This is a genomic window from Streptomyces sp. NBC_00631 (assembly GCF_045206895.1).
Taxonomy (GTDB): Bacteria; Actinomycetota; Actinomycetes; order Streptomycetales; family Streptomycetaceae; genus Streptomyces.
The window spans coordinates 6,560,348-6,784,424 of sequence record NZ_CP107734.1 but is presented as its reverse complement, the minus strand read 5'-3'; the positions used below and the strand labels follow the sequence as shown (position 1 = coordinate 6,784,424).

The 224,077-nt window shown below is 70.5% G+C and carries 220 protein-coding genes, 4 tRNA genes, 3 pseudogenes and 2 riboswitches (2 of these 229 cut by a window edge); of the genes and pseudogenes, 86 read left to right on the top strand and 141 right to left on the bottom strand.

Annotated elements, in window-relative coordinates:
• Window positions 1–629: the 5' portion of an AAA family ATPase gene (locus OHB00_RS31265; RefSeq protein ID WP_406439640.1), read on the bottom strand. The gene continues 490 nt to the left of window position 1, outside the view; only the first 629 of its 1,119 coding nucleotides appear in the window; the start codon lies at window positions 627–629; the stop codon falls past the left edge of the window.
• Between the two features lie 132 nt (window positions 630–761).
• Here OHB00_RS31265 and OHB00_RS31260 point away from each other — a divergent pair, with 132 nt between their 5' ends.
• Both OHB00_RS31260 and OHB00_RS31255 read left to right on the top strand, forming a co-directional pair.
• Complete coding sequence (locus OHB00_RS31260) at window positions 762–2,117, top strand: SWIM zinc finger family protein (RefSeq protein WP_406439638.1); 1,356 nt, start codon at window positions 762–764, stop codon at window positions 2,115–2,117.
• Between the two features lie 160 nt (window positions 2,118–2,277).
• On the top strand, window positions 2,278–3,882 hold the full coding sequence (locus OHB00_RS31255; RefSeq protein ID WP_406439636.1) for a DUF5691 domain-containing protein: 1,605 nt from the start codon (window positions 2,278–2,280) through the stop codon (window positions 3,880–3,882).
• A gap of 148 nt (window positions 3,883–4,030) precedes the next feature.
• On the opposite strand, the gene OHB00_RS31250 is transcribed toward OHB00_RS31255, so the two are convergent.
• Window positions 4,031–4,447: a cobalamin B12-binding domain-containing protein gene (locus OHB00_RS31250; RefSeq protein ID WP_406439634.1), complete on the bottom strand. Its 417-nt coding sequence runs from the start codon at window positions 4,445–4,447 to the stop codon at window positions 4,031–4,033.
• A gap of 325 nt (window positions 4,448–4,772) precedes the next feature.
• Between OHB00_RS31250 and OHB00_RS31245 the strand changes: the two genes are divergently transcribed.
• Together OHB00_RS31245 and OHB00_RS31240 are read left to right on the top strand one after the other, a co-directional pair.
• The gene (locus OHB00_RS31245) at window positions 4,773–5,636 is read left to right on the top strand and encodes an esterase/lipase family protein (RefSeq protein ID WP_406439632.1); all 864 of its coding nucleotides are present in this window, start codon (window positions 4,773–4,775) and stop codon (window positions 5,634–5,636) included.
• A gap of 188 nt (window positions 5,637–5,824) precedes the next feature.
• Window positions 5,825–7,273: a M23 family metallopeptidase gene (locus tag OHB00_RS31240; RefSeq protein ID WP_406439631.1), complete on the top strand. Its 1,449-nt coding sequence runs from the start codon at window positions 5,825–5,827 to the stop codon at window positions 7,271–7,273.
• An 85-nt stretch (window positions 7,274–7,358) separates the two neighbouring features.
• On the opposite strand, the gene pcrA is transcribed toward OHB00_RS31240, so the two are convergent.
• A complete protein-coding gene (gene pcrA / locus OHB00_RS31235; protein WP_406439630.1) occupies window positions 7,359–9,845 on the bottom strand; it encodes a DNA helicase PcrA in 2,487 nt (828 codons plus the stop codon).
• A 312-nt stretch (window positions 9,846–10,157) separates the two neighbouring features.
• A riboswitch (cyclic di-AMP (ydaO/yuaA leader) is annotated at window positions 10,158–10,331 on the top strand.
• Window positions 10,332–10,338: 7 nt separating this feature from the next.
• On the opposite strand from pcrA, the gene OHB00_RS31230 reads away from it, so the two are divergent.
• Complete coding sequence (locus OHB00_RS31230; RefSeq protein ID WP_406439629.1) at window positions 10,339–11,475, top strand: NlpC/P60 family protein; 1,137 nt, start codon at window positions 10,339–10,341, stop codon at window positions 11,473–11,475.
• A gap of 128 nt (window positions 11,476–11,603) precedes the next feature.
• Window positions 11,604–12,572, top strand: a complete 969-nt coding sequence (locus OHB00_RS31225; RefSeq protein WP_406439627.1) for a tellurite resistance/C4-dicarboxylate transporter family protein — start codon at window positions 11,604–11,606, stop codon at window positions 12,570–12,572.
• 21 nt (window positions 12,573–12,593) lie between these two features.
• On the opposite strand, the gene OHB00_RS31220 is transcribed toward OHB00_RS31225, so the two are convergent.
• On the bottom strand, window positions 12,594–12,947 hold the full coding sequence (locus tag OHB00_RS31220) for a hypothetical protein (RefSeq protein WP_365700879.1): 354 nt from the start codon (window positions 12,945–12,947) through the stop codon (window positions 12,594–12,596).
• Window positions 12,948–13,405: 458 nt separating this feature from the next.
• On the opposite strand from OHB00_RS31220, the gene OHB00_RS31215 reads away from it, so the two are divergent.
• Window positions 13,406–14,455 carry an NlpC/P60 family protein gene (locus OHB00_RS31215; RefSeq protein WP_406439625.1) on the top strand — a complete coding sequence of 350 codons (1,050 nt, stop codon included), beginning with the start codon at window positions 13,406–13,408 and terminating at the stop codon, window positions 14,453–14,455.
• Window positions 14,456–14,511: 56 nt separating this feature from the next.
• On the opposite strand, the gene OHB00_RS31210 is transcribed toward OHB00_RS31215, so the two are convergent.
• Complete coding sequence (locus OHB00_RS31210) at window positions 14,512–15,225, bottom strand: response regulator transcription factor (protein ID WP_351491342.1); 714 nt, start codon at window positions 15,223–15,225, stop codon at window positions 14,512–14,514.
• On the bottom strand, window positions 15,222–16,514 hold the full coding sequence (locus tag OHB00_RS31205) for a PspC domain-containing protein (RefSeq protein WP_406439623.1): 1,293 nt from the start codon (window positions 16,512–16,514) through the stop codon (window positions 15,222–15,224). Before OHB00_RS31205 ends, OHB00_RS31210 begins: the two co-directional genes overlap by 4 nt.
• A 199-nt stretch (window positions 16,515–16,713) precedes the next feature.
• Here OHB00_RS31205 and OHB00_RS31200 point away from each other — a divergent pair, with 199 nt between their 5' ends.
• Window positions 16,714–18,138, top strand: a complete 1,425-nt coding sequence (locus OHB00_RS31200; protein ID WP_406439622.1) for a PspC domain-containing protein — start codon at window positions 16,714–16,716, stop codon at window positions 18,136–18,138.
• Window positions 18,125–18,334: a hypothetical protein gene (locus OHB00_RS31195; protein WP_406439621.1), complete on the top strand. Its 210-nt coding sequence runs from the start codon at window positions 18,125–18,127 to the stop codon at window positions 18,332–18,334. The genes OHB00_RS31200 and OHB00_RS31195 overlap by 14 nt, the downstream gene beginning before the upstream one ends.
• An 18-nt stretch (window positions 18,335–18,352) precedes the next feature.
• Here OHB00_RS31195 and OHB00_RS31190 read toward each other — a convergent pair whose 3' ends face one another.
• Window positions 18,353–18,892, bottom strand: a complete 540-nt coding sequence (locus OHB00_RS31190) for a DoxX family protein (RefSeq protein WP_406439619.1) — start codon at window positions 18,890–18,892, stop codon at window positions 18,353–18,355.
• 174 nt (window positions 18,893–19,066) lie between these two features.
• Window positions 19,067–20,344, bottom strand: coding sequence for a hypothetical protein (locus OHB00_RS31185; protein WP_406439617.1), 1,278 nt, complete (start codon window positions 20,342–20,344; stop codon window positions 19,067–19,069).
• 188 nt (window positions 20,345–20,532) lie between these two features.
• Between OHB00_RS31185 and OHB00_RS31180 the strand changes: the two genes are divergently transcribed.
• On the top strand, window positions 20,533–21,420 hold the full coding sequence (locus OHB00_RS31180) for a DUF4429 domain-containing protein (protein ID WP_406439615.1): 888 nt from the start codon (window positions 20,533–20,535) through the stop codon (window positions 21,418–21,420).
• Between the two features lie 8 nt (window positions 21,421–21,428).
• Here the strand turns inward: OHB00_RS31180 and OHB00_RS31175 are convergent, their stop codons facing one another.
• Entirely contained in the window at window positions 21,429–22,223 is a 795-nt protein-coding gene (locus OHB00_RS31175) for a class II aldolase/adducin family protein (RefSeq protein WP_406439613.1), read from the bottom strand.
• A gap of 205 nt (window positions 22,224–22,428) precedes the next feature.
• Entirely contained in the window at window positions 22,429–23,994 is a 1,566-nt protein-coding gene (gene guaA / locus OHB00_RS31170) for a glutamine-hydrolyzing GMP synthase (protein ID WP_406439612.1), read from the bottom strand.
• A 469-nt stretch (window positions 23,995–24,463) separates the two neighbouring features.
• Between guaA and OHB00_RS31165 the strand changes: the two genes are divergently transcribed.
• Complete coding sequence (locus tag OHB00_RS31165) at window positions 24,464–24,760, top strand: chorismate mutase (RefSeq protein ID WP_406439611.1); 297 nt, start codon at window positions 24,464–24,466, stop codon at window positions 24,758–24,760.
• Window positions 24,761–25,405: 645 nt separating this feature from the next.
• On the opposite strand, the gene OHB00_RS31160 is transcribed toward OHB00_RS31165, so the two are convergent.
• Window positions 25,406–26,548, bottom strand: a complete 1,143-nt coding sequence (locus OHB00_RS31160; RefSeq protein ID WP_406439609.1) for a hypothetical protein — start codon at window positions 26,546–26,548, stop codon at window positions 25,406–25,408.
• Between the two features lie 206 nt (window positions 26,549–26,754).
• On the opposite strand from OHB00_RS31160, the gene OHB00_RS31155 reads away from it, so the two are divergent.
• Window positions 26,755–27,795: an LAETG motif-containing sortase-dependent surface protein gene (locus OHB00_RS31155; RefSeq protein ID WP_406439607.1), complete on the top strand. Its 1,041-nt coding sequence runs from the start codon at window positions 26,755–26,757 to the stop codon at window positions 27,793–27,795.
• Between the two features lie 165 nt (window positions 27,796–27,960).
• Here the strand turns inward: OHB00_RS31155 and OHB00_RS31150 are convergent, their stop codons facing one another.
• The 4 genes from OHB00_RS31150 to OHB00_RS31135 form a co-directional block, all read right to left on the bottom strand.
• A complete protein-coding gene (locus OHB00_RS31150) occupies window positions 27,961–29,739 on the bottom strand; it encodes a GMC family oxidoreductase N-terminal domain-containing protein (RefSeq protein WP_406439606.1) in 1,779 nt (592 codons plus the stop codon).
• 103 nt (window positions 29,740–29,842) lie between these two features.
• Window positions 29,843–31,468, bottom strand: coding sequence for a succinic semialdehyde dehydrogenase (locus tag OHB00_RS31145; protein ID WP_406439604.1), 1,626 nt, complete (start codon window positions 31,466–31,468; stop codon window positions 29,843–29,845).
• A 136-nt stretch (window positions 31,469–31,604) separates the two neighbouring features.
• The gene (locus tag OHB00_RS31140; RefSeq protein ID WP_406439603.1) at window positions 31,605–32,600 is read right to left on the bottom strand and encodes a serine/threonine-protein kinase; all 996 of its coding nucleotides are present in this window, start codon (window positions 32,598–32,600) and stop codon (window positions 31,605–31,607) included.
• Between the two features lie 111 nt (window positions 32,601–32,711).
• A complete protein-coding gene (locus tag OHB00_RS31135) occupies window positions 32,712–34,349 on the bottom strand; it encodes a serine/threonine-protein kinase (protein WP_406439601.1) in 1,638 nt (545 codons plus the stop codon).
• A 224-nt stretch (window positions 34,350–34,573) separates the two neighbouring features.
• Between OHB00_RS31135 and OHB00_RS31130 the strand changes: the two genes are divergently transcribed.
• Entirely contained in the window at window positions 34,574–34,990 is a 417-nt protein-coding gene (locus OHB00_RS31130) for a hypothetical protein (protein WP_406439600.1), read from the top strand.
• A gap of 87 nt (window positions 34,991–35,077) precedes the next feature.
• Here OHB00_RS31130 and OHB00_RS31125 read toward each other — a convergent pair whose 3' ends face one another.
• From OHB00_RS31125 to OHB00_RS31115, 3 genes are all read right to left on the bottom strand, one after another.
• Window positions 35,078–36,826 carry a serine/threonine-protein kinase gene (locus OHB00_RS31125; protein WP_406439598.1) on the bottom strand — a complete coding sequence of 583 codons (1,749 nt, stop codon included), beginning with the start codon at window positions 36,824–36,826 and terminating at the stop codon, window positions 35,078–35,080.
• A 213-nt stretch (window positions 36,827–37,039) separates the two neighbouring features.
• Entirely contained in the window at window positions 37,040–39,841 is a 2,802-nt protein-coding gene (locus OHB00_RS31120; protein ID WP_406439596.1) for a protein kinase, read from the bottom strand.
• A 137-nt stretch (window positions 39,842–39,978) separates the two neighbouring features.
• On the bottom strand, window positions 39,979–42,063 hold the full coding sequence (locus OHB00_RS31115) for a serine/threonine-protein kinase (protein WP_406439594.1): 2,085 nt from the start codon (window positions 42,061–42,063) through the stop codon (window positions 39,979–39,981).
• A 170-nt stretch (window positions 42,064–42,233) separates the two neighbouring features.
• On the opposite strand from OHB00_RS31115, the gene OHB00_RS31110 reads away from it, so the two are divergent.
• Window positions 42,234–43,277 (top strand): serine hydrolase domain-containing protein, encoded by a 1,044-nt coding sequence (locus OHB00_RS31110; RefSeq protein WP_406439592.1) that lies wholly within the window; start codon window positions 42,234–42,236, stop codon window positions 43,275–43,277.
• A gap of 108 nt (window positions 43,278–43,385) precedes the next feature.
• Here OHB00_RS31110 and OHB00_RS31105 read toward each other — a convergent pair whose 3' ends face one another.
• Complete coding sequence (locus OHB00_RS31105; RefSeq protein ID WP_406439590.1) at window positions 43,386–45,092, bottom strand: glycerol-3-phosphate dehydrogenase/oxidase; 1,707 nt, start codon at window positions 45,090–45,092, stop codon at window positions 43,386–43,388.
• A gap of 476 nt (window positions 45,093–45,568) precedes the next feature.
• Here OHB00_RS31105 and OHB00_RS31100 point away from each other — a divergent pair, with 476 nt between their 5' ends.
• The 3 genes from OHB00_RS31100 (at window position 45,569) to OHB00_RS31090 (ending at window position 47,875) form a co-directional block, all read left to right on the top strand.
• Entirely contained in the window at window positions 45,569–46,777 is a 1,209-nt protein-coding gene (locus OHB00_RS31100) for a nucleotide sugar dehydrogenase (RefSeq protein ID WP_406439588.1), read from the top strand.
• A gap of 141 nt (window positions 46,778–46,918) precedes the next feature.
• Window positions 46,919–47,374 (top strand): hypothetical protein, encoded by a 456-nt coding sequence (locus tag OHB00_RS31095; protein ID WP_406439586.1) that lies wholly within the window; start codon window positions 46,919–46,921, stop codon window positions 47,372–47,374.
• A gap of 225 nt (window positions 47,375–47,599) precedes the next feature.
• Window positions 47,600–47,875 (top strand): zinc ribbon domain-containing protein, encoded by a 276-nt coding sequence (locus OHB00_RS31090; protein WP_406439584.1) that lies wholly within the window; start codon window positions 47,600–47,602, stop codon window positions 47,873–47,875.
• A gap of 118 nt (window positions 47,876–47,993) precedes the next feature.
• Here OHB00_RS31090 and OHB00_RS31085 read toward each other — a convergent pair whose 3' ends face one another.
• The 4 genes from OHB00_RS31085 to OHB00_RS31070 all read right to left on the bottom strand — a co-directional run bounded on the left by OHB00_RS31085 (window position 47,994) and on the right by OHB00_RS31070 (window position 52,422).
• Window positions 47,994–49,118, bottom strand: a complete 1,125-nt coding sequence (locus tag OHB00_RS31085) for a GuaB3 family IMP dehydrogenase-related protein (RefSeq protein WP_406439582.1) — start codon at window positions 49,116–49,118, stop codon at window positions 47,994–47,996.
• A gap of 139 nt (window positions 49,119–49,257) precedes the next feature.
• Window positions 49,258–50,760, bottom strand: a complete 1,503-nt coding sequence (gene guaB / locus OHB00_RS31080; RefSeq protein ID WP_406439580.1) for an IMP dehydrogenase — start codon at window positions 50,758–50,760, stop codon at window positions 49,258–49,260.
• Window positions 50,761–50,945: 185 nt separating this feature from the next.
• Window positions 50,946–51,533, bottom strand: coding sequence for a sigma-70 family RNA polymerase sigma factor (locus OHB00_RS31075; RefSeq protein ID WP_089099378.1), 588 nt, complete (start codon window positions 51,531–51,533; stop codon window positions 50,946–50,948).
• A 277-nt stretch (window positions 51,534–51,810) separates the two neighbouring features.
• Window positions 51,811–52,422: a response regulator transcription factor gene (locus OHB00_RS31070; protein ID WP_003948568.1), complete on the bottom strand. Its 612-nt coding sequence runs from the start codon at window positions 52,420–52,422 to the stop codon at window positions 51,811–51,813.
• A 381-nt stretch (window positions 52,423–52,803) separates the two neighbouring features.
• Here OHB00_RS31070 and OHB00_RS31065 point away from each other — a divergent pair, with 381 nt between their 5' ends.
• Window positions 52,804–53,133: a WhiB family transcriptional regulator gene (locus OHB00_RS31065; protein ID WP_133028812.1), complete on the top strand. Its 330-nt coding sequence runs from the start codon at window positions 52,804–52,806 to the stop codon at window positions 53,131–53,133.
• Window positions 53,134–53,237: 104 nt separating this feature from the next.
• Here the strand turns inward: OHB00_RS31065 and OHB00_RS31060 are convergent, their stop codons facing one another.
• Window positions 53,238–54,137 carry a LysR family transcriptional regulator gene (locus tag OHB00_RS31060; protein ID WP_406439578.1) on the bottom strand — a complete coding sequence of 300 codons (900 nt, stop codon included), beginning with the start codon at window positions 54,135–54,137 and terminating at the stop codon, window positions 53,238–53,240.
• A gap of 79 nt (window positions 54,138–54,216) precedes the next feature.
• Between OHB00_RS31060 and OHB00_RS31055 the strand changes: the two genes are divergently transcribed.
• The 3 genes from OHB00_RS31055 (at window position 54,217) to OHB00_RS31045 (ending at window position 56,555) form a co-directional block, all read left to right on the top strand.
• The gene (locus tag OHB00_RS31055) at window positions 54,217–54,885 is read left to right on the top strand and encodes an MOSC domain-containing protein (protein WP_406439576.1); all 669 of its coding nucleotides are present in this window, start codon (window positions 54,217–54,219) and stop codon (window positions 54,883–54,885) included.
• A gap of 97 nt (window positions 54,886–54,982) precedes the next feature.
• Window positions 54,983–55,756, top strand: coding sequence for an SDR family NAD(P)-dependent oxidoreductase (locus OHB00_RS31050; protein WP_406439575.1), 774 nt, complete (start codon window positions 54,983–54,985; stop codon window positions 55,754–55,756).
• 91 nt (window positions 55,757–55,847) lie between these two features.
• On the top strand, window positions 55,848–56,555 hold the full coding sequence (locus OHB00_RS31045) for an ester cyclase (RefSeq protein WP_406439573.1): 708 nt from the start codon (window positions 55,848–55,850) through the stop codon (window positions 56,553–56,555).
• Window positions 56,556–56,663: 108 nt separating this feature from the next.
• Here the strand turns inward: OHB00_RS31045 and groL are convergent, their stop codons facing one another.
• The 4 genes from groL to OHB00_RS31025 all read right to left on the bottom strand — a co-directional run bounded on the left by groL (window position 56,664) and on the right by OHB00_RS31025 (window position 60,798).
• A complete protein-coding gene (gene groL / locus OHB00_RS31040) occupies window positions 56,664–58,289 on the bottom strand; it encodes a chaperonin GroEL (RefSeq protein WP_406439571.1) in 1,626 nt (541 codons plus the stop codon).
• A 118-nt stretch (window positions 58,290–58,407) separates the two neighbouring features.
• Entirely contained in the window at window positions 58,408–58,716 is a 309-nt protein-coding gene (groES, locus tag OHB00_RS31035; RefSeq protein ID WP_004955293.1) for a co-chaperone GroES, read from the bottom strand.
• A gap of 376 nt (window positions 58,717–59,092) precedes the next feature.
• Complete coding sequence (locus tag OHB00_RS31030; RefSeq protein ID WP_406446065.1) at window positions 59,093–59,848, bottom strand: polysaccharide deacetylase family protein; 756 nt, start codon at window positions 59,846–59,848, stop codon at window positions 59,093–59,095.
• 59 nt (window positions 59,849–59,907) lie between these two features.
• On the bottom strand, window positions 59,908–60,798 hold the full coding sequence (locus OHB00_RS31025; protein ID WP_406446064.1) for a polysaccharide deacetylase family protein: 891 nt from the start codon (window positions 60,796–60,798) through the stop codon (window positions 59,908–59,910).
• A 90-nt stretch (window positions 60,799–60,888) separates the two neighbouring features.
• Between OHB00_RS31025 and OHB00_RS31020 the strand changes: the two genes are divergently transcribed.
• A complete protein-coding gene (locus OHB00_RS31020) occupies window positions 60,889–62,076 on the top strand; it encodes a THUMP-like domain-containing protein (RefSeq protein WP_406439569.1) in 1,188 nt (395 codons plus the stop codon).
• A 6-nt stretch (window positions 62,077–62,082) separates the two neighbouring features.
• Here the strand turns inward: OHB00_RS31020 and OHB00_RS31015 are convergent, their stop codons facing one another.
• The 6 genes from OHB00_RS31015 to OHB00_RS30990 form a co-directional block, all read right to left on the bottom strand.
• Complete coding sequence (locus tag OHB00_RS31015) at window positions 62,083–63,351, bottom strand: RNA polymerase sigma factor (protein ID WP_406439567.1); 1,269 nt, start codon at window positions 63,349–63,351, stop codon at window positions 62,083–62,085.
• Window positions 63,352–63,394: 43 nt separating this feature from the next.
• The gene (locus OHB00_RS31010) at window positions 63,395–63,751 is read right to left on the bottom strand and encodes a YciI family protein (RefSeq protein ID WP_406439566.1); all 357 of its coding nucleotides are present in this window, start codon (window positions 63,749–63,751) and stop codon (window positions 63,395–63,397) included.
• Between the two features lie 148 nt (window positions 63,752–63,899).
• Window positions 63,900–65,273 (bottom strand): FG-GAP-like repeat-containing protein, encoded by a 1,374-nt coding sequence (locus tag OHB00_RS31005; RefSeq protein ID WP_406439564.1) that lies wholly within the window; start codon window positions 65,271–65,273, stop codon window positions 63,900–63,902.
• A gap of 117 nt (window positions 65,274–65,390) precedes the next feature.
• On the bottom strand, window positions 65,391–66,353 hold the full coding sequence (locus OHB00_RS31000; protein ID WP_406446062.1) for an LCP family protein: 963 nt from the start codon (window positions 66,351–66,353) through the stop codon (window positions 65,391–65,393).
• Window positions 66,354–66,541: 188 nt separating this feature from the next.
• Window positions 66,542–67,888: an endo-1,4-beta-xylanase gene (locus OHB00_RS30995; RefSeq protein WP_406439562.1), complete on the bottom strand. Its 1,347-nt coding sequence runs from the start codon at window positions 67,886–67,888 to the stop codon at window positions 66,542–66,544.
• Window positions 67,889–67,992: 104 nt separating this feature from the next.
• Window positions 67,993–69,024, bottom strand: a complete 1,032-nt coding sequence (locus OHB00_RS30990) for a LacI family DNA-binding transcriptional regulator (protein ID WP_406439560.1) — start codon at window positions 69,022–69,024, stop codon at window positions 67,993–67,995.
• 169 nt (window positions 69,025–69,193) lie between these two features.
• Between OHB00_RS30990 and OHB00_RS30985 the strand changes: the two genes are divergently transcribed.
• Window positions 69,194–71,491: a glycoside hydrolase family 3 N-terminal domain-containing protein gene (locus OHB00_RS30985; RefSeq protein WP_406439559.1), complete on the top strand. Its 2,298-nt coding sequence runs from the start codon at window positions 69,194–69,196 to the stop codon at window positions 71,489–71,491.
• A 42-nt stretch (window positions 71,492–71,533) separates the two neighbouring features.
• Here OHB00_RS30985 and OHB00_RS30980 read toward each other — a convergent pair whose 3' ends face one another.
• From OHB00_RS30980 to tsaB, 4 genes are read right to left on the bottom strand one after another with little or no spacing between them, the layout of a single operon-like run.
• Entirely contained in the window at window positions 71,534–71,794 is a 261-nt protein-coding gene (locus OHB00_RS30980) for a hypothetical protein (protein ID WP_406439557.1), read from the bottom strand.
• The gene (gene tsaD, locus OHB00_RS30975; protein WP_406439555.1) at window positions 71,791–72,879 is read right to left on the bottom strand and encodes a tRNA (adenosine(37)-N6)-threonylcarbamoyltransferase complex transferase subunit TsaD; all 1,089 of its coding nucleotides are present in this window, start codon (window positions 72,877–72,879) and stop codon (window positions 71,791–71,793) included. Before tsaD ends, OHB00_RS30980 begins: the two co-directional genes overlap by 4 nt.
• The gene (rimI, locus tag OHB00_RS30970) at window positions 72,872–73,396 is read right to left on the bottom strand and encodes a ribosomal protein S18-alanine N-acetyltransferase (RefSeq protein WP_406446060.1); all 525 of its coding nucleotides are present in this window, start codon (window positions 73,394–73,396) and stop codon (window positions 72,872–72,874) included. Before rimI ends, tsaD begins: the two co-directional genes overlap by 8 nt.
• 17 nt (window positions 73,397–73,413) lie before the next feature.
• Window positions 73,414–74,070: a tRNA (adenosine(37)-N6)-threonylcarbamoyltransferase complex dimerization subunit type 1 TsaB gene (gene tsaB / locus OHB00_RS30965; protein WP_406439553.1), complete on the bottom strand. Its 657-nt coding sequence runs from the start codon at window positions 74,068–74,070 to the stop codon at window positions 73,414–73,416.
• A gap of 125 nt (window positions 74,071–74,195) precedes the next feature.
• On the opposite strand from tsaB, the gene OHB00_RS30960 reads away from it, so the two are divergent.
• Entirely contained in the window at window positions 74,196–74,759 is a 564-nt protein-coding gene (locus OHB00_RS30960; RefSeq protein WP_406439551.1) for a hypothetical protein, read from the top strand.
• A gap of 406 nt (window positions 74,760–75,165) precedes the next feature.
• On the opposite strand, the gene tsaE is transcribed toward OHB00_RS30960, so the two are convergent.
• The 7 genes from tsaE to glmS form a co-directional block, all read right to left on the bottom strand.
• Window positions 75,166–75,678 carry a tRNA (adenosine(37)-N6)-threonylcarbamoyltransferase complex ATPase subunit type 1 TsaE gene (gene tsaE / locus OHB00_RS30955; protein ID WP_406439549.1) on the bottom strand — a complete coding sequence of 171 codons (513 nt, stop codon included), beginning with the start codon at window positions 75,676–75,678 and terminating at the stop codon, window positions 75,166–75,168.
• Entirely contained in the window at window positions 75,644–76,906 is a 1,263-nt protein-coding gene (locus OHB00_RS30950) for an alpha/beta fold hydrolase (RefSeq protein ID WP_406439547.1), read from the bottom strand. Before OHB00_RS30950 ends, tsaE begins: the two co-directional genes overlap by 35 nt.
• 120 nt (window positions 76,907–77,026) lie before the next feature.
• Complete coding sequence (alr, locus tag OHB00_RS30945; protein ID WP_406439546.1) at window positions 77,027–78,235, bottom strand: alanine racemase; 1,209 nt, start codon at window positions 78,233–78,235, stop codon at window positions 77,027–77,029.
• Between the two features lie 130 nt (window positions 78,236–78,365).
• Complete coding sequence (locus OHB00_RS30940) at window positions 78,366–79,217, bottom strand: L,D-transpeptidase family protein (RefSeq protein ID WP_406439544.1); 852 nt, start codon at window positions 79,215–79,217, stop codon at window positions 78,366–78,368.
• Window positions 79,218–79,678: 461 nt separating this feature from the next.
• A complete protein-coding gene (locus OHB00_RS30935) occupies window positions 79,679–81,130 on the bottom strand; it encodes an NAD(P)H-hydrate dehydratase (RefSeq protein ID WP_406439542.1) in 1,452 nt (483 codons plus the stop codon).
• Window positions 81,131–81,203: 73 nt separating this feature from the next.
• On the bottom strand, window positions 81,204–81,575 hold the full coding sequence (locus tag OHB00_RS30930) for a holo-ACP synthase (RefSeq protein ID WP_406439540.1): 372 nt from the start codon (window positions 81,573–81,575) through the stop codon (window positions 81,204–81,206).
• Between the two features lie 15 nt (window positions 81,576–81,590).
• A complete protein-coding gene (glmS, locus tag OHB00_RS30925) occupies window positions 81,591–83,438 on the bottom strand; it encodes a glutamine--fructose-6-phosphate transaminase (isomerizing) (RefSeq protein WP_406439538.1) in 1,848 nt (615 codons plus the stop codon).
• Window positions 83,439–83,578: 140 nt separating this feature from the next.
• Between glmS and OHB00_RS30920 the strand changes: the two genes are divergently transcribed.
• Genes OHB00_RS30920 through OHB00_RS30910 form a run of 3 tightly spaced genes read left to right on the top strand, consistent with a single transcriptional unit; the run spans window position 83,579 to window position 85,979 of the window.
• Entirely contained in the window at window positions 83,579–83,968 is a 390-nt protein-coding gene (locus OHB00_RS30920; protein WP_406439536.1) for a hypothetical protein, read from the top strand.
• Window positions 83,969–84,013: 45 nt separating this feature from the next.
• Window positions 84,014–85,003 carry a type I pantothenate kinase gene (gene coaA, locus OHB00_RS30915; protein ID WP_406439534.1) on the top strand — a complete coding sequence of 330 codons (990 nt, stop codon included), beginning with the start codon at window positions 84,014–84,016 and terminating at the stop codon, window positions 85,001–85,003.
• 25 nt (window positions 85,004–85,028) lie between these two features.
• Window positions 85,029–85,979 carry a DUF389 domain-containing protein gene (locus OHB00_RS30910; RefSeq protein WP_406439532.1) on the top strand — a complete coding sequence of 317 codons (951 nt, stop codon included), beginning with the start codon at window positions 85,029–85,031 and terminating at the stop codon, window positions 85,977–85,979.
• Between the two features lie 84 nt (window positions 85,980–86,063).
• Here OHB00_RS30910 and glmM read toward each other — a convergent pair whose 3' ends face one another.
• The 3 genes from glmM to rplM form a co-directional block, all read right to left on the bottom strand.
• Entirely contained in the window at window positions 86,064–87,422 is a 1,359-nt protein-coding gene (glmM, locus tag OHB00_RS30905) for a phosphoglucosamine mutase (protein ID WP_406439530.1), read from the bottom strand.
• Between the two features lie 180 nt (window positions 87,423–87,602).
• Window positions 87,603–88,115 carry a 30S ribosomal protein S9 gene (rpsI, locus tag OHB00_RS30900; protein ID WP_406439528.1) on the bottom strand — a complete coding sequence of 171 codons (513 nt, stop codon included), beginning with the start codon at window positions 88,113–88,115 and terminating at the stop codon, window positions 87,603–87,605.
• Window positions 88,116–88,157: 42 nt separating this feature from the next.
• Window positions 88,158–88,601, bottom strand: a complete 444-nt coding sequence (gene rplM, locus OHB00_RS30895; RefSeq protein ID WP_123974783.1) for a 50S ribosomal protein L13 — start codon at window positions 88,599–88,601, stop codon at window positions 88,158–88,160.
• Window positions 88,602–88,967: 366 nt separating this feature from the next.
• Here rplM and OHB00_RS30890 point away from each other — a divergent pair, with 366 nt between their 5' ends.
• The 7 genes from OHB00_RS30890 (at window position 88,968) to OHB00_RS30860 (ending at window position 99,598) form a co-directional block, all read left to right on the top strand.
• Complete coding sequence (locus tag OHB00_RS30890; protein WP_406439526.1) at window positions 88,968–89,846, top strand: hypothetical protein; 879 nt, start codon at window positions 88,968–88,970, stop codon at window positions 89,844–89,846.
• 85 nt (window positions 89,847–89,931) lie between these two features.
• Window positions 89,932–91,923 carry a glycosyl hydrolase family 28-related protein gene (locus OHB00_RS30885; RefSeq protein ID WP_406439524.1) on the top strand — a complete coding sequence of 664 codons (1,992 nt, stop codon included), beginning with the start codon at window positions 89,932–89,934 and terminating at the stop codon, window positions 91,921–91,923.
• Between the two features lie 151 nt (window positions 91,924–92,074).
• Window positions 92,075–93,457, top strand: coding sequence for a glycoside hydrolase family 26 protein (locus OHB00_RS30880; protein ID WP_406439522.1), 1,383 nt, complete (start codon window positions 92,075–92,077; stop codon window positions 93,455–93,457).
• 263 nt (window positions 93,458–93,720) lie between these two features.
• Window positions 93,721–95,172 carry a glycosyltransferase family 2 protein gene (locus tag OHB00_RS30875; RefSeq protein WP_406439520.1) on the top strand — a complete coding sequence of 484 codons (1,452 nt, stop codon included), beginning with the start codon at window positions 93,721–93,723 and terminating at the stop codon, window positions 95,170–95,172.
• A gap of 21 nt (window positions 95,173–95,193) precedes the next feature.
• Window positions 95,194–96,420, top strand: a complete 1,227-nt coding sequence (locus OHB00_RS30870; RefSeq protein WP_406439518.1) for a glycoside hydrolase family 113 — start codon at window positions 95,194–95,196, stop codon at window positions 96,418–96,420.
• A 14-nt stretch (window positions 96,421–96,434) separates the two neighbouring features.
• Complete coding sequence (locus OHB00_RS30865) at window positions 96,435–97,532, top strand: sugar phosphate nucleotidyltransferase (protein WP_406439516.1); 1,098 nt, start codon at window positions 96,435–96,437, stop codon at window positions 97,530–97,532.
• A 38-nt stretch (window positions 97,533–97,570) separates the two neighbouring features.
• Window positions 97,571–99,598, top strand: a complete 2,028-nt coding sequence (locus tag OHB00_RS30860) for an acyltransferase family protein (RefSeq protein ID WP_406439514.1) — start codon at window positions 97,571–97,573, stop codon at window positions 99,596–99,598.
• Window positions 99,599–99,602: 4 nt separating this feature from the next.
• On the opposite strand, the gene truA is transcribed toward OHB00_RS30860, so the two are convergent.
• The 31 genes from truA to rpsJ all read right to left on the bottom strand — a co-directional run bounded on the left by truA (window position 99,603) and on the right by rpsJ (window position 117,080).
• Complete coding sequence (gene truA, locus OHB00_RS30855) at window positions 99,603–100,448, bottom strand: tRNA pseudouridine(38-40) synthase TruA (RefSeq protein ID WP_406439513.1); 846 nt, start codon at window positions 100,446–100,448, stop codon at window positions 99,603–99,605.
• A gap of 125 nt (window positions 100,449–100,573) precedes the next feature.
• Window positions 100,574–101,098 (bottom strand): 50S ribosomal protein L17, encoded by a 525-nt coding sequence (gene rplQ / locus OHB00_RS30850; protein WP_406439511.1) that lies wholly within the window; start codon window positions 101,096–101,098, stop codon window positions 100,574–100,576.
• A gap of 206 nt (window positions 101,099–101,304) precedes the next feature.
• Entirely contained in the window at window positions 101,305–102,327 is a 1,023-nt protein-coding gene (locus OHB00_RS30845; protein WP_003966937.1) for a DNA-directed RNA polymerase subunit alpha, read from the bottom strand.
• Between the two features lie 144 nt (window positions 102,328–102,471).
• Complete coding sequence (gene rpsK, locus OHB00_RS30840; protein ID WP_003956432.1) at window positions 102,472–102,876, bottom strand: 30S ribosomal protein S11; 405 nt, start codon at window positions 102,874–102,876, stop codon at window positions 102,472–102,474.
• Window positions 102,877–102,946: 70 nt separating this feature from the next.
• Window positions 102,947–103,327, bottom strand: coding sequence for a 30S ribosomal protein S13 (rpsM, locus tag OHB00_RS30835; RefSeq protein WP_031167100.1), 381 nt, complete (start codon window positions 103,325–103,327; stop codon window positions 102,947–102,949).
• A gap of 189 nt (window positions 103,328–103,516) precedes the next feature.
• Window positions 103,517–103,630, bottom strand: coding sequence for a 50S ribosomal protein L36 (gene rpmJ, locus OHB00_RS30830; RefSeq protein ID WP_003998809.1), 114 nt, complete (start codon window positions 103,628–103,630; stop codon window positions 103,517–103,519).
• Window positions 103,631–103,691: 61 nt separating this feature from the next.
• Entirely contained in the window at window positions 103,692–103,913 is a 222-nt protein-coding gene (gene infA, locus OHB00_RS30825) for a translation initiation factor IF-1 (protein WP_003948620.1), read from the bottom strand.
• A 260-nt stretch (window positions 103,914–104,173) separates the two neighbouring features.
• On the bottom strand, window positions 104,174–105,010 hold the full coding sequence (map, locus tag OHB00_RS30820; RefSeq protein ID WP_406439509.1) for a type I methionyl aminopeptidase: 837 nt from the start codon (window positions 105,008–105,010) through the stop codon (window positions 104,174–104,176).
• Window positions 105,011–105,127: 117 nt separating this feature from the next.
• A complete protein-coding gene (locus tag OHB00_RS30815) occupies window positions 105,128–105,793 on the bottom strand; it encodes an adenylate kinase (protein WP_406439507.1) in 666 nt (221 codons plus the stop codon).
• The gene (gene secY, locus OHB00_RS30810; RefSeq protein ID WP_406439505.1) at window positions 105,793–107,106 is read right to left on the bottom strand and encodes a preprotein translocase subunit SecY; all 1,314 of its coding nucleotides are present in this window, start codon (window positions 107,104–107,106) and stop codon (window positions 105,793–105,795) included. The genes OHB00_RS30815 and secY overlap by 1 nt, the downstream gene beginning before the upstream one ends.
• Window positions 107,107–107,292: 186 nt before the next feature.
• Window positions 107,293–107,748: a 50S ribosomal protein L15 gene (gene rplO, locus OHB00_RS30805; protein WP_030233862.1), complete on the bottom strand. Its 456-nt coding sequence runs from the start codon at window positions 107,746–107,748 to the stop codon at window positions 107,293–107,295.
• Between the two features lie 2 nt (window positions 107,749–107,750).
• Window positions 107,751–107,933 carry a 50S ribosomal protein L30 gene (gene rpmD / locus OHB00_RS30800; RefSeq protein ID WP_003974250.1) on the bottom strand — a complete coding sequence of 61 codons (183 nt, stop codon included), beginning with the start codon at window positions 107,931–107,933 and terminating at the stop codon, window positions 107,751–107,753.
• On the bottom strand, window positions 107,933–108,538 hold the full coding sequence (gene rpsE / locus OHB00_RS30795; RefSeq protein WP_003992370.1) for a 30S ribosomal protein S5: 606 nt from the start codon (window positions 108,536–108,538) through the stop codon (window positions 107,933–107,935). Before rpsE ends, rpmD begins: the two co-directional genes overlap by 1 nt.
• Window positions 108,539–108,574: 36 nt before the next feature.
• A complete protein-coding gene (rplR, locus tag OHB00_RS30790; RefSeq protein ID WP_046732375.1) occupies window positions 108,575–108,958 on the bottom strand; it encodes a 50S ribosomal protein L18 in 384 nt (127 codons plus the stop codon).
• A 3-nt stretch (window positions 108,959–108,961) separates the two neighbouring features.
• A complete protein-coding gene (gene rplF / locus OHB00_RS30785) occupies window positions 108,962–109,501 on the bottom strand; it encodes a 50S ribosomal protein L6 (RefSeq protein ID WP_046732374.1) in 540 nt (179 codons plus the stop codon).
• A 24-nt stretch (window positions 109,502–109,525) separates the two neighbouring features.
• The gene (gene rpsH / locus OHB00_RS30780; RefSeq protein ID WP_030420829.1) at window positions 109,526–109,924 is read right to left on the bottom strand and encodes a 30S ribosomal protein S8; all 399 of its coding nucleotides are present in this window, start codon (window positions 109,922–109,924) and stop codon (window positions 109,526–109,528) included.
• Window positions 109,925–110,162: 238 nt separating this feature from the next.
• Complete coding sequence (locus OHB00_RS30775) at window positions 110,163–110,348, bottom strand: type Z 30S ribosomal protein S14 (RefSeq protein ID WP_003948630.1); 186 nt, start codon at window positions 110,346–110,348, stop codon at window positions 110,163–110,165.
• A gap of 5 nt (window positions 110,349–110,353) precedes the next feature.
• Window positions 110,354–110,911 (bottom strand): 50S ribosomal protein L5, encoded by a 558-nt coding sequence (rplE, locus tag OHB00_RS30770; protein WP_116148543.1) that lies wholly within the window; start codon window positions 110,909–110,911, stop codon window positions 110,354–110,356.
• On the bottom strand, window positions 110,911–111,234 hold the full coding sequence (gene rplX, locus OHB00_RS30765; RefSeq protein ID WP_030967306.1) for a 50S ribosomal protein L24: 324 nt from the start codon (window positions 111,232–111,234) through the stop codon (window positions 110,911–110,913). Before rplX ends, rplE begins: the two co-directional genes overlap by 1 nt.
• A 2-nt stretch (window positions 111,235–111,236) precedes the next feature.
• Window positions 111,237–111,605: a 50S ribosomal protein L14 gene (rplN, locus tag OHB00_RS30760; protein WP_003998823.1), complete on the bottom strand. Its 369-nt coding sequence runs from the start codon at window positions 111,603–111,605 to the stop codon at window positions 111,237–111,239.
• A 100-nt stretch (window positions 111,606–111,705) separates the two neighbouring features.
• Window positions 111,706–111,990, bottom strand: coding sequence for a 30S ribosomal protein S17 (gene rpsQ / locus OHB00_RS30755; RefSeq protein WP_181801298.1), 285 nt, complete (start codon window positions 111,988–111,990; stop codon window positions 111,706–111,708).
• Complete coding sequence (gene rpmC, locus OHB00_RS30750; RefSeq protein WP_030174543.1) at window positions 111,990–112,214, bottom strand: 50S ribosomal protein L29; 225 nt, start codon at window positions 112,212–112,214, stop codon at window positions 111,990–111,992. Before rpmC ends, rpsQ begins: the two co-directional genes overlap by 1 nt.
• Window positions 112,214–112,633, bottom strand: a complete 420-nt coding sequence (gene rplP, locus OHB00_RS30745; protein ID WP_046732372.1) for a 50S ribosomal protein L16 — start codon at window positions 112,631–112,633, stop codon at window positions 112,214–112,216. The genes rpmC and rplP overlap by 1 nt, the downstream gene beginning before the upstream one ends.
• Window positions 112,634–112,638: 5 nt before the next feature.
• Window positions 112,639–113,466: a 30S ribosomal protein S3 gene (gene rpsC, locus OHB00_RS30740; RefSeq protein WP_383712988.1), complete on the bottom strand. Its 828-nt coding sequence runs from the start codon at window positions 113,464–113,466 to the stop codon at window positions 112,639–112,641.
• Entirely contained in the window at window positions 113,466–113,813 is a 348-nt protein-coding gene (gene rplV, locus OHB00_RS30735; RefSeq protein ID WP_003974262.1) for a 50S ribosomal protein L22, read from the bottom strand. The genes rpsC and rplV overlap by 1 nt, the downstream gene beginning before the upstream one ends.
• Before the next feature lie 44 nt (window positions 113,814–113,857).
• On the bottom strand, window positions 113,858–114,139 hold the full coding sequence (gene rpsS / locus OHB00_RS30730) for a 30S ribosomal protein S19 (RefSeq protein ID WP_003992359.1): 282 nt from the start codon (window positions 114,137–114,139) through the stop codon (window positions 113,858–113,860).
• A gap of 12 nt (window positions 114,140–114,151) precedes the next feature.
• A complete protein-coding gene (rplB, locus tag OHB00_RS30725) occupies window positions 114,152–114,988 on the bottom strand; it encodes a 50S ribosomal protein L2 (protein ID WP_093499642.1) in 837 nt (278 codons plus the stop codon).
• Window positions 114,989–115,026: 38 nt separating this feature from the next.
• Window positions 115,027–115,446 carry a 50S ribosomal protein L23 gene (rplW, locus tag OHB00_RS30720; protein ID WP_132890198.1) on the bottom strand — a complete coding sequence of 140 codons (420 nt, stop codon included), beginning with the start codon at window positions 115,444–115,446 and terminating at the stop codon, window positions 115,027–115,029.
• On the bottom strand, window positions 115,446–116,102 hold the full coding sequence (rplD, locus tag OHB00_RS30715) for a 50S ribosomal protein L4 (RefSeq protein ID WP_406439498.1): 657 nt from the start codon (window positions 116,100–116,102) through the stop codon (window positions 115,446–115,448). Before rplD ends, rplW begins: the two co-directional genes overlap by 1 nt.
• Window positions 116,103–116,109: 7 nt before the next feature.
• A complete protein-coding gene (gene rplC, locus OHB00_RS30710) occupies window positions 116,110–116,754 on the bottom strand; it encodes a 50S ribosomal protein L3 (protein WP_046732368.1) in 645 nt (214 codons plus the stop codon).
• 17 nt (window positions 116,755–116,771) lie between these two features.
• Window positions 116,772–117,080, bottom strand: coding sequence for a 30S ribosomal protein S10 (rpsJ, locus tag OHB00_RS30705; RefSeq protein ID WP_003948644.1), 309 nt, complete (start codon window positions 117,078–117,080; stop codon window positions 116,772–116,774).
• Window positions 117,081–117,630: 550 nt separating this feature from the next.
• Between rpsJ and OHB00_RS30700 the strand changes: the two genes are divergently transcribed.
• The 3 genes from OHB00_RS30700 to OHB00_RS30690 all read left to right on the top strand — a co-directional run bounded on the left by OHB00_RS30700 (window position 117,631) and on the right by OHB00_RS30690 (window position 120,640).
• Window positions 117,631–118,965 (top strand): ATP-binding protein, encoded by a 1,335-nt coding sequence (locus OHB00_RS30700; protein ID WP_406439496.1) that lies wholly within the window; start codon window positions 117,631–117,633, stop codon window positions 118,963–118,965.
• A 5-nt stretch (window positions 118,966–118,970) separates the two neighbouring features.
• On the top strand, window positions 118,971–119,450 hold the full coding sequence (locus tag OHB00_RS30695; RefSeq protein ID WP_406439495.1) for an ATP-binding protein: 480 nt from the start codon (window positions 118,971–118,973) through the stop codon (window positions 119,448–119,450).
• A 233-nt stretch (window positions 119,451–119,683) separates the two neighbouring features.
• Entirely contained in the window at window positions 119,684–120,640 is a 957-nt protein-coding gene (locus tag OHB00_RS30690; RefSeq protein WP_406439493.1) for a helix-turn-helix domain-containing protein, read from the top strand.
• Window positions 120,641–120,673: 33 nt separating this feature from the next.
• Here the strand turns inward: OHB00_RS30690 and OHB00_RS30685 are convergent, their stop codons facing one another.
• From OHB00_RS30685 to OHB00_RS30665, 5 genes and pseudogenes are all read right to left on the bottom strand, one after another.
• Window positions 120,674–121,192 (bottom strand): hypothetical protein, encoded by a 519-nt coding sequence (locus OHB00_RS30685; RefSeq protein ID WP_294010582.1) that lies wholly within the window; start codon window positions 121,190–121,192, stop codon window positions 120,674–120,676.
• Window positions 121,193–121,355: 163 nt separating this feature from the next.
• Window positions 121,356–122,147, bottom strand: a pseudogene (locus tag OHB00_RS30680) (putative T7SS-secreted protein); the annotation flags it as partial.
• A gap of 98 nt (window positions 122,148–122,245) precedes the next feature.
• Entirely contained in the window at window positions 122,246–122,458 is a 213-nt protein-coding gene (locus OHB00_RS30675; protein ID WP_406439491.1) for a bacteriocin immunity protein, read from the bottom strand.
• A 30-nt stretch (window positions 122,459–122,488) separates the two neighbouring features.
• On the bottom strand, window positions 122,489–122,947 hold the full coding sequence (locus tag OHB00_RS30670; protein WP_406439489.1) for a hypothetical protein: 459 nt from the start codon (window positions 122,945–122,947) through the stop codon (window positions 122,489–122,491).
• Between the two features lie 4 nt (window positions 122,948–122,951).
• Complete coding sequence (locus OHB00_RS30665; protein WP_406446059.1) at window positions 122,952–123,599, bottom strand: hypothetical protein; 648 nt, start codon at window positions 123,597–123,599, stop codon at window positions 122,952–122,954.
• A 79-nt stretch (window positions 123,600–123,678) separates the two neighbouring features.
• Here OHB00_RS30665 and OHB00_RS30660 point away from each other — a divergent pair, with 79 nt between their 5' ends.
• Window positions 123,679–124,029: a hypothetical protein gene (locus OHB00_RS30660; RefSeq protein ID WP_352359661.1), complete on the top strand. Its 351-nt coding sequence runs from the start codon at window positions 123,679–123,681 to the stop codon at window positions 124,027–124,029.
• A gap of 29 nt (window positions 124,030–124,058) precedes the next feature.
• Window positions 124,059–124,199: pseudogene (locus OHB00_RS30655) on the top strand (isochorismatase family protein); the annotation flags it as partial.
• A 63-nt stretch (window positions 124,200–124,262) separates the two neighbouring features.
• On the opposite strand, the gene OHB00_RS30650 reads toward OHB00_RS30655, so the two are convergent.
• Together OHB00_RS30650 and OHB00_RS30645 are read right to left on the bottom strand one after the other, a co-directional pair.
• On the bottom strand, window positions 124,263–124,490 hold the full coding sequence (locus OHB00_RS30650; RefSeq protein ID WP_406439487.1) for a DUF397 domain-containing protein: 228 nt from the start codon (window positions 124,488–124,490) through the stop codon (window positions 124,263–124,265).
• Window positions 124,487–125,362 carry a helix-turn-helix domain-containing protein gene (locus OHB00_RS30645; protein WP_406439485.1) on the bottom strand — a complete coding sequence of 292 codons (876 nt, stop codon included), beginning with the start codon at window positions 125,360–125,362 and terminating at the stop codon, window positions 124,487–124,489. Before OHB00_RS30645 ends, OHB00_RS30650 begins: the two co-directional genes overlap by 4 nt.
• 157 nt (window positions 125,363–125,519) lie before the next feature.
• On the opposite strand from OHB00_RS30645, the gene OHB00_RS30640 reads away from it, so the two are divergent.
• From OHB00_RS30640 to OHB00_RS30625, 4 genes are all read left to right on the top strand, one after another.
• Window positions 125,520–125,954 carry an ATP-binding protein gene (locus OHB00_RS30640; RefSeq protein ID WP_406439483.1) on the top strand — a complete coding sequence of 145 codons (435 nt, stop codon included), beginning with the start codon at window positions 125,520–125,522 and terminating at the stop codon, window positions 125,952–125,954.
• 133 nt (window positions 125,955–126,087) lie between these two features.
• Window positions 126,088–126,426, top strand: coding sequence for a hypothetical protein (locus OHB00_RS30635; RefSeq protein WP_406439481.1), 339 nt, complete (start codon window positions 126,088–126,090; stop codon window positions 126,424–126,426).
• Complete coding sequence (locus OHB00_RS30630) at window positions 126,375–126,776, top strand: hypothetical protein (RefSeq protein ID WP_406439480.1); 402 nt, start codon at window positions 126,375–126,377, stop codon at window positions 126,774–126,776. The genes OHB00_RS30635 and OHB00_RS30630 overlap by 52 nt, the downstream gene beginning before the upstream one ends.
• A gap of 146 nt (window positions 126,777–126,922) precedes the next feature.
• Window positions 126,923–127,768 carry an FkbM family methyltransferase gene (locus OHB00_RS30625; protein ID WP_406439478.1) on the top strand — a complete coding sequence of 282 codons (846 nt, stop codon included), beginning with the start codon at window positions 126,923–126,925 and terminating at the stop codon, window positions 127,766–127,768.
• Between the two features lie 52 nt (window positions 127,769–127,820).
• Here the strand turns inward: OHB00_RS30625 and OHB00_RS30620 are convergent, their stop codons facing one another.
• Entirely contained in the window at window positions 127,821–130,808 is a 2,988-nt protein-coding gene (locus OHB00_RS30620; protein ID WP_406439476.1) for a glycosyl hydrolase 115 family protein, read from the bottom strand.
• A 132-nt stretch (window positions 130,809–130,940) separates the two neighbouring features.
• Between OHB00_RS30620 and OHB00_RS30615 the strand changes: the two genes are divergently transcribed.
• Window positions 130,941–131,960 (top strand): hypothetical protein, encoded by a 1,020-nt coding sequence (locus tag OHB00_RS30615; protein ID WP_406439475.1) that lies wholly within the window; start codon window positions 130,941–130,943, stop codon window positions 131,958–131,960.
• An 87-nt stretch (window positions 131,961–132,047) separates the two neighbouring features.
• On the opposite strand, the gene tuf is transcribed toward OHB00_RS30615, so the two are convergent.
• The 7 genes from tuf to OHB00_RS30580 form a co-directional block, all read right to left on the bottom strand.
• The gene (gene tuf, locus OHB00_RS30610) at window positions 132,048–133,241 is read right to left on the bottom strand and encodes an elongation factor Tu (RefSeq protein WP_390968687.1); all 1,194 of its coding nucleotides are present in this window, start codon (window positions 133,239–133,241) and stop codon (window positions 132,048–132,050) included.
• 170 nt (window positions 133,242–133,411) lie between these two features.
• The gene (gene fusA, locus OHB00_RS30605) at window positions 133,412–135,538 is read right to left on the bottom strand and encodes an elongation factor G (RefSeq protein ID WP_406439473.1); all 2,127 of its coding nucleotides are present in this window, start codon (window positions 135,536–135,538) and stop codon (window positions 133,412–133,414) included.
• Between the two features lie 39 nt (window positions 135,539–135,577).
• On the bottom strand, window positions 135,578–136,048 hold the full coding sequence (gene rpsG, locus OHB00_RS30600; RefSeq protein ID WP_003992340.1) for a 30S ribosomal protein S7: 471 nt from the start codon (window positions 136,046–136,048) through the stop codon (window positions 135,578–135,580).
• Between the two features lie 2 nt (window positions 136,049–136,050).
• Complete coding sequence (rpsL, locus tag OHB00_RS30595; RefSeq protein ID WP_003948652.1) at window positions 136,051–136,422, bottom strand: 30S ribosomal protein S12; 372 nt, start codon at window positions 136,420–136,422, stop codon at window positions 136,051–136,053.
• Between the two features lie 962 nt (window positions 136,423–137,384).
• A complete protein-coding gene (locus OHB00_RS30590) occupies window positions 137,385–137,579 on the bottom strand; it encodes a hypothetical protein (RefSeq protein WP_406439471.1) in 195 nt (64 codons plus the stop codon).
• On the bottom strand, window positions 137,576–138,262 hold the full coding sequence (locus tag OHB00_RS30585; RefSeq protein ID WP_406439469.1) for a hypothetical protein: 687 nt from the start codon (window positions 138,260–138,262) through the stop codon (window positions 137,576–137,578). Before OHB00_RS30585 ends, OHB00_RS30590 begins: the two co-directional genes overlap by 4 nt.
• Entirely contained in the window at window positions 138,255–138,563 is a 309-nt protein-coding gene (locus tag OHB00_RS30580) for a WhiB family transcriptional regulator (protein ID WP_406439467.1), read from the bottom strand. Before OHB00_RS30580 ends, OHB00_RS30585 begins: the two co-directional genes overlap by 8 nt.
• Window positions 138,564–138,841: 278 nt before the next feature.
• Between OHB00_RS30580 and OHB00_RS30575 the strand changes: the two genes are divergently transcribed.
• The 5 genes from OHB00_RS30575 (at window position 138,842) to OHB00_RS30555 (ending at window position 141,467) form a co-directional block, all read left to right on the top strand.
• Window positions 138,842–139,309 (top strand): helix-turn-helix domain-containing protein, encoded by a 468-nt coding sequence (locus OHB00_RS30575; RefSeq protein WP_406439465.1) that lies wholly within the window; start codon window positions 138,842–138,844, stop codon window positions 139,307–139,309.
• Between the two features lie 243 nt (window positions 139,310–139,552).
• Window positions 139,553–139,966, top strand: coding sequence for a hypothetical protein (locus OHB00_RS30570; protein ID WP_406439463.1), 414 nt, complete (start codon window positions 139,553–139,555; stop codon window positions 139,964–139,966).
• Between the two features lie 121 nt (window positions 139,967–140,087).
• The gene (locus OHB00_RS30565; RefSeq protein WP_406439461.1) at window positions 140,088–140,687 is read left to right on the top strand and encodes a phage tail protein; all 600 of its coding nucleotides are present in this window, start codon (window positions 140,088–140,090) and stop codon (window positions 140,685–140,687) included.
• Between the two features lie 76 nt (window positions 140,688–140,763).
• Window positions 140,764–141,054 (top strand): hypothetical protein, encoded by a 291-nt coding sequence (locus OHB00_RS30560; RefSeq protein ID WP_406439459.1) that lies wholly within the window; start codon window positions 140,764–140,766, stop codon window positions 141,052–141,054.
• Between the two features lie 65 nt (window positions 141,055–141,119).
• Window positions 141,120–141,467 (top strand): hypothetical protein, encoded by a 348-nt coding sequence (locus OHB00_RS30555; protein WP_406446057.1) that lies wholly within the window; start codon window positions 141,120–141,122, stop codon window positions 141,465–141,467.
• A gap of 17 nt (window positions 141,468–141,484) precedes the next feature.
• Here OHB00_RS30555 and OHB00_RS30550 read toward each other — a convergent pair whose 3' ends face one another.
• Window positions 141,485–142,264 (bottom strand): hypothetical protein, encoded by a 780-nt coding sequence (locus OHB00_RS30550; RefSeq protein ID WP_406439458.1) that lies wholly within the window; start codon window positions 142,262–142,264, stop codon window positions 141,485–141,487.
• Window positions 142,265–142,632: 368 nt separating this feature from the next.
• Here OHB00_RS30550 and OHB00_RS30545 point away from each other — a divergent pair, with 368 nt between their 5' ends.
• Window positions 142,633–142,830, top strand: coding sequence for a hypothetical protein (locus OHB00_RS30545; protein WP_406439456.1), 198 nt, complete (start codon window positions 142,633–142,635; stop codon window positions 142,828–142,830).
• 301 nt (window positions 142,831–143,131) lie between these two features.
• Here OHB00_RS30545 and OHB00_RS30540 read toward each other — a convergent pair whose 3' ends face one another.
• Window positions 143,132–143,533: a DUF3592 domain-containing protein gene (locus OHB00_RS30540; protein ID WP_406439454.1), complete on the bottom strand. Its 402-nt coding sequence runs from the start codon at window positions 143,531–143,533 to the stop codon at window positions 143,132–143,134.
• 74 nt (window positions 143,534–143,607) lie between these two features.
• Here OHB00_RS30540 and OHB00_RS30535 point away from each other — a divergent pair, with 74 nt between their 5' ends.
• From OHB00_RS30535 to OHB00_RS30475, 13 genes are all read left to right on the top strand, one after another.
• Window positions 143,608–144,267: a hypothetical protein gene (locus tag OHB00_RS30535; RefSeq protein WP_406439452.1), complete on the top strand. Its 660-nt coding sequence runs from the start codon at window positions 143,608–143,610 to the stop codon at window positions 144,265–144,267.
• A 50-nt stretch (window positions 144,268–144,317) separates the two neighbouring features.
• Window positions 144,318–145,514, top strand: a complete 1,197-nt coding sequence (locus OHB00_RS30530) for a phage tail protein (protein ID WP_406439450.1) — start codon at window positions 144,318–144,320, stop codon at window positions 145,512–145,514.
• Entirely contained in the window at window positions 145,511–146,776 is a 1,266-nt protein-coding gene (locus OHB00_RS30525) for a tape-measure protein (protein WP_406439448.1), read from the top strand. Before OHB00_RS30530 ends, OHB00_RS30525 begins: the two co-directional genes overlap by 4 nt.
• A gap of 21 nt (window positions 146,777–146,797) precedes the next feature.
• Entirely contained in the window at window positions 146,798–147,718 is a 921-nt protein-coding gene (locus OHB00_RS30520) for a phage distal tail protein (RefSeq protein WP_406439446.1), read from the top strand.
• A 4-nt stretch (window positions 147,719–147,722) separates the two neighbouring features.
• Window positions 147,723–148,916: a hypothetical protein gene (locus OHB00_RS30515; RefSeq protein ID WP_406439444.1), complete on the top strand. Its 1,194-nt coding sequence runs from the start codon at window positions 147,723–147,725 to the stop codon at window positions 148,914–148,916.
• A 34-nt stretch (window positions 148,917–148,950) separates the two neighbouring features.
• A complete protein-coding gene (locus OHB00_RS30510) occupies window positions 148,951–150,168 on the top strand; it encodes a hypothetical protein (RefSeq protein ID WP_406439442.1) in 1,218 nt (405 codons plus the stop codon).
• Between the two features lie 36 nt (window positions 150,169–150,204).
• On the top strand, window positions 150,205–151,245 hold the full coding sequence (locus OHB00_RS30505; protein WP_406439440.1) for a hypothetical protein: 1,041 nt from the start codon (window positions 150,205–150,207) through the stop codon (window positions 151,243–151,245).
• 29 nt (window positions 151,246–151,274) lie between these two features.
• Window positions 151,275–152,402 carry a hypothetical protein gene (locus OHB00_RS30500; RefSeq protein WP_406439438.1) on the top strand — a complete coding sequence of 376 codons (1,128 nt, stop codon included), beginning with the start codon at window positions 151,275–151,277 and terminating at the stop codon, window positions 152,400–152,402.
• A complete protein-coding gene (locus OHB00_RS30495) occupies window positions 152,402–153,124 on the top strand; it encodes a hypothetical protein (RefSeq protein WP_406439436.1) in 723 nt (240 codons plus the stop codon). Before OHB00_RS30500 ends, OHB00_RS30495 begins: the two co-directional genes overlap by 1 nt.
• An 11-nt stretch (window positions 153,125–153,135) precedes the next feature.
• The gene (locus OHB00_RS30490; protein ID WP_406439435.1) at window positions 153,136–153,666 is read left to right on the top strand and encodes a hypothetical protein; all 531 of its coding nucleotides are present in this window, start codon (window positions 153,136–153,138) and stop codon (window positions 153,664–153,666) included.
• 87 nt (window positions 153,667–153,753) lie between these two features.
• The gene (locus OHB00_RS30485; RefSeq protein ID WP_406439433.1) at window positions 153,754–154,620 is read left to right on the top strand and encodes a peptidoglycan-binding protein; all 867 of its coding nucleotides are present in this window, start codon (window positions 153,754–153,756) and stop codon (window positions 154,618–154,620) included.
• Between the two features lie 38 nt (window positions 154,621–154,658).
• Window positions 154,659–154,934 (top strand): hypothetical protein, encoded by a 276-nt coding sequence (locus OHB00_RS30480; protein WP_406439431.1) that lies wholly within the window; start codon window positions 154,659–154,661, stop codon window positions 154,932–154,934.
• Window positions 154,931–155,206: a hypothetical protein gene (locus tag OHB00_RS30475; protein ID WP_406439429.1), complete on the top strand. Its 276-nt coding sequence runs from the start codon at window positions 154,931–154,933 to the stop codon at window positions 155,204–155,206. Before OHB00_RS30480 ends, OHB00_RS30475 begins: the two co-directional genes overlap by 4 nt.
• Before the next feature lie 58 nt (window positions 155,207–155,264).
• On the opposite strand, the gene OHB00_RS30470 is transcribed toward OHB00_RS30475, so the two are convergent.
• From OHB00_RS30470 to OHB00_RS30425, 10 genes are all read right to left on the bottom strand, one after another.
• The gene (locus tag OHB00_RS30470) at window positions 155,265–159,164 is read right to left on the bottom strand and encodes a DNA-directed RNA polymerase subunit beta' (RefSeq protein ID WP_406439428.1); all 3,900 of its coding nucleotides are present in this window, start codon (window positions 159,162–159,164) and stop codon (window positions 155,265–155,267) included.
• Between the two features lie 97 nt (window positions 159,165–159,261).
• Window positions 159,262–162,747 (bottom strand): DNA-directed RNA polymerase subunit beta, encoded by a 3,486-nt coding sequence (gene rpoB / locus OHB00_RS30465; RefSeq protein ID WP_406439426.1) that lies wholly within the window; start codon window positions 162,745–162,747, stop codon window positions 159,262–159,264.
• A 553-nt stretch (window positions 162,748–163,300) separates the two neighbouring features.
• A complete protein-coding gene (gene rplL / locus OHB00_RS30460) occupies window positions 163,301–163,639 on the bottom strand; it encodes a 50S ribosomal protein L7/L12 (RefSeq protein ID WP_406446055.1) in 339 nt (112 codons plus the stop codon).
• Window positions 163,640–163,817: 178 nt separating this feature from the next.
• Window positions 163,818–164,348, bottom strand: a complete 531-nt coding sequence (gene rplJ, locus OHB00_RS30455; RefSeq protein WP_009330729.1) for a 50S ribosomal protein L10 — start codon at window positions 164,346–164,348, stop codon at window positions 163,818–163,820.
• A gap of 300 nt (window positions 164,349–164,648) precedes the next feature.
• On the bottom strand, window positions 164,649–165,557 hold the full coding sequence (locus tag OHB00_RS30450; protein ID WP_406439424.1) for a hypothetical protein: 909 nt from the start codon (window positions 165,555–165,557) through the stop codon (window positions 164,649–164,651).
• Between the two features lie 168 nt (window positions 165,558–165,725).
• Window positions 165,726–166,451, bottom strand: a complete 726-nt coding sequence (gene rplA / locus OHB00_RS30445; protein ID WP_360239580.1) for a 50S ribosomal protein L1 — start codon at window positions 166,449–166,451, stop codon at window positions 165,726–165,728.
• Between the two features lie 81 nt (window positions 166,452–166,532).
• Window positions 166,533–166,967 (bottom strand): 50S ribosomal protein L11, encoded by a 435-nt coding sequence (gene rplK / locus OHB00_RS30440; RefSeq protein WP_055515278.1) that lies wholly within the window; start codon window positions 166,965–166,967, stop codon window positions 166,533–166,535.
• A 253-nt stretch (window positions 166,968–167,220) separates the two neighbouring features.
• Window positions 167,221–168,072 carry a transcription termination/antitermination protein NusG gene (nusG, locus tag OHB00_RS30435; protein WP_406439422.1) on the bottom strand — a complete coding sequence of 284 codons (852 nt, stop codon included), beginning with the start codon at window positions 168,070–168,072 and terminating at the stop codon, window positions 167,221–167,223.
• Window positions 168,073–168,152: 80 nt separating this feature from the next.
• Entirely contained in the window at window positions 168,153–168,434 is a 282-nt protein-coding gene (gene secE, locus OHB00_RS30430) for a preprotein translocase subunit SecE (RefSeq protein WP_294005989.1), read from the bottom strand.
• A 109-nt stretch (window positions 168,435–168,543) separates the two neighbouring features.
• A tRNA-Trp gene (locus OHB00_RS30425) sits at window positions 168,544–168,616 on the bottom strand.
• A 261-nt stretch (window positions 168,617–168,877) separates the two neighbouring features.
• Here OHB00_RS30425 and OHB00_RS30420 point away from each other — a divergent pair.
• Together OHB00_RS30420 and OHB00_RS30415 are read left to right on the top strand one after the other, a co-directional pair.
• Window positions 168,878–170,104 carry a pyridoxal phosphate-dependent aminotransferase gene (locus OHB00_RS30420; protein ID WP_406439419.1) on the top strand — a complete coding sequence of 409 codons (1,227 nt, stop codon included), beginning with the start codon at window positions 168,878–168,880 and terminating at the stop codon, window positions 170,102–170,104.
• Between the two features lie 145 nt (window positions 170,105–170,249).
• Entirely contained in the window at window positions 170,250–171,290 is a 1,041-nt protein-coding gene (locus OHB00_RS30415; RefSeq protein ID WP_406439417.1) for an adenosine deaminase, read from the top strand.
• Window positions 171,291–171,297: 7 nt separating this feature from the next.
• Here OHB00_RS30415 and OHB00_RS30410 read toward each other — a convergent pair whose 3' ends face one another.
• Window positions 171,298–171,915, bottom strand: coding sequence for a TetR/AcrR family transcriptional regulator (locus tag OHB00_RS30410; RefSeq protein ID WP_406439416.1), 618 nt, complete (start codon window positions 171,913–171,915; stop codon window positions 171,298–171,300).
• Between the two features lie 159 nt (window positions 171,916–172,074).
• Here OHB00_RS30410 and OHB00_RS30405 point away from each other — a divergent pair, with 159 nt between their 5' ends.
• Window positions 172,075–172,704, top strand: coding sequence for an NAD(P)-dependent oxidoreductase (locus tag OHB00_RS30405; protein ID WP_406439414.1), 630 nt, complete (start codon window positions 172,075–172,077; stop codon window positions 172,702–172,704).
• Window positions 172,705–172,736: 32 nt separating this feature from the next.
• Here OHB00_RS30405 and OHB00_RS30400 read toward each other — a convergent pair whose 3' ends face one another.
• The 8 genes from OHB00_RS30400 to OHB00_RS30365 form a co-directional block, all read right to left on the bottom strand.
• Entirely contained in the window at window positions 172,737–173,792 is a 1,056-nt protein-coding gene (locus tag OHB00_RS30400; protein ID WP_406439412.1) for a UDP-N-acetylmuramate dehydrogenase, read from the bottom strand.
• 114 nt (window positions 173,793–173,906) lie between these two features.
• Window positions 173,907–175,343, bottom strand: a complete 1,437-nt coding sequence (locus tag OHB00_RS30395) for a DHA2 family efflux MFS transporter permease subunit (RefSeq protein ID WP_406439410.1) — start codon at window positions 175,341–175,343, stop codon at window positions 173,907–173,909.
• A 90-nt stretch (window positions 175,344–175,433) separates the two neighbouring features.
• Window positions 175,434–176,012 carry a TetR/AcrR family transcriptional regulator gene (locus OHB00_RS30390; protein ID WP_406439408.1) on the bottom strand — a complete coding sequence of 193 codons (579 nt, stop codon included), beginning with the start codon at window positions 176,010–176,012 and terminating at the stop codon, window positions 175,434–175,436.
• A 123-nt stretch (window positions 176,013–176,135) separates the two neighbouring features.
• Window positions 176,136–176,564: a MaoC family dehydratase gene (locus tag OHB00_RS30385; protein WP_406439406.1), complete on the bottom strand. Its 429-nt coding sequence runs from the start codon at window positions 176,562–176,564 to the stop codon at window positions 176,136–176,138.
• A 7-nt stretch (window positions 176,565–176,571) separates the two neighbouring features.
• Complete coding sequence (locus tag OHB00_RS30380) at window positions 176,572–177,036, bottom strand: MaoC family dehydratase N-terminal domain-containing protein (protein ID WP_406439405.1); 465 nt, start codon at window positions 177,034–177,036, stop codon at window positions 176,572–176,574.
• A 117-nt stretch (window positions 177,037–177,153) separates the two neighbouring features.
• Entirely contained in the window at window positions 177,154–177,318 is a 165-nt protein-coding gene (gene rpmG, locus OHB00_RS30375) for a 50S ribosomal protein L33 (RefSeq protein ID WP_003948671.1), read from the bottom strand.
• An 89-nt stretch (window positions 177,319–177,407) separates the two neighbouring features.
• Window positions 177,408–177,480 (bottom strand) — tRNA-Met (locus OHB00_RS30370).
• A gap of 44 nt (window positions 177,481–177,524) precedes the next feature.
• Window positions 177,525–177,597: transfer RNA gene (locus OHB00_RS30365), tRNA-Thr, on the bottom strand.
• 265 nt (window positions 177,598–177,862) lie between these two features.
• On the opposite strand from OHB00_RS30365, the gene OHB00_RS30360 reads away from it, so the two are divergent.
• On the top strand, window positions 177,863–179,131 hold the full coding sequence (locus OHB00_RS30360) for an amidohydrolase family protein (protein ID WP_406439403.1): 1,269 nt from the start codon (window positions 177,863–177,865) through the stop codon (window positions 179,129–179,131).
• Between the two features lie 189 nt (window positions 179,132–179,320).
• Window positions 179,321–179,977, top strand: a complete 657-nt coding sequence (locus tag OHB00_RS30355) for an SDR family oxidoreductase (protein WP_406439402.1) — start codon at window positions 179,321–179,323, stop codon at window positions 179,975–179,977.
• A 4-nt stretch (window positions 179,978–179,981) separates the two neighbouring features.
• On the opposite strand, the gene OHB00_RS30350 is transcribed toward OHB00_RS30355, so the two are convergent.
• Both OHB00_RS30350 and OHB00_RS30345 read right to left on the bottom strand, forming a co-directional pair.
• Entirely contained in the window at window positions 179,982–180,194 is a 213-nt protein-coding gene (locus tag OHB00_RS30350) for a hypothetical protein (protein WP_406439399.1), read from the bottom strand.
• Window positions 180,195–180,388: 194 nt separating this feature from the next.
• Window positions 180,389–180,470 (bottom strand) — tRNA-Tyr (locus OHB00_RS30345).
• 224 nt (window positions 180,471–180,694) lie between these two features.
• On the opposite strand from OHB00_RS30345, the gene OHB00_RS30340 reads away from it, so the two are divergent.
• Complete coding sequence (locus OHB00_RS30340) at window positions 180,695–181,183, top strand: YajQ family cyclic di-GMP-binding protein (protein ID WP_234534004.1); 489 nt, start codon at window positions 180,695–180,697, stop codon at window positions 181,181–181,183.
• Between the two features lie 98 nt (window positions 181,184–181,281).
• Here OHB00_RS30340 and OHB00_RS30335 read toward each other — a convergent pair whose 3' ends face one another.
• Window positions 181,282–181,548, bottom strand: a complete 267-nt coding sequence (locus tag OHB00_RS30335) for a GlsB/YeaQ/YmgE family stress response membrane protein (protein ID WP_406446054.1) — start codon at window positions 181,546–181,548, stop codon at window positions 181,282–181,284.
• Window positions 181,549–181,750: 202 nt separating this feature from the next.
• Here OHB00_RS30335 and OHB00_RS30330 point away from each other — a divergent pair, with 202 nt between their 5' ends.
• Entirely contained in the window at window positions 181,751–183,004 is a 1,254-nt protein-coding gene (locus tag OHB00_RS30330) for an APC family permease (protein ID WP_406439397.1), read from the top strand.
• Window positions 183,005–183,068: 64 nt separating this feature from the next.
• Here the strand turns inward: OHB00_RS30330 and OHB00_RS30325 are convergent, their stop codons facing one another.
• The 13 genes from OHB00_RS30325 to OHB00_RS30265 form a co-directional block, all read right to left on the bottom strand.
• On the bottom strand, window positions 183,069–183,635 hold the full coding sequence (locus tag OHB00_RS30325) for an SMI1/KNR4 family protein (RefSeq protein ID WP_406439396.1): 567 nt from the start codon (window positions 183,633–183,635) through the stop codon (window positions 183,069–183,071).
• Window positions 183,636–183,755: 120 nt separating this feature from the next.
• The gene (locus tag OHB00_RS30320; RefSeq protein WP_406439394.1) at window positions 183,756–184,148 is read right to left on the bottom strand and encodes a YccF domain-containing protein; all 393 of its coding nucleotides are present in this window, start codon (window positions 184,146–184,148) and stop codon (window positions 183,756–183,758) included.
• Entirely contained in the window at window positions 184,145–185,008 is an 864-nt protein-coding gene (htpX, locus tag OHB00_RS30315; RefSeq protein WP_406439392.1) for a zinc metalloprotease HtpX, read from the bottom strand. Before htpX ends, OHB00_RS30320 begins: the two co-directional genes overlap by 4 nt.
• A 226-nt stretch (window positions 185,009–185,234) precedes the next feature.
• Window positions 185,235–186,758, bottom strand: coding sequence for an NADH-quinone oxidoreductase subunit N (locus OHB00_RS30310; RefSeq protein WP_406439390.1), 1,524 nt, complete (start codon window positions 186,756–186,758; stop codon window positions 185,235–185,237).
• Complete coding sequence (locus tag OHB00_RS30305) at window positions 186,755–188,329, bottom strand: NuoM family protein (RefSeq protein ID WP_406439388.1); 1,575 nt, start codon at window positions 188,327–188,329, stop codon at window positions 186,755–186,757. Before OHB00_RS30305 ends, OHB00_RS30310 begins: the two co-directional genes overlap by 4 nt.
• 6 nt (window positions 188,330–188,335) lie before the next feature.
• Window positions 188,336–190,330, bottom strand: a complete 1,995-nt coding sequence (locus OHB00_RS30300) for an NADH-quinone oxidoreductase subunit L (RefSeq protein ID WP_406439386.1) — start codon at window positions 190,328–190,330, stop codon at window positions 188,336–188,338.
• Window positions 190,327–190,704, bottom strand: coding sequence for an NADH-quinone oxidoreductase subunit NuoK (gene nuoK, locus OHB00_RS30295; protein WP_406439384.1), 378 nt, complete (start codon window positions 190,702–190,704; stop codon window positions 190,327–190,329). Before nuoK ends, OHB00_RS30300 begins: the two co-directional genes overlap by 4 nt.
• Window positions 190,704–191,417, bottom strand: a complete 714-nt coding sequence (locus OHB00_RS30290) for an NADH-quinone oxidoreductase subunit J (RefSeq protein WP_406439382.1) — start codon at window positions 191,415–191,417, stop codon at window positions 190,704–190,706. The genes nuoK and OHB00_RS30290 overlap by 1 nt, the downstream gene beginning before the upstream one ends.
• Window positions 191,414–191,986, bottom strand: coding sequence for a NuoI/complex I 23 kDa subunit family protein (locus OHB00_RS30285; RefSeq protein WP_406439380.1), 573 nt, complete (start codon window positions 191,984–191,986; stop codon window positions 191,414–191,416). The genes OHB00_RS30290 and OHB00_RS30285 overlap by 4 nt, the downstream gene beginning before the upstream one ends.
• On the bottom strand, window positions 191,986–192,954 hold the full coding sequence (locus OHB00_RS30280; protein WP_406439378.1) for an NADH-quinone oxidoreductase subunit H: 969 nt from the start codon (window positions 192,952–192,954) through the stop codon (window positions 191,986–191,988). The genes OHB00_RS30285 and OHB00_RS30280 overlap by 1 nt, the downstream gene beginning before the upstream one ends.
• On the bottom strand, window positions 192,951–194,339 hold the full coding sequence (locus tag OHB00_RS30275) for an NADH-quinone oxidoreductase subunit C (protein WP_406439377.1): 1,389 nt from the start codon (window positions 194,337–194,339) through the stop codon (window positions 192,951–192,953). Before OHB00_RS30275 ends, OHB00_RS30280 begins: the two co-directional genes overlap by 4 nt.
• The gene (locus OHB00_RS30270; protein ID WP_406439375.1) at window positions 194,336–194,944 is read right to left on the bottom strand and encodes an NADH-quinone oxidoreductase subunit B; all 609 of its coding nucleotides are present in this window, start codon (window positions 194,942–194,944) and stop codon (window positions 194,336–194,338) included. The genes OHB00_RS30275 and OHB00_RS30270 overlap by 4 nt, the downstream gene beginning before the upstream one ends.
• Entirely contained in the window at window positions 194,935–195,345 is a 411-nt protein-coding gene (locus OHB00_RS30265; RefSeq protein WP_406439373.1) for an NADH-quinone oxidoreductase subunit A, read from the bottom strand. The genes OHB00_RS30270 and OHB00_RS30265 overlap by 10 nt, the downstream gene beginning before the upstream one ends.
• Before the next feature lie 250 nt (window positions 195,346–195,595).
• Between OHB00_RS30265 and OHB00_RS30260 the strand changes: the two genes are divergently transcribed.
• From OHB00_RS30260 to OHB00_RS30240, 5 genes are all read left to right on the top strand, one after another.
• On the top strand, window positions 195,596–196,786 hold the full coding sequence (locus OHB00_RS30260) for a sensor histidine kinase (RefSeq protein WP_406439371.1): 1,191 nt from the start codon (window positions 195,596–195,598) through the stop codon (window positions 196,784–196,786).
• 179 nt (window positions 196,787–196,965) lie between these two features.
• The gene (locus tag OHB00_RS30255; RefSeq protein WP_406439369.1) at window positions 196,966–198,327 is read left to right on the top strand and encodes a sensor histidine kinase; all 1,362 of its coding nucleotides are present in this window, start codon (window positions 196,966–196,968) and stop codon (window positions 198,325–198,327) included.
• A gap of 233 nt (window positions 198,328–198,560) precedes the next feature.
• Window positions 198,561–199,268 carry a LuxR C-terminal-related transcriptional regulator gene (locus tag OHB00_RS30250; RefSeq protein WP_406439367.1) on the top strand — a complete coding sequence of 236 codons (708 nt, stop codon included), beginning with the start codon at window positions 198,561–198,563 and terminating at the stop codon, window positions 199,266–199,268.
• A 202-nt stretch (window positions 199,269–199,470) separates the two neighbouring features.
• Complete coding sequence (locus OHB00_RS30245; protein WP_406439365.1) at window positions 199,471–201,399, top strand: 2-oxoacid:acceptor oxidoreductase subunit alpha; 1,929 nt, start codon at window positions 199,471–199,473, stop codon at window positions 201,397–201,399.
• A 4-nt stretch (window positions 201,400–201,403) separates the two neighbouring features.
• Window positions 201,404–202,465: a 2-oxoacid:ferredoxin oxidoreductase subunit beta gene (locus tag OHB00_RS30240; RefSeq protein ID WP_406446052.1), complete on the top strand. Its 1,062-nt coding sequence runs from the start codon at window positions 201,404–201,406 to the stop codon at window positions 202,463–202,465.
• Between the two features lie 84 nt (window positions 202,466–202,549).
• On the opposite strand, the gene OHB00_RS30235 is transcribed toward OHB00_RS30240, so the two are convergent.
• The gene (locus tag OHB00_RS30235) at window positions 202,550–202,948 is read right to left on the bottom strand and encodes a winged helix-turn-helix transcriptional regulator (RefSeq protein ID WP_406439364.1); all 399 of its coding nucleotides are present in this window, start codon (window positions 202,946–202,948) and stop codon (window positions 202,550–202,552) included.
• Window positions 202,949–203,040: 92 nt separating this feature from the next.
• Between OHB00_RS30235 and OHB00_RS30230 the strand changes: the two genes are divergently transcribed.
• The 3 genes from OHB00_RS30230 (at window position 203,041) to OHB00_RS30220 (ending at window position 205,476) form a co-directional block, all read left to right on the top strand.
• Window positions 203,041–203,892: an SDR family oxidoreductase gene (locus OHB00_RS30230; RefSeq protein WP_406439362.1), complete on the top strand. Its 852-nt coding sequence runs from the start codon at window positions 203,041–203,043 to the stop codon at window positions 203,890–203,892.
• A gap of 131 nt (window positions 203,893–204,023) precedes the next feature.
• Entirely contained in the window at window positions 204,024–204,980 is a 957-nt protein-coding gene (rarD, locus tag OHB00_RS30225; RefSeq protein WP_406446050.1) for an EamA family transporter RarD, read from the top strand.
• A gap of 31 nt (window positions 204,981–205,011) precedes the next feature.
• Complete coding sequence (locus tag OHB00_RS30220; RefSeq protein WP_406439361.1) at window positions 205,012–205,476, top strand: VOC family protein; 465 nt, start codon at window positions 205,012–205,014, stop codon at window positions 205,474–205,476.
• Window positions 205,477–205,485: 9 nt separating this feature from the next.
• Here the strand turns inward: OHB00_RS30220 and OHB00_RS30215 are convergent, their stop codons facing one another.
• From OHB00_RS30215 to OHB00_RS30190, 6 genes are all read right to left on the bottom strand, one after another.
• Entirely contained in the window at window positions 205,486–206,610 is a 1,125-nt protein-coding gene (locus tag OHB00_RS30215) for a tetratricopeptide repeat protein (RefSeq protein ID WP_406439359.1), read from the bottom strand.
• Window positions 206,611–206,788: 178 nt separating this feature from the next.
• A complete protein-coding gene (locus tag OHB00_RS30210; RefSeq protein ID WP_406439358.1) occupies window positions 206,789–207,676 on the bottom strand; it encodes an ABC transporter permease in 888 nt (295 codons plus the stop codon).
• Window positions 207,663–208,712, bottom strand: a complete 1,050-nt coding sequence (locus OHB00_RS30205; protein ID WP_406439357.1) for an ABC transporter ATP-binding protein — start codon at window positions 208,710–208,712, stop codon at window positions 207,663–207,665. Before OHB00_RS30205 ends, OHB00_RS30210 begins: the two co-directional genes overlap by 14 nt.
• 57 nt (window positions 208,713–208,769) lie before the next feature.
• On the bottom strand, window positions 208,770–210,041 hold the full coding sequence (locus tag OHB00_RS30200; RefSeq protein ID WP_406439355.1) for a LolA family protein: 1,272 nt from the start codon (window positions 210,039–210,041) through the stop codon (window positions 208,770–208,772).
• Between the two features lie 273 nt (window positions 210,042–210,314).
• Window positions 210,315–211,253, bottom strand: coding sequence for a CHRD domain-containing protein (locus OHB00_RS30195; protein WP_406439353.1), 939 nt, complete (start codon window positions 211,251–211,253; stop codon window positions 210,315–210,317).
• Between the two features lie 141 nt (window positions 211,254–211,394).
• Entirely contained in the window at window positions 211,395–212,405 is a 1,011-nt protein-coding gene (locus OHB00_RS30190; RefSeq protein WP_406439351.1) for a polyprenyl synthetase family protein, read from the bottom strand.
• 1,271 nt (window positions 212,406–213,676) lie between these two features.
• Window positions 213,677–213,873: riboswitch (cyclic di-AMP (ydaO/yuaA leader) on the top strand.
• Window positions 213,874–213,878: 5 nt separating this feature from the next.
• Between OHB00_RS30190 and OHB00_RS30185 the strand changes: the two genes are divergently transcribed.
• Complete coding sequence (locus tag OHB00_RS30185) at window positions 213,879–214,367, top strand: transglycosylase SLT domain-containing protein (protein WP_406439350.1); 489 nt, start codon at window positions 213,879–213,881, stop codon at window positions 214,365–214,367.
• A gap of 13 nt (window positions 214,368–214,380) precedes the next feature.
• On the opposite strand, the gene OHB00_RS30180 is transcribed toward OHB00_RS30185, so the two are convergent.
• Window positions 214,381–215,187, bottom strand: coding sequence for an HAD family hydrolase (locus tag OHB00_RS30180; protein WP_406439348.1), 807 nt, complete (start codon window positions 215,185–215,187; stop codon window positions 214,381–214,383).
• Between the two features lie 149 nt (window positions 215,188–215,336).
• On the opposite strand from OHB00_RS30180, the gene OHB00_RS30175 reads away from it, so the two are divergent.
• Window positions 215,337–215,927 (top strand): hypothetical protein, encoded by a 591-nt coding sequence (locus OHB00_RS30175; RefSeq protein ID WP_406439346.1) that lies wholly within the window; start codon window positions 215,337–215,339, stop codon window positions 215,925–215,927.
• Between the two features lie 35 nt (window positions 215,928–215,962).
• Here the strand turns inward: OHB00_RS30175 and OHB00_RS30170 are convergent.
• Window positions 215,963–216,810 (bottom strand): annotated as a pseudogene (locus OHB00_RS30170) (hypothetical protein).
• Window positions 216,811–216,837: 27 nt separating this feature from the next.
• A complete protein-coding gene (locus OHB00_RS30165) occupies window positions 216,838–218,082 on the bottom strand; it encodes an ATP-grasp domain-containing protein (protein ID WP_406446048.1) in 1,245 nt (414 codons plus the stop codon).
• Between the two features lie 275 nt (window positions 218,083–218,357).
• Here OHB00_RS30165 and fahA point away from each other — a divergent pair, with 275 nt between their 5' ends.
• The 6 genes from fahA to OHB00_RS30135 form a co-directional block, all read left to right on the top strand.
• Window positions 218,358–219,569 carry a fumarylacetoacetase gene (gene fahA, locus OHB00_RS30160; RefSeq protein ID WP_406446046.1) on the top strand — a complete coding sequence of 404 codons (1,212 nt, stop codon included), beginning with the start codon at window positions 218,358–218,360 and terminating at the stop codon, window positions 219,567–219,569.
• A gap of 330 nt (window positions 219,570–219,899) precedes the next feature.
• Complete coding sequence (locus OHB00_RS30155) at window positions 219,900–220,838, top strand: M56 family metallopeptidase (RefSeq protein WP_406439345.1); 939 nt, start codon at window positions 219,900–219,902, stop codon at window positions 220,836–220,838.
• A 215-nt stretch (window positions 220,839–221,053) separates the two neighbouring features.
• Complete coding sequence (locus tag OHB00_RS30150) at window positions 221,054–221,845, top strand: GntR family transcriptional regulator (protein WP_406439343.1); 792 nt, start codon at window positions 221,054–221,056, stop codon at window positions 221,843–221,845.
• Between the two features lie 31 nt (window positions 221,846–221,876).
• Window positions 221,877–222,104 (top strand): ferredoxin family protein, encoded by a 228-nt coding sequence (locus tag OHB00_RS30145; RefSeq protein WP_010986276.1) that lies wholly within the window; start codon window positions 221,877–221,879, stop codon window positions 222,102–222,104.
• Window positions 222,105–222,120: 16 nt separating this feature from the next.
• Complete coding sequence (locus OHB00_RS30140) at window positions 222,121–223,467, top strand: ABC transporter substrate-binding protein (protein WP_406439341.1); 1,347 nt, start codon at window positions 222,121–222,123, stop codon at window positions 223,465–223,467.
• Window positions 223,464–224,077, top strand: the 5' portion of a protein-coding gene (locus tag OHB00_RS30135) for an ABC transporter permease (protein ID WP_406439339.1). It continues 301 nt past the right edge of the window; only the first 614 of its 915 coding nucleotides appear in the window; the start codon lies at window positions 223,464–223,466; its stop codon lies beyond the right edge, outside the window. Before OHB00_RS30140 ends, OHB00_RS30135 begins: the two co-directional genes overlap by 4 nt.

The following is a 224,077-nucleotide window of genomic DNA, read 5'->3' as shown; positions in this document are numbered from 1 at the left end:
GCGGTGGCGATCAGGTTGAAGCCGCGGACCGCCTGCACCTCCTGGCCCAGCTCGGGGATCGGCAGGGTCTTCTCCGACAGGATCGTGATCAGCGTGTCCTGCACGTCGGCCGGGATCCGGGTGAGCTCCTCGACTCTCGCCGTCATCCCCTCCGCCATCGCGCGCATGACCGGGCTCGGCACCAGGGCGTCCCGGCTCGGGCCGTGGGCCAGCAGCTGCGCGTAGTTCCAGCCGTAGCGGATCGCCTCCTCCGGGGTGCCGGCCGTGCCCTGCACGAGCAGGGTCGAGTCGCCGCTGACGGCGGCCGCCAGATGCTCGGAGACCCAGGTCTTGGCGGTGCCGGGCACGCCGAGCAGGAGCAGGGCGCGGTCGGTGGCGAGGGTGGTGACGGCGACCTCGACGATGCGGCGCGGGCCGATGTACTTCGGCGTGATCACCGTGCCGTCCGGCAGTGTGCCGCCGAGCAGGTAGGTGGCCACCGCCCACGGCGACAGCTTCCAGCGGGCCGGGCGCGGCCGGTCGTCCTGCGCGGCCAGCGCCGCGAGTTCGGCGGCGAAGGCATGCTCGGCGTGCGGTCGCAGCGCACTCTCGATGGTCGTCGGATCGGTCGGTTCCACGGACACAGTCATGGCTGAGGCCCCCTCCAGCTCGGCCGGTTCGGATCTGGTGTCCACCGTGCACCACGCCACTGACAATCGCTCTGACCTGCACAAACACTCTCGCCGGGGCGATTGTCAGTGCCGGGATCTACCTTCGATGGCATGACTCAGCAGGGGGTGCGCTGGAGTGCGGACCAGGTGCTGGCCCTGGCGCCTGACACCGCGTCACGCAAGGCGGGAAGCAGACTCGGAGCGGCGGGGCCGTGGTCCGGGGCGGGGAGTTGCGAGGAGGGGACGGTATGGGGCCTGTGCAAGGGCAGCGGCAGCAAGCCGTACCAGACGATCGTCGACATCGCGGATCCTGCGGGTGCCGCGTACAAGTGCAGTTGTCCGAGCCGGAAGTTCCCGTGCAAGCACGCCCTCGGCCTGCTCCTGCTGTGGGCGGGCGGCGACGACGCGGTGCCGACGGTTGCACAGCCGCCGGACTGGGCCGAGCAGTGGCTCGCGGGCAGACGCAAGCGTGCGGAGGACAAACGACCGGCGGGTGGTGGGAGTTCCGCGGCCGCCGCTGATCCCGAGGCGGCCCGGCGGCGGGCGGAGAAGCGGGCCGAGCGGGTCACGGCGGGCGCGACGGAGCTGGAGCAGCGCCTGTCCGACCTGCTGCGCGGCGGCCTGGCCGCGGCCGAGCAGGCGGGATACGGGTTGTGGGAGGAGACGGCGGCCCGCATGGTCGACGCGCAGGCCCCCGGACTCGCGGCGCGGGTACGCGAGTTGGGGGCGATACCGGGCTCGGGTCCGGGCTGGCCGGTGCGGCTGCTGGAGGAGTGCGCGCTGCTGCATCTCCTCGACCAGGGCTGGCTGCGCCGCGACCGGCTCCCGGCGGACCTCGCGGCCACGGTCCGCTCCCGTGTCGGCCTGCCCGCCCCGGCGGACGGCCCGCCGGTACGCGACCGCTGGCTGGTCCTCGCCCAGTACGACACGTCGGACGCGAAGCTGACGACCCGCCGGATCTGGCTGCACGGCGCCGACTCGGGCCGTACGGCACTGGTCCTCTCCTACGGCGCGGCCGGCCGCGCCCCCGAGCTTTCACTGCCGGTCGGGCTCGCCCTGGAGGCGGAGCTGTCCGCCTATCCGGGCGCGGGCCGGCACCGGGCGGCGCTGGGCGAGCGGTTCACCGCACCGGCACCCCTGCCGATACGGCCGCCGGGCGTGCCGACGGCACAGGCGGCGGCCCGGTACGGGGAGGCGCTGCGCGACGACCCGTGGCTGGAGTCGGTACCGGTGACACTGGACCGGGTCGTGCCCGTCCCGGACGGCGACTCCTGGCAACTGGCGGACGCGGACGGCGAGTCGGCGCTGCCCCTGGCGGCCGCCGCCCGCTCCGGGCCGGGCCTGTGGCGGCTGGTCGCGCTGTCGGGCGGCGCCCCCGTCACGGTCTTCGGCGAGTGCGGCCACCGCGGCTTCACCCCGCTGACGGCCTGGCCGGAGAGAGCGGGCGAGGCGGTGCCGCTGTGCTGACCCGGCCGGCCTCCGCCCCGGCCCGGCACCACCGCCCCGTACCCGAACCGACTCGTACGACCCGCGGAACTCGCGTGACTCGCGGCATTGGCGGAACTCGCGGAACTCGCAGCACCCATAGGACTCGCGGAACTCGCAGAACTCACGGAAAGGAGACCCCGTGACCGCTTGGGAGGATCTCGTCACCACGGCCCTGCTGGGCACGGACCGGCGTCCGCCCGCGACCGGCGCACCCGGCCGCGAGGCTCCGGTGGCCCTGCTGGACGAGGCGGCCGTGGCGACCGTACGGCGACGGGCCGGGTTGCGTCCGGCACCGGCCGCGCGCCGCCCCGCACCGGCCCCCGAGGATCCGCGTCCCGCGCCGCCGGCCGCCGCGGCACGCAGGCTGGCGATGCTGCTGGCCGACCGTCCCGGCACCCCGTCCGGCGGCCGCCGGGGCACCTCGCCCGACCTGATGGAGCTGCTGCCCCAGTGGCTCGCGGCGGCCAACGCGCGTGGGTTCGCGGCACCCCCGCAGACGCTGCCCGCGCTGCTGGACGCGGCCCGGGGCCGTACCGACCTGCGGCCCGCCGCGCTGGCCTTCGCCGGACCGCGCGCCCTGTGGCTGGCGCGGCTCAACCAGGACTGGCGGTTCGCCCTGCGCGCGGCCCCGGGCGGCGGCGCGAGCCTGCCCGGCCCGGAGGACACCGACGCGATACGGGAGTTGTGGCAGGAGGGGCTGTTCGCCGAGCGGGTCGCGCTGTTGTCCGCACTACGGGCCCGTGCGCCCGAGGCGGCACGCGAGCTGCTGGCCGGGACCTGGGCGACGGAGCGGGCCGAGGACCGGCTGATGTTCCTCGACTCGCTGCGCACGGGGCTGGCCGACGGGGACGAGCCGTTTCTGGAGCAGGCCTTGTCGGACCGGAGCCGTAACGTGCGGACGACGGCGGCGGAGCTGCTGTCCGCGCTGCCCGGCTCGGCGCTCGCCGGGCGGATGGCGGTGCGGGCCGGGGCCTGCGTGGCGGTCGACCACACCGGGGACGGGCCGGCGATCGCGGTGGAGGCACCCCCGGAGTGTGACCCGGGGATGGAGCGGGACGGCGTCGTGGCCAAGCCACCGGCCGGGCGCGGTGAACGGTCCTGGTGGCTGGGCCAGTTGGTGGAGGCGGCCCCGCTCGCCGCGTGGCCGGCCCGGCTCGGTGGCCGTACGCCCGGGGAGATCGTGGCGTTGCCGGTGGCGGACGGCTGGCGGGGCGAGCTCCACGCGGCCTGGTGCCGGGCCGCCGTACGGCAGCGGGACGCCGAGTGGGCGAGAGCGCTGCTGGGGGTTCCGGCGGCACCGGAGGCGGGCGGTCCGGGCGCGGTGTCCCTGGCCGAGCGCGCCAAGCTGCTGGGCACACTGGAGAGCGGGGAGCGGGCCGGCTGGGTGGCCGGCTTCATCGCCGCGCACGGTCTGTCGGAGGCGTTCCAGCTGCTCGGCGTGTGCGCCGTACCGTGGTCCGCGCCGCTCGGCCGGTCCGTGGTGGACGCCCTCGACATCGCGCGGGACGCGGGGAGTTACCCGTGGAGCTTCAGCGGGGTGATGGGCCTGGCCGAGCGCTGCCTGGATCCCGCGGAAGCCGGCCGCCTGGACGCGCTCCTCGCGATACCGGACGAACGGGAGGACGCGTCACCGGGCGCCGGCGGCTACTGGGCGGAGGCGTTCCAGCGCCTGGTGACAACGCTGAGGCTGCGAGCGGCGATGCTCGCGGAGCTGGAACCCACCCCGTGGACGCATCCCGGTTGACGCGCCCCGCCAAGGCGCCCCGTCAGGGGCGCGGGGCTGTATGGAATGTGCGGCTACCGCCGCGTGGGCGCGACAAGCCACGACGACGCCGCACGCAAACGACGAGCACCCACCCGCAGCACCTGAACGCCGGCCCCCGACCCGCGGACTAGGCCTGGGTCGGCTGCCGCACGTTCTCCCGGACCCACTCCACGATCGATGCCGTCGTCGCCCCCGGCGTGAAGATCGCGGCGACGCCCTTCTCCTTGAGCGGGGCGATGTCGTCCTCGGGGATGATGCCGCCGCCGAAGACGAGGATGTCCTCGGCGTCACGCTCCTTGAGGAGGTCGATGACCGCGGCGAACAGCGTGTTGTGGGCGCCGGAGAGGATGGAGAGGCCGATGGCGTCGGCGTCCTCCTGGATGGCGGTGCCGACGATCTGCTCCGGCGTCTGATGGAGCCCCGTGTAGATGACCTCCATGCCCGCGTCGCGCAGCGCCCGCGCGATGACCTTGGCCCCGCGGTCGTGGCCGTCGAGCCCCGGTTTGGCCACCACCACACGGATCGGACCGGCTGCCACACCCATCACTGCCTCCATGACCATGAAACGAACACGCCAACATCCATCCGTACCGAGAAGTACCGCACATTCGGCGCGTTCCGCCACCCGTCCCAAGTGAACGAACGTTATCTCCAGCATCCCGCAACCGGCAGTTTCGCGGAGGTTACAGAGGGGGAAATCACACACAGCGGGACACGTCAGGGAGCCGCAGCGTGGTCCGCGGGGACAGCACGGGCACGCGACGCGGCAGGTCGTCGCACCCCGCCCGCCCCGCCGCCTCCGCCCGGCCTCCCCATGAGGGCACACGGGGGACGGAGCTGCCCTCGGCGTGCCGACAGGAGGTCGGCCGATGAAGGTCACCGAGGTACTGGAGCCCTTTCTCCCGTTCTGCCGCCGCCTCGTGCCCAGCAGGCTCGCCGGCCTGTCGCTGGCCCTCCTGAAGTCGACCGCCCTGGAGGCCGCGATCCTGGCCGGGCATCTGCTGCTCTACCCCACGGGTCTCACCCCGGAGCGCCGCCCGCCCGCCCCGCCGGTACCGACCGCGGAGCCCGACGGCACGGCCCGGCTGCCGGTTGCGGCGGCCCCGCCGGTCGTGCTGCTGCACGGCTTCATCGACAACCGCTCGGTCTTCGTCCTGCTGCGCCGCACCCTCGCGCAGCACGGCGGCCAGCGCGTCGAGTCGCTCAACTACTCACCGCTGACCTGCGACATCCGCACCGCCGCCGAACTGCTCGGCCGCCACATAGAGGAGATCTGCGAGCGCACCGGCTCCGGCCGGGTCGACATCGTCGGACACAGCCTCGGCGGGCTGATCGCGCGCTACTACGTCCAGCGCCTCGGCGGGGACCTGCGCGTCCGCACCCTGGTGACGCTCGGCACCCCGCACGCCGGCACCCGGGTGGTGCCGCTCGCGGACGCGCACCCGATCGTGCGGCAGATGCGCCCCGGTTCCCAGGTGATCGAGGAGCTGACCCGGCCCGCGCCCGGCTGCCGGACCCGGTTCGTGAGCTTCTGGAGCGACCTCGACTCGCTGATGGAGCCGGTGGAGACGGCCCGTATCGACCACCCGGATCTGATGGCGACGAACGTCCGGGTGACCGGTATCGGCCACCTCGCCCTGCCCGTCCACCCGGCGATCGCGACCGGCATACGGCAGGCCCTCGACGAAACACACCCGGAGGAGCGGGCAGTGGGCGGTCTGACGGTGGCCTGAGAGCGGCCACTTCGTCGAACGTTCCTCGAACACAAGGCCAAACCCGCGCCCGTCGTCCCCCGAAACACGGCCGAATGCCCGTTTCCCGAAACAGCGAAACCTGTTGAAGATTGTCGCGCCCGCATACCGCCGGGTACAGTCGCCGCACTGCTCTGGCAGCCCCTGTTGTCGAGGCGAAAGAGAAGTTGGTGAACGACCGTCACCCGTCGGGGACCATGACCACCCCGGCCCCGGCTTCCGACGCCGATCCGGCGCACTACGCGCCGTACGGCACCCAGGAAACCCAGTACGGCGACTTCACCGCGTACGGCGACCACACCGCCACCGGCGCCTCCTTCCACAGCGACCCACTCTTCGGCAGTCTGCCGGGTGAGGGCCAGGCCACCGGCGCGTACGACACCTCGCAGTGGCAGACGGCCGGCGGCCAGACCCTGAACTACGACCCGTACGCGGCCCAGCACCACGCCGCCTACGACTCCGGCGCCTACGACAGCACCGCGTGGACCGTTCCGGCGCAGGAGACGGTCGCCGACACCAGCGGCCACTGGGACGCGAACGCCTGGCTCCAGCCCGACCAGTCGGGCATGGCCGGTGCGACCCAGCAGTGGGAGTGGGGCACCCAGGCCTTCGACAGCGGGGTGTACGACGCCACGCAGTGGAACTCCGACGGCACCCCGGCGCAGACCGCCGAACCCGGGCACGAGCAGTACGGGGACTTCGAGGAGCACGGGGAGTCCCACGGGTTCGGGGAGTTCGAGGACTCCGCCGAGAACGTCCCGGACGGCGGGGAGCCGGCCGCCACCGGTGAACTACCTGCAGTAACGCCACTGCTGGAGGATCAGGAAGAGGTCACCCCGGCCGCTTCGGCGGCCGCGACCCGCGCCGGATCCCGCGCGGGGGCGCGTTCCCGCCGTCGTACGCCTCCCAAGCGGTCCGCGCTGCTGACCGTCGCCGTGCCCTCCGTGTGCGTGATGGGGGTCGCCGGGATCGCGGCCGCCTCCGTCGGCAGTCTGACCGACGACGGCAAGGACACCACGGCCTCCGCCTCCGACGCGCAGTCGGTGAAACCGTCCGCCGCCAACAGCAAGCTGGACGCCCAGCTGAGGACGCTCTCGGCGGGCGCCGACGACTTCGCCGACCGGGCCAGCCGGACACAGGAGCGGATCGACCTCAAGACCCAGCAGGAGACCGAGAAGAAGAAGGCGGCGGCGGAGGCGGCCCGCAAGGAGCGGCTGCGCCCGAAGTACGTGCTTCCGGTCACGCAGAAAGGGCTCAGCGCCTACTTCGGCCAGGCCGGCGTGAACTGGATGTCCGTCCACACGGGCATCGACTTCCCCGTCTCCTACGGCACGACGGTGATGGCCGCGACCGACGGCGTCGTCTCCACCAAGTGGAACAGCGCCTACGGCAACATGATGATCGTGACGGCGAAGGACGGCACGGAGACGTGGTACTGCCACCTCTCGTCGTACCGTGTCGCCGCCGGTACGACGGTGCAGGCCGGCGATCCGATCGCGTACTCCGGGAACTCCGGCAACTCGACCGGCCCGCACCTGCACTTCGAGGTGCGGCCGGCCGGCGGCGCCGCCATAGACCCGCTGCCCTGGCTGCGCAGCCACGGACTCGACCCGACCTGACCGGTACCGGTGGGCCCCGCCGCGGCGGGGCCCGGTCCAACGATCGAGAAGGCCAGAATCCTCGGGCTTCAGCCCGAGGAGCAAGTCAAAGCTTCTCCACCGGCGCGTACCGCAGCAGCAGCCGCTTCGGCTTGGTGTCGCCGAAGTCGATCGTCGCCTCCGCGTTGCCACCGGTGCCCTTCACCGCGACGACCGTGCCGAGGCCGAACTGGTCGTGGGTGACGCGGTCGCCGACGGCCAGCGAGACCACCGGCTTCTCCGAGGTCCGCCGGGTGGCGAAGCCGGACGCGCCCGACGCCGAGGAGCGCGAGCGGGTCGAGGAGAGCGAGGCCGCCACGCCCGCCGCGGGCCCGGCGGAGACCGGCGCCATCGCCCCGGTCCGCTTCCACTCCAGATACGCGCCCGGGATCTCCTCCAGGAAGCGCGAGGGCGGGTTGTACGACGGCTGGCCCCAGGCGCTGCGCATCGACGACCGGGTGAGGTACAGCCGCTCCCGCGCGCGTGTGATGCCGACGTAGGCGAGGCGCCGCTCCTCCTCCAGTTCCTTGGTCTGGCCGAGGGCGCGCATGTGCGGGAAGACGCCGTCCTCCATACCGGTCAGGAACACCACCGGGAATTCGAGGCCCTTGGCGGTGTGCAGGGTCATCAGGGTGATGACGCCGTCGCCGTTCTCGTCCTCGTCGGGGATCTGGTCGGAGTCGGCGACCAGGGCCACCCGCTCCAGGAAGTCGGCGAGTCCGCCCGACTGCTCGCCCTCGCCGGACTCCTGCTCGAACTCCAGTGCCACGGAGGCCAGTTCCTGGAGGTTCTCGATGCGGGTCTCGTCCTGGGGGTCCGTCGAGTTCTGCAACTCGGCCAGGTAGCCGGTGCGTTCGTAGATCGCCTCCAGGACCGTGGCGGGTCCTGCACCGGACTCCACGACCGTACGGAGGTCCTCCATCAGCGTGTTGAACCGCTTGACCGCGTTCGTCGACCGCGCGGCCATGCCGTACGCCTCGTCGACCCGCTTGAGCGCCTGCGGGAAGCTGATCTTCTCGCGCTGGGCGAGGGCGTCGATCATCGCCTCCGCGCGGTCGCCGATACCGCGCTTGGGCACGTTGAGGATGCGCCGGAGCGGGACCGAGTCCTCCGGGTTGGCCAGCACCCGCAGGTAGGCCAGGACGTCCCGGACCTCCTTGCGCTCGTAGAAGCGGACCCCGCCGACGACCTTGTAGGGCAGGCCGACGCGGATGAAGATCTCCTCGAAGACACGGGACTGCGCGTTGGTGCGGTAGAAGACGGCGACATCGCCCGCCTTCGCCTCGCCCGCGTCCGTCAGACGGTCTATCTCGTCGGCGACGAACTGCGCCTCGTCGTGCTCGGTGTCGGCGACGTATCCGGTGATCTGCGCGCCCGCGCCCGCGTTGGTCCACAGGTTCTTGGGGCGGCGGGACTCGTTGCGCTCGATGACCGCGTTGGCGGCGCTCAGGATCGTCTGCGTGGAGCGGTAGTTCTGTTCGAGGAGGATCGTCGTCGCGTTCGGGTAGTCCTCCTCGAACTGGAGGATGTTGCGGATCGTCGCGCCCCGGAAGGCGTAGATCGACTGGTCGGCGTCGCCCACGACGCACAGCTCGGCGGGCTCCAGGTCCTGCTCGCCGGGCGGGGTGTTCTCATCGTGTGCGCGGGTGCCGACCAGCTCGCGGACGAGGGCGTACTGGGCGTGGTTGGTGTCCTGGTACTCGTCGACCAGGACGTGCCGGAAGCGGCGATGGTAGTGCTCGGCGACGTCCGGGAAGGCGCGCAGCAGGTTGACCGTCGTCATGATCAGGTCGTCGAAGTCGAGGGCGTTCGCCTCGCGCAGCCGCGACTGGTAGAGGGCGTACGCCTGAGCCAGGGTCTTCTCGAAGCCGTCGCTCGCCTGGGCGGCGAAGTCCTCCTCGTCGATCAGCTCGTTCTTGAGGTTGCTGATCTTGGCGCTGAAGGACTTGGGCGGGTAGCGCTTGGGGTCGAGGTCCAGGTCGCGGCAGACCAGGGCCATCAGGCGCTTGGAGTCGGCCGCGTCGTAGATCGAGAAGGAGGAGGTGAAGCCGAGCTTCTTGCTCTCCCTGCGCAGGATCCGGACGCAGGCGCTGTGGAACGTCATCACCCACATCGCGTTCGCGCGCGGGCCGACGAGGTGCTCGACACGCTCCTTCATCTCACCGGCGGCCTTGTTGGTGAAGGTGATCGCGAGGATCTGGCCCGGGTGCACCTGGCGCGCGCCGAGCAGGTGGGCGATGCGGTGGGTGAGCACGCGCGTCTTGCCGGAACCGGCGCCGGCCACGATGAGCAGCGGGGAGCCGGCGTGCACGACGGCCGCCCGCTGGTTGTCGTTCAGCCCCTCCAGGAGCGCGGCCGGGTCCAGGGCCGGGCGGGCCGCGCCGTCGCGGTAGTAGGCGTCCCGGTCCGGGGGCGCGTCGAACTGCCCGCCGAACAGATCGTCCGGAACCGACTCCGGAGCGTGCTCGTCCTCGGGCGGCGGCGGGGGTTCCTCGTCGTGGCCGCGAGGGGCCTGGAGGCTCGCCAGGAAGCTGTCGTCAAAGAGGCTGCTCATCGCTCTCCGAGTCTAGGGCGCCCCACCGACAACCGGTCGCCGCCCCGAAAACTCGCCCGGGTGACCGGGCGGATCCACTCCGTCACGGCCGGTCGAAGCGTGTCCCGGAACCGGGAGCGTCCACCGCGGGCCGTTCCGTTCTTGCGGACAAGCCGCCCATAACTTCCCCGATCACCCTGCCCGGACGGACCTCAACACCAAGGTCACGAAAATGTATCGGGCATATCGCACATCAACCTTCACACGGGCCACACGAGTTGGCTAGCGTGCCGGGCAGGCCGTACGACCCCCACCGGCGAACGTCGCCGGGCCGCACGGCCTCCGCCGAGTCCGGGGCGCCGCCGCGCATCCGGAGCCGGGGACCCACACCGACCTTGGGGTGAATCGGTCCCAACTCCCCACCGGGGAGAACACCGTAGGGCAACCCTTCCGAACCACCCGCCCGAACCCGACAGCTAACTCGGTAGGCGGAGCGTGGAAGGAGTCGCCTCAGTTGGCGTCGCACCGCAAGTCCCGCCCGTCCGCAACGCGCGTAGCAGGCATACGCACCCCCGCCCTGGCCACCGCCGCCCTCACTTCCGTGGCCCTGCTCTCCCAGACGGCCAACGCCGCGCCGTCCGCGGACGGCAAGCCCAGCCTGGAGGAGGTCGAGAAGAAGGTCGACGATCTGTACCGGCAGGCGGAGTCGGCCACCGAGAAGTACGACGCGGCCAAGGAGAAGACCGGCAAGCAGCGCAAGCACGTCGACACCCTGCTCGACGACGTCGCCAAGCGCACGGACCGGCTCAACAAGGCGCGTGAGGAGCTGGGCTCGTTCGCCGCCGCCCAGTACCGGACCGGGACCGAGGTCCCCCAGACGGCGACCTTCCTGCTCGCGAACGATCCGCAGGACTACTTCGACCAGTCGCAGCTGATGGGCCGACTGACCTCGCGCCAGAAGGACGCGGTCGACGATTACGTCACACAGCAGTCCGCGACCATGAAGAAGCGGCAGGAAGCCGCCAAGAGCCTCCAGACGCTCACCGAGACGCAGGACGACCTCAAGACCGCCAAGACCACCGTCCAGGCGAAGCTGACCTCCGCGCGGGAGCTGCTGTCGCAGCTGACGGCCGCGGAGAAGGCACGGCTGGCGGCGATCGAGAAGCGCCGGCAGGAGGAGGCGGCCCGCAAGGCGGCGGAACTGGCGAAGCAGCAGGCCGCGACCGCCGACCAGGAAACGTCCTCGGCCTCGACGTCGGGCGGTTCCTCTTCCGGATCCGACTCCGCTTATGCCACGAAGGCCGCCAAGGCGATCGCCTTCGCCCGCGCGCAGATCGGCAAGCCGTACGTCTGGGGCGCCACCGGTCCCGGCTCCTACGACTGCTCCGGGCTCTCCCAGGCCGCCTGGAAGGCCGCGGGCGTCTCCCTGCCGCGTACCACCTACGACCAGGTGAACGCCGGCACCACCGTCCCCCTCGCCGAAGCCCAGCCCGGCGACCTGGTCTTCTTCTACGACGACGTCAGCCACGTCGGCATCTACATCGGCAACGGCATGATGATCCACGCCCCGAAGCCCGGCGCGTACGTCCGGGAGGAGTCGATCTACTACGGGGGCGAGTCGATCATCCACAGCGTGGTACGCCCGGCCTGACCGGACGGCCTGACCCGAGGGGTCGCCCACCGGCCTTCAGCGCTCCCGTCCCGCGACCGCGCGGTTTTCGGACCGCACGCGCGCGTGCCCCGTTCACCCGATGGCCGACTCTCCCTAGCATCAGGGACATGTCCGGCATCTCGCCCTTCCGCGCCTGGTGGGCGCAGCGTCCGCCGGCCGCCGGGGCCGCTGTGATGGCCACCGGCATCATGTCGATGGGGTTGCACCTGGTGGGCGCGGAGAGCGTGTCCAGGGTGGCGCTGGTGCTGGCCTGCGCGATGTGGCTGGCGCTGGCCGCGGACTTCGTCGCACGGCTGGTGCTCGACCGTCGGCAGTGGGCGGCTCAGGCGCGGACGCCGGGCGCGCTCACCGCCGTGGCCGCGACGGCGGTGCTGGGGACGCGGTTCTCGGCGCTCGGGTGGCAGCTCCCCGCCGAGGCTCTGCTGGCGCTGTCGATGGTGCTGTGGCTGCCGTTGCTGATCCCGGTCGTGAACAACTGGAAGCCGCGCATGCCCGGTGCCGTCTTCCTCGCCTGTGTGGCCACGCAGGGACCGGCCGTGCTGGGAGCGACGCTGGCGGCGGCCGTCACGACGGCGTGGCTCGCGCACCTCTCGCTGGTCCTCTTCTGGCTGGGCCTGGCGATGTACGGGCTCGCCGTGCCCCGGTTCGCGTGGCGGCAGATCGCCGAGGGGCCCGGCGACCAGTGGGTGGCGGGCGGTGCGCTCGCCATCTCCGCGCTGGCCGGGGCGCGCCTGCTGGCCGCCGACAGCGCGCGGCTGTACCTGTGGAACGACGACGACAGCGGTGTCCTGCGCACGGTGACGGTGGCGCTGCTGGTCCTGGACCTGGCCTGGTACGTCGTCCTGCTGGCCGCGGAGGTGGCGTGGCCCCGGCCCCGCTACGACATGCGCCGCTGGGCGACGGTGTTCCCGATGGGCATGACGGCCACGGCGACACTGTCGGTCGCGACCGCCGTCGGCGGAGCGTGGCTGAAGTGGCCCGGGCGGGTGCTGGTGTGGGTCACGGTGGCGGCCTGGCTGGCGGTGGCGGCCGGCGCGGTGACGGCCGCCCGCGCCACCCTCAGGAAGACCCGCTGAGGAGCACGCAAGCGACGGGGCTCACGTCCACAGGACGGCGATGAAGATGTTCACCATGGTGAGCAGGCCCACCAGGCCGAAGGCGCCCTTTTCCACCTTCTCGTCGTCCCGTTTCACGTAGACGAGACCGAGGATGACGATCAGCAGGGCGAGCTTCACACCGATCTTGACGGTGTTGACGTGGTGGTCGTCCGCCTCGTTGAGGCCGACCAGGATCACGCCGGTCGCGAGCATGGTGAACGCGCCGTGCAGCATCCCGGGGACGAACCGGGCGGTGCCCTGGCCCATCGCCTTCATCTGGGTGAGGAAGCCGCCGAGGAGCGCGGCGATGCCGATGATGTGCAGGCCGACGAAGAGATGGATGAGTACGTCCATGGCCCCGGAGCCTAATCAGGGCCGTCCGGGGCACCGGGCACCGGCCCCTCCCTCGGCGCTCGCCCGCACCGCATATATGCACCCCATAGCACTCCGTGTCCCCCGCCAGCCCCGGAACTGCCGCTTCGGTCATCCCGCCCCGAGAAGCCGACGGCTCCGGACCGGAATCCCGTCCACATACCGTCGGGTAACGATCCGGTCACGCCAATTCCGTGCATCGCATTACCAAGCGGACACACTCGGGCCTAGCGTCCTCCCCCAGGTGACCGACTCCCCACCGCCGCCCGGGCCAGGGGCGGCAGTCGGACGCCACCACCGAGAAGGTCCGGCGGCGGTCCGCTTCCCCTGCGCGGGCCGCCGCCGGACGCGCACTCCGCACTCCCCCGCGGCCGTACGGGCGCTCCCCTGGCGTTCGCGCGGACGAGACGGCGGTCGTACGAAAGGACGGGACAGTACAGGTGGCAGCGCACCGCAAGCCCCGACAGCGCTCGCTCAGCGGCAACACGGCCCGCGCGGCCGCCACCCTCGCCCTGGCGGGCGCGGCCACCGCGACGGCTTTCGACGGGACCGGGAACGCCGAGCCGCAACTGACACCGGCGCAGGTGAAGGCCAAGGTGGACCAGCTGTACCAGGAGGCCGAGGCGGCCACTCAGAAGTACGACGGAGCGAAGGACAAGGCGGACACGGCACAGCGGCGGCTGAAGTCGCTGCAGGACGAGGCCGCCCGCGCGCAGGAGAAGCTCAACTCCGCCCGGGACGCGCTCGGTTCCGTTGCGGCCGCGCAGTACCGCGACGGCGGCATCGATCCGTCCTGGCAGCTGGCGCTGTCCAGCGACCCCGACCAGTACCTGGACGACGCGGCGTTCGCCGAGCGGGCCGGCGACCGGCAGGCCGGTGCGGTGGCGCGGGTACGCGGGCAGCTGCGGGAGATCGAGCAACTGCGCGGCGCGGCGCACGTGGAGCTGACCTCGCTACGGTCCCGGCAGGCCGAGCTGAAGCGGCAGAAGGCCGCCATCAACGGCAGGCTCGGCGAGGCCCGGCGACTGCTGGACCGGCTGTCGCCGGGGCAGCGGGCGGCGGACGACGGCACCGGACGCGCCTCACGCTCGGCGTCGGACGCCCGCGCCCCGCTGACCGCCGGCAGCGTCGCCGCCACCGACTCCCGCGCGGCGGCCGCCGTCGCCTACGCCTACGCCAAGCTCGGCAGCCCTTACGTCTGGGGCGCGACCGGCCCCGACGCCTTCGACTGCTCGGGCCTCGCCCAGGCCGCCTACCGCTCCGCCGGCGTCTCCATCCCCCGCACCACCTATGCCCAGATCAACGCCGGCCGCCGCGTCTCGCGCTCCGAACTCCAGCCGGGCGACCTGGTGTTCTTCTACTCCGGCATCAGTCACGTCGGCATCTACATCGGCAACGGCGAGATGATCCACGCGCCCAACCCGTCGGCGCCGGTGCGGATCGCCCCGATCGACGAGATGCCGTTCGCGGGGGCCACGCGGGTCGTGTGAGCCCCACCCGAGTCCCGGTCAGCCGGCGGCGCGGCGGGCGTCCGCGCGGCCCGGTCTCAGACCAGGCGGCGCGCCGTCGCCCAGCGGGTCAGCTCGTGCCGGTTCGACAGCTGCAACTTCCGCAGCACCGCCGACACATGGGACTCGACCGTCTTGACGGAGATGAACAGCTGCTTTGCGATCTCCTTGTAGGCGTAGCCGCGGGCGATCAGGCGCAGCACCTCACGCTCGCGCTGGGTGAGGCGGTCGAGGTCCTCGTCGACCGGCGGGGCGTCGGTGGAGGCGAACGCGTCCAGCACGAACCCGGCGAGCCGCGGGGAGAAGACGGCGTCGCCCTCCTGGACCCGGAAGATCGAGTCGACCAGGTCGGTGCCGGTGATCGTCTTGGTGACATAGCCGCGGGCGCCGCCGCGGATCACGCCGATCACGTCCTCGGCCGCGTCCGACACGGACAGCGCGAGGAAGCGCACCGGCTGCTCGGCGTCCGCCATCAACGGGGCGCACCGGCGCAGCACTTCGACCCCGCCGCCGCCCGGCAGGTGCACGTCCAGCAGGACCACCTCGGGGCGGGTCGCGGTGATCACCGAGACCGCCTGGTCGACGTCGGCGGCCTCGCCGACCACCTCGACGCCGGTCTGCTCGGTCTGGCCGATCTCGGCCTGGACGCCGGTCCGGAACATCCGGTGGTCGTCGACGAGGACCACGCGCACCCGACGCCCGGCCTTCTCCGCGCCTTCCGCCGGGCCGTTCGCCTCGGTCGCGTCGCTCATGACGTCTTCTCCGCCCTCTCCATCTCCAGCTCGACCTCCGTGCCGCCGCCCGGCACGGACCGCAGCCGTGCGGTGCCGCCGTGGCGCTCCATGCGGCCGATGACCGATTCTCTGACACCCATGCGGTCGGCGGGTATCGACTCCAGGTCGAAGCCGGGACCGCGGTCGCGGACGGACACGAAGACCGTCCTGCCCTCGACTTCGGCGTAGACCTGGACGGCGCCGCCCTCGCCACCGTACTTGGCCGCGTTGACCATCGCCTCGCGCGCGGCCTGCATCTGCGCGCTCGTCCGCTCGTCGAGCGGGCAGTCCCCGACGACCACGACCTCGATGGGGACGCCGTGCTTGTCCTCCACCTCCGCCGCGTTGCGCCGGACCGCGTCGGCGAGGGTGGCGGGTTCGTCGGCCTCCTCCTTGCCGGTGCCCTCGGGCTTGTAGAGCCAGGTGCGCAGGTCGCGCTCCTGGGCGCGGGCGAGGCGGCGCACCTCGCCCGCGTTCTCCGCGTTGCGCTGGATCAGAGTGAGGGTGTGCAGCACGGAGTCGTGGACATGGGCGGCGACCTCGGCGCGCTCCTGTGCGCGGATGCGCATCAGCCGCTCCTCGGACAGGTCCTGGGTCATCCGCACGAGATAGGGACCGGCGAGCAGCGTGATGCCGACGAGCACGGCGAGGGCGGCCTGGAGCACCGCGCCGATGTGCGCGGCGGAGCCCTGCATGACGAAGACGCCCGAGACGCCCGCGGTGACGAGCAGGACGCCGACGCCCGCGCGCAGCAGGGTGAGCGTACGGCGCCGGCTGCCGACCTCGACCCAGCGGGCCCGGCGGGCGTTGTCCGCCTGGCGCCAGACGAGGGCGACACCGGCGGCGACCAGGACCGCGGGAACGAGATAGGCCTTGGCGCCGCTGGTCAGGTTGACGCTGCCCACGAACACCATGGACACGACGACCATGAGGAGAAGGGCGACGATCTGACCCCGGTCCGGTCTGCGGGCGACCAGCCTGCGTCGGCCGTCCGCCAGGGTCTCGGTGGCGACCAGGGACGGCGGCTTCTGGCCACCGACCCCGCCGACGCCGAGGGGCACGAAGAACCAGAACGCGGCGTACAGCAGTGCTCCGAGGCCGTTGGCCATGAACAGGCCGACGAAGACGAGCCGCACCCAGACCACGGGCAGCCCGAGATGCCCGGCGAGGCCCCGCGCCACTCCGCCGAGCCAGCGACCGTCGCTGCTGCGGTAGAGCTTGCGCGGCGGCCGCGGGTCGTCGAGGGGCGCTGCTGCGGCTTCCGGCATGCCATCGATGTTCACACGCCCGGAGTTGCGGAGCATCAGGGTCGACCCCCGAGACTCCCCTGATCTTCGGTTTTTCCCCGGCTCTGGGGCGCCGCGGTGCCGTTCGAACGGTTCCCGGTCCGGTCTCGGGGCCGATTTCAGGGTTCGGCCAGGGTCATCCCGACTGCCGTTGCGGCGGCACGGCCGTCACCATTGACTCATGACTGATCACGAGCACGCCGCGACGGGTCCGGGACCCGGCCCCGGCCCGCGGCCCGCAGCGGGCGCCGGGCCGTCGGATGCCGCGCCCGCCGCGACGGAGACGGCCGCGGCGGGGGCCGACGCCCCCGGCGCCGGTGCGGAAGCCGTCGACGCGGCCTCCGCCCGGTTCCGGCGCGACCGCCGGCACAAGATGATCGCGGGTGTGTGCGCGGGGCTCGGGCGCCACACCGACCTGGACCCGGTGATCTTCCGCATCACGCTGGCCGTACTGGCCGCGACCGGCGGCATCGGCCTCCTCTTCTACGGCTTCGCCTGGCTCTTCGTGCCGTACGAGGACGACGAGGAGAACGAGGTCCGCAAGCTGCTGACCGGCCGGGTCGACGGCCAGGCCCTGGCGGCCGTGCTGTTCGCGCTGGTCGGCTGCGGAGTGCTGCTGACGATGATCAAGAACGGCCAGGTGCTGGCGTTCGCCGTCGTCCTCTCCCTGCTGCTGGCCGGTGCCGGGTACTGGTCGCGGCACCGCGGCGCCCCGGACCCCGACCCGCTCTCCGCGCAGGCGGTCGCCGACGCCCCGCCGGAGGCCCAGGCACCACCGATCCCGGTCTCCTACCCGTCGTGGTGGCGTGACCCGATCGTCAAGGACGGCACGCATGTCGGCGGCACCGGCTATCTGTGGGGCCCGGCCGACACCCGCGGCCCGGACGCCCCGGGACTCGACTTCCGGCTGAGTACCCCATGGGTCCACGGCCAGGACGTCCGCGCCCGGCAGAGCCCGCCCCCCAAGCCGCGCGGACCGCGCTGGATCGGCGGCTGGATCTTTCTGTGCGCCCTGCTGGCGGGCGGTCTGGGCACGGGCCTGTCGTGGAACACGCACCCGTTGGGGACCACCCTGCAGGCCGGTCTGGCCTGCGCGCTGATCGTGTTCGGGCTGGGGACGGCGCTCAGCTCGTTCCTCGGCCGCACCGGGGCCGGCTCGCTGTTCCTGGCGCTGGTCACCGCGGCCCTGCTGGCCGGCGCGACCGCCCTGCCGTCGGACATCAGCACCCACTGGACACGGGCGTCCTGGACCCCCGCCACGGCGGCGGACGTGTCGCCGAAGTACGACCTCGGGACGGGCGTGGCCACGCTGGACCTGAGGCACATACGCATCGCCAAGGAACAGACGGTGGCGACGTCGGCCGAGGTGGGCGCGGGCCAGTTGAAGATCGTCGTCCCCGCGGACGTGACCGTGTGGATGAGCATCGACGTGGGGGTGGGCGACATCCAGTTGCCCGGTGACGACAAGAAGGACGTGGACGTGGAGCCGGGCAGGCACAAGGACGTGACGCTGCCGCCGACGAGCGGTGCGAAGAACGCGGGGACGCTCGACCTGGATCTCCAGGTCGGCGCGGGACAGGTGGAGGTGACCCGTGCTGCGGCATGAGTTCCAGCCCGGACGGCTGGTCGTCGGCGTCTTCCTGACGGGGGCGGGGATCGCCTACGCCGGGGACGCGGGCGGCTGGTGGGACACCGAGTGGTTCGCGGTCATCCCCGTGATGGTGGTCGGCCTCTTCCTCGCAGGTGTGACCGCGGCCCTGACCCGGGCGATACGCAGGCGCCGCGGCACACCGGAGGGCTAGGAGAGGGTCAGGAGGCCGCTAGAGGCCCAGCGAAGACCGTGCGGAGCGGTGTCGGCGTCGGGCGCGGAGCATAGCGTCCAGGGAGAGGTAGGGGGCGCCGGCGAGGACCAGGGGCAGCCAGGCCATCAGGTAGGCGAGGTCGTTGCCGTAGTAGTACGGGGAATTGGCCCAGCTCACGGTCAGCCAGAGGCTGAGCGAGATGAGCGCGCCCCCGAGTGCGGCCAGGCGGGCCAGCAGGCCGAAGAAGGTGCCGAGGCCCACGGCGAGCTCGCCGATGGCGATCGCGGTGCCGAAGCCGACGGGGTTCTTCAGGGCCAGGTCGACCAGGGCCGGGATCGCGGCGGAGTCATGGACCGCGCGCATGGTGTCGCCGATGGACCCGGACCCGCCGGATTTCAGGAAGGCGCTGTCGGTCAGCTTGTCCAGGCCGGCGTAGATGAAGGTGACGCCCAGGAAGATCCGCAGAGGGAGGAGGGCGTATCGGGTGGCGGTGTCGCGCAGTCCGCGGTCGCCGTCGAGATACGGGGTGTGCGTGTCCGAACGAGTGCTGTGAGTCATCGTCAGTAGCCGCCTCTCGCCGCTGTGCCCAGGCCCCTCAACAGACCATACGTACGACAACCGCGCCCCGCTCAACCCTCTCCCGGACGTTTTTCCGAATTTCGGCCGGACCGAGACACCCGTGAGGGCGGCGAAAGAAGGGCGAGGAGGGCCGGACGGGACCCGACCCGCGCGTCAGTCCGTCACCTCGACCACGCACCGGTTGGTCGCCACGCCGGCCGCCGTCACCACCTGGACCTCGACGGAGCCGGGCTCCACGTCGGCCGGGACCGGGACGGTGAGGACGTGGTCCGTGGGGTTGCTGAAGCCGCCGGTGACGGGGACCAGCGGGACGTGGACGTGGACGGCGCCGATGCGGACGACCATGCGGGAGAGACGGTCGGCGCTCTGGGCGCCGGGCGGGACGAAGCCGGTGCCGCGGATCTCGATGTCGTCGCCCGTACGGATCGGGGCGTCCAGGTCACCGGCCTCGCGGGCGCGGACGACGGAGAGGATCACCGGGCGGCCGCCCTCGGCGTACTTGCCGGCCAGGTAGGTCGCGGCGGAGATCAGGACCACCGTCGCGAGGCCCCAGGGCAGGTCGGGGAGCTGATCGGGGCGGCGGGCGAGCCGTACGGCGGCGAAGAGCAGGGCGACGGCGCCGATGACGACGTACTGGATGTCGGCGAAGGTGCCGCGGCCGGCGTCGTCGGTGAGCAGGTCCGCGGCGCGGGGGCGGTGGGCGCGCACCTTCTGCAGGCGCTGGCCGGCGACGCGCAGGCCGACCACCCGGCGCACCAGGACCGCGATGCCGCAGACCACGGCGAGAACGGTCACCACACCGGCGCCGCGCGCGAGGTCCAGGCCGGAGATCAGGGCGTCGCGTTCGGCGGGCGAGGAGGCGGCGGCCAGGCGGCCGGCCAGGACGAGGACGGCGTAGACGACGAAGAGGACCCAGGAGGCGGCGACGGTGCGGGAGGTGGACAGGCGGTTGTCCTCGCCGATGACGGGGGCGAGGACCCCGCCGCGCGAGCGGTGGAACCAGGAGGCGGCGGTGAGGGCGAGGGCCGTGATCAGGGCCGCGAGCAGGCCGGCGGTGCGGGCGCTGGTCCAGCCCGCTCCGACGGCGGTGAGGGACTGGGTGAGGAGCATGATCACGACGGCTGCCCAGACGGTGCACGCGGTGCGCAGCCAGAGGCGGGCGAGCCAGGCCTCGCCCTCGGCGCGGCCGCGTTCGGCGACCAGGTCGGCGGACTGGGTGAGTTCCTCGGAGACCCACTGGCGGGAGGCGGAGACCGAGTGGGCCACCGCCGCGGGCAGCCCCTGGCCGGCCGCGAACTCTTCGCGTTTGAGGAGGAATTCGGCCATCGCCCGCCGGTGTCCCTCGCGTGCCCCGTGCGGACAGTCCCCGCACGCGCAGCCGCCCCTGTGGACACCCGAACCGGTGCCCTGCCTCGCCTCCTGCACCGCCACGCCCGACGCCTGCCTTCCCCACGCCCGGGGCACGACCCGCAGGGCCCTCCCCGGGGCCGGACGGCGTCGTGCAACTCCCTTGTGTCGAGAGCGAATTGTGCCCTACGCCACGCCCTTCGCGTTCAGTGGGCCGGTCACGACGAGTGAAGGTACGGCAGACATGTTGACCCGGCTGCGAGAATTTCCCCATGGCCGAGATCATCCAGCGGGACGGGACCTGGGCCTTCGACGGCAGCATCCTCCGGATCACACCGGGACGCCACCGTTGCGTACCGCTGTTCCGGCAGACCTACGGGGAGATCGCCGTACCCCTGGAAGCGGTGGCGGGGGTGGTGTACGAGCCGGAGCGCAGGCGGGGGCGGCTGAGGATGCGGCTGCGCGAGGGTGCGGACCCGTTGTTGCAGGCGACGGGCGGGCGGCTGCCGGAGGCGGCGGATCCGTACCGGCTGACGGTGGACGGGGACCGGTCCGGGGTGGCCGAGTACGTCGCGGCGGAGATCCGGCAGTCGCTGCTGCTGGACCAGGTCCCGAAGGAGCCGACGAAGACGTATCTGCTGCCGGGGCCGCCGGTACCGGTGTCGGTGCGGTCCTCGGACGGCACGGTGTCGTTCGACGGTACGCAGGTGCGCATCGACTGGGCCGACACCTCAGGCCGGGTCAAGCGGGCGACCGGGCCCCGGATCATCGGCGTCGGCGATCTGGTGCGGGTGGAGTGGCTGCCCAACTCCGGCTACGCGGACGGCTTCCTGCGGTTCGTGACCCGGGAGACGGTGTTCTCGAAGCTGCCGGCCGAGCGCGACCCGTACGCCCTCGACCTGTGGGGAAGTGTCCGCCGCGACCTGCTGACGGCGCTGGTCGCGGCGGCGGTAACGGCCCGGCTGCCGCATCCGTCGACCCGGCCGGGCCCGGAGTACGCCGACCGGGACCGACCCCCGGTCACCGTGCCGCGTCAGTCGGCCGACCACCACGACGTCCTGTTGCGCAGGCTGCGGGAGCTGGGCGAGCTGCACCGGGACGGGGTGCTCACCGACGAGGAGTTCGCGCTGACGAAGGCGGCCGTGCTGCGGAGCCTGTGAGCCGGGAGCTAGCTCAGCAGGTCCGGTTCGCTGCGGCTGATGTCCCGCCACAGGGGCTGGTAGTTGATCCAGGCCACCAGGTCGCCGCCGAGCTGTTCCCGGGTGGCGACGGCGAGTTTGTGGTCGATGAGCAGTGGGCGGCCGGCCGCCTTGGCGGTCAGCTGGACCTGCGCGGACTTCTCCATCGACAGGAACCACCAGGCGGCCGCGTCCACCGAGTCGCCGACGGTCAGCAGTCCGTGGTTGCGCAGCACCAGCGCCTTGCGGGAGCCGAGGGCGGCGGCGATCCGGCGGCCCTCCTCGGCGTCGACGGCGACGCCGGTGTAGGCGTCGTAGAGGGCGTGGTCCTCGTAGAAGGCGCAGCTCTCCTGGCTGATCGGGTCGAGCAGGTCGCCGAGGGCGGACAGGGCGCGGCCGTGCACGGAGTGGCAGTGGGCGACGGCCACGACGTCCGGGCGGGCCGCGTGCACCTGGGCGTGAACGGTGAAGGCGGCCTGGTTGACGTGGTAGCCGCCCTCGATCACCTGGCCGTCCTGGTTGGCGAGGACGAGGTCGCTCACGGTGACGTGCTTGAACGGCATGCCGAACGGGTTGACCCAGAAGCAGTTCGAGTACTCCGGGTCGCGGGCGGTGATGTGCCCGGACACCCCGTCCTCCAGTCCGGCCCGGCCGAAGATGCGCAGCGCGCCGGCGAGCCGCTCCTTGCGATGCCGGCGCTCGTCGTCGAGCGAGTCGTACATCGGCGGCATCGCGAACTGGAGCTGATCGGTGGGCAGCGGCAGGGGCGGGGTCGGCCCGTGCATAGGTCCTCCAGCACTGGGTTTGTGTTACGGCCGGAAGTTACCGCCGGTCAGCGCAGGAAAACAGAGCTGTTCTGTAAAGATGACGCACGCGAGCACATCGCGACGGAAGATGTCGGGAATCGACAGCCGAGTGGCGCGTACGGCACACGCCGAAGAGGTGGCACCGCCGGAGCCGTGCCACCTCCTCACCGGGACGCGCCCGGGACTACTCCCACTCGATGGTGCCCGGCGGCTTCGAGGTGACGTCGAGCACGACCCGGTTGACGTCGCGGACCTCGTTGGTGATGCGGGTGGAGATCTTCGCGAGGACGTCGTACGGGAGGCGGGACCAGTCGGCCGTCATGGCGTCCTCGGAGGAGACCGGGCGCAGCACGATCGGGTGGCCGTAGGTGCGGCCGTCGCCCTGGACGCCGACGCTGCGGACGTCCGCGAGCAGGACCACCGGGCACTGCCAGATGTCACGGTCCAGGCCGGCCGCGGTCAGCTCCTCGCGGGCGATCGCGTCGGCCTCGCGGAGCAGGTCCAGGCGCTCCTTGGTGACCTCGCCGACGATCCGGATGCCGAGACCCGGACCCGGGAACGGCTGGCGCTGGACGATCTCCTCCGGCAGGCCGAGCTCCTGGCCGACCATCCGGACCTCGTCCTTGAAGAGCTTGCGAAGCGGTTCGACCAGCTTGAATTCGAGGTCTTCCGGCAGGCCGCCGACGTTGTGGTGCGACTTGATGTTCGCGGTGCCGGTGCCGCCGCCGGACTCCACCACGTCCGGGTAGAGGGTGCCCTGGACCAGGAACTCCACGGCCGGGCCCGCGTCGGCGATGATCTCGGCCTGGGCCTGCTCGAAGACCCGGATGAACTCGCGGCCGATGATCTTCCGCTTCTGCTCCGGGTCGGAGACCCCGGCGAGGGCGCCGAGGAAGCGGGCCTGAGCGTCGACGACCTTCAGCTGGACGCCGGTCGCGGCGACGAAGTCCTTCTCGACCTGCTCGGTCTCACCCTTGCGCATCAGGCCGTGGTCGACGTACACGCAGGTCAGCTGGGAGCCGATGGCCTTCTGGACGAGGGCGGCGGCCACCGCGGAGTCGACGCCGCCGGACAGACCGCAGATGGCGCGCTTGTCGCCGACCAGCTCGCGGATCGCGGCGACCTGCTCGTCGATGACGTTGCCGGTGGTCCAGGTCGGCTTGAGGCCCGCGCCCCGGTACAGGAAGTGCTCCAGGACCTGCTGGCCGTGCGTGGAGTGCATGACCTCGGGGTGGTACTGGACGCCGTAGAGCTTCTTCTCGTCGTCCTCGAAGGCGGCGACCGGGACGACGTCCGTGGACGCGGTCACGGTGAAGCCCTCGGGGGCGGCGGAGCAGGCGTCGCCGTGCGACATCCACACGTGCTGCTCGGCGGGGGTGCCCTCGAACAGGGTGGAGGCCGGCTTGGAGACGTGCAGGTCGGTACGGCCGTACTCGCGGGCGCCGGTGTTGTCGACCGTGCCGCCGAGGGCCTGTGCCATCAGCTGGAAGCCGTAGCACATGCCGAAGACCGGGACGCCGGCCTCGAAGAGCTCGCGGTCCAGGCGGGGGGCGCCCTCCTCGTACACGGACGAGGGGCCGCCGGAGAGGATGATCGCCGCCGGGTTCTTGGCGAGCATCTCGGCGACCGGCGTGGTGCTGGGCACGATCTCGCTGTAGACCCGGGCCTCGCGGACGCGGCGGGCGATGAGCTGGGCGTACTGCGCGCCGAAGTCGACGACCAGGACGGTGTCGGGATTGGCTGATGACACGAGGTGCCTTCCGGCGGTGTGGGCGGGGTCTGTGACTACCGATTCTAACGGGGTGCGCCGGGACGGCTCCCGTCCCTGGGGACTCCGCCCCCGGACCCCCGAAACCCAGCCCACCGACCGCCCGGCCCGGCGAACCAGAAAGTGACCGCCCAGCCCGGCCCGGCAGACCATAAAGTGGCCGCCCCCCGCCCGATCCGGCATACCGAAAGTGGCCGTCCCTGCCTGCCCCCGGCCCGGCCCGGCCCGTCGAGAGGTCGCCCCGTCGGGCGAGAGGGTTCTGTGGCATACTCGCCCCCATGCTCACCCAGACGACCTTCCTCTTTACCTATGGCAACCGGCCCACCGGCTGCCATGGTCGTGCTGCTTGAGACACTGACAAGCGACTTCCCCAGGCGCCCCGGGCCGACAAGGTCCGGGGCGCCTGGTGTTTCCCCGGATCGTGTCGCTCCGGCGCACCGCATCCCTCCAGATGAGGAGCCCCGACATGACCACGCTCGATGTGACCGGTGCCCGTACCCCCGAGGCCGCCGAGGTGATCGCCGGCGCGCGGGAGCGCATCGACGCGCTCGACGACCGGATCATCGGTCTGATCCAGGAACGGATGGCCGTTTCCGCCGTCGTCCAGGAGGCGCGGATCACCTCCGGCGGCCGCCGGGTGAACCTCTCCCGCGAGATGGAGATCCTCGGCCACTACAGCGCGGCGCTCGGCAAGCCCGGTACCGCCCTCGCCATGACACTCCTGGAACTGTGCCGGGGTCGCATCTGAGTCGGGCGGATCTGAGTTCGGGGCCCTTCTCACCCGTACGGCGCGTGACCGGCCCGCGAACCGTTTCGTTGGGAGGGGTGTCCGTGCCAGCCAGGGGCGGGCCCGAAAGAACCACGCGTGGCTCACTGGGGCGATGAGACGTACGGAACGTGCCGTGCGTCGTGGGACCTCGCTCCAGTCAAGTGACCGGACGGCAGGGGACAGCAGCCCGGTCACCCAAGAGACGGCCGGCTCCGGGGACGCCCGGGGCCGACCGGCGGAAAATTGCAAAAATGCACAAGGGCTGGGTCAAACGGTTGCGGAGGCCGCGTACGTCCAGCACGATGCGTAGAAGGCCCGCAAGGCCTTCTGAGTTCCCAAGTCCCAGTTCAGGCAACGGTATTGCCGTGTGCCGACCGTCCGCCAAAGGTCGAGACCTGCCGTACGTCCCGAGCGCGCCGGGGCGCCGACCCGGGCACGGACGGTGGTACAGGGCACAGAGACCAGCGGCGCAACCCCCCGGCGCCGCTTCCAGGCACCGACGCTGCCCTGACGTCGGTGCTGACGAAAGAAGGGCCCCGCGGCTCCGTCCCGCGGGGCCCTTCGCCTGTCTGCAGACCGCCTCTCATCAGATCGCCTGCCTGACAGAGACAGACGCGCAGCAGGCTAGGTACGGCTGACCGTGCCGCAGGCCTGTTCCTTGCCGATGTCGCGGCTGCGGTCGTACGGGTCGACGGACGGCCCGGTCGGGGCGGCACCGGCGGTCGGAGCCTGGGAGGGGAACTGGGGGTGCAGATAGCCGTCGTTGATGCCGCAGGACGAGTTGCCGGCGTCCTCGTCGTAGCGCAGCAGGGTCAGGCGGCCGGGGGTGACCTGGTACCGCGCGGGGTCGGGGAGTTCGGTGTCGATGACGCGGCGCACGATCGTGCGGGTGACCTCGGTGGAGCCGTCGGTGCGGACCACCGGGTAGACGAAGGTGTAGTCGGCGTGCACGGCCACGCCCTCGAACTTGCCCTTCGCGAAGGTGATCCGGCCGCGCACCTTGATGACCTTCCCGGCCTGCTTCACGTCCTTCGGGTCGAAGCGGCTGAAGAGGAACAGCGGGTCGTGGGTCTTGCTGGGGCTGCGCAGCGAGGCGTTGAGGTCGTCGAGCACGTCGGGCTGCTTCGGGTCGAGCACCGAGAGGGCGGCCTCAGGACGGCCGCCGGCCACCACGTCGGGGTTCAGGTTGGCGTCGACCAGCAGCTTCCTGGTCTGCTTCAGGGCCAGTTCGACACGGTCCTTCCCTATCGCACCGAGCGCGGTGGCCTTCGGCAGCACGATGCCGGCCGCGCCGTCGGCCCAGCGCAGCGCCGGGGAACCGGCGAACGGGCGGGCGAGCGTGGGGGTGTCCGCAGCGACCGCGGAGGGCGGCGCGGTCGGGGTGGCGGTCTCGTCCGGGAGGGGCGTGGTCGCGGTGTCCGTGCCGGCGGACGAGCCGAAGGGATCGCCCGGGATCAGGGAGGGCCGCATCGCCACGACCACCACCGCGATCGTCAGCGGAACCCCGATGACCGCCCATGCCCTGCGGCGGCGGGCGGCCCGCCCGTTCATCTCCTGCCAGGCGGGCCCGGTCCGCCACCCCTCGGGCTCCCCCTTCTGCCCCTTGAGCCGTTCGGTCACCTCACGGGCCCGGGCGGAGGGCTCCTTGGGGGCGGACCTGCGGATGTCCCGTTCGCTGTCGCGGAGGAACTGCTCCCACACCTCGTCGGATATGGAGGAGGACGACGGCTCGTCCCCCGACGATTCTTCGGACCGTCTGTCAGACATGACACTCTCTCGCTCGGCCGCTCGACGGGGCGAGAATAGCCTTGGAATCGGCTGTGTCCATGCCACCCAGCAACCTCATAAACCGAGTGATCCACGTCACATAAGAATTCGGTGAATGCGGAGACAACCATTCACAGGACTCACCGGTCACATCAGCGGAACCAGCGGTGACATCCGTCCACCGCAGCTGATTGACGGGGGTCCTCATGAAACTTCGCCGGGTCATGGCCGCGACGGCCGTCGCGGCCGTCATCGCACCGGTCGCCCTGCTGTCCGCACCGGTCGTCGCGTTCGCGCAGGACACGCCGTCCGCGTCGGCGTCCGAGAGCGCGCCGAGCGAGATCCCCAGCGACACGGTGTCCGCCTCGCCGTCCGACTCCGCCGCGCCGAGCGACAGCGCCTCGGCGTCCCAGTCCGCGCCCGCCTCCGCCTCGCCCAGCGACAGCGCGAGCGCGAGCCCCAGCGCCAGCGCCAGTGCGTCCGCCTCCGCCGAGCCGTCCGAGTCGGCCGAGCCCAGCGAGGACCCGTCCGACCCGGACGTGCCGTACTGCGAGGACCTCGACGAGAACTTCGGCGACGCCAAGGTGTCCGCCGACATCAAGGGCCTGCCCGGCAAGATCGTCGCGGGTGACGGCTTCCACGGCTTCAAGCTGGTCGTGACGAACGACTCCAAGACGGACGTCGAGGGCGTCGCCTTCTACGCCGAGATCGAGAACTACGAGTTCGACGAGTCGAAGTACCTCAGCCCGTACGTCGACCTGGAGTTCAAGAACCCGGAGAGCGGCTCCTGGGACCGGATCGGCAGCGACGACTGGGCCGGCGACTACTTCTTCTACGTGGCCGAGCTCAAGTCCGGGGCAAGCAGGTCGATCGACCTGCGGGTCTCCATCGACGCCAAGGCGCCGGCCGGTGACGCCTACTCCTTCGGCTCCGGCGCCTACCTCGACAAGGTCGACGGCCAGGACTGCATCGCCGAGGGCTGGGCCCAGTACGACTTCACGGTCCTCAAGGCCGGCTCGTCCAACCCGGACCCGGGTACGGCCACGCCGAGCGACGACGGCGGCAAGGACTCCATGAAGAAGCCGCAGGGCGACATCTCCGACCTGCCGACCGGCAACCTCGCCGACACCGGCTCCAGCTCGGCGCTCCCGGTCGTCGGTCTGGTCGGCGGCGCAGCCGTCGTGGCCGGCGCCGGTGCGGTGTTCCTGGTACGGCGACGGAAGGCCGGCGCGGGCACGGAGGCCTGAGCCGCACAGAGCAAGGTCGCACGGACCGTCGTACGGCGGCGGCCGCGCACCGATCGAAGAGGGACCTGGGCTCGGAGGGGGGCACAGGTCCCTCTTCGGTGTCCGGCCGCTTCTTCGGCCCCCTTCAGGCCGCTTCTTCGGCCCCCTTCGGCCTGTTTCCCCGGCCTACTTCTTCGGTGGCACGGCCGGAATCCCGAGGAACGGCAGCCGCAGTGCGCCGAAGGCCTCGGCCGGGACTGCCGGACGGTGCGGCTCGACCGGCCGGAGGCGCTGGTAGGGCTCGCCCTGCCGCGGACGCGGGTCCGCCTCGCCCTTGTTGGGCCAGTACGACATCGCGCGCTCGGCCTGCGCCGTGATGGTGAGGGACGGGTTCACGCCCAGGTTGGCGGAGACTGCGGCGCCGTCCACGACCGAGATGCCGGGGTGGCCGTACAGCCGGTGGTACGGGTCGATGACCCCGGTCTCGCGGGAGGCGCCGATCGGGCAGCCGCCGAGGAAGTGGGCGGTGAGCGGGGTGCCCATCAGCTCGCCGACGTTGCTGCCGGCGAAGCCGTTGATCTCGGCGGCGAGCGCGGTGGCCGCCTCCGAGGCGGCCCTTATCTGCTTGGGGTTGGGGGCGCCGTGGCCCTGCCGGGCGGTGAGCAGGCCCTTGCCGACGCCGTCCGGTTTCAGGTACGTCGTCAGGGAGTTGTCCAGCGACTGCATCACCAGGCCGATGATGGTCCGCTCCGACCAGCGCCGGTTGGAGAGCGAGCGCAGCACCAGGAGGGGGTGGCGGGCCGCGTTCGCCAGCCAGCCGAGGACGCGGGAGGAGCCTTCCGCGTACGGCACCTGGAGGATCGACAGTCCGCCCATCGCGTTCGACCCCTTGCCGTAGCGGACCGGCTCGATGTGCGTGTTCTCGTCCGGGTGGACGGAGGACGTGATCGCGACGCCCCGGGTGAAGTCGGCCTTCGGGATGCCGTGCGCCTTGCGGTAACGGCGGTTGTCGGTCTGGGCGCCGACCAGTGCCTCGGAGTTGGTGCGGGTGAGGTCGCCCAGGCGGTCGGAGAGATACGGCAGCTGGCCGCCGGCTTTCATGCGGTGCAGGAGGGTCTGGGTGCCGTAGGTGCCGGCGGCGATGACGACCCGGCGGGCCTTGAAGATCCGTCCCTTGGCCTTGCGGCGGTCGTCGGTGGGCAGGGTGGCGACCGCGTAGCCGCCCTGCGAGTCGTCGGTGACGGAGACGACGGTGGTCATCGGGTGGACCACCGCGCCCGCCTGCTCGGCGAGGTGGAGGTAGTTCTCGTTGAGGGTGTTCTTCGCGCCGTGCCGGCAGCCGGTCATGCACTCGCCGCACTCGGTGCAGGCGTTGCGGGCGGGGCCCGCGCCGCCGAAGTAGGGGTCGGCGACCCGGTCGCCGGGCGCCGCCTTCGACTCGCCGTCGGCGTCCTTGCCGTCGCCGAAGAAGACGCCGACCGGGGCGAGGTGGAAGGTGTCGCCGACGCCCAGCTTCTCCGCCGCCGCCTTCAGGTGGACGTCGGACGGGGTCATCGTCGGGTTGAGCCGTACACCGAGCATGCGCCGGGCCTGGTCGTAGTACGGCCTCAGCTCCTCTTCCCAGTCCGTGATGTCACGCCACTGCGGGTCGTCGAAGAACGGCTTCGGCGGGACGTAGAGGGTGTTGGCGTAGTTGAGCGAGCCGCCGCCGACGCCCGCTCCGGCCAGCACCATCACGTTGCCGAGGAGGTGGATGCGCTGGATGCCGTAGCAGCCGAGTTGCGGGGCCCAGAGGTAGTTCTTGATGTCCCACGAGTTCTTGGGGAGGGCTTCGCGGGTGAAGCGGCGGCCGGCTTCCAGGACACCTACGCGGTAACCCTTCTCGGTGAGGCGCAGGGCGGTCACGGAGCCGCCGAAGCCGGAGCCGACGACCAGGACGTCGTAGTCATAGGTGTCCTGAGACAACGTGCCATCTCCCCTTTGAGTGTGCACTGCGGGTGCTCGGTCGTTGCTCGCGCCCACGCGGCGGAGCCGCACATCAGATAGCCCCGCGCCCCTCACGGGGCGCTCAGCGCAGCCTCAGTGCCTTCATCACCTTCAGGCTGGTGCTCATGAACTGGGCGTACTTCTCGTCGTCCATGCCCAGCGAGGGGGCCATCGGCAGCAGGCGCTGCTGGGCGACCGTCTGGGCCTCCGTGTACTTGAGGATGCCCTCCGAGCCGTGGCGGCGGCCCAGGCCCGAGTCCTTCATGCCGCCCATCGGGGACTGGACGCTGCCGTAGGCGGGGGCGTAGCCCTCGTTGACGTTGACCGTGCCGGTGCGGAGCTGGGCGGCGACGGCGCGGCCGCGGCTGCCGTTCTTCGTCCAGACCGAGGAGTTGAGGCCGTACGGGGTGCCGTTGGCGTGTTCGATGGCCTCCTCCTCCGTCTTGAAGCGGTAGATGGAGACGACCGGGCCGAAGGTCTCCTCCGTGCAGACGGCCATCGCGTCCTCGACGCCGTCGAGGATCGTGGGCTCGTAGAAGTAGGGGCCGATGTCGGGGCGGGCGGTGCCGCCGGCGACGACGGTCGCGCCCTTCTCGACGGCCTCCTCGACATGCCGCTTGACGGTCTCCAGCTGCCGTTCGCCGACCAGGGACCCCATGTCGGCGCCGTAGGCGAGGGACCTGCCCAGGCGCATGGCCTTGGTGCGGGCGGCGAAGCGCTCGACGAAGGCGTCGGCGATCGACTCGTGGACGTACAGCCGCTCGATGGAGATGCACAGCTGGCCGGCCGAGGAGAAGCAGGCGCGGACCGCACCCGCGGCGGCCTTCTCGATGTCGGCGTCGTCGAGGACGAGCATGGCGTTCTTGCCGCCGAGTTCGAGGGACACGCCGACCAGGCGGGCCGCCGCGCCCTGCGCGACCTCGCGCCCGGTGCGGGTGGAGCCGGTGAAGGAGACGTAGTCGGCGTGCCGGACGACCTCGGGGCCGACGACCGGGCCCTCGCCGAGGACGACCTGGAAGACGCCGGCGGGCAGCCCCGCCTCGACGAGGAGGTCACGGGCCCACAGGGCGGTCAGGCAGGTCTCGGTGTCCGGCTTCATGACGACCGCGTTGCCCGCGGCGAAGGCGGGAAGCGCGTCGCCGACGGAGAGTTCGAGGGGGTAGTTCCAGGGGGCGATCTGACCCACCACGCCCCGTGGGTGGCGCAGTTCGGTCACCCGGGTGAGGGTGGGCATGGCGCCGGCGTGCCGCTTGGGGCGGAGGTAGGCGGGGGCCCTGCGGCCGTAGTGCCGGGAGGCGACCGCGACGGCCTGGACCTCTTCGTGGGCGTGCAGGCGGGCCTTGCCGGTCTCCAGCTGGATGAGGTCGAGGACCTCGGCCTGGCGCTCCAGGATCAGGTCGTGGAAGCGGAGCAGGACCGCGGCGCGCTGCCGTACCGGCACCTTCGCCCACACGGCCTGGGCGGCACGGGCCGCGTCGAAGGCCTTCGCCACGTCCTCGGGGGTGGACTCGGGCAGGTCGGCCAGCTTCTCGCCGGTGAAGGGCGTGTGGTTGGCGGTGCGTCCGGAGCCGACGACACCCTTGGTGAGCTGGGCGACCAGCTCGGGCGTGACCACGTCGGCCGCGGTTCGGGCCCCAGCGGGGGCGGGGGCGAGCGGGTTCGTGCCGGTGGGGGCCGGTGCGTGGGCCGGGGCCTGCGAGTCCGTCATGAGCCGCAGGGTATTCGGGCGCGGGGCCTTTGGGTACCCGTGGGTAACCCGGTTTCACGGACCGCACACACACCGCCAGTGTTCACTGGCAGAGAATGCGCTGATCAGGGGAGCGCACGGGGACGATCAGCGCCGGTCAGCCGCGTTCGGGTTTCTTGGCGAGGAGCAGTCCGAGGGCTGCGAGCGGGGTGAGACGGCGGGGTTCGGGGGCCGCCGGGGATGCCGGGGCCAAGGCGGGGCCGGAGGCGGCCGGGGCGGGAGCGGGAGCCGGGGGTGCGGTCACCCATTCCGGAAGGCTCACGCCGGCGGCCTCGGCCAGCGCCTCGGCGACGTCGGCGGCCGCCGGCCGGGCCTCCGGTTCGGGGGCGCCCAGCTGTGCGAGCAGCGGCGCGAGGGGGCCCTCCGCGCCCGCCATGGACGTACTGAGCAGGGCGCCCAGGGCCCACAGGTCGGAGGCGGGCCCGGCGCCGCGCCCCTCACCGCACTCCGGTGCCACGAAGTCACCGCTGCACGGCTCCTGTCGCGCCGCGCCGATGCCGAAGTCGGTGACGACGACGCGCTCGCCGCCGGTTTCGAGCAGGATGTTGGAGGGCTTGAGGTCACGGTGGACGATGCCGACGCAGTGGGCGGCGTGCAGCGCGCCGAGGACGGCGAGCCCGACACGGGCGGCCTCGGCGGGCGGCAGCGGGCCGCGCGCGGCGAGGGCGGCCCGCAAGGACTCCCCCGGCACCAGCTCCATGACGATCCAGGGGCGTTCGCCGTCCAGGAGGACGTCATGGATGGCGACGGCGGCCGGATGGTCGACGCGGGCGGCGGCGCGGGCCTCGTGCAGCAGCCGGTGCGCGGCCCGTTGCCGCTCCTCGTCCGTCGGCTCACCGGTCAGCCGCAGCTCCTTGAGGGCGACGTACCGCGCGCCACGATCGTCACGGCGACCCACCGACACCCGGTCGTCCGCCGGAGCCCGGTCGTCCGACGACGCCCGGTCGTCCGCCGGGTCCCGGTCGTTCCGGCCGTCGTGCTCGTCACGGGCACGCCACACCGTGCCGGCCGGCCCGGAGCCGATGCGCTCGGCCAGTCGATAGCGTCCACCGATCAGACGTCCCTCGACCGGCTGTTCGCCGTCTTCGCTCATGTCACATGAGTACCTTGCGCACCATGCCCTTGTCGAAGCGGCGCGGTCAGAGGTCCGCCGACCGCGGCCCGCTTCCTGTGGACGCGCCCGGCCGCCCCATGTCGAGGGGTGTCAGGCCTTGTTGGCCGTGAACGTGTCCACCGCGACGTCGAAGTACTCCCGCGCCTCCCGCACCTTCCCGACCGGCGCCGACACCCACACGTCGTACAGCTGTCCGCTCTCCTCCCAGCAGAGGTCGTAGGTGTGCCGCGGCCCCTCCGCCGCGCTGAAGCCCTTCCAGGTGAACTCCCAGAACGCGGCGGGGTGTCCGGCGTGGGTGGTGTCGGTGACCCGGCCGTCGTGGTACCCGGGGTTGGTGCTCGGCCCCTCGGCCGCCGCCCGCCGCATGACCCCGCCCGGTCCGCCCGGCTGCGGCTCGGAGACCTTGATGCCGAGCCGGAAGGTCTGCCCCGGTGACACGTAGAAGACGCGCTCGCCCTGCGGGTCGCGGGTGAAGCCCTCCGGGACGGCCAGCGTGAAGCCGGCCTGGTCCTGCGCGAGGCGGTAGCCGGAGGGCGCGGTGCGGGAGTGGCCGGTGGCGGTCGGCGGGGTGGCCGAGGGGGGCGACGTGGTGGCCGAGCGGGACGGGGTGGCCGAGGGGGTCTCCAGGTTCGACGCGGAGACGGCCGTCGTGCCCCCGGGACCCGGGGCGGTACCGCTCCCGCCCCCGTGGAACAGCAGCGTGGCCGCCGACACGCCCGCCCCGGCCATCGCGGCGACCAGCAGCGCGGCGACCAGCACCCCGCGGGTGGTGGAGGGCCGGGGCGGCGCGGCCGGTTCCGGGGGCGGCGGCCACGGGACGTCCCGCTGCGTCGGCGTGTACGACGCGACGCCCGTTCCCTGCGCCGTACCGGCGCCGCCCGTCACGGCTCCCGTCTCCAGGAACCCGCGCAGCATCAGTTCGGCCTCCGCAGCGCCCAGCCGCCGCTCGGGATCCCGCTCCAGCAGCCCCCGTACGACCGGCAGCAGCGGCTCGGCCTGGACCGGTGGCCGGATCTCGTCGGAGACCACGGCGTGCAGGATCCCGCCGAGCGAGTCGCGCCGGAACGGCGACTCACCGCTGAGCGTCGCGCACAGCAGCGCCCCCAGCGACCACAGGTCGGACGCCGGGCCGGTCCGGACGCCTGACATCCGCTCGGGCGCGGTGTACTCGGGCGAGCCGACGAAGGAACCGGTCTCGGTGAGCGTGGTGGCGCCAGCGACCTGGGCGATGCCGAAGTCGGTGAGGACGACCCGCCCGCTGCCGGCCTCGACGAGCACGTTCGCCGGTTTGATGTCCCGGTGCAGCACCCCGGCCTCGTGTGCCGTCCGCAGCGCGCTCAGCAGAGCGATCCCGATCCGCGCGGCCTCACCGGCGTCCACCGGCCCGCGCCGCCCGATCCGGTCGGCGAGCGAACCGCCGTCGATCAACTCCATGACGATGTACGGCCGTCCGTCGTCCTCGACCACGTCGTGCACGACGATGATGTGCGGGTGGTGCAGCTGGGCGACGGCCTGCGCCTCACGCAGGGTGCGCTCGCGGCGCAGCCGGGCGTCGTCGTCGGACAGGGAGTCGTCGACGGTGAGCTCCTTGACGGCGACCTGCCGCCCCAGCAGCTGGTCGGTCGCGCGCCATACGACACCCATTCCGCCCCGCCCGAGCCGTTTCTCCAGCCGGTAACGCCCGGCAATGACACGGAGGCCGTCCCTCTGATCCCCATCGGTCGCCATGGGCCCCATCATGCCGCGCCGGGCGGGCCCCCTCTCGGGGCGGCGACCGGCCAAGCGTGCCGCCGCCCCGGCCACCGATCAGGGGGCGATGATTTTCAGCCATAACCGACTTTGAAACGGATTCAAAGCATGGCAAAACACCCGGCAATACGCTCCAGGCAAGGTAAAGCGGGTGGCTGAACGCCTGCTGTCATGTGACACATGAGAAGCCTTATCGTTCCTTTATGGGAAACACTTTGAAGCGCCTTTCCGTCACGGGGGTCGCGGCGGTGGCGATATTCGCCGCGACCACGGTCACCGATGCCAGCGCGGCGAGTGGCGGCGCATCATGCTCTACGACCGGCGCCACGGGGAGTCTCACCTTCACCAACTGGTCGAGCAATTACGTGGACATCAGCGGCTGGGTCAAGGACACCGCTGCCGACGGCCACCACGTGGCCATTCAACTCATCTCCTCCGACGGCAGTGATTCCGTCAGGGACTGGTCCTGGCATCACGAATACGACGGAAACGGATCGACTCTCCCCATCAGCACTCACGCGTCGACCACCGACAATTTCCTTCGCTATGTCGGCGTGCACGTGGCGGTCTGGGAAGGGGACAAGATAGTCGGCGGGCTCACCTGCTCGGACTGGGCCTGAGCCTCCGCACGACAATCTCCTCGAATACGTGAATAGCATGTCGGCAGAGAATCCGGCCGACATGCCGAGCACCGCTCGATGCTCTCGTCACTTGGCTTCGCCCTCCCGCCAGCCCTGGAGGACGGAGGTGAACTGCTTGCTGGTGGCGGCCCAGTCGCCGACCGGTGAGGCGGTGTAGATCGCGTACTCGACCCCGTCGCCGTTGAAGTAGCCGACGTCGAGGGCCCGGTACGGCCCCGGGACCTTCGCGTCCTTCGGCAGCGCGGTCCACGTGTACTCCCAGCGGGAGCTCGGCAGATCTCGGTACGTGTCCTTCGTCAGGCTCACCGTCTTGAAGTCCACCAGCTTCCGGGCGAGCTGCTCCTCCAGGTTGCGCAAGTGGTCGTATGCGTTGCTGAAGTCGGATGAAGTGTCGACGGCGACGCGTACGAGGTGGGTGCCCCCGTCGGGTGAGTAGTCGATCTGCTCCAGGCCTGCCGTCTTCTTGATGGACACCGAGCGCTTCCAGCCCGCCGGAAGGTACAGCGTGAAGCCCGCCGGGTCGTCGTACTGCGTCCAGCCCGCGGGAATCGTGCCGTCCGGGGCCGTGGTCGCGCCCTGCGAGGAAGAGCTGGACGTGACCGGCGAGGCCGTGCTGCCGGTGTCGTCCTGCTGCCCCGAGTCCCACTTCTGCAGCGCCACGGCCGCACCGCCGCCCAGCAGCGCGGCGACGGCGACGACGAGCGCGAGCGTGCGCAGCCGGCGCCGCCTCGGCTGGACCGGCGCGGACGCCCCGGCGACGGCGGTCGGCGCGCCCGTGGAACCGCCGGAGGAACGCTGCCCTTCGTACGAGCCGCCGTAAGAGCCGCCGTAGGAACCGCTGTGGGGATCGCTGAAGGAGCTGCGGGGGGAACCGCCGGACGAGCTCCCGTACGCTCCCTTCGGCAAGCCGTCGTGGGAACTCTCGTACGAGCCCGAGTCAAGCCGCGTCCCCCCGCCCCGCTGCGACTGCGTCGGTACGTACGCCTGTGCCGTGCTCGGCCGCCGTCCCTCCGCGGCCTCCGCGAGCATCTGCTCGACCTCTTCGGGGCTCGGCCGATGTGCCGGTTCCTTGCGCAGCAGGGCCGTGATGACCGGCTCCAGCGGGCCCGCGTTCAGCGGCTCGCCGGCCTCGTCCTCGACGACGGCCTGCATGGTGGTCAGCGGCGAGGTGCGGCGGAACGGCGAGCGCCCCTCCACCGCCGTGTACAGCGTCGCGCCCAGCGCCCACAGGTCGGAGGACGGCCCCGGATCGTGCCCGCGCACGCGCTCCGGCGCGAGGTAGTCGACGGATCCGACGACTTCCCCGGTTCGGGTGATCGTCGTGTCGCCCTCGATCTGCGCGATGCCGAAGTCGGTGAGCAGGACCCGGCCGTCCAGGCCCAGCAGCACGTTGCCCGGCTTGACGTCCCGGTGCAGCACCCCGGCGCTGTGCGCGGCGCGCAGCGCGCGCAGCACCCACAGCCCGATCCGGGCGGCCTCCCGCGGCTCGACCCGCCCGCGCTCCTTGACCTCGTCGGCCAGCGAGTGCCCCTCGACCAGCTCCATGACGATCCACGGGCGGCCGTCGTGTTCGAGTACGTCATGGACGGTGACGACGGCGGAGTGGTTGATGCGCGCCGCGGCCCGGGCCTCCGCCCGGGTGCGGGCGAGCAGGATGGCCTGGTCGCCCTCGGAGACGTAGAGCGCGGCCGTCAACTCCTTGATGGCGACCGCACGGTGCAGCACTTCGTCATGGGCGCGCCACACCCGGCCCATGCCGCCGCTGCCGATGACGTCGGCCAGCCGGTAGCGGCCCGCTATGAGCAGGCCCTGCATCTGATTCACGTTGCCCCGCAATGCTCTTGTCAGGGTCAGACTAAGGACCGCCCCCCGGTCAGGGAACAAGCGGGGTCCCACGGAGACAGCTCTGTGACGGTTCTCGCTTTCGTGACCGGATGTGAACGAAATCCCCGCACTGAACGGGAACCAACCACCCCGAGGACGCGTTGAATTCCGCTCCGCCTCGCCCAGCCCGACCGCTCGCGTGTCTCAGCCCGTGTACTTGTACGTCGCCGACGCCTGTTCGTACAGCGTGGTGACCTCGTCCCGTGCGGACTCCGGGCCGCGCACCTGCACGATGTGGTACCTCCCGTTGATCAGGAAGACCATGTTGCGCACGAACAGGTCGCCCTCCTGGCTGTCCGTCCAGGTGAACTGTCCCTCGGCCGACACCTGCTGACCCACGGTGATGGTCCGCAGCCCGCCGGCGGTGGCCCAGCTGGAGTCCCGGTACGGCTGCAGCTCCGGCTCTTTGTCCCGCTGGTACGTCATCGGGTCGCTGCCGTAGGTCGCCGCGCTGTCCCGTCCGGCCACGACGATCAGCTCGAACTTCCCGTGCGAGTAGATCACCTGGCCGCTGCCGTTCTTCGGGGTACGGCTCCAGCCCTTGGCCACGGCGATCTGGAAGCCGTTCGGGTCGTTGCGCAGGGTGAACCCGTCGGGGACGGTGGAGCCGCCGGTCGAACCGGCGGTGGTCTGCGTCTCGGTGGACGGAGTCGAGGTGGCGGTCGGTGTCGGCGTGGGCGTCGGCCGCCGGCTCGGCGCGGAACTCGCCTCGCCGGCCGTGCCCGTCCGGTCGCCGGTCGCCGCGCCACCGTCGTCCGCGCTGTCCTTCTTCGGCAGGAACAGCATGGCGTACGCGACCGCCGCGGCCAGCAGGAGCAGGACCAGCAGAAGCAACGTACGGCCCAGCCGACGCGGGGACCTGGCCTCCTGGCGGGCCCGCTTGTGCCGGCCGTGCGGCGCCGGCAGCCCGGCCCGGCGCCTGCGCACCAGCTCACCGCGGCGCCGGACGATCGGCAGCCGCCGGGGGTCGGTGGGCGGGGCGGCCACGACATGCGTACCGGCGTCCGGCTCGGGCGCCGACCGCACCAGTGAGCGCAGCCAGCCGCGCAGCTCCTCGAAGTCCAGCCGCTCGGTGGGATCCTGACGCAGCAGCGACTCCACGACCGGCCTGAGCGACCCGCACTCCTCCGCGAAGGCGGGCGGTTCCGAGCACACCAGCTGCACCAGCTCGGCCGTCGACTCCTCCGGATACGGCGCGTGCCCCTGCACCGACCGGAACAGCAGCGCCCCGAGCGCCCACAGGTCGGTGGCCGGGCCGATGGGCGCCGCCAGCTGCCAGTTCTCGTGCACGGGAACGGCCTGCTCCGGCGCCCAGCGCTCGGTCACCGGTCCCACCACGGTCATCCGCACCTGCCGCGCCCGCTCGGCGGCCAGCGCGGTGGCGGGCCCGCGCCGCCCGGGTACGACGGCGGGCTCGCCCCAGCGGGCGGCGGGTCCGGCGCCCTGCGCGGGCACGACGGCGTGCGGCTGTCCCTGACCGCCCTGAAATCCGGCGCCGGTCAGCGGGTCGGTCGCGCCGGTACCGGCCGGGGGCGCGACCGCGCCGGGTCCTGCGGCCTGGAGCGCGGTGCGTTCCTGGCCGGGGACCACCGCGGGGGGCGTGCCGGTGCGGGGGCGGGGGGCGGCGCCGTGCCAGGGCGACGGCGCGCCGCGCACTCCGTACGGGTCGGCTGTCCGGCCGGGCGGCGCACCGCCGGCGGCCCGCTGCTCCCCGCCCGGTGCCTGCGCCTGCCCATGCGCGTACGGCGCTTGCGTCACGCCGTTGGCGTACGGCTGCTGGGCCGCCCCGTTGGCCTGTCCCGGGCCGTACGGCGTCTGTGATGCGGGCGCCTCGGTGTCGTCCTCGGCCGGCGGCCGGGCGCCGGGCAGCGCGGCCCGCCCGCTCTGCTGGGCCTCCTGGACCCGGGCGGCGGCCCTTGCTCCCGCCCGGTACGCGGCGATCGCCCCGGCCCGCGCGGCGCGGACGTCCGCGCCGGTCTCCAACGCCCGCCGCTCCACGGCACCCGAGCCGGTGCCGCCGGAACCTTCCTCCAGACCGGCGCCCGGCAGCCCGCCGGCAGCCCGCGCCTGAATGGCGGCACGCCGAGCGGCTTCGGGGTCGATCTCCGGCGCGCCGGGCGCGCCCTGCGCGCCGGCTGTACCACCGGACACACCACCGACGCTCCCGATGCCTCCGACAGCGACGGCACCCGGACCGACGGAACCACCCGAACCGGGCGAAACGGGCGCGTTCCCCGGCAGGGCACCGGGTGTGGTGGAACCTTCCGCCTCCGCGCCCCGCCCGCGGCCGACGACCGTCTCGCCGCCCCCGCCGGTCTCGCCCTCCTGCGCCGGTACCGGGTCGTACCCGCACAGCGCCTCCTCGGCCGCGCCGACCGCGAGGCCGGTCAGCATCACCCGGCCGTCGTCGCAGACGAGGACCGTGCGGGCGGTGATGTTGCGGTGCACCCAGCCGTGGGCGTGCAGCACGCGCAGCGCCATCAGTACGTCGGAGGCGACCTCCGCCGCCCGGTACGGGCTCAGCGGCTGCTCGGCGAGGACCGCCGCCAGCGAACGCGCGGCGACCGACTCACTGACGATCCACAGCGAACCGCCCTCGGCGAACACGTCGAAGACCTGGTCCAGCCGGGGGTGGTCGGGGATCCGGGCGGCGGCCTGCGCGGCCTCCACGGCGCGCCGCACCACCGGGTCGCTGGGCCGGCGCGTCGCGGTCCGCGCCGTCGGCGGCCGACGCGCACCACGGTCACGCGCCGTGAAACCCTCCGGCAGCCCCTCGGCGTCCAGCACCTCCGCCTCGACGACCTCCGGCAACGGCACCTGCCGGACGAACACCTCCTGCCCGCTGTAGGTGTCGAAGGCCCGCGTCTCGGTGTGTTCGTACTCGTCGGAGGGGGGAAGCGGCAGGCGGTAGCGGTCGGCGAGCACCCGACCCGCGTAGTCGTCCACGTTGCCTCCCCCGGCCGTCCGGTTGGTCAAATCCGTTCGTTTCGCGGCCCGTTCTGTATGCATACCTGGATGCGTACGGTCCGCAACCACTCACGATACGTGCCGGAGGCAATTCGCATTGTGGGGATGCGAATTTGTCACTTCGGCTCGAAGGACCCGGTCAGCGTCTTCCAGGTGTCCTTGCGCAGCTCACTGCTCCAGTCGGCGGCCTTCGCGGTGTACATCAGCGCGTACCCCTGCTTGGAGCTGACGACGAACCCCCGGTCGATGGTCCGGTACTCGGTGCCGCTCTCCACGTAGGTGAACTCCCAGTCGGCCGTGTTCCAGCCGCGGTAGCTCACCTGCGCTATGCGGATCTTCTGGTACTGGGGGCGCACCATGTAACGCTCCTGGTTCTCCCAGTCCGCCACCGGGTCGTCCTTCGGCGTGCTCGTCCATGCGACCAGCAGCTTCTGCCCGTCAGGCCCGGTGTACCGGTCCCCCGCGGAACTGCTGGTCTGGAACTTCCAGCCCTTGGGCAACCCGATCGAGTACCCCTGAGCGCCCTTGTGCGTCGACACCACCGGCGCACTGCCGCTGTCAGTGCCACTGGAGTTCGACGCCGGGGACGCGTTGTCGTCGGACGCGTCCGAGTCGTCGCTGCCGGAGGAGCCGGCCACCGACGAGTCCCCGTCCGCCTGCGTGCCGCCGCTCGTGTCCTCCTTGGTGGAGGCCCCGGAACCGGACTTCGAACCGGAACCGGAACCGGTGCTCGCGCTCGCCCCCGAGGTCGCCACCGCCTTGGAACCGCCGCTCTTGCCGCTCCCCTTGCTGTCCGCGTCGTCGCCGTTCAACGTGAGGGCGAGCACGGTACCGAGCACCGCGAGCACCACGACCACGGCGATGATCACCAGGGTGCGCTTGGGCACCACGTCGGTGAGCGGAGCCTTGGGCACGGGCCGGGGCGCCAGGTCCAGATCCGGTGGCGGCATCAGGGGCCACCCCGAACTGGCCTTGCCGGCCGCGGGCTTGGTCCCCGCCGAGGCGGTGGCAGCACCGGACCCGCCGCCCGTGCCGGCCGGACGCGCGCCTCCGACCGGCGCCGAGGCCGAAGCGGAAGCGACCGGGGCCACGGCCGTGGCCGCCTCGGCGGCGCCCGCACCCGTGCTCGCGCTCGCACTCACGCCGGTGCTCTTCGTCCGGGTCACGGCCGCGGCACTCGCCGCCCCCGCCGCCTTCCGCACCGACCGCAGCGCCCCGCGCAGCTTCTCCCCGGCCTCCTCGCCCCGCTTGGCCCCCGCCTCCTTCTCCGCCTGCGGCTCCTCCGGCTGCGGAGGCAGCGGCACCACGCGGGTGGCGTCCGCGGGCGCCTCCTCCGGCGCGTTGATGACCGCGTTGAGCATCGCCCGGGCACCCGCGTCGTCCAGCCGCTTGGCCGGGTCCTTGGTGAGCAGCCCGTAGATGACGTCCTTCAGCGGCCCCGCGTTCTTGGGCTCCTCCAGCTGCTCGGTCATCACCGCCGTCAGCGTGGCGATGGCCGACCCCTTGTCGTAGGGCGGGGCGCCCTCGACCGCCGCGTACAGCAGGCCGCCGAGCGACCACAGGTCGGCCGCCGGGCCGGGCTTGTGACCGCGGGCCCGCTCCGGGGAGATGTAGGAAGGGGCGCCGACGAGCATGCCGGTGGAGGTGATGGACGGGTCGCCCTCGACCTGGGCGATGCCGAAGTCGGTGAGCACGACCCGGCCGTCGTGCTCGGAGATCAGCACGTTGGACGGCTTCACGTCCCGGTGCAGGATGCCCTCGCGGTGCGCCGACCGCAGCACGTCCAGGATCGCCAGCCCGACCTCGGCCGCCCGCTTCGGGTCCAGCAGGCCGTCCTCCCGGATGGCCTCGGCCAGCGACTTGCCCTCGACCAGCTCCATCACGATCCAGGGCCGGTCGTCCTCGTCGACCACGTCGAAGACCGTCACCGCGCTGTTGTTGCGGATCCGGGCGATCGCCTTGGCCTCACGCAGGGTGCGCGTGATCAGGCGCCGTTTCTCCTCCTCGTCGATGTTCGACGGGAACCGCAGTTCCTTGACGGCCACCGTCCGGCCGAGGGTCTCGTCCTCGGCCCGCCACACCGTGCCCATGCCGCCGCGGCCGAGCACTCCTCCCAGCCGGTACCGCCCGGCGAGAAGACGCTCGCTGTTGTCCTGACGAGTCTCCTGACGAGAAGTGCCCGCCTGCTCCGCCTCCGACATGCGTCCCCTCATGCAACCCGCCCTGACAGAGCCTTCATTGTCCCCCACCCGACAAGTGCCCAACGCCCTGGGGCCCCCTGACCGCACATCGGGGCCGGCCGACCGGAACCCCCGGTGACGAGGGCGTCACGCGGGTGGGGATGATGGGCCGTGAGAAGGGAGGATCCCGGATGCCGTCGCTTCGGACACTGGTGGCCATACCGGTCTCTCTTGCCCTGCTCTTCGCCCCGCTGATGGCCGGTTCCGCGTCCTCGGCGGAGGCCACCGACCCGCTCCTGTCACAGTTCGTCACCAAAGGCAGGACACCCGCCGCCGCCCTGCTGGACCGCGACGGCGACGACGTCCACTTCTCGGCCGCCGGCCAGGGCATCGCCCGTGACGACCACTTCCGCGCCGGCAGCATCACGAAGACCTTCATCGCCACCGTCGTCCTGCAACTGGCCGCGGAACACCGGCTCTCCCTCTCCGACACCGTGGAGCGGCATCTGCCGGGTCTGCTGCGCGGACGCGGCGTCGACGGGCGGCGGATCACCCTGCGGGCCCTGCTCAGCCACACCGGCGGGCTCGCCGACTTCACCACGGTCACCCTTGGGGCCGTCCCCCTGACCCCGCTTCAGGCCGTACGCATCTCGCTCGCCCTCCCTTCGCCCCGGCTGGGTCACTACGCGTACTCCAGCACCGACTACGTCGTGCTCGGCATGGTCATCCGTCAGGTCACCGGCCACTCGTACGCCACCGAGATCCGGCGCCGCATCATCACTCCCCTCCGTCTGACGGGCACGTCCCTCCCGGGCGCCCGCACCACGCTGCCCTCCCCGCACGGTCGCGCCTACACGGCCGACGGCTCCGACGTCACCGAGCTCGACCCGCGCGTGGCCGGCGCGGCGGGTGAGCTGGTGACCACGCTCGACGACCTGGACCGCTTCTACGCGGCACTGCTGGACGGCGAGCTGCTGCCCCCGCGCCGGCTGCGCGAGATGCTCGACACCCGTGCCGCACACGGCGCGTACGGCCTGGGGATCTTTCCTGTGAAGCTGCCGTGCGGGACCACGGTGTGGGGGCACAACGGCCGGATCGCGGGCAGCTATGTGCGGAGCGCTGCCTCGATCGGCGGCCGGCATGTCCTCACGTTCCGTGTGAACACGACGGCGATCGCAGACCCGGCCCTCGAACCCGCACTGCTCGCCGCCGAGTTCTGCCCTCGCAATGGGTAGAACGGCCGGGGATCGCAGGGAGATCCCGAGGCCCGGTCGCTCGATCGGGTGATGTCCGAAGGCCGGCCGGCGCGGGCGGCCCGGCAGCGCCGGAACCGCCGTCGTGGCTCACCGCGGGACGATGTCCGGGGCTCCCAGCCTTGCCGCGTCGGCTGTCTGGTCGTCGGGCTGGAGCTGGGATTCGCGTTCCGCCTCCACGCGCTTCTCGTAGTGCTCGACCTCCCGCTCGATCTGGTCCTTGTCCCAGCGGAGGACCGGGGCCATCAGCTCGGCGGCCTCGCGGGCGCTGCGGGTGCCGCGGTCGAAGGTCTCGAAGGAGATGCGGGTGCGGCGGGTCAGGACGTCGTCGAGGTGGCGGGCGCCCTCGTGGGAGGCGGCGTAGACGACCTCGGCGCGCAGGTAGTCGTCGGCGGCCGAGAGCGGCTCGGCCAGGCCGGGGTCGGCGGCGATGAGGTCGAGGACCTCCTCCGCCATCGAGCCGTACCGGTTCAGCAGGTGCTCGACACGCACCACGTGCAGGCCGGTGCGGGCGGCGATCCGGGCCCGGGCGTTCCACAACGCCCGGTAGCCCTCCGCGCCGAGCAGCGGGATGTCCTCGGTGACGCACTCCGCGACCCGCATGTCGAGCCCGTGCACCGCCTCGTCGACGGCGTCCTTGGCCATCACCCGGTACGTCGTGTACTTGCCGCCCGCGACGACCACGAGTCCCGGCACCGGATGCGCGACCGTGTGCTCGCGCGAGAGCTTGCTGGTGGCGTCGGACTCGCCGGCCAGCAGTGGACGCAGGCCTGCGTAGACGCCTTGGACGTCGTCGCGCGACAGCGGCACCGCGAGCACCGAGTTCACGTGGTTGAGCAGGTAGTCGATGTCGGCGCTGGAGGCGGCCGGGTGGGCCTTGTCCAGGTCCCAGCCGGTGTCGGTGGTGCCGACGATCCAGTGCCGGCCCCACGGGATGACGAACAGGACCGACTTCTCGGTGCGCAGGATCAGGCCGGTCGTGGAGTGGATGCGGTCCCTGGGGACGACCAGGTGGATGCCCTTGGACGCGCGGACGTGGAACTGGCCGCGCTCGCCGACCAGCGCCTGCGTGTCGTCGGTCCACACCCCGGTCGCGTTGACGACCTGCCGGGCGCGGATCTCGTACTCCCCGCCGCCCTCGACGTCCTGCACCCGGGCCCCGACGACGCGCTCGCCCTCGCGCAGGAACCCGGTCACCCGCGCGTGGTTGGCCGCCTTCGCGCCGTACGACACCGCCGTGCGCACCAGGGTCGCCACATAGCGGGCGTCGTCCATCTGGGCGTCGTAGTACTGGATGGCGCCGACCAGCGCGTCCTTGCGCAGCGCGGGTGCGACCCGCAGGGCGTGACGGCGGCTCAGGTGACGGTGGGCGGGCAGGCCCCGGCCGTGGCCGCGGGCCATCGACATCGCGTCGTAGAGCGCGACGCCCGAACCGGCGTACAGGCGCTCCCAGCCCTGGTGCTGGAGCGGATAGAGGAAGGGCACCGGCTTGACCAGGTGCGGGGCGAGGCGCTCCAGAAGCAGGCCGCGCTCCTTGAGTGCCTCGCGGACCAGGGCGAAGTCGAGCATCTCCAGATAGCGCAGGCCGCCGTGGATCAGCTTGCTGGACCTGCTGGAGGTGCCGGAGGCCCAGTCGCGGGCCTCGACGATGCCGGTGTTCAGGCCCCTTGTGACCGCGTCCAGCGCGGTGCCCGTGCCGACCACTCCGCCGCCGACCACCAGCACGTCCAACTCGCGCTCGGCCATCGCCGCCAGGGACTCCGCACGCTGCTCCGGCCCCAGTGTCGCTGTCCTCACCGCTGCCTCCCGCTCTGCCGCCATCGGTCATCGCTCGCCATCGGCCATCGCTCGCCGTGGGTCGTCGTCCGCCATCGGCCGTCGACCGCCGGGGGTCATCGGGCAGCCTCGGCCATCAGTCGCCGTCGGTCACCGGTACCCGTCAGTCATGGGTCGATGTCGGTCACTGGTCGTCGTCGGCCGTCGATCGCGTCATCGATCGCGTCGTCCGCCGCCGATCGTTCGTCGGTCATCGGTCGCGTCGGCCGCGCCCCGGCGGGCGTGGCCCCTGCCCAAATTCTGACCGGCTTGCCCGACTTCAGCCACCACTCACCCCCAGCCCGTGGACAACGGTCACCGAACCCACGGAAGACACATGAACACAATCCCGCATAACGGTCATATTTACTCCTAGTCTGACAGTGCGCCTCGCTCATCCTGTCCACAGGGCTTGCGCACCTGTCCCGCTTCGGTTACTGGGAAGGACGGCCCACGCCATGCCCGCAGACCTCGCCGTCATCGGACTCGGTCCCTACGGCCTGCCCCTCGCCCAGGCCGCCGTGGCCGCCGGCGTGTCCACGATCGGCTACGCCACCGGCCCCGAGGCGGGCTCACTGAGCCCCGCCGAGCTGCGCCGGATGCTCGCGAAGGGCTTCCGGGTGGCCGAGGACCCGGTCCAGCTGGGGCGGGTGCGTACCGCCGTGATCTGCGCGCCGACCCCGCGCGGCGCCGACGGCGGGCTCGATCTGGGCCAGGTGGAGGCCGCCGCGCGCACCCTGGCCGAGCGGCTGCGTCCGCACACGACGGTGATCCTGGAGTCCCCGGTCCATCCGGGGACGACGGAGGACTTTCTGCAGCCCCTGCTGGAGAAGGGCTCGGGCCTGCGCGCCGGCCGCGACTTCCACCTCGCCTATTCGCCCAGTCGGGTGGATCCGGGCAACCGCGACTTCACGCCGGCCAACACCCCGAAGGTCATCGGCGGCCTCACGCCCGCGTGCACGGAGTCGGCCGCCACGTTCTACGGCCGGCTCACCGACAAGGTGGTACGCGCGCGTGGCCCACGTGAGGCCGAGACCGTGCAGCTTCTGGAGACCAACTTCCGGCACGTCAACATCGCCCTCGTCAACGAGATGGCCGTCCTCTGCCACGACCTGGGCGTCGACCTGTGGGACGTCATCCGCTGCGCGGAGACCAAGCCGTTCGGCTTCCAGGCCTTCCGTCCCGGCCCCGGCGTCGGCGGCCACGGCGTCGCCCAGGACCTGTCCGGCCGCACGAGCCGCGGCCTGCGCATGGTGGAACTCGCCCAGCAGGTCAACAGCCGGATGCCGGGGTACGTCGTCCAGCGCGCCGCCGCCCTCCTCAACGAGCACGGCAAGTCGGCGCGCGGCGCGCGCGTGCTGCTGCTCGGGGTCACCTACAAGGCGGACCTCGCCGACCAGCAGAACAGCCCCGCCCAGGAGGTCGCGACCCGTCTCATGGAGCTCGGCGCCTCGGTCAGCTACCACGACCCGCACCTCGCGTCCTGGAGCGTCCTGGACCGTCCGGTCCCGCGCGCGGACTCCCTCTACGAGGCGGCCGCCGACGCCGATCTGACGATCCTGGTCCAGCAGCACCGCACGTACGACCTGCAGGGCCTGTCGGTGAAGGCCCAGTTGCTGCTGGACACGCGCGGGGCGACCCCGACGGGGGCCGCGCACCGGCTCTGAGCGGGCCGGGCCCGGCGCCCGCGGAAACCCCAACGGCGTTGTCACAGGCGCCTGTTAGTCTCCCCTCACTCGTCGCGCAGATGTGCGCACGTCTCTTTGTTTCACTGTTGTGCCAGTGGTTCATCAGGGGGGATTTCTGTCATGAGCCAGTCAGATTCGGATATGGCCGCCCAGCAGCAGGCGCCCGCGCCGGCCCGGGGCAACACGGGGCTCGGCCTGGTCGCCGCCGCCCTCGCGGGCGTGGCCGCCGCCGCGCTCTACGGCGTGGTCATCGGCCTCACCAAGCACGAGATCGGCTGGGCGGCCGTCGGTGTCGGCTTCGTCATCGGCGTGGCCGCCGGAAAGCGCGGCGGCCGCAGCCCGGTACTCGCCATCGCCGCGACCGTCCTCGCCCTCGGCTCCGTCTACCTCGGCCAGCTGGTCGGCGAGGCGATGATCGGCGCCGACCAGATCGGCATGTCCTTCTCGGAGCTGTTCTTCCAGCACCTCGACATCGTCCAGCAGGCGTGGAAGGCGGAGGCCGACCCGCTGACCTTCGTCTTCTTCGCGATCGCGGCCTGGGCGGCGTTCTCGGGAGCACAGAAGGCGGCTCGCTGACCGGCGCGCGGGGGTGAAGGGGACGCGTGGGCGAAAAGGCCGGTCACCCACCCGGGACGACCGGCCCTTCGTTCGTCCGTCGCGCGGCGGCTACCGGGATTCATTCGCCGTGCTCCGGCCTTCAGACCGGCACCAGCTCTCCACGAAGCTGATCTCCGAGAACCAAGGGATCACCGTGGAGGACCTGTCGGTGGTGGGACTGGCCCGTACGAGGCTGGCCAGTCCGTGCACGACGCCGGGTGGTCGGCGTTCATCAGAATGCTGGCGTACAAGGCGGAACGGTACGGCCGCACCCTGGTGAAGGTCGGCCGGTTCGAACCGACCTCCCGGACCTGCTCCGCCTGCGGCGCCGTGGACGGGCCCAAACCCCTGAACGTGCGGGAGTGGACCTGTAGCGCCTGCGGCAGCGTCCATGACCGGGGCCACAACGCCGCGATCAACCTGAAGACGGCCGCCGGATGGGCGGTGCCGGCCTGCGGAGCGCGGCAAGACCGGGAGTGATCCCGGCACAGCGCGCAGAAACAGGAAGCCACGGATTCCCGACCGGAAACCGTGCCGCATGCGGCACAGCCTCCAGTCGAGAAGGCCAGAATCCTCGGGCTTCAGCCCGAGGAGCAAGTCAACGCTTGTGCTGCGAGTCCGCCACCGTCACCTCGACGCGCTGGAACTCCTTCAGCTCGCTGTAGCCGGTGGTGGCCATCGCGCGGCGCAGGGCGCCGAAGAGGTTCATCGAGCCGTCGGGGGTGTGGGACGGTCCGGTGAGGATCTCCTCGATGGTGCCGACCGTGCCGAGGTCGACCTTCTTGCCGCGCGGAAGCTCCTCGTTGACGGCCTCCATGCCCCAGTGGTGGCCCTTGCCCGGACCGTCGGTCGCACGGGCCAGCGGGGAGCCCATCATCACCGAGTCGGCGCCGCAGGCGATCGCCTTGGGCAGGTCGCCGGACCAGCCGACGCCGCCGTCGGCGATCACGTGCACGTAGCGGCCGCCGGACTCGTCCATGTAGTCGCGGCGGGCCGCGGCCACGTCCGCGACCGCGGTGGCCATGGGGACCTGGATACCGAGGACGTTGCGCGTGGTGTGGGCGGCGCCGCCGCCGAAGCCGACGAGCACGCCCGCCGCGCCCGTGCGCATCAGGTGCAGAGCCGCCGTGTAGGTGGCACAGCCACCGACGATCACCGGGACGTCGAGCTCGTAGATGAACTGCTTCAGGTTCAGCGGCTCGTGCGAGGACGAGACGTGCTCCGCGGAGACCGTCGTACCGCGGATGACGAAGATGTCCACGCCCGCGTCCACGACCGCCTTGGAGAACTGCGCGGTGCGCTGCGGGGAGAGCGCGGCCGCCGTGACCACGCCGGAGTCGCGCACCTCCTTGATGCGCGCGCCGATCAGCTCCTCCTTGATGGGGGCGGAGTAGATCTCCTGGAGGCGGCGGGTGGCGGCGTCGGCGTCCAGCTCGGTGATCTCGTCGAGCAGCGGCTGCGGGTCCTCGTACCGCGTCCAGAGGCCTTCCAGGTTGAGGACGCCCAGGCCGCCGAGCTCGCCGATACGGATCGCGGTGGCCGGGGAGACGACCGAGTCCATGGGGGCGGCCAGGAACGGCAGCTCAAAGCGGTAGGCGTCGATCTGCCAGGTGATCGAGACCTCCTTCGGGTCCCGCGTACGGCGGCTGGGGACGACGGCGATGTCGTCGAAGGCGTACGCCCGGCGGCCGCGCTTGCCGCGCCCGATCTCGATCTCAGTCACGTCTGTGGCCTTTCCCTCTGCGTTTCAGCGTCTTCCAGTATCGCCGACGGGTACGACAAGGGCGGCCCCGGTACGTCCGGGACCGCCCTGGAAGAGCTTCACGCGCGCGTGCGGGTCACTCACGGCTCGCGCGTGCGGGTCACTTGCTGCTGTAGTTCGGCGCCTCGACCGTCATCTGGATGTCGTGCGGGTGGCTCTCCTTGAGGCCCGCGGAGGTGATGCGGACGAAGCGGCCCTTGGACTCCATCTCGTCGACCGTGGCCGCGCCCACATAGCCCATGGTCTGGCGCAGACCGCCGACGAGCTGGTGCAGGACGCTGGCCAGCGGGCCGCGGTAGGGCACCTGGCCCTCGATGCCCTCGGGCACGAGCTTGTCGTCGGAGGCGACCTCGGCCTGGAAGTAGCGGTCCTTCGAGTACGACTTGCCCTGGCCCCGGGACTGCATGGCACCGAGCGAGCCCATGCCGCGGTACGACTTGAACTGCTTGCCGTTGATGAACTGCAGCTCGCCGGGGGACTCCTCACAGCCGGCGAGCAGGCTGCCGAGCATCACGGTGTCGGCGCCGGCCGCGAGGGCCTTGCCGATGTCGCCGGAGTACTGCAGGCCGCCGTCGCCGATGAGCGGGATGCCGGCGGGGCGGGCGGCGAGGGAGGCCTCGTAGATGGCGGTGACCTGCGGGACGCCGATACCGGCGACCACCCGGGTGGTGCAGATCGAACCGGGGCCCACGCCGACCTTGATGCCGTCGACACCGGCGTCGACGAGGGCCTGCGCGCCGTCGCGGGTGGCGACGTTGCCGCCGATCACGTCGACGTCCACGCTCGACTTGATCTTCGCCATCCAGCTGAGGGCGTTGCTGTTGTGGCCGTGCGAGGTGTCGACGACCAGGAAGTCCACACCGGCCTCGGCGAGCGCCTGGGCGCGCTCCAGGGCCTCGGGGCTGGCGCCCACGGCGGCACCGACGAGGAGGCGGCCCTCGGCGTCCTTGGCCGCGTTCGGGTACTTCTCGGCCTTGACGAAGTCCTTGACGGTGATCAGACCCCGGAGGATGCCCTGGTCGTCGACGAGCGGCAGCTTCTCGATCTTGTGCTTGCGCAGCAGCTCCATGGCCTCGACGCCGGAGGTGCCGACCTTGCCGGTGATCAGCGGCATCGGAGTCATGACCTCGCGCACCTGGCGGCTGCGGTCGGACTCGAAGGCCATGTCACGGTTGGTGACGATACCGAGCAGCTTGCCGGCCGGGTCGGTGACGGGCACGCCGCTGATGCGGAACTTGGCGCACAGCGCGTCGGCCTCGGCGAGGGTCGCCTCCGGGCGCACCGTGATGGGGTCGGTGACCATGCCGGACTCGGACCGCTTGACCAGGTCGACCTGGTTGACCTGGTCCTCGACGGAGAGGTTGCGGTGCAGCACGCCGACACCGCCGAGGCGGGCCATCGCGATGGCCATGCGGGACTCGGTCACCTTGTCCATCGCCGCGGAGAGCAGCGGGATGTTGACCCGGACGTTGCGGGAGATACGGGACGAGGTGTCGACCGCGTTGGGGAGCACCTCGGATGCACCCGGCAGCAGCAGCACGTCGTCGTAGGTCAGCCCGAGTGTCGCGAATTTTCCGGGCACTCCGTCGACGTTGGCAGTCATGACACCTTCCCCAAATGGCCTTGAACGGTGCGGATGTCCATGCTAACGGGAAGCATGGGCCCCAAATTCCACGGTACGACTCAGCTGCGGGCTTCGTATGTTCGTACGGAAACGGGGGTGCGCCTGTTCATCGGGGGTGGCTGAACCCGTTCGGCCCCTGCCACTTGGTGTCCGGCCGCTGCCGCCTACTGTTCCGCCAGCGCCCGCAGCCGGCTCAGCGCCCGGTGCTGGGCGACGCGCACCGCGCCCGGTGACATTCCCAACATCTGGCCGGTCTCCTCGGCCGTGAGGCCCACGGCGATGCGGAGCAGCAGCAGCTCGCGCTGGTTCTCCGGGAGGTTGGCCAGGAGTTTCTTGGCCCATTCGGCGTCGCTGCTGAGCAGCGCGCGCTCCTCGGGGCCGAGCGAGTCGTCGGGGCGTTCCGGCATCTCGTCCGAGGGGACGGCCGTGGAGCCCGGGTGGCGCATCGCGGCGCGCTGCAGGTCGGCGACCTTGTGGGAGGCGATCGCGAAGACGAAGGCCTCGAAGGGGCGGCCGGTGTCGCGGTAGCGGGGCAGGGCCAGCAGGACCGCGACGCAGACTTCCTGGGCGAGGTCCTCGACGAAGTGCCTGGCATCGCCCGGGAGGCGGGACAGGCGGGTACGGCAGTAGCGCAGCGCGAGGGGGTGGACATGGGCGAGCAGGTCGTGCGTGGCCTGCTCGTCCCCGTCCACGGCGCGATGGACGAGAGCACCGATGGTCCCTACGGCAGTGACCGCCTCGTCGTCGCGCATCGGTCCATGGTGCCCTGCTGCCGTCGGCGGCGTGGCATCGCGTCCGTCCTTGTGCACCGAAGCGTTATGAGCAGGTGCGCTGGAACTCATCTCCTGCGCCCTCCCCTTCCGCTCGAACGACTCGTCCCCGAGAGACTCCACACCTCAAGGATGCGGCATCCGCGCCGAAACGAGCAGCGGGCCTTTGGCACTCCGCCTTGCGGACCCCGCCCACCGTGAGGTAGGCGGGGGCGTCCGGTCGGTCCGCTTCCGCGCTGCGGCGCAGCTCACCGCCGTACTAACGGACCAGTCCCCAGCGGAAGCCGAGGGCCACCGCGTGGGCGCGGTCGGAGGCTCCGAGCTTCTTGAACAGGCGCCGGGCGTGGGTCTTCACGGTGTCCTCGGAGAGGAACAGCTCGCGGCCGATCTCTGCGTTGGAGCGGCCGTGGCTCATGCCCTCCAGGACCTGGATCTCGCGTGCGGTGAGGGTGGGCGCGGCGCCCATCTCGGCCGAGCGGAGGCGGCGCGGGGCCAGTCGCCAGGTCGGGTCGGCGAGGGCCTGGGTCACGGTGGCCCGCAGCTCGGCGCGCGAGGCGTCCTTGTGCAGGTAGCCGCGGGCGCCGGCGGCGACGGCGAGGGCCACGCCGTCCAGGTCCTCGGCGACCGTGAGCATGATGATGCGCGCGCCGGGGTCGGCGGACAGCAGCCGGCGCACGGTCTCGACGCCGCCCAGTCCGGGCATGCGCACGTCCATCAGGATCAGGTCGGATCGGTCGGCGCCCCAGCGGCGGAGGACTTCCTCGCCGTTGGCCGCCGTGGTCACGCGCTCGACACCGGGCACGGTCGCCACCGCGCGGCGCAGCGCTTCTCGGGCAAGCGGGGAGTCGTCGCAGACGAGGACGGATGTCATGACCGCCCTCCGCAGCTGATGCGCGTCACCTTGAGCCTCCAGGCTGGTACGGATTCGTCACCTGTGCGGTCGAACGTCTCGGACGCCTGCCCGAGGGCTTGTTGCTTCAACCGCCACCGCACTCTCAACGACGGTCACTCGAAAGAGTTACGGGGCTGCATGCCGTCTTCGGCACTCTACGTGAGGGGACGGACACGGTGCAGACATGGACGTCAGACCCTCAACTTTTCATCACAAGCAATGCCCCATTTAGCCCTTTTTCTTCCTGTTTCTCAGTGTCTGGGGCTAGATTGCCAATGAGTCATATTTTCATCTCTCTAGACCGGAGATGTACGGTCGTTGGCACCGTATCCGCCCAGAACGGCTACAAGGGGTCACGTAATGGCAGATTTCTCCCGCCTTCCCGGACCGAACGCGGACCTGTGGGACTGGCAGCTCCTGGCTGCCTGCCGTGGGGTCGACAGCTCGCTCTTCTTCCATCCCGAGGGCGAGCGCGGGGCGGCTCGGAGTGCCCGTGAGAACTCGGCCAAGGAAGTCTGCATGAGGTGCCCGGTCCGCGCGGAGTGCGCGGCGCACGCGCTGGCGGTCCGCGAACCGTACGGCGTGTGGGGCGGCCTGACCGAGGACGAGCGCGAAGAGCTCATGGGGCGGGCGCGCAACAGGCTGGTGTCGGCGTCGACAACCAGCGGCGACCCCGCCTCCGACACATGAAAGAACGTTTCTGCAATTCGTTGACAATCTATTGGTGATCTGCCGACGCCCGGGCACGCACGCGTGCCTGACGCTCGGGCACGCAGGCGTGCCCGCACTTTTCGTCATGTCCGCCGGGCCGCCCGGCCCAGCTGTTCCAGCGTCGCCGCCACAGCCGGCACCTGTGCCAGGTCCGGCAGGGTGAGGGCGACGATCTCCCGCCGTACCGCGGGCTCCAGCGCCACCGTGCGCGCGCCTCTGGGCCGTACCGAGTCGATCGCCAGCCGGGGCAGGACGGCGACACCCAGACCCGCGCCGACCAGGCCGACCACGGCCGGGTAGTCGTCGGTGGCGAAGTCGATGCGGGGCGTGAAGCCCGCGCTCTCGCATGCCTGGACGAGCTGCCCCCGGCAGCGCGGGCAGCCCGCGATCCAGGGCTCGTCGGCGAGTTCACCGAGGGCGACGGAGTCCGCGCGGGCGAGCCGGTGCCGTTCGGGGAGCAGGCCGACGAGCCGGTCGGTGAGCAGCGGCCGTACCACCAGGTCGTCCCACTCCCCGGTGTCCGCCGCGCCCTCGTAGCGGAAGGCCAGCGCGATGTCGCAGTCTCCCGCGCGCAGCAGCTCCACGGACTTCGGCGGCTCGGCCTCCTCCAGGGAGACGCGGGTGCCGGGATGGGCGGCGCGCAGCGCGGCGAGCGCCGTCGGCACCAGGGTGGAGCTGCCGCTCGGGAAGGAGACCAGGCGCACCCGGCCCGCGCGCAGCCCGGCGATCGCGGCGACCTCCTCCTCGGCGGCGGTGAGCCCGGCGAGGATCCCGGAGGCGTGCCTGACCAGGGCCTCGCCGGCCTGGGTCAGACGCATCTCGCGGCCGTTGCGGACCAGCAGCGGGGTGCCCACCGAGGTCTCCAGAGCCTTCATCTGCTGGCTGACGGCCGGCTGGGTGCAGCCCAGCTCGCGTCCCGCCGCCGAGAAGGACCCGGTGGTGGCGACGGCGCGCAGGACGCGGAGATGACGTGCCTCGATCACCCTTCGAGCATAAGGCGACCTTGGATGTACCGCTCGATAATGGGTCGACGCTTTGAGAGGTGTCCCCTACCGTCGGAGCATGGAGCTTCTCTCGGTGAACCTGGGACGCGCGCGTGCCGTGCCCTACTCGGACCAGGTGGACGGCGTGACCGGCATCGACAAGCGGCCGGTGGACGGCCCGGTGCGGGTGGCGGCGCCGGGCCCCAAGGGTGTCGCGGGCAGCGGTCTGGCCGGGGACGCGGTCTGCGACCTGCGTCATCACGGCGGCGACGACCAGGCCGTGTACGCGTACGCGCGCGAGGACCTCGACGTCTGGGAGAGGAAGCTCGGCCGCCCGCTGCCGAGCGGCTGTTTCGGTGAGAACCTCACGACAAACGGGCTGAACGTGTCGGATGCGCTGATCGGCGAGCGCTGGCGGATCGGCTCCGGGCTCGTACTGGAGGTCACCTCCGGGCGCATCCCGTGCCGCACTTTTCAGGGCCATCTGGGCGAGCGGGGATGGGTGAAGAGGTTCACGCGGAAGGGTGCGACCGGTGCCTACCTCCGGGTGATCGAACCGGGTGAGATCCGGGCCGGGGACCCGGTCGAGATCATCCACCGGCCGGAGCACGGGGTGACGGCGGCGATACAGTTCCGTGCGATCACCACCGAGCGCGAGCTGCTGCCCCGGTTGCTCGCGGCGGGCGCGGCGCTGCATCCGGAGGCGCTGGCACAGGCGCGGAAGTACGTCGCGGCACAGGGCGGCTGAACGGCCGTCACGCGCACGCCGTTCACCGGTGCTTCACCCTTCGGGAGAGCCGGTGCGCACAGCGGACGCCGTCAGTCCGGGTAACTACCCTTGGTCCATGACAACGGCTCTGATTACGGGATCGACCGCGGGGATCGGTGCCGCGTTCGCGCGGCGGCTGGCTGCTGACGGGCACAACCTCGTCCTGGTGGCGCGGGACACCAAACGGCTGCGCGAGCAGGCGACCGAGCTTCACGACCGGCACGGCATCGAGGCGGAGGTGCTCACCGCCGACCTGGCCGAGGAGGCCGGCATCGAGTCGGTCGCCGCCCGGCTCGGCGACCGCAAAAACCCGGTCGACCTGCTGGTCAACAACGCCGGCTTCGGCAACAAGGGCCAATTTCTCGATGTGCCGATGGCCGACGAGCTGCGCATGCTCAAGGTCCACTGCGAGGCGGTGCTGCGGCTGACCGCGGCGGCGGCCGAGGCGATGCGGGAACGCGGCCGCGGCGGGGTCGTCAACGTGGCGTCGGTGGCGGCCTTCGTGCCGCGCGGGACGTACGGCGCCTCCAAGGCGTGGGTCGTGCAGTTCACCCAGGGCGCGGCGCGCGATCTCGCGGGCAGCGGCGTCCGGCTGATGGCGCTGGCGCCGGGTTTCGTGCGTACGGAGTTCCATCAGCGGGCCGGGATGGGCACGGACAACATCCCGGGCTGGATGTGGCTGGACGCCGACAAGCTGGTCGCCGCGGCGCTGGCCGACCTCGGGCGCGGGAAGACGCTGTCGATCCCGGACCCGCGGTACAAGGTGCTCACGGGCCTGGCGAAGATGGCCCCGCGCGGCCTGGTGGGCGGGATCAGCTCGAAGACGGGGCGCAAGTACGGGCCGCGGTAGGGCCCCGGTCCGCACCGCGCGCGGTGCGGACCGGCCCGGTGAGACGATGGTGTCGTTCGGTCGCGCCCGCAGGGGGGCCGGAGGCGGTTTCATGACGTTCGTGCAGCTCATCGAGTGCAGGACCAGGCGGTTCGACGAGATGGACCGCCTGATGGACAGGTGGGTCGAGCAGACCAAGGGGAAGCGGACGGCGACGCACACGCTGGTCGGCAAGGACCGCACCGACGCTGAGCACGTCGTGGAGATCGTGGAGTTCCCGTCGTACGAGGAGGCGATGCGGAACTCGCGTCTCCCGGAGACCGACAAGGTGTTCCACGAGCTGCTGGCGCTCTGCGAGGGGACGCCGACCTTCACCGATCTGGACGTGGTGCGCGACGAGCGGCTGTTCGCCGACACCTCGCGGCGGTTCTTCGGGACGCTCGCCGCGGCCGGCCCGCTGGCTCCGCTGGACGGTCTGCTCGCTGAGGGCTACCACGACCATGATCCGGCCAATGAGCAGGACACCATCGGCATGGACGCGATGCGGCGCGAGGTGGGGATGTGGCGGGCCGCCTTCGACTTCGCGTTCCTCATCGAGGACCAGATCGCCCAGGACGACCGGGTGTGCACCCGGTGGCTCTGGACGGGCGTGCAGAAGGCGGAGTTCCTGGGGCTGCCGAACACCGGCCGGCAGGCCACCATGACCGGCACCACCGTCCACCGCTTCGACGCCGGCGGAAAGATCGCCGAGGGCTGGTGGCAGTACGACCGGCTGGGGCTGATGGGTCAGCTCGGAGCACTGGACGAGCTGGAGAACTGAGCCCACAGTGAAAGCCCGCGAGGGGCGAAGCCCCCGTTCCCGGCGGACGACCGGGGACGGGGGCTTCCTCAAGACTGCTGCCTCAGGGACTGCAGTCTCAGAGACTGCTCAGTGGGCGTGGCTGTGGGAGTGGCCCGCGGCGGCGCCCTCTTCCTCTTCCTTCTTCTCGACGACCAGGGTCTCGGTCGTCAGCAGCAGGGAGGCGATGGAGGCGGCGTTCTCCAGGGCGGAGCGGGTGACCTTGACCGGGTCGATGACGCCGGCCTTGACCAGGTCGCCGTACTCGCCGGTGGCGGCGTTGTAGCCGTTGCCCTTCTCCAGGTCGGCGACCTTGGAGACGATGACGTAGCCCTCCAGGCCGGCGTTCTCGGCGATCCAGCGCAGCGGCTCGACGGCGGCCTTGCGGACCACGGAGACACCGGTGGCCTCGTCGCCGGTCTTGCCGAGGTTGTCCTCCAGGACCTTCACGGCGTGGACGAGCGCGGAGCCACCACCGGAGACGATGCCCTCCTCGACCGCGGCGCGGGTCGCGGAGATGGCGTCCTCCAGACGGTGCTTCTTCTCCTTCAGCTCCACCTCGGTGGCGGCGCCGACCTTGATCACGCACACGCCGCCGGCCAGCTTGGCGAGGCGCTCCTGGAGCTTCTCGCGGTCCCAGTCGGAGTCGGTGTTCTCGATCTCGGCCTTGATCTGGGCGACGCGGCCGGTGACGGCCGAGGAGTCGCCGGCACCGTCGACGACCGTGGTGTCGTCCTTGGTGACCGTGACACGGCGGGCGGAGCCCAGCACGTCCAGGCCGACCTGGTCGAGCTTGAGGCCGACCTCCTCGGAGATGACCGTGCCGCCGGTGAGGATCGCCAGGTCCTCCAGCATCGCCTTGCGGCGGTCGCCGAAGCCGGGGGCCTTGACCGCGACCGCGTTGAAGGTGCCGCGGATCTTGTTGACGACGAGAGTGGAGAGGGCCTCACCCTCGACGTCCTCGGCGATGATCAGCAGCGGCTTGGAGGCGCCCGCCTGGATGACCTTCTCCAGCAGCGGGAGCAGGTCGGCGATGGAGGCGATCTTGCCCTGGTTGATGAGGATGTAGGGGTCCTCCAGGACGGCCTCCATGCGCTCCTGGTCCGTCACGAAGTACGGGGACAGGTAGCCCTTGTCGAAGGCCATGCCCTCGGTGAAGTCCAGCTCCAGGCCGAAGGTGTTGGACTCCTCGACGGTGATGACACCGTCCTTGCCGACCTTGTCCATCGCCTCGGCGATGAGCTCGCCGACCTGCTGGTCCTGGGCGGACAGCGCGGCGACGGCGGCGATGTCGGACTTCTCTTCGATCGGGCGGGCCGACGCGAGGAGGTCCTCGGAGACGGCGGCGACCGCGGCGTCGATGCCCTTCTTCAGGGCGGCCGGGGAGGCACCGGCGGCGACGTTCTTCAGTCCCTCGCGGACGAGCGCCTGGGCCAGCACGGTGGCGGTGGTCGTACCGTCACCCGCGATGTCGTTGGTCTTGGTCGCCACCTCCTTCACCAGCTGGGCGCCGAGGTTCTCGTACGGGTCCTCGATCTCGACCTCGCGGGCGATCGTGACACCGTCGTTGGTGATGGTGGGGGCGCCGAACTTCTTGTCGATGACGACGTTGCGGCCCTTGGGGCCGATCGTCACCTTCACCGTGTCGGCAAGCTTGTTGACGCCGCGCTCAAGGGCGCGACGGGCGTCCTCGTCGAACTTCAGGATCTTCGCCATGGGAGCGGTTCAGCCCTCTCGGAAAGCGTGGGTGAAACGAACCGCGCCCCTGACGCCCGGCTTCACAAGGTCGCGGGGGCCAGGGGCGCAGCTCAAAGCAGGATGTGCTTGAGGTGAACTACTTCTCGATGATCGCGAGCACGTCGCGAGCCGAGAGGACGAGGTACTCGTCGCCGTTGTACTTCACCTCGGTGCCGCCGTACTTGCTGTAGAGCACGACGTCGCCGACCTTGACGTCGAGCGGCAGGCGCTCGCCGTTCTCGAAACGGCCCGGGCCCACGGCGAGGACGGCGCCCTCCTGGGGCTTCTCCTTCGCGGTGTCCGGGATGACCAGGCCGGAGGCCGTGGTCTGCTCGGCGTCGAGCGGCTGGACCACAATGCGGTCCTCAAGCGGCTTGATGGCAACCTTGGAGCTGGCGGTCGTCACGATCCGACCTCCCCCTTCGGAGATCTCACGGGGTTAACTGTCTGAGGTGGCGACCAGGTGGATCCGTCGTCGCGGGTGCCGGACCTGCCCGTCGCGTTGTTGGCACTCTCATCTGCCGAGTGCCAGTGCCGAGACTATGACCGCGATTAGCACTCGGTCAAGCGGAGTGCCAATTGCCTGCGGCGCGGCGCCGAAAAAATCCGGGGTGACCGGAGTTGTGGTGGCCGTCCCTGGGGGCTGCGCCCCCGGCCCCCCTTCGGCCTTCGGCCTCGTCCTCAGGCGCCGGACGGGCTGGATTTGGTGGCGAGGCCGTCGTCGGCGGGCGGCCGGACGGGCTGGATGTGTGGCTGAGCGGCGTCGTCGGCCGGAAAACTGCCTACAGGTAGTCCTCAAGCCGGCCCACCGTCAGACCGGCCGCCTGCACCCTGCGCAGCAGCCTGGCGGTGCGCTCTCTGAGGGGCGGGCCGAGGGCCTCGTCGGGGCCCACCAGGATGATGTCGCCGGGGTGGAGCTGCTTGTCCCCGCTCCGGTAGGTGATGCCGTCGGGGGTCATCGCCGCCCGCCACAGCACCACCGCCGTGACACCGCAGTCGGCCGCCGCGCGCAGGGTGGTGGTGTCGTAGGTGCCGTAGGGCGGGCGGAAGAGGCGGGGGCGGATGCCGAAGCGGGACTTCAGCTTCTCCTGCTGGCCGCAGATCTCGGCGCGCTGGCCCGCGTACGGCAGGCCGGGCATGGCCGGGTGGTCGAGGGTGTGGTTCTGGACGCTCGCGCCGACCGACTGGAGGCGGGCGAAGTGGCCGTAGCCGGGGCCGACCACGCTGTCCGTGAGGAACATGCTCACCGGCAGGCGCAGTTCGCGGACCATGTCGACGAAGCGGGGGTCCTTCTCGGCGCCGTCGTCGTAGGTCAGGAAGACGACCCGGTCGGACGTGGGGATGTGGTCGACGACCGGGGGGAGGACGGTGCGGAAGGACAGCGGGTGCAGCGGCGGGCGCGGGGCCGGGGGAAGGGGCGCGGCCAGCCCCCACTGGCGGTACGTCGGCTCGCCGGCCGGGCCGTGCGGGTGCACCCGGTCGGCCGCCTTCCTGCCGAGCCGTTCGATGGGGTCGACGGACGGGGCGCAGGCCGACATGAGGAGGGCGGCGGCCAGGAGGGCGGCGGCCGGGAAAGCGGCCGTCGCCCTCGGTCGGCTCACAGGTAGTCCTCCAGGCGCGCCACCGCGTAGCCGTCGCGGGTGACCTTGTTCAGGAAGCGGCGCATGTCGTCGACCATGGTGCCGTCCCAGTCGTCACGGCCCCGGAAGTGCGTGAGGACGATGTCACCGGGGTGCAGGCTGCGGTCCCACTCGCGGTACTCCCAGTGGTCGACGAACACCTCCTCGTCCCAGATCGGCGCGTACCTGATGCCGCAGGTCTTGGCGGCCCGCAGGGTGTCGCCGTTGTAGTTGCCGTAGGGCGGCCGGAAGACCGTCGGCGCCTTGCCGAACTCCCTCCTCATGATGTCCTGCATGCCGCAGATCTCGTGCTTCTGCTCTTCGTAGGTCAGACCGGGCAGGTAGGGGTGGGTGAGGGTGTGGTTGTTGAGGGTGTGGCCCTCGGCCTGCATCCGGCGGAAGTAGGCGTAGTCGTCCTTGACCAGGTAGTTGCTGAGGAACGCGGTGTAGGGGATCCGCAGCTCGCTCATCATCCGCAGGAAGTCCGGGTCCTTCTCGGCGCCGTCGTCGATGGTGAGGAAGACGACCTTCTTCCTGGTGGGGACGGTGGTGAAGACCGGGGGCAGGTCGTCCTCCACCTGGCCGTCCACCTCGAAGCCGTCGCGAGCGGTGATCCTCGGCTTGTGCTTCGGCGGGGCCGGGGGCCGCAGCGGGACCGCGTCCAGCCCCCAGCGCCGGGCGGCGGCGGCCAGGGCGGCGTGCGAGTCCGGGACGGCGGCCCGGTGGGCCTGCTGGCCCGCGGCGGGGCGGACCTCGGCCTCGTCCACCGGTCCGGCGCAGCCGGAGACGACGGCGACAGCGGCCGCGGCGGTGAGGGCAGCCATGGCCAAAACCACCCTATTTTTGTCATTTTGTACGACTGCTCGCATGGTGTCGGATCTTTCCAGCCCCCTCCCCGCAACCCCGGCAGAAACCGCGGCCGGCGGCGAACCATCCACCGACTGGCCGACAATGACCCGGTGAACGACCACCTCTCCCCCCTCCTCACCCCCGAGGGCCGCGCCCTCCTCGACGAGGTGCGCGGCACCGCGCCCGCCGACGAGCTCGCGGTCGCCACCCGGCTGCGCCGCGAGCACCCCGCCGAGCTGGTGTCGGCGGCGCTGGCCCAGGCCCGGCTGCGGCAGCGGGCGGCGGCGAAGTTCGGGGAGGCGGACGCGGGCCGCATGTTCTTCACCCCGAACGGGGTGGAGCAGTCGACGCGGGCGAGTGTCGCCATGTACCGGGCTCAGCGGCTCAGGGCGCTCGGGGTGGCCTCGGTGGCCGACCTGTGCTGCGGGATCGGGGGGGACGCGATCGCGCTCGCACGGGCCGGGATCCGGGTCCTCGCCGTGGACCGGGATCCGGTGACGGCGGCCACCGCCCGGGCGAACGCCGACGCGCTCGGGCTCGCCGAGCTGATCGAGGTCCGGGAGGGGGACGTCCAGGAGGTGGACACGGCCGGCCACGACGCCGTCTTCGTCGACCCGGCCCGGCGCGGCGGCCGGGGCCGCATCTTCGACCCGGAGGCCTACTCACCGCCCCTGTCCTGGGCGGTGGCAACCGCGGCGACCGCCCGGGTGGCCGCGCTGAAGATCGCCCCCGGCATCCCGCACGAAGCGGTCCCGGCGGACGCCGAGGCGGAGTGGATCTCGGACGCGGGGGACGTGAAGGAAGCCGTCCTCTGGTTCGGCACCGGTGCCCCCGGGGCGGTCCGCGCCACCCTCCTCCCCGGCCCCCGCACCCTGCTCGGCCGGGGCCTGCCCGACCCCGCCGTCCGCCCGGTCGGCCGCTACCTCTACGAGCCGGACGGCGCCGTCATCCGCGCCCACCTGGTCGCCGAGGCGGCCGAGGAACTCGCCGGCGGCCTGATCGACCCGACGATCGCCTACGTCACGGCCGACACCCTGCGGCCCTCCGCCTACGCGACACCGTACGAGATCACCGACGAACTCCCCTTCAACGTCAAGAAGCTGAAGGCGCTGCTGCGCGAGCGCGAGGTCGGGAACCTGACCGTGAAGAAGCGCGGCTCGGCCGTGGAGCCGGAGGAGCTGCGCAGGAAGGTCAAGCCGCAGGGCCCGAACGCGGCGACCGTGTTCCTGACGCGGGTGGCGGGGGCGCCCACCATGCTCGTCGGCCGCCCCGCCCGGCCGGCTGCCGGGCCGTCCTGAGGCCGGCTACGCGGCGCACTCCCGCGCCCTGGCCAGCAGCAGCTCCCGTTCCCGCTCGTTGCGCGCCAGCCCCGCGGCCCGTTCGAACTCCGCGCGGGCCTCGTCCGTACGCCCGAGGCGGGCCAGCAGGTCGCCGCGCACGCTCGGCAGCAGGTGGTAGTCGCGCAGGGCGGGTTCGGCGGTCAGCGGGTCCACGATCGCCAGGGCGGCCGCGGGGCCCTCGGCCATCGACACGGCCACCGCGCGGTTCAGCTCGACGACCGGGGACGGGGACCGGGCGGCCAGCAGGCCGTACAGGGTGGCGATGGCCGTCCAGTCGGTCTCCTCGTACGTGTAGGCGTGCGCGTGGCAGGCCGCGATGGCCGCCTGGAGGGCGTACGGCCCCGGGGCGCCGGTCGCCGTGGCGTCCGCGCGGGCCAGGGCTCTGATGCCGCGGGCGATGAGCATCCGGTTCCAGCGGCGGCGGTTCTGGTCCCGCAGGAGGACCGGTTCGCCGTCGGGGCCGGTGCGGGCGGCCGTACGGGAGGACTGGAATTCGAGGAGGGCGGTGAGGGCGTGCACCTCGGGCTCCTTCGGCATCAGCCCCGACAGCACCCGGGCCAGCCGCAGCGCGTCCTCGCACAGTGACGGACGCAGCCAGTCGTCGCCCGTCGTGGCCGCGTACCCCTCGTTGTAGATCAGGTAGATGACGTCGAGGACCGAGCCGAGCCGGGCCTCGCGGTCGGGGCCGTACGGCACCTCGAAGGCGATGTCCCTCGTCGCGAGGGTGCGCTTGGCGCGGACGATGCGCTGGGCGATCGTCGGCTCGGGGACGAGGAAGGCGCGGGCGATCTCGGCCGTGCTCAGGCCGCCGAGCAGGCGCAGGGTGAGGGCCGTGCGGGCCTCGGGCGACAGCACCGGGTGACAGCTGGTGAAGACCAGGCGGAGCAGGTCGTCGTCGATGTCGTCCGGGTCGGCGGGCTCCTCGGGCGGCGCCGCCGTCCGCGCGCTGCGGCCGATCTCCGCGAGCTTGCGGGCGTAGTTCTCCCGGCGCCGGACGAGGTCGACGGCGCGGTGGCGGGCGGTGGCCATGAGCCAGGCGCCCGGGTTGTCGGGCACGCCGTCCCGGGGCCACTGCTCCAGGGCGGCGACGAGCGCGTCCTGCGCCAGTTCCTCCGCGATGCCGACGTCCCGGACGATCCGGGCGACGCCGGCGATCACGCGGGGCGATTCGAGCCGGAAGACGGTCTCGATGGCGTGGCGGGGGTCGGCCTCGGCGGGGGGCTGTGTGCTCACAGCCCCCCATGCAACACCCACCGCCGGACGTACGCCAGGAGGATCAGCCCTCCGCGATCTCCCGGACCTCGCAGGTCACCGTCCAGAACTCCTCGTGGACCTTGAGAAACCGCTTGGTCCACTCCAGGGCCTCCGCCTTGTCCTTGCACTGCATGATCGCGTACCCGCCGACGACCTCCTTGGCCTCGGTGAACGGCCCGTCGGTGACGGAGATCTTCCCGCCCTCCCAGTGCACCCGAGTGCCCTGGGAGGTCGGCGTGAGCCCCGCGGTGTCCAGCATCACGCCGGCCTTGGTGATCTCCTCGATCAGCTCGCCCATCCGCTGCATCAGCGCCTCGCTGGGCCCCTCGGCGGGGGCGGCGGTCTCGTCGATCCGCACGAGCGACAGGTAACGGGGCATGGTGACTCCTCGGGTTCTGGCGGGGTCTCTCCCCGCATCTCACCCTGGCGTCGAACGGGGAACGCCGGGATCGACACGCCCGCCGGAATTCCCCGAAGTTTTTTTTCCGCCGCTCCCCCGCGGGCGTCGGCCGCCCCCGCCGCGGGCGTCAGCGCAGCGCGTCCCCGAACCTCGCCTTCGCGTACGGCGCCCCCACCGCGCGCGGCCCGAAGACCAGTGCCGCGTCGGTGACCAGGCCCGTCGGCCGGCCGCGCAGCTCCCACACCGCGCCGTTCCCGGCGTCCTCGCCCGGCGCCCCCGCGGCCAGGTCGGCGTAGCCGTTGCCGTTGATGTCGAGGAGGCGGACCGTGGCGCCGAAGGAGTCGTTCGCCTCGGCCGTGCCGGGCACGCCCTTGGTGTTCTGGGTGAAGCCCTGGGCACCGGCACCGGTCAGGCCCGAGCGGCTGCCGCGCAGGACGTCGACCATTCCCTGGGAGCCGTTCTCGCCGGGCACCCCGACCACCAGGTCGTCGACGCCGTCACCGGTGATGTCCCCGGCGGCGAGTGACCAGCCGAACAGGTCTCCCTCCTCGGTGGCGCCGGGCACCCCGGCGGTGTCCTGCGAGTACGTCCGCCACGTCGACGGCCCGCCGATCCCGCGCGCCGAGCCGTACGCCAGCTGGATCCGCTCGCCGAAGGGAGAGCCGGAGACGAGGTCGTCGTAGCCGTCCCCGTCGAAGTCACCGAGCGCGACGGCGGAGCCGCCGGGGGTGTCGGCGACCCGGGTGAGGCCCGAGGGCCCGCTGAGGTAGAGGTAGGAGCAGTCGTTCCCGTCGCCGCAGTACGCGGTGACCGCCAGGTCCGTGCGGCCGTCGCCGTTCACGTCTCCGGCGACGCCGTCCCGCACGTCCTCGGCGAGGTCGGGGAGGGCGGCCACGGCGGCCGGGGTGCCCTGCCGGCTGATCGGCCCGGTCCAGATCCTGACCGTCGTGCCCACCGGGTCGTCGCCGACGGCGTTGCCCGTGCGGAACAGGGCCAGGTCGAGCCGGCCGTCCCCGTCGAAGTCGCCGGTCTGGGTGTCGCTGGCCGGGAGCGCGGTACCGCCGGACAGCCCGTGCGGCCCGCCCCAGAGCACCACCGCGCCGGCGGTGGCATCGGTGTCCGAGACGACGAGGTCGGCGTAGCCGTCGCCGTCCAGGTCGCCCTTGGCGAGCTGGGCGCCGAAGCCCTGGCCCTTGGCGGGGCCGCCCGGGACGCCGGTGGTGGCCCGGGTGACGACGGTACGGCGAGCGGTGGACAGGCCGTGCGGCCCGCCGTACATCACGGTCACGGCACCGGCCTTGGCCTGTCCGGCCACCGTGGCACCCGGAGAGCCGACGGCGAGGTCGGCGTAGCCGTCGCCGTCGAAGTCTTCCCGGACGGGTGCGGCCGGTGCCGCCCGGCCGGTGGCGTTGGCGGTGGCGACGGGGACGGCCGTGCCGAGAGCCGTCAAAGTCAGCGCGAGCGGGACCGCCCAGCGGGCGTGCGAACGAATGGAGAACACCGGTGGAACCCCCGTTTACGGTGAACTGGTCACCGCGTCAGACCCACCGGGTGCCCGGATGGTTGCCCGACGGCCCGTCCGGGGCGGCCAAGCGGGTAGCAGCGGGCGGCGGGGTGCCTACCGCAAGGACGCCCACAGGTCCCTCGCCGCCGGCTCCTTCGCGATCACCCGGTTGGGGTCGGAGGGCGCGGTCACCACGGGCATCATCACCGTCTTGACGTGGTCCGAGGTCAGGCCCTTGAGGCTCTGGCCCAGGCGCATCAGTTCGCTGAGCGAGTCCAGGCCGGTGTCGGTGGTGAGGCTGGAGGTGACCGCGTCGGCGACCTCGTAGAGCTTGGCCGGATCGGTCAGCAGGCTGCTGGAGGCCATCTGGTCGAGGAGGGCTTTCACCAGTTTCTGCTGGAGGCCTATCCGGCCCAGGTCGCTGCCGTCGCCTATCCCGTGCCGGGTGCGGGCGAGCGCCAGGGCCTGGGTGCCGTCCAGGTGGTGGGTGCCCTTCTTCAGGTGCAGGTGGCTGTCGTCGTCGTCGATGTCCTGGTCGGTGGTCACGGTCACCCCGCCGAGCGCGTCGACCAGTTTCGCGAAGCCCGAGAAGTCGATCTCCAGGTAGTGGTCCATGCGGACGCCGGTGAGGGACTCGACCGTCTTGACCGCGCACACCGCCCCGCCCACCGAGTAGGCGCTGTTGAACATCGCGTTGTAGGCGACGGAGGTCGAGCCGCCGGAGGACAGCGGGCAGGAGGGCCGGGTGACCAGGGTGTCGCGCGGGATGCTGACGACGGTGGCCGACGTCCGGCCTGCGTCGATGTGGACGACCATCGCGGTGTCGGAGCGGGCGCCCGAGCTGCTGCCGCCACCGAGCTTCTTGTTCTCCTTGCCGCTGCGCGAGTCCGAGCCCAGCACCAAAATGTTGACCGAGCCGGTGGGCAGCGGGGAGGCGGACGCGGACGCGGTGGCCGTCGGCGTCGTCACCGCCTTCGCCGGGCGGTCGTCGCCGAGCGCGCTGTCGATGTCGACGCTCTTGATGTTGTCGTTGAGGTGCCAGTAGACCCACCCCGCGCCGGCGATGCCGAGCGTCATGACCCCCGCCAGGGTGAGGCCGACGATCTTCAGCGCTCTCGACCGCCGGCCCACCCGTCTGCCCGCTTCGCCTTGCTCCTCGTGTCCCGTCACAAGGCAGGAACGTAAGTCCGAATTATTAGGGGACTGTTAGCGCGAGCGCCGCGAAGGGGTTTTCTTCGGAAAATCTCACCCTTCTCACTCCGGGTTCAGCCCAGGGTGACGGCGGGTACCGGATTGCTCCCGTTCCAGGACGCGTTGAACCCGAAGGTCACCGAACTCCCGTCCGCCACGGTCCCGTTGTAGGAGGCGTTGGCACAGGACACCGCCGCGCCCGACTGGGTGCAGCCGGCGTTCCAGGCCTGCGTGATCTGCTGTCCCGCGCCGTACGTCCAGCTCACGTTCCAGGAGCTCAGTGCGGCCCCGGAACAGGAGATCGTCACCTGGCCCGTGAACCCGGTGTTCCACTGGCTGCTCACGCTGTAGGCGGCGGTGCAGGCGCCGGTCGGCGGCGGGGTCGTCGTGGTGCCGCCAAGCGCCTCCGCGATGCCGTAGTACGCCGGTTTCGGCGCGTAGTTCGCGTCGTACGGCGTCGCCGCGCCGTAGCCCGGGAAGGTGCTGTCCACCCAGGAGTCGGAGTCGGTGAAGCCCCACACGGTGACGTTGACGCAGCGGCTCACTGCCACGCACGCGGCCACCACCGACTTGAAGTCGGCCTTCTGCTGGGCGAGTTTGGTGCTGTCGGAGGGCAGCGCCATCCGGATGTCCAGCTCGGTGATCGCCACGTCGACGCCCAGGTCGGCGAAGCGCTGGATGTTCTGCTGGAGAGTGGCCGGCACCTGGCCGAGGACGAGGTGGGCCTGGAGCCCGACTCCGTCGATCGGCACACCCCGGCTCTTCAGGTCCTTGACGAGGTTGTACAGGGCCGTGCTCTTCGCGTCGACGCCCTCGACGTTGTAGTCGTTGATGTACAGCTTGGCGGCCGGGTCGGCCGCGTGCGCCCAGGTCAGAGCGTCGGCGATGTAGTCGGAACCGAGGCCGTTGTACCAGATCGTCGACCGGTAGGAACCGTCCTCGTTGAAGGGTTCGTTGACGACGTCCCAGGCGGCGATCTTCCCCTTGTAGCGGCCGACCTCGGTGCTGATGTGGTTCTGCAGCAGGCTGCCGAGCTGGGCCGAGGTCCAGGTGCCGTTCGTCAGCCAGCTGGGGTTCTGGCTGTGCCAGACCAGGGTGTGGCCGCGCACCTGCTGGTTGTGGGCCTGGGCGAAGGCCACGATCTGGTCGGCCTCGGTCCAGTTGAAGGTGCCCTGGGTGGGCTCGACCGTCCCCCACTTCATGGCGTTGCCCGGGGTCAGCGAGCTGAACTGGCTGCCGGCCAGGTCGCCGTAGGTGCCGGTGAGCTTGGAGCCGGTGACCGCGGTGCCGATGACCTTGCCCTTCGCGGCGGCCAGGTCGCGCAGCGGGGTGTCGGCGGCGTGCGCCGCAGGCGCCGTGAACAGCAGGGCGGCGCCGGTGACGAGTGCCGCCAGGGACAAGCCTGTTCTCAGAGATCTCATTGCGGGTACCTCCGAAAGTTTCGGCCGTACAACCGATTGGCTTCGGAGGAGTGTGGGGGCGGGCACATCACCCGTCAATACGTCAACTTCTGGCCAGGTCCGCCTCAGCCGGACGCGGGAGCCGCCGTACTCGACCGCACCACCAGGCTGGTCGCCAGCTCCACCCGGGTCGCGGTCGTCGCCGCCTCCGCCCGCCCCATCTCAAGGACCAGCCGCGCCGCCGCCTCGGCCATCTCGGTCAGCGGCTGCCGTACGGTCGTCAGCGGCGGCCCCACCCAGCGGGCCACCGGCAGATCGTCGAACCCGACGACGCTGACGTCCTCCGGGATGCGCAGCCCCAGCTCGCGCGCGGCCTCGTAGAGTCCGAGCGCCTGGAGGTCGTTGCCGGTGAAGACCGCCGTCGGCCGGTCGGGCATGCGCAGCAGTTCCAGGCCGAGCCGGTAGCCGGCGTCGTGGTGGAAGTCGCCGGCCTTGATCAGGGCCGGGTCGACGGGGAGCCCGGCGGTCTCCAGCGCGGCCCGGTACCCGTCCACCCGGGCCCTGCTGCACATCATCCGGGACGGCCCGCTGATCGCCCCGATGCGCCGGTGCCCCAGCTCGACCAGGTGCCGGGTGGCGGCGAGCCCGCCCTGCCAGTTGGTGGCCCCGATGGACGGCACGTCGGGCCCCGGGTCCCCCGCCGGGTCCATCACCACGAACGGGATCGACCGGCTCATCAGCAGCGCCCGCTGCGACTCGTCGAGCCCCGACAGCACCAGCACCACCCCGTGCGGCCGGCGCGCCGCCACCTGGTCGGCCCAGGTCCGCCCGGGGGTGAGCCGCCCGGCGCTCTCGCTGAGCACGACGCTCAGGCCGGCGTCCCTGGCCACGTTCTCCACCCCGCGGATGACCTCCATCGCCCAGGCGCTCTCCAGCTCGTGGAAGACCAGGTCGATCAGCGGGGAGCGGGAGGCCTCGGCCCGGCGCCGCCGGTAGCCGTAGGCACGCAGCAGCTCCTCGACACGGGTGCGGGTCGCCGGGGCGACATCGGCACGCCCGTTCAGGACCTTCGAAACAGTCGGAGCGGACACGCCGGCCTCACGGGCGATTTCGGCGAGGGTCGCCGTCTGCGTTTCTGCGGGCTTCGGAGGCGTCATGACCGCGATCGTATCCCTGCGCTCCCCCTTGACGAAGACCTTCGCACGCCATAGGTTCCCGGAACATTCGGTGTGTGGTACGAAACATTCGTAGCAGCGTCCGTAGCAGAGAACCTCGCAGCGGGCTTCACCGCGGAGCCGCGCAGCAGAGAGCAGAGACGGGAGTTTCATGACCACCGCTCCTTGGCGCGACCCCGCACTGCCCGCCGCCACCCGCGTCGACGACCTGCTCGCCCGGATGACGCTGGAGGAGAAGACAGCCCAGCTGTACGGCGTGTGGGTGGGCGCCGCCACGGACGGCGACGGGGTCGCACCGCTGCAACGCGAGATGACCGCCGACTACGACTGGGACGAACTGATCACCCTTGGCCTCGGCCAGTTGACCCGCTCCTTCGGCACCGCCCCCGTGGACCCGGCGCTGGGCGCGCGAGCACTGGCCCGCGCCCAGCGCCGGATCATCGCGGCCGGCCGCTTCGGCATCCCCGCGATCGCCCACGAGGAGTGCCTGGCCGGCTTCACGGCCTGGCAGGCGACGGCCTATCCGGTCCCGCTCGCCTGGGGCGCCGCCTTCGACCCGCCGCTGGTCGAGGAGCTGGGCCGGCACATCGGCCACGACCTGCGCTCGGTCGGCGTCCACCAGGGCCTGGCCCCCGTCCTGGACGTGGTCCGCGACCCGCGCTGGGGACGGGTCGAGGAGACGATCGGCGAGGACCCGTACCTGGTCGGCACGGTCGGCTCCGCCTACGTCCGGGGCCTGGAGTCGGCCGGAGTGATCGCCACCCTCAAGCACTTCGCCGGCTACGCCTCCTCGGTCGGCGCCCGCAACCTCGCCCCGGTCCGCGCCGGAGTACGGGAGTTCGCGGACGTCACCCTTCCCCCGTTCGAGATGGCGCTCCGGGAGGGCGGGGCCCGCTCGGTGATGGCCGCGTACAACGAGACGGACGGCGTCCCGGCCTCCGCGGACCCCCGCCTGCTGACCGAACTCCTGCGGGACGAATGGGACTTCGAGGGAACAGTGGTCGCCGACTACTTCGGCATCGGTTTCCTCCAGTCCCTCCACCGGGTGGCCGGTACGGAGGCGGAGGCGGCCCATCTCGCCCTCGCGGCGGGCATCGACGTCGAGCTGCCGACGCTGAAGTGCTACGGGCGTCCGCTGGTGGCGGCGGTCCGTGAAGGCACGGTCCCGGAGTCACTGGTCGACCGGGCGGCCCGCCGGGTCCTGCTCCAGAAGTGCGAGCTGGGCCTGCTGGACGAGGACTGGGAGCCTTCGCGGGAAGGGCCGATCGACCTCGACTCGACGGCGAACCGCGCCCTGGCCCGCCGCCTCGCCGAGGAGTCGGTGGTCCTGCTGGACAACCCCGACGGCCTACTCCCCCTGGCCCCCGACACCCGCATGGCCGTGGTCGGCCCCCGGGCCGCCGACGCCCTCGCCATGCTCGGCTGCTACTCCTTCCCCTCCCACGTCCTCACCCACCACCCCGAGGCGGACCTGGGCATCTCCATCCCCACGGTCCTGGAGTCGCTGCGCACCGAACTCCCCGACGCGAAGGTGACGTTCGCCGAGGGCTGCGACGTCTCGGACCCGGACACCTCCGGCTTCGAGGAGGCGGTGGCCCGCGCCGCGGAGGCGGACGTGTGCGTGGCGGTACTGGGCGACCGCGCGGGCCTTTTCGGGCGGGGCACGTCGGGCGAGGGCTGCGACGTGACGGACCTGGGCCTGCCGGGCGTCCAGGCCGACCTGCTGGACGCCCTCCTCACGACCGGCGTCCCGGTGGTCCTGGTCCTCCTCACCGGGCGCCCCTACGCACTGGGCCGCTGGCACGGCCGGCTCGGCGCGGTGGTGCAGGCGTTCTTCCCCGGAGAGGAGGGCGGCCCGGCGGTCGCGGGAGTGCTGTCGGGCCGCGTCAACCCGTCGGGCCGCCTGCCGGTGAGCGTGCCCCGCGTGCCGGGGGGCCAGCCCTGGACCTACCTCCAGCCCCCGCTGGGCCTCGCGGGCGAGGTCAGCAACCTGGACCCGACCCCGCTGTACGCCTTCGGCCACGGCCGCTCGTACACGAGCTTCGCCTGGGAGCCGACGTCACCCCCGTCGGCCGAGCTCCCCACGGACGGCTCCCACGACGTGACCCTCACCGTCCGCAACACCGGCGAACGACCGGGCACCGAGGTCGTCCAGCTCTACCTGCACGACCCGGTGGCCTCGGTGACCCGCCCGGACGTCCGGCTGATCGGCTACCGGCGGGTGGACCTCGCCCCCGGCGAATCCCGAAGCCTTGCCTTCCACTTCCACGCGGACCTGTCGGCGTTCACCGACCGGGACGGGGCGCGGGTGGTGGAGCCGGGCGCCCTGGAACTGCGGGTGGCGGCGTCGAGCGCGGAGGTACGGGCCGTGACCCGCCTCCGGCTGACAGGCCCGGCACGCCGTCTGGGCCCGGACCGGGTGCTCCGCTGCGAGACGGAGGTGGGCTGACCGTCGGGCCGCGTCCGCCGACGGCGTCCGGGAACCCGGGAGCTAGCTCTCCGCCACCGACTCGAACCGCCAACGGTGCACCGGACGGGTGACCAGGTCGCCCGGCGGGTCCGGGAGTTCGGGCAGGTCCGGGGCGTCGTACGGCGCCTGCCACCACGTGATGACCAGCACCCGGTCCTGCGGTGCCCGGAAGGTCTCTCGGCGCGACGGCTCCTGCGCGAGCCCCTGCTGCTGCGCCCATACGAGCAGTTCCGCACCCCGGTCGGCGACCGCCCGCGCCTCCCACATCAACGCGACCGTCACGAGTAGAGGTTCTCCCTGCTCACCTCGTGCACGTGGTCGTGGTTGCCCGGGACGTGCGGGTCCGTCACCGGGAGGGAGCTGTCAGCCGAGAGGTCCCAGCCGGACGGGGTTCGGTTGCGCGCGACCATCTCCGCGCCGAGCGCGGCCACCATCGCGCCGTTGTCCGTGCACAACTTCATGCGCGGCACCCGAAGTTGGATACCGGCCGCCTCGCAGCGCTCCTGCGCGAGGGCCCGCAGCCGCGAGTTGGCAGCGACCCCGCCGCCGATCATCAGGTGGTCGACGCCCTCGTCCCGGCAGGCCCGGACGGCCTTGCGGGTCAGGACGTCCACGACCGCCTCCTGGAAGGAGGCGGACACATCACGGACCGGCACCTCCTCGCCGGCCGCCCGCCTGGCCTCGATCCAGCGGGCCACGGCCGTCTTCAGACCGGAGAAGGAGAAGTCGTAGGCGGGGTCGCGGGGGCCGGTGAGGCCGCGCGGGAAGGCGATCGCCTGCGGGTCCCCCTCCTTCGCGTACCGGTCGATGACCGGGCCGCCGGGGAAGCCCAGGTTCAGCACGCGGGCGATCTTGTCGAAGGCCTCGCCGGCCGCGTCGTCGATGGTCGCGCCGAGCGGCCGTACGTCGGAGGTGATGTCCGAGGAGAGGAGGAGGGAGGAGTGGCCGCCGGAGACCAGGAGGGCCATCGTCGGCTCGGGGAGCGGGCCGTGTTCCAGCTGGTCGACGCAGATGTGGGAGGCGAGGTGGTTGACGCCGTAGAGCGGCTTGCCGAGCGCGTACGCGTACGCCTTCGCCGCCGAGACGCCGACCAGCAGCGCACCGGCCAGGCCGGGCCCGGCCGTGACGGCGATGCCGTCCAGGTCCTTCGCGCTCACGCCCGCTTCCTTCAGCGCGCGGTCGATGGTCGGGACCATCGCCTCCAGATGCGCCCTCGACGCCACCTCGGGCACGACCCCGCCGAAGCGGGCGTGCTCGTCGACGGACGAGGCGATGGCGTCGGCGAGCAGGGTGGTGCCCCGGACGATGCCGACGCCGGTCTCGTCGCAGGAGGTCTCGATCCCCAGAACCAGGGGTTCGTCAGCCATTGATCTCGGTTCCTTGTTCGGAGGTGGGCCCGGTGGCGGAGCCACTGCCGGGCTGCCCGGTCGTCAGGCGCATCACCAGGGCGTCCACGTTCCCCGGCTGGTAGTAGCCGCGCCTGAACCCGATGGGCTCGAAGCCGAACCGCTCGTAGAGCTTCTGGGCGCGGATGTTGTCGACCCGGCATTCGAGCATGACCTCGGCGCACTCGAAGGCGGTCGCGGCCCGCAGCAGCTCGGTGAGCAGCTCTCCGCCGAGCCCGCTGCCCCACTGGTCCCGGCGTACGGCGATGGTCTGGATGTCGCCCACGGCGGAGGCGCCGCTGTCGGACGCGGCGCCCTGGGCGGCGAGCCCCCCGTACCCGATGATCCGGTCGCCCTCCAGGGCCACCACGTACCGCCGGGTCGCAGCGGGGCCCCTGGCGTGCGCCAGTTCGGACCAGAACATCCCCCGCGACCAGGCGTCCTCGGGGAACAGGTCCTTCTCCAGCTCCAGGACCGGGTCGATGTCCCACCAGCGCATCTCGCGCAGTTGTGCGGTCACTTCGGGGTGACCACCTTGTAGTTCTTGGGCACCTGGGCGTCCGGCCGGCGCAGATACAGCGGCCGGGGCGCGGGCAGCTCCTCGCCCGCGGCCAGCTTCTCGACGGCCAGCGACGCCAGGGCCGCGGCGGAGACGTGCTCGGGCTCGTGCGCGACCGGGAAGGTCTCGGGGTAGAGCAGCGCCCCGGCGCCGACGGCGGGCAGCCCGGCCACCTTCTCGGCGATGTCGGCGGGCCGGTCGACGGCAGGCTCCGTGAGCCGGGTCCGCGAGTCCTCGTACACCGCCCAGTAGACCTCTTTGCGGCGGGCGTCGGTGGCGACGACGAACGGGCCCTTCTCGATGTCGGCCGCGTAGGCGAGCCCGTCGAGCGTGCACAGGCCGTGGACGGGCACGCCGAGCGCGAGCCCGAAGGTGTCCGCGGTCATCAGTCCGACCCGCAGGCCGGTGTAGGGGCCGGGACCGATGCCTGTGACGATCCCGGTGACGGCGTCCAGCTTGACCCCCGCCTCGGCGAGGACGCGGTCGACGGCCGGCAGCAGCAGCTCGCCGTGCCGGCGCGCGTCCACCTGGCTCGACGAGGCGATGACGGCCGTACCGTCGTGCAGGGCGACGGTGACGGCGGGGGTGGCGGTATCCAGAGCGAGCAAGAGCACGCGAACAGCCTACGGCTCCGGCGCCGCGAGCACGCCCGGCCGGGTCGGACGGTCACTGACTGCTACGGTCTGTACGAAGTACGACATATACGGCGATGCTCTACGGCAAGGCAGAGGTGGCGCACGTGGCAGGGACCAGCTCGGGAGTCGTGGCCGGCCTCACGGCGGCGGCCGTCGGGGTGGTCGGATTCCTCGCCTACCAGGCCTCGGCCACCGTACCGCCCGGCCTCGGCGGCCGATCGTCTGCGAGCCCCGCACCCGGCGCGCCGGCCGCCAAGGCGCCCCGGGACCACCGCCACCCCACCGCCCTGCCGAACAGTTCCGGGACGGGTGAACGGGTGGTGTACTCGGTGGACGACGACCGGGTCTGGCTCGTCAACGAGCGGGGCCGCGTCGAGCGCACCTTCAAGGTGAACCCCGGCACCATCGATCCGCCCCTGGGCGCCTACTGGGTGACGTCCCGCTCGAAGGCCGTCACGGGCACCGACGGCCTCCCCATCGAACACGTGGTCCGCTTCACCACCACGAAGGACGGCTCGGCCATCGGCTTCAGCGCCGTCACCGCCCAACGCGCCGCCGCACCCCCCGACCCGACGGTCAGGACAGGCGGCATCCGCGAGACCCGCCCCGACGGCTACGCGATGTGGAACTTCGCGACGATCGGGGTCAAGGTGGTCGTGATCCGCTGAGCAGATCTCTGCAACGCCCTCAGGGACGCGACCCGTAAGGGGCGCGGGAAACTGCGCGACCAGCCCCCACGCAACCCGCACGGACCCACCGACCGAACCGGCCTAGGCGGCTTTGCGCCTGCGCTCGACCGGCCTCGAAATCACCGGCTCCGGCACTCTCGGCGGCCGAGACACCGCGTCAGCAGCCGCACAGGACGCCAGAAGCTCACGCATGGAGACCCCGGGGACCACGGCGACCGCGACCGGTCGCCGCTCCTCGGACTGGGACACGGACACTGGCGCCTCCTGAGGTGCGGGGGCGGACGTAGTTAGGTAGCCCTAACTACGGACTGGATACCATGTGACCACGCCCGATACGCCCGGCGCAACATCTTGCCGACGCCTTGTCGGAACGTTCACACGCTCCTCAGGCCGACAGCACCCCGAGATCCAGCCCGTCCCACCGCTCCCCCAGCCCCGCCAGGGTCACGTGCCGTACCTCGTCGGTGGTGTCCCCGACCGCCCGGTGGATGCCGACCATGAGCCGGTCGTCGGTCAGCTCCTCGACCTTGCCCTCGCCCCACTCGACGACGATCACGGACTCGGGCAGCGAGACGTCGAGGTCCAGGTCCTCCATCTCGTCGAGCCCGCCGCCCAGGCGGTACGCGTCGACGTGGACGAGCGGCGGCCCGCCCCCCAGGGACGGATGGACGCGGGCGATCACGAAGGTCGGGGAGGTGACGGCCCCGCGCACGCCGAGCCCCTCGCCCAGCCCGCGCGTCAGCGTCGTCTTGCCGGCGCCGAGCTCCCCGCTGAGCATCACGAGGTCACCGGCGCGCAGCAATTTCGCCAGTCGGCGGCCCAGCTCCCCCATCTGCTCGGGGGAGGTGACGGTCAACTCGATCTCAGCCTGGCTGTGCCGTGCTGCTGGTGCTTCCATAGCCACTTACGGTAGCCCCTGCCGGCACGGCACCCGCGCGGGTGAGCAGGTCGGCGAGGCGGTCGGTGACCACTTCCGGGTGTTCCAGCATGACCAGGTGCCCGGCGTCCGCGACGAGCACCAGTTCGGCGTCGGGCAGCAGGTCGGCGATGACCTCGCTGTGCTCGCTGGGCGTGACGAGGTCCTGCACCCCGGCCAGCACCAGCACCGGCAGATCCTGGAAGTAGGCGAGGGCGGCGGTCTTGTCGTGGTCGGTGAAGGCCGGGTAGAACTCGGCGACCACGTCGATCGGCGTCGACTCGATCATCCGCTCCGCGAACCGCTCCACCGCCGGGTCGACGTCCTTGGACGCGAACGAGTACCGCTTGATGATCCCGGCGAAGAGATCGGCGGTGACCCGCCGCCCCTTCTCCACCAGCGCGGCCTGCGTGCCCAGCGCCTTCAGCACGCCCGGCAGCACCCGGCGCACGGCCGCGACTCCGGCGACCGGCAGCCCGAAGTTGACCTCGCCGAGCCGCCCGGACGAGGTACCGACGAAAGCGGTGGCGACCACCCGCTGCCGGATCAGGTCGGGATACTGCGCGGCCAGCGCCATCACCGTCATCCCGCCCATGGAGTGCCCGACCAGCACGATCGGCCCCTCCGGCGCGGCCGCGTCCAGGACGGCCTTCAGGTCCCGGCCCAGCTGGTCGATGGTGAGCTCCACGCCGCGCTCGTGCTGGGCGACGCCGCGCCCGGAGCGGCCGTGGCTGCGCTGGTCCCAGTGCACGGTGCGGACGACCCCGCGCAGGGCCGCCCGCTGGAAGTGCCAGGAGTCCTGGTTGAGGCAGTAGCCGTGGCTGAAGACGACGGTGACGGGCGCGGGCGTCTTGCGGCCGAAGAGCCGGCGGCGGCGCGGTGACACGGCCGCGCCGAGGTCGGGTTCCACCTCGTCGACCTCGTAGTACAGCTCGGTGCCGTCGTCGGCGTACGCCTTGCCGGGCGCGCCGCGCAGGGTGCCGTAGGGGCCCGCCGAGTCCAGCGCCAGCCGGGCCTTGCGCCGCATCCCGCGGCCGACGGTCATCCGCTCCAGGGCGACCCCGGCGGCCGCCCCCGCGGCGAGCACTCCTATGGCGGCTCCGGCGACGCCCGTCACCTTGCGCCAGCTGCCGGAGGCCGCCTCCGTGGCCGAGGCGACGACGGCCGCCGCGGCGGCTTCCGCTACGGCCTCCGCACTGCTCTCGCTCACGTACCGCTCCTCTTCGCCGTACTGCAGTTCGCCGGTCAGGTGACACGGGTGGTACCGACGAGATCGCTGTTTCTGTTGATACAGGTGTAACCGGGTTGTGCCGCCGCCGAACCCCGGAGGTCAGTCGCCGGCTTCCGGTCCGTCCCCTGGTTCTTGCCCACTCGGTTCCTCGTTCACATAGACGCGGGGAACCCGGGTTCCGATGCGGGTGACGATTTCGTATGCGATCGTGCCCGCGGCCTGGGCCCAGTCCTCGGCGGTGGGCTCGCCCCGGTCGCCCGGGCCGAACAGCACGGCTTCCGCGCCGACTTCGGGTTCGTCGCCGCCGAGGTCCACGACGAACTGGTCCATGGCGATGCGCCCGGCGGCTGTCCGCCACTTGCCGCCGACCAGGACGGGGCCGGTGCCGGAGGCGTGCCGCGGGATGCCGTCCGCGTAGCCGACGGGGACGAGCCCGAGGGTGGTCTCGCCGGGCGTGACGTAGTGGTGCCCATAGCTGACACCGTGCCCGCCCGGTACGTGCTTCACCAGGGCGAGGGAGGCGGACAGCGTCATCACGGGGCGCAGACCGAAGTCGGCCGCGCTGCCCAGCTCGGGGCTGGGCGAGAGGCCGTAGAGCGCGATGCCGGTGCGGACGAGGTCGAAGTGGGCCTCGGGGAGGGTGAGGGTGGCCGGCGAGTTGGCGATGTGCCGCACCTCGGGGCGCACGCCCTGCTCCTCGGCGTACCCGAGCATCTCGTGGAAGAGGGTGAGCTGGGCGGCGATGGAGGGATGGCCGGGCTCGTCGGCGCAGGCGAAGTGCGACCACAGTCCGGTGATCCGGACCAGCCCGGCCGCCTCGGCGCGCAGCGCCTCGCGGACCAGCTCGGGCCAGTCGGCGGGCTGGCAGCCGTTGCGCCCGAGCCCGGTGTCGGCCTTGAGCTGCACGCGCGCGTGCCGTCCGGCCGCGCGAGCGGCCTCGGTCACCTCCCGCAGTGCCCACAGCCCGCTCACCGACACGTCGAGACCGGCCTCGACCGCCTCCCGCCACGGCCCGCCCGGGGTCCACAGCCAGCACATGATCCGCACGTCCGCCGGCAGCCCGGCATCCGCGCGCAGTGCCAGCGCCTCCTCCGGGGTGGCCGTACCGAGCCAGCTCGCGCCCGCCTCGACGGCCGCGCGGGCACACCGGACGGCGCCGTGGCCGTACGCGTCGGACTTCACCACGGCCATCAGGGCCGCCCCCGGCGCGAGGGCACGCAGGGTGCGCGCGTTGGCCCGCAGGGCGGCCAGATCGATCTCGGCGCGGGCGCGCAGGGGCGCGGTCGGTGCAGTCGCTGTCTCTCTCATCGCGCCCCCAGTGTCTCAGAGGCCTCCGACAGCCCTCCGGTACAGCCCCCGGTACGGCTACCCGACCGTCCTCGGGTACCCGCCGGACACGGAATCACGTGCCTGACCGCGCACCGGGTGACACACCGGGTCAGGTACCGGTCCGGTGCCCCCAGACGTACACCCTGTCGCCCTTCTTCAGCACGCTCCAGAGCTTCTTCGCGTCGCCGAGCTTGAGGTTCACACAGCCCCAGGAGCCGACGGTGGTGTAGATGGAACCGTAGACGGCGTGGAAGGCCTGCCCGCCGTCGAAGAACTGGGCGTACGGCATGGGCGAGTTGTACAGGGTCGACCAGTGGTTCTTGTGCCGCCAGTAGACGGTGTGCCACCCGGCCCTGGTCGCGTACCCCTTGCGCCCGCTGCGCATCTGCACCGGCCCGTAGACCACCTTGTTGCCCTTCTGGACCCAGGTGACCTGCCGGTTGAGGTCGACACAGGCGACCCGGTACGACTTCACGGGGCAGTTCTTCTTGGCGTTCGGGTTCTTCTTCGCCGACAGGAGCATCATCTGGTACCAGGTCACGGGCCCCGCGAACCCGATCGCCGGCTTGATCCGGTACGTCTTCTGGAACTTCTGGATGGCCTTGCAGTCGGCGGTGGACTGCTTCCCGTCCACCTTCAGCTTCAGCCACTGCTCGATCTGCTTCTGGTACGGCCCGGTCAGCTTGGAGCAGCTCACCTTGGAGACGGCGTCGCTGAGCGGCACGTACTCGATGAGGTCGTACGTCCCCGGCGCGGCCGCCTTCGGCTCGACGGCGTCCTCCTTGACGCTGGGCGTGTACACCTTGGGTGCCAGCATCTGGTCGGGGGTGTCGATCTGCCATGGCTGCGAGGGCCCCGGCGTGACCCCCGGCACCAGCTCCGACTCGGGGACGGCGGCGGGTGGCTTGGGGGCGGCGGTGTCCGCGAACCCGGTCCCGGCACCGAGGCAGAGCACGGCCATGGCGACGACGAGGCCTCCTGCGATCCCCCGCACCCGGCCACACCGATAACGCACAAATCGTCCACTAATCATGCGATCAGACAACCCCTCAGGGGCCGGAATTCCAGGGAGCCGCGCGGCGAGGTCACCCGAGGGATGCAGGGGCCTCCAGCGCTACGGGGGACAACTCACGCCCACGCCGCGACCCCCTGGGGGCTACGGCTGAGCTGCGGCCCGCAAGGAGGGACGGGAACTGCGCCCCGCAAGGGGGGCGGGGCTGTACCGATGTGCGGCTGCCGCCGCGCGGGCGCGCCCAGCCCCCACGCAACCGCACCCGCACCCGCACCCGCCCTACGTCCGAACCGCCCACCCCTCCCCCAACTCCGCGCCCGCCCTCCCCTCCAGCCCGTCCGGCGTTTGAGGACGAGGCCGTTCAGGCCGACGGGGTCCGGGGCGGAGCCCCGTGACGGTGCGGTCCTGGCCTACCGAGTCGGGTGGGCGGGTGGGTAGACCCCCCGCCAGGCCGACGGCAACTCCGCAGCCACCGCATGGGCGACCGTCGGCGCCCCCTCCGCCGCGAACCGCCCCGCGAGCCCGTGCAGATACGCGGCCACACTCCCCGCGTCCCGCCCGTCCAACCCCGCCGCCAGCAACGACCCCGCCAGCCCGGACAGCACGTCCCCGCTCCCGGCGGTGGCAAGCCAGGGTGTCCCGGTCGCGTTCACCCGGACAGCGGATCCTCCCCCCGGCGCCGCCACCAACGTCGTCGACCCCTTCAGCAGCACCGTCGCCCGATAGACCGCCGCCAGCTCCCGCACCGCCGCGAGCCGGCCGCCCTCGACCTCCTCCCGCCGTACCCCGAGCAGGGCCGCCGCCTCCCCGGCATGCGGCGTCATCAGGGTCGGCGCCGTACGACCGCGTACCGCGTCCCGGTCGGCGAGCCGCAGCCCGTCGGCGTCGACCAGCACCGGCACGTCCTCCGCCAGCACCTCGGCGACGGCCTCGGCATCGTCCCCGACCCCCGGCCCGGCCACCCACGCCTGCACCCGCCCGGCCTTCCGCGGCCCCCCGTCCGACACCAGCGTCTCGGGAAAGCGGGCCAGCACCGCGTCCTTGGCCGGCCCGACGTACCGTACGGCCCCGGCCCCGCCCCGCAACGCCCCGGCGACGGCGAGCACCGCGGCCCCGGGATAACGCGCCGAGCCGGCCACGATGCCGACCACCCCCCGCCGGTACTTGTCGCTCTCCGCCGACGGCGCCGGCAGCAGCCGCGCCACGTCCACGTCCTGCAACGCCTCCAGCCCGGCCTCCTCGGGCAGTTCCAGCCCGATGTCGACCAGCCGTACCGAACCGGCGTACTCCCGTGCCGGGTCGATCAGCAGCCCCGGCTTGTGCGTCCCGAAGGTCACGGTCAGGTCCGCCCGTACGGCCGCCCCCCGCACCTCACCGGTGTCCGCCTCCACCCCGCTCGGCAGGTCCACGGCGACGACGGCGGCCCGCGACCGCTCCACGACCGCCACCAGCTCCGCCGCCCCGGGCCGCAGCCCGCCCTTCCCGCCGATCCCCACGATCCCGTCGACGACGAGATCGGCCCGCAGGATCAACTCCTCGGCGCCACCGTCACGCACGACCGTCCCGCCGGCCCGGCGCAGCGCCGCCAGCCCGCCCCCGTGCACGCGCTCCGGTGCGAGCAGCACCGCCGCGACCCCCGCCCCTCTGCGCGCGAGCCGCGCCCCGGCGTACAGCGCGTCCCCGCCGTTGTCCCCGCTGCCGACCAGCAGCACCACCCGGCTGCCGTACACCCGGCCGAGCAGGTCGGCGCAGGCGGCGGCCAGCCCGGCCGCGGCCCGCTGCATCAGCGCCCCCTCCGGCAGCCGCGCCATCAGCTCCCGCTCGGCCGCCCGTACCGTCTCCACGCTGTAAGCAGTCCGCATGCCCCGAGTCTCCCCCGGAACCGGTGGGACACGCACCCGCCCAGCCCCGGCCGTGTCACCCCTCCCGTCCCCCTCACCCCTCCGCGATCACCACCGCCGACGCCACCCCCGCGTCGTGACTGAGCGACACATGCCACGACCGCACGCCGAGTTCCGCCGCGCAGGCGGCCACGCTGCCCTTCACGCGCAGCCGCGGCCGTCCGTTGTCCTCGACGTACACCTCCGCGTCCGTCCAGAGCAGCCCGGGCGGCGCGCCCAGCGCCTTGGCCAACGCCTCCTTGGCCGCGAACCGCGCCGCGAGCGAGGCGACACCGCGCCGCTCGCCGCTCGGCAGGTACAACTCCCGCTCGATGAACAGCCGCCCGGCCAGCCCGGGAGTCCGCTCCAGCGACTCCCGGAACCGGTCGATCTCGGCGACGTCGATGCCAACCCCGATGATGCTCATGGTCAGACCCTAAGGTCACTCCACGGTGACCGACTTCGCCAGATTGCGCGGCTGGTCCACCTCGTTGCCCCGGGCGGTGGCCAGTTCGCAGGCGAAGACCTGGAGCGGGACCGTGGCCACCAGCGGCTGCAGCAGGGTCGGGGTGACCGGGATCCGGATCAGGTGGTCGGCGTACGGTACGACCGCCTCGTCGCCCTCCTCCGCGATCACGATCGTGCGGGCGCCCCGGGCCCGGATCTCCTGGATGTTGGAGACGATCTTGTCGTGCAGGACGGAGCGCCCGCGCGGGGACGGGACCACGACCACGACCGGCAGGTCCTCCTCGATCAGCGCGATCGGCCCGTGCTTCAGCTCGCCCGCCGCGAAGCCCTCGGCGTGCATGTACGCCAGCTCCTTGAGCTTCAGGGCGCCTTCGAGGGCGACCGGGTAGCCGACGTGCCGGCCGAGGAAGAGCACGGTCTTCTTGTCCGCCAGCGACCGCGCCAGCGCCCGTACCGGCTCCATGGTCTCCAGGACGCTCTCGACCTCGCCGGAGATGTGGGACAGGTCCCGGATCACCGCGCTGATCTCGTCGCCCCACTTGGTGCCCCGTACCTGGCCGAGGTACAGCGCCACCAGGTAGCAGGCCACCAGCTGGGTCAGGAACGCCTTGGTCGAGGCGACCGCGACCTCCGGCCCGGCGTGGGTGTACAGCACCGCGTCCGACTCGCGCGGGATCGTCGAGCCGTTGGTGTTGCAGATCGCGAGGACCTTCGAGCCCTGCTCACGGGCGTGCCTGAGGGCCATCAGCGTGTCCATGGTCTCGCCGGACTGGGAGATGGCGATGACCAGCGAGCGCGAGTCCAGGATCGGGTCCCGGTACCGGAACTCGCTCGCCAGCTCCACCTCGCACGGGATGCGCGTCCAGTGCTCGATGGCGTACTTGGCGATCAGACCGGCGTGGAAGGCCGTACCGCACGCGACGATGACGACCTTGTCGACCTCCCGGAGCTCGGCCGCGCCGATGCGGACCTCGTCCAGGGTCAGCGAGCCGCCCGCGTCGATGCGGCCCAGGAGCGTGTCGGCGACCGCCTTGGGCTGCTCGGCGATCTCCTTGAGCATGAAGTAGTCATAACCGCCCTTTTCCGCTGCCGACGCGTCCCAGTCGACGTGGTAGGAGCGGACGTCCGCCGGAGCGCCGTCGAAGCCCGTCACCGTCACGCCGTCCCGGCGGAGCTCCACCACCTGGTCCTGGCCCAGCTCGATCGCCGACCGCGTGTGGGCGATGAACGCGGCGACGTCCGAGGCGAGAAAGGCCTCGCCCTCTCCGACGCCCACCACGAGCGGGGAGTTCCGGCGCGCGCCCACGACCACGTCCGGCTCGTCGGCGTGCACCGCGACCAGCGTGAACGCGCCCTCCAGACGCCGGCACACCAGCCGCATCGCCTCGGCGAGATCGGCGGTGCCGGAGAACTCCTCGGCGAGCAGGTGCGCGACCACCTCGGTGTCCGTCTCGGAGGCCAGGTCGTGCCCGCGCTCGGCCAACTCCCCCCGCAGCGCGGCGAAGTTCTCGATGATCCCGTTGTGGACGACGGCGACCCGGCCCGCGTTGTCGAGATGCGGATGCGCGTTGGCGTCCGTCGGCCCGCCGTGGGTGGCCCAGCGGGTGTGCCCGATACCGGTGGCGCCGGTCGGCAGCGGCCGCTCCGTCAGTTCCTTCTCCAGGTTGACCAGCTTCCCGGCCTTCTTCGCCGAGGCCAGCCCCCCGTCCGCGAGCACGGCGACGCCCGCCGAGTCGTACCCCCGGTACTCCAGCCGCTTGAGCCCGGCGAGCACCACATCGAGCGCCGACTGCGCCCCCACGTATCCCACGATTCCACACATGAGCGGCAGCCTAAGACCCGGACCCCGCCCGAACACGGCTCAGCGTGCCCGAAATCGGAAATCAGAATGGGGTTGGGAACCGGCCGCCGCACAGGGAGCATGACCTGTGCAACGGACTCTCGCAACAGGGGAAGAGAGCGATGACAAAGCTCGTGTCACTCCCGTCCGGCGAACCGGGCGAGGACCTCGACTGGTTCGCCACGTCCGCGCTCTTCGAGGACGTGGCCGCCTTCATTCTCCGACATGTGGTGGATGACCAGGCCAGGCGTGACCTCACCGCGGGTGTCGCGTCGGGCTGTGTGTTCGTCGGCGACCTGCCGGAGCCCGATCGGACGAACGTCCTGACCGCGTTGCGCGACACGTTTCCCGGCCACGTCGATTCCGACATCTATCCTCCGCGGGTGACCGCCAGGATGGACACCCCGGAGATCTTCGTCGCGCGCGCCAAGTCGCTCGCGCGGCTGGCAGGCCGGTGCCTCGCGCTGCGTGCGGCCTCCGGAGCCGTGCCCGACAGCGAGGGGGGCACGTGACCGACCCCACCCCCCGCCCCGTTCAAACTCCGTTAACAATGGAATGTGATCTCTCCGGTCTCCCCGATCTCCAGGAGCGCCCACCGGCACCGGCCGGAGGTGACTCCCTACGTCGACCTCACCCGTTCCGAGTGGAGCGCGCTGCGCGACAAGACGCCGTTGCCACTCACCGCCGAGGAGGTCGAGAAGCTGCGCGGCCTCGGTGACGTCATCGACCTCGACGAGGTGCGGGACATCTATCTCCCGCTGTCCCGCCTGCTCAATCTGTACGTCGGTGCCACGGACGGTCTCCGAGGCGCCCTGAACACCTTCCTCGGCGAACAGGGCTCCCAGTCCGGCACCCCGTTCGTCATAGGTGTCGCCGGCTCGGTGGCGGTCGGGAAGTCCACCGTCGCCCGGCTCCTGCAGGCCCTGCTCTCCCGCTGGCCCGAGCACCCTCACGTCGAGCTGGTGACGACGGACGGCTTCCTGCTCCCGACCAAGGAGCTGGAAGCCCGCGGCCTGATGTCACGCAAGGGCTTCCCCGAGTCGTACGACCGCCGGGCCCTGACCCGCTTCGTCGCCGACATCAAGGCCGGCAAGGACGAGGTCACCGCCCCCGTCTACTCCCACCTCATCTACGACATCGTCCCGGAGCGCAGGCTCACGGTCCGCCGCCCGGACATCCTGATCGTCGAGGGACTGAACGTCCTGCAGCCCGCCCTCCCCGGCAAGGACGGCCGCACCCGGGTCGGACTCGCCGACTACTTCGACTTCAGCGTCTACGTCGACGCGAGCACCGAGGACATCGAGCGCTGGTATCTCAACCGGTTCCGCAAGCTGCGCGCGACCGCCTTCCAGAACCCGGACTCGTACTTCAGGAAGTACACCCAGGTCTCCGAGGACGAGGCGGTCGACTACGCCCGTGGCCTCTGGCGGACCATCAACAAGCCCAACCTGGTGGAGAACATCGCCCCGACCCGCGGCCGGGCCACCCTGGTCGTCCGCAAGGGCCCGGACCACAAGGTGCAGCGCCTGCGGCTCCGCAAGCTGTGACACCCCCGCCTGCTACAAGGACGACATGCTGCATCTGCGCCTGATCACGCCGGCCGACCGGACCGGCGACGTGGTCCGCCTGATCGAGACGACGGTGGGCACCACGCATCTGGTCGTGCTGCCGGGCGTCGCCCGCGACCCCGCCGGGGACGTCGTGACGTGCGACGTCGCCCGCGAGGCCGGCGACGAACTCATCCGCGGGCTACGGGCGTTGGACCTCGACCACACCGGTTCGATCGCCGTCGAGAACATCGACCTGTCCCTGTCCCGCCGGGCGGACGCGGCCGAGGAGGAGGCACCGGGCGAGGGCGCCGACGCGGTGCTGTGGGAGGGGCTGACCGAGGCGACCCACGAGGAGTCGACGCTGTCGGTCACCTACGTCGCCTTCATCACCCTGGCCACGATGATCGCGGCCTGCGGTGTCGTCCTGGACAACGCGATCCTGATCGTGGGGGCGATGGCGGTGGGGCCGGAGTTCGGCCCGCTGGCCGGCATCTGCACGGCACTGGTGCAGCGCCGGCCGCGGCTGGCGCTGCGCTCCCTGACCGCGCTCCTCGTCGGCTTCGCCGTGGCGATGCTGGTGACGGTGGGGTTCAGCTACCTCATGGACGGCGTCGGCCTGTTCACCAAGGTGCAGCTGGAGGCGGAACGCCCGAACACCAACTTCATCTACCGGCCCGACGCGTTCTCGTTCGTGGTCGCGGTGCTGGCCGGCATCGCCGGCATACTCTCCCTGACGTCGGCCAAATCGGGCGCCCTGGTGGGCGTGGCGATCTCGGTGACGACGGTCCCGGCGGCGGCGAACGCGGCGGTGGCCTTCACCTACAGCGAGTACCGGCAGGCATGGGGCTCGACGGAACAGCTGCTGCTGAACCTGCTGGGCATCGTGCTGGCGGGAACGCTGACGCTGATGACCCAGAAATGGCTCTGGAAAAAGCCCACTTGGAAGAAGCGTCCCGACAACGCGCCCCTTTAGGAGCGCGGGGAACGGCGCGACAAGCCACCACCGGCCTGCGGCCCGCGACGCGCCCTCCCCGGCAACCCCGAACCCGGAACGGCGTCACCCCAAAGCAGATTTCACGGCGTCAGCCAGCCGCCCCGCCACCGACCGCGCCTGCTCGATGTCGGCCGCCTCGACCATCACCCGCACCAACGGCTCGGTCCCCGAGGGACGAAGCAGTACCCGCCCCGTCTCCCCCAGTTCCCGCTCCGCCTCCGCGACCGCCGCCGCGAGGTCGCCCGACGTCCGCACCCGGGACCTGTCGACGTCGGGCACGTTGATCAGCACCTGCGGCAGCCGCTCCATCACGCCCGCCAGCTCCCGCAGCGACCGCCCGGTCCCGGCGACCCGCGCCGCCAGCAGCAGCCCGGTGAGCGTGCCGTCACCGGTCGTGGCGTGGTCGAGGATGATGACGTGGCCGGACTGCTCGCCGCCGAGGGCGTACCCGTGCTCCTTCATCTCCTCCAGCACATACCGGTCGCCGACCGCGGTCTGCACGAGGTGCAGCCCCTCCCGCTCCAGCGCCAGCTTGAAGCCGAGGTTGGACATGACGGTGGCGACGACGGTGTCGGCGCGCAGCGCGCCCCGCGCCCGCATGGCGAGGGCGAGTACGGCCATGATCTGATCGCCGTCGACCTCCTCGCCGGTGTGGTCGACGGCCAGGCAGCGGTCCGCGTCGCCGTCGTGCGCGATGCCGAAGTCGGCCCCGTGCTCGACGACCGCGGCCTTCAGCGGGCCGAGGTGGGTCGACCCGCAGCCGTCGTTGATGTTGAGCCCGTCCGGCTCCGCGCCGATGGTGACGATCTCGGCGCCGGCCCGGCGGAACGCCTCCGGCGAGACCCCCGCGGCCGCGCCGTGCGCTTCGTCCAGGACGATCTTCAGCCCGTCGAGCCGGTTCGGGAGCACGCCGAGGAGATGGGTGACGTACTGCTCGGAGCCCTCGCCGTAGGACCGGACCCGGCCGACGCCCGCACCGGTGGGCCGCTCCCAGGGCTCGCCGTGCCGGTGGGACTCGTACACCGCCTCGATCCGCTCCTCCAGCTCGTCGTCGAGCTTGTGACCGCCGCGGGCGAGGAACTTGATGCCGTTGTCGGGCATGGCGTTGTGGCTGGCGGAGAGCATGACACCGAGGTCGGCGCCGAGCGCGCCGGTCAGGAACGCGACGGCCGGCGTCGGCAGGACCCCCACGGTCAGGACGTCGACACCGGCGCTGGCCAGGCCCGCGACCACGGCCGCCTCCAGGAACTCCCCGGACGCGCGCGGGTCCCGTCCGACGACCGCCGTCGGCCGGTGGCCCTCGAACGTGCCCGCCTCGGCCAGCACGTGCGCTGCCGCGACGGACAGCCCGAGCGCCATCTCGGCGGTCAGGCCCGCGTTGGCGACACCGCGCACGCCGTCCGTGCCGAAGAGTCGTCCCACTTGTCCTCCTGAAGAAGCGTCCTTGCTGCCAGGAAATGATGGCAGGCGCTTAGTCATGCGATCACACCAGCCTTTGAGCGTCTTGTGTCGTTATACGCCCTTGGCTGGGATAAACGAACGCCCCGACGGCACATGTGGCGTGCCGCCGGGGCGTTCGGAGTACGTGCAGGCAGCTGGTGATTAGCGCTTGCTGTACTGCGGGGCCTTGCGGGCCTTCTTCAGACCGGCCTTCTTGCGCTCGACCGCACGGTCGTCGCGCTTGAGGAAGCCGGCCTTCTTGAGCGGGCCGCGGTTGTTGTCGACGTCGGCCTCGTTCAGCGCGCGGGCGACACCGAGACGGAGCGCACCGGCCTGACCGGAGACGCCGCCACCCGCGATACGGGCGATGACGTCGTAACGGCCTTCGAGCTCCAGCACCTTGAAGGGCTCGTTGACTTCCTGCTGGTGCACCTTGTTGGGGAAGTAGTCCTCAAGGGTGCGGCCGTTGATCTTCCACTTGCCGGTGCCCGGGACGATCCGGACGCGGGCGATGGCGTTCTTGCGACGGCCCAGGCCGGCGGCCGGCTGCGGGTCGCCGAAACGGGACGCGAGGGACTCGGAGGTGTACTCGCCCTCGACGGGGACGTCCGACTCCGTGGTGTAGCTGTCGATGTCAATCTCTTCGAGCGGCTGCTCGGCAGTGGTCTCGGCCACGATGCTCCTCAGATTCTCTTCAGTCTTAGGGGGTGGCCGGACTTACTGCGCGACCTGGGTGATCTCGAACGGAACCGGCTGCTGCGCAGCGTGCGGGTGGTTCTCGCCTCGGTAGACCTTCAGCTTGGAGAGCATCTGACGGCCCAGGGTGTTCTTGGGGAGCATGCCCTTGACGGCCTTCTCGATGGCCTTCTCGGGGTTCTTGTCCAGCAGCTCGTCGTAGCGGACGGAGCGCAGACCACCCGGGTAGCCGGAGTGGCGGTACGCCATCTTCTGGGTCCGCTTGTTGCCGGACAGGTGCACCTTGTCGGCGTTGATGATGATGACGAAGTCACCGGTGTCGACGTGAGGGGCGTAGATCGGCTTGTGCTTGCCCCGCAGGAGGGACGCCGCAGTGGTGGCGAGACGGCCCAGGACGATGTCCTGGGCGTCGATGACGTGCCACTGGCGCGTCACATCGCCGGGCTTGGGGCTGTACGTACGCACGGTTCGTAGCCTTCGCTTCGAGTGAATGGTCCTGAACAGGTCACCGAAACGATCACGACAGCCTGAGCCACTGCGGCGACGCATACCGCGTACGTGGGGTTGCTGGTCATCGGCCCGGTGGACCGGTGTAAGGGCCCGTCCCGTGAGAATGAGCAAGCCAATACACAACGAAGAGCAAGCGTACAAGGATGGCCCCTGACGGGTCAAAACGAGCTCCCGCCGGGATCGCGCCGCGCCCGCCACGGCATTGGCGGAAACCCGGGGCGCGCCGCCGTACCGGGATGCGCCGTCCTGCCCCCAAAGGTCCCCTGTTCCCGTTCGTACAGTCGCACCGGTACCGCCCGGCCCCCGTCTAAGATGCGCCCCATGAGTTATGGGCAGGGGGGACCTCAGTCCCAGTGGGATCCGTGGAAACCGCAGTCTCAGCAGCCCTGGAGCAGCGGTACCGGCCAGACGCCGGACTGGGCGTCGCTCGCCGAGGCGTCGGAAACACGTAACAAGCGGCGCAGAGTGCTGTTCATCGGCGGCGGCGTGGTCGCCACGCTGGCGATCGGCACCGCTGTGGCCATGGCCGTGGTGTCCGCCAACGGCGACGACAACGCCTCCGGCACGCCCACCAACCTGCCCGCGAGCGCCTCGCTGCCCAGCGACTCGGCCGGCTCGGTGCCGTCCTTCGAGCCGACCAGCGCGCCGCCGCCGCTGGACCCGGAGGACTTCATAGGCAACGTGAAGAAGGACACGGCGCCGCTGAGCGCCGAGACCCTCTTCCCGGGCACCCAGCTGACCATGGGCGAGGCGGTCTACAAGAAGGGCGCCACGGCCGACACCAAGAACTGCGCCACGGCCGCCAAGGGCACCCTCCCGGCCGTCCTCACCAAGAACGACTGCACCCGCCTGCTGCGGGTCACCTACTTCAGGGACGGCGTCGCGGTCACGGTCGGCGTGGCCGTCTTCGACACCGAGGCGCAGGCGAGCAAGGCCAAGACCGAGGCCGACAAGAAGGGCTTCGTCAGCACCCTGGCCGGCTCCGGCGCGAAGGCCTTCTGCGACTCCGGCGTCTGCCGTACGACGACGAACTCGTACGGCCGCTACGCCTACTTCACCACCGCGGGCTTCCTCAACGGCAAGGACGTCACCACCAAGGACACCAAGGTCTTCCAGACCGGTGACGACCTGGCGGAGTTCACCTTCCGCCAGATCCGTCGCCGCGGCGAGGCCCAGGCCTCGGCGGCGGCCAACCGGTGATCCGTCCGCGCGGCGCGTGAGAGTCTCCCCCGTACCTGACCGGCGATCAAGGACATCGCCGGTCGCCGAGCCCTTGGGGGGACTCATGACGGACACGTCCAGACGCAGACTGCTCGCCGGCGCGGCCGGTCTCGGCGGCACGGCCCTGGCCACCACGGTCGCCGCCGCGGCCCCGGCGGCGGCCGCCTCCGGCACCGGCGCGGGCTGGCTGAACGTGCGGGACACCGCGTACGGCGCTCTCGGCGACGACTCCACCGACGACCAGCCGGCCATCCAGAAGGCCATCGACGCGGCCGGCCAGGGCGGCACGGTCTACTTCCCGCCCGGCAAGTACCGCATCGCCGCACCCCTCAGGCTCTCGCTGGGCGTGACCCTGCGCGGCGACTGGAACCCCCACTTCCCGGTGCGCACCGACATGGCCGACTCCTTCCTCCGGCCCGGCATCGGCAACTTCACCGGCGAGGCCCTGATCGTCATCGACCCGGCCCCGGTGAACGGCGACTACACCGGCTCCGCCTACCGCGGCGGCCCCCGCCTCCACGGCCTCGCCCTGGACGGCCGCGACCAGAAGGACGCCACCGGTGCCGCGATCGACGGCGTCCGGATCAACCCGGGCGTCAAGGACGTCGGCATGGACAAGGTGACGGTCTGGCGCTGCACCGGCCATGGCCTGAACGCCCAGAACGCGGCCGGCTTCCAGCTCAACCAGGTGCACTGCGTCGACAACGACGGCCACGGCTTCACCTTCGGCGACGCGGCGGGCACCGGCGGCGGCCTGGTCGACGCCGACCTCTTCCAGTGCTACTCCCAGGGCAACAAGGGCCACGGCTACGACATCCTCAACCCCAACGCCGTGACCATGGTCGACTGCCGCTCCGAATGGAACGCCCAGCACGGCTACCGCATCACCGGCATCAATTACTCGATGGTCGTCGTCGGTTGCAACACCGACCGCAGCGGCCAGGACGGCTTCCACGTCGCCACCTCGGCCGGCGGCCGTTTCATCCAGTTCGTAGGCTGCCTGGCCAAGCGCGACGGCAAGTCCGGCACCGGCTACTCGGGCTTCAGCGTCACCGGCACCTCGGCGGAGGGCGTGGTCCTCACCGCCTGCTCCACCACGACCGGCCGTGACGACGACAACACAGGTGACCAGTCACCGTCGTACGGCATCACGACGTCTGCCCTGAACACCGCGAGCGTGGTCTCGGTGGTCGGCGGTGAGTACGTCGGCACGACGGCCGCCTTCAACGACGTCGGCGTGGCGGTCGTACGCCACAGCGGTGTGACCGCGGGCGTCCAGGACGCCTCGGGCATCACGTGGGACAAGTCCGATGTCCACATGCTCTCCGGGGCCGCCGGCACCAACCGTGACGTGCAGTTCTGGTCCCGCGGCAAGAACCGCCGGTGGGCCCTGCGGACCACGGACGCGACGGAGTCGGGCGCGGACGACGGCTCGGACTTCGTCCTCGTCCGGTACGCCGACGACGGTACGGCCCTGGACACGCCGATCAGTGTCCGCCGCAGCTCCGGCCGCGTCACGTTCACCACCCCGGGTGTCGTCGTGAACGCCTCGGCGAGCCCGGGCATCAGCCTCGTCCAGGCCCGGCCGGCCGGTCAGGGATATGCGGTGACCAGCGCGGACACCTCCTCGCGGGTCTTCCAGGCCGGGGTGAGCGGCGACTCGGTCAACCGGTTCGCCATCGAGGTGAACGGCACCCAGACCTTCGGCCCCGGCGGCTCGACGGGCCGGGACACCAGCTGGGGACGGCTGGCGGCGGCACAGGTGGGCAGCACCGACTCGGACCTCGTGGCGGGCCTGGCCGGCAAGGGTCTCAGGGTCAAGGAGGGCACCAACGCGAAGATGGGCACCCTGACGCTCAACGGCGCGACGGCGGTGACGGTGACCACGACGGCGGTGACCGCGTCGAGCCGCATCTTCCTCACGGTGCAGGCACCCGGCGGCACCCCGGCGGGCGTGGCCTACGTCGCGGGACGCACTGCCGGCACGTCCTTCACCGTCAAGGGCGTGGCAGGCGACACCTCGACCGTCGCCTGGCTCATCGTCGAGCCCGCCTAGCCGTACCGCCCTGCGAGGTGGGGGACGCGGCCGATGGTGCCCGGTGCGGGAAGCGCGTGCCGCCCCCCGGCCCGGGGCGGGGCAGAATGGCCCCCGACCAGGGCCGGGGGCCCGTCGGGAAGAGGAACGGGGGCGGGCGGGGGTCATGCGCATGCGGGGACGGGTTGCGCTCATAGGGGCGGGTGCCGCCGGGCTGCTGGGTCCGCCGGCGGTGTGGTGGGCCTGGCGGGACGCCGAGGACACCGCACGGCCCCCCCGGCTCGTCCCCACCGAACTACGCAACCGTGATCCCGCTGCGACACCCGCCGCCCGCCGGGTCTACGCCCTGCTCGCCGGCCTGGAGAACCGGGCGCGGCGCGGCGAGCCGTCCCGGACGGTGATCGGCCAGCACGTCGAGCTCCACAACGAGCGTTACAACGCGTCGTACGGCGACTACCGGGGCACCAAGCAGCCCGGCTACTACTACAAGAAGGCCCACGACATCACCGGCAGGTTCCCGGGGTTCGTGGAGCTGGACCTGGGGCCCGGATACGGGCAGCCGGGCTGGGCGGTGGGCGAGCCGCGCTCGTACTCCCGCTCCTCGTGGCCGACCTGCCGCACGTACTGGGGGTACGCCGAGGACGCGGTGGACCTGGCGCTCGGGGTGTGGGCGGGGCTGCCGCGGCCGGCGGACGGGTCGTACCACCCCTCGGGCACGCACCTCGACTGCGCCTCCGGAACCCGGGTGAGCCTGCCGCAGAACGGGGGCGGACCGGCGGGCATCGTCGGTTTCTCCTTCCACCAGCCGTACCCGGGCAGCACCGTCAAGGGCTTCGAGCAGACCCGCTACCAGAACTCCCCCGCGGCGCGGGACAGCGGCTGGTTCGGCCGGGTGGTCAGCCCGGGCACCGCCGAGCATCAGGCCCTGCTCCTGGACCTCGGCTATCTCGCCGACCATCTGCGGTACCTCGCGGAGCGCGGGGTTCCGGTCCTGCTGCGGCCGTACCACGAGATGAACGCCAGGCCGGGGCACGGGTTCTGGTGGGCGGGGCAGGATCCGGCCGCCTACCGGAAGCTGTGGCATGTCACACACGACTACCTCGTGGGCAGCCGCGGCCTGCACAACCTGATCTTCGTATGGGCGCCCAGCGCCTGGGAGGGCACCTTCGCCCGGGAACCCGGTGACTACTACCCGGGCGGGCGGTACGTCGACGTCGTCGGCGTGGACGACTACAGCGACACCCCACGGCGGCCGTTCCGGGGCCGGCCCTGGACCGGCGTCTGGTACCGGAGCCTGGAACGCTACGACCGGCCCCGCGTCATGGCCGAGTCCTTCTACGTTCCGCTCGGCTCCGCTCAGCGGCGAACACTTTCCGACACCCCCTGGGTGCTCTGGACCGTATGGGGACAGTCGCTGACATACGCCAATGTCTCCGGCCCGACCGGCAAGAACACCACAGAAGACGTGAAAGCCACATATTCGTCTTCACGGGTCATCACGGGCCCTGGCGACGGCCACACAGGCTTCACCTGGACCACGTTGCACAACCCATAGGTTGATTACGTTCCCACTACATCTTGCTCACCAAGGTTTCATAGCTGATTCTTACGTGGCAGGATTTGACTTCTTGCTATGGCCGGGGCGCAGGTCGCCCGGGGGGGCATCTGAGCCGGCCGCAGAACGCCGAAGAAGGCGCCGGGGGGCACCATCACAGCCCGGAACGGGGCGGATGAGACGAGGTTTCTCGTGTCAACCGCACCCGTCACCGAGCCATGCCCCCCGGCGGCCGCCGATCTCACGGAAGAGCATGTAGCCGTATGGCATCGACAGTGGTCGACGGGGGAAACCCGCATTCGCGGCATACCGCGAAGCTGGCCAAGCGCACCGCTGAGTGGAAACCGGGACTCCTGCCGTTCCTCATCCCGCTGGTGTTCCTGACTCTCTTCAGCCTGTGGTCCTACACGCCCAGCGACTCGCCGCTGGCCTGGCTGATCACCGTCTGCTGGGCGCTGCCGGTGCCCGGGGTGCTCGTCTCGATCCAGGGCTTCGTGCTCATCCGCCGCCGGATCCGCAAGTCCCATCTGATGACCCCGCCGGCCCTGGTCGAGCAGGACTTCATGATCGTGCTGGTGCCGACGATCGGGCGCCACGACACCTATCCGGCCCTGGAGCGCTCCGTCCTCTCCTACGTGGAGCACCTGCCGGAGTGGTTCCCGTACATGCGCGTGGACGTGCTCACCGAGGAGGGCTGCGAGGCCGCCGAGCGGATCGACGCGCTGGCCGCGACCAGCCACCTGATCCGCGTGGTCACCGTTCCGAAGGCGTACCAGACCAAGAACGGCACCCGCTTCAAGGCCCGCGCCAACAACTACGCCCACGAGCTGCGCATCGAGGAGGGCGAGGCCCTCGACCACGTGTGGGTGCTGCACATGGACGACGACACCGGCGTCGGCCCCGACACCTCGGCCTCCCTCGCCCAGTTCATCAACCGGCAGCGCCGCGCGACCCCCGAAGAGGTCAAGCACATGGCGCAGGGCATCCTGACCTACCCGCGCGAGAACGCGGTCTCCCTGCTCACCTGGTTCGCCGACGCCATCCGCCCCGCCGACGACATCGCCCGGTTCCGCGCCTTCACCGGCCTCGGCACCCCGGCCGCCGGCGTGCACGGCGAGCTGCTCGTCATCCGCGCCTCCATCGAGGCGGAGATCGGCTGGGACTTCGGCCCCAAGGAGATCGTCGAGGACGCCCGGCTGGCCCTGACCTTCTGCCGCATCTACCCCGGCCGCAGCGACTGGTTCAACGGCCGCTGCTACGGCGCCTCCCCCGCCAACACCCAGGACTTCATCAAGCAGCGCGAGCGCTGGGCCTGGGGCCTGGTCGCCCTCTGCTTCAACCGCAAGGTCCCGCTGCGCTACCGCTGGTTCCTGACCATCTGCGTGACCAGCTGGATCCTCGGGCCGCTGCAGCACGTCGGCACGATCCTGTTCGTCGCCTGGTTCATCGGCGACATGAACACCTCTCCCGTGACCCAGTCCGTCGTCCTGCTCTGGTCGATCAGCTTCGCCTATGTGATCTGGGCGTACTGGGAAGGACTGCGGCTCAACGCGATCGCCTCCGTCAACGGCCGACGCAAGTGGTGGGAACCCCTCGCCGTCCTCGTCCTGCTGCCCTACTTCTCCCTCATCGAGGGGATCGGCGGCATCAAGGGCCTGTGGAAGTTCGTCCGCCGCGAGGAGAACAAGTTCGTCGTCATCGCCAAGCCCGCCTGACCCGGAAGAGACGTCACACTCATGAAGCGCGCACGCCTGCCCCTGCTCGCCGTGCTCCCCGTCACCGTCATCTCCCTCGTGGTCGCGGCTCCCTTCGTGGTCGGCGACCACCCGCTGCAGTGGTCGTCCGGCTCGCTCGTGCCCCACCTGGTGCTCGACGGCAGGGAACAGAACCGCGGGACGGGCTCCAAGGGCGCAGAAGGCGACACCTCCGCCGCACCCTCGCCGACCACCGAGGTCGCCAGGGTGGACAAGGAGTGGAAGAAGGGCATGCCGCAGTGGGGCGCCCAGCTCTACTGGGAGGACAACCCCAAGCATTCTCTCGGCTACATCGAGAAGCAGGCCCGGCTCCACGCGAACTATCTGGTCGGTCTGCACGCGAACTCCGTCAGCGTCTCCTTCCCGTTCTTCACCGGGAAGCTCGCCTCGACGGCCGTCAGCCGGGGCGGCAAGACCCCGACCCCCGACCGGCTCGCCCGCGTCCTGGAGATCTTCCACGAGGCCGGGCTGCGCACCACCATCCGGCCGCTGATGGACGAGCACTCCCTGAAGGCCGAGAAGGGCTGGCGCGGCAGCATCAAGCCCGCCGACCGCAGCGCCTGGTTCGCCTCGTACGAGAAGTTCGTCACCCCGTACCTGAAGGCGGCCGAGAGCGAGAAGGCCGCCACCTTCGTCATCGGCACCGAGCTGAACTCCCTGGAGGGCGACCCGCACTGGGAGACCGTCGTGGACGACGCCGAGAAGGTGTTCAGCGGCGAGGTCGCCTACGACGCGAACTGGGACAACTACGTCGAGGGCCCGATCACCATGCCGGTCACCCATCTCGGCATCGACGCCTACTTCCCGGTCAAGGTCGACGACGACGCCTCGGTGCAGGACCTGGTCGACGGCTGGGACAAGTGGCTGGACCGCAAGGCCACCGGCCCCCTCCCCAAGATCACCGTCGCCGAGGCCGGCATCGGCGCCATGAACGGCGCCTACCACGCCCCGGGCGACTTCTACACCAAGCGGGCCGTCAACACCGAGGTGCAGGCCAACTGGTACACCGCCGTCTGCAAGGTCGTCCAGGAACGGAAGATGAGCGGCGTCTACTGGTGGTCGATCTACTTCGACGACGACCCCGACACCAAGCCCGACGACAAGGTCGCCTCCCGGCTCGACTTCGCCGGCCGCCCCCAGTCCGAGAAGGCGATCAAGACCTGCTTCACCTCGGACTACGCAGGCCCCGGAACCACGACCGCTAGCTGACCAGCGAGGCACTCATGCAGGAAGCCATCATTCTGGTGGGCGGCAAGGGAACCCGCCTGCGCCCACTGACCAACCACACCCCGAAGCCGCTGCTCGGCGTCGCGGGCTCCTCCTTCATCCGCCACCAGGTGGCCAAGCTGATGGACGCCGGTGTCGAGCACCTGGTGTTCGCCACGTCCTACCTGGCCGGCCTCTTCGAGGAGGAGTTCCGGGGCTTCTCCCGGGACCTGGACATCTCCTACGCCGTCGAGGAGGTCCCGCTCGGCACGGGCGGCGCGATCCGCAACGCCGGACGGCTGCTGCGCGGCCCGGCCGACGCGCCGGTGCTCGTCCTCAACGGCGACATCCTGTCCGGCGTGGACCTGCGCGACGTCCTCGCGTACCACGAGGCCAACGAGGCGGACGTGACGCTGCACCTCACCCGCGTCGCCGACCCCCGCGCCTTCGGCCTGGTGCCCACCGACGGGTCCGGCCGGGTGCTGTCCTTCCTGGAGAAGCCCAAGACCCAGGAGGAGTGCGTCACCGACCAGATCAACGCCGGCTGCTACGTCTTCCGCCGGTCCGTCCTGGACGCCGTCCCGGGCGACCGGGAGGTCTCCGTCGAACAGGAGACCTTCCCCCGGCTCGTCGCGGACGGCGGACGGGTCTTCGGCCACACCACGGACGACTACTGGCGCGACCTCGGCACCCCGCTGGCCTTCGTCCAGGGGTCGGCCGACCTGGTCACCGGCCGGGCGACCTCGCCTCTGGTGGGGCCGCCGGCCGAAGCGCTGATCCATCCCACGGCCAGCGTGCACCCGAGCGCCCGCGTCAGGGGCGGCTCGACGATCGGCCCGCACGCGGTCATCGGCCCGCGCGTGGTCGTCGACCGCTCCATCATCGGCGCGCACGTCACCGTGGCCGAGGGCGCCCGGATCCACGAGTCCGTGGTCGACCACGACTCCTCGATCGGCGACGAGTCGGTTCTCCGCGAGGTCGTCGTGGGCTGCCACGCGCACGTCGGCGCCGAGAACGAGCTGCCCGCCCAGCTGCGGTTGTCGTGCGGCATCCGCATTCCCAGCCAAGGGGTGCGCGTCAGCGGTACGGCTGCCGCCTGCCTGACGGCCCACTGAAGCCGCCGGTCCGACCGGACACAGTTACTGGAGAACCGTTGACCCGCCATCGCTCACCGGCCACGCAGAGGGAACGTCTGCGCAAGTACCGGCCGGACATCCAGGGCCTGCGTGCCGTAGCCATCATGATGGTGGTCACGATGCACGTCGGCCTGCTCGACATCCACGGCGGCGTGGACGTCAGCTTCGTGCTGAGCGGCTTCCTCATCGGCAGCCAGCTCCTCGCGGAGATCGACAAGACCGGCAAGGTGTCGCTGAGCAAGTTCTGGGCGCGCCGGATGCGGCGACTGGCCCCGGGCATGGCCGTCGTCGTCATCACCACGGCGGCCGTGGCCTGGCTCTACGCCAGCCCGCTCAGGTTCCGCGAGACCATGAAGGACGGTCTCAGCGCGGCGCTCAGCTTCATGAACTGGCGCCTCGTCGAGACCGGCACGGACTACTTCGCGAACGACGGGACGCAGTCCCCGTACCAGCACTTCTGGTCGCTGGGCATCGAGGAGCAGTTCTATGTGGCCGCCCCGATCGTCCTCGTCGCCGTGGTCTGGCTGTCCCGCAGGATCTTCCGCAATCGCGCCCTGCTGGCGCTCTTCCTGGCCGCCGTGATCGCCGGGTCGCTGTACCTGTCGGTCAAGCAGACCGCCGAGAACCAGCCCCTCGCCTACTTCGGCACCCAGACCCGTATCTGGGAACTCGCCTCCGGCATCCTGCTGGCCCTGGGCGCCCCGCTGCTCTCCCGCATGAACCGGGGCGTGGCCGCCGTCATCTCCTGGCTGGGCCTGGTGACCACCATCGGCACCGCGCTCCTCATCACCAAGGAGACCCCGCTGCCGGGCTACGCGGTGGCCGGTCCCGTGCTGGGCGCCTGCATGATCATCGCCGGCGGGTGCGCCAACCCCAGCCTCGGCGTGGAGCGGATCCTGCACAACCCGGTCACCGACTACGTCGGCAACGTGAGCTACGGCTGGTACCTGTGGCACTGGCCGATCCTGGTCCTCTGGCCCGACGTCGTGGGACGGGACATCACCTACTCGGACCGCTTCCGCGTGCTGTCGCTGTCCTTCATCCTGGCCGTCCTCATGTACTACGTCGTGGAGGCCCGGTTCCGGAACAACCCGCAGCTGGTGGCGACCCCCTGGAAGGGCATCTTCGCCGGCGGCACGGCCACCGCGAGCGCCGCCGCGGCCACGGCCTGCGCCCTGTTCATCCCGCTCAACCTCGCCACCTCGGCCGCCGCCGTGAACGGGGGCGCCACCGGGTATGCCGGCGAGGCGTCGGTGAAGAGCGCCGTGAGCCAGGACGAGCTGTCGGCCACCGCGCTCAACGCGCTGGCGACCGCCCCCAAGGACACGACCCACTACGGCTGCATCGACAACACCGACGTCGAGAAGTTCGTCATGCGCGACAACTGCGTCATCGGCGACAAGACGGGCAAGCGCACCCTCGTCGTCATCGGCGACTCACACGCCTGGCAGTGGGGTGACGCCTTCAACGAGCTCGGGCAGTCCCTGCACACCAAGGTGGTGACCATGGCGAAGGGCGGTTGCTCCCCCGAGGTCTACGCCATCAAGAACCCCGAGCTGAACCGCGAGTACTCCGAGTGCGACAGCTGGCGGGAATCGGCGTTCAGGACCATCGCGGACCTCAAGCCGGACGTCATCGTCGTCACCAGCCGCATCCGGCGCGAGGTGACCGAGGCCGGCGCCGAGACGGCGTTCAAGAAGTTCGAGGCCTCCGGCGCGAAGCTCGTCTACATCACCGACACTCCGCAGCCCGGCCGGAACGTCCCGGACTGCCTCGCCACCCACATCCACGACGTCACCGCCTGCAGTCCCGACGAGAAGACGGCCGTCGAGTACCCCGACTTCCGCGTCGTCGAGCAGAAGGTGGCGCAACGCCACGGCGCCACGGTCATCGACTCACTGCCCGCGTTCTGCGCGAACAACGTGTGCCCGACAGTGATCGCCGACCAGATCGTCTACTTCGACAACAGCCACATGACGGGCAGCTACGCCAAGTCGCTGGCGCCCTTCCTCAAGCCGACCGTCAAGAAGGCCCTGGCCGGCTGACCCCTCAGACCGTCCGCACCCGTACCCGGCGTGCCTGCCGCTGCCGTTCCAGCAGCTGGTCGGGCGCCGGGTACGCGACCTCCTCCAGGGTCAGCCCGTGCGGCCGTACGACATGCACGGCGCTGTCCCGCACCCCCGCGTCCAGCACCTTCCGCGGCCACTCCACCCCCCGGTGCCCGTCCCCCACGAAGAGCAGCGCGCCGACCATCGACCGCACCTGGTTGTGGCAGAAGGCGTCGGCCCGGACCTCGATCTCGACGACCCCGTCGGCGCGCCGGCTCACCCCGAAGCCGAGGATCTCCCGGATCGTCGTCGCACCCTCGCGCTTCTTCGCGTACGCGGCGAAGTCGTGCTCCCCGACCAGGGACTTCGCGGCGGCGTCCATGACATCGACGTCCAGCTCCCAGTCGTGCCACAGCACATGGTTGCGCAGCAGCGGGTCCACGCCTCCCGGCCGGTCCCCCACCCGGTACACGTACCGCCGCCACAGCGCCGCGAACCGCGCGTTGAACCCCGTCGGCGCCTCGCCGACCGCCCACACCCGCACGTCCTTCGGCAGCCGCCCCGCGAGCCGCTTCAGCAGCTTCTCCCGCTGTTCCTCCCACACCCCGGCCGGCAGGTCGACATGTGCCACCTGCCCCCGCGCGTGCACCCCGGCATCCGTCCGCCCGGCCACGGTCAGCTCGTACGTCGTGCCCTGGGACCGCGTGACGATCCGCAGCGCGTCCTCGATCTCCCCCTGCACGGTCCGCTTCCCACCGGCCTGCTTGGCCCAGCCGTGAAAGTGGGTGCCGTCGTAGGACAGGTCGAGACGGACCCGTACGCGGCCGGGCTGAACTTCGTCACTCACAGGAGAATCCTCTCAGGGCAAGAAAGCGGGCCCGTCCCTGAATAGGAACGGGCCCACTGACGCGCCCCCGAAGGGGCGCGGGGAACTGCGCGACCACCACAACGGACCGGCAGCCAAAGGACGGCTTACGCCTCCTTCGACTCCTCGGCAGCGTCCTCGGCCTCGTCGGCCTTGGTCACGTCGACCTTGGCGTCCTCGACCTCGACGGTCTCGGCAGCCTTGGTCTCCTCGGCGTCCTTGGCGGCACGCTTGGTGGCGGCCTCGGCCTCACCCGTCGCCTGCTGGGCGACCGTCAGCGCCTCGACCAGCTCGATGACAGCCATGGGCGCGTTGTCGCCACGACGGTTACCGATCTTGGTGATGCGGGTGTAGCCACCGGGACGGTTCTCGTACCGCGGGCCGATCTCGGTGAAGAGCGTGTGCACGATGCTCTTGTCCGTGATGACCTGGAGCACCTGACGGCGGTTGTGAAGGTCGCCCTTCTTCGCCTTGGTGACCAGACGCTCGGCGTACGGGCGCAGGCGGCGGGCCTTCGCCTCGGTGGTGGTGATACGGCCGTGCTCGAAGAGCGACTTCGCGAGGTTCGCGAGGAGCAGCTTCTCGTGCGCGGCACTGCCGCCCAGACGGGCACCCTTGGTGGGCTTCGGCATGGTTCTTCTCCTGTGTGTCTGCCCCGGCCGTGTCAGGTACCGGAGTCAGTATCCGAGCGGGCGGTCGCCCGTCGGAGATCCGAGCAGAGCCCCGAAGGGTCCTGCTCGGAAGGGGCGCGGGGCGGTGTCGATATGCGACTCCGTCGCGTGGGCGCGACAAGCCACAGCGCACCCGCACCCGAGTACGGACCGGAAGGCCCGAGCTCTTAGTACTGCTCGGTCTCCACGAACCCGGCGTCCGCGTCGTCATCGGCCCCGAAGGCGTCAGCCGCAGCGGTGGGGTCGAATCCGGGCGGGCTGTCCTTGAGGGCCAGGCCCATGCCGGCCAGCTTCGCCTTGACCTCGTCGATGGACTTCGCACCGAAGTTGCGGATGTCCAGGAGGTCCGCCTCGGAACGCGCAACGAGCTCACCCACGGAGTGGATGCCCTCGCGCTTGAGGCAGTTGTAGGAACGGACGGTGAGCTCCAGCTCCTCGATCGGCAGCGCGAGGTCGGCGGCCAGGGCGGCGTCCGTGGGGGACGGGCCCATGTCGATGCCCTCGGCGTCGATGTTGAGCTCACGCGCCAGACCGAACAGCTCGACCAGGGTCTTGCCGGCCGACGCCATGGCGTCACGCGGACGCATGGCCTGCTTGGTCTCGACGTCGACGATCAGCTTGTCGAAGTCGGTGCGCTGCTCGACACGGGTCGCCTCGACCTTGTACGTGACCTTGAGCACCGGCGAGTAGATGGAGTCGACCGGGATACGGCCGATCTCCTGGCCCACCTGCTTGTTCTGCACGGCGGAGACGTAACCGCGGCCACGCTCGACCGTCAGCTCCATCTCCAGCTTGCCCTTGCCGTTGAGCGTGGCGAGGACGAGGTCGGGGTTGTGCACCTCGACACCGGCCGGCGGCGCGATGTCGGCGGCGGTGACCAGACCCGGGCCCTGCTTGCGCAGGTACATCACCACCGGCTCGTCGTGCTCCGAGGAGACGACCAGCTGCTTGATGTTGAGGATCAGGTCGGTGACGTCCTCCTTGACGCCCGGCACGGTGGTGAACTCGTGCAGGACGCCGTCGATCCGGATCGACGTGACAGCCGCGCCGGGGATCGAGGACAGGAGGGTACGGCGGAGCGAGTTGCCGAGGGTGTAGCCGAAGCCCGGCTCCAGCGGTTCGATCACGAACCGGGAGCGGAACTCGTCGACGACCTCTTCGGTCAACGAGGGACGCTGAGCGATCAGCATGTGTGGATCAGATCCTTCTTTCGTGGACGCCCGCTATTTGACGCCCGACGGAACCGCGCCCGTGAAAGGCCCGGGGTACTGCAAGGGTACGGGCGGCACGACCCTTACGGAGCCGTACCGCCCGAGCAGCCCTGCGAAGCGAGGTCAGACGCGACGGCGCTTCGGCGGACGGCAGCCGTTGTGCGGGGTCGGGGTGACGTCCTGGATGGAGCCGACCTCAAGACCCGTGGCCTGCAGGGAGCGGATCGCGGTCTCGCGACCGGAACCCGGGCCCTTCACGAACACGTCGACCTTGCGCATGCCGTGCTCCTGGGCGCGGCGGGCAGCCGACTCGGCCGCCATCTGCGCGGCGAACGGCGTGGACTTCCGGGAGCCCTTGAAGCCGACGTGGCCGGCGGAGGCCCAGGAGATCACGTTGCCGGACGGGTCCGTGATCGAGACGATCGTGTTGTTGAACGTGCTCTTGATGTGCGCGTGGCCGTGAGCGACGTTCTTCTTTTCCTTGCGGCGCACCTTCTTGGCAGCGCCCTGACGACCCTTGGGGGGCATCTAGTAACTCCTACGGGGAGGTGGTCGGTCCTACAGCGAAGACCGCTGATGAAGCGTTGTCCGCTGAGGACTACTTCTTGCCCGGCTTCTTCTTGCCGGCGATGGCGCGACGCGGGCCCTTGCGGGTGCGGGCGTTGGTGCTGGTGCGCTGACCCCGGACGGGCAGCCCACGGCGGTGACGCAGACCCTGGTAGCAGCCGATCTCGACCTTGCGGCGGATGTCGGCCTGGATCTCGCGACGGAGGTCACCCTCGGTCTTGATGTTGTTGTCGACGTACTCGCGGATGGCGACCAGCTGCTCTTCGGTCAGGTCGCGAACGCGGGTGTTCGGGTCGATGCCGGTCTCGGCCAGCGTCTGCTGGGAGAGTGTCCGGCCGATGCCGAACACGTAGGTGAGGGCGACCTCCACGCGCTTTTCGCGCGGGATGTCAACACCGGAAACGCGTGCCATTCAATGGCTCCTGGTGATCGTCGGAGGTCTTCCGCAGAACCGGTTCCCAGCCGCCGTATCAGGTACGAACTGGGTCCCCGGCCTCCGAACCGGGGGTGTCAGGCAGCACAGCGCCTGGATTCTGCGTATGAACAATTCAGCTTGCGTCGCGCGAATCTCTGCGATGGATGCAGAGGGATCGGTCGTGCGTCAGCCCTGGCGCTGCTTGTGGCGCGGGTTCTCGCAGATGACCATGACCCGACCGTGACGGCGGATCACCCTGCACTTGTCGCAGATCTTCTTGACGCTCGGCTTGACCTTCATGGGATTGAGGTTCTCCGGGTCAGTTGCCGGCGGCCCCGCTCGCGCGGGACGTGGGCAAGATCTACTTGTAGCGGTAGACGATCCGGCCACGCGTCAGGTCGTACGGAGACAGCTCCACCACGACCCGGTCGTCAGGGAGGATGCGGATGTAGTGCATACGCATCTTGCCGCTGATGTGTGCCAGGACCTGGTGGCCGTTCTGGAGCTCGACCTTGAACATGGCGTTCGGAAGAGACTCGACGACAGTGCCCTCGATCTCGATGGCACCTTGCTTCTTGGCCACGCTTCGCCCTTCGAATCGACTACCTTGATCGACTCACTCACATCGCTACGAGCGCATGCGGACATGCGGATGCACGAGAGCCGACGAGTCAGTCTACGTCAGCGCACCCGGAAAGACGAATCGAGAAAGCCTGCCCAGGAAGACAGATCATTAAGCGGACGGGACCGGAGCGCCCCCTCAGGGGCGCGGGGAACTGCGCGAGCAGCCCCCACGCACCGGCGGCCGCCCGACGACACAAGGCGGCAGCCCGGAAGGCGCACTCAGCCCAACGGATCCGGAGCGGCAACGATGCCGTGCTCCGCCAGCTTCGCCCTGCCCCCGTCAGGAGACGTCAGCACCAGCGGACCCTCCTCGGTCAGCGCGACGCTGTGCTCCCAGTGCGACGACCACGTACCGTCCGTGGTGATCACGGTCCAGTCGTCCGACAGGACTTCGGTGCGGGGCGTCCCCAGCGACACCATCGGCTCGATGGCCAGGCAGAACCCGGGCACCAGCTTCGGCCCCTTGCCCCGCCGCCGGTCGACATAGTTCAGCAGGTGCGGGTCCATGTGCATCTCGGTGCCGATGCCGTGGCCGCCGTAGTCCTCGATGATCCCGTACTTGCCGCCGCCCGGCTTCGGCTGCCGGCGGATGTACGTCTCGATCGCCCGGGAGACGTCGACCAGGCGGTTGCCCTGCTTCATCGCCGCGATACCGGCCCACATCGACTCCTCGGTGACCCGGGAGAGCTCGATCAGCTCCGGGGCGTGACCGGAGCCCACGAAGGCGGTGTAGGCCGCGTCGCCGTGCCAGCCGTCGACGATCGCGCCGCAGTCGATGGAGATGATGTCGCCGTCCTTGAGCACGACATCCTCCGAGGGGATGCCATGGACGACCACCTCGTTGACGGACGTGCAGATGGTGGCGGGGAAGCCGCCGTAGCCGAGGAAGTTCGGCTTGGCGCCGTGCTCCGCGAGGACCTTGCGGGCCACCTCGTCCAGGTCCTTGGTGCTGGCGCCGGGGACCGCCGCCTCGCGGGTGGCCGCGTGGATCGCCGCCACGACCAGGCCCGCCGCCCGCATCCTGGCGATCTGCTCGGGGGTCTTGATCTGCACCATGGGTGGCCTGCGCTCTCCATCACTCGCGACAACGTCAACGTCGGCGTCAGCCGAACACGAACACAACAGTACGGCCGCGGCACCCCTGGGGGCACCGCGGCCGGAACCGCCGAGGGACTACTTCTCGTCGCCCTCGTCACGCTTGAGCGCGTCCAGCGCGCGCTTGGTGACCTCGTCCACCGGCCCCAGGGCGGAGATCGTCGCGACCAGGCCCTGCGCCTTGTAGTAGTCGATGATCGGCTCGGTCTGCGTGTGGTAGACCTCAAGCCGCGTGCGGACGGTGTCCTCGGAGTCGTCGTCGCGCTGGTAGAGCTCGCCGCCGCACAGGTCGCAGACGCCCTCCGCCTTCGGCGGGCTGTACGTCACGTGGAAGACGTGCTCCGCCTTGTTGCGGCACAGGCGGCGCCCGGCGATCCGCTTGACGACCTCTTCCTCGGGGACTTCGAGGTCGAGCACGGCGTCCAGCTTGATCTTCTCGGCCTTCAGCAGTTCGTCGAGCGCCTCGGCCTGCGAGACGTTGCGCGGGAAACCGTCCAGCAGGAAGCCGTTCACGGCGTCCTGCTGCTCCATGCGGTCCTTGGCCATGGCGATGGTGACCTCGTCGGGGACCAGGTTGCCGGCGTCCATGTAGGACTTCGCGAGTTTCCCGAGCTCCGTCTCCTGGCTGATGTTGGCGCGGAACAGGTCGCCCGTGGAGATGTGCGGGATCTGCAGCTCCTTGGCAAGGCGAACGGCTTGCGTTCCCTTACCGGCGCCAGGCGGCCCGACGAGGACGATTCGCATCAGCGGAGGAACCCTTCGTAATTGCGCTGCTGGAGCTGGCTCTCGATCTGCTTCACCGTTTCGAGGCCGACACCCACGATGATCAGGATGCTGGTGCCACCGAACGGGAAGTTGTTGCTTGCCCCAAAGCCCACCAACGCCATCGTCGGCACGAGAGCGATCAGCCCCAGATACAGCGAACCCGGCCAGGTGATCCGGTTGAGCACGTACGACAGGTACTCAGCGGTCGGTCGGCCAGCCCGGATGCCCGGGATGAAGCCACCATACTTCTTCATGTTGTCGGCTACTTCCTCGGGGTTGAAGGAAATAGCGACGTAGAAGAACGCGAAGAAAACGATGAGCAAGAAGTACGAAACGATGTAAATCGGGTGGTCACCCTTGGTCAGGTTCTGGGTGACCCACTCCTTCCAGCCCGAGTTGCCGCCGGCGAACTGCGCCACGAGCGCCGGAATGTAGAGCAGCGAGGAGGCGAAGATGACCGGAATCACACCGGCCTGGTTCACCTTGAGCGGGATGTACGTCGAGGTACCACCGTAGGAACGGCGGCCGATCATGCGCTTCGCGTACTGCACCGGAATGCGGCGCTGAGCCTGCTCGACGAAGACCACCAGCGCGACCATGACCAGACCCACCGCGATGACCGAGCCGAACTCGATCCAGCCGTCGGCCAGGGTCCCCTGCTTCTTGATGGTCCACAGCGCCGACGGGAAGGTCGCGGCGATCGAGATGAACATCAGGATCGACATGCCGTTGCCGATGCCGCGGTCGGTGATCAGCTCACCGAGCCACATGACCACGGCCGTGCCGGCGGTCATGCAGATGACCATGGTGATGGTCGTGAAGATCGCCTGGTCCGGGACGATGCTGGAGGCGACCGTGCAGCCGGAGAACAGGGCGCCGCTGCGGGCGGTGGCCACCAGGCCGGTGCCCTGCAGGATGGCGAGCGCCACCGTCAGGTACCGGGTGTACTGCGTGATCTTCGCCGTACCCGCCTGGCCCTCCTTCTTCAGGGCTTCCAGACGCGGGATGACCACGGTCAGCAGCTGAAGGATGATGCTGGCGGTGATGTACGGCATGATGCCGAGCGCGAAGACCGTGATCTGCAGCAGCGCGCCGCCGCTGAACATGTTCACCAGACCGAACAGGCCCTGGTTGCCGGACGCCTCGCTGACACACGTCTGGACGGCTTTGTAGTTGACGCCGGGGATCGGGATGTGGGTACCGACCCGGTACACCACGATGATGCCGAGCGTGAAGAGCAGCTTCTTGCGCAGGTCGGGCGTCCTGAACGCCCGGGCGAACGCGGTGAGCACGGTGCCTCCTGCGACCCCCGCGCAACTGCGTCAAGGGTGACGGTCTTGAGGTTCGACGAATGAGAAAAGAACAGTGCTGGCCACCTTACCGGCCGCACTGCCCCCCTAGGAACGACCAACCGGGGATACCTCATTGTGAGGTATCCCCGGTCGGGATTGCTTACGTCATCGAGACGTCCGAAAAAATCAGACGAGCTCGGTGACGGTGCCGCCGGCGGCGGTGATCTTCTCCTTGGCGGAGCCGGAGACGGCGTCGACCGTCACCTGCAGCGCCACGGAGACCTCACCCTGGCCGAGGACCTTGACCAGCGCGTTCTTGCGAACGGCACCCTTGGCCACCAGGCCCTCGACGGTGACCTCGCCACCCTCCGGGTACAGCGCGGCCAGCTTGTCGAGGTTCACGACCTGGTACTCGGTCTTGAACGGGTTCTTGAAGCCCTTCAGCTTCGGAAGACGCATGTGGAGGGGCATCTGGCCACCCTCGAAGCGCTCCGGAACCTGGTAACGGGCCTTCGTACCCTTGGTACCACGACCGGCCGTCTTACCCTTCGACGCCTCACCACGACCGACACGGGTCTTGGCGGTCTTGGCGCCGGGGGCCGGACGGAGGTTGTGGATCTTGAGCGGGTTCTGCTCCGCCATGATCAGTCGACCTCCTCGACCGTCACGAGGTGGCGGACGGTGTGCACCATGCCGCGGAACTCGGGGCGGTCCTCCTTGACGACCTGCGTGTTGATGCCCTTGAGACCAAGGGAACGCAGGGTGTCACGGTGGTTCTGCTTGCTGCCGATGTAGGACTTGACCTGCGTGATCTTGAGCTGAGCCATCACGCACCCGCCCCGGCACGCGCACGCAGCAGGGCCGCGGGGGCGACGTCCTCAAGGGGCAGACCGCGGCGGGCCGCGATCTCCTCGGGACGCTGCAGGCCCTTCAGGGCCGCCACGGTCGCGTGCACGATGTTGATCGCGTTGTCGGAGCCGAGCGACTTCGACAGCACGTCGTGGATACCGGCGCACTCCAGGACGGCACGCACGGGACCACCGGCGATAACACCGGTACCCGGCGAAGCCGGCTTGAGGAGAACGACGCCGGCAGCCTTCTCACCCTGGATCGGGTGCGGGATGGTGCCCTGGATACGCGGGACCTTGAAGAAGTGCTTCTTGGCCTCCTCAACGCCCTTGGCGATGGCGGCCGGCACCTCCTTGGCCTTGCCGTAACCGACACCCACGGTGCCGTCACCGTCGCCCACCACGACCAGCGCGGTGAAGCTGAAGCGACGACCACCCTTCACAACCTTGGCGACGCGGTTGATCGCGACAACGCGCTCAACGTACGCGGTCTTCTCGGCGGCAGCAGCGCCGCCGTCACGGCCCTTCCGGTCCCGCCGCTCGCCGCCACCGGCACCGCCACCGCGGCGCTGGGGTCCAGCCATTGGATTACCTCTCTCTTTCCGCTAGCTACAAGCGGCTCAGAACTTGAGCCCGGCTTCGCGGGCGGCGTCCGCCAGGGCGGCGATGCGCCCGGCGTACTGGTTGCCACCACGGTCGAACACCACGGCCTCGACACCGGCGGCCTTGGCACGCTCGGCGACCAGGGCGCCGACCTGCTTGGCCTGCGCGGACTTGTCGCCCTCGCCACCGCGGACCGACACGTCCAGAGTGGACGCGGAAGCCAGGGTGTGGCCCTTCAGGTCGTCGATCACCTGCGCCACGATGTGGCGGTTGGAGCGGGTCACGACCAGACGGGGACGCTCCGCCGTACCGGAAAGGTTCTTGCGGATCCGGATGTGACGGCGCTTGATCGCGGCGCGCTTGTAAGCGTCGCCCTTGAGGATCTTCTGCCCGTATGCCATGGCTTACTTACCCGCCTTTCCGACCTTGCGGCGGATGACTTCGCCCTCGTACTTGACGCCCTTGGCCTTGTACGGGTCGGGCTTGCGCAGCTTGCGGATGTTGGCCGCGACCTCGCCGACCTTCTGCTTGTCGATGCCCTCGACCGAGAAACGGGTCGGAGCCTCGACCTTGAAGGTGATGCCCTCGGGGGCCTCGACCAGGATCGGGTGGCTGTAACCGAGCGCGAACTCGAGGTTCGAGCCCTTGGCGGTCACGCGGTAACCGACACCGCTGATTTCGAGCTTCTTCACGTAACCCTGGGTCACGCCGGTGATCATGTTCGCCACCAGCGTGCGGGACAGGCCGTGCAGGGCCTTGCTCTGACGCTCGTCGTTGGGGCGGGTCACCGCGAGAGTGCCGTCCTCGCCCTTGGCGATGTCGATCGGTGCCACGACGGTGTGGGTCAGCTCGCCCTTGGGGCCCTTGACCTTCACCGTGCGGCCGTCGATGGTGACGTCCACGCCGGCGGGAACCGCGATGGGGAGCTTGCCGATGCGCGACATAGCTGTTTCCTCCGTTCCCTTCTGCTACCAGACGTAGGCGAGGACTTCCCCACCCACGCCCTTCTTGCCGGCCTGCTTGTCGGTGAGGAGCCCGTGCGACGTGGAGATGATCGCCACGCCCAGGCCGCCGAGCACCTTCGGCAGGTTGGTGGACTTCGCGTACACCCGGAGACCGGGCTTGGAGATCCGCTTGATGCCCGCGATGGAGCGCTCACGGTTGGGACCGAACTTCAGGTCCAGGACGAGGTTCTTGCCGACCTCGGCGTCCTCGACCTTCCAGCCCGTGATGAAGCCCTCCTGCTGGAGGATCTCCGCGATGTGAGACTTGATCTTGGACGCCGGCATCGTCACGGAGTCGTGGTATGCCGAGTTCGCGTTCCGCAGACGCGTAAGCATGTCTGCGATCGGATCAGTCATGGTCATGAATTGGCCTTCGGCCTCTCTCGCCGGGGTTTCCAGGTGCCCATCCCTCTCCTCGATCCGAGACGAGGCGGGTGCGGTGCGGTGGACCTACGGCGTAGTAAGCAAACATTTGCGGGCCTGCCCGCGGGCGTACGGGCGACCATCAGGCGCCCAACCCTCCAAGCCTAAGCCATGAAGAGGTGGGCGCCTGACACGCCCATTGCTTACCGAGAGCTTCGGGAATCCCTAAAAGGCAGGATTACCAGGAGCTCTTGGTCACGCCCGGCAGCTCGCCACGGTGAGCCATCTCACGAAGGCAGACGCGGCACAGGCCGAACTTGCGGTACACGGAGTGCGGACGGCCGCAGCGCTGGCAGCGCGTGTAGCCACGCACCCCGAACTTGGGCTTGCGAGCAGCCTTGGCAATCAGAGCCTTCTTCGCCATCTCGCTCACGCCTCCTTGAACGGGAAGCCGAGGTGACGAAGGAGCGCGCGGCCCTCAGCGTCGTTGGTCGCCGTGGTGACCACGGTGATGTCCATGCCCCGGGTACGGTCGATCTTGTCCTGGTCGATCTCGTGGAACATGACCTGCTCCGTGAGACCGAAGGTGTAGTTGCCACGGCCGTCGAACTGCTTGGGGGACAGACCACGGAAGTCGCGGATGCGCGGCAGCGCGAGCGACAGGGTGCGGTCCAGGAACTCCCACATGCGGTCGCCACGGAGCGTGACGTGGGCACCGATCGGCTGGCCCTCACGCAGCTTGAACTGCGCGATGGACTTGCGGGCCTTGGTGACCTGCGGCTTCTGACCGGTGATCGTGGTGAGGTCGCGGATGGCGCCCTCGATCAGCTTGGAGTCACGGGCGGCGTCGCCGACACCCATGTTGACCACGATCTTGACGAGGCCGGGAATCTGCATGACGTTCTCGTACTTGAACTCGTCACGCATCTTGCCCGCGATCTCCTCGCGGTACTTCTGCTTCAGACGCGGAGTGGTGGTGGTAGCCATCAGATGTCCTCACCCGTCCGCTTGGCAACGCGGATCTTGTTGCCTTCGTCGTCGAAGCGGTAACCGACACGCGTGACGACCTTGTTGCCGTCCTTCTCAACGACCAGCTGGACGTTGGAGACGTGGACCGGCGCCTCGGTCGTGACGATGCCGCCGGCCTGCGAACCGCGAGCGGTCGGGCCGGCCTTGGTGTGCTTCTTGACCCGGTTGACACCCTCGACCAGGACGCGGTCCTCGCGGGGGTAGGCCGCGATGACCTTGCCCTGCTTGCCCTTGTCCTTACCGGTGATGACCTGGACCAGGTCGCCCTTCTTGATCTTCATGCTTACAGCACCTCCGGCGCGAGCGAGATGATCTTCATGAACTTCTTCTCGCGCAGCTCCCGGCCGACCGGGCCGAAGATGCGGGTGCCGCGAGGGTCGCCGTCGTTCTTCAGAATGACAGCGGCGTTCTCGTCGAAGCGGATGTACGAGCCGTCCGGACGGCGGCGCTCCTTGACGGTGCGAACGATGACCGCCTTGACGACGTCACCCTTCTTCACGTTGCCGCCGGGGATCGCGTCCTTGACCGTGGCGACGATGACGTCACCGATGCCCGCGTAGCGGCGACCGGAGCCACCGAGCACACGGATGCAAAGGATCTCCTTCGCACCAGTGTTGTCGGCGACGCGCAGTCGCGACTCCTGCTGGATCACGTCTATCTCCTGTGTGTCTGCCGGTTCCCCGGGAGCCGCTCAGCGAAGCGGCTCCCGGAGCCTGGCGGAACTGTCCTGCGAGGGATGCCCCGCAGGAGACTTACTTGGCCTTTTCGAGGATCTCGACGACGCGCCAGCGCTTCGTCGCGGACAGCGGCCGGGTCTCCATGAGGAGGACACGGTCGCCGACGCCCGCGGCGTTCTGCTCGTCGTGCGCCTTCAGCTTGTTCGTACGGCGGATGACCTTGCCGTACAGCGCGTGCTTGACGCGGTCCTCGACGGCGACGACGACGGTCTTGTCCATCTTGTCGCTGACGACGAGACCCTCACGGGTCTTGCGGAAACCGCGCGCCTCGGTGTTCTCGTTCACATTGCTCTCGCTCATCAGGCGCTCTCCACCGTTTCGATGCCCAGCTCACGCTCGCGCATCAGGGTGTAGATCCGCGCGATGTCCTTACGGACGGCCTTGAGCCGACCGTGGTTTTCGAGCTGACCCGTGGCCGCCTGGAAGCGGAGGTTGAACAGCTCTTCCTTGGCCTCGCGGAGCTTGCCCAGCAGCTCCTCGTTGCCCAGCTCGCGCAGCTCGGACGCCTTGGTACCGGCCGACATCACGCTTCACCTGCCTCGCGCTTGACGATCCGGCACTTCATCGGCAGCTTGTGGGCTGCGCGAGTGAGGGCCTCACGCGCAATCTTCTCGTTGGGGTACGACAGCTCGAACATCACGCGTCCGGGCTTGACGTTGGCGATCCACCACTCCGGAGAACCCTTACCGGAACCCATGCGGGTCTCGGCGGGCTTCTTGGTGAGCGGACGGTCCGGGTAGATGTTGATCCAGACCTTGCCACCACGCTTGATGTGACGCGTCATGGCGATACGAGCGGCCTCGATCTGACGGTTCGTCACATACGCCGGGGTGAGCGCCTGGATGCCGTACTCGCCGAACGCAACCTGGGTACCGCCCTTGGCAGCGCCGTCGCGCTTCGGGTGGTGCTGCTTGCGGTGCTTGACCCTACGGGGGATCAGCATGTCGGTCAGGCCTCCGTTCCGGTGCTCTCAGCCGGAGCGGCGGCGGGGGCCTCGGCCTTGGGGGCCTCGGCGCCGGCAGCCTGCTGCGGCTTGCGACCGCGCCGCTCGCCACCGCGGCCACCACGGGCCGGGCGGTCGGCAGCGCCGCCACCACGGGCCGGGCGGTTGCCGGCACGGGCTGCGGCGTTCTCGGCGCGGACCTCGGCGATGTTCTTGACGTCGCCCTTGTAGATCCAGACCTTCACACCGATGCGGCCGAAGGTCGTCTTGGCCTCGAAGAAGCCGTAGTCCACGTTCGCGCGGAGCGTGTGCAGGGGCACGCGGCCCTCGCGGTAGAACTCCGAGCGGGACATCTCGGCGCCGCCGAGGCGGCCGCCGCACTGGATCTTGATGCCCTTGGCGCCGGCCTTCATCGCCGACTGCATGCTCTTGCGCATGGCACGGCGGAAGGAGACGCGGGAGGAGAGCTGCTCGGCGACGGCCTGAGCAACCAGCTGAGCGTCCGTCTCCGGGTTCTTGACCTCAAGGATGTTCAGCTGGACCTGCTTGCCGGTCAGCTTCTCGAGGTCACCGCGGATGCGGTCGGCCTCGGCGCCACGGCGGCCGATGACGATGCCCGGACGCGCGGTGTGGATGTCCACACGCACACGGTCACGGGTGCGCTCGATCTCCACCTTCGAGATACCGGCGCGCTCCATGCCGGACGTCATCATCCGACGGATGGCGACGTCTTCCTTGACGTAGTCCTTGTACAGCTTGTCGGCGTACCACCGGGACTTGAAGTCCGTGGTGATGCCGAGCCGGAACCCATGCGGGTTAACCTTCTGGCCCATTACCGGGTTCCTTCCTTGCTGCTGACGACCACGGTGATGTGGCTGGTCCGCTTGCGGATCCGGTAGGCACGGCCCTGGGCACGCGGCCGGAACCGCTTCAGGGTCGGGCCCTCGTCGACGTACGCCTCGGAGATGAAGAGGCTGTCGGCGTCGGTGTGGTCGTAGTTGTGCGCGGCGTTGGCGATGGCGCTGTCGAGCACCTTGCCGACGGGCACGGAGGCTGCCTGCGGAGCGAATCGCAGAACAGCCTGAGCCTCCGTGGCGTCCATGCCACGGATAAGGTCCACCACGCGGCGGGCCTTCATGGGCGTAACGCGGATGTACCGCGCCTGGGCCCTGGCTTCCATGGTTGTCCCTCTCAGTTACTTACGTGTCTGAATGCGATCCGCTACTAGCGGCGCTTCGACTTCCGGTCGTCCTTGACGTGGCCCCGGAAGGTGCGCGTCGGCGAGAACTCGCCGAGCTTGTGGCCGACCATCGACTCGGTGACGAACACCGGGATGTGGGTCTTGCCGTTGTGCACCGCGAGGGTGTGACCCAGCATGGCCGGGACGATCATCGAGCGGCGGGACCAGGTCTTGATGACGTTCTTGGTGCCGGCTTCGTTCTGGGCGTCCACCTTCTTGATCAGGTGGTCGTCGACGAAGGGCCCCTTCTTCAAGCTACGAGGCATCTCAACCAGTCCTTAACGCTTCTTGTTCGTCTTGCGGCGGCGGACGATGTACTTGTTCGACGCCTTCTTGGGCGAACGAGTACGACCTTCCTTCTTGCCCCACGGGGAGACGGGGTGACGACCACCGGACGTCCGGCCCTCACCACCACCGTGCGGGTGGTCGACCGGGTTCATGACGACACCACGGACGGTCGGGCGAACGCCCAGCCACCGCTTGCGGCCGGCCTTGCCCCAGTTGATGTTCGACTGCTCGGCGTTGCCGACCTCACCGACGGTGGCGCGGCAGCGCGCGTCCACCATGCGGATCTCGCCGGACGGCATACGGAGGGTCGCCATGGCGCCCTCACGGGCGAGCAGCTGCACCGAGGCACCCGCGGAACGGGCGAACTTGGCGCCACCGCCGGGACGGAGCTCGATCGCGTGGACCGTGGTACCGACCGGGATGTTACGGAGGGCCAGGTTGTTGCCCGGCTTGATGTCGGCCCCGGGACCGTTCTCCACGGTGTCGCCCTGCTGCAGGTTGCGCGGGGCGAGGATGTAGCGCTTCTCGCCGTCCGCGTAGTGCAGCAGCGCGATGCGCGCGGTGCGGTTGGGGTCGTACTCGATGTGCGCGACCTTCGCCGGCACGCCGTCCTTGTCGTGACGACGGAAGTCGATCACGCGGTAGGCGCGCTTGTGTCCGCCACCCTGGTGGCGAACGGTCACACGACCGGCGTTGTTACGGCCGCCCTTGCTGTGCAGGGGGCGGACCAGCGACTTCTCCGGCGTGGACCGCGTGACCTCGACGAAGTCGGCGACGCTGGCGCCACGACGGCCCGGCGTAGTCGGCTTGTACTTGCGGATTCCCATTTCTCAGTCCTCGTCCGATATCGGACGATCCGACCCGCTTACGCGGTCGGACCGCCGAAGATGTCGATACGGTCGCCCTCGGCAAGGGTCACGATCGCGCGCTTGCTGCCGGCACGCTGACCGAAACCGGTCTTCGTGCGCTTGCGCTTGCCCTGGCGGTTGAGCGTGTTGACCCCGGTGACCGTGACCGAGAAGACCGCCTGGACGGCCTGCTTGATCTGGGTCTTGTTGGCGTTCGGGGCAACGATGAACGTGTACTTGTTCTCGTCGAGGAGCGCGTAGCTCTTCTCCGAGACGACCGGCTTCAGCAGGACGTCACGGGGGTCCGTGTACGACTTGCTCAGCGGGGTCTCGACGGTGTTCTTGCCCTCGGCCTCGTGGCGGCGCGCCTTCGCGACGCGGGCGGCCTTGGCGGCCTTGGCGGCCTTCGAGGCGATGCTCGGGTGACGGATGGCCATCAGACCTCGGTCCCTTCGGTGTCGTTGGCCTTCGGGCCGGCGACGAAGGACTCGAAGGCGGTCTGGGTGAAGACCACGTCGTCCGAGACGATCACGTCGTACGTGTTCAGCTGGCCCGGCTCCAGGATGTGGACCTGGGGCAGGTTGCGGGCGGACAGCCACGCGGCCTCGTCGGCGCGGTCGACGACCAGGAGCAGGTTCTTGCGCTCCGAGATCTTGCCGAACAGCGTGCGAGCGGCCTTGGTGCTGGGGGTCTCGCCCTCGATCACGCCGGAGACGACGTGGATGCGGTTGTGACGCGCCCGGTCGGTGAGGGCGTGACGCAGAGCGGCAGCCTTCATCTTCTTGGGGGTGCGCTGCGAGTAGTCACGCGGCTGCGGGCCGTGGACGACGCCACCGCCGGCGAACTGCGGCGCGCGGGTCGAGCCCTGACGGGCGCGGCCGGTGCCCTTCTGGCGGTAAGGCTTCTTGCCACCACCACGGACCTCGCCACGGGTCTTCGTCTTGTGCGTGCCCTGGCGGGCAGCCGCGTTCTGCGCGACGACGACCTGGTGGATCAGCGGGATGCTGACCTTCTCCACGCCGAAGATCTCCGCGGGGAGCTCGACGGTTCCGGTCTTCTCGCCGGCAGGCGAAAGGATGTCAACAGTGCTCATCGGTACCTCAGGCCCCCTTGGCCGCGGTGCGGACCAGGACGAGGCCGCCGTTCGGACCGGGAACCGCGCCCTTGATGAGCAGCAGACCCTTCTCCGCGTCAACGGCGTGGACGGTCAGGTTCTGGGTGGTGACACGCTCGTTGCCCATGCGACCCGCCATGCGGAGGCCCTTGAACACGCGGCCCGGGGTGGCGCAGCCACCGATGGAACCGGGCGAGCGGTGCTTGCGCTGGGTGCCGTGGCCGGCGCCGAGGCCCTTGAAGTTGTGACGCTTCATGACACCGGCGAAGCCCTTGCCCTTGCTCTTGCCGGTGACGTCGACCTTCACGCCGGCCTCGAAGACCTCGGCGGTGACTTCCTGACCGAGCGTGTACTCGGCGGCGTCAGCCGTCCGGATCTCGACGAGGTGACGACGGGGGGTGACGTCGGCCTTCGCGAAGTGGCCCTTGAGGGGCTTGTTCACCTTGCGCGGGTCGATCTCGCCGAAGGCGATCTGGACCGACTCGTAGCCGTCGACGTCGTTGGTACGGACCTGGGTGACGACGTTGGGGCCGGCCTTGACGACGGTGACCGGAACAACGCGGTTGTTCTCGTCCCACACCTGCGTCATGCCGAGCTTCTCGCCCAGGATGCCCTTGATCTGCTTAGCCATTCTCAGCTCACCGACCCTCAGAGCTTGATCTCGATGTCGACACCGGCCGGGAGGTCGAGTCGCATCAGAGAGTCAACGGTCTTGGGGGTGGGGTCGAGAATGTCGATCAGGCGCTTGTGGGTGCGCATCTCGAAGTGCTCGCGCGAGTCCTTGTACTTGTGCGGCGACTTGATGACGCAGTACACGTTCTTCTCAGTGGGCAGCGGCACCGGGCCCGCGACCGACGCACCAGTGCGGGTCACCGTCTCGACGATCTTCTTCGCCGAGGAGTCGATGACCTCGTGGTCGTAGGCCTTGAGCCGGATGCGGATCTTCTGTCCCGCCATGGCTACTCAGTAGTCCTGTCTCTGTTCAACGCTCTGGAACCCGGCGGTTCCGTTCCGCCTTCTCCTCCGACCCACGCGGTCGGGCGTGTCGCGCTCCCGCTGACACAGATGCCCCTTGTTCGAACATCCCTGCGGGGAATGCACACGGCCCTTCCGGAACCGCAAGCCGGGGGCTGAAGGCCCACCGGGCGCCTGGCCGGTGCCGCACCACACTTCCCGAAAGATTCCCGTACGTCCGCCCCAGTGCTGCCGTAGTGGCAGTTAGGACGACGAGTACTGTGGGACTCGCTTCCGGTCCTCCCGGCGGGAGGCGCACAGCATCAACACTCGACCGAGCAACTCGGACAGTCTGCCATACGGGCCGGGGGGCTGGCCAATCGGGCCGGGGAGCATACCCCCGGAGTGACGCAGGTCAAACACCCACCCGGGCCGTGGCCGTCTCGCCGCCGGTCCCGACCGGGTGATTCCCCGCGATTCCATACTCGCCTTGTCGCAGGACAGGCTAATTTTCGCTCTTGATCAGGGCACGTACGCCGGGAGGTCCCACGTCATGGTCAAGGTGCGGCTGGGGACAAGCCGGGAGCACGTCGCCGAGCTGGCTCGGCTCCGCGATCCCGTCGGCGCGATCGAGGAGCTGATCTGGAACAGCGTCGACGCCGACGCCGCACACGTGGCCGTCACGCTGGAGCGCAACGACCTGGGCGGCGTGGACAGGGTTCGCCTCCAGGACGACGGCAGCGGGATGTCGGCCGAGCACTGCGAGGAGTATTTCCGGCCCATCGGCGCCTCCTGGAAGAAGCGCGCGCAGGGAAGCCCGGTGAAGAAGCGCGCGCTGCACGGGAAGAACGGACGCGGGCGGGTACGCGCCTTCGCCCTCGGCCCCCGGGTGCGCTGGACCAGCGTCAGCGACGCCCTGGGAGGCCGGCAGCAGCTGGTGATAGAGGCGGACCGGCGTTCCATGGACGAGTTCGACATCGGCGACCCGGAACCCACCGACGATCCCACTGGCACGCTGTTCGAAGCATTCGGCGGTGACGAACAGCTGGACCTGCTGGCCGACGAGCGGGCCAGATCGTCACTCACCACGGCTTTCGCCACGTACCTGGAGAAGTATCCGGACGTCCGCATCGAATACGACGGCCAGAACCTCGACCCGGCCGCAGAGCAGATCCACGTCCGTGACTACGTCCTGCCGTCGCCTTCGGACTGGAACGGCGAGCCCGCGCGCCTGAAGATCGTGGAATGGCGCAGGCCCGTCACTCGGGCACTGTTCCTGTGCGACGGCCAGGGCATGTCCCGGGCTCACCTCAAGCCAGGGATCCAGGCTCCCGCCTTCGAGTTCACCGCCCATCTGACCTGGGCCGGGTTCGATGACGTCGACGCCGAGGAGCTCGCCTTCACCGACTGGGCGTCGAACGGACCTCACGCCGAGGTGCTCGCAGCCGCACGTGAACAGCTCAAGGTCCACTTCCGGGCCCGGGTGGACGAGCGTCGGCGGGAGCAGGTAGCCCAATGGCGACGGGAAGGCATCTACCCCTACACGGGGCAGCCTGCCGACGCACTCGAACGCACCGAACGCGAGACGTTCGACGCGGTGGCCACGACCGTCTTCCGGCACCTTCCCAAATCCACCGGTACCCGCAGGACCACCTTCGCCTTTCTCCGGTCCGTGCTCGCGCACGAGCCCTCGGACGTGCTGCGCATCGCCGAGGAACTGTTCAGCCTCTCCAAGCAGGAACGGGAGCAGCTCAACCGACTCCTCGACCGCACTCCCTGCCCGCGAGGCCCGCTCCGACAGGCCCGGACACGACCGGACAAGCCCTGGACAGTCACCGTACGCAACGGCCTCGTCGCTCACCAAGGTAAGCGCAACCCGCCACGCTGAGTGACGTGAATCAGGAAACCGCCACCTCCGAAGTACAACTCAACAGCCCCGTCCGCAACTTCAGCGTGCCGCTGTCCTCCACCCCGTGCGGCGCCCGCCTCGCCCGTCTCCTCGCCAACGAGCAACTGCGCGACTGGGGACTGCCCACGCATCCGGCGGACCACCTCGTGGCCGAACTCGCCGCCAACGCCGTCACGCACGGCCGCGTCCCCGGCCGCGACTTCCGTCTCACCCTCTACGTCATCGGTGACACGCTCCGCGTCGAAGTCACCGACACACGCGGGGACCGGCTGCCGTACGCCCGAGAGACCGCCCCGGACGGCGAGTCCGGCCGCGGCCTCCTCCTCGTGGACGCGCTCGCCGACCGCTGGGGCGTGGCCCACGGCCCGGCTCCGCGCAAGACCGTCTGGGCCGAAGTCGGGGTCCGCCCCACCGGATCGCGGTCCGTCACGTCCCGGTGCCCCACCGCCCGGCCCGGCGCGTGATCAAAGCTTTTCCATGACCCGGGGGGAAATACCGACCCAACCCCACCCCACCGATCCCCCACAGCAACCCTGGTCACCCGGAAGAGTGGTGATCCTCAACTCGACTGGATTTCAGCCCGGTTCGCTGCCATATGCTCACCGCAAACCACACCACCGCAGACATGCGACGGCCCCCGCCGGGACGGCAATCCCAGTGCGAGGGCCTGACCACCGAGGAAGTCTGGAGCTTCCCGATGGATACCCAGCACTGTAGCGCGCCCGCCTTCGCCCGGCCGCTCAATCCCCGTGGCGTCACCCACATCAACACCCCGCACACCACCCGCTTCACGGTCGTCGGCAACCACCTCGCCCAGCACCGGAAGCTCTCCCTCACCGCGATCGGCCTCGCCGTCCACATCCAGTCGCTGCCCGAGCAGGCCCCCGTCGACATCAAGACCCTCGCCGACCGCTTCACCGAGGGCGAGACCCGTATCGCCGCCGCCCTGCGCGAGCTCAAGGCCCACGGCTACCTGGCACAAGTCCGCAAGCAGCTGCCCAACGGCCGCTTCGTCACGCACACGGTGTCGTACAACCAGCCCCTGGCGACGACCGGGGCACCGCATGCCGAGGCGAGTGTCAACCGGCCTCCCCAGCCCCCTCCCTCTCGCCCGGCTCCGCGGCAAGACGCACCCCCGCCGCAGCCACCCGAAGTGCGGGCCACCCCCGGAGCCGAGCGTGAAACCGCCCCAGAGCCCACCCCGGAGAACGTCGCCGTGGTCAAACCCCCGCTCCCCGGACCGCAAACCCCCGACCTGGAACGCCACCGCACCGCCGCCACCCTCCTCGCCACGCTCCACCACGACGACCGCCGCCTCGTCCTGTCCGAACGCGACGTCCGCTGTCTCACCCCCGCTGTTGCCGCCTGGCTGGAACGCGGCGTTTCCACCGAGGCCGTACGCCACACCCTCACGGCGAACCTCCCGCCCAGGCCTCGTCACCCAGCAGCCTTGCTGGCCCACCGCCTCACCGAGTTCCTGCCACCCTCGGCACCACAGGCACCGACCCCCCGGTCATCGGGCCAGAGCCACGCTGCCCCTCCCCCACTCCACAGCTGCGAGGGCTGCGAGCGCGCGATCCGCACACCCGCACCCGGGTCCTACTGTCGTGAATGCCGTGACGCAGGCGGTCTGGGCATCGACACAGCGGCCTGAGCCTTCGCGCCTCGGCTGTCCGAGCCGTGTCCGTCAGACGGACTCCAGCAACTGCTCAAGTTCCTGGTCGTACGCCCGGTAACCCGCTTTCCCGGCCTCTGGCGCGCCGGACTGGGGATGGAGGATGGCCGGGAGGTGACCGACACGCCACATGCGGTGGACCAGCTCAGGCGTAGCCGCACCGGTCGGGTCCGCCAGCTCGGAGGCGATGCCGAGAAGTCGGGCGATTCGTCCCGCACCGGTGCCCGTGTCCGTACCGGCCGCGAGGGCCGCGTTCACCAGGGCCTGGAGAAGGTTGACGAGCTGCAGGTCGGCGGCCATACGGCACATGCGCCGCACCATGGCCGGCTCCTCCAGCCTCTCCAGCGGCTGCGGGACCCCGGTGACACCGGCCGACCACAGAAGCAGCGACGCCGCGGACACCTCGTGGTCGCGGAAGTACCCCAGTTCGTCCGCGATGGCCATGGCCCCGTCACCGAATCCGCAGACCGCTCTGACACCTTCGAGCAGGACCTGCACCCGATCGCCGCTGCGGTCCAGGAAATCGGCCATCGACGCATCCGAAAGAGCCCAGGTACCCGTGGAGTTCACTGCACCTACCTCCACGACCCCGCCGAGCGGCCCGAACACCTCACGAGCGAGCACACTCTCCGGCACCGGGAATGCTCGCTCTGCCAAAGTCACTCGCCCCATATCTAGAAGGCACCTCGGTCCGCCCGCCGATGATCATCGCGATGATCCCGACGACCGCGACGACGACCTTGCAGACCGTGACGATGGTGTCCCAGTTGTCCTCGAACCAGTGCCCGACGTCCTGCCACCAGTGCCGGTTCGGAATACCGGCATCGGAGGCCTCGTCGATCTTCCGCTTCGCCTCACCCGCCGCGTCGTCCCGCATCTTGCGGGCGTCCTCGGCCATCTTCTTCGCGGCGTCGAGGGCGTTCTGGGCGGTCGTGACGTCCGACTGCGCCTGGGTGTGCGCGGACTTCGCGCTCTGCACGTCCCGGGTGGCGGCCCGGACCTTCCCCTCGTCGGGCTTGTCGGCGTCCGATTTGCTGCCGGTGGGGTCGTCCTTGTACTTGTCGGACTCCTTCGTCGCCCGCGTGACCCAAGAATCGGCCGAGGACAGACGGGACTTGGCGGAGGACAGGTCCGACTGCGCTTCCTTCGCCTTGGCCAGGGCCTTGTCCGCCAGCGCCTGCGCCCGCTCCAGCTTCGGCCAGTAGTCCACGAGGGCGTCGCCGCACATCTCGTACGACTTCTTCAGCTTCTTCAGGTTCTTCGGAACGTCCTTGAACTGTTCCTTGAACACCTCCGCCGACTTGCCCGCCCACTGCAGGAGGGTGTCCTCACCGGCCATGCCCTTGACCAGACGCAGCGCGTCGGAGACGTCGTCGGCGAAGGTGTGCAGCTGCTGAGCGAGGGTGCGGACCCGTTGCGGGTCACCGGGGGTGGGGTCCTGGTCGAGGTCGAGTGGATGCCAGTCCGCCGGTCGATAGCCCGCCATGTCCCCGCAACCCCCGTCGCGTACGCCCCGTCAACACACCTGTGCACACGCGAACTTACTAGGAACGGCCGTTCGAGGTGAAGCCCAACGGGTCAGGCTCACAACGCGATCGGGCGGTAGGCCAGAGCCTGGTCCACCACTTCCTCGGCCGTGAGTTCCGGGTCCGAGTAGTAGATCAAATCGCTTACCCGGGGATGCAGGACACTCTGCTTCAGCCCCTCCAGCAGAGCGTCATGTCCCCGCTCGGGGAGGCGCGCGTCCATGATCTGCTGGACCAGCCGAATGAGTTCGTCACGGGTTTTCGAAGGCACGTAAGCATCCTCTCGGCTCAGCCGAATTGTTCAGCGAAGGCGGCGTCCACACAGGATCCGCCGACCGGCCTCGACCGCGTCCGTGCACCGCAGCCACCAGCACTCCAGCGTGCCGCGCACGGTCGCGTACACCCACCGACGCTTGAACCAGGGCGGCAGGTCCCGGTACGGCACGAAGGTGAGCGTGTCCCTGATCGGGTGCTCCGCGACACCGCCGAGGCCTTCGGCCCGCAGGGCCGCGAACAGCTCCGCGGTCAGCCGGCCGTTGAGGCGAGCCGCGGTGCCCGCCGCGGTGCAGGCGTACCCCCGCTCCCCCTGGTCCGGGAGTTCCATCGCCCTCACGATCCGGGGGGACGCCTCCTCCAACGGGCAGTTGAGAGCCGGCCCGATCACCGCCGTACCGAGATGATCCTCGCCGCGCTCGAACGCGGCGTCCCACTCCGCGGGGTCGGCGAGCCCCAGCAAACCCTCACCGGTCTCCGAGCGCAAAGGGTCAGTCCGCGAACCGGAACGTCGACGTGATCGCGTCGAAGATGTCGAAGAAGGAGTCGGCGAGGTCGAGGACCTGGCTGCTGCCGGCCACCAGGGCGACCTTGCCCTCCTGGCCGGGGACCGGGATGAAGGTCTGCATCAGGACCGCGCGGATCGTGCGGTTGAGGCTGTCCTCGGGGATCGGGATGTCCTCGATGCCGTAGGTGCGGGCGGCGGAGCCGACGCCGGGGATGTCGACGGTCGTCACCTTGCGCCAGGAGTCGCCCTCCCGGTGGGCCTCCTTCGGGGCGAGCTGGGCGGCGATGGCGGCCGGGTCGTTGGAGAGGGGCGCGCCCTCTCGGGTACGGCCGCCGACCAGCGACACCGTGACCGAGCCGGTGATCGGGGTGTCCCCGCCGAAGCTCTCCGCCATGCAGCCGCAGTACATCGCGCCCGACTTCCAGGCGTCCGCCGCGGACTTGCGCAGGAAGCCGACGTACGTGTCCCGGTACTGCGCCAGCTCCGGGTACTGGGCGACGCGTTCGTTCACCATCCGCCGGATCGAGTCGTCCCGCGACTCCGGCCGCACGTCGAACTCCCACCACGACTCCGGCACCTTGATCCGGAAACCGCCGCGCTCGATGGTGAGCGTCTCCATGTAGCGCGCCATGCTGTACGCCACCCCTCCCCCGATGATCTGATATACGGTGCGGCCCAGACTACGAGACGCGCGAACGGGGGACGGTCACGTGGGCAACGGCAAGAGCGATCTCGCCATACCGCTGAGCGAGCTGGAGGACTACGGCCGCAAGCTGCGCTCCATCAAGGAGCGCCTCAACCACACCAAGAAGATGTTCGAGTCCTACAAGGACGACGTCGGCAGCGGCACGGTCTACGACGCCCTCGACGACTTCGAGTCCAACTGGCACGACGGCCGCGAGGACATCACCAAGCAGATCGACTCGCTGGCCGACATGTCCGACACCGTGGTCCGCGAGTTCAAGAAGCTGGACGACGACCTCGCGAAGAAGGCGAAGGACGCGGTACGGCCGGAGGGACAGCAGCAGCCACAGGGTGGTGGCGGGAACAAGGCGGAGTAGTCCGCCGTCGCCGCCGACAGGCTCACGGCATGCCGGACCCCGCACTGCTCATCATCGACATGCAGCGCGCCATGTTGCAGGACGCCCACGACGGCGAGGCCTGTCTGGGCAGGGTCGCCGGCCTCGCGGAGCGGGCCCGCGCGGCCGGGGTGCCGGTCGTCTGCCTGCGCCGGCGGTTCACCGACGGGCCCGCCGAGTGGCTCGAAGTCCATCCGACATCTCGCGGGCGTACCTCACTCGCCGACGGCGGCCGCGTGGGAGAGGAAGGCCGTCCAGGTGGCGGGCGGGAAGGCGAGGTGGGGGCCGCGGGAGGGGGTCGCGGTGTTCTTGGAGTCGCGGACGTGGACGGTGGAGGGACTGATGGCGACTTCGACGCAGGAGTCGCCTTCACTGCCACTGCTGTAGCTGCTCTTGAACCACGTCAGACCGGAGGCGTCCTCGGCCGAGGTCCTGCGGATCATTTCTCCCCCAGCAGTTGTTCGATGAAGGCCGTCGACTCACGTGGCGTGAGCGCCTGCGCCCGGATGATGCCGTACCGCAGTTCAAGGATACGGAGCTGCTTCGCATCGGACACCGGTCGGCCGTTGGCCACTGCAGGCGAACGCCCCACCGCCGAGCCGTCCTCGGACTTCAGCACCTCGATTCCGCCGTCGACTCCGGCGTGCTCCTCACGATCCATCGGCATCACCTGAAGCTCGACGTTCCGCAACTGTCCGGCCTCCAGCAGGTGTTCCAGCTGTTGACGGAGCACCGCCCGCCCACCGAGCGGACGGCGAAGCGTCCACTCCTCCAGAACGAAGCTGAGTTCGGGCGCCGGGTCCCGCTCGAAGACGGTCTTACGGGCCACGCGCGCGGCGATGAACCGCTCCACCTCGTCCCCGGTGTAGGCCGGGCGACGCATCAGGAGCAGCCCGCGCGCGTATTCGGGTGTCTGCAACAACCCGTGGATGTGGAGCGGGTCGTAGAGCTGGAGCTCGACCGCCCTCGCCTCCAGCTGCGCCAGGTCACGCACCTTCTTGGGGTACCGAACCCGCCGCACGTCCTCCTTCATCGCCGAGAGCAGCCCACCCGCCCCCAGCACCTCGTCCGCCCTGTCCAGGTACTCCGGCCGGGGAATCCGCTTCCCGCCTTCGATCTTGTAGACCATGTCCTCCCCGTATCCGACCTCCACCCCGAACTCGGCGGCCCGCATCCCCACCGCCTCCCGCCGCAGCTTCAGCTGCCGCCCGACGGTCGCGATGACCGCGACGCCCCACTCGTCATCGGGATCCACCTCCCAACCCGGCTCGTCCGCCTCGCTCCTGAGCCGCCCCACCGCACCGTCCACGCTCATCCCGCCACCCCTCCGTCGTACGACCGTGCCTCGACGACGCCCTACCCGTACGACCGCGTCCGACAGCCCGGACAGCGCCGGACAAGCAGCGGACAGTGACCGTACGCAACGGCTCCGTCACTGTTCACGGTAGGCACAGGCGGCCACGCTGAGTGACGTGAACCAGGAAATCTCCACCCCCCTCGACTGCCCGATCCGCAACTTCGGCGTGCTGCTGTCGCCCACACGCAGAGGAGCCCGGCTGGCGCGGCTGCTGGCGACCGAGCAACTGCGGTCGTGGGGGCTGCCGTCGGAGGACGCGGCGCACGTCGTCGCGGAACTCGCGGCCAACGCGGCGACGCACGGGCGGACGGCGGGCCGTGGTTTCCGGCTGTTGATGTACGTCGTCGGGAACACGGTCCGCATCGAGGTGACGGACACCTGCGAGGAGCGCCACCCTCGCCTGCAACTCCCCTCCGGGGAGGACGAGAACGGTCGCGGACTGGTGATCGTCGAGGCCCTCGCCGACCGCTGGGGCGTCTCCCTCGGGCCCCGCCCCCGCAAGACCGTCTGGGCCGAACTGACCGTCACGCGGTCCGCCGCGAGACGGTGACGCCCGCCGCCAAGTAGTTAAGGCGCTCGGCGTCTCCTTCAGCGATCCGGTCTCAGCGTCGCCGTTTCCCACGGACCTGACGGAGACCCGCCCCCTGGAACGCCGCGTCGACACCCTCCTCCGTCTCGACACGGTGAAGGACGGCAGCTTCCTGCTCGCCGTGGAGGCCCAGGGAGGGCAGGACGCCGACAAGCCCGCGAGCTGGGCCTACTACCTGGCGTATCTCTACGCCAGGTACAAGATGCCGGCGGTACTGCTGGTCGTCTGCCAGGACAGGCACACGGCCGCCTGGGCGGCACGGCAGGTCAGCCTCGGTCCCCCGCAGTGGCCCACCCTTACCCTGCGCCCGCTCGTCCTGGGCCCGGACACCGTGCCCGTCATCGACACGCCGGAAGCGGCCGCCAAGACATCTCCCTCGCGGTGCTGTCCTCCGCGCTGCACAGCCGTGCCCCGGAGTCCGATGCCATACTGAAAGCACTGGCAGCCGCCCTGAAGGGCCTGCAGGCCGACGACGAAGACACCGCGAGCATCTCCATCGAGCTCACCGAACAAGGCCTGGGCAAGACGCCGGCCGCGGACCTCTGGAGGCACCTCATGGCAGTCGACCTCTCCATCTTCCAGTCCCAGACGGCCCAGGCCCTGCGCGCCGAGGGCCTCTCCGAAGCCCTGCTCGTCGTCCTCAGCGGCCGCGGCATCGAGGTCAGCGAGGAAGCCCGCGACCGCGTCACCACCTGCGACGACCACGACACCCTCACCACGTGGCTGACCCGCGCCGCCACGGCCACCACCACGGCCGAACTCTTCGCAGGCACAGAGGGGTAGGCAGCCCGAGCGAAAGGACGGGTTAATTCCAGGTTATTCGAAATGAACAACCTCAGGAAATGCCGCCCGCAATAACCTGTGCGCTGCCCTTTCCGATCATTTCCAAACCCTGTGACATTTTCTGACCTCGGCTTTACCATCGCCCAATGCGTATTTCCGAGGTCGAAGCCGCCAACGCCCGCATGCTGGCCCACGCACCGTCGGTCAGGCCGGTCGTCACCGGGGACATCATCCGCGTGCACCGCAAGAAGTTCCCGTACCGGGGCTACGTGGAGATCGAGTCGCCGTACTGTCCGCCGTTCGTGATGTTCTGCGTGAACGACGATGCGGTGGCCATGGACACGCTGTGGAACGGCACGTTCGGCTACGAGCCCGGTACGCTCGCCACCTGGTCCCGGCTGGCCGCGCGGAGCACGACGATCGCGGATGTCGGCGCCCACGTCGGCTACTTCTCGATGATCGCCGCGCATACCAATCCGAAGGCGAAGGTGCATTCCTTCGAGCCGGTCGACCAGATCCACGCCCGGCTGTCCGTGAATGTGCGGTCGAACGGCGTCCAGAACGTCAAGCTGTACCAGGCGGGCGTCTCCAGCGAGCCCGGCTGGGCCGACATCAGCGTCCGTTTCTCCGGGAACCTGCTCTCCACCGGCTCGACCCTGGAGGGCGGCGCCGCCCCCGACGCCCAGCAGAAGCGCATCCAACTGCTCACCCTCGACGAGGTGTTCGCCGAGACCAGGCTGGACCTCGTCAAGATCGACGTGGAAGGGCACGAGATGTCGGTGCTCCGCGGCGCCCGGCAGGTGCTGAAGCGCGACCGGCCGACCCTGGTGATGGAGGCCCTGGTCGACGCCTCCCTCGACGACCTCATCGCCGAGTTCGAACCGCTCGGCTACGACGTCCACTGGATCGCCGAGCACGACGGCACCCTGGTGCCCTGGAACGAACCCCGCCCGCCGCACACCCGCAACCTGCTCTTCGCGCCCCAGGCCTGAGCTCCGCCGGACTGAGCTGCACGGCACCGACCGCCCGCCCGGTGCCCCTCGCCTAGAGCCGCCGGCTCTCCAGCGGCCCCAGATACGTCGGCGTCAGCCCGCCGGTGTCGAGTACCAGTCGCTGCACCACCACCGTGGGGTCCACCGACCAGAACGTCAGGCGGTGGGTCCCGGATCGCAGTGTGTGGCGCGTCGCCGTCCGGTTCACGTTGTCGGAGGTGTTGCGGGCCCAGACCGCGTTCAGGAGGCCGTCGTCCGCGCCGGCGGTGATGTCGACGGGCCGGGGCTCCTCGTCGTCGAAGGACAGGGCGTAGCGCAGACCGGTGCCCGTCGGCAGCGCCGGGTTGCGGGGGGACAGGTACGCCCACGCCGTCACCTCGCCGTCCGACACCAGGCTTACCTGGTACTCCAGCCGGGGCCAGGAGTCCGGGGAGTCGCCCCAGCCTCCCGTCACCGGCCACGCCGTCATCCCCGCCCCGGTGCGGCCGATCCCGTCCAGCCGGCGCCATTCGCCGACCGCGCGGTCGTAGTGCTCCGCGTCGATCGCCACATAGCCGCCCGCCTCCACGAACCCCCGCAGCCCACGAGGAGACGGCCGCTCGGCGACGCATCCCACCGTCACCGACTCCCCCGCCCCGCTCACCGTCAGCGTCCCCTCCGCGCGGCCGGCCGGGGCCCGGGACCAGTCCACCCGCACCACCACCCGCACCTGGTCCGCCACCCGGCCACGGGGGCGGTCCACCGTCAGCCAGGGCGCCGACACCGACACCCGGTAGTCGAAGGGCGTACGGCCCCGGTTGAAGATCTCGACGTACTGCTGCGGCCGGGTCTGGTACGGGCTGAACGGCGGCAGGGTCGTGGATCCCTCGTCGGGGTCCACCGACACTCCCAGCCCGGCCGCCTCCGGTACCTCGATCCGCCGTACCGCCGGGAAGAGCACGTCCGGGAGGGCCACGTTGTCCTTCTCCGGTTGCTGCCAGGGCGCGTTGGGGCCGTACCGGTCCACGTCCCCGTAGTCGATGTGCGGCTGGGTCTGGAAGCCCTGCCATTTGCCGCCCGCCACCTGGGTGCTGAAGCGCTCGGCAAGGGCGAGATCGGCCGCCAGGCCCTGTTCCGCCTGCGCCGCCAGGGCGTTCGTCGCGGCCCTGCCCTGGCGGGCGTAGAGCAGGTTCGTGAACTCGGCCTCGCGCAGCGCGTACAGGTTGGCGGTCGCCGTCACCTCGTAGCCGACCAGTTCGAACCACGCGTCCTGGGCCGCCGCCGGCAGCCGGCGGGCGATCCGTGCGGCCTTTCTGCCCAGTTCCCGCCACTCCTGTGTCACCCGCTCCAGCTCACGGTGGCCGAAGGAGAAGGGTGTCTGCTGATCGTCGTAGACCACCTGGCCGGTGTCGGAGAGGGTGATGCGGCGGTTGAGCAGCTCCGGCTTGCGGCGCGCCTGCAACTGGCCGTACCGGGCGAGCAGTTCGGCAATCTCGCGGGCCACCGCCACGCCGAAGTTCTGGCGGGCGTACCTGCGCTCCCACTCCCCCAGCCGGTCGAAGCTCCAGCGGTCCGGGTTCCAGGCGTAGTCGAGGAAGAACTCCGTCGGGAGTTCGTTGCCCTTCAGGTCGCCCACGTTGGCCACCCACAGGCCGTGGTTGCCGTAGGCGTGCGCCTGGTGGAGCTGGTCCCAGACGTTGCGGAGGTTCGCGGTGTCGACCCACTTGTAGTTGCGGCCGGCCCCCACGTAGTCGAAGTGGTAGTAGAGGCCGTATCCGCCGCCGCGCGGCTCCTGCGGGGACGGGTGCTTGCGGATGTTGCCCCAGTTGTCGTCCGTCAGGACCACCGTGACGTCGTCGGGGGCGCGCAGCCCGCGGTCCCAGTAGCGCTGGACCTCCTTGTAGAGGGTCCACACCTGGGGGGTCTCGGCGGCCGGCTTACCGGTCACCTCCTCGATGATCTTCCGTTGGGCCGCGATGATCTCCTGCATCAGTTCGATGCCGTCGCCGTCGGGGAGGCCGGTGTCGCCGTTGCCGCGCATGCCGAGGGTGACCACGCCCTCGAAGCCCTCGTCGACCATGCGCTGGATACCGGCCCGCCAATAGGCCCGGATCGCCTCGGCGTTGCGGAGGTAGGACCACTCGCCCGTGCCTCCGTAGGGGTCGGTGCCGCCGGCCGCGTGGCGGTTCCACTCCTCGATTCCGCGCATCATCGGCGCCTCGTGAGACGTGCCCATGACAACGCCGTAGGCGGACGCCCTGCGGTGGTTCTCCGGGTCGTCCTCCGCGAACGCCCGTCCCCACACCGCCGGCCAGAGGTAGTTGCCCTTCAGGCGCAGCAGCACCTCGAAGACCCGGGCGTAGAAGTCCGCGTTGAAGCCGCCGGGGTAGCCGGGGGCCTTGCCGGGTCCGAAGTACGCCGGGGCCCAGGTGCCGAGCGCCGGGTTCTCGTCGTTGAGGAAGAAGCCGCGGTACTTCACCGCGGGGGTGCCCTGGGTGTGGCGGCCCGGCAGCACCCACACCTCGTCGCGGTGGACCGGCTCCACGTCGTCCCACCAGTGCCAGGGCGAGACGCCGATGCCGTACGAGACGTCGTAGGCCCCGAAGATCGTGCCGCGCGGGTCGCTGCCCGCGATGACGAACGCCTTCTCCACACCGGGCATGGGGTGGTCGACGACCGTCTGGAGCGAGGTCTCCCAACGGCCCCGGATCCCCGTCACGTCCAGCTTGCCGGACGCCACCAGGGCGTCGATCAGCGGGCTGCGGCCGATCGTGCCGACGAGGACCGCTCGGCGGGCGATCGTCGCGGCCGGCCGTACGCCCGTCACCCGCTCGATGTCGTCACGGAGGTCGCCCGCCACCCGGACGACTCCGGGGTGGTCGTCGGCGCTCACCACGACCGGGGCGCCGACCAGCGAGAACGCCCCGCCGGTGAAGGAGATGTACGCGCCGGGGTCGGTCGCCCGCGGCGCGCCGTCGCCCCCGGCCCACGCGACGCCCGACGACAGTACGGGCACGGCGGCCAGCCCCGCCCCCAGGACGGTCCTACGACGCACGGACATGCCTCACCCCTCCACCCGAATTTGGTCAGCGGCATGACAAATAGTGGGGCGAGGGGCCCCTGGGGGGAACGGGTCGTACGCGCCGAATACTTTCGAAGCGGTGCTGTCAGACCGGGCCGGTAGCCTCCGGCCATGACGACCCGTACGACGCCGCCCCGCCCCCTGGACATCACCGCGGTCTTCCCCGAACTGGCCCCGCTCGCCCGCACCGCCGTACGCCTGCATCCCCGCGCCGGTGCGCCCACCGCGGCCGGCAGTTCCGTCGGCGGCCCCCTGCTGTGGCCGGCCGCGGAGCCGTGGCCGACCTGCCCGGAGCATGCCGGTCCCTGGCAGCACGGTGTGGCGCCGGACGATGTCCACGTCGGCCGGCGTGTCCTGCGCGAGGCCTGGGCCCGGCCGCGCGCCGAGGGCGCCGACCTGTTGACCGAGGAGGAGCGCGCGCTGGTCGACCGGGGGACCACGCCGTACCGGGCAGCCCTGGACGGGCCGGTGCCGCTGGTGCCGGTCGCGCAGATACGTGCCGCTGATGTGCCGGCGCTGCCCCGGCCCGAGGGCACGGATCTGCTCCAGGTGCTGTGGTGCGCCTTCGACCATCCCGAGGACGACTACTCGCCGAGGGTCGAGCTGCGCTGGCGCCGGGCCGCCGATGTCGTGACCCCGCTCGCCGCTCCCCCACGGCCCGCCGTCATCGGCAGCGACGACTATCTGCCCGAGCCTTGTGTGCTGCACCCCGAGACCGTCATCGAGTACCCGGCCCCGCACGAGCTGCCCGAGGAGCTGGCGGACCGGATCCACGGGTGGGAGGAGGGCATCGAGGGCGAGGACGAGGAGCCGGAGGTCTGCTATCAGTACGACCTGGCCGTCGCCCCGGGGTGGAAGCTCGGGGGACACGCGCCCTGGAGTTTCTCCGACCCGTTCCCCATGGCCTGCGCCGAGTGCGGCGCCGGGGTGCGGCCCCTGCTCACGATCGACGGCGCCGAGTGGGACGGCGGCAGCGGCAGCTGGGCGCCGGTGGAGGACGCGGGATACACCGGCTACCACTTCCTCGGACCGGCGCTGGAAACGCAGATCACCATCGGGCGCAGCTACAGCCTCCAGGTGTACGTGTGCGAGGCGTCGTACGACCATCCACCCGTGCAGAACATGCAGTGAGTCCCTGCCGAAGCAGCGAAGAGGCCCGTACGACCGAAGTCGTACGGGCCTCCTCAGACCTGTCAGGTCAGCCCTTGCGGGCCGAGATCACTTGTTGATCTTGGTGACCTGGCCGGCGCCGACCGTGCGGCCACCCTCGCGGATGGCGAACTTCAGGCCCTCTTCCATGGCGATGGGCTGGATGAGCTCGACCTTCATCTCAGTGTTGTCGCCCGGCATGACCATCTCGGTGCCCTCGGGGAGGGTCACGACGCCGGTCACGTCCGTGGTACGGAAGTAGAACTGCGGACGGTAGTTGTTGAAGAACGGCGTGTGGCGGCCACCCTCGTCCTTGGAGAGGATGTAGGCCTGCGCCTCGAACTCGGTGTGCGGGGTGACCGAGCCCGGCTTGATGATGACCTGGCCGCGCTCGACGTCCTCGCGCTTGATGCCGCGGAGCAGCAGACCGACGTTCTCACCGGCCTGGCCCTCGTCGAGCAGCTTGCGGAACATCTCGATACCGGTGACCGTGGTGGTGGTCTTCTCGGTCTTGATGCCGATGATGTCGACGGTCTCGTTGACCTTGAGGACGCCACGCTCGATACGGCCGGTGACGACGGTGCCACGACCGGTGATCGTGAAGACGTCCTCGATCGGCATCAGGAACGGCTTGTCGACGTCACGCTCGGGCTGCGGGATGGCCTCGTCGACAGCGGACATCAGGTCCAGGACGGACTGGGTCCACTCGGGGTCGCCCTCCAGCGCCTTCAGCGCGGAGACCTTGACGACCGGCAGGTCGTCGCCCGGGAACTCGTACTCGGAGAGGAGCTCACGGACCTCGAGCTCGACGAGCTCCATGATCTCCTCGTCGTCCACCATGTCGGCCTTGTTCAGGGCGACGACGATGTACGGAACGCCGACCTGGCGGGCCAGGAGCACGTGCTCCTTGGTCTGCGGCATCGGGCCGTCGGTGGCGGCGACCACGAGGATCGCGCCGTCCATCTGCGCGGCACCGGTGATCATGTTCTTGATGTAGTCCGCGTGACCCGGGCAGTCGACGTGCGCGTAGTGACGGGTCTCCGTCTGGTACTCGACGTGCGCGATGGAGATGGTGATACCGCGCTGACGCTCCTCGGGCGCCTTGTCGATGTTGTCGAACGCGGTCGCCTCGTTCAGGTCCGGGTACGCGTCGTGCAGCACCTTGGTAATGGCGGCCGTGAGGGTCGTCTTACCGTGGTCGATGTGACCGATGGTGCCGATGTTGACGTGCGGCTTAGTCCGCTCGAACTTCGCCTTCGCCACTGGGGTCCTCCTGGGAGTGGTTCTGTACGCCTTGATTCGATCGGCGCCAGGTGATCTTTGCTGTTGGGTCCCGGGCCCCGGGTCATCCCGCCACGAATGCGGAGGAACGACCCGTGAGGCTCCAGGGTCAAGCCTAAAGCGTGTACGCGCGGTGCGTTGAACGCGGTGCGCTACTCGCCCTTGGCCTTCGCGATGATCTCCTCGGCGACGTTCCGCGGAACCTCGGCGTAGGAGTCGAACTGCATGGAGTAGCTGGCCCGGCCGGACGTCTTGCTGCGCAGGTCGCCGACGTAACCGAACATCTCCGAGAGGGGCACGAGGCCCTTCACGACGCGGGCACCGGCCCGCTCCTCCATGGCCTGGATCTGACCACGGCGGGAGTTGATGTCGCCGATGACCTCACCCATGTAGTCCTCGGGCGTGGTGACCTCGACGGCCATCATCGGCTCAAGGAGCACGGGGGACGCCTTGCGCGCGGCCTCCTTGAAGGCCTGCGAACCGGCGATCTTGAAGGCGAGCTCGGAGGAGTCGACCTCGTGGTAGCCACCGTCGTGCAGGATCACACGCACACCGGTCATCTCGTAACCGGCGAGGATGCCGAACTGCATGGCCTCCTGCGCACCCGCGTCCACCGAAGGGATGTACTCCTTCGGGATGCGGCCACCAGTCACCTTGTTGATGAACTCGTACGAGGCGTCGCCGCCCTCGATCGGCTCGATGCCGATCTGGACCTTGGCGAACTGACCCGTACCACCGGTCTGCTTCTTGTGCGTGTAGTCGACGCGCTCGACGGCCTTGCGGATCGTCTCGCGGTACGCCACCTGCGGCTTGCCGACGTTGGCCTCGACCTTGAACTCACGGCGCATACGGTCGACCAGCACCTCAAGGTGCAGCTCGCCCATACCACCGATGATGGTCTGGCCGGTCTCCTCGTCCGAGTGGACCTGGAAGGACGGGTCCTCCTCGGCCAGGCGCTGGATCGCGACGCCCAGCTTCTCCTGGTCGCCCTTCGACTTGGGCTCGATGGCGACCTGGATGACCGGCGCCGGGAAGTCCATGGACTCCAGGATCACCGGGGCCTTGTCGTCGCACAGCGTCTCACCGGTCGTGGTCTGCTTCAGACCCATGACGGCGATGATGTCGCCGGCGCCCACCGAGTCGATCTCCTCACGCTTGTTCGCGTGCATGCGGTAGATCTTGCCGATGCGCTCCTTCTTGCCCTTGACGGAGTTCAGCACGGCGGTGCCGGACTCCAGGCGGCCCGAGTAGACCCGGACGAAGGTGAGCTTGCCGAGGTGCGGGTCGCTCATGATCTTGAACGCCAGCGCGGACAGCGGCTCGTCGTCGGACGGCTTGCGCTTGACGACCTCCTCCGGGTCGTTGACGGCGTGGCCCTCGATGGCCTCGACGTCGAGCGGGGAGGGGAGGTAGCGCACGACCGCGTCGAGCAGGGGCTGAACACCCTTGTTCTTGAACGCGGTGCCACAGAACACCGGGGTGACCGTGGTGCCGTCGGACTTGCCGGACGCGATGGTGATACGACGGATCGCGGCGTACAGCTGCTCCTCGGAGGGCTCCTCGCCCTCCAGGTACAGCTCCATGATCTCTTCGTCGTTCTCGGCCACGGCCTCCAGAAGCTTGCCGCGGTACTCCTCGGCAGCCTCGGTGTGGGTGGCCGGGATGTCGACGACGTCGTACATCTCGCCCTTGGTGGCCTCGGCGGACCACACGAGCGCCTTCATGCGGACGAGGTCCACGACGCCCTGGAAGTCGGCCTCGGCACCGATCGGGAGCTGCATGACGATCGGCTGCGCGCCCAGGCGGTCGCTGATCATGTCGACGCAGCGGTGGAACTCGGCACCGGTCCGGTCGAGCTTGTTGACGAAGCAGATACGCGGCACGCCGTAGCGGTCCGCCTGACGCCACACCGTCTCGGACTGCGGCTCCACGCCGGCGACGCCGTCGAACACCGTCACGGCACCGTCGAGCACGCGCAGGGAACGCTCCACCTCGACGGTGAAGTCGACGTGGCCCGGGGTGTCGATGATGTTGATGGTGTGGTCGACGTCCTCCAGCGGCCAGTGACAGGTGGTGGCAGCAGAGGTGATCGTGATGCCACGCTCCTGCTCCTGCTCCATCCAGTCCATGGTGGCGGCGCCGTCGTGGACCTCACCGATCTTGTACGACACACCGGTGTAGAACAGGATCCGCTCGGTGGTGGTCGTCTTGCCCGCGTCGATGTGGGCCATGATCCCGATGTTGCGGACCTTGGCCAGGTCAAGTGAAGTGGTAGCCATAAGGCTTCGGTCTTCTCTCGGTCTCGATGTGGGTAGCGACTACCAGCGGTAGTGCGCGAAGGCCTTGTTGGACTCGGCCATCTTGTGCGTGTCCTCGCGCTTCTTGACGGCCGCACCGAGGCCGTTCGAAGCGTCGAGAAGCTCGTTGAGCAGACGCTCGGTCATGGTCTTCTCGCGACGGGCGCGGGAGTAGCCGACGAGCCAGCGCAGCGCGAGGGTGTTGGCGCGACCGGGCTTGACCTCGATCGGAACCTGGTACGTCGCACCACCGACACGGCGGGACTTGACCTCAAGGGTCGGCTTGATGTTCTCCAGCGCGCGCTTCAGCGTGATGATCGGGTCGTTGCCCGTCTTCTCACGCAGACCCTCCATGGCGCCGTAGACGATGCGCTCGGCGGTGGAGCGCTTGCCGTTCAGCAGCACCTTGTTGATCAGGGAGGTCACCAGAGGGGAGCCGTAAACCGGGTCGATGATGACCGGGCGCTTCGGGGCGGGGCCCTTACGAGGCATTCTTACTTCTCCTTCTTGGCGCCGTAGCGGCTGCGGGCCTGCTTGCGGTTCTTGACACCCTGGGTGTCGAGCGAGCCGCGGATGATCTTGTAGCGAACACCCGGCAGGTCCTTCACACGGCCGCCGCGCACGAGCACGATGGAGTGCTCCTGCAGGTTGTGTCCCTCACCCGGAATGTAAGCGGTGACCTCGATCCCGCTGGTCAGACGCACACGCGCGACCTTACGCAGGGCCGAGTTCGGCTTCTTCGGGGTGGTCGTGAACACGCGCGTGCAGACGCCGCGACGCTGAGGGGAACCCTCAAGTGCGGGCGTCTTGTTCTTCTCGACCTTGTCCTGCCGGCCCTTGCGGACCAGCTGCTGGATCGTAGGCACTACTTCTCCGGTTTCTGTGTGCCGAATGGTGAAGCTAACCTGGAACGTCGCCGACCCACGCGGTCGGGTGTGTCGGACCCTGCGGACCCCTGCCGCAAGGCAGAAGGGGGCACGGATCACGGTGGCCCCTTCGTCACTCCGGTGCGGTTTGAAGGCACGCACGAGGGTCAGGGCACACCCCAGGCACAAGGTCTGAGCGTACCCAGCGCAATCACTCCGGTCAAAACAAAAGGAGCGGGACCGCTTGCGGGGGGTGTGAGCTGGGGTTTTGAGGGCGGGTTCCGATATACCACAGAAGCGAACGACATGCGAACGAAGCGCGGCGCGAGGTGCCGGGGTTCGATTGAGCGGGTGTGCGACGCTTATCCGATCTTCCGCTCGCCGGTCCCCTGCAGTGTCCCTTCAGGGCCGCGGGGCTGGGTAAACGTGCGGCTCCGCCGCGTGGGTCCAGACGCCGGGAGCCCCATTGCGGGGCGACGAAGAAGGTAATGGGGAGAGCCGGGCGCGGGGACCGAGCCGAGCCGGGCGCGGGGCCGGGTGTCGTCCACCGCCGGGGCCCGGGCCGGGATCCGCGCCGGATCCCGCGCCGGATTCCGCGCGGTGGTCGGCGCTGGATTCCCCGCCGGGGCCCGCCGTGGTCCACGCCGGGGCCCGCGCCGTGGTCGCGTCGGGATCCACGCCATGGTCGCGCCGTGGTCGCGCCGGGATCCACGCCATGGTCGCGCCGTGGTCGCGCCGGGATCCACGCTGTGGTCGCGCCGTGGTCGCGCCGGGATCCACGCCATGGTCGCGCCGTGGTCGCGCCGTGGTCGTGCCGGGATCCCCGCCGGGGCCCGCGCCGTGGTCGCGTCGGGATCCACGCTGTGGTCGCGCCGTGGTCGCGCCGTGGTCGCGCCGGGATCCACGCCGTGGTCGCGCCGGATTCCCCGCCGGGGCCCGCGCCGTGGTCGCGTCGGGATGCGCTACGTGCGGCGCCGGGCGGCCGTGCGTTCCGCCGCGAAGACGTCCTCCAGGCGGAAGAGGGCGGCCCGGCCGGCCTTTCCGGCGGCCTTGAGGTGGCCCAGCTGGACCCATTTCCTGATGGTCGCCGGGGCGACCCCGGCCTCCTGGGCGGCGAGCGGCCCGGGGATGAGGGTGGGCGAACCCGGGCTCGTCATCGGTGGCTCCACTCCCCCTCGTCCCAGGTGTGCCGGTAGGCCGGGTCGTCGTGGCAGCCGCAGTCCGGGTCCGCGCAGCGGCAGGCGGGGTTCACACAGAGGACGGCGGCGCGGTCCGGGAAGGCCCGCAGGGAGACGGAGTCGCACCAGGGGCAGCGCCCGGAGACGCGGACGACGGTCTCGGTGTCGCCCAGGGCGCGGGCGCAGCGCCGGGCCATCCGACGGGTCTCGTCCCGGACGTGGGCGGCGAGGACGGGGTCGGCGGCGATGCCGTCGAGGAGACCGACGATCCGGCGCAGCCGCTCGGGCACGGAGGCCCGGCGGACGCGCGGCAGCCCGAGCCGGTCCCGTATCGCTTCTTCCAGCTCCATGACCCCGTCGGTGATGTCGCGGATGGTGTCGGAGATGTGCAGCCGCAGGGGCGCGGCGCTGTGACCGGGGGCCACGAGTCCGTGGGCCTGCTGGAGAAGCAGGGCCTCGGCGCGCTCCTCGCGGAGCCGGGCGGCGAGGTCCGCGGAGGGCGGGGCGGGCGCCGGGCGGGGGGACGGGGTGGTGCGGCCGGGGGCGAGCTCGACGGCCAGCTCGGGGAACTGCTGGAGAAGCAGGCCGATCCAGAGGGCGGCGCTGTCGGCGGGGCGGTCTTCGGAAGGCGGATGTGCGGGGCCGGTACGACGGTCAGGCAACGGAGCCTCCGCGGCGCGGGGCGCCCTGGACGACCGGGTTCCGCAGGGCCGGCAGGAGATGCGCGGGGATCTCGACCGGGCGGCCGCGGCGCCAGAGGCGGCCGCCGCAGACGCCGTCGAACCAGTTGTCGGCGGGGGCGACGGCCTCCTCGCAGTGGCGCCGGACCGGGCAGCGGGCGCAGGCCCGCAGCGCGGGGGCGGCCTCCTTCACCTTCTTCGAGAAGACGACCCGGGGCGGGAGCCCCGCGCAGGCGGCCGCGGCCTGCCAGGCGGGTGGTGGGCATGAGCCGGTGACGGACATGGGGCCTCCCAGTGTGGTTCCGGTGTGGCTGGTGACGTCGCCCTGTGTGGCTGGTGTGAGGCGAGCGCCGTCCAGACTTACAGATTGCGCGCGCGCTCGCAACAAATATGCCAGTGGCCCTTTCGGGAGATCATGGAAAGAACGGGATGATCCGGGCATGCATCCTCGCGAAATCCCCCCTGCTGCACGGGACTTCCCCGGTGCTTGCGCAAGAGCACGTAATTCCGTGCGCGCAAGCAAGCTAAACTTGCTGCTCCCCGAAGGAAGCGAGCCCTCAGATGACCAGCCAGGATCTGGACGCGTTCGCCGCGTGGGTCGAAGACCTGATGCGCGGCCGCGGCTACGACATCGACAGCCCACGCGGCGGCGGCAAGTCGCGGATAGCGGACGAGGCGGGGGTCCATCGCGCCGCCGTCACCCGTCTGCTGCAGCGGCAGAGCATGCCGGACCTCGAAACGACCCGCAGGCTCGCGCGCGTGCTGGGCGTCCCGGTCCGCGAGATGCTCATCCGTTCCGGCCGTCTCACGGCGGAGGAACTGGCCGACCCGCACGACTACTTGGCCTCACCGGCGCCCGGCGCGGAGTTCACCCGCCGCCCCACGCTGGAGGAGGTGGCCGACCTGCTGGGAGTGCCGGCCGACCGACGGGAGATGTTCGTGCGAGTGGTGGAACAGTTCCTGCCGAACGACACGCACGACCAGGAGGAGCCCCGCCCCCTGACGGCCGCGGCGGCGACCGCCGACTGAGCTCCAGCGCTCGCCGCTCTTGTCGCCGGACGCGCCATCGAGACGCCCGTGGGCCGACGGGTGTTCCTCACACCCCCCACCACACTCGCAATCAACCACCCCGGATCCTCCCTCCGCCCCCTTTCGATCACCTCACCGATTTAGTTGCGTGCGCGCACGCACATCTGTCACAGTTGGTGCAGCGGCGGAGCTGTGCCCGCAGGCCGGCCGCACACATCCCAACGCTGCCCGAGGTGATCCGGCATGACCACACCCACCCCACCGGCCTCGTTCCCCGACGTGGAGGCCATGATCGTCGACGTCCTGAAGGACGACTCGCGGCTCTCCGGCGCCGCCGTCGCCGTGCAGGCGCCGTCCGGCTTCGACGGCACGACCGCCGCCGTCTTCGTGAACCGCCGCGGCGGCGCCTGGGTCGGCGAACTCCACGTCGACCATCCAGTGATCGAGCTGGAGGTGTACGGCCCGACGAAGCAGGCCGCCCACGTCCTGGCCAACGACGCCCGTCAGGCTCTGCTGTCGATGGCGAACAACCGGTACGGCACGAACCTCGTCACGGACGTGGAGGAACAGGACGGCCCGCGCTGGCTGCCCGACTACCTCTACTCCGCGGCCAACCGCTACGTCACCTTGATGAAGGTGTCCGTGGACGTCTACTGACGGACGCGACCCTCCGCACCCCACAGACCGAAGGCCCCGCCACCCGGCGGGGCCTTCGTCGTACCCGGACACCACCGGGTGCGGCACCGACCCACCCCGATATCCACAAGGAGAGACCACCATGGCAGGAACCAACTCCTCCGAGATCCGCATCGCCGGCGTAGGCCGCCTCTACGTCGCCACCGCCGACACCAAGGTCCCGACGACCTTCTCCTCCGACACCTCCACCGACTGGGCGAGCTGGAAGAACCTCGGCTTCACCTCCGGTGACGGCGTCACCTTCTCCAAGAAGGACAAGCTGGAGCCGGTCGACGTGTGGCAGGCCGTCAGCCCGGTGCACTTCGTGTACTCGGACCGCGACCTGACCCTGAAGTTCTCGCTGATGCAGTTCAACGAGGACACGCTGCCGTTCTTCATGGGCGGCGGCACGGTGGACGCGGTGACCGGTTCGACCGGCGTCTACAAGTACGACATCGCCGACCGCCCGTTCGCCGACGTGCGCGCCCTCGGCCTGGAGTTCACGGACGTCAAGGCGAGCGACGGCACCACCGTCACCTACCGGTTCGGCATCCCGCGCGGCCAGGTCACCGCGGCCGACGACATCAAGCTGGCCCGCAAGTCGGCGGCCCAGCTCGGCATCACCTTCACGGCGATGGCCGCCGCCGACGGCTCGGCGCTGGCCAGCTTCGTGATGAAGGACGCCGCTTACGCCGCGTCCTGACCCACCGGGGTGGGGCGGACCCCGGTCCGCCCCACCCCTTCCTCCCCCTCCTTCTTTCTCTGCCCAAGGAGTCTCCATGGCCCGTTTCGACGTCAACGCGGCGCGCGCCCAGCGCCTCGAAGCCCTCGGCCGTACCTGGTCGTTCGAGCTGGACGGCGAGAGCTACACCCTGCCCACCGAGCTGACCCGCGCCACCGCCAAGGCACTGCGCAGGCTCGACGACAACGACGTGGACGGACTGCTGCGCCTACTGCTCGGCGAGAAGCAGTTCACCCGCTTCGAACAGCACGAGGTCACCATGCAGGACATCGCCGCCATCCTGGAGGCCTACGGCAAGGAGACCGGGCTCGGCCTGGGGGAAGGCTGAGCCTCGTCGGGTTCGTCGACGAACACGCCGAGGCGCTCGAAGCGGACCTGCTCCGCTACTACGGCATCGACCTGCTCGACTGGCACCGCGAGACGCTGACCGCACGCCGTCTCGCGCTGCTCGTCAAGCACCTGCCGCGCGACAGCGCGCTGAACAGGGAACTGCACGGCGAGGCCGCCGAGTGGTCGGTGTCCGACCATCTCCTGGCTGCCGCCGTGGACCATCTGGCTGCGGCGAACTGGATGTTCGCGAGCGTCAACTCGGAGGAGGGCGACCAGCCGGAGCCACCGGCGCCGGTGCCGAGGCCGTCGTACGACGACGAGGCACCCCCGGCCGAACCGGACCCGGAGCCGGACCCGGCCCCCTCCGATGCGACACCGTCGGCCGGACAGCTGGCCCGCTTCTTCGGCTGACCACGCTGTACGGCGCTCTACTCGTCCCGGCGCCGACTCGGGGCCCGGCCCTCCAGCTCGTCCGCGAGGGCCCGGGCCTTTTCGGAGAGCCGGGCGCCGGACTGGTCGCCCTGCTCCTGCTGCCCCCGCTCCGCGCCGCCCGCCCCCCGCCCCTTGTCCCGGCCACCGCCGGAAGCGTCCCGCTGCAACGGCGGCACACTGGGCCGCCCGTTCCGCCGTACCACCGAACGCCGTTCGGCGGCGGCCGGCACCACCCGTCTCTCCCGCACCTCACGGGCGGACAGCAGGGTGTCGGCGCCGGGCCCGGCGTCCGTTCCGTCGTCGGCATCCCCGCCGCCCTCCCACGGCGTCCCGTCCGCGACGGACCGCTCCCGCTCCCCGCGCCGCTCTACCCGCGTCAATTCGGGCGGCGGCCGCAGAAGCTGCACATACGGCAGCGGAATGACCGCGCCGTCCCCGTCGGACTGCCCTGCGGGCCTGCGCGCCCGCCGAGGCCGCCGCCCCGTCCGGGCGTCCTCCTGCCCTTGCAGATAGGCGGCGGTGATCCGCTGCTCGTACGCCTGTCGTACCGCCGGAATCCGCTCGTCCACCACGTCGGCCCAGCCTGCGCTGTACGCGGCCGTCTCACGCCGGTCGAGCTCACCTCGCGGCAGGATCACCAGATCCCCGGGGTCGTACCCGAGGCTCAGGACCAGCTCGGAGAGACGAGCGATGAGATGTGGCAGATCGGCGGCCTGTTCGAGCCAGTCGACCGCATGCCGTTGCCGCGCGTTGCCCGCGTCCCCGTCCCCGTCCACCCCATAGGCCTTGCTCTCGTCCCTGCCCCCATCGCGCCCCCCGCGCGAGGACGGCCGCCCGTTGGCCGTCCGCCGTCGTATGACAGGCCCTCAGGTCCGTTGTGAGGCCACACCGTTCACTTTCGATTCACCGACGGGAGAACGGCGGGATCCTACTCCACACTTCCGGCACAACCTCCACCGCACCCCCGGCATCACCGCAGGTCCGGCCCGGGTGGCAACGGAGAGTGAAATTAACCGCCTTCCGCAAACACGGAGCGACACCACCGGATTACTCGTACACTAGTTCGAACAGACGCTTCGAACGCGTCAGGAGCGCACACCTGTACCACCAGCCCAGCGGACAGACCGGAAAGCAGGACGACGACATGGCGACTGGCACGAGCAACTTCCCGCAGCAGCCGATCGACACCTACTCCCGCCTCGCCCACCTCCTGCACTCCCCCGCGCCCGATCGCGAGGCACTGCTCGACCGGCTGTACGAGGAACTGCTCACCCGCGAGTCCCGCGCCTACGCGGCCGGCTGGACGGACGCGCTGACGCAAGCGCGCCGAAGCCACCGCTGACTCCTACGGCGAACGTGCACCACACCGGCTTCTCGCCGCACCCCGCCCGGTGCCACCCCCACCGCCGCGCCACCGCCTCGACCAGCCGCAGCCCCCTCCCGCGCTCCATCAACGGGTCGCTGCCGACGGCCAGTTGGGGCACCGAACCGGACTCCCGCCGCACCCGAGGAACCCATGCCCGGCGCGACATCCCAGAGTCCGCCTCCGGCTGCGGTGAGCCGACAGACCGACGAGGACCGTTCCGGCGTCCCCCCGGTTCCGTCGCCGTACCGGTCGCGGCCGTCCGCACGGGGGCCGGCACTCAAAGCGTCCCTCCGGAGATGCTGAAGGCGGTGAGGGCGAGCATGAGCGTCAGCACCGTCCCACCCAGCACACGGTTCCGGACGTCCTTCATCGACACCGGCCACAGGAAGGCGACATTCGGCTTCCCCGGGTTGTAGACCACGTCATGCCGATCCCCCGTGCGGACCGACGATCCGTTCACCACGGTCAGCCGGTGACGCGAACCGGTGGCATCCGCGAACTCGTAGACGGCGAACACCTTGCCCACCTGTCCACGGGCGTGCCCGACGCACTCGGCGTCACTCTTCACGCCTTTGCGGCCAAGCACGTACATACGCCATGCGGGCAGGAAACTCACCCACACCACAACAATCCAAATCGCCAGAAGAAGGACATTAAGGACTATCGTTCCCGCTTTCACGGCGGCAATCTACAACACTCGGACAGCTTTCGCAGGCTTTCGATGCCGTTCTCCCCCCAGAAGAAGGTGAGAATATGAGCAAATACGTCACGCATGAGGAACTGGAACACCGGCTGACCGACGTCGAATCCGATTTTTCGAAGGACTCAGAAAAAACCTCCGAGGGTTTGAAAGGTCAGTTCTCCAAACAAATCGCCGGCCTCAAGAACGACTTGGCGAAGAAGGCCGACCAGTCCCCGGTCGACCACCTTGAGTCGGTGCTCAGCTCGTTCTTCGGAAAAGACATCGCGGCAACCGATCAGGCCATCTACGCAAGCAACCAGTGGCTCACATGGAACCCCAGCGCCATCGCCGTCACAGAAGGCGGAATCAGCGTCCTCGGCGCCCAGATCCAGTTCCCGTGGGTCAAGCACATCGAGCGGATGCTGGGTCGTGAATCCGTCGACACGAAAGCGCTGAAGGACACGAGCGACACGCACGGTCGGCGCATCGGACACCTCGAAGGCGTGGTCAGGCAGGTGCTGGGCGGACAGGCGCACCTCGCCGAGACCGCCCGCGTGAGCGCGACCGGGCAGGCCAACGAGGCGCAGCGACGCTCGGGCGACCGGCGCCTCAGGCCGGAGAACGCGGAACAGTACCGGCAAACGGCAGAGGGACTGAACAGGCTGGCCGGCGAACTGGACGTGATCAAGGAAAGGGCCGAGGCCCTTGAAAGGACTCTCGGCAGCGCCTGACGCATGCCGGTCAGGCCGACAAACGAAAGCAACGAGAAGAGGAGCAGCACGTGTCTCTTGTCGCAGCGTTCGGCAGATCTGCGACCGCGCTCCAGCGGTTCAGGACACAGGCCGAAGGCGCAGCAGGCGCCGCGAAAAACATCGGGGACAAGGCGCGGACCGGTGAGGGTGACCTCAAACGGCTCAAGAGTGCGACCGAGGGGTCCGCTCGGGAATTGAAGGGGCTCAAGACCGCGGCCGACCAGGCGGAGCGGTCCGTAGGCAAGGCGGGCAAGACCGGAGAGAAGAGCGGCGGACTGCTCGGCAGATTCAAGTCCGGAGCCGACAAGGCCGGGACGGGAATGAACGGGCTGAACAAGTCGATGAAGGGCAATGTCATCGGCGTGCTGCTCGGCCTGCTCGCCCCGCTGATCAGCATGGTCGTCGACATGGCCCTCCGGTCGAAGACCATGCAGAAGATCATGAAGCAGGCCTTCGAGGTCATCCACACCGTGATCAGCAACGTCATGAAGGCCGTCGGGCCGATCATGAAGAACGCGGGCACGCTGATCAAGTCGGTCTGGAACGGCATCAAGACGGCCATCACCAACATCGTCAAGGCCGTCGCCACCGTCATCCGCACGTACGTCAACATGTGGAAGTCGATCATCACCGGCGTGCTCAACGCGATCCGCTCGGTCGTCTCCAACGTGTGGAAGGGCATCAAGGCCGTCATCTCGCCGGTCGTCAGCTGGGTCAGGTCCGCGATCCCGAACGCCTTCCAGGCCGTCAAGGACCGGCTGTCCAGCATCTGGGGCGGGCTCAAGGGCATCGCGGGCCGCGCCTTCGACGGCATCAAGGGCGCGGTCCGCGGCCCGATCAACGCGGTCATCGGCATCATCAACTCCGCGATCGGCGCCCTCAACGGCATCCACGTCTCCATCCCGGGCTGGGTGCCGATGGTCGGCGGCAAGACGTTCGGCGTCAGCCTGCCGAGGATCCCCGCGCTGGCCACCGGTGGTGTCGTCATGCCTCGCTCCGGCGGTGTCCCCGCGCTGCTCGCCGAGGCCGGTGAGGCGGAGGCCGTGCTGCCGCTCAGCAAGCTCGACCGGCTGCTGAAGCGGGCGGCCGCGCGCGGGCGGGCGTATGCCGGGGTCTCCGGCCCGGACGGCAGCGCGCTGCACATCGAGCACTACTACGCGGCCGAGACCAGCAGCCCGCAGCGGACCGCCGACGCGCTGATGTTCCTGGCGAAGGCGCGCGGATGAGCAGCGCGGGGACCCGGACGGGGCTGGAGGGGACCGCGGGAGCGCTGAGCCGTATGCGGAGCGCGGCCGAGGCGACCGCACGCGCCCTCAAGGCGTCCGTCACCGGGTTCAAGGACGCCACCACCGCCGCCGACCGCATCCGCTCGGCCGCCGAGGCGGACACCGCCGCGCTCCGCGAGACCAGGACCCGCGCCCAGTCCGCCGACGCCGCGCTGGCCGGGGCGGGCCGCACCGCTTCCGCCGCCGCCACCGGCGTCAAGGCAGCGGCCGACAAGGCGGGGGGCGGCAAGGGCTCCCTGGGAAGGCTGGCACTGGGCGTGGGGGGTGCTCTGACCCTGCTCGGGGGTCTGGTCACCGTCACCGGTCCGGTCGCCAAGCTGATGACCGCCCTCGGGGTCGCCATGACCGTCGGCTCGATCGCCATGGACGCCATCAACGTCGGCATGCGGGCCAACCCGTTCGGGTTCGTGCTCGCGCTGTTGGTACCCCTGGCCGGCTACCTGATCGACCTGGCCCTCAACTCCGAGACCGGCCGGCGCCTGATGCAGCAGCTCGCCAAGCTGATCCTCCACTACGTCCAGAGCTACCTGGCCGTCCTCACCCCGCTCCTCAAGGCCATCGCGACCGTGGTCGGCACGTACGTCACCGGCTACCTCACCCTCATCACCGGAGTCCTCACCGCCCTCTCCACCCTCATCGGCACCGGCTTCGCCCTCCTCAAGGCGCTCACCACCGGCGACACCCGGGCGCTGAGCGGCAAGGTGTCGGCGGTCTGGAGCGGGTTCAAGAACGCCGTCCGGCCGGTCCTGGACTGGATCACGAAGGACATCCCCAAGGGGTTCGGCCGCATCAAGGACGCCACCTCCAACACCCTGCACGCCATGGGCCAGTTCGTCACCACCGGCGCGCAGACCGTCGCCGGGGTGATCAAGGGCCCGATCCAGGGGCTCGTCGCCTTCGCGAACTGGGTGATCGACGGGCTGAACAAGCTCAGCTTCAGCTTCTTCGGCAAGAAGTTCGGCGTCCATCTCAGCAAGATCCCGATGCTCGCGGAGGGCGGGGTCGCCGTCCCCGGCGCCACCCGGACGGGCAAGGTGCTCTCCCTCACCGCCCTGGAGCGCCAGCGGGCCCTCGCCCGCCGCGACGGCGCGAAGGCCCAGCCCCGCCACCGCATCAAGGAGTTCCACGAGAGCCACGGCGCCGGCGCCCATGCCACCGCGACCGACCTGCTCTTCCTGGCCTCCGCCCACGCCTGCCCGTGACCACTGTGAGGTGAAGGCCCGATGGCCGACCTGACCACAACCGCATACACCGACGACGTTCCCCCCGGCTCACTCATCACCCGCGACGGGCAGATGCAGTGGGCCGGACTGCTGATGGGCGCCGGTACACCGTACGAGATCGGCAGCGACGGGCTCAGCGGCTGGGAGGACCTGCCCGACTACGACACCACCGACGCCGACCACCCCACCGCGCACGGCGCCTGGCCGGGCGCGCGCTACGCCAAGCCCCGCAAGGTCGGCGGCACGGTGTGGACCGTACCGACGGCCGACGACACCGACTCCTCCCTCGCCGCGATGCGCGCCCTGCGCCAGGCCCTGCTGCTCGGCGACGACGAGCGGTGGCTGGCGGTGCGGCTGCACGGCGAGACCCTCGCCGTCCGGGCCCGCGTCAGCCAGCGCGTGCTCACCACCGACCGGACGTACACCACCCAGGGCGTCTCCAGGGCGTCCGTGCAGTGGTACGCCACCGATCCGCGCCGTTACGCCGTCGACGAGCAGGCCGCCGTGACCGGTGCCCCGCAGCCGGAGAGCGGGCTCACCTGGCCGCTGACCTGGCCGCTGTACTGGGGCCAGGCTGCCTCGACCGGTGACGTCAGCGCCGACAACAACGGCTCGGCCCCGACCCACCCCGTGCTCACCTTCACCGGCCCCTGCACCAACCCGACCGTCACCGACCGCACTTCGGGCCGCAGGCTCCGCTACGAGATCGGGCTCGCGGCGGGTGACGAGCTGGTCGTCGACACCGCGGAAGGGACGGTCACCCTCAACGCCACCGCCTCCCGCCGGCACACGGCCGCCGCCGACAGCGGCCCCGAGGAGCTGTTCGCCTTCGAACCGGGCCGCGCCCAGCTGGCGTTCCGCCCCGACACCTACGGCACCGGCGCCCAGCTCTCCGTCCGCTGGCGCTCGGCGGAGTGGTGATCACATGACCGTCACCGCGTCCTGGCTCAGCCCCACCGGCCAGACCCGGCAGGACACCCGGCTCACCCTCTCCGGCCTGCTCACGATCAACGCCAGCGCGGCCGAGAACGTCCCCCTCAAGGGGCGCGGCGGCATCGTTCCCGGCGGGTTCACCCTCACCGGCGGCACCGGAACGATGGCGTTCACGATCGGCACCGGCCGGGCCTTCGTGCAGAGCGGGCGGATCCTGCAAGGCGCCTACCCGGTGGCCGTCACCGACCCGGAGAACCTGACCGTCCCGGACGGCGACGCCCAGTACGCCCGGATCGACCTCGTCGAACTCGCCGTACTCGACGACGAGTTCGACGCCACGGGGGTCGACCGGGCCGTGGTCCGCCTGGTCCGGGGCACCCCCGCCGCCACCCCCGTCGCGCCCGGCACCCCCGACGGCCAGGCCCTGCCGCTCTACCAGATCCTGGTGCCCGCCGGCGCCTCGGCCGGTAACGGCGGGATCGCCTGGGACACGGCGGTCACCAGCCTGCGCTACGCGACCGCCGCCCTCGGCGGCATCGTCCCGGCCAGCGGCTTCAACGGCGCCTACGCCGGCCAGTACCGCGACACCCCGGGCACGCTCCAGCGCTGGGACGGCTCGGCGTGGGTGTCCTATCCCAAAGCGGTCGGCGGGATCGCCCCCGTCGGCGCGCTCAGCACCGGCAGTTACGTCGGCCAGTACCAGGAGAACGCGAGCGGGCTGCTGCAGCGCTGGGACGGCAGCGCCTGGCAGTACGCCGAAGGCCGGTCCAAAATCCTGCTCAGCGTCGAACAGGGCACCGCCCAGTCCGTCGCCACCGGCAGCTGGACCCAGATCACCATGGCCACCACCGATGTGGACGACGTCAGCGGATGGTCCGGGTCGAACACCTACACCGTGCCCCGCGCCGGGTGGTGGCGGGTCACCGCGGCCATCACCTGGTTCACCGAGTCGACCAGCGGTTCGCGCGGTGCCCGGATCTACCAGAACGGTGCCGGGGTACCGCGCGCCACCTGGCTGGTCGGCGCCGGGCCGGGCGCGACCAGCGTCGGCGGCAGCGCGCTGATCAAGTGCGCGGCCGGCGACAAGCTCGCGCTGTACGGGCTGCAGAACTCGGGCTCGACGCTCACCACTCTCGGCGGCTCCGGCTACGCCACCAACCTCACGGCCGAATGGCTCCGTTCCTGACCTCCGCCCGCACCACACCACAGGAGACCTGCAGATGAACCTGCGCAGCTCATGGGTGGCCGAGACCGGCCAGACCCGCGAGGACACCCGGCTGACCCAGCTGGGCGCGACCACACCGGCCAACCCGCTCGAAGTCCGCTCCGGCATCCTGCCCGGGTCGTACGACGGCCTGTACCGGATGTCCGGCTACTGGATGGACGGCACCACCGGCTCCATGAAGGCCACCGTCCACGAGGGCCGGGCCGTCATCGCGGCCGGCGCCGGCCAGGGCGCCTACCCGGTCACACTGCCGGAACCGGCGACCCTCACCTTCGCCGACGGCGACGCCTCCAACCCGCGCATCGACCTCGTCGTCCTCAGGATCTACGACTCGCTGTACGACAACTCCGGGCAGACCAAGGCCGCCCTGGAGATCGTCCAGGGCACCCCGGCCACCACCCCGGTCGCGCCGGCCGCCCCGGCCATCGCGCTGCCGATCTACCAGGTCGCCGTCCCCGCCGGAGCCAGCGCCGGCAAGGGCGGCCTCGACTGGAGCACCGCCCTCACCGACCTGCGCACCCCCACCGTCGCGGTGGGCGGCATCCTGCCGGCGTACGGCGAGACCGGCAACGGCGCCTATCCCGGCCAGTACCGCGACTCCGGCGGCGCGCTGCAGCGCTGGGACGGCTCGGCGTGGGTGTCGTACCCGAGCGCGCTCGGCGGCATCGCCCCGGCCGGCGCCGTCACCACCGCCAGCTACACCGGGCAGTACCGGGACTCCTCGGCCGGGCTGCTGCAGCGCTGGAACGGCTCGACGTGGGTGTCGTACCAGCCGGTGCCGGCCTGGACCGACTACACGCCGGTGTGGCGCGCCGAGACCGGTACCGCGCCCACGATCGGCAACGGCACGCTCACCGGGTCGTACGTGAAGACGGGCACCGTCGTCCACGTCCGGATCTATCTGCTGATCGGGTCGACGACCAACCTCTCCGCACAGGACGCCAACGCCAACTGGACGTTCTCGCTGCCGGTCGCGCCGGTCTCCACCGCGTGGAAGCTGGACGGGCGGGTGCTGACGGCGGTCGCCTACGACGCGTCGGCCCAGCTCTTCTACCAGGGCACCGGCCTGCTCGCGACGGCCAACGGCGGCGTCGTCCGGTCGCTGCGCGACGGGGTCGCCGCCACCACCGCGATCTGGGACAAGTCGGCGCCCATCACCTGGGCCGCCGGTGACGTGCTGTCCGTCTACGGCACCTACGAATCCGCTTCCTGACCGCAGGCGTCGCGCCCCCACACAAAGGAGTTCACCATGCCCGTACGCTCCGGCTGGCTGTCCCCGGACAGCCAGACCCGCGAGGACACCCGGCTCGTCCCGCTCGGCGCCCTCTCCCCGACCTCGCCGGTGGGCACCCGCTCCGGCGTCCTGCCGGGCTCCTACAACGGCCAGTACCGCCTGTCCGGCTTCACCCTGACCGGCATCACCAACACCATGACCGCCACGGTCAGTCCGGGCCGGGCCGTCATCCAGGCCCCCGACTCCCAGACCACGCCCAGCACCCGGGGTGCCTACCCGGTCGCGCTGCCCGACTACGTGACGATCGCCTTCGACAACGGCGACGCCCAGTACGGCCGGGTGGACCTGGTCGTGCTGCGCGTCTACGACGACACCTACGACGGCTCCGGCCGCACCGAGGCCGTCGTCGAGATCATCAAGGGCACGCCGGCCGCCACCCCGGTCGCGCCCACCGCCCCGGACCTGGCCCTGCCGCTGTACCAGGTCGCCGTCCAGGCCAACGCGAGCGCGGGAACCAGCGCCATCGCCTGGACCACGGCCCTGACCGGCCTGCGCACGGCCACCGTCGCGATCGGCGGCATCCTGCCCGTCAGCACCGACACCAGCATCGGCTCCTACCCGGGCCAGTACCGGGACGTCGACGGAGTGCTCCAGCGCTGGTCCGGCACCGCCTGGGCCGACTACCAGCCGCCCCTCGTCGTGGAGACCACCACGACCGGCGCCACCGCCACGGGCAACTGGAGCCTGACATCCTTCAGCGCCCGGCGCACGCGCGGCGTCTGCTCGTTCACCCTCGCCCTGAACCGGACGACGAGCAGCCTCACCGCCACGGCCGCCGGCACCACCAACCCGGGCAACGTCACCGACGAGCTGATGGCCACACTGCCGTCCGGCTGGCGGCCCGCGGTCGACAGCTACGCGATCGCGACCGACGGATTCGCCAGCGGCGCGGCCCGGATCGCCGTCGACGGCTCCGTCTCCCTCGTCACGTGGGCGACCAGCGGAGTGATCCAGGTCGGCAACAACGTGCGTGTCTGCACGTCCTTCGTGCTGTGACCGCCGGCCGGCCAAGGAGCTGACAGCCCATGCCCACGAACACGCCCTACCGGGCGATCTTCTGCGACCTGCTCACCGACAACACCATCGACATCCTGCCGCTGCGCGACGTCACCGTCGACGACTACATCGGCAAGGCCGGCTCGCTCTCGGGCACCGTCCCCGTCCCCAACGCGGAGATGGCCGCACGGGTCCGGCGCATCGAGGAGGGCCGCACCTCGGTCTACCTCCAGCGCGGTACCGACCTGTGGTGGGGCGGAATCATCTGGACCAGCACCCTGCAGAGCGACGACCAGGGGATCCTCACCCTCGGCATCCAGGCGGCGACCTTCGAGTCGTACGCGGGACGACGGATGATCCGGCCCGTGAACACCGCCGACAAGACGCTCTCCTTCCCCGACAACGACCAACTGGACATCGCCCGGGGGCTGTGGGCCGACATGCAGACGGGCCTGGACGGCGGGAACATCCTCGTCACCCCCGGCGCCGAGACCTCCGGTGTCCACCGCACGGTCAGCTACCGGGACGGCGACGAGACCTCCTACCAGGACGCGCTGGACTCGCTGGCCGCCCTGGAGGACGGCTTCGAGTACCACGTCACCGTCTACACCGACCCGGTCTCCGGGAGCCGGGTGCGCCGCCTGGTGCTGGGCCACCCGAGGATCGGGACCGGCTCCACCGACCTGGTCCTGGACCGGCCCGGCACGATCCTGTCGTACTCCTTCCCGCGCGACGCCACCCGCGGCGGCACCACCGCCCGGGCGCGCGGCGCGTCCATCAACTCCGACCAGGCCAGCGAGTCCCGGCCGCTGGCCTCCGCGATCGCGGTCGCCGACCAGCTGATCGAACAGGCCGGCTATCCGCGTATCGACCTGACCTCCGACCACAACGACATCTCCGACCAGGCCACCCTGGACGCCCTCGCCCGCGCCGAACTGGCCGCGGCGACCGGTGCGGTGGTGATCCCCGAGATCAGCATCCGCCTCGACGACCTGGTGCCGACCGCGCTGCTCGGCCGCACCGCGCGGGTCCGGATCACCGACGAGTGGTTCACCGAGGGCCTGGACGTCCGCTACCGGATCATCGGCGTCAAGGTCAGCCCGGCCCAGCGCGGCCGCCCGGACACCGCCGAGCTCTACCTGGAGGAGGCCGCCTGATGCCCCAGCTCCCCGAAGACATCATCGACCGGCTCACCCAGATGGAACGCCGGATCCAGCAGCTGTCCACCGCCGTCAACACCCGGCCCGCCCAGAACACGGTCACGGGCGGCGCGGTGGAGATCACCGGCGGCGGCTCGCTGGCCGTCCGGCCACCGTCCGGCGGCCCCGCCATCTTCGCGGTCGGCAAGTGGACCGGCGCCGAGTACGGCCTGGCGATGCGCCGCCAGACCGGCCAGCTGGCCCTGAGCCTGTACAACGGCGACAGCACCGCCACCGGGCTGCAACCGCTGCGCATCTACGACTCGGCCAACCGTGAGCTGATCTCCGACGACGTGGCCACCGGCGGCCTCGCCCGGCCCTGGCTGAACATGCTGCCGCCCCAGGACACGGCCGTGGCCCGCTGGCCGCAGACCACCACGACCAGCGGCTTCACGACGATCGCGATGTCGTACAACGTCGTCTGGCAGCCGAACATGCGGCTGCTGATCAACACCCGGGCCAGCTCCGGCGCCACCGGTCAGGTCCAGGTGCTGGTCAACGGCGTCCAGTGGGGCGGTGTCGCCGGCACTCCGGCGGACTTCGACTACTCGGGCCCGATCAGCTCCGACTTCGCCTCCGTCTACAACACCCTGCTCAAGGTGGAGATCCAGGCCATGGTCACCAGCACCTCCGGCACCGTCTACGCCAACCCCGTGCTCATGTACGGCCGTCAGACCTGAGAGAGGACCTCATGGACATCGACACCACCCAGCCCTGGGGCCTGGCCATCGACTTCGCCGGCCGGGCCACCATCACCGAGGCCGGCCACACGGTCTACGTCAACGTCTCCGACACCAGCCTGAGCACCGTGATCGGCCCGGACTCGATCACGGGCACCTACTCGCCCGTGAACATCTCCGCCCAGTTCACGGAGACCGGCACCAACGGCGCCGTCCTGCGCGGCATCGGCCGGGTCACCGTCCAGCCCGTCGGCACGGACCCGGTCGTCCCGGACCAGACCGCGATCCAGCGCGCGGTGGCCGCCGCCCTCGCCAACTTCGCGGACAGCACGGCCGCTTACACGGCCCTGTGCGCGAAGTGGACGACCACCGGGGACGGTTCGGACGCCGGCGCTTCGGGCAACACCGGTTCGGGCGACGGCGGCTCGACCGACGGCAGTTCGGTCGACAGCAGCTCGGCCGACGACACTTCGGTCGACGGCGGCTCGGCCGACGGCACTTCGGATACGACGGCCGCGGCCACCGACACCGGATCCGCCTGAGTCCTCCCCCTCCATCGCACGCACGCCCCGAGCCGTACCCGCCGGCCGGGGTTTTTTCATGTCCGCATCTCCTCGAAGGAACCGCCCATGGCCACACCCCTCTCCGCCGACGCCCTCGTGTCCGCCCTGCGTGCCGAGGGCGTCGCCGTCGTCGAGCACGACGGCTGGCGCACCCACAACCGTGCGGGTCACGGAGCCTGGGGCCCGGTGAACGGCGTGATCATCCACCACACCGTGACCTCCGGCACCAGCACCTCCGTCAGCATGTGCTTCGCCGGCCGCTCCGACCTGCCCGGCCCGCTCTGCCACGGCGTCATCGCCAAGGACGGCACGGTCCACCTCGTCGGCAACGGCCGCGCCAACCACGCCGGCAGCGGCGACGGCGACGTCCTGGCCGCCGTCATCGCCGAGAGCGCCGCCCTCCCGGCACCGAACCAGAACAACACCGACGGCAACGTCCACTTCTACGGCTTCGAGTGCGTCAACCTCGGCGACGGCAAGGACCCCTGGCCCGACGTCCAGCTGGACGCCATGGTCCGGGCGTCGGCCGCGCTGTGCCGGGCGCACGGCTGGAGCGCGCGGTCGGTCATCGGCCACAAGGAGTGGACGAACACGAAGATCGACCCCCGCGGTTTCGCGATGGCCGACTTCCGGAGCCGGGTCGCCGCCCGGCTGCAGACAAAGACCTCCCCCGGCACCACCGCCTACCAGCCCTTCCCGGGCGCCGCGTGGTTCCGGAAGAACCCGAAGTCGGCGATCGTCACCGCGATGGGCAAGCGGCTGGTGGCCAACGGCTGTTCGGCCTACTCCGCCGGGCCCGGCCCGCAGTGGACCGAGGCCGACCGGGCGTCGTACGCCAAGTGGCAGCGCAAGCTCGGCTACACCGGCTCCTCCGCCGACGGCTGGCCGGGCGCGAAGTCCTGGGCGGCGCTGAAGGTCCCGTACAGCTCCTGACCGCCGTCCGACCGCCGTCCGAAGAAACGAGGTTCACGATGTCAGAGGCCGCCAAGCGCACCCTCCGTACCGTCGTACAAACCGCTGTCGGCCTGTGCGTCCTGCTGCCGACGGTCGTCGACGCCGCCGGCATCCCGGACACCCTCCCCTGGGCCGCCGGCGCGCTGGCCGTCGCGGCCGGGGTCACCAGGGTCATGGCCCTGTCGGCCGTACAGGCGCTGCTGCCGGGCTGGCTGCGGACGGACGTGGCGACGAACACCGACGCCACCCTCCTGAAACTGGCCAGGCCGGACACGGAACGGAGGGACGCATGACCGAACCGTCCGCGGTGCACTACCTCTCCGACCCGACCGCCGTCGCCGTCGAGCTGGAGCGGCTGCGCGGGACCGTCGAGGCCGGGTTCGCCCGGGTCGACGGCTCGCTCGCGCTGCTCGTCCAGCGCAGCGACCAGACCGACAGGCAGCTCGCCGAGCACGAGCAGCGCCTGGACGCCCTGGAACGGACGCGGTGGCCACTCGCCAGCATCGGCGCGCTGGCCGCCCTGGCCACGGTGGTGGTGACGGCGCTGGAGCTCACCGCTCGCTGAAACGCCGAAGGGCGGTCACCCCGTACGAAACGGGGTGACCGCCCTTCAGAACCAACTACTACTGGTTGTAGGGACCGTAGTCGTAGTCCTCCAGCGGGACGGCCTGGCCGGAGCCGGTGCCGAACGGCGAGTAGTCGATGTCGTCGTAGCCGACGGCCGAGTACATCGCGGCCTTCGCCTCCTCGGTCGGCTCGACCCGGATGTTGCGGTAGCGGGACAGACCCGTACCGGCCGGGATGAGCTTACCGATGATGACGTTCTCCTTCAGACCGATGAGGCTGTCGGACTTGGCGTTGATCGCCGCGTCCGTCAGGACTCGGGTCGTCTCCTGGAAGGAGGCCGCGGACAGCCACGACTCCGTCGCCAGCGACGCCTTCGTGATACCCATCAGCTGCGGACGGCCGGAGGCCGGGTGACCGCCCTCCTGGACCACACGACGGTTCTCGTGCTCGAACTTCGAGCGCTCGACCAGCTCGCCGGGCAGCAGCTCGGCGTCGCCGGACTCGATGATCGTCACGCGGCGCAGCATCTGCCGGATGATGATCTCGATGTGCTTGTCGTGGATCGACACACCCTGCGAGTTGTACACCTTCTGGACCTCGCCGACCAGGTGGACCTGGACGGCACGCTGGCCCAGGATGCGCAGCACGTCGTGCGGGTTGGTGGCACCCACGGTGAGCTTCTGGCCCACCGAGACGTGCTCGCCCTCGCTGACCAGGAGCCGGGCGCGCTTCGAGATCGGGAACGCCGTCTCGTCGCTGCCGTCGTCCGGGGTGATGACGATCTTCTTGGTCTTCTCGGTCTCCTCGATCCGCACCCGGCCCTCGGCCTCGGAGATCGGGGCGACGCCCTTCGGGGTACGGGCCTCGAAGAGCTCGACGACACGCGGCAGACCCTGGGTGATGTCGTCACCGGCCACACCACCGGTGTGGAAGGTACGCATCGTCAGCTGGGTACCGGGCTCACCGATGGACTGGGCGGCGATGATGCCGACCGCCTCACCGATGTCGACCAGCTTGCCGGTGGCCAGCGAACGGCCGTAGCACATGGCGCAGGTGCCGACGGCGGACTCGCAGGTCAGGACCGAGCGGGTCTTGACCTCAGCGACGCCACGGGCCACCAGTTCCTCGATGAGGACGTCACCGAGGTCGGTGCCGGCCGGGGCCAGGACCTGACCGTCGACCACGATGTCCTCGGCGAGGCAGCGCGCGTACACGGACGTCTCGACGTTCTCCGCCTTGCGCAGCACGCCGTCCGCGCCGACCTCCGCGATGTGCAGCTTAAGGCCGCGCTCGGTGCCGCAGTCCTCCTCGCGGATGATGACGTCCTGCGAGACGTCCACCAGACGACGGGTCAGGTAACCCGAGTCGGCGGTACGCAGGGCGGTGTCGGCGAGACCCTTACGGGCACCGTGCGTGGAGATGAAGTACTCCAGCACGGACAGACCCTCACGGAAGGACGCCTTGATCGGACGCGGAATGGTCTCGTTCTTGGCGTTCGACACCAGACCACGCATACCGGCGATCTGCCGCATCTGCATCATGTTTCCTCGGGCACCCGAGTCAACCATCATGAAGATGGGGTTCGTCTTGGGGAAGTTCTCGTTCATCGCCTCGGCGACCTCGTTGGTCGCCTTGGTCCAGATCGCGATGAGCTCCTGCGTGCGCTCTTCCTTGGTGATCAGACCGCGCTCGTACTGCTTCTGGACCTTCTCGTCCTGCGCCTCGTAGCCCGCGACGATCGCCTTCTTCGCCTCGGGGACGACGACGTCGGAGATGGCCACGGTGACACCGGAGCGGGTGCCCCAGTAGAAGCCGGCCGCCTTCAGGTTGTCGAGCGTCGCCGCCACGATGACCTTGGGGTAGCGCTCGGCCAGGTCGTTGACGATCTCGCCGAGCTGCTTCTTGCCCACCGAGTAGTCGACGAACGGGTAGTCCTCGGGCAGCAGCTCGTTGAAGAGCGCGCGGCCCAGGGTGGTGCGCAGCCGGAAGGTGTCACCGGTCTGGTACTCCGGCTCGCCCTCCTCGACGGCCGGCGGGGTCCAGCCGCGCGGCGGGATGGTGCCCACCGGGAAGCGGATGTCGATCGCCGACTGCAGCGCCAGCTCGCCGGCGTCGAACGCCATGGTCGCCTCGGCCGTGGAGCCGAACGCACGGCCCTCGCCCTTGGTGTCGCGCAGCTCGCCGTCGGTGGTGAGGAAGAACAGACCGAGGACCATGTCCTGGGTCGGCATCGTCACCGGACGGCCGTCGGCGGGCTTGAGGATGTTGTTCGAGGACAGCATCAGGATGCGGGCCTCGGCCTGCGCCTCCGCGGACAGCGGCAGGTGCACGGCCATCTGGTCACCGTCGAAGTCCGCGTTGAACGCGGTGCAGACGAGCGGGTGGATCTGGATGGCCTTGCCCTCGACCAGCTGCGGCTCGAAGGCCTGGATGCCGAGGCGGTGCAGGGTGGGCGCACGGTTCAGCAGCACCGGGTGCTCGGCGATGACCTCTTCGAGGACGTCGTACACGACGGTGCGGCCGCGCTCCACCATGCGCTTGGCGGACTTGATGTTCTGCGCGTGGTTCAGGTCGACCAGGCGCTTCATCACGAACGGCTTGAAGAGCTCCAGCGCCATGGCCTTGGGCAGACCGCACTGGTGCAGCTTCAGCTGCGGGCCGACGACGATCACGGAACGCGCCGAGTAGTCGACTCGCTTGCCGAGCAGGTTCTGACGGAAGCGACCCTGCTTGCCCTTGAGCATGTCGCTCAGGGACTTCAGCGGGCGGTTACCGGGACCGGTGACCGGGCGACCACGCCGACCGTTGTCGAAGAGGGCGTCCACGGCCTCCTGGAGCATGCGCTTCTCGTTGTTCACGATGATCTCGGGCGCACCGAGGTCGAGAAGGCGCTTCAGTCGGTTGTTCCGGTTGATCACACGGCGGTACAGGTCGTTCAGGTCGGAGGTCGCGAAGCGGCCACCGTCCAGCTGCACCATCGGGCGGAGGTCCGGCGGGATGACCGGCACGCAGTCCAGGACCATGCCCTTGGGGCTGTTGCTGGTCTGCAGGAACGCGGAGACGACCTTCAGGCGCTTGAGCGCACGGGTCTTCTTCTGGCCCTTGCCGGTGCGGATGATCTCGCGGAGCTTCTCGGCCTCCTCGTCGAGGTCGAAGGACTCCAGGCGCTTCTGCAGCGCCGCGGCACCCATCGAGCCGTCGAAGTACGTGCCGAAGCGGTCGCGCAGCTCGCGGTAGAGCAGCTCGTCGCCCTCCAGGTCCTGGACCTTGAGGTTCTTGAAGCGGGTCCACACCTCGTCGAGGCGGTCGATCTCGCGCTGCGAACGGTCGCGCAGCTGCTTCATCTCACGCTCGGCGCCCTCGCGCACCTTGCGGCGCACGTCGGCCTTGGCACCCTCGGCCTCCAGCTCGGCCAGGTCGCTTTCCAGCTTCTTGGCGCGGGCCTCCAGGTCGGCGTCCCGGCGGTTCTCGACCTGCTGGCGCTCCACGGAGACATGCGCCTCCAGGGAGGGCAGGTCACGGGTACGACGCTCCTCGTCGACGAACGTGATCATGTACGCCGCGAAGTAGATGACCTTCTCAAGGTCCTTGGGAGCCAGGTCGAGCAGGTAGCCCAGCCGGCTCGGGACACCCTTGAAGTACCAGATGTGCGTGACGGGCGCGGCCAGCTCAATGTGGCCCATCCGCTCACGGCGCACCTTGGCGCGCGTGACCTCGACGCCACAGCGCTCGCAGATGATGCCCTTGAAGCGGACGCGCTTGTACTTGCCGCAGTAGCACTCCCAGTCCCGGGTGGGGCCGAAGATCTTCTCGCAGAAGAGCCCGTCCTTTTCCGGCTTGAGGGTGCGGTAGTTGATGGTCTCGGGCTTCTTGACCTCGCCGTGGCTCCACTGACGGATGTCGTCAGCGGTGGCCAGACCGATCCGGAGCTCGTCGAAGAAGTTGACGTCGAGCACTATGCGTCAATCCCTCTCAGGGTTGTGAGTCTTTGGTCTGAAACGGGGGCCTGGGGGTCGGCGGGGCCCTGATGGCTCAGGGCCCGCCGGACTCCCGTCAGACCTCTTCGACGCTGCTCGGCTCGCGCCGGGACAGGTCGATGCCGAGCTCCTCCGCAGCGCGGAAGACGTCCTCGTCGGTGTCACGCATCTCGATGGACATACCGTCGCTGGACAGCACCTCCACGTTCAGGCAGAGCGACTGCATCTCCTTGATGAGGACCTTGAAGGACTCGGGGATGCCGGGCTCGGGGATGTTCTCGCCCTTGACGATGGCCTCGTAGACCTTCACGCGGCCGGTGACGTCGTCGGACTTGATGGTCAGCAGCTCCTGGAGGGCGTAAGCGGCGCCGTACGCCTCCAGCGCCCACACCTCCATCTCGCCGAACCGCTGGCCACCGAACTGGGCCTTACCACCCAGCGGCTGCTGGGTGATCATCGAGTAGGGGCCGGTCGAACGGGCGTGCAGCTTGTCGTCGACCAGGTGGTGCAGCTTCAGGATGTACATGTAGCCGACCGAGATCGGGTCCGGGAACGGCTCACCGCTGCGGCCGTCGAACAGCCGCGCCTTGCCGGACGGGAGGACCAGGCGGTCGCCGTCGCGGTTCGGGATGGTGTGCTGCAGCAGACCCGCCAGCTCGTCCTCGCGGGCACCGTCGAAGACCGGGGTGGCGACGTTGGTGCGCGGGGCGACCTGGTCGGCACCGATGGCCTGGAGACGCTGGGCCCACTCGTCGGCGAGGCCGGAGACGTCCCAGCCGCGGCTGGCGAGCCAGCCGAGGTGGATCTCCAGGACCTGTCCCGGGTTCATTCGGGACGGGACGCCGAGCGGGTTGAGGATGATGTCGACCGGAGTTCCGTCCTCAAGGAACGGCATGTCCTCGATGGGAAGGATCTTCGAGATGACACCCTTGTTGCCGTGGCGGCCGGCGAGCTTGTCACCGTCGGTGATCTTGCGCTTCTGCGCGACGTAGACGCGGACCAGCTGGTTCACGCCCGGCGGCAGCTCGTCGCCCTCCTCGCGGTCGAAGACGCGCACGCCGATGACCTTGCCGGTCTCGCCGTGCGGCACCTTCAGCGAGGTGTCACGGACCTCACGGGCCTTCTCACCGAAGATCGCGCGCAGCAGCCGCTCCTCGGGGGTCAGCTCGGTCTCGCCCTTCGGGGTGACCTTGCCGACGAGGATGTCACCGGCGATGACCTCGGCGCCGATGCGGATGATGCCGCGCTCGTCGAGGTCGGCGAGGACCTCCTCGGAGACGTTCGGGATGTCCCGGGTGATCTCCTCCGGGCCGAGCTTGGTGTCACGGGCGTCGACCTCGTGCTCCTCGATGTGGATCGAGGAGAGGACGTCGTCCTGCACGAGGCGCTGCGACAGGATGATCGCGTCCTCGTAGTTGTGACCCTCCCACGGCATGAACGCCACGAGCAGGTTCTTGCCGAGCGCCATCTCGCCGTTCTGGGTGGCGGGACCGTCGGCGAGGACCTGGCCCTCGATGACCCGGTCGCCCTCCAGCACGATGACCTTCTGGTTGACCGAGGTGCCCTGGTTGGAACGGGCGAACTTGGCCAGCCGGTAGGTGATGTACGTGCCGTCGTCGTTGGCGGTGGTGATGTAGTCCGCGGAGACCTCCTGGACCACACCGGCCTTCTCGGCCTTGACCACGTCGCCGGCGTCGACCGCGGAGCGGTACTCCATGCCGGTGCCGACGAGCGGGGACTCGCTCTTGATCAGCGGCACGGCCTGGCGCATCATGTTCGCGCCCATGAGGGCACGGTTGGCGTCGTCGTGCTCAAGGAACGGGATCATGGCGGTCGCGACCGACACCATCTGGCGCGGCGAGACGTCCATGTAGTCCACGTCGTCACCGGCGACGTAGTCGACCTCGCCGCCACGGCGGCGGACGAGCACCCGGGCCTCGGAGAAACGCAGCTCGTCGGTGAGGCCGGCGTTTGCCTGCGCGATGACGAAGCGGTCCTCCTCGTCGGCGGTCAGGTAGTCCACCTCGTCGGTGACCTGGCCGTCGACGACCTTGCGGTACGGGGTCTCGACGAAACCGAACGCGTTGACCCGGCCGTAGGAGGCGAGCGAGCCGATCAGGCCGATGTTCGGGCCTTCGGGGGTCTCGATCGGGCACATGCGGCCGTAGTGCGACGGGTGCACGTCACGGACCTCGAAGCCGGCCCGCTCACGGGAGAGACCACCCGGGCCAAGAGCCGACAGACGGCGCTTGTGGGTGAGACCCGACAGCGGGTTGTTCTGGTCCATGAACTGGGACAGCTGGCTGGTGCCGAAGAACTCCTTGATGGAGGCGACGACAGGCCGGATGTTGATCAGGGTCTGCGGCGTGATCGCCTCGACGTCCTGGGTGGTCATACGCTCGCGGACGACGCGCTCCATACGGGCCAGACCGGTGCGGACCTGGTTCTGGATGAGCTCGCCGACGCTGCGCAGACGACGGTTGCCGAAGTGGTCGATGTCATCGGTCTCGACGACGATGGAGCCGCCGCTGTCGCCGACCGTCTCGGTCTCGCCGGCGTGCAGCTTCACCAGGTACTTGATCGTCGAGATGATGTCCTCGACGGTCAGGATGCCGGCGTCGAGCGGGGCGTCCGCGCCCAGCTTCTTGTTGACCTTGTAGCGGCCGACCTTGGCGAGGTCGTAGCGCTTCGGGTTGAAGTACAGGTTCTCCAGGAGCGTCTGCGCGGCCTCACGCGTGGGGGGCTCGCCCGGACGCAGCTTGCGGTAGATGTCGAGCAGCGCGTCGTCCTGGCCCTGGGTGTGGTCCTTCTCCAGGGTGGCGCGCATCGACTCGTACTCGCCGAACTCCTCAAGGATCTGCTCGGTCGTCCAGCCGAGCGCCTTGAGCAGCACGGTGACCGACTGCTTGCGCTTGCGGTCGATACGGACACCGACCATGTCGCGCTTGTCGATCTCCATCTCCAGCCAGGCACCCCGGGACGGGATGATCTTGGCGGAGAAGATGTCCTTGTCGGACGTCTTGTCGATCGAGGAGTCGAAGTAGACACCGGGCGAACGGACCAGCTGCGACACCACGACACGCTCGGTGCCGTTGATGACGAAGGTGCCCTTGTTCGTCATGAGCGGGAAGTCGCCCATGAAGACCGTCTGGGACTTGATCTCACCGGTCTCGTTGTTGGTGAACTCGGCCGTGACGAAGAGCGGGGCCGCGTACGTGAAGTCGCGCTCCTTGCACTCGTCGATGCTGTTCTTCGGCGGCTCGAAGCGGTGGTCGCGGAACGTCAGCGACATCGACCCGGAGAAGTCCTCGATCGGGGAGATCTCCTCGAAGATCTCCTCCAGACCGGACTTGGTGGGGACGTCCTGACCGGACTCCAGAGCCTCCTCGACCCGACTCTGCCAAGCGGTGTTCCCGAGCAGCCAGTCAAAGCTCTCGGTCTGCAGCGCGAGCAGGTTGGGAACCTCAAGAGGCTCCTTGATCTTTGCAAAAGAGATGCGCAGCGGGGCGGTGCTGGCGCCGTTGTTCATATTCGCGTTCGAGGCAGTGCGCGAGGCGGCCAAGAGGGGGTCCTTCCGAGGGCTCGGACTCACTACGCGCTCCCCGGTCCCTTCCCGGACACAGAGACAGAAACCCCAGTTCAGAGAGGCTCGGTCGTCGGCATTCGGGTGAGGGCAGACCCCTGGTGACGGGCAGGGGATAGTTAACAGGCAGCGCAAAGGGTCAGTGTAGCCACTTGGCACACTGATGTCCAGTCCCCATTTTCTGAGACCCTCGCCATCGTCAACGCCTGCGTCCTGCCTGCCCTCAACGCACGTTGATACTGCCCTCTTCGTCGCCGATCCATGCCTCGGATTCGGACCGTTCTGGCGACGCGTCCTGAGAATTGCGCGCTGCGTGCGGTTCGTCAAGGCCCCGCTGCGCAAACCCGGTGCGCCGGAGACACGACGAAGATCACCATACCCCCCGCCGTCACGGGTGCAAGGCAACCGTGGTCGGCCTTCCGGGAACGCCGAAGAGCGACCACCCGGATGGATGATCGCTCTTCGCGGTCTGCGCGTTACAGCCCCGGGGGACGTGTTTCAGCGCACAGAGGTCTGCTCGACCTCAGGGGCCTTACTTGACCTCGACGGAGGCGCCGGCGCCCTTGAGGGACTCGGCGGCCTTCTCGGCGGCGTCCTTGGCGACCTTCTCCAGGACGGGCTTCGGGGCGCCGTCCACCAGGTCCTTGGCCTCCTTCAGACCGAGGGAGGTCAGCTCGCGCACGACCTTGATGACCTGGATCTTCTTGTCGCCGGCACCGGTGAGGATGACGTCGAACTCGTCCTTCTCCTCGACGGCCTCGGCGGGGGCGGCCGGACCGGCCGGGCCCGCGACGGCAACCGCGGCGGCGGCGGTGACGTCGAACTTCTCCTCGAACGCCTTCACGAACTCGGAGAGCTGGATCAGGGTCATGGTCTCGAACTCGGCGAGCAGTTCTTCCTGGGTGAGAGCCACGATGGCTTTCCTTCCACTAAATCGGCGGGTGCCGGATGTACATGTCTGGCGGGCGTACGTTCGGCCCGCTACGACCGCTCCCTCGGCGCCGTGCCTCGGGCACTGGCTTCAGGCGGCGGTCATTTCGCGAGCCGAGTTACTCGGCACCGCCCTGCTCGTCCTGCTTGGCGCGAAGCGCGTCCACGGTGCGGACGAGCTTCGACGGGAGCGCCTGGAAGACCTGAGCAGCCTGCGTCTGCTTGCCCTTCAGGGCGCCCGCCAGCTTGGCGAGCAGAACCTCGCGGGACTCAAGGTCCGCAAGCTTCTTGATCTCGTCGGCGGACAGCGCCTTGCCGTCAAGGACACCGCCCTTGATGACGAGGTTCGGGTTGTCCTTGGCGAAGTCACGAAGACCCTTCGCCGACTCCACCGGGTCACCGGTGACGAAGGCGACCGCCGTCGGACCGTTGAACAGGTCGTCGAGCGTCGTGATCCCGGCCTCGTTGGCCGCAATCTTGGTCAGCGTGTTCTTCACCACGGCGTACTGGGCGTTCTCACCGAGCGACCGGCGCAGCGTCTTGAGCTGCGCCACGGTGAGACCCCGGTACTCGGTCAGCACGGCGGCGTTCGAGCTGCGGAACTGCTCCGTCAGCTCGGCTACCGCGGCAGCCTTGTCGGGCCTTGCCATAGAGCGTCGGCCTCCTTCCGGGTGATGAGGACCGCTCAGAAGGGGCTGGGGAAACGAAACGCCCCGGCGCAGGCGCACGGGGCGTAGCTCGACCGAAGTCACACACGCGATGCGCGCGTCTCCGGGAGCACTTCCACAGTCACCTGCGCGGGTCGTCCGCGGTTCAGCGGATCCTTCGGCCACCGCACGCTCTTGCGAGCACACGGCAACGACCAGCGGTCTTTGGCTTCGTTAGGAGAGTACGGGACCGATGCACTGTCAAGCAAATCGGCCCCGCCCGGGCGGCTGAAGGGGGGCGGCTCAGGAGGTCAGCCCGCTCGCGCCCTGCCTCTTGAGCAGCGTCTCGAAGTCCGCGGTGTCGCCGGCCGGGGGTTGCTGCGCGCTGACCTTCACGCCGTAGTCGCTGTAGTGCGCGGTCTGGGTCATCGTGCCCGTCGCCGTGTCGGCCTTCTCGGTCTTCTTGACCAGCAGGTTGCGGTCGTTGACCCAGATGTCGACGGTCTCGGTGCTGACGCCGGCCTGGGTGAGCTGCTTCTTCAGACCGGCCAGCTGGCTCGCCGTGAGGCTGCTGTTCCGCCCGGCCAGGTCGGCCACGTTCACCGTGCCCGTGTAGTGGGTGGTGGCCTGGCCGTCGACCTTCTCCTCGCCGGCCTTCCGCACGTCGCCGGCGGCCAGCAGCATCTGTACCGACTTGTTGGGCGTGGTGTTCTGCATCTGGTCCTGGAGCAGCGCGCCGGACCCGCCGGCGAGCGAGGACAGGTCGCCGTACCCGTACCGGATCCAGTGCCTGCCGCCCGTCTGCGCGGCGAACGTGTCGCTCATCCTCGCGTAGTAGGCGTCGGGCAGATAGCGGGCCTCCATCGACGTCGTGCCGAGCCGGCGCATCAGCTCGGCCGTGCTGCCGCCGGTGTAGGTGATGGTGACCGTGCCGGTGATGCCGGCGTCCCAGGCGAGGCTGCCGTGCGTGGTCATGGACAGCAGGGATCCCATGGTCGTGGTGGAGCGGACCCGGGCGGAGTCGGCGCTGTTCGTGGACTTCTCCGCGGAGCGCAGCGCGGCGACGGGACTGACCCGGGTCGCGGCGCGGGCGCCGGCCCGGTCCTCCTTGCCGGAGCTCTGCGAGGCCCCGGCGGAGCAGGCGGCCACCCCGGTCAGCGCGGCCACCACCGCGATCGAGACGGCCGTACGACGCGCTCCCCGGCTCTTCATCCCGCCTCACCCCCCGTGAAGGTCCCGTCTCCCTCGACGCTAACCCAGGGCACTGACAGGGCGCCGGAAGTCGCACGAACAACAGGACGGGCCCCACAGCCTTTCGGCTGCGAGGCCCGTCCTGGTGGTGTCGCGTCCCTGACGCGGCTACCGGACCGAGCGCGTGGCTCAGACGGCGGCCGGGTCCTCCTCGACGAGGAGGTTGCGGGTGCGGTTCGGGTCGACCGGGATGCCGGGGCCCATGGTGGTGCTGACCGCGGCCTTCTTGATGTAGCGGCCCTTGGCGGCGGACGGCTTCAGACGGAGGATCTCCTCCAGCGCCGCGCCGTAGTTCTCCACCAGCTTGTCGTCCTCGAAGGACGTCTTGCCGATGATGAAGTGCAGGTTCGAGTGCTTGTCGACGCGGAACTCGATCTTGCCGCCCTTGATCTCGGTCACAGCCTTGGCGGTGTCCGGGGTCACGGTGCCGGTCTTCGGGTTCGGCATCAGACCACGCGGGCCGAGGACGCGGCCGAGGCGGCCGACCTTGCCCATGAGGTCCGGGGTGGCGACGACGGCGTCGAAGTCCAGACGGCCCTTCGCCACCTCGTCGATCAGCTCGTCGGCGCCGACGATGTCGGCGCCCGCGGCACGCGCGGCCTCGGCACGGTCACCGGTCGCGAAGACCAGGACCCGGGCGGTCTTACCGGTGCCGTGCGGGAGGTTCACGGTGCCACGGACCATCTGGTCGGCCTTGCGCGGGTCGACACCCAGGCGGAAGGCGACCTCGACGGTGCCGTCGAACTTGGTCGTGGAGGTCTCCTTGGCGAGACGGACGGCTTCGAGCGGGGCGTACAGCTTCTCCCGGTCGATCTTCTCGTCCGCAGCGCGAAGGGCCTTGCTGCGCTTGCTCACAACTTGCTCCTGTGTGTTCTGAAGGAGTCGTGGTGTACGGGCCGAGCAGGCCCTACCACGGTGGTTCTACGAAGGTGGGGTTCAGCCCTCGACCGTGATGCCCATGGAGCGGGCGGTGCCGGCGATGATCTTCGACGCGGCGTCCAGGTCGTTGGCGTTCAGGTCGGGAAGCTTGGTCTGGGCGATCTCGCGGACCTGCGCCTCGGTGATCTTGGCGACCTTGGTCTTGTGCGGCTCGCCGGAACCCTTCTCGACACCAGCGGCCTTGAGGATCATCTTCGCGGCCGGCGGGGTCTTGGTGATGAAGGTGAAGGAGCGGTCCTCGTAGACCGTGATCTCGACCGGGATGACCCAACCGCGCTGCGACTCGGTCGCGGCGTTGTAGGCCTTGCAGAACTCCATGATGTTGACGCCGTGCTGGCCGAGCGCGGGGCCGACCGGCGGGGCCGGGTTCGCCGCACCGGCGTTGATCTGGAGCTTGATGAGCCCCGTGACCTTCTTCTTCTTGGGAGGCATAGCTCTCCGGGTCCTTTCATTTCGGGTCCTGCCTGCGCGAGGGGACCAACCCGAACGCAGGCATACCGCACAACGATAACGGGTATAGATGCGCGGCCAAAAACCGAGCAGGTCAGGGGCCAAGGAAAGGCGCCTGACCTGGCACGGACGTCCACTCGGGCGCCCCGAAAGGGGCGCGGGGTCGTGGTGAACCAGCGGCTGCCGCCGCGCGGGCCCGACCAGCCCCCACCGGCCCGCAGCTGAGGTGCTACCGCTAGTTCTTCTGAATCTGGTCGAACGAAAGCTCCACCGGCGTCTCACGCCCGAAGATCTCCACCAGACCCTTGACCTTCTTGGAGTCCGGGTTGATCTCGTTGATCGTCGCCTGCAGCGTGGCGAACGGACCGTCGGTCACCGTCACCGAGTCGCCCACCTCGAAGTCCAGCACCTGGACCTCGACCTTGCGCTGCGGCGCCGGCTTGCCCTCGGCCTCCGCCGCCTCGCGTGCCGCCTTCTCCTCGGCCTCCGGCGCGAGCATCTTGACGATCTCGTCCAGGGTCAGCGGGTAGGGGTCGTACGCGTTGCCGACGAAGCCGGTGACGCCGGGGGTGTTGCGGACGACACCCCACGACTCGTTGGTCAGGTCCATCCGGACGAGCACGTAACCCGGCAGCTTGTTCTGCTTGATGGTCTTGCGGTCGCCGTTCTTGATCTGGACGACCTCTTCCTGCGGCACCTCGGCCTGGAAGATGTAGTCCTCGACGTTCAGCGAGACGGCGCGCTGCTCCAGGTTGGTCTTCACGCGGTTCTCGTAGCCGGCGTAGGTGTGGATGACGTACCACTCGCCGGGGAGCACGCGCAGCTCCTCGCGCAGCGCCTGGACGGGGTCGACCGGCTCGGCCGGCTCTTCCTCGACGGCCTCTTCGAGCTCTTCGGCTTCGTCGGCGTCCTCGTCGTCCGCCTCGTCCTCGTCCTCGACGTGGACCGCGGTCTCCTCGGCCGGCTCCCCCAGTTCGGCCTCGGCAGCCTCGAACTCGTCCTGCTCGTCCGCGCCCTCGACGATGTCCAGCTCGTCCTCGACGGCCTCTTCGGGCTCGACGGCGTCGTTCAGGTTCGGGTCAGACACGATGGCTGCTTCTTCCTGGATACATAGGGGTGGAACATGCGAAAACGGGCGCCGGTACCACGGCGCCCTTCGCTCTGTGCTCAGCCGAAGACGTACTTGGCCGCGTGGTTGAGCCCATAGTCAATCACGGTCACCAGAGCGATCATGATGGCGACGAAGAAGATCACCACGGTGGTGTACGACGTCAGCTGGTTTCGAGTCGGCCAGACCACCTTGCGGAGCTCCGCGATGATCTGGCGGTAGAAGGTGGCGAGGCGCTTCAGCGGGCCCTTCTTGGCACGCTTGCCGCCCTTGCGGCCCTTCTTGGACTCCTGCACCTCATCGGCATCAGGCGTGTCGATGGAGCCCACGGCGTCCGTCATTCGTCCTCACCTGGTCCCGGGTCATGGCCGTGCCGCGCCCGGTTTCTGGAGCCGCACGGCGGTGCAATGCTTGTACGTACATGCGCACACATCCTGGCGGTGTGTGTAGCAGGGCCGGAGGGACTTGAACCCCCAACCGCCGGTTTTGGAGACCGGTGCTCTACCAATTGAGCTACGACCCTTTGTGTGTCCCCCAACGTACCGCATCCGGCCGGGTGCTCGGTGTGCACCCGCTCAGGCACGGCTGTCGAAGGCCAACGAGGTGAGAGTGTACGTGGTCCGCGGCGCCGCGTCGAACAGAAAGTGGCAAGCCCGGGGGGCCGTACGGAAGATCGTCCTGGCCGGGGGCCGGATCCGCACGCCTGTTCATGGTTCGGCCCGAAGTTGTTCAGTCCGTGAAACCGGCGTGCCGGGCAGGTTTCCGGTCTGAAACGATGGGCCCCATGAGCGCTGCAACCCCTCCCACCGAGCGCCGGGTCTCCGCCCGAGTCGGCGCGATCTCCGAGTCCGCCACCCTCGCCGTGGACGCCAAGGCCAAGGCCCTCAAGGCCGCCGGGCGCCCGGTGATCGGCTTCGGCGCCGGTGAGCCCGACTTCCCGACGCCGGACTACATCGTCGAGGCCGCCATCGAGGCCTGCAAGAACCCGAAGTACCACCGCTACACCCCGGCCGGCGGTCTGCCCGAGCTGAAGGCCGCGATCGCCGCGAAGACGCTGCGCGACTCCGGCTACGAGGTCGACGCCTCCCAGGTCCTCGTCACCAACGGCGGCAAGCAGGCCATCTACGAGGCCTTCGCCGCGGTCCTCGACCCGGGCGACGAGGTCATCGTCCCCGCCCCGTACTGGACGACGTATCCGGAGTCCATCCGTCTCGCCGGCGGTGTCCCGGTCGAGGTCGTCGCGGACGAGACCACCGGCTACCGCGTCTCGGTGGAGCAGCTGGAGGCGGCCCGCACCGAGAAGACGAAGGTCGTCCTCTTCGTCTCCCCGTCCAACCCGACCGGCGCGGTCTACAGCGAGGCCGAGACCGAGGCGATCGGCCGCTGGGCCGTGGAGCACGGTCTGTGGGTCCTCACGGACGAGATCTACGAGCACCTGGTCTACGGGGACGCGAAGTTCACCTCGCTGCCGGCGATCCTGCCCGAGCTGCGCGACAAGTGCATCGTGGTCAACGGCGTGGCGAAGACGTACGCCATGACCGGCTGGCGGGTCGGCTGGGTCATCGGCCCCAAGGACGTCGTGAAGGCGGCCACGAACCTCCAGTCGCACGCCACGTCCAACGTCTCCAACGTGGCGCAGGTCGCCGCCCTGGCCGCCGTCACCGGCGACCTGGAGGCCGTGGCGACGATGCGCGAGGCCTTCGACCGGCGCCGCCAGACGATCGTGCGGATGCTCAACGAGATCGACGGCGTGCTCTGCCCCGAGCCCGAGGGCGCCTTCTACGCCTACCCGTCGGTCAAGGCACTGCTCGGCAAGGAGATCCGCGGCAAGCGCCCGCAGGACTCGGTCGAGCTGGCCGCGCTGATCCTGGAGGAGGCCGAGGTCGCGGTCGTCCCCGGCGAGGCCTTCGGCACGCCCGGCTACCTGCGTCTGTCGTACGCGCTCGGTGACGAGGACCTCGTCGAGGGCGTGAGCCGGATGCAGAAGCTGCTGGCCGAGGCGAAGGACTGACGCCTTTTCGCGCTCCACGCGCGCGTGCGGGCCGTCTCCCTCCGGGGAGGCGGCCCGTTCTCGTGCACCCGCTCGCCCGTGCGAGCAAGGCCACTAACGGGGAATCCGCTTCCGGTACGACAGGTACGTACGGCAGGATCCTGGAATGGAGCACGTACGTGATGTCTCTGAGCTGCCGAAAGCTCATCTGCATCTGCACTTCACCGGTTCGATGCGGCCGGCAACCGTCCTGGAACTGGCCGACAAGTACGGCGTACGCCTTCCCGAGGCGCTGACCGACGCCCTGACCAGCGGCGAACCACCGAGACTGCGGGCCACCGACGAGCGGGGCTGGTTCCGCTTCCAGCGGCTGTACGACGCTGCGCGCTCCTGCCTCAGGGAGCCCGACGACATCCGGCGGCTGGTCAGGGAGGCGGCCGAGGAGGACGTGAAGGACGGCTCGGGCTGGCTGGAGATCCAGGTGGACCCGACGTCGTACGCCCCGCGTCTGGGCGGTCTGATCCCGGCCCTGGAGATCATCCTGGACGCGGTGGAGACGACCTCCCGGGAGACCGGCCTCGGCATGCGCGTCCTGGTGGCCGCGAACCGCATGAAGCACCCTCTGGACGCGCGCACGCTCGCCCGCCTCGCGGTGCGGTACGCGGACCGCGGCGTGGTCGGCTTCGGCCTCTCGAACGACGAGCGGCGGGGCATGGCGCGGGACTTCGACCGGGCGTTCCACATCGCGCGCGAGGGCGGCCTGCTGGCGGCCCCGCACGGCGGCGAGCTGACCGGCCCGGCGTCGGTCCGGGACTGTTTGGACGACCTGCACGCCTCCCGGATCGGGCACGGCGTGCGCGCGGCGGAGGACCCGAGGCTGCTCAAGCGCCTGGCGGACCGGGAGATCACCTGCGAGGTGTGCCCGGCCTCCAACGTGGCCCTGGGCGTCTACGAGAAGCCCGAGGACGTGCCGCTGCGCACCCTCTTCGAGGCGGGCGTCCCGATGGCCCTGGGCGCCGACGACCCGCTCCTGTTCGGCTCCCGGCTGGCGGCGCAGTACGACATCGCGCGCGTGCACCACGCCTTCACGGACGCCGAGCTGGCCGAACTGGCCCGCCAGTCGGTCCGGGGCTCGGCGGCGCCGCAGGACGTGAAGGCCAAGCTCCTGGCGGACATCGACGCCTGGCTGGTCGCCCCGGTGGCCTGATACCCGCTCACGGGCGGGCGGGCTCCTCGGCGACGGCCAGCCCGCCCAGCAGGGTGCGGGCGACACGGGCGGCGAACGTGTCGACCGGCGGGCGTTCGCCGGTCGGGGTCGCGTCGTAGGCGAAGACGCGCTGGACGCAGGCGCCGAGCAGCAGGGTGGCGGCCGCGGTGGTGTCGGCGTCGGGGCGGATCCGGCCGGCCGCCTTCTCGGCGCGCAGGTAGGCGCCGAGGGCTCTCATCGGCACGTGCGGTCCCGCGCCGATGGTGCGGAGTGTGTCGTCGAGCTTCCGCTTGAGCTGGTGTTCGGCGTACAGGGACGCGGTGATCGGGAAGCTCTCCTCGTAGAAGAGGGCGGCCTGACGGGCGATCCGAGTGAGGTTGTCCTCAAGGCTGCCGCGGCCGGGTTCGACGGTGAGCTCGCCGAGGAGCGGGAGAAGCCGCGGCAGCCGCTCGGTGAGCACGTGCACGAACAGCTCTTCCTTGCTGGGGAAGTACTTGTAGAGGGCCGCCTCGGAGCAGCCGGCCGCCCTGGCGATCTCCTTGGTGGTGGCACGGGCGAGCCCGACGGTGCGCATCAGCTCGTGGGCGGCGTCGAGGATGCGGACGCGGGCCGGTTTCTGCTCCATGGCATCCAAGGATCACATGTCCCTTCCAGCGGATTCGCGGGACTTCTTCGAAGGCCCTTGACGGGTGAGTGAGTGCTTACCCACTCTAGAGGAGGCAGGGGTGAGTGAATACTCACCCACCACACACGTGCTGTGCGGGAACGGATAACGGGAGCAGTCATGAATCTCACTGTGTTCGGAGCGACCGGCGGCATCGGCCGGGAGATCGTCCGTCAGGCGCTGGCGTCCGGCCACCGGGTCACGGCGGTCGTCCGCGACCCCGCCCGGCTGACCGTGACCGGCGCGGGCCTGGAGGTGGTCCGCGCGGACCTCACGGACTCCGAGGTGATCCGCCCGGCGGTGACCGGCCGGGACGCGGTCCTGTCCGGCCTGGGCCCGCGCCGCCGGGGGGACGCCGGCGTCGCGGCCCGTCTGACCCGCACGGTCCTGGCCGCCATGGAGGCGGAGGGCGTACGACGGCTGGTGGTGGTCAGCGCCGCGCCGGTGGGCCCGGAACCGGACGACGGCCTCCTGGACCGCACCGCGCGCGGTCTGGTCGCCACCATCCTCAAACCCGTCTACGACGATCTGCGCGAGATGGAGGCCGAACTGTCCCGCAGCGGCACCAACTGGACCTCCGTACGCCCGCCGCGCCTCCAGGACAAGCCGCTGACCGGCACCTACCGCACGGTGGTGGGCGGCTTCCCGCCCAAGGGCCGCTTCATCTCCCGGGCGGACGTGGCCCACGCGATGCTGGCGATGACCGAGGACGCGGGGACGGTGAAGCAGGGGGTGGGCGTGGCGTACTGAGCCCGTGGCGAACCGGAGGCGGACGTCTGCCTCTAGAGGCTCACGCCGACGGTCACCGGCTCGTTGACCAGGGTCACGCCGAAGGCCTCCCGGACCCCGGCGACGACCTCCCGGGCCAGTTCCAGCAGATCCTCCGTCGTGGCCCCGCCCCGGTTGGTCAGCGCCAGCGTGTGTTTCGTGGAGATCCGGGCCGCGCCGCTGCCGTACCCCTTGGCGAACCCGGCCTTGTCGATCAGCCAGGCCGCCGAGGTCTTGGTACGCCCGTCCCCCGCGGGGTAGGCCGGCGGCTGGGCGGTGTCGCCCAGCCGCTCCCGCACGCGCGCGTGGAAGGCGGCGAACTGCTCGTCCGTGAGGATCGGGTTGGTGAAGAAGGACCCCGCCGACCAGGTGTCGTGGTCCTCGGGATCGAGCACCATCCCCTTCCCGGCACGCAGCTTGAGCACGGCCTCGCGGGCGTCGGCGAGCGGCACCCGGTCCCCCGGCTCCACCCCGAGTGTCCGCGCGGCCTCCGCGTACCGCACCGGCGCCGACAGCCCGCCGGCGTCCTCCAGCGCGAACCGGACGCGCAGGACGACGTAGCGCTCGGGGTCGGCCTTGAACCGGCTGTGCCGGTACGAGAACGCGCATTCCTCATCGGTCAGCGTCACCGTCTCGCCGGACCGCCGGTCGTACGCGACGACCTCGGTGACGGTCGAGGAGACCTCCTGCCCGTACGCACCCACGTTCTGGATGGGTGTGGCTCCGGCGGATCCCGGGATCCCGGCGAGGCACTCGATGCCCGCGAGGCCCGCCTCGACGGTGCGGGCGACCGCGTCGGTCCACACCTCGCCGGCCGCCAGCTCCAGCGTCGTGCCGCGCAGTTCGAAGCCGGTGGTGGCGATGCGCAGGGCGGTGCCGTCGAAGCCCTTGTCGCCGATGACCAGGTTGGATCCGCCGCCGATGACCAGCAGCGGGGTCCCGCTGTCGTCGGCCGCGCGGACGGCGGCGACCACCTCGGCGTCGGTGGTCGCGGTGGCCAGCCGGTGGGCGGGGCCGCCGAGCCGGAAGGTGGTGAGGGGGGCGAGGGGGGCGTCGTGGAGTTCCTGCACGGGCCCAAGACTACGAGACGCCGCCGGCAGTCCGGCCGCCCCGAGCGGCACGCGCGCGTGAGGCCCCGTCCGCACCGGGAACGGGGCCTCACGCGTGCGTGCCGTCGGCGGTCGTCAGCCGCCGACGGTCCCCAGCGCCGGGGCCGGCTCCCCGTCGGCGACCAGCCGTGCGGCGCGCCGCCGGCCGGGTATGACCAGGGCGGCGATCCCCGCGAGGGCCACCACGGCCGCGCCGGTGACCAGGGCGGGGCGCAGTCCGTCCACGAAGCTCTGGGCGCTCTCGTAGCCGCCCTGGGCGGAGAAGATGGACGACATGACCGCGACACCGAGTGCGCCGCCGACCTCGCGCAGCGCGTTGTTGGCGCCGGAGGCGATGCCCTGTTCCCGCGGGCGCACGGCGGACATCACCAGGTTGGCGGCCGGGGCGAAGTACAGGGCCATGCCGGTGCCGCTGATGATCAGACCGGGTAGCTGGGCGGCGTAGGAGGCGTCGGCGGTGACGACGGAGGCCAGACAGCCGAGCCCGGCGGCCTGCAGGAAGAGCCCGGCCGCGACGACCGGGCGGCCGCCGATCCGGTCGGACAGGATGCCCGCGATCGGCGCGACGATCATCGGCATGCCGGTCCAGGGCAGCATCCTGAGGCCCGCCTCGGTGGGCGAGTAACCGAGCACGCCCTGCATGTACTGGCTGAGCAGGAAGATCGACCCGAACATCCCGAGGAACATCAGCAGGCTGGCCGCGTTGATCCCGGCGAAGGCGCGGGAGCGGAAGAGCCGCATCGGCAGCATGGGGTTCTTGGCGCGGCTGCCGTGGACGACGAAGCCGACGAGCAGGGCGGCGCCCGCGAACAGCCCGGTGAGCACGAACGGGCCGGTCCAGCCGTCGGCGGGGCCGCGCACCAGGCCGTAGACGATCCCGAAGAGGCCGCCGCTGGCGAGCAGGGTGCCGGGGACGTCGAGCGGGGCGCCGGTGCCGTACGACTCGGCGAGGCGGAGGCGGGCGAGCGGCAGCAGGGCGAGGCCGAGCGGCACGTTCAGCCAGAAGATCCAATGCCAGGACACGTGTTCGGTGAGACTGCCGCCGATGAGCGGCCCGGAGGCGACCGCGAGCCCGTTGACGGCCCCCCAGATGCCGTACGCCATCCCGCGCCTGGCCTCGGGCACGGCCGCCGTCAGCAGGGTGAGGGTGAGCGGCATCATGATCGCCGCGCCGACGCCCTGCACCGCGCGGGCGGCGATCAGGGAGTCGATGCCGGGCGCCATGGCCGCGGCGGCGGAGGCGCCCGTGAAGACGGTGAGCCCGGCGAGGAAGAGCCGGCGCCGGCCGAAGCGGTCGCCGAGGGCGGCGCCGAACATCAGCAGGACGGCGAAGGTGAGCGTGTAGGCGCTCACGGTCCATTCGAGGTCGTCCAGGGCTCCGCCGAGGTCCTTGCGGATGGACGGCAGGGCGGTGGTGACGACGAGGTTGTCGAGGGCCGCCATGAATCCGGCGACGCTGGTGATGACGAGCGCCCATCCGGCGCCCCCGCGACGTGCGGTCTGTTGTGACATCGCTCCCCCAGAGCGTGAATGAATATAGTTAGCAATCACTAAGTTTCTGGCTCATGAAAAGGCCAGGGCAGGAGACGGCGGCCCGCCCCGTCACCCGTCACACTTCTCCAGCCGCCCGGTGGCCCCGGCGTCCGGGTACATCCCCTGCCAGACCCGGTGCCCAGGCGGAAACCCCATGGCCGCGTAGGTGTTGATGAGCATCCCTTTGGCCAGGAAGGTCGTGGTGCGGTCGACGTCCGCCCCCGAGAGCAGATGGACGGTGTCCCACAGCCGCCCCCAGCCGGCACGCACGAGCTCGCCGAACTCGCGCTCACCCTCCGCCTCGGCGGCCGCGACCGTGATGTACGTCTGCATCTGCATCTGGAGACGCTCCGGCCGCTCCTGGATGAGCCGCACATACGCGTCACCCATGGCATGCAGGGCCTCTTCGCCCCGCAACCCCTCGGCCACCTCCTCGAAGAGCTCGCGCATCTCGTCGATGCAGCGCTGCGAGGCGGCGGCGAAGATCGCCTTCTTGCCAGGAAAGAGCCGGAAGAGGTACGGCTGCGAGACTCCGACCCGCTTGGCGATCGCCTCGGTGGAGGTGCCGTAGTAGCCCTTCTGCGAGAACTCCGCGATCGCCGCGCGGACGACGCTCTCGCGTCGCTCCTCTGCACTCATCCTGACCATGCGAGAAAGTTAGTACTCAATCACTAACTAAGTCAAGGGAGTCCGGAACGCTGCACCACGGGCGGGCACATACGCGTAAGGGGCGCCCTGCAATAGAGGACGCCCCTTACCGGCTCGTCGGGCTCAGCCCAGCCGTACGACCGCCCGCGACATGCCCAGCACCTTCTGCCCGGCGCTCATCGCCGTCAGGTCGACGCGCACGGTGTTGTCGTCGAGTTTGGCCGCGACCTTGCCGCTGACCTCGATCAGGGCGCCCTGGTCGTCGTTCGGGACGACGACGGGCTTGGTGAAGCGAACACCGTAGTCGACGACCGCACCGGGGTCGCCGGTCCAGTCGGTGACCACACGGATCGCCTCGGCCATGGTGAACATGCCGTGCGCGATGACGTCCGGCAGGCCGACCTCCTTGGCGAACTTCTCGTTCCAGTGGATCGGGTTGAAGTCCCCGGAGGCGCCCGCGTACCGCACCAGCGTGGCGCGGGTCACGGGGAAGGTCCGCGTCGGCAGTTCGGTGCCGACCTCGACGTCCTCGTACGCGATCTTCGACGTCATCGGATCCTCACGCCTCGCCTTCTTCGGTGTCCGCCGCGCGGGCCACCAGCTTGGTCAGGGCGCTCACCACGAGCTCACCCGCCTCGTCGTGCACATCGCCGCGGATGTCGATGACGTCGTTGCCGGCGAGGGACTTGATGGCCTCGATGGTCGAGGTCACGGTCAGCCGGTCGCCGGCGCGCACCGGTCGCCGGTAGGCGAACTTCTGGTCGCCGTGCACCACCCGGCTGTAGTCCAGGCCGAGCTGCGGGTCCTCGACGACGTGTCCGGCGGCGCGGAAAGTGATCGAGAAGACAAAGGTCGGCGGCGCGATCACATCGGAATAGCCGAGCGCCTTGGCGGCCTCCGGGTCCGTGTACACGGCGTTGGTGTCGCCCACCGCCTCGGCGAACTCACGGATCTTCTCCCGGCCCACCTCGTAGGGCTCGGTGGGTGGGTAGGTCCGTCCCACGAAGGACTGGTCGAGCGCCATTGGCCCGGCACCTCCTGATGTCTGCTGTGATGCCCCACAAACTAGCGGGAAAGCCGTCCCCCGAAACGCCGTGAGGCCGCCCCCGGGTGGGGACGGCCTCACGGACGAGCCTGTTTGTTATCGCGTCTCGCGGTGCGCGGTGTGCGCGTTGCAACGCGGGCAGTGCTTCTTCATCTCAAGACGGTCCGGGTTGTTACGCCGGTTCTTCTTGGTGATGTAGTTCCGCTCCTTGCACTCCACGCAGGCCAGCGTGATCTTCGGGCGGACGTCGGTGGCAGCCACGTGAGTGCTCCTTGACGAACGGATGGGATGGTTTAACGCATAAAAGAGTAGCCGATCGAAGGACCGACCCCGCAATCGGCTACTGTCAGTAGCGGTGACCGGACTTGAACCGGTGACACAGCGATTATGAGCCGCTTGCTCTACCGACTGAGCTACACCGCTTTGATGAGATCAGCCCCGCCTCGCGGCGGGACCTCTCACACCAGAGCCCCAATACGGAATCGAACCGTAGACCTTCTCCTTACCATGGAGACGCTCTGCCGACTGAGCTATTGGGGCGAGCGATGAAGACATTACACGCTCGGCCGCCGTTCACCCAAATCCGTTTCCCGCCGCCCTCCCGGCCCCTTCCACGCGGCTCACGACAGCCTCCCGGGCCCCTTCCGGCACTCTCCACGCGCGCGTGCCGAACCGTTCCCCGCAGGTCCGACGGCTCCGGTACGACTATTGCGCTCCTCCCCGCCCCACGCGGCTCGCCGCCCTAGGCTCGACTCACTCTGCGTGATCTTGAGTCCCATGCCTGGACCGACCCTCATGGAGCGCGATGCCCGACAGCCAGCCGCAGCCGCCCTCGTCGTCGTCCAACCCGCAGGGTTCTTCGGGCTCCTCCGACCCGGCCGCGCTCCTGCTGTCCGGCGCCCGGCTCACCGACGGCCGGACCGTGGACGTACGGCTGGGCTGCGGGCGCATCGAGGCGGTGGGTACGGCCGGCAGCCTGGCGCCGGGCCCGGCCCGCGCGGGCGGCACGCGCGTGGACCTGACCGGCTACCTCCTCCTCCCGGCCCCTGCCGAACCGCACGCCCACGGCGACACCGCCCTCTCGGCCGAACACGGCGGCCCCGTCTCGTACGAACCCGAGGACGTCCAGCGCCGCGCCACCGAAGCGGCCCTGCTGCAGCTCGGGCACGGCGCGACCGCGGTACGCGCACACGTGCGCGTTGGCGACGTCCAAGGCCTCGGCGCCCTCGCCGCCGTCCTGCAGGCGCGCCGCTCACTGCGCGGGCTCGCGGAGCTCACGGCGGTCGCGATGCCGCGGGTCCTGACCGGGATCGCCGGCGCCGACGGGCTCGCCATACTGCGGGACGCCGCGAAGATGGGCGCGTCCGTGGTGGGCGGCTGCCCGGACCTGGACCCCGATCCCGCGGGCTACGCGGAGGCGGTCCTGGAGGTGGCCTCCGAACACGGCTGCCCGGTCGACCTGCACACGGACGCCACCGACCCGGCCCGGCTGGCCAGGCTCGCGGCGATGGCGGGCGGCATGCGCCCCGGCGTGACCCTCGGCCCGTGCGCCGGGCTCGCGCGCCTGCCCGCCGAGGTTGCCGCGCGGATCGCGGACCGGCTCGCCGCCGCCGGCGTCACGGTGGTGTGCCTGCCCCAGGGCGGCTGCGGCTCCGTCGACCGCCGCGGCACGGCTCCGGTACGGCTGCTGCGCGCGGCCGGGGTGCGGGTCGCCGCAGGCAGCGGCGCCCTGCGCGACCTGTCGAACCCCGTCGGCCGCGGTGACCCCCTGGAGGCGGCCTACCTCCTGGCCTCCCGCCACGGCCTGCGCCCCGAGGACGCCTACGACACCGTGAGCGCCGCCTCCCGCGCCGCCCTCGGCCTCGCCGAGGTCCGCGTCGAGGCCGGTTTCCCCGCCGAGCTCCTCGCCGTACGCGGCGACCACCTGGCCGGCGCGCTCTCCCTCGCCTACAGCCGGATCGTGGTGCACCGGGGGCGCGTGGTGGCACGCACGAGCGCGGTCCGCGAGTACTGCAACTCGGCGGTGTCGGCCGAACTGGGGCTGCCGCGGCAGGGACGAGGGGAGGTGTCCTGAGCGGTACGGGCGCGTGGCGGAGGCGCGGGCGCCGGCGGGCAGGCGGGGGCGCGGGAGCGCGCGGCAGGAGTGCGGCGTCCGCCCCCGGAAAGCCCGAACCGGACCGGCCCGCCCGGTGGAACACCACGTGCGTGTGGGGCGCATGAAGTCGTGCGGCGGATGCGGGGCTTCGGGCGTACGGTCTGAGACATGCGCATTGTCATCGCTGGTGGTCATGGTCAGATCGCGTTGCGGCTGGAGCGGCTGCTCTCCGCGCGCGGGGACGAGGTCGCAGGGATCATCCGGAAGGCCGAGCAGGGCGACGACCTGCGGGCGGCCGGTGCCGAACCGGTGCTGCTTGACCTGGAGTCGGCCTCTGTCGAGGAGGTCGCGGCGCATCTGCGGGGGGCGGACGCTGCGGTGTTCGCGGCGGGCGCGGGACCGGGCAGTGGCACGGCGCGCAAGGAGACGGTGGACAAGGGTGCGGCGGTGTTGTTCGCGGACGCGGCCGTGCGCGCGGGCGTACGCCGTTTCGTGGTCGTCTCCTCGATGGGAGCGGACCCGGCGCACCAGGGTGGCGGGGTCTTCGACGTGTATCTGCGGGCCAAGGGCGCGGCCGACGCGTACGTGACCGGGCAGAGTGCGCTGGACTGGACGATCCTGCGCCCCGGTGCGTTGACGGACGCACCCGCCACCGGCCTGGTGCGTCTGGAGGCGCACACGGGCCGGGGTGAGGTCAGCCGCGGCGACGTGGCCGCCGTGCTGGCGGAGTTGGTGGACACCTCGGCGACGGCCGGCCTCACCCTGGAGCTGATCGGCGGCTCGACGCCGGTCGGTGTGGCCGTGAAGTCGGTGGCCGGGAACTGAGTTCTCAGAACAGCGGCAGCTGACCGGGGAACTCGGGCACGACGTAACCGTCCAACGAGGGCTGTACGGCCCCGATCTGGGCCTGCTGCCGCGAGCCGGAACAGGAGACCAGTTCCCCGGTCTCGCGCGCTCCGGGCGGGTCGTGCCGCGCGAAGCGGCCCGCCACGACGGCGATTTCACGGCGGCACACCGGGCAGGTTCTACGTCGGGAGGACATGCGTTCAGTGTGCCCCGGGGCGCGGCACACACGACGGGCCACCGCCCCCGCCGCACCACCGACGAAGCACCCACATGATCTTCATCACGCCACCGCGTCCACGCGATGCAGCGCACCTGAAGGCGTACGCACAGGCCTATGGCGAAGAGCCCGTGACCTGCTCGAAAGCAGGTCACGGGCTCTTCGTTCCCGTGTGGCGGCGCCAGGATTCGAACCTGGGAAGGCTGAGCCGGCAGATTTACAGTCTGCTCCCTTTGGCCGCTCGGGCACACCGCCGGGGGTTTGCCACCAGATCGAACCGCTTGTCGGCGGTGCTCCCTGGCAACGACGTAAACAATACCCGATCCACAGGGGTGCTCCGCCACCCGATTGATCGCCGCCCGCGGGACGCGGGATGGCTAGGCTGGTGCGGATGCGGCCCGGTTCCCCCACCGGGCGCGGCCGCCGCCGCGCGCCGGAACGCATCCCGTTACGCCCCCTGATACAAGGAGCCACAGGACATGGCCGACTCCAGTTTCGACATCGTCTCGAAGGTCGAGCGGCAGGAGGTCGACAACGCCCTCAACCAGGCCGCCAAGGAGGTCTCGCAGCGCTACGACTTCAAGGGTGTGGGCGCCTCGATCGCCTGGTCCGGCGAGAAGATCCTGATGCAGGCGAACTCCGAGGAACGGGTCAAGGCGATCCTCGACGTCTTCCAGTCGAAGCTGATCAAGCGTGGTATCTCGCTGAAGGCGCTGGACGCGGGAGAGCCGCAGCTCTCCGGCAAGGAGTACAAGATCTTCGCGTCGATCGAGGAGGGCATCTCCCAGGAGAACGCGAAGAAGGTCGCGAAGATCATCCGCGACGAGGGCCCCAAGGGCGTGAAGGCCCAGGTCCAGGGCGACGAACTGCGCGTCAGCTCCAAGAGCCGCGACGACCTCCAGGCCGTGATCGCGCTCCTGAAGGGCCAGGACTTCGACTTCGCGCTCCAGTTCGTGAACTACCGCTAGGCAGCGTCGTCGAAGCACGAGAAGGGCGGGCACCGCGCGGTGCCCGCCCTTCTCGTGCGCCGGCCCCCGCCAGGGGTCCCGGCCCCCGCCAGGGGTTCTCAGTCGCGCGAGTTGCCGAACAGGATGCGGTAGGCGATCAGCAGGACCAGCGAGCCGCCGATCGCCGCCGCCCAGGTCGCGCCGTCGTAGAAGTTCTTGGTGATCGGGTGGTCCAGCCAGCGCGCCGATATCCAGCCGCCGAGGAACGCGCCCACGACGCCGATGAGGGTCGTGCCGATGAAGCCGCCCGGGTCGCGTCCCGGCAGCAGGAATTTGGCGATGGCGCCGGCCAACAGTCCCAGGATGATCCAGCTGATGATGCCCATGACCTGAATCTGCCCTTCCGCGCTGTGTTCGCACTGTTCTGGCCCTGTGATTTCGGTCCGGGCCGGCTGTGCGGGACAGGTGGTGCCGGACAGGCTGTCCGGGCCGTCCATTCGTGTCCGCCGCGCGTGTGTTCGTGCCTTGTCGATGACGAGGACGCCTGGGCGATACCGCACGGTTGCGGTGATCAGTAGGGTGCGGCCCGTGACTTCCTCCCCTCCCGGTCTGCGCCGCACGCTGGGCGTGCGCGACGCCGTGATCGTCGGCCTCGGCTCGATGGTCGGGGCCGGCGTGTTCTCCGCTCTGGGCCCCGCGGCCCGCGCGGCCGGGTCGGGGCTGCTTCCCGGACTGGCCGTCGCCGCCCTGGTCGCCTACTGCAACGCCATGTCCTCGGCGCGTCTGGCGGCCCGGTATCCGCAGTCGGGCGGCACCTATGTGTACGGGCGGGAGCGGCTCGGCGCCTTCTGGGGATATCTCGCGGGCTGGGCCTTCGTCGTCGGCAAGACGGCGTCCTGCGCCGCTATGGCGCTCACCGTGGGCGCGTACGTCTGGCCGGAGCAGGCGCATGCGGTGGCGGTCGCGGCCGTGGTGGCGCTGACCGCCGTGAACTACGGCGGCATCCAGAAGTCGGCCTGGCTGACGCGCGTGATCGTGGCCGTGGTGCTGGCGGTCCTCGCTTCCGTGGTCGTCGTGTGCCTGACGTCCGGGGCGGCGGACGCGGGGCGGCTGGAGATCGGGCTGTCGTCGGGAGTGGGCGGGGTGCTTCAGGCGGCCGGCCTGCTGTTCTTCGCGTTCGCCGGGTACGCGCGGATCGCCACGCTCGGCGAGGAGGTGCGGGACCCGGCGCGCACCATCCCGCGTGCGATCCCACTCTCCCTGGGGATCACTCTGGTGGTGTACGCGTGCGTGGCGGTGGCCGCGCTCTCGGTGCTGGGTGCGGACGGGCTCGGGCGGGCGGCCGCGCCGCTGGCCGACGCGGTGCGGGCGGCGGGGGCGCCGGGGCTGGTGCCCGTGGTGCGGGTGGGGGCCGCGGTGGCCGCGCTCGGCTCGCTGCTGGCCCTGATCCTGGGTGTGTCGCGGACGACGCTGGCCATGGCCCGCGACGGTCACCTGCCTCCTGCGCTGGCCGCCGTGCACCCGCGCTTCCAGGTCCCGCACCGGGCGGAACTGGCCGTCGGCGCGGTCGTCGCCGTGGCGGCGGCGACGGCGGACGTCCGGGGCGCCATCGGTTTCTCCTCCTTCGGTGTGCTGGCGTACTACGCGGTGGCCAACGCGTCGGCGTGGACGCTGGATCCGGCGCCGCGAGCGCGGCTGGTTCCGGTGGTGGGACTGCTGGGGTGCGTGATCCTCGCGTTCGCGCTGCCGGTGACGTCGGTGGCCGCAGGGGCGGCCGTACTGGCGGCCGGTGCGGCGGCGTACGCCGTACGGCGTTGGGCAGCGGCCCGAAGGGCACGGTGACCTCGACCGCCACCGTTCCCCTCGGCATGGGACGGTGGCTGCTGCGCTCGGGAGGCCCCGGCTCTCAGCAGGTCTGCTCCGGGGCAGTGCGGCTCCGGAAGCCGTCCCAGGGCGCCAGATCCGTGCCCTCGTCGGTCTCCTCGTACCAGCCCGTGCCCTCCAGCCAGACGCGCAGCCAGTCGGTGAGGCTGGGCGCGTCGACGAACCAGGCGCCCTCGACGTCGTGGGCGTTCGGCTCGTAGAGCAGGACCGTGGCCTGCGGGGTTCGGCAGTCCACGCACGCGTACATCCCGCAGCCCCAGTGGGATATCGGCAGGACGCCCTCGGGCCAGGGCCAGTCCGGGTTCTTCCGGCCGTACTCGCGGTTCGTGAGGTACTGGGAGACGGCGGCCGGTTCCCCCGAGGGCGCCGCGTCCAGCAGGGGCAGCAGGCCGTAGGACGGGCCGAAACCGCCGTCGCCCACCCTCCCGTAGAGCGCGGCGAGGAGTGGGGGCAGGGGGAAGCCGAGGGCCCTTGCGGCGTGGTCGAGCGTGGCGGCGTCGACGGGTGCGGGAAGCGAAGGCCAGCCCCATGGGCGGGTGTTGCGGGCCTGTGCGGTCACCCGTGTCAGCAACTGCTCGATCTCGGTCATGGCTTCATGATGCAGGCAGCCACTGACAGGCGCGGCGGCCCTGTGGACAACCTCCCGCCGACGCTCCGGCCTGTGGACGACTCGTGGGCCGGAGGCGTCGAATCGCGGGATGACGTGCGGTCAGCGGGTCGCGAACGGCTGGTCCGTGGGGACGATCTCGCGTCCGAGCGGGAGCAGGGAGACCGGGATCAGCTTGAAATTGGCGATACCGAACGGGATGCCGATGATCGTCAGGCACATCGCGATACCGGTGACGATATGGGCGAGGGCCAGCCACCAGCCCGCCAGAACCAGCCACAGGACATTGCCCACGCAGGAGGGAGCGCCCGCGTCGCGCCGGTCCACCGTCGTGTACCCGAAGGGCCACAGGGCGTACACGCCGATACGGAAAGCAGCTATGCCGAACGGAATGCCGATGATCGTGACGCAGAGGATCACGCCGGCCAGCAGGTAGCCGAGGAACAGCCAGAAGCCGCTCAGGACGAGCCAAATGATGTTCAGGATGGTCTTCACTGCGGGCGACCTGCCATTTTCTCTAGCCGGGCGATCCGTTCCGCCATGGGCGGGTGCGTCGAGAACATTTTGGACAGTCCCTGGCCAGGACGGAAGGGGTTCGCGATCATCATGTGGCTCGCGGTCTCGATCCGGGGCTCGGGAGGCAGCGGGAGCTGCTTGGTGCCGGCGTCCAGCTTGCGCAGGGCGCCGGCGAGGGCGAGCGGGTCACCGGTGAGCTGGGCCCCGGAGGCGTCCGCCTCGTACTCCCGGGAGCGGCTGATGGCGAGCTGGATGAGGCTGGCGGCGAGCGGGCCCAGGATCATGATCAGCAGCAGGCCGAGGAAGCCGGGGCCGTCGTCGTCGTCCGAGCGGCCGACCGGGATCAGCCAGGCGAAGTTGACGAGGAACATGATCACCGAGGCGAGGGCGCCGGCGACCGACGAGACGAGGATGTCGCGGTTGTAGACGTGGCTGAGCTCGTGGCCGATGACGCCGCGCAGTTCGCGCTCGTCCAGGATCCGCAGGATGCCCTCGGTGCAGCACACGGCCGCATTGCGCGGATTGCGGCCCGTGGCGAAGGCGTTCGGTGCCTCTGTCGGTGAGATGTACAGGCGGGGCATGGGCTGGCGGGCCTGGGTGGAGAGGTCACGGACCATCCGGTACAGGGCCGGGGCCTCGAACTCGCTCACCGGGCGCGCGCGCATCGCGCGTAGCGCCAGTTTGTCGCTGTTCCAGTACGCGTACGCGTTCGTGCCGAGGGCGACGAGGACCGCGACGATCAGACCCGTTCGGCCGAAGAAACTGCCGATGACGATGATGAGTGCCGACAGTCCTCCGAGGAGAACTGCGGTCCTGAGCCCGTTGTGCCGGCGGTGCACGGTACGCCCTCCAAGTCGTGCGGCAGGGGAACCCTTTGCCTGCGGTGCTGCCTTCCGATCTGCGATGCCACCGGTGTCGTGGTGTCACGTCCAGTGGCCCCTCCCGCACTGGTCAACGCCAGGCGACGGCCTCTAGTTCCCTTGTGTCCGGTGTGTGCCGCGTGAGCCGTCCGGGTGAGAGCCGCACCGGGCGCGCGTGATGGCCCGTACGCGCGCGTGGAGGGCGTCAGAACAGGCCGGTGGCGGCGAAGCGGAGCACCAGTTGCGGCGCCCCGGAGAGGACGACCCCGAGAGTGCCGGTGAGGGCGAGCGCGGCCGTGAGGGGGGCCGGGAGCCGGTGCCGTGCGGGCTCGCCCTCGGGGGCGCGGAACAGCAGGGCGGTCCACTGGAGGTAGTAGTAGAGGGCGATCACGACGTTGACGGCCATGACGACGGCGAGCCAGCCGAGACCCGCGTCGACGGCCGCGGAGAAGACGGTGACCTTCGCGAACAGGCCGATGACGCCGGGCGGGAGTCCGGCGAGGCACAGCAGGAAGAACGCCAGGAGCAGCGCGGTGAGCGGGTTCCTTGCGTACAGGCCGCGGTAGTCGGAGATCCGGTTGAGCCGCTCGGTACGGGCGACGGCGGCGGCCACCGCGAACGCGCCGAGGTTCACGGCCGCGTACATGAGGGCGTAGGCGACGGTGGAGCCCACGGCCTTCTGGGCGTCCCGGGTATATCCGGCGGCGGCGATCGGCACCAGCAGGTAGCCGGCCTGGCCCACCGACGACCAGGCGAGCAGCCGTACCGCGCTGTACGCGCGCGTGGCCTGCTGACGCAGGGCCGCCACGTTGCCGACGGTCATGGTGAGGGCGGCCAGGGCGGCGAGTGCGGGTCCCCAGACGTCGGCGTACGACGGGAAGGCGACAACCGTGACCAGGATCAGGCCGGAGAAGCCGACGGCCTTGCCGACGACAGACAGGTAGGCGGCGATCGGGAGCGGCGCGCCGACGTAGGTGTCGGGCACCCAGAAGTGGAAGGGGGCGGCGGCCGTCTTGAACGCGAAACCCACGAGGGTGAGGACGACACCCGTCTGGGCGAGTGTGTGCAGTTGCCCGTCGACGTGCTGGATCCGGTCGGCGACCTGGGTGAGGTAGAGGCTGCCGGTGGTGGCGTACACGAAGCTGATGCCCATGAGGCTGACGGCGGTCGCGGTCACCGAGGACAGGAAGAACTTCAGGGCCGCTTCGGAGGACCTTTTGTCGCCGTGCCGGATGCCTACGAGGGCGAAGGCGGGCAGGGAGGCGACTTCCAGGGCGACGATCAGGGTGGCGAGGTCGCGGGAGGCGGGCAGCAGGGCTGCGCCGGCGGCCGAGGAGAGCAGCAGGAACCAGAACTCGCCCTGCGGGTAGCGGCGGTTGCCGTCCTTGAGGGTGGTGACGGACAGCAGGGCCGTGAGCAGGGCGCCGCCCAGGACGAGGAACTGCACGACCAGGGTGAACCGGTCGGCCGTGTAGCTGCACGCGCGCGTGGTGCCCGTCAGGCAGAAGGTGCTGCGGTCGTGGCCGAGGAGCGGGAGCAGCAGGAGGGCTGCCGCGGTGAGTCCGGCGACCGAGACCCAGCCGAGGAGCGGTTTCCTGGCCTCGGGCACGAACAGGTCGGCGACCAGGACGACCAGTCCGATGACCGCGGTGAGGGTGGGCGGGGCGATGGCGAGCCAGTCGACGGACTGGACGAGGTTCGCGGCCAGTGGCTGGGCCAGGGCGCTCATCGGATGCCTCCTGCGAGGAGCTGCTGCACGGCCGGGTCGGTCAGGCCGAGCAGGGCCCTCGGCCACAGTCCGGCGACGACGGTGAGGGCGACGAGCGGGGTCCAGGCCGCGAACTCGTAGGTGCGGACGTCGGTGAGCTTCGGCATCTCCTGTGACGCGGCGCCCATGCAGACGCGGCGGACCACGGCCAGCATGTACGCGGCCGTCAGCAGGGTGCCGAAGGCGGCGATCGCCATGAAGGTCAGGAAGGCCGGGCGGCTGAGGTCGGTGGCGGGCTTGAACGCGCCGAACAGGGCCAGCATCTCGCCCCAGAATCCGGCGAGTCCGGGCAACCCGAGCGAGGCGACGGCGGCGAAGGCGAGCAGGCCGCCCAGGCGCGGTGCCTTGCCGTACAGCGCAGCTCCTGTCTCCTCGGCCAGGGCGTCCAGGTCGGTCGTGCCGGTGCGGTCCTTCAGGCCGCCGACCAGGAAGAACAGCAGGCCGGTGATGAGGCCGTGGGCGATGTTGGCGAACAGGGCGCCGTTCACACCGGTCGGGGTCATGGTGGCGATGCCGAGCAGGACGAAGCCCATGTGGCCGACGGAGGAGTAGGCGATCAGGCGTTTGAGGTCGCCCTGCGCGCCCCGTTTGGCCAGGTTCAAGCAGGCCAGGGATCCGTAGATGATCCCGACGACCGCGAAGGCGGCGAGGTACGGCGCGAAGGTGCGGACTCCGTCCGGCGCGACCGGCAGCAGGATCCGGACGAACCCGTACGTGCCCATCTTGAGCAGGACACCGGCCAGCAGGACCGAGCCGACGGTCGGCGCGGCGGTGTGGGCGTCCGGAAGCCAGCTGTGCAGGGGCCACATCGGGGTCTTGACCGCGAGCCCGATCCCGATCGTCAGAACGGCGATGACCTGCACGGATGCGGTCAGCGACCGGCCGTTGTCAGTGGCGAGTGCCACCATGTCGAACGTGCCCGCCTTGATTCCGATCAGGAGCAGGCCGAGCAGCATGACGACGGATCCGAGCAGCGTGAAGAGGATGAACTTCGAGGCGGCCCGGGTGCGCCCCTCGCCGCCCCAGCGGGCGATGAGGAAGTACATCGGGATGAGCACCGTTTCGAACGCGAGGAAGAACAGCAGCAGGTCGAGGACGGCGAAGCTCGCGAGGGTGCCGGACTCCAGGACGAGCAGCAGCGCGACGAAGGCCTTCGGGGACCCGCCCGCGGGCGGGTTGAAGTACGAGTAGAGCGCGCAGAGGAAGGTCAGCAGCGCGGTCAGGACCACGAGGGGGAGGGAGATGCCGTCGATGCCGAGGTGGATGCGCACGTCGAGTGCGGGGATCCAGCTGATGTCGGTCGTGGCCTGCATCTTCGACGGATGGCTGCGGTCGAAGCCGAGCGCGAGGACGATCGCGGCGATGAGGAGCACGCCGGTCACGGTCACACCGTGCCGGAGCACGGCCTGCTCGGGCGACTTTCCCTTCAGCCCGGGCGGGGCGGGCAGCAGGGCGGCGACGGCACCGAGAAGCGGGCCGGCGACGATCAACGCCAGAAGGAACTGCATCACGGACTCGCTGATATCGATCACGTCTGCTCACGCTCCCGTGGCGACGAGGAGGACGGCGACCGCCAGGACGACGGTGCCGGCGAGCAGCGCGCTCACATAGGTCTGCACGTTGCCGGTCTGGGCTCGCCGTACGGCGGCGCCGAGCAGGCGGGGCAGAGCGCCCGCCCCGCGCACGTAGGTGTCGACGACCTCGCGGTCGAGGAACTGGACGAGGCTCGCCGCGGCCAGCACCGGGCGGACGAAGAGGGTGTCGTACACGGCGTCCAGATGGAAGCCTTCGGCCGCGTGCCGGTGCAGCGGGCCCAGCATCAGCCGGCCGGGGTCCGCCGGGTCGGGTGCGTAGGCCACGTCGCCGAACGCGGGTTCGTGGGCGGCGATGGCCTCGGCCTCGACCAGTCCCGCGTCGCCCTCCGGGTGGGCGGCGACGGCGCCCAGCGGGGCGCGGGCGGCCAGCATTCTGGTGCGCTGCCAGGCGCCGTAGGTGGCGAGTGCGCCGACGAGCGCGAGGCCGGTGCCGAGGACCGAAGTGGTGAGGGTCGGGGTGAGGGCGCGGCCGTCGAACCAGCCGGGCAGCGAGCGGTAGGCGAACCCGCCGAACGCGAGGGACGGCACGGCCAGCACCCACAGGACCACGGTCATGGACAGCGGCTGCCTGCCGTGGTCGGCCGCCTCGGCCCCGCGGCCCCGGAAGGCCAGCAGCCACAGCCGGGTCGCGTACGCGGCGGTGAGCAGGGCGGTGGCCAGGCCTGCGACGAGGACGATCCAGCCGGCGCTGCCGGGGGCCTGCGCGGTGTGACCGGTGGCGACGTGTTCGGCGGCTCCGAGGACGGACTCCTTGGAGAAGAAGCCGCTGAAGGGAGGGATCGCGGCGAGCGCGAGCAGGGCCACGGTCATCGTCCAGTAGGCGTCCGGGACGCGGTCGCGCAGGCCGGAGGTCCGGGACATGACGGCCAGCGAGTTGGTGCCGGCAGCGTGGATGATCACGCCGGCCGCGAGGAACAGCAGCGCCTTGAAGGCGCCGTGGGACAGGAGGTGGAAGACGGCGGCACCGCGGTCGCCGACGGCGAGGGCGCCCGTCATGTAGCCGAGCTGACCGATCGTCGAGTAGGCGAGGACGCGCTTGATGTCGTCCTGGGCCAGCGCGGCGAGGGCCGAGCCGACCATCGTGACGGCGCCCATGACGGCGAGGACGACCATCACGGCCGCGCTGGCCTCGAAGACCGGAAGGAGACGGGCGACGAAGTAGACACCGGCGGCGACCATCGTCGCGGCGTGGATCAGCGCGGAGACCGGGGTCGGGCCGGCCATGGCGTCGGGGAGCCAGGTGTGCAGCGGGAACTGCGCGGACTTGCCGGCCACACCGCACAGGAGCAGCAGGCCGACCAGGGTGGGATGGTGCAGCCCGCCGTGCGCGACGGTGCCCAGGACCGTGGTGATACGGAAGGACCCGGCGTCGGTGGCGAGTGCGAACAGGCCGATCAGGAACGGCACGTCGCCGAGCTTGGTGACCAGGAAGGCCTTGATCGAGGCGGCGCGCGCCTCGGGGGTCTCCCAGTAGTGGCCGACCAGGAAGTAGGAGCAGATGCCCATGACCTCCCAGCCGACGAGCAGCACGATCAGGTCGCCGGAGTAGACGACCAGCAGCATCGCGGAAGTGAACAGGGAGACGAGGGCGGCGTACGACGGGTAGCGCGGGTCGTCGCGCAGGTAGCCGGTCGAGTAGATCTGCACGCAGGTGGCGACGAAGGCGACCAGGACGGCGACGAGGGCGGCGAAGCCGTCGATGTACAGGGCGAGTTCGATGGGGACCGAGCCGGTCGGGGTGAGCTCGGTGTGGGCGTCCATGGCGCGGCTGCCGCCCTGGTCGGCGGCGACCGTGCAGGCGAGAGCCAGCGCGGCGAGCGTCGGCAGGACCGCGAGCGGGCGGACGAATCCGGGGGCGGCGCGTCCCAGAAGCAGACCGGCGACGGCGCCGAGGAACGGCAGGAGGGGGACGAGGACGGCGAGGGTGGTCGTGGTCACGCGGTGGCCTCAGCCTTCTCGTCGGCCGTCCCGTCCGTGGGCGTGCCGTCCTCGTGGCCCTCGGCGGTTTCGCGGAGCCGGTCGATGTCGGAGGTGCCGCGGCTGCGGTGGACGGCGAGGACGATCGCCAGGCCGATGCCGATCTCGGCGGCGGCGATGGCGATGGTGAACAGGGTGAGGGCCTGACCGGAGTGCAGGGTGTCCCGGGCGGCCTTGCTCAGCCAGACGTCGAAGGCGACGAGGTTGAGGTTGACGGCGTTGAGCATCAGCTCGACGGACATCAGGACCAGGATCGCGTTGCGACGGGCGAGGACGCCGTACAGGCCGGTGCAGAAGAGGAGCGCGGAGAGAACGGCGGGATAGGCGAGGTGCATCAGCGGGCGCCTTCCTGCTCGGACTGCTGCTCGGATCCCTGCGTGGATGCCGGCCCGGGTTCCTGCCCGGCCTCTTGCTCGGCCTCTTGCTCGATCGGGTGAATCCCGGAACCTGTGACGGATGGGGAACTCTGCGTGACGGTCCGGCCGTTCACAGGGGGCGGGGCCGACTCCGCCTTCGCCTTCCGGGACAGGACGATCGCTCCGACCAGGGCCGCGAGGAGGAGGACGGAGAGGGCCTCGAAGGGCAGGACCCAGTTCTGGAAGAGGCTCGCGCCGGTGACCTTCGTCGAGCCGGCGGCGGCGCCGTCCAGGTCGATCCAGGTGGTGCGGAAGGCGTCCACGACCACCCAGACCAGAGCGGCCGCGGCGACGACGGCGACGGCCAGCGCGACCCAGCGGTTTCCGGAGTCGGCGTCCGGGGAGCGGCCGATCGGGGCCTTGGTGAGCATCAGACCGAAGAGCAGGAGGACGACGACGGAACCCACATAGATGAGGACCTGCACCCAGGCGATGAACTCTGCGGTGAGCAGCAGGTATTCGACGGCGAGCCCGCCGAGGGCGACCACGAGCCACAGTGCGGCGTGCACCAGCTGGCGGGTGGTGACGGTGACGAGGGCAGCGCCGAAGGTGACCAGGCCGACGAGGAGGAAGGCGATCTCCACGCCGGTCGGGGACAGGAAGCCCTGCGGCGCTTGGGCGAGCGAGCTCACGCTTCCCCCTCCCCCGGCTCGGTTCGGTCGGTGACCGGCTCGGCCTGGGCGGCCGCGAGCTTCTCGGCGGTCTTACGGGCGGCGGCGATCTCCTTCGGTTCCTCCGCGCCGGGGTCGAGGGCGGGCGGGGCCGGGACCGTCCACATCCACTCGCGCAGCTTGTCGCGTTCATGGGTGAGTTCGCGGATGTCGGTCTCGGCGTACTCGAACTCCGGTGACCAGAACAGCGCGTCGAAAGGACAGACCTCGATGCAGATACCGCAGTACATGCACAGGGAGAAGTCGATGGCGAAGCGGTCCAGGACGTTGCGGCTGCGTTCGCGGCCGCCCGGGGCCACCGGCGGGACGGTCTCCTTGTGGGAGTCGATGTAGATGCACCAGTCGGGGCACTCACGGGCGCAGAGCATGCAGACCGTGCAGTTCTCCTCGAACAGGCCGATCACACCCCGGGTGCGGGGCGGGAGATCGGGAAGGGCGTCCGGGTACTGCTCGGTGACCGACTTCCGGGTCATCGTGCGCAGGGTGACGGCCAGGCCCTTGGCGAGGCCGGAGCCAGGGATGGGGGCCACTAGGAGATCACCACCTTGACGATGCCGGTGAGGGCGATCTGGGCGAGAGAAAGGGGGACGAGGAGAGTCCAGGAGAACTTCTGCAACTGGTCCTCGCGCAGCCGGGGATAGGTCACGCGGAGCCAGATCACGACGAAGGCGAGGAGCGCGGTCTTCAGGAGGGTCCACAGCCAGCCGAGGCCGTCGGCGCCCCACGGACCATGCCAGCCACCGAGGAAGAGGACGGTGGTCAGGCCGCACAGGACGACGATCCCGGCGTACTCGGCGAGCAGGAACAGGGCGAAGCGCAGGCCGGTGTACTCGGTGTACGCGCCGAAGATGATCTCCGAGTCGGCGACCGGCATGTCGAACGGGGGCCGTTGGAGTTCCGCGAGGCCGGCGGTGAAGAAGACCAGGCCGCCGGTGATCTGCCAGGGCAGCCACCACCAGTGGAAGGAGGCGACGATGCCCGGCAGGGAGACGGTGCCCGCCGCCATCGCCACGGAGGCGGCGGCGAGCAGCATCGGAAGTTCGTAGGCGAGGAGCTGGGCGGCGGTACGCAGACCGCCGAGGAGGGAGAACTTGTTGGCGCTGGCCCAGCCGGCCATGAGCGAGCCGAGGACGCCGACGCCCATCACGGCCAGCACGAAGAACACACCCGCGTCCAGGACCTGGCCCACCGCGCCCTCACCGGGCCCGATCGGGATGGCGAGCAGCACGAGCAGATACGGGAGGAGGGCCACCGCGGGGGCCAGCTGGAAGACACGGCGGTCCGCGCCCGCCGGGACCACGTCCTCCTTCTGCGCGAACTTCACGCCGTCGGCGATCAGCTGGGCCCAGCCGTGGAAGCCACCGGCGTACATCGGGCCGAGGCGGCCCTGCATGTGGGCCATCACCTTGTGCTCGGTCTGACCGACGATCAGAGGGAAGGTGAGGAAGACGACGAACACGACGAGGAGTCGCAGGGCGACGTCCAGAGCGTCGTTCACTGCGGGCCTCCTGGGGAGTCGTCGTGGGGAGCGTCGTCGGGGGCGGCGTGGTCGGGAGCCGGGGCCTGGGGGTCGGGCGGGGCCTTGGCGGGGTGGGCTTCGGGGGTCGGGACCTCGGAAGCCACATCCTCCGAGGTTGGCTGTGGGCCGGAGTCCTCCGGCGCCTGAGGCTCGACAGGATCCGGTTCGGGCTGCTGGGAAGCGGCAGGGCCCGACGCGGCCGGCTCCGGTGCCGTCGGCTCCCCCGTACCCGGCTCTTCGGCCTTGGCCCCGGTCCCGGCCTCGGCCACCTCGGTCGAGTCGGCCGACGTCTCGCGTGGCGTCCCCGCCTCCGGTTCGTCGAAGGCCGGACGGGCGTGGTGCCACGGCGCGTCCGAGCCGCGGGGGGTCGCGGGGCGGCCCGGGGTGGCCGGTACCACCGGCGTGTCCGTCTCCTGCGCATGCTGTGAAGCGGAGCCGCCCGAGGCCGTACGTGACCGGCGCGGCCCTCGCGGAGCAGCCGACGGCCCTGTCGCGGGAGCGGGAGTGGTCGCCTGTGCGCCGGCGGCTTCCGCGGCGGGCTCTCCGGCGGGTGCTTCTTCCGCACCGGAGGCTGTCCGCTGCGAGGCGGATCCCTCACTCGCACTCCGTGCCCGGCGTGGAACGGCCGGTGCGCCTGCCGCGTCCTCCGCACCCTCCGCGGTCGGGGTCGCCTCGGCCGCCCCGGACGCCTGGCTCGCGGAGCCCTCCGCGGCCGTGCGGGTGCGGCGTACCGGGCGGTCGCCGGCCGGGCGGGCGGTCGCGGTGCGGGTGGGGCGGGCGGGGGCGGGCGGGAGTTGGCCTTTGAGGGGGCCCCACTCGTTGGGGTCAGGGACGCCTGGGGGAAGCATCTGGCGGCGCTTGGGGCCGCCGTGGTCGGACTCGCCCGGTTCCTTGGCGCCGGGCCAGGCCTTGGCGACGCGGGCGGCGAGGACGAAGTCCTTGCGCAGGGGGTGGCCTTCGAAGGTTTCCGGGAGGAGGAGGTGGTCGAGGCCGGGGTGTCCGGTGAAGCGGACGCCGAACATCTCGTGGGTCTCGCGTTCGTGCCAGCGGGCGCCCGCGTAGACGCCGACGGCGGACGGGAGTTCGGGGGCGGCGTGCGGGACGGTCGTACGAAGGAGCAGGCGGCGGACCGGGGCGAGGGCGACGACGTGGGTCGAGACGCGGAAGCCGGTGCCGGGTTCGTCGACCGCGCTCAGCCAGTCGAAGTAGGTGCAGGAGAGGGTCGTACGGGCGATCTCCAGGGCGGCGAGCCAGGAGGAGGGAGGAACGTCGACGGTCAGCACGCCGTAGGACTCGTCGGCTGTGGCGTCCGTGCCGAAGAGTTCCTCGACGGGGGCCGGGAGCCAGCCGACCGGGGCCGTCATCGCGGGTCCCCTTCGCCCTCGTTCGCCGTGGGTGCCGGGGGCCGGACCAGGCCGCTCTGAAGGGCCGCGGCGGACGGGCGAGAGGTGCCGTAGCGCTCGCCCAGGGACTCCGCCGCGATCTTCTCCTGGAGTTTGAGGATGCCCTGGAGGAGCGCCTCGGGGCGCGGCGGGCAGCCGGGGACGTAGACGTCGACGGGGATGATCTGGTCGACGCCCTTGGTGACGGAGTAGGAGTCCCAGTAGGGGCCGCCGCAGTTCGAGCAGGCGCCGAAGGAGATGACGTACTTCGGTTCGGGCATCTGCTCGTACAGGCGCTTGACCGCCGGGGCCATCTTGTCCGTGACCGTGCCCGAGACCACCATCAGGTCGGCCTGGCGGGGGCCCGGCGCGAAGGGGATCACGCCGAGGCGGATGAAGTCGTGGCGGGCCATCGACGCGGCGATGAACTCGATCGCACAGCAGGCGAGGCCGAAGTTGAAGACCCAGAGCGAGTAGCGGCGTCCCCAGTTGAGGACGATCTTCATCGGCTCGGGGGCGAGGCGGGCGAGCGCGCCCAGCCTCTTCGGCTCGGGGAGCAGGACGGGCTCCGACGGCGTCACGTCCATGTCAGGACGCCCTTCTTGTATGCGTACAACAGGCCGACTGCGAGGAAGCCCAGGAAGATGAACATCTCCACGAGCGTGGTCGCGCCGTAGCCGGGGGCGGCGAAGACCGTCGCCCAGGGGAACAGGAAGATCGAGTCGACGGCGAAGATGACGTAGAGGAAGGCGTAGACGTAGTAGCGGACCTGGGTGTGGGCCCAGCCCTCGCCCACGGGGTCGACCCCGCACTCGTAGGTGAGGAGTTTCTCGGGGGTGGGGACCACCGGGCGCAGCAGCCGGCCGGCACCGAAGGCGACGGCGACGAAGACCACACCGACCAGCGCCAGCAGTCCCACGACCGAGTAGGACGCGAAGTAGTCCGCCGCGACGGCCACGGTCGGCTCACCACCCACCGTCTCCCGCATCGCCCGTCCCTCATTCCCTCGACAGACCCCAGGCCCGACCCGGCCCGGTGCCGTGACCTCAGTCAACTCTTGATTCGACGATCTGTACGCACGGGAGTCTAGGCCCTGATAAAGACAGGGTAAGCAGCCCGTCACACGGTGAGACATGGTGGAGACACGAGACCGGGGCCGGCTGGTGGGGTTTTCCCCAGGGCGGGCCGGGCGGCGAACTCCATGGCGTCGCGCCACGGCACACGGCACGCTGGCGCATATGACCGCACCCGCACCCCGATCCCTCAGCTTCGCCGACCGCGGAGAAGACCGCGAGCGACTGCCACCCGTGCGCTTCGCCTACGACGGTCACACCTGGAAGGAGATCGCGCACCTCCTGCTGAACCTGCCGATGTCGTTGTTCGGTTTCGTCTATGTCGCCACGACGGTGTGGGTGAGCGGTGTACTGACGCTGACGGTGATCGGCATACCCCTGCTCGCCGCGACCCTGCTGGGCGCCCGGCAGCTGGGGAAGCTGGAGCGGTCACGCGCGCGTGCGTTGCTCGGGGTCCGGGTGGAGGAGCCGACGCCGCTGCCGTGGGCCAGGCGCGGCGCGGGCACCCAGCGGCTGTGGATGACGCTGAAGGACCCGGTGGGCTGGCGGACCCTGCTGTACGACTTCATCCGGCTGCCGTGGGGCATCCTCACCTTCTGCACCACGCTGACCTCGCTGTTCGTGCTGTGGCCGGTGCTGCCGTTCATCGCGCGCGGGCTGGCGAACGTGGACCGGGCGATGGTGCGCGGGCTGCTGTCGCCCTCCGACGAGCTGGAGCGCCGTATCGCCGAGCTGGAGTCGGACCGGGGGGTGGTCGTCGACACGGCCGCCGCCGACCTGCGGCGCATCGAGCGGGATCTGCACGACGGGGCGCAGGCCCGGCTCGTCAATCTGGCGATGGGGCTGGGCCTGGCGAAGGAGAAGCTGCTGGAGGATCCCGACGCGGCCGCCGCGATGGTCGAGGAGGCGCACGGCGAGGTGAAGCTGGCGCTGCAGGAGCTCAGGGATCTCGCCCGGGGCATCCATCCGGCGGTGCTGACCGACCGGGGGCTGGACGCGGCGCTGTCGTCGGTCGCCTCGCGCTGCACGGTACCGGTCCAGGTGACCGCCGACCTGCCGTCCAGACCGGCGCCCGCGATCGAGGGCATCGCCTACTTCACCGTCTCCGAGCTGCTGCAGAACATCAGCAAGCACAGTGGGGCGCGTACCGCCGCGGTGGACGTGTGGCGGGCCGACGACCGGCTGTTGATCCAGGTGCGGGACGACGGGCGCGGCGGGGCGAGTCTGGACGGCGGCTCCGGGATGCGCGGGCTCGCGGACCGGCTGGGCGCCGTCGACGGCCTGTTCGTCGTGGACTCACCGGCCGGGGGCCCCACGACGGTGACCGCGGAGCTGCCCTGGCGCGACCGGGCGTAGCCGGGGAGCGGGACGGGCGGAACAGGAAGGGGGTGGGGAAAACCCCCCTTCCAAGAGGCCGACGGACTCCATGGTCCGTGGACCTGCGGCGCAGCAGGGTGGAGGTACGGCAGGACAGGCCGGTGAAGCCCGTGCAGCCGATGAGGCAGGGCTGGACAGGACAGGAGGGGACGGCGCCGATGGCCGCGGAATACGGACACGAGTACGGGTACGGGTACGGGCAGGACCACGGATACGGCCACGAGCCGTACGGTGAGCGTCGCCATCGGGTGCCGGCCGTGCTGCGGGCGCCGTTCGAGGGGCGCAGTTGGCGCGAGTTCGGCTATGTCCTGCTGGGTCTTCCGGTCGGCGTCACGCTGTTCGTGTGGACCGTGACGATGCTGTCCCTCGGCATCGGTCTCCTGGTGACCTTCATCGGGATCCCGCTGCTGGCGGTGGCCCTCGCCGGCTGCCGTGGCTTCGGGGCGCTGGAACGGGCACGCGCGCGTGGGCTGCTGAAGCTGGAGGTGGCCGACCCGGAGCCGCTGCGGATGCGCAAGCCGGGTTTCTTCTCCTGGGTCGGCGCGGTACTGAAGAGCGGCACGTCCTGGCGTCATCTGCTGTACGCGGTCCTGCAGTTCCCCTGGTCGATGTTCTCCTTCGTCGTCGCCCTCAACTTCTGGGCGTACGGCTGGGCCCTGCTGACGTATCCGCTGTGGTTCTGGGTGTTCCCGGTCTGGGCCGGGCAGGGCGGGCTCCAGCTGTACGGCGACGCGCACCACAGCGTCTACCTCGACAACCCGTTCGAGATCACCGTGACCGCGCTGGTGGGGCTGCTGTTCACGTTGGCCACGCCGTGGATCGTACGGGCGCTGACGCTGGTGGACCGGGTGATGGTGCAGGGGCTGCTGGGGCCGTCGAAGCTGGCGTCGCGAGTGGTGGAGCTGGAGTCGGACCGGGGGATCGTCGTGGACGCGGCAGCCGCCGACCTGCGGCGGATCGAGCGGGATCTGCACGACGGGGCACAGGCGCGGCTGGTGGCGCTGGCCATGGATCTGGGGCTGGCGAAGGAGAAACTGCGGGAGGATCCGCAGGCCGCGGCGCGGATGGTGGACGAGGCGCACGGTGAGGTGAAGACCGCGCTGCAGGAGTTGCGGGACCTGGCGCGCGGGATCCATCCGGCAGTGCTGACCGACCGGGGGCTGGACGCGGCCCTGTCCGCGGTGGGCTCGCGGTGCTCGGTGCCGGTACGGGTGGAGGTCGACCTGACGGAGCGGCCGGCGGCGGCGATCGAGGGGATCGCGTACTTCACGGTGTCCGAGTTGCTGCAGAACATCAGCAAGCATGCGCGGGCGAGTGGGGCGGCGGTGGATGTGTGGCGAAGTGCGGACCGGTTGATGCTGCAGGTCGTGGACGACGGGGTGGGGGGTGCGGACACGGCGCGGGGGTCGGGGCTGGCGGGGCTCGCCGAGCGGCTGGACGCGGTCGACGGGATCCTGGTGGTGGACTCGCCGGTGGGTGGGCCTACGCGGGTGACGGCGGAGCTGCCCTGGCGTGGCTGAGGACGGACTCTCGCCCCCGCCGCCGCCCCTACCCCCGCGCCGTGTCCGCACCCCCCACTCGGAGGCCTGCCGCCCTCGTCCCCCCGCTTCGGCCTGAACGGCCTCGTCCTCGGACGCCGGACAGGCTGGAGGGGGGGTGCGGACCGTGCGGCCTGATTTGGTTCGGTACCTCTCCTTACCCGCACGCACTCCGATCCGAATGCTGGAATGCTGGACTTTCGGACAGGGCAGGCATGTACGCCGGACGGGGTGTGGGGGGCCGGGAGATCGTGGAGGACAGGGTGCGGGTGGTCATCGCCGAGGATTCCGTGCTGCTCCGGGAGGGGCTGACCCGGCTGTTGACCGACCGGGGGCATGACGTCGTCGCGGGCGTCGGGGATGCGGAGGCGCTGGTCAAGACCATCGCCGAACTGGACGGGCAGGACGCGCTGCCGGACGTCGTCGTCGCGGATGTGCGGATGCCGCCGACGCACACCGACGAGGGCGTGCGGGCCGCCGTACGGCTGCGGAAGGCGCATCCGGGGCTCGGGGTGCTGGTGCTGTCGCAGTACGTGGAGGAGCGTTACGCCACCGAACTGCTGGCCGGTTCCAGCCGGGGCGTGGGGTATCTGCTGAAGGACCGGGTCGCCGATGTCCGGGAGTTCGTGGACGCCGTGGTGCGGGTCGCCGCGGGAGGTACGGCGCTCGATCCGGAGGTCGTCGCCCAGCTGCTGGGCCGGAGTCGTAAGCAGGACGTCCTTGCAGGCCTCACCCCGCGGGAGCGGGAGGTCCTGGGGCTGATGGCCGAGGGGCGGACGAACTCGGCGATCGCGCGGCAGCTGGTCGTGAGCGACGGAGCCGTCGAGAAGCATGTCAGCAACATTTTCCTCAAGCTCGGACTCTCCCAGAGCGACGGTGACCACCGGCGCGTTCTGGCCGTTCTGACGTATCTGAACTCCTGACGGGCCGACGGCACCGTGTCGGCACCGGAAGGCGGCCAGGGGGAGGGAAAATCATGACAAGTCAGGGCGACAGGTCGTCTCGGAACTCTGTCCAGCATGCGAGCTGGCACGGGAAGGCGACCCTAACCGACGTAGGGTTGGTTGCGGGATGGTCCGTGAGACGACCACGCCCGGGCAGCCGCCTCGAAGGAGGTCCAGTTCAGTGACCAGCCAGGTCAGCAGGACAACGGAACAGGCCGACGGAACCGTCGTGGGAGAGCAGCGCAAGCCGGGCGGTGTGAAGGCCGTCCGGCGCCTGGATCGGGTGATCATCCGGTTCGCGGGGGACTCGGGTGACGGTATGCAACTCACCGGTGACCGGTTCACATCGGAGACCGCGTCCTTCGGTAATGATCTGTCGACCCTTCCCAATTTTCCGGCCGAGATCCGGGCCCCCGCAGGCACTCTGCCGGGGGTTTCCTCGTTCCAGTTGCACTTCGCCGACCACGACATCCTCACGCCGGGTGATGCGCCCAACGTACTGGTCGCGATGAACCCGGCCGCGTTGAAGGCGAACATCGGGGATCTGCCGCGGGGCGCGGAGATCATCGTCAACACGGACGAGTTCACCAAACGGGCGATGCAGAAGGTCGGCTACGGCACCTCGCCCCTGGAGGACGGGTCGCTGGACGGCTACAGCCTCCATCCGGTGCCGTTGACCACGCTGACCGTGGAGGCACTGAAGCAGTTCGACCTCAGCCGCAAGGAGGCCGAGCGCAGCAAGAACATGTTCGCGCTCGGCCTCCTGTCGTGGATGTACCACCGGCCGACCGAGGGCACGGAGCGATTCCTGAAGCAGAAGTTCGCCCGCAAGCCGGAGGTCATGAACGCCAACCTGGCGGCCTTCCGGGCGGGCTGGAACTTCGGTGAGACGACCGAGGACTTCGCGGTCTCGTACGAGATCGCCCCGGCGACCACCGCGTTCCCGGTGGGCACCTACCGCAACATCTCCGGGAACCTGGCCCTGGCGTACGGCCTGGTCGCCGCGAGCCGGCAGGCGGATCTGCCGCTGTTCCTCGGCTCGTACCCGATCACCCCGGCCTCCGACATCCTGCACGAGCTGAGCAAGCACAAGAACTTCGGGGTGCGCACCTTCCAGGCGGAGGACGAGATCGCCGGCATCGGCGCGGCCCTGGGCGCGGCGTTCGGCGGCTCGCTGGCCGTGACGACGACCTCCGGTCCCGGGGTGGCCCTGAAGTCGGAGACGGTCGGGCTCGCGGTCTCGCTGGAGCTGCCGCTGCTGGTCCTCGACATCCAGCGGGGCGGGCCGTCCACCGGGCTGCCGACCAAGACCGAGCAGGCCGACCTGCTGCAGGCGATGTACGGCCGCAACGGCGAGGCACCGGTCCCGGTCATCGCCCCCAGGACTCCGGCCGACTGCTTCGACGCGGCGCTGGAGGCGGCCCGGATCGCGCTGACCTACCGGACCCCCGTGATGCTGCTGTCCGACGGCTACCTGGCCAACGGCAGCGAGCCCTGGCGGATCCCGGAGCTGGAGGAGCTTCCCGAGCTGCGGGTGCGGTTCGCGAGCGGCCCCAACCACACCCTGGAGGACGGCACCGAGGTCTTCTGGCCGTACAAACGCGACCCGCAGAGCCTCGCCCGCCCATGGGCGGTCCCCGGCACGCCCGGCCTCGAACACCGCATCGGCGGCATCGAGAAGCAGGACGGCACGGGCAACATCTCCTACGACCCGGCCAACCACGACTTCATGGTCCGCACCCGGCAGGCCAAGATCGACGGCATCGACGTCCCCGACATCGAGGTCGACGACCCGGACGGCGCCAGGACCCTGGTGCTGGGCTGGGGCTCCACGTACGGGCCGATCACGGCGGCGGTACGGCGACTGCGCGCGGCCGGGGAGCCGATCGCGCAGGCGCATCTGCGTCACCTCAACCCGTTCCCGCGGAATCTCGGCGCCGTGCTGAAGGGTTACGACAAGGTGGTGATCCCCGAGATGAACCTTGGTCAGCTCGCCACCCTCGTCCGGGCGAAGTACCTGGTGGACGCGCATTCGTACAACCAGGTCAACGGCATGCCGTTCAAGGCCGAGCAGCTCGCCACGGCGCTCAAGGAGGCCATTCATGACTGACGCCATGACCGACGCCACGGACGGACTGCTGCAACTCGTCCCCAAGGCCGAGGCGAAGCAGTCCATGAAGGACTTCAAGTCCGATCAGGAGGTGCGCTGGTGCCCGGGCTGCGGTGACTACGCGATCCTGGCGGCCGTGCAGGGATTCATGCCCGAGCTGGGGCTGGCGAAGGAGAACATCGTCTTCGTCTCCGGGATCGGCTGCTCGTCCCGCTTCCCGTACTACATGAACACGTACGGCATGCACTCCATCCACGGCCGCGCCCCCGCGATCGCGACCGGGCTCGCCACCAGCCGGCGGGACCTGTCCGTGTGGGTGGTGACCGGTGACGGTGACGCGCTGTCCATCGGTGGCAACCACCTCATCCACGCGCTGCGCCGCAACGTCAACCTGAAGATCCTTCTCTTCAACAACCGCATCTACGGGTTGACGAAGGGGCAGTACTCGCCGACGTCGGAGGTCGGCAAAATCACCAAGTCGACACCGATGGGTTCGCTGGACGCCCCGTTCAACCCGGTGTCGCTGGCGATCGGCGCGGAGGCGTCCTTCGTCGCCCGCACCATCGACTCCGACCGCAAGCACCTCACCGAAGTGCTGCGCGCGGCCGCCGCCCACCCGGGCACTGCCCTGATCGAGATCTACCAGAACTGCAACATCTTCAACGACGGCGCCTTCGACGCCCTCAAGGACAAGCAGTCCGCCGAGGAAGCGGTGATCCGCCTGGAGCACGGGCAGCCCATCCGGTTCGGCGCGGACGGCTCGCGCGGTGTCGTGCGCGACCGGCTCACCGGCGACCTGAAGGTGGTCGACGTGACCGCGGACAACGAGTCCGAGATCCTCGTCCACGACGCCCACTCCCCCTCCCCCACCACGGCCTTCGCGCTGTCCCGGCTGGCCGATCCCGACACCCTGCACCACACGCCCCTCGGCGTCTTCCGCTCGGTGGCACGGCCCGTCTACGACGTGCAGATGTCCGAGCAGCTGGACACCGCCGTGGAGCAGCACGGCAAGGGCGACCTGGCGGCGCTGCTGGCCGGCGGGGACACCTGGACGGTCGTGGGCTGAGACCCTGAGGACAGGGTGGGGCCCGGACGGTGCGTCCGGGCCCCGCTCGCGTCCTCAGGGCTCAGGGCGCCGGGTTTCAGACCCTCAGGCGCGCTTCGCGTCGTCGTACGCCTTCCGGGCCCGCTCCACGTCCGCCATCCGCCGCTCGGTCCACAGCGCCAGATCCCGTACCTGCCGGGCGGCCTCGTCGCCGAGGTCGGTGAGGGAGTAGTCGACGCGGGGCGGGATGACGGGCTTGGCGTCCCGGTGGACGAGGCCGTCGCGTTCCAGGGTCTGGAGGGTCTGGGTGAGCATCTTCTCGCTGACCCGGCCGATCGCGCGTCGCAGCTCACTGAAGCGGTGGGGGCGGTCCAGGAGCTGGATGAGGACCAGGACGCCCCAGCGGCTGGTGACGTGCTCCAGGACGAGGCGGTAGGGGCACATCTCCGCGCCGACGACGTACTTCGCGGCGGCGGGACCGGCTTCCGGGGTACTTACGGTCATGCAAGTACCTTACTTCAAAGTGGGTACTTTCATTTGGTTAGCGCACCTCCTAGGGTTAGTGACATCCGCACCCCACAAGGAGATCGCACACCATGAGCATCGTTGTCACCGGAGCCACCGGACACCTCGGCCGTCACGTCGTGGCGCAGCTGCTGGAGAAGGTCCCGGCCGAGCAGATCACCGCCGTCGTGCGCGACGAGGCCAAGGCCGCCGACTTCGCCGCCCGGGGCGTGAGGATCGCCGTCGCGGACTACAACACCCCCGAGACCTTCGCCGGCCTCTTCGCCGCCGGTGACAAGGTGCTGCTGATCTCCGGCAACGAGTTCGACAAGGGTCGCCCCGCCCAGCACAAGGTCGTCATCGACGCCGCCAAGGCGGCCGGCGTGGCTCTGCTGGCCTACACCAGCGCCCCGGGCAGCCTGAAGGCGTCGCTGGTGGACGACCACCGCGCCACCGAGGAGGCCCTGCTCGCCTCCGGCCTGCCGTACACCCTGCTGCGCAACGGCTGGTACCACGAGAACTACACCGAGAACCTCGCCCCGGTCCTGGCGCACGACGCCGTCGTCGCGGCCGCCGGTGAGGGCCGCGTCTCCTCCGCCTCCCGCGCCGACTACGCGGCCGCCGCGGTCGCCGTGCTGACCGGCGAGGGCCACGAGAACCAGACGTACGAGCTGGGCGGCGATGTCGCCTGGAGCTTCGCCGAGTACGCGGCCGAGCTGAGCGCGCAGACCGGCAAGGAGATCGCCTACAACGCCGTGCCCGGCGAGGTGCTCCAGGGCATCCTGACGGGCGCCGGCGTGCCGGAGATGTTCGCCGCGATTCTGGTCGACGTCGACGCGTCGATCGCCAAGGGCGAGCTGGTCGTCGACTCCGGCGACCTCGCCCGTCTGGCCGGCCGGCCGACCTCCCCGATCTCCGAGGCGATCACCGCCGCGCTCAAGTAAGCCCCCCGGAAGACAGCACCCCGGCCTGTCAGGACCGTATACCGATACGGCCATGACAGACCGGGGTGCTCGGCGCTACCTTCGTCCCGGCGGTGTGCTGAAGCGGGGCGTGAGGAGGGCCGGTGGCGGACATGTCGAAGGGTGAGCGGCGGACAGGACTGGTGAACGGCTTCGCGGCCTACGGGATGTGGGGGCTGGTCCCCCTGTTCTGGCCGCTGCTGAAGCCCGCCGGGTCGGTGGAGATCCTGGCCCACCGGATGGTGTGGTCCCTCGCCTTCGTCGCCGTCGCACTCGTCTTCGTACGGCGCTGGGCCTGGGTGGGCGAACTGCTGCGGCAGCCGCGGCGGCTGGCCCTGGTGGCGGTCGCCGCCGCCGTGATCACCGTCAACTGGGGCGTCTACATCTGGTCGGTGAACGCCGGACACGTGGTCGAGGCCTCCCTGGGCTACTTCATCAACCCCCTCGTCACCATCGCCATGGGCGTGCTCCTGCTGAAGGAACGGCTGCGGCCCGCGCAGTGGGCGGCGGTGGGCGTCGGTTTCGCCGCCGTCGCCGTGCTGACCGTCGGCTACGGTCAGCCGCCGTGGATCTCCCTCGTCCTCGCCTTCTCCTTCGCCACCTACGGACTCGTCAAGAAGAAGGTCAACCTCGGCGGCATCGAGTCACTCGCGGCGGAGACCGCGATCCAGTTCCTGCCGGCACTCGGCTATCTGCTGTGGCTGGCCGGCCACGGCGAGTCCAGCTTCCTCGACGACGGCGCCGGGCACGCGGCCCTGCTGGCCTCCACGGGCATCGTCACCGCCGTCCCGCTGGTCTGCTTCGGCGCCGCCGCGATCCGCGTCCCACTCTCCACGCTCGGCCTGCTGCAGTACCTGGCGCCGGTCTTCCAGTTCCTCTGCGGCATCCTCTACTTCCACGAGGCCATGCCCGCCGAGCGCTGGGCCGGCTTCGCCCTGGTCTGGCTCGCCCTCGCCCTGCTCACCTGGGACGCGCTGCGCACCGCCCGCCGGACCGCCCGGGTGCTCGCGGCGGCGCCCGTACCACGGCCGGCGACCCCGGTGGCGGAGACTCCCGCAAGTCAGGTGTGACCGTCACAGCCGTCGGCTATAAGTGGGCGCCATGACGCAGACGCCCGCACCCCTGCACTGGAAGCTCGTCATCGACGCCCGCGACCCGCACGCGCAGGCCGACTTCTGGGCCGCCGCGCTGCACTACGTGACCGAGGACAACAGCGCGCTCGTCGAACACCTGCTGGAAGTGGGCGCACTGCCGGGCGCGGCCACCCTGGAGTACCACGGCCGTGCCGCCTTCCGTGACCTGATCGCCGTACGGCACCCGGACGACCCGTACGACGAGGAGCGCGGCACCGGGCTGGGCAGGCGGCTGCTGTTCCAGCGGGTGCCGGAGGCGAGGTCCGGCAAGAACCGGCTCCACATCGACCTGCACGCCGGCGAGGGGCAGCGGGCGGACGAGGTGGCACGCCTGGAGGCGCTGGGCGCGACCGTGGTACGCCATGTCTCGGAGCCCGCCGGGGCGTGGACCGTGATGGCCGATCCGGAGGGCAACGAGTTCTGCGTGCAGTGACGACGGCGCTCAGGCGTTCTGGGCCGCGCGGCGGGCGCGTTCCGTCAGGCGGGCCATCCGGGCGCGGGCCGACTCCAGTTCCTCGACGTCGTCGGCCGCCGGGCCGTCCTCGGCAGTGAGCCCCGTCCACAGGTCGATCAGCTCGTCCCCGAGGCGCAGCCCGTGCTCGGGGTCGCGCACCGCGCGCCAGGCGGTCGCCGCGCTCCGCACGTTCCCGTACGCCGCCTCGCCGTCCCGTGCCTGCCGGTGCTGCCGGGCCAGGTCCAGGGAGAGGTGGAAGGCCCGCACCGGGTCGCCCGCCAGGTAGGAGATGTACGCGGTCAGCTCGCCCAGGTGCAGCACCTCGGTGTGGCTGTCGCCGAGGACCGCGGTGGCCTCGGCGACGGTGCGCTCCGCGAGCTCGGCCGCCGCTTCGATACGGCCCGTGCGGACCGCCTCGTTGATCCGCGCCACCGGCTCGGTGAGCAGCGCGGCCCCCTCCGCCGTCAGCGTCACGGGCTCGTCCCCGAGCACTTCCTCGGCGACCGCGTCGAAGCCGCGGGCGGGGGTGGGGGTGGAACGGGGGTCGGGGTCCGGATCCCGGTCGGCCATCGGCTCTTCGGGGGCGGGGACAGGGGCTGTCTCCAGGGCCGGGACAGGGGTCATCACGGGCGGCGGGCCGAAGACTCCGGTGGGGGGCTGGACGGTGCCCGGGGCGGGCGGCAGGGGCGGGACCACGGCCGGCGGTACGGGCGGTACGGGCGGTGTCGCCGGGACGGCGGGCGGTTGTGGCGCTGCCTGCTGGGGGAACGCCGGCGCGGGTTCCTTCGCCGCGGGGTGGTCCTTCGGCTCGGCGGCCGGTGCCGCCAGTCGTACCGGGTCGCCGGTGAAACTGCTGGAGCCGTCCAGGTTCACCTGAAGGGGGACGACGTAGCCGATGCGGGTGTCGTGGACGGTGGCGAGCACCGGGCGGCCGGTGGCGCGGGCGAGGCGCTGGAGGTGATTGAGGACCGCCTGCTGGGGTTCCTCACCGGGGCCCGGCAGCAGCGGTACGCCGTCCACGGACGCGGCCGCGCCGGCCACCCGGACGTCGACCGGTACCAGGCGCCCCTCCTGCTGGACTTCCCGCTTCTCCTCGCGGCTGAGTCGGGACATCGGCCCTCATTCCCCCGGCGTCACCGTCCGGTCGTGCCCGGTCGTGCTTCGGTCGTACTCGTGCGTACGGTCCAGTCTCGCCGCTCGGCACGGCTCCCACGTCACCACGACGTCACAGCCTCGCACCAGGAAGGAGCACCCGGCGGGGCGCCGGCGGACCCGGACCGCACGGGCCCGGCTAGGCGGTGATGTCCCTCGTCGTGAACCGCGCCCAGGCCGCCGATCCGAACACCGCCGTGTACAGGGCCTGCAGCTCCAGGTTCTTGACCAGGTCGTCCCAGTAGACGGGGTCGCGTATCAGGTCGGCGAAGGACAGCCAGTAGTGGGAGAAGAAGTACGGCTGGAGCGCGTGCAGCTGGGGGATCTGGTCGAGGATCTGGACGGTGATGAGCAGGCCCACGGTCGTCGCCATCGCCGCGATGCCGCTGTTGGTCAGGGTGGACACGAACAGGCCGAGGGCGGCGACGCCGGCCAGGGACGCGGCGACCACCAGGGCGATCAGCAGGGCGCGGCCGAGGCCGTCGGCGAAGGAGATCCGGGTACCGGAGATCGTCGTCAGGTCGCCCAACGGGAAGAGCAGCGCACCGACCACCAGCGCGGAGGTGGCCACCACCAGGGTCGCGACCAGGCAGAAGGCCATCGTCGTCGCGTACTTGGTCAGCAGCAGTCGGGTGCGGCCGGCCGGGGCGACCAGCAGATAGCGCAGGGTGCCCGCGTCGGCCTCGCCCGCGATCGCGTCCCCGGCCACCACTCCGACGGCCATCGGCAGGAAGAACGGGAGGGTCGCGGCCAGTGCCGTGAACACCAGAAACAGTCCGTTGTTGGTGACCTGGGTAATGAAGGCCGGGCCCTCGCCGCCGCCGCGGCCGACCTGCCCGCCGCCCCGCGTCTCGATCCTGACCGACACACCGACGAGGATCGGCACCGCCGCCAGTACGCCCAGCAGTGCGAGGGTACGCCAGCGCCGGAACGTGGTGACGAGCTCACTGCGCAGCAGACCGAGGCTCCACAACGGACTCGGCCGCACGGCCGCTGTGTCCACGACGGCCAGGTCAGCCTGCGACATCGAAGCCCTCCCCGGTCAGTGCCACGAACGCGTCCTCAAGCGAGGCCCTTTCCACGGTGAATCCGCGGACCCGGACAGCCGCCCCGACGAGCGCCGCGTTCACCTCGGCGAGGTCGCGTTCGGGCGGCTCGCCGGTCACCCGGTCCTCGCCGACGACGACGTCCGCGACACCCTGCTCCTTGAGCACCCGGGCCGCCTCCACGGGGTCCGGGGTGATCACCACGAGCCGGCCACGGGCCCCGGCCGCCAGGTCGGCCACCGCGCCCTGGGCGATCAGCCTGCCCTGGGCCATCACGGCCGCATGGGTGCAGACCTGCTCGATCTCGTCGAGGAGGTGGGAGGAGAGGAACACGGTCGTGCCGTCCCCCGCCAGTTCCCGCACCAGGGTGCGGATCTCCCGCATGCCCTGGGGGTCGAGGCCGTTGGTCGGCTCGTCCAGGACCAGCAGCTTGCGGGGCTGGAGCAGCGCGGCGGCGAGGCCCAGGCGCTGCTTCATGCCGAGGGAGTAGGCCTTCGCCTTCTTCGCCGCGGCGGCCGCCAGGCCCACCCGGTCCAGCGCGGCCTCGACGCGGGCGCGCCGGGTGCGGGGGTCGGCGGTGGGGTCGGCGGCGTCGTACCGCAGCAGGTTGTCGCGGCCGGAGAGGAAGCCGTACAGCGCCGGGCCCTCGATGAGGGCGCCGACCTGGGGCAGTACGACGCGGGAGCCGCGCGGCATCGGATGGCCGAGGACGCGGGCCGTGCCCGAGGTGGGCTCGATCAGGCCCATCAGCATGCGGATGGTGGTGGTCTTGCCGGAGCCGTTGGGGCCGAGGAAGCCGAAGACGCTGCCCGCGGGGACGGTCAGGTCGAGACCGTCCACGGCGAGCTGTCCGCCGCGGTAGCGCTTGGTGAGGCCGCGAGTGTCGATGACACTCGCTCCCACCGGACCGTCGGCCTCCGGCTTCCCGGCGTCTCCGGAGTCATCTCCGGAGTCCTCGGGCTCCCCAAGGTCCTCCGGGTACTCCGGCTGCCGTTCCGTGGCGGACGGTCGGTCCATCAGCTCCCTCGTTCCTCGTGCGGCAAAGGGTACTTACCGCACCCGCACGGCCCCGAATTATCCCGCGTTCGCCGCCTTCACCAGCGCCGCCTTGTCCACGGCGCCGACGTACACCTTGCCGTCGTCCGTCATCAGGGCGTTGATCAGCCGTGTGGAGAAGACGGTGCCCTTGCCGAACTTGCCGGAGACGGGGTCGCCGAGCGAGCCGAGGAAGCCGCCCAGGTCGCCGCCACCGGAGGCGGAGCCCGTGGGCAGACCGCCCTTGCTGCCGGTGTCGAGGACAGCTATGGAGTTCCAGCCCTTGCCGAGGACGTCGAACCCGGACTTGTCGAGGCCCTTGGCGGAGCCGTGGCCGGGCGCCTCGGAGGCCTTGCCGCCCTGATCCGTCCCGTCGCCCTTGCCGGTCTCACCGGCCTTGCCGGCCTTGCCGGCCTTGTCGCCCTCGGTGACCTTGGCGCCCTTGGGCGGGGTGAAGTCGAAGGTGGATGCGGCCGGCTTCGCGAAGCTGACCTGGGTGTAGCCGGCGTCGACCACGGCCGCGCCGCCGCTCGACGGGGTGAGCGTGAACTTCAGCGGGGTGCCGGTCTTGGCGTCCACCGCGATACTGATCGCGCCGACCGTCGTACCGGACTGCTTGGGCTTGATGACGAGCCGGTAGGCGTCGCGGCCGGCCACCTGGGCGGTGCCGTCGACCGTCACCGAAGTGGTGCTGTCGACCGACTTGAGGAACTCGTCGGCGAAGTCCTTGGGCGTGGCCGGTACTTCGTGCTGCTCGGCCTTGCCGGAGTCGGCGACGGCGGAGTGGTAGACCTCGTTGGACTTGCTGTCGTAGCCCCACACGTCGGTGCCGTTGTGGATGAGGCTGTACTCGGCGCCGCTCTCCAGCACCGACACCTTCTGCTTCTCGGGGCCGTCGGCGGCCACCCGCAGGGTGTGCGTACCGGAGGCCAGCTCGGTGAGCTTGCCGGTCGGGTCGGCGGACGAGTCGTCGCCGCTGCCCTGAGTGGCCCCGGACAGCAGGCTGCTCTCCAGACCGCCGAGGTCGGGCAGGCCGAGGTCAGTGCTGATCTTCACGGTGCCGGACAGCTGCTGCACGTCCGACTTGGCGATCTTGTCGATGAGTTCCTGCGCGGTGATCTTCGGCAGGTCGGGGTCACCGGAGTCGGCGAGCGCCGGGACCAGGCCGATGGTGGCCGCGGCCACCCCCACCACCGCGACCGGGACGACGTATCGTGCGGCCTTGCGCCGCCGCTCGGCGCGCAACTCGGCGCGCAGCTCGTCGCCGGCCTGCGCGGCCGCCGTGCTGTCGTCGGATTCGTACGGTGCCATGTGTGCCTTACCTCCGTCGTCGGCGGCGGCCGTCCTCGCACGTGTCCCACCCTGAGCCGCCATTCTCACCCGAATCGGTGAGCGGTGGTGATTTCCGTGGTTTCCATCTCACCAAATCGGGGGCGGAGAAGCGTCAGACCACGGAGCCAACTCCGTGTACACCTGCGGTATGACACAAGGGTGGAGGCGCCTTCCCCGACCCGTAGGGGTCGTGCTGCGAAGGCGCCTCCTCTCACCGTGCCGGGTCCGCTCGGCTCACGTGCCGTGGCCGGCTCAGTACTGCACGAACACGTAGTCCGCCCGGTAGGGGACGCCGACGACGGCGCCCGGGGTGCAGGAGCCGGCCGGGGCCACGCCGCCGACGGTGTTGAGGCGCAGGATCTCGCCGGTGTGGGCGAGCAGTCCGTGGTTCTTGCCGGACCGGGTGGCCTTGAGGTCCAGCTCGGGGATGTTGCCCGCGCCGTTCGCCGTCTTGGTCAGGACGGCTCCGGTGACCGCGCTCCCGTCGGGTGCGACCCACTGCGGGGTGCCGGAGTTCGGTGCGACGAAGGAGTGGCGGATGCCTCCGCCGAGCTCGGCGCTGACGTCCCGCTGGGCGAAGGCGTAGCCGCCGTCGGCGGGCTTGCACTCGTAGATCTGCTTGCCGGTGACGACGGAGGCCTGGAAGCCACCGCCCTTGAGGTCGGAGACGGTGGTGACGGCGTGCAGCTGGCCGCGGAGAGCGCCGCCGGGGAACTCCGCGGTGTGCAGGTTGGCGTAGAAAGCTCCGGGGTCGGTGGTGAGCTGGGTGAGCAGGGCCTTGTCGGTGACCTTGACGCTGCCGGTGACGGTGTGACCCCTGGCCTTCTTCAGCAGTTTGCCGAAGTCGATCCTGACGGCGCCGTTGGTGCCCTTGGCGCCCTGGTGGATGTGCAGGTCGGTGGGCTTGCCGGTGCCGCGCCAGGTCACGGCGACGGTCACCTTGTCCCCCTTGATCTGGATGAACTCCAGGGCGGCACCGTCCTTGTCCCCGCCGGCGGGCCCGCCGGCGACGGGCACCTCGTTGGCACCGCGCAGGCCGGCGGCGAGAACGACGGAGGCGGTGGAGCTGTGGCCGGCGGAGCTGTGGCCGGTTGCGGCGGATGCCGGGGCGGCGGCACCGCCGAGAGCGGTGACGATGACGGTGATGGCGGCGGCGACGAGGCTCTTGCGGCGCGTTGCGTCGATGACCATGATTCCGTTTTCTCCCCCTGTGTCAGCCGACGCCCCCTGCGTCGGCTTTCCGGGGAGGAGTACGGAACGCGTCCCGGATTGGACTCAGTCCAGCAATATGACCCAGGTCACATGAGGATGCCCTCGGAGGCTCGGCGGAGCCTATCCGGCGCGGTGCACCACCGCGTCGCACAGCTCCACCAGTGCGGCCTTCGGGTCGCACTCCGGCAGCGGAGCCAGCGCGGCCCGCGCCTCCTCCGCGTAGCGGACCGCGTCCCGGCGGGCCAGCTCCAGCGCGGGATGGGCCCGGAGCGCCGTCAGGGCCTCCGCGTGCCGCGTGTCGTCCGTCAGGTCGGAGTCGAGCAGCTCGCACAGGGCGATGTCCTCGGCCAGCCCCAGCCGGGCTGCGCGTTCCCGCAGCCGCAGCACCGGAAGCGTGGGCACCCCCTCGCGGAGGTCGGTTCCCGGGGTCTTCCCGGACTCATGGGAGTCGGAGGCGATGTCCAGGACGTCGTCGGCCAGCTGGAAGGCGACACCGAGCCGTTCGCCGTACTGGGTGAGGACGTCGACGACCGTCTCGTCGGCACCGGACAGCATCGCGCCGAAGCGGCAGGAGACAGCGACCAGCGAGCCGGTCTTGCCGCCGAGCACGTCGAGGTAGTGCTCGACCGGGTCACGCCCGTCCGTCGGGCCTGCCGTCTCCAGGATCTGGCCGGTCACCAGCCGTTCGAACGCGAGGGCCTGGACCCGGACCGCCTCGGGGCCGAGGTCGGCGAGGATCTGGGAGGCACGGGCGAAGAGGAAGTCGCCGGTGAGGACGGCGAGCGAATTGCCCCAGCGGGTGTTGGCGCTGTCGACACCGCGCCGCACGGAGGCCTCGTCCATGACGTCGTCGTGGTACAGCGTGGCCAGGTGGGTGAGCTCGACGACCACGGCCGACGGCACGACACCCGGCGCGTACGGGTCGCCGAACTGCGCGGCGAGCATCACCAGCAGCGGCCGGAACCGCTTCCCCCCGGCCCGCACGAGGTGCTGTGCGGCCTCCGTGATGAACGGGACCTCGCTCTTGGTAGCTTCTAGCAAGCCTTCCTCGACAGCCGTCAATCCGGCCTGGACATCGGCTTCCAGAGCCTGGTCCCGCACGCTCAGCCCGAACGGCCCGACGACGGTCACGAGGGGTCTCCTGTCTGCTGGTGTCTACTGGCGATTACGCGGTTTGTCGATAGGTCGCTGCCATCACTCAAGTCAGCGTATCCGGTCAGGTTTCGATCACCGATAGCGCCCACGGTTACACCCCGGGCGCTATCGGATCACGACCGTTATGTTTTTGATCAGCCGATACGACCTGACATCCACTGACTTAACAGCAAGTGCAGACAGTTGTCCCGAACCATGGCCCAGGCCGTGTCCCGCACCAGGACCGACACCGGGGCCAGCGCCGGGTTCGGGTCCGGGTCCGGGCGTGAGGGTCTGTCCGGCGGCGAGTCTCCCGACTGACTGCTACCCCGAAACCGTCCCTTCCCTCCCGAGCGACATCACCTGCCCGGAGGTACCCCCTCCCCTGCTTGCCGAAGCCGACGAGGGCAGCTGGTGCACGAACGGCGCCACCTCCCGCACATCCGTACGCGCCACCTCCACGAGACCACGCGCGACACCCTCCGCCCCCCTTGACCCACATCTCCTTGACCGGCGGAACGGCCTCCCACGCCCGTGGCACCTCGCCGACCGCCCACAGCAGCCGCCGACCGGCCCACTTCGCGGACGACAGCATTGACAACGATGCGCATCACAGCGGAGGTTCCACCCTCCCGGCGGACACTCACCCGGGAGGTCCCGGAGCCCGCCACTCCATCCTCAACGTGACGAGCGTCACGGCTCAGCGATCACCTTCCCAACGTCCCAGCCATGTCCGGACGGCGGCACGCGCGCGTACCGGAGCTTCCGAAGTTGACGAGGGGCACGCCGGAGAGACACCCGATCGAGCGAGCAGGACCCACTGCCGGCGCACAGCCACCTCGCCATTCAGTCCACGCCATTCACCCCGAATACCCCACAATCCGACAATTTGGACTTTCCGTTTGAATCACCCACATCGACGCCCACTCCGTCACCCAGTGGAGGCGATTCATGTGAATGCGGGTGGGAAGTTTTTCCGTCGAACCAGGAAAAAGGTGGATTCCATGAATCCCTCATGTCCGATTTGCGGTTATTGCGATTTCGTGAAGTAGGTCACATGGGCCCCGGTACCGCAAGGCAGGTGGCGCCCCTTCCTTTCCTTTTCCTGCGGGCCAGTTGAGGCTTGGCGATCGCAAAGGATCAAGCACCACATACGCCTCAGGCGAAGGTCAATCGGTGTGTTGTGTGAATGGACTACTTGTTCCGGACATGTGCTCTCGCATACGTTCCCGCTCGCCGGGCGGACGCCGAATCCTGCCGCCGCCCGTCGTGACCCATCGACGAGTCCATTCGCACGGCAGGAGCGGGGGATCCAGGTAAGTCGCCGGACCGGGCGGCCGACGTCACCCAACAGACGTCGTTCCGGAACGGCTAGGGGTGAAGTCGCATCGTCTTCGGGCGGTGCGGCCGGGCACTCCCCGAGCCCGAACCCGACAGCTCACCTCGCAGGCGACGGAGAGGAACTTCGCCATGCCCGCTGCCGTTCAGCACTGCCGTCCCCGCCGTAACCGCATTGTCCGCACGCTCGCCGTCGCCTGCACCGGCGCCGCCGTCCTCGCCCTTCCGCTGATCGGGGCGACCGCCGCCTCCGCCGCCGGGTCCTCCAGCACGACGGCCTCGACGACCCTCGCCGGGTACCCGAACAACCTCGACGGCTGGATCCGCGAGTCGCTCGCGATCATGTCGGAGAAGCACATCCCGGGCACCTACAACGGCATCTACCGCAACGTGATGCGGGAGTCCTCGGGCAACCCGAAGGCCATCAACCTCTGGGACTCCAACGCGGCCGCCGGCATCCCCTCCAAGGGCCTGCTCCAGGTGATCGACCCGACGTTCAACACCTACCACGTGGCCGGCACGTCGTTCGACATCTACGACCCGGTCGCCAACATCACCGCCGCCTGCAACTACGCCGCCGCGCGGTACGGCTCGATGGACAACGTCCACGGCGCGTACTGATCGACGCCCCGGGTCAGTCGAAGAGTCTTTCGAGGACGACGGCGATGCCGTCGTCCTCGTTCGACGTGGTGATCTCGTCGGCCCGCGCCTTGAGTTCGGGATGGGCGTTGGCCATCGCCACTCCGTAGGCGGCCCACTCGAACATCGGGATGTCGTTGGGCATGTCGCCGAAGGCGATGGCCTGTCCGGAGCTCAGTCCCAGATGGTCGGCGGCCAGCGCGAGCCCGGTCGCCTTGGTCACCCCGCACGGCTGTAGTTCGACGGTCCCGGGCCCCGACATGGTGACCGTCGCCAGCGATCCGACCACCGAGCGGGCGGTCGCCGCCAGTTCGTCGTCGGACAGGGTGTGGTGGCGCAGCAGTACCTTGCTGATGGGCGCGCACCACAGGTCGTCGCGGCGGGCGACGCGCAGTGCGGGCAATGTGGGGTGGGGCATCAGATAGCCGGGCTCGATGAGCGTGAGCCCGTCCACGCCGTCCTGGTCGACCGCCGCGTACACCTGGCCGACCTCGGCCTCGATCTTGCCGAGCGCGGTCTCCGCCAGCTCCCGGTCCAGGGTGACCGACCACAGCAGCCGGTCCGCGCCGGCGTCGTACACCTGCGCGCCCTGGCCGCAGACCGCGAGTCCCGTGCAGCCGAGGTCGTCGAGGAGCGGGCGCACTCTCGGCGCGGGGCGGCCGGTCACCACGAGGTGCCGGGCACCGGACCGGCCGGCCCGCGCGAGCGCGGTGAGCGACCGTTCCGAGAGGGTGTCGTCGGCGCGCAGCAGCGTGCCGTCCAGGTCGGTGGCGATCAGTGAGTACGGGGAGGGTGCGACCATGATCAGAGAATACGGACAGCACGCCCCTGCGACTCACTGTGCGTTTCGGCCTCAAGTGGCGCCCGCCCCCGCCGTGATGGGGCCGTTGTCAGTGACGGGCGTTACGTTGTCGGTGAGGCGGTTGTACCGATCCGGCGGGGGTGTTGGTGGTGACGGACGGGTGGGGGGACTTCCGGGAGTATCTGCTGGCAGCGGCGACCGGGGTGCTGGAGCGGTTCCCGGAGGAGTCGCGGCCTGAGATCTACGCGCTGTCGTTCCGTGTCTGGCGGGTCGACGACGACAAGCGCAGACCTTATGTGGCGATCGGCTACAACACGGAGAGCCAGTACGCGGCCGAAAGACGCCGCGAGGACCCGGACGAGGCCCGCTGGAACTACGCGTGCTGGCTCCTCGACGGCTTCGAGATGCTCGGCAACTGCCCTGAGGACCCGGCCGGCAGCGCGCTCTACGTGGAGGAGGTCCGGCGGCTCGGACTCTGGTTCGACGGGGACGAGGACGCCGCCGAACTGGACGCCGCGCGCGAGTTGTTGGGGCGGCACTTCGCCGACGCGTGCGTCCGGCTGGCCCGGGATCTGCACGACAGCGGCCGGATCGAGAAGGTCCTCGGGCGGCCACTGCCGGTGGTTGTCTTCGACATGTACTGCCCGGGCTGGGAGGTCGAGGCCACCCGGGCGGCCAACCCGCCGGAGCTGATCGAGGAGTTCCTGGCCTGGCAGTGGGCGGCCGAGGAGGAGGCGTAGGCCTCGGGGCGGGTGACGGTCCGGCCCCGGGGGTGTCAGGCGTGGGCTGCCGCCAGGTGCTTGGCCAGGCGCGGTGAGGCGAACTCCGTACCGCACACGAACCGCATCACCGGCCCGTACGACGCGGCCGCCGCGAGGCCCGTGAAGTACAGGCCGGGCACGGAGGAGACGTATCCCGCGCCGAGTCTCGGGGCTCCGCGACCGACCGCGACGCGGGTGCGCAGCTCGGGGCCGAGGAAGTCCATCGCGGCGAGGTCCACGCGGTAGCCGGTGGCGGCTATCACGTGGTCGGCGGCGAGACGCTCGGTGCCGCCGTCGTGGGTGCGTACGGTGAGGACCGCGGCGCTGTCCCAGGTACCGGCGCCGGTCACAGCGGCTACCTCGCGGACCTGGACCTTGCCCTCGAAGCGGTCGCGCAGCCACCAGGCGCCGAGCGGCCCCAGCACCCGGCGGACCAGGTAGGGGCGGATCCGTGCCGGAGGTGGCAGTAGGGGTGCGGGTAGTAACTGAGAGCCCACAGGGACCAGGCCCGGCCGAACGGCGACTGCGGTCGCAGCTTCGGCTGGTCCCAGGGCGGGGCGCCGAATGCGACCCTGAACCACTCGCCGTAATCGATGAAGGTCTCCACCGGGACGACGTCCTCGTCGGTCACCAGCCGGCGGATGCCCTCCGCGTCGCAGTAGTCGGCGAGGGTGTGCCCGCGCTGCGGGCAGTCCAGGCTGGAGGCGGGCGGGGTGGACTTCAGGATCATCCCGGCCGGCATGTGGTCGCGCCAGCTGACCATGGGGTCACCGACCCGGACGGGGATGCCCGCGCGCCCGCAGATGGGCGGCGGTCGACAAACCGAAGGGCCCGGCGCCGATGACTGCGACCGGTGGATCACGAAGTCCCTCCCCAGGAGACGCGGCGCCTACGTCGTGGAGGTGCTTGAGCCGCGGCGGTTGGTGCGCCACAGCTGATAGAGGTGCTTCGCGCCCGGACGCACGAAGCGGGCGAGCATCGTGACGAACGGCAGCGGGTCGTCACCCGCCAGCCAGGCCAGCTCGGTCCCGCTCGGCCGCTTCGGTGCATGCGGCGTCGTATAGCCGCTGCGGCGGTAGGCGAGGAGAGCGGGCAGATCGATGTTCTCCACGACGTACCGGTGGCCGGCGCGCTGTTCCCCATCCGGAACGCGGCGGCCGGTCAGGTCCAGATGCATGGCGCGGACGACGTCCACCCCCGACTCGCTCTCGAAGAGCCGGAACTGGGCGCCCATGCGGGGGTTGAAGTCGAGCAGCTTGTACTGCCCGTCGCGCCGGTCGAAGCGCAGGTCGAGATCGATGATGCCGGTGAATCCGATCTGTTTGATGAAACGCGCGGCGACGTCGGCGAGTTCCGGGTTGTCGACGACGTAGGCGTTGGCGGTCATGCCGGCGTGCGGTGGCCAGGAGCGGACCTTGACGCCGGTGAACAGGGCGCGCGGATTGGAGTCGGCGTCGAAGTAGGCGTGCACGATCCAGTCCTCGGCCTCCTCCCTCGGGAGGTACTCCTGGAGGATGACACCCGGATGGGTGCCCCAGTCACGGGCGAGAGCGAGCAGTCCTTCGCGGGTGGCGATCCGCGTCGTCCCGTTGACGGCGGGCTGCTTGCGCCGGACGAACGCCTCGCGATTCTTGGCCACGATCGGGAAGCGGGCCTTCTCCGCGAAGTCGACGATCTCGTCGTACGAGTCAGGGAAGGCGGCCGCCGGGCTCGGAACGCCGTGTTCCACGCACAGTTCGTGCAGGCCCTGCTTGCTCGCCAGCCGGCGCGGCAGTTCCGCGTCCACGCGCGGGAAGAGGAAACGGTCCCCGAGCGCGTCCTGGTGCTCGGCGATCAGGACGGCCGCCTCCTCGTCGGTGGGGATCAGCACGGTCGGACGGCCGATACGGCGTGCGACGCGCAGCAGTCCCTCGACGAGATGATCCGGTTCCTCGGCGCCTGTCGTCGGCCACACGAACGCCCGCCTGAGATAACGGGAGGAGGCTGCCGGCGTGTAGGCGTCCTCCGTGATCGCGTACATGGGGACGCCCAGGCGGCCCAGACTGCGAATCGCGCCGACCCCGCCGTGGTGCAGCGGATAGTCGCCGAACTTGACGATCAGGCCCGGCACGTCACGGTCCGCCTCGAACGGCACGCTGACGGCATTCCTGGCCACGGGTCCCCCCACGTGTCCCCCCTACGGACCGGACCCACCCCGTCCGTGTCCCCCAAAGGACGCTAAGCCGGAATTGCCTACTCCGACAAGGCCTATTGGGACATTGCGAACTCTTTAGACACTGCCACGACAACCAACTCACCCGTAACGTGTGGCGCGACCACATGGAATGCCGCGCAACGCCATAGCGACGTCGCCACATGGCAGGCCCCACGCGGCACGGATGAGAGCGAGGCAGTCACCCCATGCCCCCCTTGCCCCCCTTCGAGGTCCCCGAGGGTGACCCCTTCGGCCCACACAACCTTCCGTATGGCGTGTTCTCGACCTCCGGGAGCACGGAACGGAGGGTCGGCGTCCGTCTCGGCGACCACGTCCTCGACGCCGGCGCCGCGGCCCTCGCACTCGGCTCCCCGTACGCCTCCCTGCTCGCCCGCCCGACCCTCAACCCGCTCCTGGCCGCGGGCCGCACCGCCTGGTCGGACGTACGGCGCGCACTGACCGCCTGGGTGACCGTGCCCGCGCACCGCGAGACGCTCACCCCGCTTTTCCACCCGCTGCCCGAGGTGGACCTGCACCTGCCCTTCGAGGTCGCCGACTACGTCGACTTCTACGCCTCCGAGAACCACGCCCGAAACGCCGGGCGCATCTTCCGCCCGGACGCCGCCGAACCGCTCACCCCCAACTGGAAACATCTGCCGATCGGTTACCACGGCCGCGCGGGCACGGTAGTGGTGTCGGGGACGGACGTCGTACGGCCGTCGGGACAACGGAAGGCGCCGTCGGAACCGGAACCGGTGTTCGGCCCGTCGGTACGGCTGGACATCGAAGCCGAGGTCGGCTTCGTCGTCGGCACGCCGTCGGAACAGGGCCGGCCGGTGGCGCTGGGCGACTTCAGGGAGCACGTGTTCGGCCTGTGCCTGCTGAACGACTGGTCGGCGCGGGACATCCAGGCCTGGGAGTACGTCCCGCTCGGTCCGTTCCTCGGCAAGTCGTTCGCCACCTCCGTCTCGGCGTGGATCACCCCGCTGGACGCACTGGAGGAGGCACGGATCGCCCCGCCGAGGCGGACGCACCCGCTGCTGCCGTACCTCGACGACGCCACGGAGGAGCCCGCCGGTTACGACCTGCGGATCTCGATCGCGATCAACGGGCACACGGTGTCCGAGCCGCCGTTCTCCACCATGTACTGGACCGCCGCCCAGCAACTCGCCCACCTCACGGTGAACGGCGCCTCCCTGCGCACCGGAGATCTGTACGGCTCCGGCACGGTGAGCGGTGCGGAGCCCGGGCAGCGCGGGTCGCTGCTGGAGCTGACCTGGAACGGACGCGATCCGCTCGAACTACCGGACGGAAAGCGGACGTACCTGGAAGACGGCGACGTGGTGACGCTCTCGGGGTGGGCTCCGGGGCCGGGCGGCAGCCGGGTGGGGCTCGGGCTGGTCGGGGGGCGGATCGTGGCGGGGTGAGGGAGACGGCCCGGACAGCCCGGCTCACCGAGGTGAGCCGGGACTTCGGAACCCGGGCGCGGGCGGCGGGAGCCGGGGTGAGGAGTCGCGGGAGCAGGACTCCATCACGAACCGCGAGGCGGGCGCCCGGATCGTCGTCGACACCTGACTCGGGGCACCCGGCACCGTCATACTGACCGGACACGCACCATGCGATGCGCCCGCACGCGCACCATGCGAGGCGTCGGCGCGCGTATCACATGACGCGCCGGCGCACGCGCCATGTCACGCGACGGCGTATCACCCCCGCACCACCCGCACACATCTCCGATCAGGAAACGGAGCCCCGGCATGACCGTCTGCCTGCTCCTGCTGACCGCCGTCGCCCTGACGGCCGCCGTACCTGCGCCGCGCACCCTGGTGCGGTCCCTGTGGCCGGAGCGGGAACCGGTGGTCGCGCTGTGGGTGTGGCAGTGCCTGGTCGCCACCGTGCTGATGTGCTGCGTGGCCGCGCTGACCCTGGGCGCGGCGGCCGTCTTCCACACCGTGCGCGACCGGGTGTTCGCGCCGGCGCCACCGGCGGTCGCCGCCGCGTACGACCTCTCCGTGGCGCCTCTGTGGGCGGTCACTCTGACATTCCTGCTGGCGTGCGGGGCCGCGTGGACGACGGCGATGCTCGCCCGCGAACTGGTAGAGGCCCGGCGGCGCCGCGACCGGACCCGCGCACACCTGCGCGAGCGGGCACCCGAGCTGCCGGCGGGGCTGCCCGCCGCACGCGGACCGATGCTGGTGCTGGAGGACGAATACCCGGACGCCTGGTGGATGCCGGGCCATCCGCCACAGCTGGTCGTCACGACGGGGGCGCTGCACCGCCTCACCGACCACCAGCTGGACGCCGTACTCACCCACGAACGAGGCCACGCCCGCGCCCACCACGACTGGCCGCTCCACCTGTCCAGCGCACTGGCCACGGGCTTCCCGCGTGTGCCGCTCTTCTCCCACTTCTGCGACCAGACCCACCGGCTCGTCGAACTCGCCGCGGACGACACGGCGTCCCGCCGCTGCGGCCACCTCACCACCGCGATGGCCCTGATCGAGCTGAACCAGCACCGCGGGGTCCTGTCCTGCGCGTCGAGCCGCCGACTGCTGGGGGAACGGGTCGACCGCCTGCTGGAACCGCCGCCACGGCTGCTGCGCCGCCAGCGGGCCCTCACAACTACGGTGGCCGCCCTGGTCCCGCTGCTCCCACTCCTGATCACGCTCGTGCCGGGGCTGACGGCGCTCGGCTAGTCGTTTCATCCGGACCGGCGAAATGTCCGGGTGCGCAGTGGGCCGGTACGCCAAGGGCTCGGATCGGGCTGCTCTGTCAGCACACCCCTCCTGGGTGGCAGATCTTCCTCACGCCGCCGCAAAAAACACAGCTCAGCGGCGCATCAGACGGGTCCTCAAGTGGCGCAACATTCCCGCAACACCCCCTTCCCTACCGCATAGGTATGGTTCCAGCCATGCCACCCGCCGAACGCATCCGCGACCACTCCGGTCAGGGCGCCGCGACCACGGTCGCCGCCCACCGGACGCGTCGTCGGCTGCGTGCGGACCAGGCCCGGCAGCTCGCCGACCTCCTGCGCCACCAGATCCTCACCGGAGCGTTCCCGGACGGCGCCCTCCCGCACGAAACCGTCCTCGCCGACGACTACCGCGCCACTCGCAACACCGTCCGCCAGGCCCTGGACCTGCTGCGGGCGGAAGGGCTGGTGGACCGGCTGCCCGGCGTGGGCACCGTGGTCGTCGCCCGCAAGTACCCGCACGGGCTCGACCGCCTGATGGGCCTCGCGGAAACCCTCCGCGAACACGGCCAGGTCACCAACGAGGTCCGCACCATGGGCCCCGCCCCGGCACCGGCCCCCGTCGCCGAACGCCTCCGCGTCCTGCCCGGCGCAGACGTCCTCTACATCGAACGCCTGCGCCGCCTGAACGGCCTCCCCCTCTCCCTCGACCTCACCTACATCCCTCTCGACATCGGCACCGCCCTCCTCGGCGCCGACCTGGAGAACAACGACGTCTTCAGGCTCCTGGAGTCGATCACCGGACAGCCCCTGGGCCACGCCGAGATCACCCTGGAAGCGGTGAACGCGGACGCACACTCCGCAGCCGTGCTCCAGGCCCCGCGCGGCGCGGCGGTGCTCATGCTGGAACGCCTCAGCCACCTCGCCGACGGCCGCCCCGTCGACCTGGAGTTCATCCGCTTCCGCGGCGACCGCATCACCATGAGCGGCCTCCTGCACCGCTTCCTGTGACCCCCGCCTGACCCGTTTCCTGGAGACAGCCATGCCCTTGGCACCCCAGCGGGCCGACGTGCCCGTGACCATCGACGAGTCGAAGTGCATCGACGGCTGCACCCTCTGCGTGGACATGTGCCCGCTGGACTCCCTCGCCATCGACGAAAGCAACGGCAAGGCCTACATGCACGTCGACGAGTGCTGGTACTGCGGCCCGTGCGCGGCCCGCTGTCCCACCGGAGCCGTCACGGTCAACATGCCCTATCTGCTCCGGTGAGAGGCCCAGAACTTCCATGAAACGCACAGCGATCGCCGCCTCCGCAGCCCTCCTGCTACTGCCGCTCTCCGCCTGCGGCGGCAGCGCCCAGGCCGGCGACGGCAACACGGTCACCATCACCGTCGGCTACCAGTCCAAGACCATCAACACCGTCACGGCGGGCACTCTGCTGCGCTCCCTCGGCTATTTCGAGCAGCAGCTCAACGCCCTCCACGACGGCCACACCTACAAGGTCGACTGGCAGGACTACGCCACGGGCGCCCCGATCACCGCCCAGATGACCGCCGGGAAGATCGACATCGGTTCGATGGGTGACTTCCCACTGCTGCTCAACGCCGCCCGCGGCAAGCAGCTCGGCCAGCCCACCCGCCTGGTCTCCGTCACGGGCTACAACCTCCGCGGCGGCCTCAACACCGTGGTCACCGGACCCGACTCCAAGCTGACGTCCTTGGCGGACCTGAAGGGCAAGAAGGTCTCGACAAGCATCGGGTCCGCCGCCGACGGCACCCTGGTCCGCGCGCTGCAGCGCGCCGGCATCGACCCGGACAAGGGCATCTCCAAGCTCAACCAGCAGCCCGCGGTGGGCGCGTCGGCGCTGTCGGCGGGGAGTGTGGACGCGCTGTCGCAGTTCGTGGCCTGGCCGGGCCTGCTCGCCTACCAGGGCAAGGCGAAGGCGCTCTACGACGGCGCGCAGCTGGACCTTCCCACCTTCCACGGCGTGACCGCCCGTGAGGGCTTCGCCCAGCAGCGGCCCGCCGTCCTGGAGGCCTTCCTCAAGGCGCAGGCAGAGGCCACCGACTACCTCAACGCCCATCCGGTGACCGCCGCCGAGAAGGTCGCCAAGGCCACCGGCCTGCCCGCAGAGGTCGTCTACCTCTACAACGGCGCCCATGGCATCGCCACTTTCGACCCTGCTGTCAAGCCTGCGCTGGTCTCCGCGCTGAAGCAGGACGTTTCGGTCCTGAAGGCCGCCAAACTGACCGGTGACGTCGACGTGGACCAGTTCGTCGACGACCAGTACGTGAAGAAGGCGCTGGGCAGCTCCGACTACGCCAAGCGGCTCGCAACCGCACCGCCGGCGTCAGCTAGCGAGGTGTGGCCCAAGGGGAGCGAGAAGACGACGAGTTTCGGCTCCCCCAAGGAACTGCTGGCCTACGTCGCCAAGCACAGCGGTGGCGTCCGCGCCGCCTACGTCCCCGACACCACCACCCGCACTCTCTGGTTCGCCGACAAGGCGGTGTGGGTGGCCGACGGTGAGCAGTTGCTGCCGTTCGTGACGCAGGCGATCGCACAGACGTATGTCGACGCGCACGGTGGTGCGCAGGTCGTCAGTTATGCCGACGCGCTGCGGCGGGCGTCGTGAGCCGGTATGTCCTGCGGACGGCGTCGCTGGCCGCCGCCCTGGGGCTGTGGCAGTTGCTGACCAGCCTGAAGGTCGACCTGTGGCTGCGTTTCTCGCAGTTCCCGACGGTCGCGGATGTCGCCCGTGCCTTCGCCGACCGGGTCTCCGGTGGCGACTACTGGACGGATCTCACCGACAGTCTCACCCGCATCCTGACCGGTTTCGCGCTGGCGGCGGTGCTGGGTGTGGCAACGGGTGTGCTCGTGGCTCGCTCGCGTCTCGCCGAGGACCTGCTCGGTCCTGTCCTGGAGGTGCTCCGCCCGATCCCGGCGATCGCTCTCGTGCCGGTCGCGATCCTGCTGTTCCCCTCCAATGAGCAGGGCATCGTCTTCATCACCTGTACCGCGGCCTTCTTCCCGGTGATGGTCTCCACCCGGCATGCGGTGCGCGCTCTCACTCCCGTGTGGGAGGAGGCGGTGCGCACGATGGGCGGCGGCAGGTGGCGGATCCTGGGTTCGGTCGTGCTGCCGGGCGCGCTGCCGGGCATCTTCGGCGGACTGTCGGTCGGTATCGGCGTTTCGTGGATCTGTGTGATCTCCGCCGAGATGATCTCCGGCCAGTACGGCGTCGG

What these genes read in the sequence shown, in the direction of transcription:
- OHB00_RS30520 (WP_406439446.1), top strand. Translation starts at nt 146,798, where the DNA reads ATGGCCGACCTGACCACAACCGCATACACCGACGACGTTCCCCCCGGC.
- OHB00_RS30180 (WP_406439348.1), bottom strand. Translation starts at nt 215,187, where the DNA reads ATGGTCGCACCCTCCCCGTACTCACTGATCGCCACCGACCTGGACGGC.
- OHB00_RS31175 (WP_406439613.1), bottom strand. Translation starts at nt 22,223, where the DNA reads ATGCACGGGCCGACCCCGCCCCTGCCGCTGCCCACCGATCAGCTCCAG.
- rpsC (WP_383712988.1), bottom strand. Translation starts at nt 113,466, where the DNA reads ATGGGCCAGAAGGTTAACCCGCATGGGTTCCGGCTCGGCATCACCACG.
- rplV (WP_003974262.1), bottom strand. Translation starts at nt 113,813, where the DNA reads ATGGAAGCCAGGGCCCAGGCGCGGTACATCCGCGTTACGCCCATGAAG.
- OHB00_RS30920 (WP_406439536.1), top strand. Translation starts at nt 83,579, where the DNA reads ATGACAAAGCTCGTGTCACTCCCGTCCGGCGAACCGGGCGAGGACCTC.
- OHB00_RS30310 (WP_406439390.1), bottom strand. Translation starts at nt 186,758, where the DNA reads ATGAGCGCCCTGGCCCAGCCACTGGCCGCGAACCTCGTCCAGTCCGTC.
- rpsG (WP_003992340.1), bottom strand. Translation starts at nt 136,048, where the DNA reads ATGCCTCGTAAGGGCCCCGCCCCGAAGCGCCCGGTCATCATCGACCCG.
- rplC (WP_046732368.1), bottom strand. Translation starts at nt 116,754, where the DNA reads ATGGCTAAGCAGATCAAGGGCATCCTGGGCGAGAAGCTCGGCATGACG.
- OHB00_RS30325 (WP_406439396.1), bottom strand. Translation starts at nt 183,635, where the DNA reads ATGACCGAGATCGAGCAGTTGCTGACACGGGTGACCGCACAGGCCCGC.
- OHB00_RS30505 (WP_406439440.1), top strand. Translation starts at nt 150,205, where the DNA reads ATGCCCGTACGCTCCGGCTGGCTGTCCCCGGACAGCCAGACCCGCGAG.
- OHB00_RS30240 (WP_406446052.1), top strand. Translation starts at nt 201,404, where the DNA reads ATGACCGACGCCACGGACGGACTGCTGCAACTCGTCCCCAAGGCCGAG.
- OHB00_RS30250 (WP_406439367.1), top strand. Translation starts at nt 198,561, where the DNA reads ATGTACGCCGGACGGGGTGTGGGGGGCCGGGAGATCGTGGAGGACAGG.
- groL (WP_406439571.1), bottom strand. Translation starts at nt 58,289, where the DNA reads ATGGCGAAGATCCTGAAGTTCGACGAGGACGCCCGTCGCGCCCTTGAG.
- rplR (WP_046732375.1), bottom strand. Translation starts at nt 108,958, where the DNA reads ATGGCATACGGGCAGAAGATCCTCAAGGGCGACGCTTACAAGCGCGCC.
- rplD (WP_406439498.1), bottom strand. Translation starts at nt 116,102, where the DNA reads ATGAGCACTGTTGACATCCTTTCGCCTGCCGGCGAGAAGACCGGAACC.
- rpmJ (WP_003998809.1), bottom strand. Translation starts at nt 103,630, where the DNA reads ATGAAGGTCAAGCCGAGCGTCAAGAAGATCTGCGACAAGTGCAGGGTG.
- OHB00_RS30885 (WP_406439524.1), top strand. Translation starts at nt 89,932, where the DNA reads ATGACGGACACGTCCAGACGCAGACTGCTCGCCGGCGCGGCCGGTCTC.
- OHB00_RS30570 (WP_406439463.1), top strand. Translation starts at nt 139,553, where the DNA reads ATGACCACACCCACCCCACCGGCCTCGTTCCCCGACGTGGAGGCCATG.
- map (WP_406439509.1), bottom strand. Translation starts at nt 105,010, where the DNA reads ATGGTGCAGATCAAGACCCCCGAGCAGATCGCCAGGATGCGGGCGGCG.
- rimI (WP_406446060.1), bottom strand. Translation starts at nt 73,396, where the DNA reads ATGCGCTGGTGGGACATCGACCCGGTCCTGGAGCTGGAGAAGGACCTG.
- rplP (WP_046732372.1), bottom strand. Translation starts at nt 112,633, where the DNA reads ATGCTGATCCCCCGTAGGGTCAAGCACCGCAAGCAGCACCACCCGAAG.
- rpsJ (WP_003948644.1), bottom strand. Translation starts at nt 117,080, where the DNA reads ATGGCGGGACAGAAGATCCGCATCCGGCTCAAGGCCTACGACCACGAG.
- OHB00_RS31030 (WP_406446065.1), bottom strand. Translation starts at nt 59,848, where the DNA reads ATGTCGGCCTGCGCCCCGTCCGTCGACCCCATCGAACGGCTCGGCAGG.
- rplW (WP_132890198.1), bottom strand. Translation starts at nt 115,446, where the DNA reads ATGGCCATCCGTCACCCGAGCATCGCCTCGAAGGCCGCCAAGGCCGCC.
- OHB00_RS30410 (WP_406439416.1), bottom strand. Translation starts at nt 171,915, where the DNA reads ATGGAGCAGAAACCGGCCCGCGTCCGCATCCTCGACGCCGCCCACGAG.
- OHB00_RS30265 (WP_406439373.1), bottom strand. Translation starts at nt 195,345, where the DNA reads ATGCGGGAGACGGTGGGTGGTGAGCCGACCGTGGCCGTCGCGGCGGAC.
- OHB00_RS30580 (WP_406439467.1), bottom strand. Translation starts at nt 138,563, where the DNA reads ATGTCCGTCACCGGCTCATGCCCACCACCCGCCTGGCAGGCCGCGGCC.
- OHB00_RS30260 (WP_406439371.1), top strand. Translation starts at nt 195,596, where the DNA reads ATGACCGCACCCGCACCCCGATCCCTCAGCTTCGCCGACCGCGGAGAA.
- OHB00_RS31110 (WP_406439592.1), top strand. Translation starts at nt 42,234, where the DNA reads ATGCCGTCGCTTCGGACACTGGTGGCCATACCGGTCTCTCTTGCCCTG.
- OHB00_RS31210 (WP_351491342.1), bottom strand. Translation starts at nt 15,225, where the DNA reads ATGAGCGACGCGACCGAGGCGAACGGCCCGGCGGAAGGCGCGGAGAAG.
- OHB00_RS30575 (WP_406439465.1), top strand. Translation starts at nt 138,842, where the DNA reads ATGACCAGCCAGGATCTGGACGCGTTCGCCGCGTGGGTCGAAGACCTG.
- OHB00_RS31130 (WP_406439600.1), top strand. Translation starts at nt 34,574, where the DNA reads ATGGGAAACACTTTGAAGCGCCTTTCCGTCACGGGGGTCGCGGCGGTG.
- OHB00_RS30220 (WP_406439361.1), top strand. Translation starts at nt 205,012, where the DNA reads ATGACGCAGACGCCCGCACCCCTGCACTGGAAGCTCGTCATCGACGCC.
- OHB00_RS31180 (WP_406439615.1), top strand. Translation starts at nt 20,533, where the DNA reads ATGGCCGAGATCATCCAGCGGGACGGGACCTGGGCCTTCGACGGCAGC.
- OHB00_RS30495 (WP_406439436.1), top strand. Translation starts at nt 152,402, where the DNA reads ATGCCCCAGCTCCCCGAAGACATCATCGACCGGCTCACCCAGATGGAA.
- OHB00_RS31225 (WP_406439627.1), top strand. Translation starts at nt 11,604, where the DNA reads ATGTCCGGCATCTCGCCCTTCCGCGCCTGGTGGGCGCAGCGTCCGCCG.
- OHB00_RS30275 (WP_406439377.1), bottom strand. Translation starts at nt 194,339, where the DNA reads ATGACGGCCCCGGTCGGCTGGCTCCCGGCCCCCGTCGAGGAACTCTTC.
- OHB00_RS30485 (WP_406439433.1), top strand. Translation starts at nt 153,754, where the DNA reads ATGGCCACACCCCTCTCCGCCGACGCCCTCGTGTCCGCCCTGCGTGCC.
- rpsH (WP_030420829.1), bottom strand. Translation starts at nt 109,924, where the DNA reads ATGACCATGACTGATCCGATCGCAGACATGCTTACGCGTCTGCGGAAC.
- OHB00_RS31025 (WP_406446064.1), bottom strand. Translation starts at nt 60,798, where the DNA reads ATGCGAGCAGTCGTACAAAATGACAAAAATAGGGTGGTTTTGGCCATG.
- OHB00_RS31155 (WP_406439607.1), top strand. Translation starts at nt 26,755, where the DNA reads ATGAAACTTCGCCGGGTCATGGCCGCGACGGCCGTCGCGGCCGTCATC.
- OHB00_RS30845 (WP_003966937.1), bottom strand. Translation starts at nt 102,327, where the DNA reads ATGCTGATCGCTCAGCGTCCCTCGTTGACCGAAGAGGTCGTCGACGAG.
- OHB00_RS30645 (WP_406439485.1), bottom strand. Translation starts at nt 125,362, where the DNA reads ATGAGCGTGGACGGTGCGGTGGGGCGGCTCAGGAGCGAGGCGGACGAG.
- glmS (WP_406439538.1), bottom strand. Translation starts at nt 83,438, where the DNA reads ATGTGTGGAATCGTGGGATACGTGGGGGCGCAGTCGGCGCTCGATGTG.
- rplE (WP_116148543.1), bottom strand. Translation starts at nt 110,911, where the DNA reads ATGGCTACCACCACCACTCCGCGTCTGAAGCAGAAGTACCGCGAGGAG.
- OHB00_RS31075 (WP_089099378.1), bottom strand. Translation starts at nt 51,533, where the DNA reads ATGCGCGACGACGAGGCGGTCACTGCCGTAGGGACCATCGGTGCTCTC.
- OHB00_RS30525 (WP_406439448.1), top strand. Translation starts at nt 145,511, where the DNA reads ATGAGCAGCGCGGGGACCCGGACGGGGCTGGAGGGGACCGCGGGAGCG.
- OHB00_RS30145 (WP_010986276.1), top strand. Translation starts at nt 221,877, where the DNA reads ATGCCCTTGGCACCCCAGCGGGCCGACGTGCCCGTGACCATCGACGAG.
- OHB00_RS30995 (WP_406439562.1), bottom strand. Translation starts at nt 67,888, where the DNA reads ATGAGATCTCTGAGAACAGGCTTGTCCCTGGCGGCACTCGTCACCGGC.
- OHB00_RS30140 (WP_406439341.1), top strand. Translation starts at nt 222,121, where the DNA reads ATGAAACGCACAGCGATCGCCGCCTCCGCAGCCCTCCTGCTACTGCCG.
- OHB00_RS30475 (WP_406439429.1), top strand. Translation starts at nt 154,931, where the DNA reads ATGACCGAACCGTCCGCGGTGCACTACCTCTCCGACCCGACCGCCGTC.
- OHB00_RS30360 (WP_406439403.1), top strand. Translation starts at nt 177,863, where the DNA reads ATGCCCGACAGCCAGCCGCAGCCGCCCTCGTCGTCGTCCAACCCGCAG.
- OHB00_RS31245 (WP_406439632.1), top strand. Translation starts at nt 4,773, where the DNA reads ATGAAGGTCACCGAGGTACTGGAGCCCTTTCTCCCGTTCTGCCGCCGC.
- OHB00_RS30200 (WP_406439355.1), bottom strand. Translation starts at nt 210,041, where the DNA reads ATGGCACCGTACGAATCCGACGACAGCACGGCGGCCGCGCAGGCCGGC.
- OHB00_RS30545 (WP_406439456.1), top strand. Translation starts at nt 142,633, where the DNA reads ATGGCGACTGGCACGAGCAACTTCCCGCAGCAGCCGATCGACACCTAC.
- rplO (WP_030233862.1), bottom strand. Translation starts at nt 107,748, where the DNA reads ATGGCGGAGCAGAACCCGCTCAAGATCCACAACCTCCGTCCGGCCCCC.
- rpsK (WP_003956432.1), bottom strand. Translation starts at nt 102,876, where the DNA reads ATGCCCCCCAAGGGTCGTCAGGGCGCTGCCAAGAAGGTGCGCCGCAAG.
- OHB00_RS30590 (WP_406439471.1), bottom strand. Translation starts at nt 137,579, where the DNA reads ATGACGAGCCCGGGTTCGCCCACCCTCATCCCCGGGCCGCTCGCCGCC.
- nuoK (WP_406439384.1), bottom strand. Translation starts at nt 190,704, where the DNA reads ATGCACCTCGCCTATCCCGCCGTTCTCTCCGCGCTCCTCTTCTGCACC.
- OHB00_RS31125 (WP_406439598.1), bottom strand. Translation starts at nt 36,826, where the DNA reads ATGCAGGGCCTGCTCATAGCGGGCCGCTACCGGCTGGCCGACGTCATC.
- OHB00_RS30870 (WP_406439518.1), top strand. Translation starts at nt 95,194, where the DNA reads ATGAAGCGCGCACGCCTGCCCCTGCTCGCCGTGCTCCCCGTCACCGTC.
- rpmC (WP_030174543.1), bottom strand. Translation starts at nt 112,214, where the DNA reads ATGTCGGCCGGTACCAAGGCGTCCGAGCTGCGCGAGCTGGGCAACGAG.
- rpsQ (WP_181801298.1), bottom strand. Translation starts at nt 111,990, where the DNA reads ATGAGCGAGAGCAATGTGAACGAGAACACCGAGGCGCGCGGTTTCCGC.
- OHB00_RS30380 (WP_406439405.1), bottom strand. Translation starts at nt 177,036, where the DNA reads ATGGCGCTCGACCAGTCCTTCGTGGGACGGACCTACCCACCCACCGAG.
- OHB00_RS31140 (WP_406439603.1), bottom strand. Translation starts at nt 32,600, where the DNA reads ATGAGCGAAGACGGCGAACAGCCGGTCGAGGGACGTCTGATCGGTGGA.
- OHB00_RS30775 (WP_003948630.1), bottom strand. Translation starts at nt 110,348, where the DNA reads ATGGCGAAGAAGGCTCTGATTGCCAAGGCTGCTCGCAAGCCCAAGTTC.
- rplQ (WP_406439511.1), bottom strand. Translation starts at nt 101,098, where the DNA reads ATGCCGAAGCCCACCAAGGGTGCCCGTCTGGGCGGCAGTGCCGCGCAC.
- OHB00_RS30890 (WP_406439526.1), top strand. Translation starts at nt 88,968, where the DNA reads ATGAGTTATGGGCAGGGGGGACCTCAGTCCCAGTGGGATCCGTGGAAA.
- OHB00_RS30880 (WP_406439522.1), top strand. Translation starts at nt 92,075, where the DNA reads ATGCGGGGACGGGTTGCGCTCATAGGGGCGGGTGCCGCCGGGCTGCTG.
- OHB00_RS30700 (WP_406439496.1), top strand. Translation starts at nt 117,631, where the DNA reads ATGGTCAAGGTGCGGCTGGGGACAAGCCGGGAGCACGTCGCCGAGCTG.
- OHB00_RS30500 (WP_406439438.1), top strand. Translation starts at nt 151,275, where the DNA reads ATGCCCACGAACACGCCCTACCGGGCGATCTTCTGCGACCTGCTCACC.
- OHB00_RS30450 (WP_406439424.1), bottom strand. Translation starts at nt 165,557, where the DNA reads ATGAAGAGCCGGGGAGCGCGTCGTACGGCCGTCTCGATCGCGGTGGTG.
- OHB00_RS30685 (WP_294010582.1), bottom strand. Translation starts at nt 121,192, where the DNA reads ATGGCCGATTTCCTGGACCGCAGCGGCGATCGGGTGCAGGTCCTGCTC.
- OHB00_RS31065 (WP_133028812.1), top strand. Translation starts at nt 52,804, where the DNA reads ATGGCAGATTTCTCCCGCCTTCCCGGACCGAACGCGGACCTGTGGGAC.
- alr (WP_406439546.1), bottom strand. Translation starts at nt 78,235, where the DNA reads ATGAGAGAGACAGCGACTGCACCGACCGCGCCCCTGCGCGCCCGCGCC.
- OHB00_RS30235 (WP_406439364.1), bottom strand. Translation starts at nt 202,948, where the DNA reads ATGACCGTAAGTACCCCGGAAGCCGGTCCCGCCGCCGCGAAGTACGTC.
- OHB00_RS30665 (WP_406446059.1), bottom strand. Translation starts at nt 123,599, where the DNA reads ATGGCGCGCTACATGGAGACGCTCACCATCGAGCGCGGCGGTTTCCGG.
- OHB00_RS30565 (WP_406439461.1), top strand. Translation starts at nt 140,088, where the DNA reads ATGGCAGGAACCAACTCCTCCGAGATCCGCATCGCCGGCGTAGGCCGC.
- OHB00_RS30155 (WP_406439345.1), top strand. Translation starts at nt 219,900, where the DNA reads ATGACCGTCTGCCTGCTCCTGCTGACCGCCGTCGCCCTGACGGCCGCC.
- OHB00_RS30985 (WP_406439559.1), top strand. Translation starts at nt 69,194, where the DNA reads ATGACCACCGCTCCTTGGCGCGACCCCGCACTGCCCGCCGCCACCCGC.
- OHB00_RS30195 (WP_406439353.1), bottom strand. Translation starts at nt 211,253, where the DNA reads ATGGTCATCGACGCAACGCGCCGCAAGAGCCTCGTCGCCGCCGCCATC.
- OHB00_RS30215 (WP_406439359.1), bottom strand. Translation starts at nt 206,610, where the DNA reads ATGTCCCGACTCAGCCGCGAGGAGAAGCGGGAAGTCCAGCAGGAGGGG.
- OHB00_RS31135 (WP_406439601.1), bottom strand. Translation starts at nt 34,349, where the DNA reads ATGGCGACCGATGGGGATCAGAGGGACGGCCTCCGTGTCATTGCCGGG.
- OHB00_RS31165 (WP_406439611.1), top strand. Translation starts at nt 24,464, where the DNA reads ATGAGGAGCCCCGACATGACCACGCTCGATGTGACCGGTGCCCGTACC.
- OHB00_RS30390 (WP_406439408.1), bottom strand. Translation starts at nt 176,012, where the DNA reads ATGGTCAGGATGAGTGCAGAGGAGCGACGCGAGAGCGTCGTCCGCGCG.
- OHB00_RS30270 (WP_406439375.1), bottom strand. Translation starts at nt 194,944, where the DNA reads ATGGACGTGACGCCGTCGGAGCCCGTCCTGCTCCCCGAGCCGAAGAGG.
- OHB00_RS31205 (WP_406439623.1), bottom strand. Translation starts at nt 16,514, where the DNA reads ATGCCGGAAGCCGCAGCAGCGCCCCTCGACGACCCGCGGCCGCCGCGC.
- OHB00_RS30940 (WP_406439544.1), bottom strand. Translation starts at nt 79,217, where the DNA reads ATGGCCGTGCTCTGCCTCGGTGCCGGGACCGGGTTCGCGGACACCGCC.
- OHB00_RS30230 (WP_406439362.1), top strand. Translation starts at nt 203,041, where the DNA reads ATGAGCATCGTTGTCACCGGAGCCACCGGACACCTCGGCCGTCACGTC.
- OHB00_RS31200 (WP_406439622.1), top strand. Translation starts at nt 16,714, where the DNA reads ATGACTGATCACGAGCACGCCGCGACGGGTCCGGGACCCGGCCCCGGC.
- OHB00_RS30490 (WP_406439435.1), top strand. Translation starts at nt 153,136, where the DNA reads ATGGACATCGACACCACCCAGCCCTGGGGCCTGGCCATCGACTTCGCC.
- OHB00_RS31045 (WP_406439573.1), top strand. Translation starts at nt 55,848, where the DNA reads ATGACGTTCGTGCAGCTCATCGAGTGCAGGACCAGGCGGTTCGACGAG.
- rpsE (WP_003992370.1), bottom strand. Translation starts at nt 108,538, where the DNA reads ATGGCTGGACCCCAGCGCCGCGGTGGCGGTGCCGGTGGCGGCGAGCGG.
- rplB (WP_093499642.1), bottom strand. Translation starts at nt 114,988, where the DNA reads ATGGGAATCCGCAAGTACAAGCCGACTACGCCGGGCCGTCGTGGCGCC.
- OHB00_RS30420 (WP_406439419.1), top strand. Translation starts at nt 168,878, where the DNA reads ATGAGCGCTGCAACCCCTCCCACCGAGCGCCGGGTCTCCGCCCGAGTC.
- OHB00_RS30515 (WP_406439444.1), top strand. Translation starts at nt 147,723, where the DNA reads ATGACCGTCACCGCGTCCTGGCTCAGCCCCACCGGCCAGACCCGGCAG.
- OHB00_RS30650 (WP_406439487.1), bottom strand. Translation starts at nt 124,490, where the DNA reads ATGATCCGCAGGACCTCGGCCGAGGACGCCTCCGGTCTGACGTGGTTC.
- rplF (WP_046732374.1), bottom strand. Translation starts at nt 109,501, where the DNA reads ATGTCGCGCATCGGCAAGCTCCCCATCGCGGTTCCCGCCGGCGTGGAC.
- rplX (WP_030967306.1), bottom strand. Translation starts at nt 111,234, where the DNA reads ATGAAGATCAAGAAGGGCGACCTGGTCCAGGTCATCACCGGTAAGGAC.
- OHB00_RS30355 (WP_406439402.1), top strand. Translation starts at nt 179,321, where the DNA reads ATGCGCATTGTCATCGCTGGTGGTCATGGTCAGATCGCGTTGCGGCTG.
- OHB00_RS30690 (WP_406439493.1), top strand. Translation starts at nt 119,684, where the DNA reads ATGGATACCCAGCACTGTAGCGCGCCCGCCTTCGCCCGGCCGCTCAAT.
- OHB00_RS30625 (WP_406439478.1), top strand. Translation starts at nt 126,923, where the DNA reads ATGCGTATTTCCGAGGTCGAAGCCGCCAACGCCCGCATGCTGGCCCAC.
- OHB00_RS31190 (WP_406439619.1), bottom strand. Translation starts at nt 18,892, where the DNA reads ATGACTCACAGCACTCGTTCGGACACGCACACCCCGTATCTCGACGGC.
- rpmD (WP_003974250.1), bottom strand. Translation starts at nt 107,933, where the DNA reads ATGGCTCAGCTCAAGATCACGCAGGTCAAGTCCTACATCGGCAGCAAG.
- OHB00_RS30620 (WP_406439476.1), bottom strand. Translation starts at nt 130,808, where the DNA reads ATGTCCGTGCGTCGTAGGACCGTCCTGGGGGCGGGGCTGGCCGCCGTG.
- OHB00_RS30205 (WP_406439357.1), bottom strand. Translation starts at nt 208,712, where the DNA reads ATGGACCGACCGTCCGCCACGGAACGGCAGCCGGAGTACCCGGAGGAC.
- OHB00_RS30910 (WP_406439532.1), top strand. Translation starts at nt 85,029, where the DNA reads ATGCTGCATCTGCGCCTGATCACGCCGGCCGACCGGACCGGCGACGTG.
- fusA (WP_406439473.1), bottom strand. Translation starts at nt 135,538, where the DNA reads ATGGCTACCACTTCACTTGACCTGGCCAAGGTCCGCAACATCGGGATC.
- rpsS (WP_003992359.1), bottom strand. Translation starts at nt 114,139, where the DNA reads ATGCCTCGTAGCTTGAAGAAGGGGCCCTTCGTCGACGACCACCTGATC.
- OHB00_RS30865 (WP_406439516.1), top strand. Translation starts at nt 96,435, where the DNA reads ATGCAGGAAGCCATCATTCTGGTGGGCGGCAAGGGAACCCGCCTGCGC.
- rarD (WP_406446050.1), top strand. Translation starts at nt 204,024, where the DNA reads ATGTCGAAGGGTGAGCGGCGGACAGGACTGGTGAACGGCTTCGCGGCC.
- OHB00_RS30815 (WP_406439507.1), bottom strand. Translation starts at nt 105,793, where the DNA reads ATGCGAATCGTCCTCGTCGGGCCGCCTGGCGCCGGTAAGGGAACGCAA.
- rplK (WP_055515278.1), bottom strand. Translation starts at nt 166,967, where the DNA reads ATGCCTCCCAAGAAGAAGAAGGTCACGGGGCTCATCAAGCTCCAGATC.
- OHB00_RS31145 (WP_406439604.1), bottom strand. Translation starts at nt 31,468, where the DNA reads ATGACGGACTCGCAGGCCCCGGCCCACGCACCGGCCCCCACCGGCACG.
- OHB00_RS31070 (WP_003948568.1), bottom strand. Translation starts at nt 52,422, where the DNA reads ATGACATCCGTCCTCGTCTGCGACGACTCCCCGCTTGCCCGAGAAGCG.
- OHB00_RS30990 (WP_406439560.1), bottom strand. Translation starts at nt 69,024, where the DNA reads ATGACGCCTCCGAAGCCCGCAGAAACGCAGACGGCGACCCTCGCCGAA.
- OHB00_RS30385 (WP_406439406.1), bottom strand. Translation starts at nt 176,564, where the DNA reads ATGACGTCGAAGATCGCGTACGAGGACGTCGAGGTCGGCACCGAACTG.
- rplL (WP_406446055.1), bottom strand. Translation starts at nt 163,639, where the DNA reads ATGACCCTGATCCAGCTCTCCGAGTTCGTGAAGGCGTTCGAGGAGAAG.
- OHB00_RS30255 (WP_406439369.1), top strand. Translation starts at nt 196,966, where the DNA reads ATGGCCGCGGAATACGGACACGAGTACGGGTACGGGTACGGGCAGGAC.
- OHB00_RS31100 (WP_406439588.1), top strand. Translation starts at nt 45,569, where the DNA reads ATGCCCGCAGACCTCGCCGTCATCGGACTCGGTCCCTACGGCCTGCCC.
- OHB00_RS31095 (WP_406439586.1), top strand. Translation starts at nt 46,919, where the DNA reads ATGAGCCAGTCAGATTCGGATATGGCCGCCCAGCAGCAGGCGCCCGCG.
- OHB00_RS30935 (WP_406439542.1), bottom strand. Translation starts at nt 81,130, where the DNA reads ATGCGGACTGCTTACAGCGTGGAGACGGTACGGGCGGCCGAGCGGGAG.
- OHB00_RS30415 (WP_406439417.1), top strand. Translation starts at nt 170,250, where the DNA reads ATGGAGCACGTACGTGATGTCTCTGAGCTGCCGAAAGCTCATCTGCAT.
- OHB00_RS30350 (WP_406439399.1), bottom strand. Translation starts at nt 180,194, where the DNA reads ATGTCCTCCCGACGTAGAACCTGCCCGGTGTGCCGCCGTGAAATCGCC.
- guaB (WP_406439580.1), bottom strand. Translation starts at nt 50,760, where the DNA reads ATGACTGCCAACGTCGACGGAGTGCCCGGAAAATTCGCGACACTCGGG.
- OHB00_RS30405 (WP_406439414.1), top strand. Translation starts at nt 172,075, where the DNA reads ATGAATCTCACTGTGTTCGGAGCGACCGGCGGCATCGGCCGGGAGATC.
- secE (WP_294005989.1), bottom strand. Translation starts at nt 168,434, where the DNA reads ATGACGGACGCCGTGGGCTCCATCGACACGCCTGATGCCGATGAGGTG.
- OHB00_RS30535 (WP_406439452.1), top strand. Translation starts at nt 143,608, where the DNA reads ATGAGCAAATACGTCACGCATGAGGAACTGGAACACCGGCTGACCGAC.
- OHB00_RS30930 (WP_406439540.1), bottom strand. Translation starts at nt 81,575, where the DNA reads ATGAGCATCATCGGGGTTGGCATCGACGTCGCCGAGATCGACCGGTTC.
- OHB00_RS31050 (WP_406439575.1), top strand. Translation starts at nt 54,983, where the DNA reads ATGACAACGGCTCTGATTACGGGATCGACCGCGGGGATCGGTGCCGCG.
- OHB00_RS30510 (WP_406439442.1), top strand. Translation starts at nt 148,951, where the DNA reads ATGAACCTGCGCAGCTCATGGGTGGCCGAGACCGGCCAGACCCGCGAG.
- OHB00_RS30395 (WP_406439410.1), bottom strand. Translation starts at nt 175,343, where the DNA reads ATGTCACAACAGACCGCACGTCGCGGGGGCGCCGGATGGGCGCTCGTC.
- OHB00_RS30150 (WP_406439343.1), top strand. Translation starts at nt 221,054, where the DNA reads ATGCCACCCGCCGAACGCATCCGCGACCACTCCGGTCAGGGCGCCGCG.
- OHB00_RS31160 (WP_406439609.1), bottom strand. Translation starts at nt 26,548, where the DNA reads ATGTCTGACAGACGGTCCGAAGAATCGTCGGGGGACGAGCCGTCGTCC.
- OHB00_RS31115 (WP_406439594.1), bottom strand. Translation starts at nt 42,063, where the DNA reads ATGTCGGAGGCGGAGCAGGCGGGCACTTCTCGTCAGGAGACTCGTCAG.
- OHB00_RS31220 (WP_365700879.1), bottom strand. Translation starts at nt 12,947, where the DNA reads ATGGACGTACTCATCCATCTCTTCGTCGGCCTGCACATCATCGGCATC.
- tsaD (WP_406439555.1), bottom strand. Translation starts at nt 72,879, where the DNA reads ATGGCTGACGAACCCCTGGTTCTGGGGATCGAGACCTCCTGCGACGAG.
- OHB00_RS30335 (WP_406446054.1), bottom strand. Translation starts at nt 181,548, where the DNA reads ATGGGCATCATCAGCTGGATCATCCTGGGACTGTTGGCCGGCGCCATC.
- OHB00_RS31055 (WP_406439576.1), top strand. Translation starts at nt 54,217, where the DNA reads ATGGAGCTTCTCTCGGTGAACCTGGGACGCGCGCGTGCCGTGCCCTAC.
- pcrA (WP_406439630.1), bottom strand. Translation starts at nt 9,845, where the DNA reads ATGAGCAGCCTCTTTGACGACAGCTTCCTGGCGAGCCTCCAGGCCCCT.
- OHB00_RS30480 (WP_406439431.1), top strand. Translation starts at nt 154,659, where the DNA reads ATGTCAGAGGCCGCCAAGCGCACCCTCCGTACCGTCGTACAAACCGCT.
- OHB00_RS30340 (WP_234534004.1), top strand. Translation starts at nt 180,695, where the DNA reads ATGGCCGACTCCAGTTTCGACATCGTCTCGAAGGTCGAGCGGCAGGAG.
- rpsM (WP_031167100.1), bottom strand. Translation starts at nt 103,327, where the DNA reads ATGGCACGCGTTTCCGGTGTTGACATCCCGCGCGAAAAGCGCGTGGAG.
- OHB00_RS31000 (WP_406446062.1), bottom strand. Translation starts at nt 66,353, where the DNA reads ATGACGCTCGGCATCGCCGGCGCGGGGTGGGTCTACTGGCACCTCAAC.
- OHB00_RS30560 (WP_406439459.1), top strand. Translation starts at nt 140,764, where the DNA reads ATGGCCCGTTTCGACGTCAACGCGGCGCGCGCCCAGCGCCTCGAAGCC.
- OHB00_RS30875 (WP_406439520.1), top strand. Translation starts at nt 93,721, where the DNA reads ATGGCATCGACAGTGGTCGACGGGGGAAACCCGCATTCGCGGCATACC.
- rplJ (WP_009330729.1), bottom strand. Translation starts at nt 164,348, where the DNA reads ATGGCAAGGCCCGACAAGGCTGCCGCGGTAGCCGAGCTGACGGAGCAG.
- tsaE (WP_406439549.1), bottom strand. Translation starts at nt 75,678, where the DNA reads ATGGAAGCACCAGCAGCACGGCACAGCCAGGCTGAGATCGAGTTGACC.
- OHB00_RS30615 (WP_406439475.1), top strand. Translation starts at nt 130,941, where the DNA reads ATGACGACCCGTACGACGCCGCCCCGCCCCCTGGACATCACCGCGGTC.
- OHB00_RS31250 (WP_406439634.1), bottom strand. Translation starts at nt 4,447, where the DNA reads ATGGGTGTGGCAGCCGGTCCGATCCGTGTGGTGGTGGCCAAACCGGGG.
- OHB00_RS30210 (WP_406439358.1), bottom strand. Translation starts at nt 207,676, where the DNA reads ATGTCGCAGGCTGACCTGGCCGTCGTGGACACAGCGGCCGTGCGGCCG.
- OHB00_RS31260 (WP_406439638.1), top strand. Translation starts at nt 762, where the DNA reads ATGACTCAGCAGGGGGTGCGCTGGAGTGCGGACCAGGTGCTGGCCCTG.
- OHB00_RS31010 (WP_406439566.1), bottom strand. Translation starts at nt 63,751, where the DNA reads ATGCCCCGTTACCTGTCGCTCGTGCGGATCGACGAGACCGCCGCCCCC.
- OHB00_RS30185 (WP_406439350.1), top strand. Translation starts at nt 213,879, where the DNA reads ATGCCCGCTGCCGTTCAGCACTGCCGTCCCCGCCGTAACCGCATTGTC.